The following is a 225,924-nucleotide window of genomic DNA, read 5'->3' as shown; positions in this document are numbered from 1 at the left end:
GGTCCGACGACCCGCGTGCGGTCACCGTGGCTTTGCCGCCCTCACCTGTGCGCTTGGGCTTATCGAAACGGGGTTTGTCGCCATAGGCCGGTTTGTCACCACGCGGTTTATCGCCATAGGGTTTGCTGGCACGAGGCTTGTCACCATATGGTTTTTCACCACGTGGCTTATCACCGTAAGCAGGCTTGTCGCCGCGCGGCTTGTCATAGCGGGGCTTGTCGCCATAGGGCTTACGCTCCCCCCGCTCGCCGCCGCGATCTCCACGATCCTGTCCACGATGGCCGCGCTTGTCATCGCGGAAACCACCGCCTTCACGCCCCTGCGGACGTGGAGATTTGGGCAGATCCGGCGCCTTGTCCAGACGGGTGACATTTGCCCCCTCTTCCAGACCGTCATGTTTCACCGCACCCCAGAAGCTTTCGGCGCTGCCTTCGCGCACTTCCACATAGCTTTGGTCAAACTGAACCCGGATCGCGCCGATATCATCCTTGGTCAGCCCACCGGCATTGCACAGCGCAGGCAGCAGTCGGCGCGGCTCGGCACCGGCCTTGCGGCCACCGCTGACGGCAAACCACACGGACGGACCAAAGGGCGCGCGTTCTTGGCGCTCACGTTTGTCGTGCTGCGGATCGCTCAGCTCCTCAGGCGCGCTGTGGCGATCGTGGAACAGACGCAGATAGGCGGCGGCCAGCTGCTCGGGCGAGAACCGCTCAACCAGCTCTGCCACAGGGGCGGTCTCATTTTCGCTGACCGGTTCGCTCCAGGCCTTGTCGCCCAGAAGGCGCTCAAAGTCGCGGGTGCGGACATCATCGGCACTGGGGGCCGGGCTGGTCTCTGCCGTGATCTTGGCCGACCGCAACAGGCGCAGGGCCTTGCCCTTTGCCTTTGGTGGCACGATCAGCGCGGACACGCCCTGACGCCCGGCACGGCCAGTACGGCCCGACCGGTGCAACAGCGTCTCATGGCTGGATGGCAGATCCGCGTGAATGACCAGATCCAGCTTCGGCAGGTCGATCCCGCGCGCCGCCACATCCGTTGCCACGCAGACCCGCGCGCGCCCGTCCCGCAGGGACTGCAGCGCGTTGGACCGCTCCGCCTGGGACAGCTCGCCGGACAGGGCAACCACGGAAAATCCGCGATTGCTCAGCCGTGTGGTCATCCGATTCACCACCGCGCGGGTGTTGCAGAACACAATCGCATTAGGCGACTCGTGGAAGCGCAGCACGTTAATAACTGCGTTCTCAACATCCCGCTGCGCCACGGCCAGCATCTGATATTCAATGTCAGCATGCTGCGAGGCTTCCGCCACGGTTTTGATGCGCTGGTGATCCTTCAGATAGGTCTCCGCCAGCCGCGCAATGCCCGCAGGCACGGTGGCCGAGAACATCAGGGTCCGGCGCTCTTCCGGGGATTCGCCCAGAATGAACTCAAGGTCTTCGCGGAAGCCCAGATCGAGCATCTCATCGGCTTCGTCCAGCACTACGGCGCGGACCTGCGACAGATTGATGGAGCCGCGCATAATGTGGTCGCGCAGACGCCCGGGCGTTGCCACAACAATATGGGCGCCACGTTCCAGCGCGCGCCGCTCATCGCGCATATCCATACCGCCAACGGTGGAGACCACTTGCGCGCCCGCTTCGGCATAAAGCCAGCCAAGTTCGCGTTTGACCTGCAACGCCAATTCGCGGGTCGGCGCAATGACCAGCGCCAACGGCAGATCGGCACGGTCCAGTTTCTCGGCGTCGCCCAACAATGTGGGGGCCATCGCCAGGCCAAAGCCTACGGTTTTGCCGGATCCGGTCTGTGCCGACACCAGAAGGTCGGACTGATCCAGCTCGGCTGCGGTGACGGCCTCTTGCACGGGTGTCAAATGCTCGTAGCCGCGCGCCTGAAGCGCTTGTTCGAGTGCTGTTTTCAAGATTTCATTTCGCTTGCTGCGGGGCGCGCCGCCAGAGGGCACGCCGATATCGGGAATGTCCCCGACTGCGCAGGAACGCGGATGGCATCATCCAAGTGCGCGCTGATATCGGCTTTGCCCCCTTTTGTACAGGGCTCATTTGCCCATCAGGGCGCCGCAGACCGCCCGTAGACGCAACCCCGCTATGCGTTTGCAGCGACATCCCACAGCGCCGCCGTCCTTCAGCACAACACGCGTTAGGCGGAGGAAACATAGCGCGTCCGGTAGCGAGGACAGCCCCCATAGGGCCAGTTTTGATCCAAACGTCACGACAGCTGGTCAAACCCGGTCATGGCCCCTTGCGATTGCAGACAAGATCAGGCACCAATCCAGCGGATTGCCCGCAGCCGACGGACGCTGCGCGGATGAGGATAAGGATCGACTGCGATGACCGACGGTTTGCTGGATATGAACGCGAAACCCACCGAGACCTTTTCGGTGCGCGATGTGTTCGGAATTGATACGGATATGACCGTCAAGGGCTTCGCCGAAGGCTCTGACCGGGTTCCGGCTCTGGACCCCACCTATAAATTCGATCCCGAAACCACACTGGCCATCCTAGCAGGCTTCAGCCACAACCGCCGCGTGATGATCCAAGGCTACCACGGCACCGGCAAATCGACCCACATCGAACAGGTTGCCGCCCGTTTGAACTGGCCCTCCGTGCGGGTGAACCTCGACAGCCACATCTCTCGGATTGACCTCATTGGTAAGGACGCGATCAAGCTGCGCGACGGCAAGCAGGTCACCGAATTCCACGAAGGCATCTTGCCCTGGGCGCTGCGCAACCCGGTTGCGATCGTGTTCGACGAGTATGATGCCGGCCGCGCCGACGTGATGTTCGTGATCCAGCGGGTGCTGGAGCATGACGGCAAGCTGACGCTGCTGGACCAGAACGAAATCATCACCCCGAACCCCTACTTCCGCCTGTTTGCCACCGCCAACACCGTGGGCCTTGGGGACACCACCGGGCTGTACCACGGCACCCAACAGATCAACCAGGCCCAGATGGACCGCTGGTCGCTGGTGGCGACACTGAACTACCTCAGCCATGATGCCGAAGCGGCCATCGTGCTGTCCAAGGCGCCGCATTACAACACTGCCGAGGGGCGCAAGACCATCTCCCAGATGGTGACCATTGCCGACCTCACCCGGACCGCCTTTATGAACGGCGACCTCTCCACTGTGATGTCGCCCCGGACCGTGATCAACTGGGCACAGAACGTCGAGATTTTCCGCGATGTGGGCTATGCCTTCCGCCTGTCGTTCCTGAACAAATGCGACGAGCTGGAACGCCAGACCGTGGCCGAGTTCTACCAGCGCTGCTTTGACGAAGAGCTGCCCGAAAGCGCTGCCAGCGTTTCGCTGGGCTAACTGGTAAACTGCCGCCCGGCCGCCGGCCGGGCAGTGCACGACCCGCCCCCCGTCAATGCGACGGCTTGCCACCGGCAAAATGGGTGGGCGCGTCTCGCCCACTCCGCCGGGCCGGCCGCTGCCTTACCCGCAGCACACGCGCTGGACTTTCGATCGGGCAAGGGCGATGCTGACTAGCGGAAAAGGTGCGACCATGAAAAAGCCCAACGATAACCCCGCCGATCCGTTCAAGAAGGCGCTGGCCGAAGCCACCAAGGTGATGGCCGACGATTCCGAGCTGAACGTCTCCTACTCCGTCGACCCGGCTGGAATGTCCGGGGACAATATGCGGCTGCCGCAGGTCTCCCGCCGGATGAGCCGGGAGGAAGTGCTGCTGGCCCGTGGCACCGCCGATGCGCTGGCGCTGCGCCACAAATTCCACGACACCGCCACCCATGCCCGATACGCCCCACCCGGCGATATGGCGCGGGACCTCTATGAGGCGCTGGAGTCCGCCCGCTGCGAAGCAATGGGCGCGCGGCACATGCCCGGCACCGCCTCCAATATTGATGTGAAGATCCAGAACGAGGCCCTGCGCAAGGGCTATGACCAGATCAAATCCGCAACCGAGGCGCCGCTGGCGGTCTCGGCTGGCTATCTGATCCGCCATCTGGCCACTGGCCGCCCCATGCCCGAAGCTGCTGCCAATGTCATGGAACTCTGGCGCGGGTTCATTGAACAGCAGGCCGGTGAAACACTGGCCAACCTTGACGACACCATCGAGGATCAGGCCACCTTTGCCAAATTTGCGCGGCAGGTGATCACCGATCTTGGCTATGGCGATCAGCTGGGTGAGGACCCGGACCAGCTCGACGATGAGCAGGAAAACGACGCTGAAGAGGACGCTGAGGAGCAGCAGGACCCCGACAGCAACGGTCAGGACGATTCCGACGAGGAGGAAGCCGACGCCAACCCCGAGCAGGCTCAGGAACAGCAGCAGGACGAGAGTCAGGCGCAGGTCTCCATGGATGAAATGGCGGATGATGAATTCGCTGAAGACACCGAAATGCCCGATGGTGAGGCACCACTTGATCCCCCGCCGCCGCCAGCTGTGTCGGAGGCGGATCCGGACTACAAGGTCTTCAACGATGCCCATGACGAGGAAATCGCCGCCGAGGACCTCGCCGAACCTGCCGAGCTGGAGCGTCTGCGTGCCTACCTCGATCAACAGCTGGAACCGCTGAAAGGCGCTGTTTCTCGGCTGGCCAATAAATTGCAGCGCCGCCTTCAGGCGCAGCAGAACCGCTCTTGGGAGTTTGATCTGGAAGAGGGCATTTTGGATGCCGGTCGTCTGGCCCGTGTGGTCGCGAACCCCACCACGCCCTTGTCGTTCAAACGCGAGAAAGACACCGAATTCCGCGACACCGTGGTGACATTGCTCCTCGATAACTCCGGCTCCATGCGGGGGCGCCCGATCTCCATCGCCGCGATCTGCGCCGATGTTCTGGCCCGCACCCTGGAACGCTGCAACGTGAAGGTCGAAATCCTCGGCTTTACCACCCGCGCCTGGAAAGGTGGCCTGGCCCGCGAGGCCTGGCTCAATGAGGGTCGTCCGCAATTGCCCGGCCGCCTCAACGACCTGCGCCACATCATCTACAAAGGCGCCGATGCGCCGATGCGTCGGACCCGTGACAACCTCGGCCTGATGATGAAAGAGGGCCTCCTTAAGGAAAACATCGACGGTGAGGCGCTGGAATGGGCGCACCGCCGCATGATCGCGCGGCAAGAGGCGCGCAAAATCCTGATGGTGATTTCCGATGGTGCGCCGGTGGATGACAGCACCCTGTCGGTGAACCCGGCCAACTATTTGGAAAAACACCTGCGCGATGTAATCGCCATGGTGGAGCGGCGCAAACAGGTCGAACTGCTAGCCATCGGCATCGGCCATGACGTGACCCGCTATTATGACCGCGCCGTCACCATCACCGATGTTGAACAGCTGGCAGGTGCCATGACCGAACAGCTCGCCGCGCTGTTTGACAGTGATCCGCGCGCCCGTGCCCGCGTCATGGGCATCAAACGCGCCAGCTGAGCACCTCAGCCGCACTGCTCTGGTCAAAGCCTCGCGCCGCTTCGGTGCGGGGCTTTGTGTTACAGGGGTTGCGGGAAGCCGCCGGATTTGGAACAAGTATTCGCGACAGAGCGCGCCATGACTGCCGCGTCATTTCCTTGTTCCCGCCGACGTCGCGCAACACCCTCCCGGAAGGGCCGGTCGCTGCGCTCTGACCGACCGTCGCGGACCACCCGAAACAGATGGAGGGAGCCGATGTTCCAGACCTTTGACGTAGCGACCCGCCCGGACCAAGGCCCGCCCCGGCTCAACGCGCTGCGCGCGGAGATGCAACAGGAGGCGCTGGACGGCTTTCTGGTGCCCCGCGCCGATGCCCATCAGGGCGAATATGTTGCCCCCGGCGATGAGCGGCTGGCCTGGCTCACTGGCTTCACCGGTTCGGCCGGTTTCTGCGCCGTGTTGCGCGACATCGCAGGCGTCTTCATAGACGGGCGTTACCGCACGCAGGTGAAACAGCAGGTGGCAGAGGTCTACACCCCGGTCCATTGGCCAGAGGTGCAGCTCGCCGACTGGCTGAAAGAACAGCTGCCAGAGGGCGGACGCATCGGCTATGACCCCTGGCTGCATTCCGCGAGCCAGCTCCAAGCGCTGACCGCATCACTGGGCGACCATGGTTTTGACTTCGTCCAATGCAACAATCTGGTGGACCGCATCTGGCCCGATCAGCCCGCTCCGCCCATGCAACCCGTCATCGCCCATCCTGTTGACTACGCAGGCACAACCGCCGCTGCCAAGATCACCTCTCTAGCTGAGGGGCTGCGCAACGCGGGTCAAAGCGCGGCGGTGATCACCCTGCCTGACAGCATCATGTGGCTGTTGAACATCCGTGGCAGCGATATCGCTCACAACCCGGTCGCCCACGGTTTTGCCATTCTGCACGCCGACGCGCGGGTGGATCTTTTCATGGCCGCAGAGAAACTGACTGACGTCACCGCACATCTCGGCCCGGATGTGTCCGTGCAAACGCCTGCGGCCTTCCTCCCGGCAGTGGCGGACCTTGCTCAGGCCCGGAATGCCGCCGTCGCTGCTGACCTGACCACCCTGCCCCAGATCGTCGCCGATCAGCTCGGTGATGCGCTGGTCGCAGCCGGTGATCCCTGCGCTTTGCCCAAGGCCCGCAAATGCGCCGCCGAGATCGAGGGCAGCGCCGCCGCTCATCTGCGCGACGGGGCCGCTGTGGTCGAAACCCTCGCCTGGCTCGATGCGCAGCCCGCCGGCAGCGTCACCGAAATCGACGTGGTCAAACACCTCGAAGCGGAGCGCCGCAAGGATCCCAAACTGCGCGACATCAGCTTTGAGACCATCTCCGGCACCGGCCCCAACGGCGCAATCATTCACTACCGCGTCAGCGAGGACAGCAATGCCACGCTGGACGACGGCCACCTTCTGGTGCTCGACAGCGGCGGGCAATATCTGGACGGCACCACCGACATCACCCGCACCCTCGCCATCGGCACCCCACCGCAGGACGCCCGGGAGGCCTATACCCGCGTCCTTCAGGGCATGATTGCCATGTCGAGGCTGCGCTGGCCCAGAGGTCTCGCCGGGCGCGACATCGAAGCGGTGGGCCGAATGCCGCTCTGGCTGGCCGGACAGGATTTCAACCATGGGCTGGGCCACGGGGTCGGTGCCTTTCTCAGCGTTCACGAGGGCCCGCAGCGGCTCAGCCGCTCTGGCACCGTTCCCCTGGACCCCGGCATGATTCTGTCCAATGAGCCGGGATATTACCGGGAAGGCGCTTTTGGTATTCGCATTGAAAACCTGTTGGTGGTAGAACCGGCGCCTGAGCTGGACAGTGCTGACGCAGACCGCGAGATGCTGAGCTGGCGCACCCTGACCTACGCCCCGCTGGACCGGCGACTGATTGTCGCAGAGATGCTCACAACGGCAGAGCGGGACTGGGTGAACACCTATCATGCGGCTGTGGCCGACAAGATTGGACCCAACGTAACAGCCCCGGCGCGACGCTGGCTGGATGCCGCTACGGCACCGCTGTGATACCGCAGTGTTACAACCAAAGACGATATTGATCCGTGACGAACGACGTGAAGGAAAAGACCATGACAAAGATCCAAATTCGCAAGGCAGCCGGCACCTGGGTGGTGCGCTCCGGGGGCGCTGTGCTCGGCGAGAGCAGCAACGCGCTTGAGCTGAGCGAGGGCGATCTGGCGCCCGTCATCTATTTTCCGCGCGGTGACATCGCAACCGCATTCCTCGATCGCAGTGACAAAACCACCCATTGCGCGGGCAAGGGCGACGCCAGCTACTATTCCATCGTGAACAAATCCTCGGTGACCGAGAACGCCGTCTGGAGCTATGAAGATCCGATCGCTGCGGTGGCCGAGATCAAGGATCACCTCGCCTTTGTCACCGGAGACACGGTCAAGGTTGAGCAGATCTGAGGCCTGAATATCATCAGCGGAATTACGCTGCTAACACGTTACAGGCGTCCCATATCGGGGCGCCCCATTTATGGGTAAGCAAACTTTCGCCGACATTTTCGGTGGCCTGAGACCGCCAAACAGAACCGGCTCAGGATCTTCGGCAGGCCGTGCGAAATCAGGAACTCACAGCGCGGCACGGCACAAGGCTGGGCACAGAGCGACACGATTCAATCGGCAGCAGGCCGCGGGCAGATAGCCTTGGCCGTAAAGACCCGCAACAAAACGCACGTATAACGATCATTTTGATTGCTATGTCGTTTTCTTTATCCGGGCCGTTTTTTAGATCCTTTGAAGCAGACCTAAAAAGATAGAAATAGTACCAATTAACAAACCGAAATAGGCCAACTGAAACACTGTGCCTGTCAGCTGAGGATCGTCTGGCACAGATGCTCACGCGCCGCCTCGACCGACTCGCCTGTACAGAACATCTGCGCATCCCGAGCACTTTGAACAACATAGTCGATCAGGGCCTCATAGGAGGCCCGCTCGTTTTCCTGCTCTACTGCCTTCGCCACGTGTTCAGCCTCTGCTGGGCTGATTTTATTGTGTTGCATGTTTTCACTTCCGAAGAATGATCACTATTAGCCTTATGTTAACCATAATTAAGCGGTCGCGCCGACAAAGGTTAAAATTACTTAAGGAAAAAACCGACCACCCGTTTCAGAAATATCACATATTCAAGATCGTCTTTTGCGGGTAAACATGTCTTTGAGCGACTCCTTTGCCGGAAATGTCGCAAACCGGCACTTAGCTGCCGCAGCTTTCAGCCGTCAACTGTGCTCTTCGGCAGCCGCTGCGGCCAATGCGCGATTGTAGGCCTTGAGCGAATCAACGTGGTAAAGAGCGCCGATGAGATTCGGCGGATTGTCGCCACCGCCCCCCTCAGCCAGCACCGGCAGGTAGTCAATTTCGGCCCGATCGAAGACCGGCATCGCTGCTTCCAGCGAGGCAGAGGCACGGATCGAAAGCCCTTGTTCAATCAACACGGTGCAGTCTTCGGCGCTGGCACAGCGCGGATCCCCCATCGGCCGCATCACCGCACCTGCGCGCAGCATCGACAGCAGATAGGCCTGCGGACCTGCGGCACAGTGGATATTGCGCCGCTCCAGCTGGGTGAGGAAGAACGACCGATCCACAATACGTGAGGCCAGCGCTGTCGATATCGACACCGCCACCATCACCGCCAGGCCAATTTGCCAGTCGCCGGTCAGCTCAAACACAATCAACGTGGTGGAAATCGGTGCCCCCAGAACAGCCGCCGCCACCGCCCCCATTCCGGCAAAGGCATAAAGCGTGTGCGTCCCCGAGACATCCGGCAACACCGCCGTAGCAATTAACCCAAAGGCCAATCCGGTCAACGCGCCCACCATCAGCGAGGGCGAAAACACCCCGCCTCCCATGCGTCCGCCCATGGTGATCGCCACAGCGGCGGTCTTGACCACCGTAAAGAGGATCGTCTGATGCAACACCAACGCCCCTGTCAGCGCCAAAACCGTGGTCTCATAGCCGACACCGATAATATGGGGAAACCAGACCGCAATCATGCCCAGCAGCAGACCCGACGCTGCCGGGCGCAGCCAGCGCGGCAGCTGTAGCCGGTCCTGCAGCGCATTGCCGATCTGCTCGGCAAAGAAGATTGAGCGCATCAGCACCACCGCCACCAACCCGCAAATCAGGCCCAGCATCAGAAACGCCGGCAACTCGACATAAAACTGCAGCGCACCCGGCGTGATCAGATCAAATTCGGTCACATCGCCGTATTCCAGCCGGTTGATCACCGTCCCGGCCACCGAGGCAATCACAATCGGCGCAAAGGCATGGACCGCAAAATGGCGCAGAACCACCTCCAAGGCAAAGAGCGCCCCGGCGATCGGCGCATTGAAACTGGCGGAGACAGCCGCCGCCACTGCACAGCCCAGAAGATCGCGCCCAGTGATGCCATCGGCCTGAATGCGGTTGCTGACCCAGGTCGAAATTACCCCGGCCATATGGACCACCGGTCCCTCCCGCCCGGTTGAACCTCCGGTGCTGAGTGTCAGAAAGGATGCACAGGCCGAGGCCAGCCCGGCGCGCATCTCGACCCGGCCATCGCCAAGGGCTGCCCCCTCGATCACATCCGCAACCGAGCGCACGCGGGCGTCAGGAGTGAACCGGTGCAAGATCAACCCGACCACCAACCCGCCCAGCGTTGGAATCGCCATGAGCCAGTACCACGGCATGTCCTGCGCAAAACTATGCAGAAAATTCACATCTTCCGCGCCGTAGACCCAAGCCTGAAACGCCGTGATCCCCTTGCGAAAGAACAGCGCCGCAAACCCGGCGGCGATACCGATCAGAAGAGCGATGAACCAGAATTGAATCTGGCTTGGCCCACGGTGGCGCAACACCCTCCAGACATCCCGCGCCGCGGCAATGCCCTGAGTGAACTGGGCAGAAATAACGGAGCGAATGGTCTGTGGCATGAACCCGATTGTCCCGGTGTCGTTCTTGTCTCGTTCGGCGGCAGACTATCGGTTGGGTGGTTAAACCATCGTGAAAACTCAACCGCTTACGGCCGCCTGAGCGACAGTTTTACTTCAGCCCGTCAGCAGCGCCTTGGCGGCTGCGCGGGCCTCTGGGGTGATTGTATCACCGGAAACCATCCGCGCCAGCTCATCAACGCGCTCGCCCTCATCCAGAGGCACCACCTGTGACAGGGTCTGGCCGTCGATCACCTGTTTCTGCACCCGCCAGTGATGCGCGCCCTGTGCGGCAACCTGCGGTGAATGGGTCACCACCAGAACCTGACTGCCCTCAGCCAGCGATTTCAGCCGCCGTCCCACAGCATCGGCGGTGGCACCGCCAACTCCGCGGTCGATCTCATCGAAGATCATTGTTTGATTGCCGGTCTCACCGCGCAGACACACCTTTAGGGCCAGCAGGAAGCGACTGAGCTCACCGCCCGAGGCGATCTTGTTCAGTGGCCCTGCCGGCGCGCCCGGATTGGTTGCCACGGTAAAGGCGACCGCGTCCTTGCCCTCCGGCCCCGGCTCAGCATCGGTGAGCCGTGTTTCGAACACTGCCCGCTCCATCTTCAGCGGCGCCAGCTCCGCCATCACCGCCGTGTCCAGTGCAGCAGCTGTTTCGCGGCGCGCTGCCGACAGCTGCGCGGCAGCGCCTGCATAGGCAGCCTCAGCCTCGGCCAATGCGGCCTCCTGATTGGCCAGATCCTGATCACCTGCGTCAACTGCCGTCAGTTTCCGGCGCAGCGTCTCGGCATAGCCACCCAGATCATCCGGTAGCACATCATGCTTGCGTGCCAGCGCCCGGATCGCAAAGAGGCGCTCCTCGCTCTCCTCCAGCTCACCGGGGTTGAAATCCAGCCCATCCAGCACCCGGGCAACGCCGTCCTGCGCCTCGCCCAGTTCAATCATCGCTCTGAGCAACGCGGCAATTGGCGCATCCAGCGCATTTTCCGCCTGATCCGAAACCCCTTCCAGCCACCGCTGCGCATCACCCAGTGCCGCCTCGGCCCCATCTGTCAGAATACCCTGCGCACGTTGGATATCGCCGCGAATGCGTTCGGCAGACTGCATCTCACGCCGCCGCTGATCCAGCGCGGCATCCTCGCCGGGTTGCGGGTCCAGCGCGTCCAGTTCTGCGACCGCATGGCGCAGAAAATCCTCCTCAGCGCGGATGGCCTCCAGCGCGACACGGGTTTCCTCGACAGCCTTTCGTGCCCGGCTGGCGGTGGCCCAGCGATCGCGCACGGTGGCCAACATGTCGCCCAGCCCCGCAAATTCATCCAGCATGGCGCGGTGGCCGCGCGGGTTCAGCAGCCCCCGGTCGTCATGTTGCCCATGTAGCTCCAGCAGAGTGTCGGACAGCGCCCTGAGCACCTCACCGGAACAGCGCCGGTCGTTGACCCAGGCGGTCTTGCGCCCCTCAGCGGTGTTCACCCGGCGCAACAACAGCGTGTCGCCACCGGGCAGTCCGGCTTCCGCCAGCACCGCATGGGCAGGATGGTCCGGGGTCAGGTCGAACTCTGCCAGAACCTCGCCCTGTTTGGCGCCCTGGCGCACCAGTTCGGCCCGGCCGCGCCAGCCCAGAACAAACCCAAGCGAATCCAGCAGGATGGACTTACCGGCGCCGGTTTCCCCGGTCAGCACGTTCAATCCCGGCTGAAAATTCAGCTCAAGATGGTCGATAATCAGAATATCGCGGATATCAAGCGCGCGCAGCATGGCCCGGCCCCATTGCGGACGTGGCGATTACAGCCACTGCCCCTTGATGGACTGACGGTAGATCTGGCTCAACCAGTTGTTGCCGACATCGCGCATTTTCAGCCCGTTGTCTGTCAACAGCTTGAAGCTGTCCTCATACCATTCGGTCGATTGATAGTTATGGCCCAGAATGGCACCGGCGGTCTGCGCTTCATTCACCAGCCCCAGCGACAGATAGGCCTCAACCAAGCGGTGCAGCGCCTCTGCGGTATGGGTGGTGGTCTGAAAATCCTCGACCACGACGCGGAACCGGTTCACCGCAGAAGTATAATGCCCCTTGCGCAGGTAGTAGCGACCGATCTCCATTTCCTTGCCCGCCAAATGGTCAAAGGCGAGGTCGAACTTCAGGATCGCTGAACTGGCATATTCACTGTCGGGATAGACTTCGATCACAGTGCGCAGCGATTGCAGCGCCTGAAAGGTCAGCCCCTGATCGCGGCCAACTTCGTCGATCTGGTCATAATAGCTCAGCGCCAGCAGATACTGCGCATAAGCGGCATCTTCCTCGGTCGGGTAGAAGTCGATATAGCGCTGCGCCGCAGCGCGGCTGTCCTCATAGTCCCGGCCCAGATGGTAGGCGTAGGCCTGCATGATCAGGGCCTGTTTGGCCCAGGACGAATAGGGATAAAGACGTTCAATCTCGGAGAAATAGAAGGCCGCATCCTCGGTCCGGTTACGCTCCATCTCGAACTCACCACGTTCGTAGATCTGCTCCGGTGTAAAGCCCTCAAGCGGTTGCGAACTCTTGGCCGCGCCCCCATCTCCGCCGCATCCCGAAAGCGCAGCTACGAGTAGAACCGCGCCGATGGTTTTGGCTGCCGCCCCCATGCCGATCATGTCCGCCTAACCTCACCGTCATTTACTTACGGGTGTGAACCCCGGTTCTGCCCGGTCTAGCACATTCAACTGACGTGCAAAACGTCTTTAACCGATTTCCAGCCCACTTGGCAGAGAAAGCGCGGCGGGGTCAAGAGTGCGAAGTGGCCCAGCACCGAGCCGTGGGAGGATCGCGCCCACAATGCAATGAAATCCCAAACTGTCAAAACAAGGTGAAACAGGCGAGGCGCAGCAGCTGCTGGCGCAAGGCACCACTACCAGTGTGATCTTCGAACCGCCCCGCCCCTCAAGGGTCTGTGCCTAAGAACGGCTCGAAGATCTCCCCCCGGTGCCCTCGGTGCAAGCTGCTCCGGTCGGGCTGCGCCAACGCATAGGCCTGTATAGAAGCGGACTGAGGTGCAGCCTGTGCCCGGCACGCCTGCTGCTTCACTCTGTCCGAAGATGACCGAAGTGCTGTCGTTGCAGCGCACGGTCCGGTTGGCGCCGGGTGCGCCCCGATTGCCGGGGGAACCCAGATCGAACGTCAACCCCCCAGTCGACGTTTCCGCCCGATAGCCTCAATTCAATTACGCAACGCGGCGCGCGTCGGTCGGGATCTCCGCCCAGACCAACCCCTGCCCGGGCAGGCGCGCTGTCATCGCGGTATCGCAGGTCACCTGACGCACGGCGCCGGGCGTTGCAAACACGGCCCGAAGCAATGTGTTGGTCAGCGAATGACCGGCACGGTCGCCAATGTAATGGCCAAACACAGGACCACCGGCCAGCGACAGATCGCCAAGCGCATCCAGCATCTTGTGGCGCACCGGCTCATCCGCGTGGCGCAACCCCAGACCGCTTTGGACTTCGGGACCGTCAAACACCACTGCGTTTTCACCAGGAACACCCCCCAGCGCCAGACCATTGGCCTGCATGCTTTCGACGTCAACACGACGGCAGAAGGTGCGGCTGTCACAAAGCTCACGTGCGAAGGCGCCATTGCGCAGATCCAGTGTCTTGCTCTGACGCCCGATGGCAGCCTCGGCAAAATCGATGTGGAATTCGATGGTCAGACGGTTGCTCGGCAACAGGGTCGCTGTAGCGCCGTCGTGGCTGACGCTCACTGGCTTCAGGATTTGATAGGCGGTGACAGGCGCAGCAAGGCGCTGAATGCCAGTCTGCATGATGCCGCGAACAAAATAGGCCGAAGACCCATCCATGATCGGCACTTCGGGGCCGTCGATGTCAATCATCGCATTGTGGATGCCACAGCCTGCCAGCGCGGCCATGATGTGTTCTACGGTGGAGACCGCAACGCCGGAGGCATTGACCAAGCGTGTGCAGAGCGGCGTCCGCTCGACCCGGTCCCAAAGCGCAGGAACCAAAGTGTTGCCCAAAGCGATGTCAGTGCGCCGGAAGCAGATACCGTGCCCTGCTGCAGCAGGCTTCAGGATCATGCGAACGGGTTTGCCGGAGTGGAGGCCCACCCCGTCAAATGTCACTGATGCTTTAAGCGTATTCTGCACGTTGGCCTCATTCCGTATGGGAGGGCCTCAGTCTTGGCCCTTGTTGCGGAACAGAGGTAAGGTGTCAGTCCGTTAGGCTCAACTCAATCTTTGTAACGGAATGAAACATCCCTGTAACAGATAGGCAAAACACTGCCCAATCGACAACAACCCCTTGATGAAAAACGAAAAAAGGCCGCCAGATGGCGACCTTTGTATCATATATGTGATCAACTCAGTTGGCTTGACGGCGCAGGAATGCCGGAATTTCGATCCGTTCCTGCTCCGGGTTGGCCTGACGCTGCGGCTGGGCAGCCGGGGCCGCCTGCTGGCCCTGATGCGCAACTTGGGGCTGATGCATCGGCGCCTGTTGAACCGGGGACTGCTGCACCGGCGGCTGCTGGCGCGTCGGCTGCTGCGGCTTGGCAGGCTGGCCTTCAGCGGCGCTGCCAGTCATGCGGTGGATCAGAGAGTTCAGGCCAAAACGGCGCTGTTCCTGACCTGCTGCAGCGGGCTGCTGCTGAGGCTGGTGCTGCTGCACCTGCTGAGGCTGCGGCGCACGCGGCTGAACCGCATCAATCGAGGGACGCTGCTGCATAGGCGGCTGCTGGACCTGCTGTTGCATCGGCTGCTGAGGCTGCGCACGCTGTGCGGCGGCCTGAAGACGCACGATCGCCTCAGGCGACGGGGTGCCGGGCGCAGGTGCCTTCGGCGCGACAAAGCTTTCGGCCTGAGTACTGGCCACATCCGCTTGCGGCTGGAATTCCGGCGCAGGCGTGCCCTGATAGGCTGGTGCGGGCAGACCATCGGCGCCCAGTTGTTCGCCTGCGTCTTCCAGAACCTCTTCGTAGTGGCCCTCCGCAGCGGTCTGACCGTCGTCGAATTCCGAGAACAGTGACGGTTCTTCCTGCGCTGCGGCAACCGGCTCTGCGGTGGCGGCAACGGGCTGCTCGACCGGGGTGCTCAGCTCCAGCGGCGCGGCGCTGCGGGTTTCTTCAACGCTTACGGTCTGTTTCAGCGGTGCAGACATCGGACGACGCGGCACCGGAATGTCGGAGTGAACGTCAACCGCATCAATACCCGTGGCAACCACGGAGACGCGCATCTTGCCTTCCATCTCAGTGTCGAGGGTGGAGCCGACGATGATGTTTGCGTTCGGGTCGACCTCTTCGCGAATGCGGTTGGCCGCTTCGTCCAGTTCAAACAGGGTCAGGTCATGGGCGCCGGTGATGTTGATCAGAACACCCTTCGCGCCTTTGAGGCTGATTTCATCCAGGAGCGGGTTGGCAATCGCCTTCTCGGCGGCCTGCACGGCGCGATCTTCGCCCTCGGCCTCGCCGGTGCCCATCATTGCCTTGCCCATCTCGTCCATCACGGCGCGCACGTCCGCAAAGTCGAGGTTGATGAGACCGGGGCGAACCATCAGGTCAGTCACACCCTTAACACCCTGATAAAGAACGTCATCCGCCATGGAGAACGCCTCGGTGAAGGTGGTTTTTTCATTGGCCAGACGGAACAGGTTCTGGTTCGGAATAATGATCAGCGTATCGACGACCTTCTGCAGGGCTTCGACGCCCTCCTCGGCCTGACGCATCCGCTTGTTGCCTTCGAACTGGAACGGCTTGGTGACAACACCGACGGTCAGCACACCCAGTTCACGGGCGGCCTGCGCGATGATCGGCGCCGCACCGGTGCCGGTGCCGCCACCCATACCTGCGGTGATGAAGCACATATGCGCGCCCGCGAGGTGATCCACGATCTGTTCGATGCTCTCTTCAGCGGCAGCAGACCCGACCGAAGGGCGCGCGCCCGCGCCCAGACCTTCGGTCACCTTGATGCCCAGCTGAACGCGGCTCTTGGAGGCGCTTTGCTGCAGCGCCTGCGCGTCAGTGTTGGCGACGACAAAGTCCACGCCATCCAACTGTTTGTCGATCATGTTGTTGACGGCATTGCCGCCTGCCCCGCCGACACCAAACACGGTAATCCGGGGCTTCAGCTCTTCTTGGCCGGGCATCGAAAGGTTCAAGGTCATGCTCGTTCCGCCTGTTTTTATCAGCCCTCCCGCAAGGGCCTATTCCTGTCCATCTTTGCGACAATCCTACCGCGCAGCACGAGTCGCGTCACCCAAAAAAGCGCTATTTTCCACAAAATATAGACATAGTATCGTCCAATTTCGCGACATTTCGCCGATTTTGGCAAATGCTGTGGAAAGCCACGCAACACACCACAACATGACGTCAGCCCCCGAAAACCAAAGCCCTCGAAAGCACATCTCGTCACTAATACTGGTGGCCACTGCTCGGCCTACATGCGCCGCATGATGCGGTCGTTATCGGAATATTAACGCGGCGGGATTTCGCTGTCACCCGCGAAACCGCCTTGCCAGCGAAGTTTTTCGTTAACATTTGATTAATGAAAGCCCTGCAACCACAGGTCCCGAGGTGACGACAGGCCCTTGTCAGCCCTGCCGGACACCACCGCTCACCAGTTGTCGCGGAACCATTTCACCGCCCGCTTCAACGTGCCGCTGGCGTTGCGATCCACCGGCATTTCAAAATCCCACCACTCATCCTGTGGATGGGCAGCAAACAGGCTGAGACCAACGGCGGAGGCAAAGCCGGGACCGGTCGCCGATTGCGGCAGGCCGTGGACGCGCAAAGGCCGGCCAAGCCGCACCTGCTGACCCAGAACACGGCTCGCCAACCCGTCCAGACCCATGATCTGGCTGGACCCACCGGTCAGCACGATCTGCTGGCTCGGCAGGCTGTCAAACCCAGCCGCATCCAGACGCGCACGGACCTCTTCGAGGATCTCCTCAACACGCGGACGCATGATGCCGATCAACTCGGCCCGGCTGACTGTGCGGCGATCATGCTCCCAATCGCCGGTGTCGGCATGGATGTCGATCATCTCGCGGTCATCCGCGCCAGTGGCATGCACCCCGCCATGGAAGGTCTTGATCCGCTCCGCATTGGCGGTCGGAACCCCCAAACCCATGGAGATATCGCTGGTGATGTGATCGCCACCCATACGCACCGCATCGGCATAGATCATATGTTTCTTCATGAAGACCGAAATCGAGGTCGAGCCGCCGCCCATATCGATGCAGGCCGCCCCCAGTTCCTGCTCATCCTCAACCAGCGCGGCAAAGCCGGAGGCATAGGCAGAGGAGGCAATTCCCGCCAGTTCCAGATCACAGCGCTGGATACAGCGCACGAGGTTCTGCACCGTCAGCGCATCCACCGTCAGCATGTGCATATCAGCCGCCAGCGTCTGCCCCATCTGACCGCGCGGATCGTTCAGACCGGAGCGGTTATCCAACGCAAAGTTCACCGGCTGGGCATGCAGCACCTCGCGACCGGCGCCATACTCCGGCACCTCGCAGGCGGCCAGCACGCGGGCGATTTCATTCTCGGTCACCACCTGACCTTCCAGATCGACCTGTGCATCCAGCCCGTAGGAGCGCGGGTTGGCCCCGGAGAAACACGCGATCACGTGATCCACCCGCACCTCAGCCATTTTCTGCGCCGCCTGAACAGCGGTGCGGATGGCGCGCTCGGTTTCCTGCATGGCGGTGATCTCGCCAAACTGCACCCCGCGGGAGCGGGTGGTGGCCGCGCCGATCACCCGGAATCCCGACTGCCCCGCCAGCGAGCCGATGGAATTGTCCTCGCTCAGCCGCCCGGTGCCGTCAAAGCGCAGCACCAGGCAGGCGATCTTGGAGCTGCCCACATCCAGAATGGCCACAACACCGCGCTGCATCGCCTGACGTCGCATCTGCCGCATGGCGCGCTGGGATTGGTAAAGATCGGTCATGTCATAGCCCGCCTGCGTTCAACTGTCGGATCCGCCACCAGTCCTTGACGGCGTTTTCGGTCATTCTTACGGTCGGACGCGCCGCCAGGCGCATGTCCACCGCCGCCACGTCGCGCTCCAGAAGGTCGCGCACTTCGCTGACGGCAATCACCCGCTCCAGCGCGGGTACAGGGTTTTTGGCCGGCAACATGATCCGCTGACCACGGTCCAGCACCAGATCCCAGCGCCGCTCGCCAATGCGCACCAACCCGCGCATCCGCGGCCCCAACGGCTTGGCCACGGCAAACAGCCGCAGCGCTTCCACAATGGCATCATCCGCACCGCGCCCGGCCACCAGCGGCAGGTCCGGGTGCATATTGCGCGCGCCCAACTCAGCCACATGCACCCCATTTGCATCCAGCAGCGCCAACCCTTCGCGACTGCGCCAAACAACAGCGGGCTGGCGTTCTTCCACCGTGACCTGAAGCACACCACCGGGGCGGATCCGCACATCCGCCGTCTGCACCGGGTCCAGCCCGGTGATCTCATCGCGGATCTGCGTCAGATCCAGATCGAAGGAGCTGATGGGGAAATCAATCGGCACCACTTCGCGGATGTCTTCGGCAACGCTGCGCCCGGCCCCATCAATGGCCATCACATTGACCATGAACTCGGGCCGTTCCTCGATCGACGCCCGCAGGTCGCTGATCATCACCTGCAACCGGTCACGCCGCGCATCATCCGCCATAAAGGCGGCCCCGGCGACAAAAACCAGACAGAAGGGAATGCCAAACCGCACACCAAAGCGAATACCCGGCGTCAGCATCCAGCGCTGAATGCGATAGGTCAGCCGCGATGGCGCCGGATCAGGGCGCCCCTCGCGGGGTTTGCGGAAACGATCGATCAACGAGGACATGTCGCATCCTCAACCAGCCAGGAACAAAGCTGCCCGAAGGTCATACCGCTATGCTCCGCCTGCTCCGGCGTCAGAGAGGTCGGGGTCATGCCGGGCTGGGTGTTGGTCTCCAGCAGGATCAGCCCCTCGGCTCCGCGCGACTCGTCCCAGCGGAAATCGGTCCGGCTGATGCCCCGGCACCCCAGCGCATCATGGGCCTTCACCGCGTAGTCCAGGCAAAGCGCAAAAATCTCTTCGGGGACATCTGCCGGCAACACATGCCGCGAACCGCCGGGTTTGTATTTCGCGTCGTAGTCATACCAGCCATCGGTCAGGATATCCGTTACCGTCAATGGCCGGTCACCCAGCACCGTGGTGGTCAGCTCACGTCCGGGGGCAAAGCTTTCGACCATCACCTCATCCGGCATATCCTGCGACAGCTGCGGCGGGCCATTGGCCACCTCATTCACCAGATAGACGCCGACGCTGGAGCCTTCGTTGTTGGGCTTCACCACATAGGGGGGCGCCATCACATGCCCCGCCATCACCTCGGCTTTGGAATAGATCCCGCTCTCAACAACCGGCAGGCCAGCGGCGCGGTAGATTGATTTGGCGCGCTGCTTGTCCATCGCCAACGCCGAAGCCAACACCCCGGAATGGGTGTAGGGGATGCCAAGCCATTCCAGCAGACCCTGAACGCAGCCATCCTCGCCCCAGCGGCCATGCAGCGCATTGAAGACCACATCGGGGCGATCCGCCTGCAAACGCGCGGCAAGATCCGGACCCGCGTCCAGTTCCGTAACCTGATATCCCTCGTCCCGCAGCGCGGTGGCGCATTCACGCCCAGTGGACAAAGACACCTCGCGCTCAGCCGAGGGGCCACCCATCAATACCGCCACTTTCGGGAGTGTCCTGCTCGACTTACTCACGACAAGCGCCTCAAATGTTCCGGGGCTTTTCGCCCCTTGTTGTGCGATCCCAAATTGACCGCAAATGCGGCAGGTCAGAACCTGCCTTTTTGATATCGCGAGGCGTGTTCCCCGCACTGCGCGCACCCTTGTGGTTCGCTGTCACCACATTAACGTCATAAACGTTACCGGCCCGTTAACAGTGCCTTTACCAAGATCACGCTTTTCCAGTTAGCCTGCCGCTGCGATTCCCAAAGCGGCACCCTGCTGATCAGGAGTAACATCCTGAAAAACATGGCCTTTGTCGGCTATTTGGAAAGCGGATCCCCCACCCGCATGATTTCCCACTCTAGCGTTATGCCAGAATTGGCGTAAACCTTTTTTCTGACATCTTCCCCCAATCCCTCAAGATCTGCGGCAGATGCGCCACCCGTGTTAATCAAGAAATTGGAATGCTTCTCACTCATCTGCGCAGCCCCGCGCCGCGCACCGCGCATTCCGGCATCATCAATGACCTTCCAGGCCTTCAGATCATGAACGTCATCCGCCTGCCCGGTGGAGGAAAACCCCGCCGGATTGCGAAAGGTGGATCCCGCAGACCGGTCCTTGGTTGGCTGTGTCGCATCGCGCTTGGCCAGCTGTTCTTCCATGCGCGCATGCAGGGCATCCGGCTCACCCTTGCCACCGCGCAGGGTCGCCGATACCAGCACCGCCCCCTCAGGCAAATCGCTCTGGCGGTAGGCAAAATTCAGGTCTTCCCCGCTTAACGTCACCACCTCACCACTGCGCAGCACCACGGTGGCCGACTGGAACACATCCGCGACATAGCTGCCATAACAGCCCGCATTCATCCGCACAGCGCCGCCAATGGAGCCGGGGATGGTGCGCAGAAATGTCAGATCAATGCCCGCGTCTGCCGCCTTACGCGCCACATGGCCATCCAGCGCAGCAGCCCCCGCCACAACCGTGTCGCCCTCAATCTCAATCGCATTGAACCCGCGCCCCAACCGGATCACCAGCGCCCGCATACCGCCGTCCCGCACGATCAGGTTTGAGCCGACCCCCATCGGAAACACCGGCACCTCTGGGTCGAGACTGCGCAGCATATGGCTCAGATCCTCGATATCAGCAGGCTGAAACAGATAATCCGCCGGGCCGCCAACCTGCAGCCAGGTCAACCCGGATAGATCGCGATTGGGATGAAGCTTGCCACGCAGCCCGTCGATATTCATATGCCCTGCCCCTGCCTGTCGCACCAATACGCACTGGCGCCATTATGGCCACCCGGACGCAGAAAAAGACTCATGCGCGCCGGATCAGACCTGCGTTTACTCTGGTTTGGGTCGGGCACACAATGGCCCAACCCGATGCCAGGTGCCAAAGGAAGATTGCAAGAGCGAAAGAATCGGCGGGCTTCAGCCGCGGCTCAGCCGACTGCGCAGCCAGCGGCCCAAATAGATCACCGGCCAACGCAGCATCGACATGCCTGCAAACAGCACGCCCAGCCCCCACCAGGGGCCGTTTTCATAGGTCACATAGCCGACGAGCGGGATACCTGCCGCGATCAGCAGATAGGCGCGCGACCAGTGATTGTCGCGGCTGGGCACCATTGCCAACACATTGGCCGCCACCACCCAAAGACAGGCAAGGATCAGCGACAGCGTCATTCCTTCACCTCCGGCGTCGGAGCGCGGCGCAGGCGCGACAGCACATGCAACAACGGGCGGCGGAACATCGACACCAGCGCAAATGTTCCAAAAGCGGCGGCAAACCAGCCGTGATCCCGTCCCAGCAGATAGATCAGACCCGGCGCCACAGCGATCAGTGCAATCCCCGGTCCCCGCTGCCAGCGCAACGGCAATGCGGCGACGCCGGTGGCCACGAACACCCAGAGGATGGCAGCAAGCAGGCTCAGCATGGCGTCACCTCACCCACCGGGCCAACCGCCAGCAGATATGAGATCACGCCAGTCACCCTCAGCCCCGCAACCGTTCGGGCAGGCCATTGGCCCAGGCGCTGATGGTCCCCGCCCCAAGGCAGACCACCATATCACCGGGGCGCGCCTGTTCGCGCACCAGGCGTTCCAGATCCGATTCGTCCAGCAAGGCGCGCGCGTGGCGGTGGCCATGGCGGATCAGACCGGCCACCAGATCATCGCGACCGGCGCCCTCGATCGGGTCTTCACCGGCGGCAAAGACCTCGGCGATGGCGACGACATCGGCCTCATTGAAACAGGCACAGAAATCTTCAAACAGGCTGGACAGGCGCGAATAGCGGTGCGGCTGATGTACCGCAATCACCCGCCCGTCGCAGGCCTGACGCGCCGCTTTCAGCACGGCGGTGATCTCAACCGGGTGGTGGCCATAGTCGTCAATGATGGTCACGCCATCCACTTCGCCCACCTTGGTAAAGCGACGGTTCACCCCGCCAAAGGCGGCCAGCGCCTCGCGGATCTCACTGCTCTTCATGCCCAGATGGCACGCCACGGCCACGGCGGACAATGCGTTGGAGACATTGTGATCCCCCGGCATCGGCAGGGTGCAGCCCTCGATCACGCGGTCTTCGGCCTGCAAGTGAATGTCGAAATGCGCCACACCGGCCTTGTAGCTCAGGTTGACCGCACGCACATCCGCCTGCGCGTTGAAGCCATAGGTCACAACCCGGCGGTCGGTGATCCGGCCCACCAGCGCCTGTACCTCAGGGTGATCGGTGCAGCAGACCGCGACGCCATAAAACGGGATGTTGGAGACAAAGTCATAAAACCCGTCCCGCAGGGTGTCGAAATCCCCCCAGTGCTCCATATGCTCCGGGTCGATATTGGTGACAACCGCGATGGTCGCAGGCAGGCGGTTGAATGTGCCGTCACTCTCATCGGCCTCAACCACCATCCACTCGCCCTGCCCCATCCGCGCGTTGGAGCCATAGGCGTGAATAATCCCGCCATTCACAATTGTAGGATCGAAATGCCCCGCCACCATCAGCTCTGCCATCATGGTGGTGGTCGTCGTCTTCCCATGGGTGCCTGCAATGGCAATGTTGGATTTCAGGCGCATCAGCTCTGCCAGCATCTCCGCCCGGCGCACTACCGGCAGACCACGCAAGCGCGCCTCGTCCAGCTCGGGATTGCCCGGTTTGATCGCTGAGGAAATAACCACAACCGCGGCCTCTTCCAGATTTTCTGCCGCCTGCCCGACAAAGATCCGCGCGCCCAGCTCTGTCAACCGGTTGGTGATCTTTGACGCCTTCAGATCCGAACCCTGCACCACATAGCCGAGGTTCAGCAGCACTTCGGCAATGCCGGACATGCCGATGCCGCCGATACCCACAAAATGGATCGGGCCGACGTCGCCGGGGAGTTTGGTTGCAGGGGTCATGTCATTCCTTCCTCGGACAGCTGTTCAACAAGCCCCACCAGCCGCTCGGTCGCGTCGGGAATACCCACCTGCAAGGCGGCCCGCGCCATCTGGCTGGCACCATCGGGATTGCTGAGAACCGCGCTCATTTGCTCTGCCAGCGCCGAAACGTCAAGAGCACTCTCCGGGATCAGTATCGCAGCACCGGCATCCACCAGCCCACGGGCATTGGCGCTTTGGTGATCGCCAGCCGCCGCAGCAAAGGGGATCAGGATCGACGGGCGGCCAATCACCGCGATATCCGCGACCGAAGAGGCGCCAGAGCGTGAAATCACCAGCTGCGCTTCGGACATGCGCGCAGGCACATCGGCGAAGAAGGGTTGCACATCCGCCGAAATCCCATGTTCGGCATAAAATTGCGTCACCCGCGCGCCATCTTCATCGCGCGCCTGATGCGAGACACGCAACCGGCTGCGCAGCGCCTCGGGTAGCGCCGCAATCGCCCCCGGCACCACGTCCGACAGGATCCGCGCGCCCTGGCTTCCGCCCATCACCAGCACCGACATTGGGTAATCACCGGGGGGGATATAGCCGGCCCCAGCGCGTTCAAGAACAGCGCCGCGCACCGGGTTGCCGACATGCACGCCATCAACCCCTTCCGGCAGATCCGTGGGCCAGACACCGCAGGCCACCCCGGCCACGCGGGTCGCAAACAGCTGATTGACCCGGCCCAGCACGCCGTTTTGTTCATGGATCATACGCGGCAGTTTCAGCAGCGTCGCCGCCCCCAGCGCCGGAATCGACGGGTAGCCGCCAAATCCCACCACCACATCGGGCCGGTCGCGCCGCATCTGTAGCGCCATCCGGGTAACACCCGCCGCGATCTTCGGTGCCACCATCGCCTTCGCCAGCAGCCCGCCACGGGCAAAGGTGGCCGAAGACACCTCGGTGATCTCCGTTGTATGAGGATAGCCGCCGGTGTAGCGCGCCCCGCGCGCATCGGTGGACAGCTTCACCCGCCAGCCGCGTCTCAACATCGCTTCGGCCAGAGCCTGCGCGGGGAACATATGCCCCCCGGTGCCACCCGCCGCCATCAAGAGCAATTTCTGCGCCATCGTAATTCAGGTCTTTCTTCTATCCGCGCCCATGGCCGCGCGCAGGCCCGGTTTGATGCCCGTGACCCCGTCCGTGCCCACGCAGGAAATCCGCGATCTCGCCCTGCGGACGCGAGCGCGAAAACGCCAGCAGCATACCAACCGCAATACCGCCCGCAATGAGGGAGGAACCACCATAGCTCACAAACGGCAGGGTCATCCCCTTGGCCGGCAAGAGCCGTACAGCAACGCCCATGTTGATCATCGCCTGCACCCCGAAGGTGCAAACCAGACCGGTGCCTGCAAGACGGATGAACGTGTCCCGCTCCCGCATCAGGCGGAACAGGGTCCGCGCCACCACAGCGGTGTAGAGCAGGATCAGGATTACGACGAGGACAAGCCCGTATTCCTCGGCCGCGACGGCAATGATGAAATCGGTGTGCGCATCAGGCAGCGACCATTTCACCTCACCCTCGCCGACACCGACGCCAAACAAACCGCCCTCGCGGATGGCGTTGGTGGCATAGCCCATCTGAGTCGTCGGGTCGATTTCAGGGTTCAGGAAGCCGTCAATGCGGCGGGCAAAATGCTCTGAGCTGGAATAGGCGACAACGCCCCCCATCACCACCACCGCCGCCATGATCACCAACAGCAGCATCGGCGCGCCAGCCACGAAGTACATCACGCCCCAGCCAAACAGCACCAGACAGGCCTGACCAAAGTCAGGCTGCATCACCAGCATCAACACCACGGTCAGACACAGGCCAAAGGACATCAGCGTGCCCGGTGGCCCGTTGATCTGCTGGCTTGCAGCAATCATCCAAGCCGCCACCACGATAAATCCGGGCTTCAGGAATTCTGACGGCTGAAGCGAGGCAAAGCCAAGGCTGTACCAGCGCGTCGCGCCCTTGCCAAAATCGGTGCCGAACACCGGCAGCAGGGCCAGCGCCACAAAGGCGCAGATAAACCCGATGACCGCCAACCGCCGCACCAGCGTCGGTGACATCATCGAGGTGATCACCATCGCGACCAGCGCCGTGATACCAAACACCGCCTGACGCTCAACATAGTGGAAATTGTCAAATCCGTTGCGCTCTGCCAGCGGGACCGAGGCCGCAAGCCCCAGTAAAAGCCCGATAACAAACAGCATCAGGACGCAGGACATTGTCCATTTGTCCAGCGTCCGCCACCATTTGGGTAGAATCGGCTCGCCCGCCTGTACGGGGAGCGCGCCATAGACCATTTCAGTCATGGGTAAACCGCCACTATCTGCCTCGTGATCCGTCCCGTTTTCGGGATCGTTGGGCAAACAGTACCCGGAAAGTTTTCATCAGGCCACCCTCTTCCTCTTGCCTTTGGCAGTTATCCGCGCCTATGGCCGGGCATGGCTTATGAAACCCTGATCCTTGGCGCTGGCGCAGCTGGCATGATGTGTGCAACGCGTTCCGGCCCCGGCACGCTGGTGATTGATCACGCCAAGGCACCGGGTGAAAAAATCCGCATCTCTGGCGGCGGGCGCTGCAACTTCACCAATATGTACGCAAGCCCGGAAAACTACCTGTCGCAGAACCCGCATTTCTGCAAATCCGCCATGGCGCGCTACACCCAGTGGGATTTCATCGAGCTGGTGGACCGTCACGGCATCGCCTGGCATGAAAAAACCCTCGGCCAGCTGTTCTGCGATGGCTCGGCCAAGCAGATTGTCGCCATGCTGGTGGAGGAACTGAAGGCAGCGGGCGCCGATCTGTGGCTGCAAACCAGCGTGACCTCCGTGACGCGCAGCGCTGATGGGTTCCGCGTTGAGGTGGCGCGCGAGGGCAAGCCGCAGGTGCTGACCGCCCGCAATCTGGTGATTGCCACGGGCGGCAAATCCATCCCCAAGATGGGGGCCACCGGCCTCGCCTATGATCTGGCACGCCAGTTTGATCTGCCCCTGACGGACACCCGCCCCGGCCTGGTGCCTTTCACCTTTTCCGAAGAGCGATTCAAGCCGCTGGCAGGCGTCGCCCTGCCCGCACGGCTGTCGAATGAGCGCACCCGTTTTGACGAGGCCCTGTTGTTCACCCATCGCGGCCTGTCTGGCCCGTCGGTGTTGCAACTGTCATCCTACTGGCGTGAGGGGGAGCAGATCAGCGTCAATCTGATCCCTGAAACGCCACTATTTGACCTGCTGCGCAGCCAGCGTCAGGAGGCCGGGCGCAAGGCCCTGACCACCGAGCTGGCGCGCCACCTGCCCGGGCGGCTGGTGGATTTTCTGGCGCCCGAGTTCGACCTCAAGGGGCGGCTGGCAGATCAATCCGACGCCGCTTTGCGCGATCTCAGCGACCGTCTTGAAAACTGGCACCTCACCCCCTCCGGCAGCGAAGGCTACCGCACGGCAGAGGTCACGCTGGGCGGCATCGACACCGATGCGCTGTCGTCCAAAACCATGGAAGCGAAGACCGTTCCCGGCCTTTATGCCATTGGTGAAGCGGTTGATGTGACCGGCTGGCTTGGCGGCTATAATTTCCAATGGGCCTGGGCCTCTGGGGTGGCCGCAGGCAGCGCAATCGCAGCCCGCAGCTGAGCCAAGCCGCCCGCCTGTGGCTTGACATTCGCGACCGCATATCTATTTAGTTATCATGATAACTCATTAAGGAGCCTTTTGATGAAAACGCAATTTCAACTGATCGCCAAAATCACCCCGAAGCCCGAGCATATGCAGGATGTCCGCGACAGCCTCACCAGCATCCTGGCCCCCACCCGCGCCGAACCCGGCTGCCTGAAGTTCAACCTGCTTGAAGGTCGCAGCGGCGATTGTTTCTACTTGGATGAGGAATGGACCAGCGACGACGCCCTCGCTGCCCATTACGATATGGATTACATCAAACCGATCTTTGCCAAATATGAAAACTGGCTGGCGGCCCCGGCTGAAATCCACAAGATGACCGCGCTGGCCTGACCGCATGTTCTTCCTCAAGGAGCTGCCCTCCCGCCAGATGGTCGAACGCTACGTGGAGGCCCATGGCAGCGACCCGGCGCTCATCAGCGATGCCCTGCTTATGATGCGCCGGGCCAGCCTGCTGATCCGCAAGTTGGAAACCTATTTTGCGGGGCATGGCTTGTCGCAGCTGCGGTTTCTGGTGCTGATCGTCATCGACCGGGAACCGGATCGCCAATGGCTCAGCCCGAATGAGATCGCGCAGCGGATTGATGTCTCGAAACCGGTGATGACCCGCACGCTGCACGCGCTGCAGGCCGACGGGCTGGTTCGCATCACCGCAAGCGAGACCGATGGCCGCTCCAAGGAGGTGACACTGACCCCCGAGGGCCATGCCCGGTTACAGGCCACCCTGCCCGAATACTACGAGATCCTATCTAGAGAGATGGCGCAATCCGCAGCTCAGTAGGCGTCAGCTCTGCAACTTTGCCACCTCGGCGATGAAGTCCTCGCCGCGCTGTTCGAAGTTGTCGTATTGGTCAAAGCTCGCCGCCGCAGGGGCAAGCAGGACCGTATCGCCCGCCTCCGCCTCAGCGCTGGCGCGGGCGACGGCCTCGGCCATGGTGATGCAGACCTCAGCCTCGACGTCCAGCTGCATGGCAAAGCCCGCCGCCTCGCGCCCGATCACATAGGCTTTGCGCACCTTGCCAGTCTGGCCGCGCAGGGCCTCCAGCCCGCCGTCTTTCTCCAGCCCGCCGCAAATCCAGCGGATATTGTCAAAGGCGCTCAAGGCCTTCACCGCGCTGTCCAGATTGGTGGCCTTGCTGTCGTTGACATAGCGCACGCCTGCGTGGGTCGCGATGGTCTGACTGCGATGCGGCAGACCCGGATAGCTGGCCAGCGCGTCCTCGATGAGACGTGGTGCGAGGCCCAAAGCACGCGCCGCAGCATAGGCCGCACAGGCATTCTGATGGTTATGCGCGCCGGGCAGCCCCTGCATCTGGCGCAGATCAATCGACGCCGCCTGTCGCCCTTTGCGGTATTCACTGAGGAACCCCTTGCGGGCGAAGACCTGCCAGCCCGGCCCGGTCAGTTTCCGACTGGCTGAGATGCGGATCACCCTGTCGTCGCTGGCGGCCTCAGAGAGCTGACCAGCCAGATACAGCCCCTCATCCTCATCCACGCCAATGATAGCGCGATCCGGTCCGCCTTCGGCAAACAACCGTCGCTTGGCTGCGAAATAGCCGCCCATGCCCGCGTGCCGGTCCAGATGGTCGGGGCTGAGATTGGTAAACACAGCCACGTCCGGCGTCAGCGCGCGGGCCAGATCTGTCTGATAGCTCGACAGCTCCAGCACCACGATGCCGCCGGATCCCGGCGGATCAATGTCCAGCACACCCCGGCCGATATTGCCCGCCAGCTGGCTCTCACGTCCGGCCTCTTGCAGAATATGATGCAGCAACGCCACCGTGGTGGATTTGCCGTTGGACCCCGTGACCGCCACGATGCGCGGCGCCTGATCGAACCGTTCCCAGCCCCGTGTCGCAACCGAGCGAAAAAACAGCCCGATGTCATTGTCCACCGGCACGCCCGCGATCATCGCCGCGCGGATCACCGGGTTGGGTTTGGGATAAAGATGCGGGATCCCCGGCGAGACAACCAATGAGGCAATGTCATCAAATGCCCCGGATTTCAGCAGATCGCGGCAGGTGAGCCCCTCAACCTCGGCCCGCGCCCGTGCGCCGGGATTGTCGTCCCAGCAGATCGGCTCTGCTCCGCCTTCGCGCAGCGCCCGTGCGGTGGCCAGACCTGACCGCCCAAGCCCCAGTACCGCAACTGTAGCGCCTTCAAATCCGGTCACAGGGATCATTGCCCGCCCTCCCATATGGTCTTTGATCAAATCGCTACCCGATCGCGGGAACCAATGCCAGTCCCGTTGCGTTTGTCTTAGCACCAGCATCCGGCTAACGTCGGCCATAAATTGGGAGGCCCCGCAGCCATGGACGCGCGCTTGCAGCAGATCCTCGACGCCATCAACAGCGATCTTCGCGATGATCCCGACCGGGGCGAGGTCGCCAGCTACATCCCTGAACTGGGTCAGGTCGATCCCGACCAATTTGCCATCACCGTGGCAACCGCCGACGGGCAGATCTACAGCGCGGGAGATGCCGCCACCCGGTTTTCCGCTCAAAGCATCACTAAGGTCTTCACCCTCGCCATAGCGCTCGGTCGCTCTGGCGATCAGCTGTGGCGGCGGGTCGGGCGGGAGCCTTCGGGCACCGCATTCAATTCCATTGTCCAGCTGGAACACGAACGTGGCCGCCCCCGCAATCCATTTGTGAACGCAGGCGCGATTGTCACCACGGATGAGGTGCTGGCCGGGCGAGAACCGCGTGAAGCGCTGGCCGAATTCCTCAGCTTTATCCGCGCCGCGGCGGAGGATGACGACATTCACATCAATGCCGATGTGGCCCGCTCGGAAACCGCCCATGGGCACCGCAACTTTGCCCACGCGCATTTTCTCGCCTCTTTCGGCAATCTCAAGAACCCGCCGGAGAAGGTGCTGGGCACCTATTTCCACCATTGCGCCACCGAACTGACCACCACGCAGCTGGCACGCGCGGGGCGTTTTTTGATCGGCGCCGACTGTCATCCGCGCATGGTCTCGCTGGACCGGGTGCGACGGCTCAATGCGCTGATGCTGACCTGCGGGCATTATGACGGCTCGGGGGAGTTTGCCTATCGCGTCGGCCTGCCCGCCAAAAGCGGCGTCGGCGGCGGCATCCTTGGTGTTGTGCCGGGTCAGGCTTGCATCGCCGTCTGGTCGCCGGGGCTGGACCGCAATGGCAATTCCAAACTGGGTACTGAGGCGATGGAACGTCTTGCCCGGGAAATGGACTGGTCGGTATTTTAGGCGCGTTGCCAGCCCTGCGCACGCAGCGGTTATCCTCCGTTCAGGTGCCACCGCTACCCTAGAGACGTTGCAACACGAAGACCAGGAGACCGTCCCCCATTCCCAGTCCCACCAAGGCTGTTGGGGGATCCGTACAGGCCGACAGACGGAGATGACCCCTAGCAAAGGTCATCCACCCTCCGCCCCTCCGGCGGCGCCGCCTTCTTCGTACTGAAAAACCGCCCAAGGCATCCCTGCCCAGAGCGGTTCCAGATATCAGACCAGACCGGCCCACCGGCCCCGCAGGACAGCCTGCGCGGCGTCGATCGGTCGTGACTTAGCGCACTTTCAAGGTCGCCAGACCAATCATCGCGAGGATCAGCGAGATGATCCAGAAGCGGATCACAATGGTCGGCTCCGCCCAGCCCTTTTTCTCATAGTGGTGATGGATCGGCGCCATCAGGAACACCCGCTTGCCGGTGCGTTTGAAGTAGAGCACCTGAATGATCACCGACAGCGCCTCCACCACAAAGAGACCGCCAACAATCGCCAGCACCAGCTCGTGTTTGGTGACCACCGCAATGGCCCCCAGCGCCCCCCCCAGTGCCAATGACCCGGTATCGCCCATGAACACGGCAGCCGGCGGCGCGTTGTACCACAGGAACCCCAGACCACCGCCAAACAGCGCAGCAGCAAAGATCAGGATTTCCCCGGTGCCGGGCACGTAATGCACATCCAGATATTCGGTGAAGTCAACACGCCCCACCGCATAGGCGATCACGCCCAGCGTGGAGGTGGCAATCATCACCGGCATAATCGCCAACCCGTCCAGACCATCAGTCAGGTTCACCGCATTGGCCGCGCCGACGATCACGCAGATAGAAAACGGCACATAGAACAAGCCCAGATTGATCAGCGTATCCTTGAACACCGGCAGCGCCAGCTGGTTTTGCAGCTCCACCGGATGATAGGCGGAGGCCCAAAGCGCTGCGATCACCGCGATGGTGATCCCCAGCGCCAGCCGCAGCTTGCCCGGAACGCCTGCGGTGTTCTGTTTGGAGACCTTGGCATAATCATCCGCAAAGCCGATGAGCGCGAAGGACAGCGTGACAAACAGCACCAGCCAGACAAAGGGATTGTCCCAACGCGCCCACAAAAGCGTCGCGGTCACCAGCGCGCCGACAATCAGCAAGCCCCCCATGGTCGGGGTGCCGGCCTTCGCCAGATGCCCCTCAGGCCCATCGTCGCGGATCGGCTGGCCCTTGCCCTGCTTGCGGCGCAACACGTTGATCAGCGGCGGCCCAAACAGAAACCCAAACAGAAGCGCCGTCAGAAACGCCCCGCCCGCGCGGAAGGTGATGTAGCGGAAGAGGTTGAAGAGATCCCCCCCATCCGACAGCGCGGTTAACCAATAGAGCATGTCAGCCGGTCCTCAGTTCATCAAAGTTCAGAAAGTGGTCTCGCCATGACTCAATTCACGGATGCCGTCAACGATCTTGGCCAATGCCATGCTGAGCGAGCCTTTTGCCAGCACCACGTCCCCCGCACCGATCTGACCCGCCAGATCCGCCAGCACATCAGCGCTGCTGGCATAGTGACCGCCGCGTTTCTCAGCTGGCAGCGCTGCATGGAGCGCGCCCATCAGGGGGCCAATGCAATGCACCGCCTCCAGATCTGCCATCGCGGGCAGCTCGGCCAGCGCCACATGCAACTCAACATCCTGCGGGCCGAGTTCCTTCATATCGCCGAGGTAGGCAATGCGCCGCCCAGTACAGGGCGTCGCCGCCAGTACCGTCAGCGCCGCAGCCACAGACGTGGGGTTGGCGTTATAACTGTCATCCAGCAGCAGAATTTCGCCCCGCCCTGCGCCCAGCGATACGGTTTCCCGCGCGCCACGACCGGTGACCGGCGACCAGAGCGACAGGCTCTGCACCGCCTTGGTCAGATCCAGATCCAAGGCCGCCAGACAGGCCAGCGCCCCTAGCGCGTTCATCGCAAAATGGGCGCCAAGCGACTGGATATGCAGACGAGGCGTCTGTCCATCCGGCAGCGTGATCAAGGCCAGTGTCTCATCCCCGCGCAGGGTGGTTGCGGTCAGCCGGTATGTGGGAGCAATCGACCCCTGCCCGGCGCCGAACCACAACACATCGCGCGCCGCGCCCTCGGCAACCGACTGCAGGATCGGGGCCACGGCAATATCGGCGTTCAGAACCGCGACGCCACCCGGCTCCAGCCCCTCCATGATGGCGGCCTTCTCGGCGGCGATGCCGTCGATCCCATCGAAGGCCTCCAGATGCACAGGGGCCACGGTTGTCACCATCGCCACATGCGGGCGCGCCTGTTTCGCAAGCGGGCTGATCTCACCGGGGTGGTTCATGCCAATCTCAATCACGGCAAATTCCGTGTCACGCGGCATCCGCGCCAATGTCAGCGGCACGCCCCAGTGGTTGTTGTAGCTGGCGACGGCGGCATGGGTGCGGCCCTGATCGGTCAACATGCGCGCCAGCATTTCCTTGGTCGAGGTCTTGCCAACGGATCCGGTGACAGCGATCACACGCGCGTCTGTGCGCGCGCGGCCTGCACGGCCCAGGGCCTCCAGCCCGGTCTGCACGTCGTCAACCAGCAACAATGGCGCATCTTCGGCCACGCCCTCGGGTCGGTGTGAGACCAGCGCAGCACCGGCGCCTTTCTCCAGCGCTTGCGCCACGAAGTCATGGCCATCGCGCGCCGCCTTCAGCGCCACAAACAGATCGCCCTTGGCAATGCTGCGGGTGTCGATGGAAATACCGTTCACATGCCAGTTGCCAATGGCCTGACCGCCAGTTGCGGCGGCGGCCTCCTCAGCTGTCCAAAGGCTCATACCAATCTCCCGTCCAGCGCCGCGACAGCCATACTGGCCTGCTCCACGTCATCAAAAGGCAGAACATCGCTGCCGACGATCTGGCCGGTTTCATGCCCCTTGCCGCAGATCAGCAGGGCATCGCCCGCCCCAAGCGCATCAACGCCGCGCAAGATCGCCTCGGCCCGGTCGCCAACCTCCATCGCATCCGGCGCGCCGCCCTTGACGGCGGCGCGGATCACCGCCGGATCCTCGCTGCGGGGGTTGTCATCGGTGACGATCACCAGATCGGCGTTGTTCTGCGCCGCCTGCCCCATCAGCGGGCGTTTGGCGGCGTCACGGTCACCACCTGCGCCGACAATGGCCACCAGCCGGCCCAGCACATGCGGGCGCAGCGCCTTGATCGCGGTGGCCACGGCATCGGGGGTATGGGCGTAGTCGACAAACACCGTCGCGCCGTTTTCCCGCGTGGCGGCCAGTTGCATCCGCCCCCGCACGGTCTGAAGATGCGGCAGCGTGTCAAACACCGCCTGCGGATCCTCACCGCTGGCAATCACCAGACCGCAGGCCAGCAGGATATTCTCCGCCTGAAACCCACCAATCAGGTTCAGCCGCGCCTGATAGGGTTTGTCGTGCCAGGTGAAGCGCATGTCCTGCCCGGAGGCATCATAGCGCGCGCCCACAAGGCTCAGATCACCCACGCCACGCCCGACGGAGATCACCTCCTGCCCGCGAGCGGCAGCGACAGCGCGCATCTGCGTCCCACGTGGGTCATCCATATTGATCACCGCCACGCCGTCATCCGGCAGGACCCGACGAAACAGTCCCGCCTTGGCAGTGAAATACGCCTCAAATGTTTCGTGATAGTCCAGATGATCCTGGGTGAAATTGGTAAACCCCGCCGCCGCCAGATGCACGCCGTCCAAGCGCCGCTGCTCCAACCCGTGAGACGAGGCCTCCATCGCGGCATGGGTGACCCCCGCAGCCGCCGCCTGTGCCAGCGCATCATGCAGGGTGACCGGTTCCGGTGTGGTGTGATTGAGCGGGTGGCTCCAGGCGCCCTCAACACCGGTGGTGCCAAGGTTCACCGCCTGATGGCCCAGCTCAACCCAGATCTGGCGCACGAAGCTCGCCACCGACGTCTTTCCATTGGTGCCGGTGACCGCCACCATGGTTTCAGGCTGCGCGCCAAACCACAGGGCGGCCGCATAGGCCAGCGCCTGACGCGGGTCTTCGACAACCACCAGCGCCACGGTCGACTCGCGCAAAAGCTCCGCCACGATCTGCGCTCCGGCCGCGTCGGTCAGGATTGCCGCCGCCCCATTGCCAAGTGCTGCGGGGGTGAATTTCGCCCCATGCACCTGACTGCCGGGAAGGGCCGCAAACAGCCCACCCTCGATCACCTTGCGGCTGTCCACGGCAATGCCCCGGATCATCGGATCGACGCCGCCACGCGCGGTCAGCCCCAACTGGCTGAGAGGACGGTTTTCAATGGTGCTCATAGCAACCCCACCTGTTCAGTTTGAGGTGAGGGTTATAGCAGCAAGCCCATCGGGTTCAACTTGTGGTCTAAGCCCCAGAAGCGGCGCAACGCGGCCGATCATTTCACCCGCGACCGGCACAGCTGTCCAGCCTGCGGTGCGGCGCTCCTCACCATGGGCAATGACCGACGGTTCATCCAGCGTCACCACCAACACATATTTCGGATCATGGGCCGGGAACATCGCAGCAAAGGTGGCGATGACCTTGCTCTCGTAATAGCCGCCACGGGGTTTGGGCTTGTCAGAGGTGCCGGTTTTGCCACCGACCTGATAGCCGGGCACCTCGCCAAAACTGGCGGTCCCGCTGGTCACCACCTTGCGCAGCATCGCGCGAGCCTGGCGCGCGGCTTCCGGCGACATGATCCGGTGGCCCAGCTGTGGCCCCTTCTGACGCAGGATGGTGGGGGCAACATATTGGCCGCCATTGGCAATCGCCGCATAGCCCGCCGCCAGATGCATCGGGCTGGTGGACAGCCCATGGCCATAGGAAATCGTCACCGTGCTCAGTTCCCCCCATTTGCGGGGTTTCAGCGGTTTGCCGCCTGCCGCCTCGGCGATCTCAATCGGGGTGGGGTCAAACATGCCCATCGCGCGCAGGAAATCCTGCTGACGCTGCGCGCCAATCTGCAAGGCCAGACGCCCGGTGCCCCGGTTGGAGCTTTTGACGATGATATCGGCGACGCTCAACTTGCCGTAATTCTTGTTATGGAACTCACCAATCGGGAAACGCCCGATTCGCATTGGACCGGAAGTGTCGATAATGGTCTCGGAGTTCACAATTCCTAGATCAACTGCCTGTGCCGCCGTGAAAATCTTGAAGGTCGAACCGAGTTCATAGACCCCCTGCACCGCGCGGTTGAACAGCGGACTGGTAGAGGGATCGAAGCCGGAGGTGGGCGGACGCGGGCGGTCATTGGGGTCAAAATCCGGCAGCGACACGACGGAGATTACCTCGCCGGTGTGGACGTCCATCAGGATCGAGGTCGCTCCCTTGGCGTTCATCAGCTTCATGCCGCCATAAAGCACCTGTTCAGCTGCGGCCTGTACAGTCAGATCCAGCGACAACTTCAGCGGGCGCCCGCCATTGGCCGGGTCGCGCAGGTAGTCGTCAAACTGCTTTTCAACACCTGCCACGCCGATCACCTCAGCCGCGCTGACGCCTTCCTTGCCGAAACCGGCGCCGCCCAGCACATGCGCCGCGACACTGCCATTGGGATAAAGCCGCATCTCGCGGGGGCCAAACAGCAGGCCGGGATCACCGATATCATGCACCGCCTGTTTCTGCTCGGGGCTGATTTTCTTTTTGATCCATATAAACTTACGCTTGCCGGTGAAGTCGCTGACCAAACGCTCCAGCTCCAGATCGGGGAAAATCTCAACGAGGCGTCGAGCGGCCCCTTCCGGATCCACCATCTGCGGCGGCTGAGCATAGAGCGAATGGGTTTCAAAATTGGTCGCCAAAATGCGGCCCTTGCGGTCGACGATATCGGCACGCTGCATGGCGATGGCGCTGCCCGGCGCGCTGGCGACTGGCTCAACCGGTTCGGAGGTGGCCAGCGTCGCCATCCGCGCGCCAATCGCGGTAAAGGCGCAGAGGAAAAACATCCCCAGCACCAGCAGGCGCCCCTCGGCGCGCTGGCGGGATTGGGCCTGCATCTCCGCATGACGCTGGCGTAGATTCTCCCGTTCGATGGCGTCCGGGTTCTCGCCACGTGCGCGCGCTGTCAAAACCCGGGCCAAGGGGCGCAGCGGCGTGCGGATCATGGCTGCGTCCCCGTGGCGGTCTGGCCATTGGTCCCAAGCGAGGAAACCTCAACCCCGTTGGTGAAATCCAGCCGCTCATCCTCTTGCGGGGGATAGGCGACCTCATCCACGCGGCCAAATTGTTCCGGGCGCAGCGGCAGCAGGCTGAGGCGATCAAAGTTCAGCTCCGCCAGTTCGCGCAGGCGATCCGGGCGGTTGAGATAGGCCCATTCGGCGCGCAACACACTCAGCCGGACCTGGGAGGCACCGATCTGGCGTTGCAGGCTGCGGGTCTCCTTCAGCACCTGCTGAGTGGTGTAATTCTCGCGGTAAGCCCAGAACGCCAACCCAAAGACAGCCAGACAGGTGGCGATATAAAGCAGCGTCTTCATGAGCGTTTGTTTCTCCCCTGCGCCTGCTTCAGCTGGGGCATGCCGATGTCCTTGGCGCTGATGGCAATCGGCGCGGCCTCGGTGCGGCGTCCGACCCGCAAGCGTGCAGAGCGGGAGCGCGGGTTTTCGGCCAGTTCGTCATCATCGGGGCCCACCGCCTTGCGGGTGACCAGTGTGAACTGCGAGGGGGTCTCCTCCACCTCGGGCGCGTAGCGGTTGGCACGGCCGGTCTTGCCGGCGCGATGCTGGAAAAAGCGTTTGACCATGCGGTCCTCGATCGAATGAAACGTCACAACCGCCAGCAATCCGCCGGGTTTCAGCGCGCGCTCAGCGGCCAGAAGCCCCTCGAACAGCTCCTCGTATTCGGCGTTCACCGCAATGCGCAGCCCCTGAAAGCTGCGGGTGGCAGGATGTGACTGGCCGGGTTTGGAGCGCGGCAGGCAGCCTTCGATAATGCCAGCCAGTTGCAGCGTGGTGGTGATCGGCGCTTCGGTCCGGGCCTTCACGATGGCGCGGGCGATACGGCGGCTGGCGCGTTCTTCCCCAAAGAGGAACAGGATATCGGCCAAGGCGGCCTCATCCAGCTCCGCAACCAGATCAGCTGCCGAGGGGCCATCCTGCGACATCCGCATATCCAGCGGCCCGTCGCGCATAAAGGAAAAGCCGCGTTCGGCCAGATCCAGCTGCATGGAGGAGACGCCAAGGTCCAGCACAACGCCATCAAGATCCTGCGCATAGTCGTCCATGCGGGAGAACACTCCCTGTTGCAGGCTCAGACGGCCAGCATAGTCGCCGATCCAGCCGTCGGCCATTTCAAAGGCCAGCGGATCGCGGTCGACGCCAATGACATGATCCGCGCCCGCCTCCAGCAGGCCACGGCTATAGCCCCCGGCCCCAAAGGTGCCATCAAGCCAGCGCCCGGTGACCGGCGCCACCGCTTTCAGCAGCGGACGCAGAAGAACCGGTACGTGAGGACCGGTTGAGGTTGGGCGGTCCGTTGTCATGGATCAAGCGCCTCCGGCGCCGTCGAGGAGTTCCATCGGGTCGAAATCCTCGGGCAGATCATCCATCCACTCCTCAGATTTCGCCAGCTCTTCCTCTTCATAGGTTTCAGGCTTCCAGATCTGGAATGTATCGCCGGCCGCGATAAAGAAGGCTTCGGCCTCCAGATCAATCTTGTTGCGCAGCTTGGCAGGCAGCACCAGGCGCCCAGTTTCATCAACGGTGGTCGGGAAGGACTGACCGTGGAACATGCGCTGCAACATTTTGCGCGGCATTGAGCCTCGCGGCAAGGCATCAATTTTGGCGTCGACTTCCGCGATCGCCTCCATCGTGTAACATTCGAGAAAATTGCGACGATGATCACCGTAGACGATCACCAGTTCGGGGTTGCTGCCGGATTGCCAGTTGGGATCGCCCGCTTCCAGAACACGGCGAAAGGAGGCCGGAATCGAGACCCGCCCCTTTGTATCCACCTTATGGTGGCTTTCACCTCTGAACCTACGGCCCAATCTATCGTCCCTTTTTTCAGCGTCCCTCGTGCCGAAGCGATCCCCAGAAGCAAAAGGGGCGGGCTGATCTGCTGCCACTGATCAACCCGCCTCCCTAATCCCGACGTGCGGGGTGTCCGACTGCGCGCGCCACCTGGGGGGATGTCTGCTCGCTCGCGCGCCGGATCTCTCTATTTTCGATGAAAGCGAAGGCCTGTATGAAACCTGCTTCTTAGTAGTCTTGGTTGGGGTCGTTTGGTGCCCCTGCTCTTCGTCTCATTCGATAAACTAGGGATACTATGGGAAAACGTGGGCCACAACTGTTTTCTGTGGACCCTCCTGCCGCATGTAGATAATGCCGCGCCGATTCTACGGAGAGGAATCGATAATTTTCCCAGTGATAGATTAAGTGATCGCAAAACCCACTACATATAGGTGTGATCGTCGATCTGAAAAAAGTGCCATGATTTCCCAGATATTCTGGAAAGAGATCTGGAGAATCCATGTGTTCCCCATTCGTTCACATGGCGCCACCCGTATCGGATATTAGAAACGGCCTGATTTTGCCGATATCCCTGAATAATCGCACCGTAATGACACAGTGATTCGGAGTAGCGGCGGCAAAACATGCGCGCACGCCCATAAATTCCCACCGGCCCCATGAATTCCCATGGCTCCCATAATTTCCCAGGCAGCCCTTAGTTTCCCAAGGTCGGCCCGGCGGTCAGATTGCAGTGAGACCCGAGAAAAGCACCTGCGGGTAAGACCGGCCTTCAGCAGGCCGGTCGATTGGCGATCAGATAGTGTGTCAGGCCATACCGCCGCGGATCAGCCCTTCGGCCATTTTGGCGTAGGCCTGCGCCATCACGCCGTCACCGGCCGCAATCGGCGTGCCATTATCGCCTGCCAACCGGGTTTCAAGATCAATCGGCAGCGCGCCCAACAGCGGCACGCCAAGGCGCTCCGCTTCCGCAGCGACCCCACCATGGCCAAAGATGTGATGCTCGCCACCGCAGTCCGGGCAGGCGAAGAAGGACATATTCTCAATCAGGCCCAGCACGGGGGTCTTTAGGGTGTTGAACATGTCGAGCGCTTTGCGCGCATCGAGGAGCGCCACATCTTGCGGCGTGGAAACCACGATGGCGCCGGACAACTCCGCCTTCGTGCAGAGGGTCAGCTGCACATCGCCGGTGCCGGGCGGCAGGTCCACGATCAGCACGTCGAGTTCACCCCAGTTCACCTGCCCCAGCATCTGCTGCAACGCGCCCATCAGCATCGGGCCGCGCCAGACCACGGCCTTGGCCTCATCCACCATGAAGCCGATGGACATCAAGGTGACGCCATGGGCGTGCAGCGGTTCAATGATTTTGCCATCCGGGCTGGCGGGGCGGCCACTGGCGCCCATCATGCGCGGCTGGCTCGGTCCATATATATCCGCATCCAGCAACCCCACCTTGCGGCCCTGCCGCGTCAGAGCCACGGCGAGATTGGCGCTGACGGTGGATTTGCCCACGCCGCCCTTGCCCGAACCAACCGCAAGAATGCGTTTGACACCACTGGGTTTCAGCGGCCCCTGCTGCGGTTTGGGATGACCGCCCAGTTTCAGGGTCGGCGCCGGTTTGGCGGCCGCGTCCGCATGAGCGGTCAGTGCAGCGGACACGCTGTCCACCCCCGGCAAGGCCAGAACAGTGGCCTCGGCAGCGCGGCGCAGCGGCTCCATCTGGGCGGCGATCTGCGGATTGGGGGCCTCGATCACGAAACTGACGCGCCCGCCATCAACCATCACCGCGCGCAGCATGTCACGTGAGACCAGCGTGCCGCCATCGGGCAGCTGCAGCCGCGCAAGGGCGTCGCGAATCTCTTCCTGGGTGGGGGTCATGGCCGGTCTCCTCATGGTTTCCAGCCATATAAGACCTGCCGCGACCAAGCCCAAGGCCGCATTGCAATGAGAGACCGCGCCGATCAAGGCAGGCGCCATGGCACGCCGCTTCACGCCCCGCCCGGTTTTTGAGCGCCTGACCGCTCCTTGATGCATAACTCAGCAGGATCAACCCCGTTTCCCTTAGGAAACCCATGCATTTGCTGCATAGCAGAAATGCCCCTTTCAGGGATTGTGCGCTCGCAGCATTATCATATTTATGGGGTCAAGCGAGGCCGGAAACGGCCAGACACACACACAGACGTTAAGGACAACACCGATGGCCGCTGTTGATAATATGACAACCCGTAAAGGCGCTCTGGCCTTCAGCCCGCGCGCCGTGTTTGACGAACTGAAAGGCAAGATTGCACGCTACCGCCTGTTTCGCCAGACCATGAATGAGCTGTCGACGCTCTCTGGTCGCGAACTGGCAGATCTGGGGCTGAGCCGCTCCATGCTGCGCAGCGTTGCCTATGAGGCCGCCTACGGCACGAAATAAAGAGTTCAGGCTCTCTTCTCCTCCTCCCTTGAGGGCCTGTAATCGCGGTGACATCCTCCTCCTCCCTGATGTCACCGCACCCTATACCGGCGTCATAGCCGGATCCTGATACACCATGCCTCCTCCTCCCTGATGGTATGGTGTTGCACAGAACGGCGGTGCCCTCCTCCTCCCTGGCACCGCCGTTTTTTTGTGCCTTATGGCCTGCACCGCAGTCCCTCCCACTGATCACCGGCCGCAAAAAAGGCGCCGACAGAATGTCGACGCCTGATCTGTTGTGGCTGCTATGTCGGCCCTCTTCACTGCGACGACCAATAGATGTGATCCATCACGGCAAGGTCCCACCGAGGCGTGGATTAAAAGGGCACGTCCTCCGCTGCGGAGACAAAGCGGGCGACGACTTTCTTGGTGCCAGCCTTCTCGAAATCCACCTCCAGTTTGTCGCCTTCGATCCCGGTGATCGCGCCATAGCCAAATTTCTGGTGAAACACCCGCTCCCCGACCATGAAGGCGGATGTCGCGGTGAGGTCGATGACGCTGGATTTGCTTTCCTTGGGCTGTGACAGACCACGCTCACCGGCGCGGGATTGCATGCGCTTCCAGCCGGGCGAGTTGTACCCGTCGGCGGCTGCCATGCGATCCTCAATCGTGGAGCGCACCGCCCCACCACCACCGCCGGGGGCCGCAGCCCCGTAGCCGCCACCATAAAGACCGGGCGGGGTCAGCACCTCCACATGTTCTTCCGGCAGCTCATCAATGAAGCGGGAGGGCAGCTGTGACTGCCATTGCCCAAAGACGCGGCGATTGCCGGCAAAGGAGATGGTGCAGATTTCCTCGGCCCGGGTGATGCCGACATAGGCCAAACGGCGCTCCTCCTCGAGGCCCTTCAGGCCGCTTTCATCCATGGAGCGCTGCGAAGGGAACAGCCCATCCTCCCAGCCAGGCAAGAACACAGCCGGAAATTCCAACCCTTTGGCGGCGTGCAGTGTCATGATCGACACCTTTTGGGCGGCGTCCTGTTTGTCATTGTCCATGATCAGACTGACATGTTCGAGGAAGCCTTGCAGGTTTTCAAACGCCTCCAGCGCCTTCACCAGTTCCTTGAGGTTTTCCAGACGCCCCGGCGAATCCGGGTTTTTGTCGGTCTGCCACATGGTGGTGTAGCCGCTTTCATCCAGAATGGTTTCGGCCAGCTCCATATGGGTCATATCCGCATCCCCCGCCAGACGCCCCCAGCGGGCAAGGTCGGTGACCAGCTGGCGCAGGGCATTGCCACCCTTCCCCTTGATCTGGCCGGATTCAACCGCAAGCCGCGCGCCCTCCACCAGGGAGACGCCATTGCTGCGCGCCATGGTCTGAATGGTCTGCTGCGCCTTATCGCCAAGGCCGCGCTTCGGCGTGTTGACGATCCGCTCAAAGGCAAGATCATCGTCAGCACTGACCACCAGCCGGAAATAGGCCATGGCATCGCGAATTTCGAGCCGCTCATAAAAGCGTGGCCCGCCAATGACCCGGTACGGCAAGCCGATGGTCAGAAACCGATCCTCAAAGGCGCGCATCTGATGCGAGGCCCGGACGAGGATGGCCATATTGTTGAGATCGACCGGCGCCAGGCCACGGGTGCCGCGCTGCATCGCCTCAATCTCCTCGCCGATCCAGCGGGCCTCCTCCTCGCCGTCCCAATGACCGATCAGGCGGACCTTCTCGCCGCCGCGCGCCTCGGTCCACAGCTCCTTGCCCAGACGGCCGGAATTGCCACGGATCACACCAGAGGCGGCGCTGAGAATATGTTCAGTCGAGCGGTAGTTTTGTTCCAGCCGCACCACATTGGCGCCGGGAAAATCCTTTTCAAACCGCAGGATATTGCCCACCTCTGCGCCGCGCCAGCCATAGATCGACTGATCATCGTCACCGACGCAGCAGATGTTCTTATGGGCGCCCGCCAGCAGCCGCAGCCAGAGGTACTGCGCCACGTTGGTATCCTGATATTCGTCCACCATGATGAAGCGGAACCAACGCTGATATTGCTCCAGCACATCCGGGTTATCCTGAAATATGGTGACCATATGCAGCAGTAGATCACCAAAATCGACCGCGTTCAGATCCTTCAGCCGCGCCTGATACTGGGCGTAGAAATCCACGCCGCGATGGTTGTAGGCACTGGCATCGGACACCGGCACTTTCGACGGCGTCAGCGCGCGGTTTTTCCAATCGTCTATGACACCTGCCAGCATGCGCGCGGGCCAGCGTTTGTCATCAATGCCTTCCGCCTTGATCAGCTGTTTCAGCAGGCGGATCTGATCATCGGTATCCAGAATGGTGAAATTGGATTTGAGCCCGACCAATTCGGCATGGCGGCGCAGCAGCTTCACGCAGATCGAATGGAAGGTGCCAAGCCAGGGCATCCCCTCAACCGCCTGCCCCAACATGCCTGCAACCCGCTCCTTCATCTCGCGCGCGGCCTTGTTGGTAAAGGTCACAGCAAGGATCTCATTTGGTTTGGCGATGCCCGTGGTCAGAAGATGCACGATGCGCGCAGTCAGCGCCTTCGTCTTGCCGGTGCCGGCCCCGGCCAGCATCAGCACAGGTCCCTCCAGGCATTCAACGGCGGCCCGCTGTGCCGGGTTCAGCCCGTCGAGATACGGCATCGGCCGCGCTGCCATGGCGCGCGCGGACAGCGAGATCCCCTCATAGGGGTCGATATCGTCAAAACTGCTCATGAGCGGGACATTAGCGCGATTCAATCCCGGCGGAAAGAGGGCGTTCACAGTCTGTTCCACCCCAAATTCACGGTACGAGATGTGGCGCTTGTGCCGCCTGCGGGATGTCAGCGCCGTGCCAAGAAAGACCGCGCGGTGAGGCATTAACGTTTTCTAAAACCCATTCAGGCACCGTGTTTTCATCTACAGGTTGTTTTTTTGACACTCAACATCCGGCAAGGCAGACCAGCGCATTATGAAAAAAGCACTGACCTTAAGTATTGTGGATAGACTACGTGGTCTGTCCCTGTTGCTCATGCTGATTGCCGCCACAGCGGTTTCGACCTGGGCCGTACTTGCAGTCCCTGGCCCGGTTGTCGACAGGATGCTTGAGGCGGACATCCGCCAGCAAGCGGAACTCTGGCAGCGCCGTGTCACACTACATATGGCCGATGCTGAATCCGCCTTTGAGGAGGGGATTATCCAGCCGCAGGACGCCTCGCTGCTGACTCTGTTTACCGAAGAAACCGACGTTTACCGCTATCGCCTACTGACCAGTGCAGGCGAGATTTTCTGGTCGTCGCGCAGTGATGAGATTGGGGAATTCGAATCCAATGTCTTTTTCTCAACTCAGGTCTCTCGTGGAGAAACCTATTACGACAGCGACACGGTGCCCGTGTTTGAGGTCGACAACTCACCCCTTAGCGGCAGCTACACTGAAGAGCTGACCCGAGAGGTCGCCCGCATCTACGTCCCGCTGATGCACAATGGTCATTTTGACGGTGCCATCGATTTTCACACTGATATCACCGACCTTCGCACCACATTCATACAGCTAGCCCGGTTGCTGGTCGCTCTGCTGACCGGTATTGCCCTGGCGGCGATGACAATTGCCGCTTATGTGATTTTCAAATCGAACCGGTTTCGGATGAACCAGCTGCGTCAGCGCAGTGAAACCGAACGTGAAATTCTGGACGAACAGCTGCGGTTGGCCCGCGAGGTGCAGCTGCTGGGCGAACTGAACGAATGGTTACAATCCAGCCGTTCACTGGATGAACTGTTTGACATGGTTGCGCGCTTCATGACCCATATCCTGCCCACCGCAGAGGGCAGCGTCTATGTCTACTCCAACTCACGCGATGTGCTGGATGGCTGCGCCAGCTGGAATGGCGGCACCCACAAAGATCACATTCACCCGGAAGAATGCTGGGGGTTGCGCCGTGGCCGCACCTATGAATTTGGCGCCTCGGAGATTGATTTTGTCTGCGGACACGCTGAGCCTCATGATGGTCGCGCCTATTACTGCTTCCCGATCCTCGCGCATGGGGAAACGGTTGGCCTGATGCATCTGCGCGCATTGACGGATGCAACCGAGGCTTTCATCAATAGCAAGAAACTGGCCCAGATGTGCGCGGAACAGATCTCCATGGCCATCGCCAATGTGCGCATGCGCGATCAATTGCATGATCAGTCTGTACGTGACCCGCTCACCGGCCTGTTTAACCGCCGCCATATGACCGAGACCCTGCGCAAGAGCATCAACAACAGCCAGAATGCCGGTACGCCACTCAGCATCATTGCCGTGGATGTGGATCACTTCAAGAAGTTCAACGACAACCACGGCCATGACGCTGGCGATATGGTTTTGCGCGCCGTCGGCTCGGTGCTGGAACAGGCCTGCGACGGCGACGAAGTCGCCTGCCGCCCCGGAGGCGAGGAATTCACCCTGATCCTACCAGGCGCCAGCCAGGAAGATGTCATGACCAAGGCAGAGCTGTTGCGCCAAGCCGTGGAAGCCATCGTTGTGCGCTATGGAGAGAAGGCGCTCCCGGCGATTTCGATCTCACTTGGCGTCGCTCATTATCCGCGCCACGGCACCATGCCGCAGGATCTACTGCGGGCATCGGATGAAGCGCTTTACGAGGCGAAGGCAAAGGGCCGCAACCAGGTCTGCGTCGCATCCTCAGCAGAGCAGGCTCCGCGTGATCCAGCGGCGCAGAACATAAAGCCAAAGCCTCCCGGGTCCGACAGCCCGATCGCTGCCGAGTAATACGGGCGCACGCTGCAACGGTGGCGCGACCTCGCATCAATCATGGCCTGTCAGATGCTCGTGAGGCAGTACATCACACCATGGCGTCGTCACACCGCATTTGAGCAGCTGATGTCAGAAGGTCGAGGAACAACAGGCCAGAGTAAACAGACCCAGCACGAATAGTTACAAAATTGTTTCAAACCCGCACTCGGCACTAGACTTTTGCTGCAAGGCAGCGACAAATGCGCGGCATGGATCTGCACCAGCGTTATCCCGCTCTCAGTGACCTTCGCCAGCGCGCCCGGCGGCGCCTGCCGCGGTTCGTTTGGGAGTATCTGGACAGCGGCACCGGGACCGAGGCAACCAAGGTCCGCAACCGTGCTGCGCTGGATCTGCTGGGGTTTTCGCCGTCTATCCTGCATGGGCCTCAGCAGACCAATCTGCGCCGTCGCTTTCTGGGCGTTGACCGGCCACTGCCGTTTGGTGTGGCGCCAGTTGGCATGTCCGGGCTGATCTGGCCGGATGCGGAACGGTTGCTGGCGCGCTGCGCTGCGGCACAGGGCCTGCCCTATTGCCTGTCCACCGTGGCCAGCCAGTCGCCCGAGGATCTTGTGGATGATTTGGGGGCCGCGCCGTGGTTCCAGCTCTACCCGCCGAAGGCCCCTGACATCCGCCGAGATCTGCTGGCGCGCGCCAAGGCCGCCGGATTTGCCGGGCTGGTGCTGACCGTGGATGTGCCTGTCGCCTCCCGGCGGGAACGGCAGACCCGCTCCGGGCTGACGCAGCCGCCGCGGCTGACACCCCGGTTGCTGGCGCAGGTTGCCATGCGACCGGCCTGGGCGATGGGCATGGCACGCCGTGGCCTGCCACATATGCGGACACTGGACAAATATGTGAGCGGAGCGGGCGCAAGCCTGTCATCAACAGCCCATGTCGGCTACCTGCTGCGCACCTCACCGGACTGGGAATATGTGCAGTGGCTGCGCGACCATTGGGATGGCCCGCTGATCATCAAGGGGGTGATGCGCGCAGAGGATGCAGCGCCGCTGGAGGCAATCGGCGCCGATGCGCTGTGGGTGTCCAACCATGCGGGCCGCCAATTCGACGCCGCCCCCTCCACGATCGAGGCCCTGCCAGGCATTCGCGCTGCCACCCGCCTGCCGCTGATATTCGACAGCGGGATCGAGAGCGGGCTGGATATTTTGCGCGCGCTGGCACTGGGGGCCGACTATGTGATGCTGGGCCGCGCCTTCCACTTTGCGCTCGCCGCACTTGGGCCACGGGGGCCGGATCATCTGGTGGATATTCTGCGCAAGGATCTGGAGGCCAATATGGGGCAACTGGGCCTTGAGACACTGTCTGCGCTGCCCCAACCACTGGCACTTGCGTCGTTTGCCACCCCGTTCACGACAAATAGGTCCGATACGGACATAAATGCACCGCCATAAATGCGAATTATGCCGGTTTCTGGCCTCAGGTCAGCGCTATCACGCTGGTCATACCCAGAACTACGTCTATACCGGACCCTAATTTGCGCTTATCACTTCGCCAAACTGCACGACCCCGAGGACGCCATGACCGACTTCAAGAAAATCCTGATCGCCAACCGCGGCGAGATCGCCATCCGCGTCATGCGGGCAGCCAATGAGATGGGCAAGAAGACGGTGGCCGTCTATGCCGAAGAGGACAAGCTGGGCCTGCACCGGTTCAAGGCAGATGAAGCCTATCGGATAGGAGAAGGCATGGGGCCGGTTGCGGCCTATCTGTCGATTGATGAGATTATCCGTGTCGCGAAGGAATGCGGCGCCGATGCGATCCACCCCGGATACGGCCTGTTGTCCGAAAACCCGGACTTTGTGGATGCCTGCGCCCGCAACGGCATCACCTTCATCGGGCCGAAGGCGGAAACCATGCGCGCCCTTGGCGACAAGGCTTCGGCGCGCCGCGTCGCGATTGAGGCCGATGTGCCAGTGATCCCGGCCACCGAGGTATTGGGCAATGATATGGACGCGATCCGCAAGGAAGCGGCTGAGGTCGGCTACCCGCTGATGCTGAAGGCCTCCTGGGGTGGTGGTGGTCGTGGCATGCGCCCCATTCACAGCGAAGATGAGCTGGAAGAAAAAGTGCTGGAAGGCCGCCGTGAGGCAGAAGCCGCATTCGGCAATGGTGAGGGCTATCTGGAGAAGATGATCACCCGCGCCCGTCACGTTGAGGTGCAGATCCTTGGCGACAAGCACGGTGAAATCTACCATCTTTATGAGCGGGACTGCTCGGTTCAGCGCCGCAACCAGAAAGTGGTTGAACGCGCCCCTGCCCCCTATCTGACAGAGGAGCAGCGCGCAGAGATCTGCGATCTGGGCCGCAAGATCTGCCAGCATGTGAACTATGAATGCGCGGGCACCGTCGAATTCCTGATGGATATGAACGACGGCAAATTCTACTTCATCGAGGTAAACCCGCGGGTCCAGGTGGAACATACGGTCACCGAGGAAGTCACCGGCATCGACATCGTGCAGGCGCAGATCCTGATCGCCGAGGGCAAGACCATTGCCGAGGCCACCGGCAAGGCATCGCAAGATGAAATCCGCCTCAATGGCCATGCGCTGCAAACACGGGTCACCACTGAGGATCCGCTCAACAACTTCATTCCCGACTATGGCCGCATCACCGCTTACCGCTCGGCCACCGGCATGGGCATCCGTCTGGATGGTGGCACCGCTTATGCGGGCGGGGTGATCACGCGCTACTACGATTCACTGCTGACCAAAGTAACCGCCAAGGCGCCAACACCTGAAAAAGCTATTGCCCGCATGGATCGCGCGCTGCGCGAATTCCGGGTGCGCGGTGTCAGCACCAATATCGCCTTCGTCGAGAACCTGCTGAAACACCCGACCTTCCTGTCGAATGAATACACCACCAAATTCATCGACGAGACGCCGGAACTGTTCCAGTTCGCCAAGCGCCGCGACCGGGGCACCAAAGTGCTGACCTATATCGCCGATATCTCGGTCAACGGGCATCCTGAAACCGAAGGCCGCGCCGCGCCCCATGCCGATTTGAAAGAGCCGCGCGCGCCCAAGGCGGATGCCGCAACGCAGCCCTACGGCACCCGCAACCTGCTGGAGCAGAAGGGTGCGCAGGCGGTGGCCGACTGGATGAAAGCACAGCGCCAGCTGCTGCTGACAGACACCACCATGCGCGACGGCCACCAGTCGCTGCTGGCGACCCGGATGCGTTCGATCGACATGATCAAGGTGGCCCCGGCCTATGCGCAGAACCTCAGCCAGCTGTTCTCGGTTGAGTGCTGGGGCGGCGCGACATTCGACGTGGCCTACCGCTTCCTGCAGGAATGCCCCTGGCAGCGTCTGCGCGATCTGCGCGAGCGGATGCCGAACCTGATGACCCAGATGCTGCTGCGCGCCTCCAACGGGGTTGGCTACACCAACTACCCCGACAATGTGGTGCAGGAATTCGTGCGTCAGGCCGCGACCACCGGCGTGGATGTGTTTCGCGTATTTGACAGCCTGAACTGGGTTGAAAACATGCGTGTCGCCATGGATGCCGTGGTTGAGAGCGGCAAGATCTGCGAAGGCACGATCTGCTACACCGGTGATATCCTCGATCCGAACCGGGCCAAATACGACCTCAAATATTATGTCGGCATGGCCAAGGAGCTGGAAGCCGCAGGCGCGCATATTCTGGGCCTCAAAGACATGGCCGGCCTGTTGAAGCCAGCGGCCGCCCGCCAGCTGGTCAAGGCGCTGAAGGAAGAGGTTGGCCTGCCGGTGCATTTCCACACCCATGACACCTCCGGTGTGGCGGGTGCCACCATTCTGGCGGCCGCTGATGCGGGCGTGGATGCAGTGGATGCAGCGATGGATGCCTTCAGTGGCGGCACCTCGCAGCCCTGCCTCGGCTCCATCGTCGAAGCGCTGCGCAATACCGACCGCGATACCGGTATCGACATTGCCGCCGTGCGCGAAATCTCCGGTTACTGGGAGCAGGTGCGGGCGCATTATGTGGCCTTCGAGAGCGGTCTCGCCGCGCCTGCATCTGAGGTCTACCTGCACGAGATGCCCGGTGGTCAGTTCACCAACCTGAAAGCACAGGCCCGGTCGCTGGGTCTGGAAGAGAAATGGTCGGATGTGGCGCAGACCTATGCCGATGTGAACCAGATGTTTGGCGACATTGTGAAGGTGACGCCATCGTCCAAGGTGGTTGGCGATATGGCGCTGATGATGGTGTCCCAAGGGCTGACCCGCGATGATGTTGAGGATCCGAAGACCGATGTGGCCTTCCCCGACTCGGTGGTGGACATGATGCGCGGCAATCTGGGCCAGCCTCCGGGCGGCTTCCCTGAAGCGATCGTCTCCAAGGTACTGAAAGGCGATGCCCCCAATCTGGAACGCCCCGGCGCCCATCTCGCCCCGGTGGATCTGGAAGCGACCCGCGCCGAACTGTCCAAGGAGCTGGAAGGCAAAGAGGTCGATGATGAGGATCTGAACGGCTACCTGATGTATCCCAAGGTCTTCCTCGATTACATGGGCCGCCACCGGACCTATGGCCCGGTCCGCAGCCTGCCCACCCGCACCTTCTTCTACGGGATGGAACCGGGCGAGGAGATCACTGCCGAAATCGATCCCGGCAAGACGTTGGAAATCCGCCTGCAGGCGATTGGCGACACTGACGACAAGGGGGAGGTCAAAGTCTTCTTTGAACTGAACGGTCAGCCCCGCGTCATTCGCGTCCCGAACCGTCTGGTCAAGGCCACCACCCAGGCCAACCCGAAGGCCGAGCAGGGCAACCCCAATCACATCGGTGCGCCGATGCCGGGTGTTGTGGCCTCCGTAGCGGTGCAGGTTGGTCAGCCGGTGCATGAGGGCGATATGCTCCTGACCATCGAGGCGATGAAGATGGAGACCGGCATCCACGCCGAACGTGATGCGGTGGTGAAGGCCGTGCATGTCCAACCCGGTGGTCAGATCGACGCCAAGGATCTGCTGATCGAGCTGGAGTGATCGCCGCCAGCGTCTGTCACGGATGGCAGGCAATGCGAATATCATATAGAGGCGTCCCTCAGATCGGGGGCGCCTTTTTCCCGTCAGATGGTGCGTGCTGCCAGATGCGTGATGGTCAGATCAGCGCCTGTGTCTCAATCGCGGGCGGCTGCATCACCGGGGCCTCGGCGGAATGAAGACCCGCGGCCTGTCCACCGGCGGTGAGTTTGACGCCGATTGCCAGACAAATGGCAACGGTCAGACCCAGAATACGCAGGGTATCCAGCCGGTCGTCCAAGGATGTGCCCAGCCGGTCACGCAGCGGTGTGCTTAGCAGTGTCATCAAGCGGCTCCCTTTTCGGTTTCGCAGATCTGTCTGCGGGTTGGCCCGGCTCATTGGTACGCTGTGCTTGGGGTCGTTTCGGCCGGGCTCATGGTGTCATCATAGAGGTAAAACGCAGCAACCAGCGGGTTCCGTCGCTCAAATCGCCGTGACGGTCATTTTTTGCCGACCACTTTGCGTTTTTCGCTTGCAGCCCTGCCAGCGAATGACTAAATCCCCCTCACCGAATGGCAGCGCGGGCGTAGCTCAGGGGTAGAGCATAACCTTGCCAAGGTTAGGGTCGGGCGTTCGAATCGCCTCGCCCGCTCCATTTGGACAGCAAAAAGGCCACCGCTGCAGACGCAACGGTGGCCTTTTGTGTTTCTGAAATCCGGCGTAGCCTCTGGCTTGCGCGGAATCACTTCAGCGCCTAAGAACAGAGCGGGAACAGCTGCATCCGCAGCACGAGAACAGGTAATACGGCAGCATGCTCACATCGGTAGAACTCTGCGCAGGGGCAGGCGGTCAGGCGCTGGGGCTTGAAAAGGCCGGATTTGACCACACCGCGCTGGTCGAAATCGACAAACACTGCTGCGCCACCCTGCGCCACAATCGCCCCCAGTGGAACGTACTGGAGGAGGACGTGCGCGCCTTCAAGGCGGATGCCGACGCCTATCGCGGTATTGATCTCCTGGCCGGCGGCCTGCCCTGCCCGCCATTCTCCGTTGCGGGCAAACAGCTTGGTGAGAAAGACGAGCGCAATCTCTTTGATGACGCCATCGAGATTGTCGCCGCCACCCGCCCCCGCGCGGTGATGATCGAAAACGTACGTGGCTTCCTCGATGCGGTGTTCCATGATTACCGCGAGAAGCTGAAGAAACAGCTCGCCAAGCTTGGCTATGAGACCGACTGGCGGCTGCTCAATGCCTCTGACTACGGCGTGCCGCAGCTGCGCCCCCGCGTGGCGATTGTTGCCCTGCGCAAGGAATTTTCTGGCCAGTTCAACTGGCCTGACCCCCTGCCGCATAATCCGCGCACCGTGGGTGAGACGCTGCTCGACCTGATGAAGGAACGCGGCTGGCGCGGGGCGGAAGACTGGGCCGCCAAGGCCGATGAAATAGCCCCGACCATTGTTGGCGGCTCCAAGAAACACGGCGGACCGGATCTGGGTCCGACACGGGCGCGGCGTGCCTGGGCGGCCTTGGGCGTTGAGGGGCGCACGATCGCCTATGAGGCACCGGATCCGTTCCACAACGATATGCCGCGCCTCACCGTGCGGATGGTGGCGCGCATCCAGGGTTTCCCCGACAGCTGGCATTTCACCGGTGCCAAGACCAACGCCTATCGCCAGGTCGGCAATGCCTTCCCGCCCCCGGTGGCGGAGGCTGTGGCGCGCCAGATCCGCCTGGCTATTGCACGCCCCAACCTGACGGTTGTCACCGCGCCTGCCGCCGGACGCTGAGGCGCGTTGAGATGCCGGGTCTGATTCCCGCCTGCTCCGATAGGCCACACCCTGCCCTGTCACCTTTCCAAAAATACTCATCCCGCCGCTGCGGATCAGCACAGGGCGTGCGATGAAACAGAAACTGCCGCCCAGCCAGATCAGCCCCGGTCACGCCGATCACGCCCTGCTGTCTGCATTGGCGCAGGACATCACCACCCGCGCGGGCGGGTTGATGGAGCTGACCCGCAGCGTCCCCGCAATGCTGCGCGATTGCATTGACGATGTGATCCTGACCTCCAAAACTGGTCGGCGCGCCTATGAGGATCTGGAGAAGACCGAAAAGACCTATATCGGTACGCGGGTGGAGATTGAGCTGCGCGCGCTGCTGCGGCTGCCGAAGGGGCGGCTGGATACCGAAATCCTCGGCCATGACGTGGATATCAAACACACGATGGGCAGCAACTGGATGATTCCAACCGAGGCGGTGGATCAGCCCTGCATTCTGGTGGCGGCAGATGAGCCACGGGCGCGCTGTTATCTGGGGCTGATCGTGGCACGGCGCGATTACCTGACCGCCGGGCAGAACAAGGACGCCAAACGGTCGATCTCTGCGCAGGGGTTTGAGCATATCCTCTGGCTGCTGTGCGACCAGCCCTACCCGGCCAATTTCTGGCGCCTGCTGCCGGAGGCCGTAGTGGAGGGTATTTTCGCCGGGGACAGCGGCAATGCCCGGATGGCGACGCTGTTCCGGGCGGTACAGCGTCAGCCGATTCCGCGGGATGTGGTGGAGGCCGTGGCAGCGCAGAAGGATTTCATGCGGCGGATCCGTTCGGACGGCGGCCATGGCACCCGCGACCTTCTGGCCCGCGATGGCATCGTGATTCTTGAGGGGCGCAAGGATGCACAGCTGATCCGTGCGCTCGACCTGCCCCATTGCAGCGGATCCGAATTCATCTCCGCGCAGCTGACCACTCTGGCGGAGGCCCGGCTGGCGGCGAGCGCCGGCCACGCGGGCTGCGAAGATTTTTTCGACAAGGCGTAAAAAGCCGCTGTTTTCCTATTGCAGCCCTGCGCGCAATTGCCTATTCACCGGCTCACCGAATGGCAGCGCGGGCGTAGCTCAGGGGTAGAGCATAACCTTGCCAAGGTTAGGGTCGGGCGTTCGAATCGCCTCGCCCGCTCCATTTGGACAGAAAGGCCGCTCAATTGAGCGGCTTTTTCTTTGTCCAATGAAAACAATCCACTAGAGGATTTATGCCGGACCAGCGCGGGCGGTAAAGCGCAGGCCCGCGAGTGTGCAGGGCCAGCGTGGGTTTTGCTATTTTCTGCTATGGCAGGTCATTTTCCCTCTTGCGGGGGCTGCAGCAATTTCCTACATACCGCCTCACCAAATGGCAGCGCGGGCGTAGCTCAGGGGTAGAGCATAACCTTGCCAAGGTTAGGGTCGGGCGTTCGAATCGCCTCGCCCGCTCCATTTGGATTGCAAAGGCCGCTCTTTTGAGCGGCCTTTTGCGTTTCTGCCTTTTGCTGCGCGCCACATGTGGCCTGTGCGGAATTGGCGTGAAGATTTGATCAAATTCCTTTGACCCGACTCTCAAAACCCGCCAATGCTGTGGCCAAAGGGGGCGCAAGCCCCATCGCCGATATGCCGCCACGGCGGCGCGCCAGCTCAGGAGGACAACAGCCCATGGCCCCGGTCATCTATCCCACCACCAATTTCACCGCCACTGAACAGCTTTGCCTTGAGCGGGGCGAAGGCATCTATGTGTTCGACAGCGACGGGCGCAAATATATCGAAGGGCTTGCGGGTCTTTGGTGCACCTCGCTGGGCTACAGCAACACCGAGGTGATGGATGCGATCACCGAACAGCTGCACAAGCTGCCCTTCTCCCACACCTTTGGCGGCAAGACGCATCAGCCGATCCAGGATCTGGCGGATAAACTGGCGGCGATGGTGCCGGTGGAGGATGCCTATATCTTCTTCGGCAACTCCGGCTCGGATGCCAATGACACCCATTACAAGATGCTACGCTATTACTTCAATGCAATCGGCAAGCCGGAAAAACGCAAGATCATCACCCGCGAGCGCGGCTATCACGGGGTCACGGTGGCGGCCGGTTCACTGACGTCCCTGCCCGCGAATCTGGCGCATTTCGACGCGCCGCTGGAGGCGCTGAGCATCCTGCGCGCCGACTCGCCGCATTATTACACCGCCCGGCAGGGCAATGAGACCGAAGCGCAGTTTGTCGAGCGGATCCTGCAAAACCTTGAGGATCAGATCCTTGCTGAAGATCCCGACACCATTGCCGCGATGATCGTGGAGCCGATCACCGGCGCCTCCGGCGTGATCGTGCCGCCGGAGGGGTATTATGAGGGGCTGCAGGCGCTGCTGCGCAAATACGGCATTCTGATCTGGGCGGATGAGGTGATCTGTGGCTTTGGCCGCACCGGTGCGGATTTCGGCTGCACCACCATGGGCATCACGCCGGACCTGATGACCTTCGCCAAGCAGCTGTCGTCTGCCTATTTCCCGATCTCTGCCTCAGTCATTCCGGGCTGGATGTATGAGGCGATGGTGGATCAGACCAATGAGGTGGGCGTGTTTGGTCACGGCTATACCTACTCCGGTCACCCCGCCGCCTGTGCGGCAGCGCTGAAGACGCTGGAGATTTACGAGCGGGATAACCTGTTTGCGCATGCCGCCGAGGTGGGCAGCTATTTGCAGGCGCAGCTGCGGGAGATTTTCACCGACCATCCGCTGGTGGGCGAAGTGCGCGGCAAGGGATTGATTGCGGCGCTGGAGCTGGTGTCGAACAAAACCACCGGCGCGAGTTTTGAAAAAGGGCGTGCCGGTGCAACCGCGCAACGGCTGTGTCAGGATAATGGGCTGATCTTGCGGGCGGTGGCTGGCAATGCGGTGGCGCTATGCCCGCCGCTGATCATCACCCGCGAGGAAGTTGACGAGATGCTGACCCGCCTGAAGACCGCGATTGACGCCAGCTACGCGGAGCTGAAGGCCGGTGGCCACCTGGCCCACTAACGCGAAAAAGCGCGGCAATTAAGACTGCAAAATCCACGGCAGCGGCGTCAGATCATGGCGCCGCTTTTTCTTGGTCAGGTGGCTTATCACGGTGGGGCGCAGCATGGCCTCCCAAATCGACAATGTCACAAACCTGCGATTTTTCCCCGTGAATGGACCGTGAAATGCTGCAAGGATTATCCTATTCCAAAGGTGTTCCAAACCAGCATTTCAGCACCAGTTGATTATGTGATCCCGCATGGCCCTGCGATCAGATGGTTTCGGGGGGAACCAGACGGTCCGGGACTTGCGGGGTACAGAGCGCCAGTGGATCCGGGGACCACTGTATCCGGTAGGTCGGGGAAACCGGGGCAAGGGAGGTGGCGTGGCATGGACCCGCGCCGCTCCCCCGCTGCCCCGAACGCTGCGGCGGATCAGAACACCTTGAAGGTCATTGTGGTGAGCGAGCGTTCGATCCCGTCGATGACCAAGAGCTGGTCATTGATATATTTGCCAACATCCTGATCGCTGGGAATGTATAGCTTCATCAACAGATCATAGTCCCCGCTGGTGGAATAAAGCTCGGAATGGATTTCACGCAGAGCAATCTCCTCGGCGACCTTGTAGGTGGTGCCGGGCTTGCAGCGGATCTGGATAAAGACGCAGGTGGACATGGTGCCCCTCAACTGTTTGGGAATGCGTGGTTTGACCGCCAAGCTGACACGCAGGCGCGGCGGAGGCAATCCCCGGCGCGGCCTCCCGTGGGGGCTGCGCGGTCGAATGGCGCAACAGTTTTGCGCCAATTGCGGCGGCAGGCTTGAGCGCGCCCCCGCCCTGCCCCTATAAGCGGCGCAGGATATCAAGGACATGCCGACCATGCGTAGCGCTCAGATCACCCGCAAGACCGCCGAAACCGAGATCACTGTCGAGATCAACCTCGACGGGACCGGTGCCTATGACAACCAGACCGGCGTCGGCTTTTTCGACCATATGCTGGACCAGCTGTCCCGCCATTCGCTGATCGATATGACCATCCGCGCCAAAGGCGATTATCACATTGATGATCACCACACCGTCGAGGATACCGGCATCGCGCTGGGGCAGGCACTGGTTGCGGCCCTTGGCGACAAGAAGGGCATCAACCGCTATGGCGAATGCCACCTGCCGATGGATGACGCGCAGGTGCGCTGTGCGCTGGATCTGTCGGCGCGCCCCTTCCTGATCTGGAATGTGGACCTCCCGACCCAGAAGATCGGCACTTTCGACACCGAACTGGTGCGCGAGTTCTTTCAGGCGCTGAGCACGCACGGCGGCATCACCCTGCATATTGACCAGTTGCATGGCTTCAACAGTCATCACATCGCCGAAGCGGCATTCAAGGCCGTGGCCCGCGCCCTGCGCACGGCTGTCGAAACCGATCCGCGCAAAGGCGATGCCATCCCGTCGACCAAAGGTGCGCTCTAATATGCTGACCGCGATCATCGACTACGAATCCGGCAATCTGCACTCGGCCGAAAAAGCCTTTCAACGCATGGCGCGGGAGGTGGATGGCGGCGAGGTTGTGGTGACCTCGGACGCCGATGTTGTGGCGCGGGCCGACCGGCTGGTGCTGCCCGGCGATGGCGCCTTCCCGGCCTGCGCGGAGGAGCTGCGCGGCCACCGCGGCATCTATGAGGCCATGGTGGAGGCCGTCGAACAGAACGGTCGCCCCTTTCTGGGAATTTGTGTCGGTATGCAGCTGATGGCCACCACCGGCCACGAATACCGCGACACTCCAGGCCTTGGCTGGGTCGCAGGAGATGTGGTCAAGATCACGCCCAGCGACAGCACCCTGAAGGTGCCGCATATGGGCTGGAACAATCTGGTGATCGACCATGACCACGCGATGTTTGATGGCATCACGTCCGGCGATCACTGCTATTTTGTGCACTCCTACCATTTCCGAGTGAGTGACCCATCCGAACGGTTGGCACATGTGGATTACGGCGGCGATGTCACCGCGGTTATTGGTCGTGACACCATGGTGGGGATGCAGTTCCACCCGGAGAAAAGCCAGGACATTGGCCTGCGGATGATCGGGAATTTCCTGACCTGGGCGCCGTAACCCAAGGGTTGTTATATCATGACATCCGAAAGCCACCTGCTGCGCAGGTGGCTTTTGTATTTGAGTATTTATGGAAAGATGACAGGCGCGGCGGCGATCAGGCAGCCGCCATGCGCAGGGACAGCGGCGCCACGTCATAGGCCTTGCGAAAGGCACGGCTGAAACCTTCGGGGCTGCTATACGCGTAGCGCCGGGCCACGGCATCGACCCGGTCCCCGCGCGACAGATCCTGATGTGCAAGGATCAACCGCCAGCGGCGCAGGTATCCGATCGGGGTTTCTCCCACCTCTGCGGCGAAAACTTCGGCAAAACGCGATAGCGACAATCCTGCGATCTCGGCAAGGTCGGCATTGCTCCAGAGGCGGCCCGGATGATCATGCATGGCGACAATCGCCCGACTCAGCCGCGGGTCCGCCAGCCCGGCCAGCAGCCCCGGCTCGGTCGCACCATTCTGAAGCTGGTTGCGCAGAAGATGCACCATCAGCACCTCGCCCAAGCGGTTGATCACCGATTGCGCCCCACATCGACCGGCCTCAGCCTCCCCCCGCATTGCACGCACGAGAGCCTGCACCTCCGAGGCATCGGAGATGTCATATTCAACCTGCGCCGGAAGAGCCGCGAGAAACGGGTTGCGGCGTCCAGACCATTCCACCCGCGCCGCCCACATCACCGCAGCAGAGGTGGGCATCTGTGACCGCTCATTCGTACGATAGCAGATACACACCGGCTCACCTTTGGGATCCGCAAGGGCGATAAGGTTCGCCTCCCCCGGCCCTGCGGCGCATACGCTGAGCTGGAAGCGATCCATCAATGTGGTCAGACGGTCCATGGAAATCGGATTATCCATCATATTTTTCGGATTTATGTGACCATAATCTGCGCAAAGATGAAAAACAAGCCACCAAAACTGCGATCTGACAAGGACCACCCCATGCTGATGCCACGCCAAAAAACACCCGATCTCACCCTGCCGACACTGGACCACGGGACATTTGATCTGTCGTCAGAAGATGCGACACGGGGCACAGTGATCTGTTTTTACCGCGGATTGCACTGCCCGATCTGCGCCAACTATCTGACTGAGCTGGAAAAGCGGGTTGCTGATTTCGCCAGCCGCGGCGTGGCCTGTATCGCCGTCAGCAGTGATGGCGAGGAACGGACCCGCGCCATGGCCGACAAGATCGGCGCTAAGGCGCTGCGCTTTGGTTATGACCTGTCGCTGAATGTCGCCCGCCAGTGGGGGCTGTATCTGTCCACCTCGCGCGGGAAGACCTCCATCGGGATCGAAGAACCGGCACTGTTTTCCGAACCCGGCCTGTTCATGGTGACGCCTGAGCAGACGCTTTATTACGGATCGGTGCAGACCATGCCCTTCGTGCGCCCGCATTTCTCGGAGCTGGTCTCGGCGCTGGATTTTGCCATCGCCAATGACTACCCCGCGCGCGGCGAATACGACGGCGACGTCTGATCACAAGCCGCAGACCGATAAAGGGGGGTATCTGGCCGCAGGGTGCTGTGGCCAGATGGCAACCGGACGCAGCATGGGAATGCGAAATCCGGGCGAGAATGGATGGACAGTGGGGGCGCACACGGGCATACACCGCAAACCCAGATATCCCCAGTCTTTTGCAGGTCGCCGCCCGGTGCAGATCCGTCTCGAAAAATTCGACTATATTGAAGGTCAGCACCGCTATTGCGTGTTGAACCTGAGCCAGACCCTGTTCGGGGAGTGGTGTGTCGAACAGACCAACGGCCCGCTGGGAGAGGCCGGCGGTCAACAGCGGCGCAGCTATTATACATCCCAGGAAACCGCCCTGGCCGCTGCCGAGAAACATCGCGACCGCCAGATCAAACGTGGCTTTGTGCCGATCCCGGTGCAGCTGGGACTGTTCTAAGGCCCAGCCCCAGTCTCTGCACACCCATCATCCGCACGCGCATAAAAAAAGGGCGCCGATCTGATGCCGCCGCCCCCTTGAGGTACTGATCCACTCACGTGACCTTGAAGGGCGCGCTTACTTCACCCGGCTCCAGGTCTGTTTAGAGCAGATCAACCCACCCGCCACGCAGCCGCGCAGGGCCAGCGATTTGCCGGACAGGTTCATCTTGCCGGTATAGATCTTGTTGTTCGAGGGGCGCCAGACCTTGCCCGCATAAGAGCCATCGCCATTCGCCACCATGTCGATCACCAGCGTTTTGCCGATGTTGGGCGATTTATACTCTCCCTCGGCATTGAAGGTCCGGCTGATCTTGCCACAGACTGCAGCCCCGCAGGGCGCCATGGTGACATGCGCATATGAGCCGTCATCAGGCTGGGTTTTCCAGGTGCCCAGCACCGGATCAGCTGAGGCCATGCCCGCCAGTCCCAATGCACAGGCAATACCAAGTGCCAGTTTTTTCATGTGTCATCCTCCCTTTTGCAGCCAGTCTGGCCGCCAAGGGGCAATTCAGGCAAGCTTGACCTCGGGTCGCGTTGCAATCCGGCGCGGCCTTGTGCAAAAGAGGCCAGCTTAGTTTGATGAAGGACCGGCCGGATGATCCTCTACCCCGCAATCGACCTCAAGGATGGCCAGGCCGTTCGCCTGTTGCACGGCGATATGGAGAAGACCACCGTCTTCAATGACGACCCGGCAGCGCAGGCGCTGGAGTTTGTCGAGGCAGGCTGTGATTGGCTGCATCTGGTGGATCTGAACGGGGCCTTTGCGGGTGAGCCGGTCAACGCGGCCCCGGTCGAAGAGATCCTGAAGCGCTGCAAGGTCCCGGCCCAGCTGGGCGGCGGCATTCGCGACATGGCCACCATCGAGCGTTGGATTGACAAAGGTCTGGCGCGGGTGATCCTCGGCACCGTCGCGGTAGAGAACCCCGATCTGGTCCGCGAAGCGGCGCGCGCCTTCCCCGGCAAGGTCGCCGTCGGGATTGATGCCCGCAATGGCCGCGTCGCCACCAAGGGTTGGGCCGAAGAGACCGATGTCATGGTGACCGATCTGGCAAAATCCTTTGAGGATGCCGGTGTGGCCGCGATTATCTACACCGATATTCTGCGTGATGGCGCCATGAAAGGTCCGAACGTTGAGGCCACAGCCGCGCTGGCAAATGCCGTGAGTATTCCGGTGATTGCCTCGGGCGGCGTTTCTTCGTTGGACGATCTGCAGGCGCTCAAATCCTGCGGCGCGCCTTTGAACGGCGCCATCTCCGGTCGCGCGCTTTATGATGGCGCGATTGACCTTGGCGAGGCGCTGAAGATCCTGAAAAGCTGATCGCCCCTCTTCTGGCTGGAAATATCCCCGCGGTGAATGGGCCAGAGGCCCAGAGAGGGCAGCGCCCCCTCCGCCTGTGCTGAAACCGCCCGCGTTATTTGACCGCGGCACCCGTCAGCTTGCCAAGCGCGCCCTGCATCTTGGCCACGGCCTCCGCATCGGCCGGAACATCCAGCGCTGAGAGCATCTCGGCCGGATCTTCATAGGTCAGCCAGACCTGCCCCTCCGCGTCCTGATACGCGAGGATTTTCAGGGGCAGGAACAACCCCGCGCGCGGATCCGCCTGCATCACCGGGGTGCCCAGTTTGGGATTGCCAAAAATCAGCAGCTGCGCGTCACCAAGCGACAGATCCACTTTCTGCGCCCCTGCGGCGTGATCCACACGGGCAAACACCGTGGCGCCCGCGCCCTCAACGGCGGCCTGCAGCGCATCCATGGTGTCGGCCACGGGTTTCTGGCTTGGTATTTTGATCAGGTCAGCAGCGGCAGGAAGGGCAGACATAACAGCAATGACTCCGGCGAGGGCAAGGGATTTGATCATAACGGCAGCTCCGAATTTGGGAATGGCTACGCTAAGAACAAGCCAGCAAAGCCCTGTGTACAATTCACATCTTTGGCATCGGCACACCCGTGCCACAGAGCCGGGTCCGATCATTTGACCACAGCAAGCGAAGTCATAAATGGCGCCGAGGCAGACGCCGCGCCCCCTGCGGCACCGCGCCCGCTTCCCATCTGTCGCAAATTGACGTTTATTGCGCCGCAATAGTGCCGTTGATCTATTCGGTGCGAAAATAGAAACGGAACTCAGCCCATGCCCCGCGTCCGCAAGACCCGCCTCCCCGACAGTGCCCGTTTGTGGCAGATGGTCTCGCCCGGCGATTTCATCGACGGCTATGTGGTTGAAAGCCCATTGTCCCCGCGCGAGGCCGCCGATATTGGCCTGTCGATGCCGGGATGGGCCTCAGCGCTTTTGCGCCTGCGCAACGCGATTGTGCGGCCTCTGGGACTGAAAACCGAGGTGAGTGACATCGGCGAAGGCGCGATCTTTCCCGTCACCTTTGAGGACAGCCGCGAATTGATCCTGGGCGCAGATGACAGTCATCTGGATTTCCGCATCACCGTTTTACGCCACGATGGGCAGATTTACATGGCCACCTGGGTACACCGGCATAACCTTCTGGGGCGGATCTATCTGGCGCTGGTGATGCCGTTTCATATCCTGATTGTCCGGGACAGTATGCGCCGCATCGCGCGGCACAGCCCCGCGATTGCATCCCAACCACCCGCGCAGTAAGACAAGGCCAACCGCAGCGGCAAAGGGATCCTCCATGCTGAAAACCCGCATTATCCCCTGTCTCGACGTGGCTGATGGCCGCGTGGTCAAAGGTGTGAATTTCGTTGGCCTGCGCGACGCCGGCGATCCCGTTGAGGCCGCCAAGGCCTATGATGCGGCCGGCGCGGATGAGATCTGCTTTCTTGACATCCACGCGACCCATGAAAACCGTGGCACCATGTTCGATATGGTTCGGCGCACAGCGGAGCAATGTTTCGTACCGCTCACCGTTGGCGGTGGGGTCCGTACCAAAGAAGACGTGCGTGCCTTGCTCCTGGCTGGGGCCGATAAGGTCTCGTTCAATTCCGCAGCAGTGGCCAACCCGGATGTCATTCGCGAGGCTGCGGATCAGTTCGGCAGCCAGTGTATCGTCTGCGCCATTGACGCAAAAACGGTGGCACCTGGAAAATGGGAGATCTTCACCCATGGCGGTCGCCGCGAAACCGGAATTGATGCGGTTGAATTCGCCCGGCTGGTGGTGGCCAAAGGTGCGGGAGAAATCCTGCTGACCTCAATGGACCGCGACGGCACCAAATCAGGTTTCAACCTGCCGCTGACCCGCGCGATATCCGATGCCGTCGATGTGCCCGTGATTGCCTCTGGTGGTGTCGGCACGCTGGACCATCTGGTAGAGGGCGTCACCAAGGGCGGTGCCAGCGCGGTACTGGCGGCCTCCATCTTTCACTTTGGTGAATTCACTGTGCAGGAAGCCAAAAAACATATGGCCGCTGCCGGTATCCCGATGAGGCTGACATGACCCTGTTGCACGATCTTGAGACCACCATTCTGTCCCGCAAGGGGGCTGATCCGGACAGCAGCTGGACCGCCAAACTGCTCGCCAAGGGGCCGGAAAAATGTGCCGAGAAATTCGGCGAGGAAGCCATTGAGGCCATCATTGAGGCGGTGAAGGACAACAAGACCGGCCTCGCCTCTGAGGGGGCGGATGTACTTTATCATTTTCTGGTGATGCTGGCGGCGCGTGATGTGGCGCTGGATGATGTGCTTCAGGTGCTGGCAGATCGTCAGGGGCTGAGTGGCATTGCTGAGAAGGCCGCGCGACCCAAGGGCTGACATAGGGATCTGGCGCTGGCGGGAGCACTGATTTGGCCAGCCGCCTCAGAGCTTCGAGGAAATGATCCCGGTGGCAAATCCACCCATGCGCAGCTCTCCGAACAGGCGCTGATATTCGATCTTCGGACAGCGGTTCTGGATCACTGTGACACCGCGCGCCTCCGCCTTTGCGGCGGCCCCAGCATGCTCTACGCCGATCTGCATCCAGATCGTCTGCACCCCTTCGCAGACCTCCAGCGCCTCCTCCACGATGGCGGGCACCGCCTCGGAGCGGCGAAAGATGTCGACCATATCGATCGGCTCCTGAATATCGCTTAGGCTGGCGTGAATGGTCTGACCAAACAGGGACTTCCCGGCATGACCCGGGTTCACCGGCAGCACGCGATAGCCCTTGAGGCCGAGATACCGCGCCACATAGTAGCTGGGACGGACCGAATTGGTGGAAACGCCAACCACCGCGATGGTCTTGGTGCGTGTCAGCACATCTTTCAGATGCTGGTCAGTATAGTCTGGCATCGCTCCCCCGTCTGCGCTGGTCTCACATCGCCCTGCCAAAGTCGTCTGATGAGCGTTGCGTCAATCCTGACCGTATCGCCTGATGCATTGGGTGCAAGGTCAATTGCGTGCTGCGGCCCTATCAGAAATCGCACGCTCCCTACAGAGCAAGAAAAATGCGCCCAGGATCAGGCCCGGGCGCAAGGTATGGAACGAGGGACAGTGAAAAAGATCTGCGAAGGTTCCAGTTCGCAGTCTGTTAATAATATGGGGTGGGTTGTCGAATTTGAAAGGGAACCTCTCAAATTCGTGACATTTCTCTCGCGCGGCCAGTCACATAGGGGGCTGTCACGGGACTTCCGCAACTCAGGCAAGAGGCGGTGCCTGCCGGTCACTTCCGCAGGATTTTGGGCCACCGCCCCTCTGCGGCGGCGATCAGCGCTTGCCGCTCGGCCTGCCAGGCGGCCAGCGCGCTTGGATTGTTCAGCAGATAAAGCCGACCATCCGCAATCACCCAAAGCGTCGGATTGCCGGGCGCCAGATACCCTTTGGAGAGCGCATAGGCGCAATAGCCCCCAAACCGGGGCGCATAGGCACGGGGGTTCAGCTCAAACCGCTCCTGATTCTGCGAGGAGGCAAAACGCCAGACGGCCCCATGCCACAGGATCGCATGGGTCTGCTGGCCCAGCACGGCCGTCCCATCCTGAAAAAATGCCACCACATCATGGCCACCTGCCGCCACGCCCTTTGGCGCGGAGACCAGCGCCGGATCAGCGCGGGCGGTCTCAGGTCTCAGCGTTGCCGTCAATGCAACCACACTGCCGATCGCCAGCACGGCCATCATCGACCTGACAACAGCACCCAGATGCCGGACTTTCCCTTCCCGCAGGCGCGAAATACGCGGCGACGGAATCGGGTGGGATCGCGGACTGGGCATGGCAGGGCGGCGGGTCACGGGCAGGCGGGGTCCTTCATCGAGTTGTTCAGTCTTGGCGCGCAGACGGGTACATGCCCGCGACTGTGTCACGACAAGTCTGCCCGGCAGACCGGCGTCTGCAAAGAGAGGATACGCATTTGTGATAGGCCTGTGAGGGCGCGCTGACATTGTCAGTACGGCGCCTCACAGGCCTGATCGGGGTCGCTGGCACCAATTAGCGAGGCAGCGATGCGTAGAGCGCAATCGCCGCCGCATTGGAGACATTCAGCGACCCGAAGCCACCAGCAGCATCAATCTTGACCAGATGATCCACGGTTTCCTTCGTCTTTTGACGCAGGCCCGGCCCCTCTGCCCCGAGGACCAATGCCACAGGATCGCCCTTGCGCCCGTCCAGAACCGTTTCGATGGTTTGCTCCGCCTCGCCATCAAGGCCCAGCACTAGAAAGCCCATCTGTTGCAGTTCGACAATCGTGTCCGCAAGGTTGCGCATCCGCAGATAGGGTTGACGCTCCAGCGCACCGCTGGCGGTTTTGGCAAGCGCGCCGGTCTCTGGCGCGGAGTTGTGTCGTGTGCCGATGACCGCGCTGGCGCCCAACACCTCTGCCGAGCGCAGGATTGCACCAACGTTGTGGGGATCTGTCACCCGGTCCAGCAGCAACACGCGCGGAACCTCCGCGCCGATGCAGTTCTCGTCCAGCCCGCCCCAGTTCAGCGGCTTCACTTCGAGAACGGCGCCCTGATGGACCGACTGCTTGTCAATCGGCGGGTTGAATTTGCGCGGGTCAATCACCTCCGCCTCAACCCCCGACTGGGCAATGGCGTCGGCCAGTTTTGCCTCCGCGTTCTGGGTTACCATCAGGCGCAGTTTTTCACGCTCAGGATTGAGCAGCGCATCGCGCACCGCATGCAGGCCAAACAGCCATACGGTTTCCGCGGAAGCCGCCTTCTTGGCCTGCTCTTTTTCGACGACCCACTTGGGTTTTTTGGACATATTGCTCTCCAGCAGAAAGAAATCAGGACCCGCGTGAAAAACTTGCGTTTTTCCGGTTGACGCCCCTTTGGCCTGCTTGTAATCACGCCTCCACATCAGGTGCAACACGCAACTGATTGTGGGCGACAGGCCGCAAGGTGTGGCAGGGGACTGTAACTCCCTCGCGGAGACGCACGCCTGGTTCGATTCCAGGGTCGCCCACCATCTTCTCTCTTTCAGCAGCATGAAGCAAGAAGATGGTGGCACTTGCCGCCGGGCGAATATCTTAATCCAACCAGCTGATTTATATCATTATTCCCGACTTCACGCACCGACCACCTGCGCCTATACACTCCGCTCTCTGATATCATCGGCGGCAGGTACGCCAAACAAACCGGCGTGATATCCCCCACCGGTTTGTTGGATCAGTTGTGCGACGACAGGAATTATCAGCGCTCTTTCGCGGCCTCTGCAACGGCGGAATGAACCCAGTTTACGAGCGCATCAAGATCCGGTTCAGCCTCCTGCGCTAGCCCGTCAGAGAAGTTCTGAAACGCCTCAACATTCATCCGGTTGACGCCAGAAACCACCACCGCTCCGCGCGCCAGCGCCTCGCCGATGACGGGGCGCATTCCGCGCCCATCCGCCTCGTGTTTGCCGAATTTATTCACCAGCAAAACCTGCGGTGCCGGGTCCTGCCCCAGCGCTGCCGTGACCTGTCCCACCGCGCGCTCCAGCGCCTCCGGGTTGAGACGACATCCCCGCGCCTCTGGGCCGAGGGATTGCGAAATACGGATGGTCTCGCCCGCCGGCAGGACGCGCACATCCATGTCACACAGCGCGTTATCATAGCATTCGGTATTGGTCTGGACGATCCCGGCCAGTCGCAGCCCATCGGCCTGCAGCCGCTCTGCCAATGCGCTGAGCAGCTTGTCGGTGGCACCGCGCTCCTGGGTCATGACGTAGGACAGATGCATTGTGGCCTCTTATTTGGTGATTTCCGGCCACAGGCTAGCGCCAAAGCCGCGCAACTGCCAGAGGCGCAATCGTCGCGCGGCCTGCGACTTTGGCCGCAGTGCCGTTCAGACGCGCCGCGCCAGCATCAGCACCGGATCATAGGTAAGACGTACACCGCCCTGATGAGAAAAACGGCTGCAATAAGCGTCTTCAAACGCCCGAAGCCTGCCACGGCTCCAGCCACCGCGCGACTGGCCGTTCACACCGGTGTTCCGCAGATGGCGCAAGACAGCGCGCGGAGTGTCAAACCTGAGGACAATCGGCGCCTGTCGCAGTTCGATCAGCCGTAGACCCCGAGGCAGCACCCCCGCCCATTGGTGGTGGTCCATATAGTTTGGGGCTGCTGCATCAGAGCCGAGTGCGACCAATTCGTGAAAATGCGCCGAGCCGAAACCGGAGAGCGCAAGCCAGCCACCGGGGCACAGCGCGGCCTCAAATCGGCGCAGCAGACCTGGCAGGTCGCTGACCCACTGCACAACAGAGGCCGCTGCGATCAGGTCTAGCGGCTCGGGCAGGCAGATGTCCTCAATTCGCCCTGGCAGGAAACTTGCGGATTTCCCCCGAGCCCTCAGGATCGGCAGCAAACCGGCCTCCGCCTCAGGCAGCAGATCGTTGAGCGTGAGGCGCGAAACCGAGAGATCCCGCAGCAGCGCATAGGTCAGATGGCCAGTCCCGGCCCCAAATTCAAACAGATGCGAAAACGGTGTCTGACCCACGTGTTTGGCCAAAAGCGCCGAAAGTTCGGCTGCAATCTGCGCCTGCGCAGACGCCGCACCGTGATAGCTGCCCAGCCCCCGGCGGAACGCGCGCGCCACACGGGCGGCATCAACAGCTGGGGGTGTCAGATCTTTCATGAGATCAGGGCCTGCCAGCTGTCGAAGTGATCAAAGGGGGCATGGGCCGCCGCGGGCAGTTCCCGAAGTGGCGCACCTTCCCAAGCCCGGTGCTGATTGGCAGGCGGGAAAATTCGATCCCGCCCCGCAATCCAGACCTGATCGAAGGCCACGGCGGGGGCCGCGCCGCGCGCAGCAACCGCATGCAGTTCAGCGCGGCGGGCCTCAATGTCGATCACCCTGGGGGATTGCGGCGCATTGAAGGTCCGGCGCAGGAACTGGGCAAAGCTCGCCTCGCTCAGCCCTTCCGCCGTTCTGTCCATCACGTCTGGCGGGATACCATGCCCTGCATCCACCGGTGCAAGGGTTCCGTTGACTGCAACCTTGCAGTCAAAGGGATCGGTGCGCCCCTCTTGCCAATGGGCATAGGCTGCAACGCCAAAGGACCAAGCCAGAAGGGTGATATGGTCGTAACCCGACATATCGGGAAGGTCTGCATCAAGGCTGCGGTAATCACTGACGAAAAGGATGTCCTGAGGGCCTGTGAGATGATCAAACACATCCGGCCCCACAGCCCAGCCGCCAAAGACCACGATGGCCTCGGCTGCCTGATCCTGTTTGAGCCAGCGGAAGTCCATTTACAGCTCCCGCGCCAGCCGCAGCATGCCTGCGGTGATTTCGCTCAGCTGATCCGGCGCGGTGATGAAGGGCGGCATGGTATAGATATTCTTGCCAAAGGGACGCAGGAACACGCCCATCTCATGCGCCCGGGCGTGGGCCTCATCCGCAGACACCGCGTGTTTCATCTCGATGACGCCAATCGCGCCCAGAACCCGCACATCCGCCACATTGGGCAGATCGCGCGCCGGTGCCAGCTCGGCCTGCATCTGCTCACCGATTGCGGCGACGGTGCCGCGCCAGTCTTGAGTTTCAGGGGCCTGCCCGGTCAGCAGATCCAGCGAGGCCTTGGCCGCGGCACAGGCCAGCGGGTTGCCCATATAGGTGGGGCCATGCATGAACAGCCCGGGATTGCCGCCGCCGATGCCCTCGGCGACGCGGTCATTGGTCATGGTGCAGGCGAATGAAATATGGCCGCCCGTCAGCCCTTTGCCGAGGCAGATGATATCCGGTTCGACAGTGCAGAAACCAGTGGCGAACAGCTCGCCTGTGCGGCCGAAACCGGTGGCGATCTCGTCGAAGATCAGGAGGATGCCCAGCTCGTCACACAAGGCGCGCGCCTGATTGAGATACTCCGGGTGATAGAAATACATGCCGCCGGTGCCCTGCACCACGGGTTCCAGGATGAAAGCCGCGATCTTTTCCGCGTTGGCCTCAAGCATTTGGCGCAGCTCGCCGAGGCCGTTTTGCGCCGGGTCATCGATCCATTCTTCATGAATGCGTATCGGCGGGCGGGAGACGAAATGCTGCACGCTCAGCGCGCCCTGAAACAGATGGTGCATGCCGGTGTCCGGGTCGCAGACGCTCATCGCCTTCCAGGTGTCGCCGTGATAGCCGGAGCGGATGGTGGCGAACTCCTTGCGCCCGGGCTGGCCGATAGCGTGCTGGTACTGCACCGCCATCTTCATCGCCACTTCGACCGAGACCGAGCCGCTGTCGCAATAGAAGATGCGGGTGAGGCTGTCCGGCGTTATCTCCAACAGCTTGCGGCCCAGGTCGATCGCCGGATCATGGGTCAGCCCGCCGAACATCACATGCGGCAGGGTGTCGAGTTGGTCATGGATCGCCTTGGTGATCGCCGGGTTCTTATGGCCGTGCATCATGCACCACCACGACGACATGGCGTCGATCAGCCGGGTGCCGTCGTCCAGCGTGATGTGGACACCCTCGCTTTCCTTCACCACGAAGGTCGGACCGGGTCTGGCGACATTGGTGTAGGGATGCCAAAGGTGCTGCTGGTCGAATTCCAGCTGGGTGAGGCCGGATGCGCTCATGCTATCTCTCCTTGGGCCAGGGCGGCCTTGATCAGGTCCACCTGGATGCTGGCCTGAAAGGCCACCGCCAGCGCGTCAGAGGTCAGCTCGCCCAGAACCGGCAGCCGGCCCAGATGCGCGGCCTTGCCGAACTGGCAGATGGTTTCCTCCACCGCCGGTTCCGGATCGCCGATGAAAACAACGCCAACCACTGGGCAGCCCGCGCCGCGCAGGGCCTTCAGCGACAACAGCGTGTGGTTGATCGTGCCCAGCTGCGTCCGCGCACAAAGGATCACCGGCGCCCCCCAGCGGGCGAACAGATCAAGATACAGCGCCTCACGGTTCAGCGGAACCATCAAACCGCCTGCCCCTTCGGCGACCAGCACACCATCGGCCTCAGGCAGGGGCAGCGCGTCCGGGTCGATCTCCACGCCTTCGGCCTCTGCCGACAGATGCGGCGAGGCAGGGAGTTGCAGAAGATACCCTTCAGGCAGCGCCGGGCGGCCTGACAAGCGCGCAACAATCTGGCTGTCGGTCTCCTCCTCCAGCCCGGATTGCACCGGCTTCCAGTAGGTGGCGGCCAGGGCCTGCACCAGGCCGGCCGAGAAGATGGTCTTGCCGATGCCGGTATCTGTTCCAGTGACGATCAGCGCGCTCATGGGTTTGTCTCCATTTCCCGGGCGAGGTCTTCGAACATCGCGGTGACGACCTCTGCCCCCGTATTCAAAGTAATCGACAGCCGCAGCCGCGAGGTGCCGCGGGGCACCGTCGGCGGGCGGATGCCGCGAATGTCATAGCCGCGGGCCTGCATGGCCGAGGCCAGCGCCATGGTGCGTTTGTCGTCGCCGATCACCACCGGCAGGATCTGGCTCTGGAAGCCCGCCAGACCGCAAAGCCGTTTGGCCTCATCCTGGGCATGGCTGATGCCCTCCCATGCCCGGTCGCGGCGGGCCGGATTATCCCGCAGCTCATACAAAGCAGCGCGGACCAGTGCGGCGTTCAGCGGCGACGGCGCGGTGGCATAGATGAAGCTGCGGGCCTTGTTGATCAGCGTCTCAATCAGCACACTCGGGCCGCAGATCAGCGCACCGGAGGCGCCCAGCGCCTTGCCGCAGGTGTGTAAGGAAAGGACGTTGGGACGGTGCGCGATATCATGCGCCAGCCCACGCCCCAGATTGCCAAAGACACCGGTTGCATGGGCCTCATCCACCACCAACACGGCGCCGGTGGCATCCGCCAGCGCCATCAGTGCGTCCAGCGGCGCCAGATCACCGTCCATCGAATAGACCGCCTCAACCGCGATCCAGACCTGGCCCTCGCCGCCTTGGGCGCGCCAGTCTTTCAGCACCCTTGCAGCATCTTCCACGTCGCTGTGGGCAAAGCTGCGGGTGTCGGCGCGGCCCAGCCGCATGCCGTCATGGGTGCTGGCATGGATCAGTGCGTCATAGAGCACCAGATCACCCTGCTGCGGCAGGGTCGAGAAGATCGCCTGATTGGCAGTGAAGCCGCCGCCCATGAACAGCGCGGCCTCGGTTCCAAAGAACGCCGCCGCCTCAGCTTCCAACTGCTGATGCTCTGCGTCATTGCCGCGCAGCAGGCGCGAACCGCCTGCGCCGACCGGCACTCCTCGCGCCAAGGCATCAGCGGCGGCAGCGCGCAGCACATCGCTGCCCGCCAGCCCAAGATAGTCGTTGGAGGCAAAATCATGCCCGTCCCGCGGCATCAGCTGCCGGTAGCGCCCGCGATTGCGCAGCGCATCCAGCGATGTCTCATGCCTCGGGAAGGCGCCCGCCATCAGCGGCTGCCGTCACATCCCACCGCCATTGCGGTGATGCCCAGACGGTCGAACAGCTGCTGATCCTTGTCTTCTTCCGGGTTGTCCGCGGTCAGCAGCGTATCCCCCACAAAGATCGAGTTGGCGCCGGCAAAGAAACACATCGCCTGCATCTCATCCGACATATCGGTGCGGCCTGCGGACAGGCGCACGTGGGATTTCGGCATCAGGATCCGGGCCAGCGCCACGGAACGGACAAATTCGATCGGGTCCAGCTTTTCCACATCCGCCAGCGGCGTGTCGGCGATCGGGATCAGCATGTTCACGGGCACCGAATCCGGATGCACCTCCAGCGTGGCCAGCGCCAGCATCATGTCGATGCGGTCCAGCTGCTGCTCGCCCATGCCGACAATACCGCCGGAGCAGACTTTGATGCCCGCCTCGCGCACCCGGTTCAGGGTGTCGATCCGGTCGGCAAAGGTGCGGGTGGTGATGATCTCGGAGTAGTAGCGCTCGGAGGTGTCGATGTTGTGGTTGTAGTAATCAAGGCCCGCGTCGCGCAGGCGGAAAACCTGTTCCTCGTCCAGCATGCCAAGGGTCATGCAGGTTTCCATCCCGAGATCCTTGACCCCCTGCACCATCGCCTCCAATGCGGCCATGTCACGGTCCTTGGGCGAGCGCCAGGCCGCGCCCATACAATAGCGCGTGGCGCCGCCTTCCTTGGCCTTGCGCGCCTCGGCAATCACCCGCTGCACTTCGATCAGCTTGGAGGCCGACAGCTGCGCGCCGTTGCGCGCCGACTGGGAGCAATAGGCGCAGTCCTCGGCGCAGCCGCCGGTCTTGATGCTGAGAAGCTTGGATTTCTGCACCTGATTGGGGTCGAAATACTGCCGATGCACCGAATGCGCCTGAAACAGCAGATCCATGAAGGGCGTGTTGTAAATTGCCTCCGCTTCCTCGCGGGTCCAATCGGTGCGGATGGGTGCAGCGTCCAGCATGCTGTCTCCTGTTCTCTCTACCAGATGGCCATACGCGGATGGCGTTGGTGTTTTATAGATAACTTGACGTGCAGCGATCAAGTGCAAAGCTGCACTGCGGCGAATTCGCTCTAATCTCCAACCAAAACCGTCACAACATCCTAAAATAAAACGTTAAAAATAATCTATAAAATAACATATTGACGGAGAGACCCTGTCTCCCCTACCCCTAAAGCACGCAGGGGAGTCCCGCCAAGGGGACTGAGAGGCGTTTAGGTGCGGGGCATTCCCGAACCGGCGGCGCGACCCTTTGAACCTGACCCAGTTGATACTGGCGTAGGAAGCTAGGCGCGCATGGCTACGGGACTTGTACACTCCCGGACGTCTTGCGATGACTGAACAAGGGGGTCCTACGCCCTCTGTTTCCCGAGCCAAACCTCATCTGGTGTCTTTTCCAAGTCTAGGCTTCGAGGAGCACCAAAATGAACGTCCCCAACCCGAAAATCACCACAGGCGCATTGCCTGCATCGCGCAAGATCTATGTCAGCGGCGAAGTCCACCCGGACATCCGCGTGCCAATGCGCGAAATCGCCACCCACCCCACCGCTGGCGAGGCGCCGCTGCCGGTCTATGACAGCTCCGGCCCCTATACCGACCCGGATGTGCTGACCGATATTCGCGAAGGTCTGCCACAGCTGCGCCGCCGGTGGATCGAAGCCCGCGGCGACGTCGAAAGCTATCAAGGCCGCGATGTGAAGCCCGAGGACAACGGTTTTGTCGAGGGCGACCGGCTGGTGCCGGAATTCCCGGTGAAGCCCGCCCCCTTTCGCGGCAAGGACGGCAAGGCACCGACCCAGCTGGCCTATGCCCGCGCTGGTGTCATCACACCGGAGATGGAATATGTTGCGATCCGCGAAAATCAGCTGCGCGACCTGTCCCCCTGTCACCGCGACGGCCATGACTGGGGCGCCAATATCCCCGACTATGTGACGCCAGAGTTTGTCCGGTCCGAAATTGCAGCAGGCCGCGCCATCATCCCCGCCAACATCAACCACCCCGAAATTGAACCAATGATCATCGGTCGCAATTTTTTGGTGAAGATCAACGCCAATATGGGCACCTCTGCCGTCACCTCCTCGATGGAGGAGGAAGTGGACAAGCTGGTCTGGGCGATCCGCTGGGGCGCCGACACGGTGATGGATCTGTCGACGGGGCGCAACATCCACAACACCCGCGAATGGATCGTGCGCAATTCCCCCGTCCCGATCGGCACCGTGCCGATCTATCAGGCGCTGGAGAAGGTGAACGGCATCGCTGAGGACCTGACCTGGGAAGTGTTCCGCGACACGCTGATTGAACAGGCGGAACAGGGCGTCGATTATTTCACCATCCACGCAGGCGTGCGGCTGCACATGGTGCCGATGACGGTGAACCGCGTGACGGGGATCGTGTCACGCGGCGGCTCGATCATGGCCAAGTGGTGCCTGCATCACCACAAGGAGTCGTTCCTCTATGAACATTTCGAGGAGATCTGCGACATCTGCCGCCAGTATGATGTTTCGTTCTCCTTGGGCGACGGGCTGCGCCCCGGCTCGATTGCGGACGCCAATGACGAGGCGCAGTTTGCCGAGTTGGAAACCCTGGGCGAGTTGACCAAGATCGCCTGGGCCAAGGATTGCCAGGTGATGATCGAAGGGCCGGGCCATGTCGCCATGCACAAGATCAAGGAGAACATGGACAAGCAGTTGGAGTGCTGCCACGAGGCGCCGTTCTACACGCTTGGGCCGCTGACCACGGATATTGCGCCGGGCTATGACCACATCACCAGCGGTATCGGGGCGGCGATGATCGGCTGGTTCGGCTGTGCGATGCTCTGCTACGTGACACCCAAGGAACACCTTGGCCTGCCGGATCGCGACGACGTGAAAACAGGCGTGATCACTTATAAGATCGCGGCCCATGCAGCCGACCTCGCCAAGGGCCTGCCGGGGGCGCAGCGCCGTGACGACGCCCTCAGCCGTGCGCGGTTCGAGTTCCGCTGGGAGGACCAGTTCAACCTCTCGCTGGACCCGGATACTGCGCGCGAGTTCCACGACCAGACCCTGCCGAAACAGGCGCATAAGGTGGCGCATTTCTGCTCCATGTGCGGTCCGAAGTTCTGCTCCATGCGGATCAGCCACGACATCCGTGCCGAGGCGCAGAAGGAAGGCATGGAGGCGATGGCCGCCAAGTTCCGCGAGGGCGGCGAACTCTATGTGCCAGCGCCCGAGGCTGCGGAACCTGCGGAATGATCACCATCGCAGGTGCAGGCCTCGCGGGCCTCGCCTGCGCCTATGAACTGGCGCAGCGCGGGGTTGCGGTGCGGGTCTATGAGCGCGCGACAGAGATCGGTGCGGGCAGTGTCTCGCGCTATGCAGGCGGCATGCTGGCGCCCTGGTGTGAACGCGAAAGCGCCGAAGAGGAGGTGATCACCCTCGGTGGCCGCGCCATCGACTGGTGGGCCAAGGTCACAGCCGTCCACAGCCGCGGCACGCTGGTGGTGGCGCCAGCCCGCGACCGGGCAGAGCTGACCCGCTTTGCCCGTCGCACGACCGGCTATCGGGGGGTGGACGGGGCAGAGATCGCGGCACTGGAACCAGCCCTCACAGGGCGCTTTGCGCAAGGTTTGTTCTTCGAACAGGAGGCGCATCTGGACCCGCGTCGCGCCATCCGGGATCTGGCGGCTGCGGCCGCCGCGCTGGGGGCGGAAATCTGCCTTGGCACGGATGCCCCCGGCTCTGTTGATCTGGATTGCAGGGGCATCGCCGCCGCAGGGCAACTGCCAGATCTGCGCCCTGTGCGCGGCGAGATGGCGATCCTGCATTGCCCGGAGGTGGAGATCAGTCGCACGCTGCGGCTGCTCCATCCGCGAATGCCGCTCTACCTTGTGCCGCGGGGCGACAGCCTGTTCATGATCGGCGGCACGATGATTGAGAGCACATCGACGCGCGCAATTTCCCTGCGCTCGCTCAGTGAGTTGCTGAACGCCGCCTTCACCCTGCACCCCGGATTTGCCGAGGCCAGCGTGGTGGAAACCGGCGCAGGTCTGCGCCCCGCCTTCCCCGATAATCTGCCCCGCCTTCATCAGGACGGCGGGACGCTTTTCCTCAATGGGCTGTACCGCCACGGATTTCTGCTGGCGCCCGCCATGGCGCAGCAGGTGGCAAACCGCCTGAGACCGGAGACACAGGATGAAAATCACCGTCAACGCCAAACCGCATGAGGTCCGCGCCGGCACTCTCGACGAGGCGCTGCACCAGCTCGGCTATGCCCAGTCCGCAGTTGCAACCGCCGTCAACGGACACTTCGTGGCCCGCGCTGCCCGCCCCAAAACTCAACTGGCGGAGGGGGATCGGCTGGAGATCCTCACGCCGATGCAAGGGGGCTGAACCATGCAACTCTATGGTCAGGACATCACTTCACGCCTGTTGCTGGGGACCGCGCAATACCCCTCACCCTGCGTTCTGAACGCGGCAATCAAAAGCAGCGCCAGCGAGATCATCACGGTGTCGCTGCGGCGGGAAACGGCGGAGGGCACCGGCGCCGGGTTTTGGGATCAGTTGCGGACATTGAACTGTCGCATCCTACCCAACACAGCCGGGTGCCATTCTGTGCAGGAGGCCGTGACCACCGCCCATATGGCGCGCGAGCTGTTTGACACCCCGTGGATCAAACTGGAGGTGATCGGTCATTCCGACACGCTGCAGCCCGATGTGTTTGCGCTGGTGGAGGCCGCGCGCGTGCTGTCTGATGACGGGTTTCAGGTGTTTCCCTACACGACCGATGATCTGGTGGTGGGAGAAAAACTGCTGGAGGCAGGCTGCGAGGTGTTGATGCCTTGGGGCGCGCCGATTGGATCCGGTCAGGGCCTGCGCAACCCCGATGCGCTGCGCGCAATGCGGGCGCATTTTCCCGACGTGCCGTTGATCGTCGATGCGGGCATCGGTCGCCCTTCGGATGCCACCCAGGCAATGGAGCTGGGAATGGATGCGGTGCTGCTGAATACCGCAGTGGCAAAGGCCGGAGACCCTGCCGGCATGGCCGGTGCCATCGCACTCGCGATTGAGGCCGGCCGTGAAGGGTATCTGGCTGACCCGATGGAACGCCGCGATATGGCCGTGCCCTCCACCCCTGTTCTTGGCCTCGCCGCGCTGAGCTGAGCCCCCTCAATTTGGAGACGACAATGGAGCGTTTTTACCTGATCGTTGGCCATGTCAGCCAACTGGAACTGCTGGTGCCGCATGGGGTCCGGCTGGTGCAGCTGCGGTTGAAGGACCTGCCAGAGCAGGAGATCCGCCGCCAGATCGCGCGGGCGCGGGATTTCTGTGCGGTGCATGGCGCACAGCTGGTGGTCAATGACCATTGGCAGGTCGCGCTGGACCTGAATTGCGGATTTGTCCATCTCGGGCAGGAAGACATGGACAGCGCCGATTTTGCCGCGCTGCGTCGCAAGGGCGTGCAATTTGGCCTGTCGACCCATGATGAGGCGGAACTGGAGCGCGCCTTGGCGTTTGAGCCGGACTATATTGCCCTTGGCCCGGTGTATGAGACCCTGCTGAAGAAGATGAAATGGGCGCCACAAGGCTTGGATCGCCTGCGGCGCTGGAAGGAAATGGCGGGCGACACCCCTCTGGTCGCCATTGGCGGGCTGACGCCCGAACGCCTGCCCGGTGTCTTTGCTGCGGGCGCAGACAGTGCCGCTGTGGTCACCGATATCCAGCAGGCCCCTGATCCGGAGGCGCGCACCCGCGAATGGATCAAGGCCTGTGCCTCATGAGCCGCTTTGACCGCCAGATTGCCCTGCCCGAGGTGGGGGCGGAAGGACAGGCAAAGCTCGCAGCCGCCCATGTTCTGGTGGTCGGGGCTGGCGGGCTGGGCAGCCCCGTCCTGCAATATCTCGCCGGGGCTGGACTTGGTGAAATCACGGTGATGGATGGCGACAGTGTAGAGGCCACGAACCTGCCGCGCCAACCCCTGTATATGCCCGCAGATATCGGCCGCTACAAAGTTGACGCCGCCCGCGAAAGGCTGCGCGCCATGGCGCCCGAATTGCGCCTGCATCCCCATGCGCGAGATCTCACCCCCGACAATGTCACAGCTGCGGTGACACCGGTGGATCTGGTGATCGATGCCGCCGACAGCCACGCGGTGTCGTATACGTTGTCAGATTGTTGCCAGCGGCTGGGGCGAGACTTGATCTCTGCTTCGGCACTGGCACAATCGGGCTATATCGGCGTCTTCTGCGGCGGTGGCCCGTCGCTGCGCGCGGTCTTCCCTGACCCGCCCGGCAGTGCCGCCACCTGCGCCAGTGCCGGTATTATGGGCCCGGTTGTCGGTGTGATTGGCGCCTGGCAGGCACAGTTGGCGCTGAAACTGTTGCTCAACCACCAGCCGACCCCGCGCGGGCGCCTCTTCAGCGTGGACTTCGCAGGGCTGCAGATGGGTGGTTTTGATTTCAGCACTGCAGAGGAGCCATCCCGCCCCTTCCCCTTCATCGGGCGGAACGCGATCACCGATGAGGATTACGTGGTTGAGTTGCGCTCCGCGCAAGAAGCCCCGACACCCGCCGTCCGCGCTGCTGTCCGTATCCTGCCGGAGGCCTTGCGCGCAAGCGATCTGCCCCGTGATCGCCGCGTGGTGCTGGCCTGTCACAGTGGCCTGCGCGCCTGGCGCATGGCGGCTGAGATTGCCCCGGAGTTTGTCGGAGAAATTGTCCTGCTGGCCGCGGGTCGGCGCGGATGAGCGCGCTTCTGATCATCGCTGGGACCGACAGCAGCGGCGGTGCGGGATTGACCCGCGACATCGCCGCGGCCACTGCAATGGCGCAGCTGTTGCCTCCATTCGCACAGCGATCGCCCGCGTTGCGGCCGGTGGTGACGGCGATCACAGTGCAGACAGACACGGCGCTGGAGGAGATCCGCCCGACGCCCCCCGAGACCATCCAGAGCCAGATACGCGCAGCCGCCGCGACCGGGCCGATTTCTGCAGTAAAAATCGGTATGGTCGGCAGCGCAATGGCCGCCAAAGCCATCGCCAAGGCGCTGGCCCATTCGGTGCCCGAAACATGCCCGGTTGTGCTGGATCCCGTGCTGCGCAGCAGTTCCGGCGGCCAGTTGATGCAGGTCGCAGACGTCAAACCGCTGATTGCGCGCGCCACTCTCATCACCCCCAATCTGCAAGAGGCCGCTCAGCTTGCCCCCTCCGCCAGCAACCGGCAACCCGACAGCCCTGAGGCATCCGGCATCGCATTGCAGGCCCGTCAGTTGCAGGAGGCGGGCGCCGATGCGGTGCTGATCAAAGGCGGACACGGAGGCGGGGCCATATCGGTTGACCAGCTCTTTTTTGGTGACACGCATGTGCGCTACGACAGACCACGGCTGCAGCGCGGCAGGCGTGGCACCGGCTGCACCCTTGCCACGGCAATTGCCGTTCAACTGATGGCCGGTCAGAATTTGGATCAGGCCTGCGCCCATGCCGGTGATTATGTCCATGAATGGCTGAAGGAAGTCGCAGCCTGAACCGCCCCGCTCAGGCCTGCTGGCCATCGCAGCCAGAACCCCCTTAGGCTGACGCCTGAAGAGACCCGTGGCTGCACGGCATTTCGCGTGTCTTTGCCTCGGACCGCTATTTCCGGGGGCGGTGGCGCCCCTTGCTGCCCAAGGGCGCATCTAACAGTGCGGTCGACACGGAAACACCGCGCCGGACTGATCCGGCGCGGTGTTTTTGTAATCGGCCCAATTCCGAGCCTGAGCTGACCTCACTTTGTTTGGCCTAGGGGCTGGGGGCGTTTGGCGGGATCAGAAATCCTGCCAGATGTCCTTGGCGGCATTGCCACTGCTGCTGGCAGCGGCCGGTGCCGGCTTGGGTGTGACCGCTTCGATGTCCCAATCATCGCCATGGGCACTGGGGGCGGCACTGGGGGCGGCGGGGGGAGTATCTTGCGCGGCAACCTGGATCTGAGCTGGCGCCGGCGCCGCTGCGGATTTGCGAACCGGCGCCGCTGCCTGCCGCCCGCCCGCTGCCACGCGGAAATGCGCGACCAGTTCAGCCAGTTTGCTGGCATCCGCATTCAGCATGTGCCCGGCGGCAGTGGCCTCTTCAACCATGGCGGCATTCTGCTGGGTGACCTGGTCCAACTGGGTCACGCCGGTGTTGATCTCATGCAGGCCGGTGGACTGCTCGCTGGCACCGGTCGCAATGCCAGACACCAGTTTCGAGATATGGCCAACCCGCTCGACGATGCTTTGCAGTGCATCGCCGGTCTTGCCGACCAGATCCACGCCGCGCTCCACCTGTTTGGTGCTGTCACCGATCAGCGTCTTGATCTCCATCGCCGCATCCGAAGAGCGCTGCGCCAGGGCGCGCACCTCGCTGGCAACCACCGCAAAGCCTTTGCCAGCCTCACCGGCGCGCGCCGCTTCCACCCCGGCATTGAGCGCCAGAAGGTTGGTCTGGAAGGCGATATCGTCGATCACCCCGATGATCTGCGAAATATGCGTCGAGGATTGCTCGATCTCGGTCATGGCAGAGACTGCGCTCTGAACCACTTCACCGCTGGTTTCGGCTTCCTGCTTGGCCTCTTGCATGATGCCTTCGACGCTGCGCGCGCCTTCGGCGGCGGATTTCACGCTGGCCGTCATCTCGTCAAGGGCGGCCGCGGTTTCCTCCAGCGTGGCGGCCTGGCTTTCGGTGCGGTTCGACAGATCGTCGGAGGCCTGGCTAATTTCATTTGCGCCACTGCGAATGCTCTCGGCGGTGTCGATCACCTGGGTCACGGTCGTGCTCAATGTCTCGGCTGTGCGGTTGAAATCGCGCTGCAGCTGGGCGTAATCTTCGGGCAGATGTTCGTTGATACGGACCGTCAGATCTCCTTTTGAGAGTGTGGCCAGACGACTGGAGATAACCTGAACGACATCGGCACGTTCGGCGTCACGGGCCTGTTGATGGCCTTTCATCGCCTCTTGCTGCTCAAGTTTCTCGCGGAAGGCCTCCAGCGTGCGGGCCATTTCGCCGATTTCGCTGCGGGCCCGCGTGTAGGGAACATCCGCATGGGTTTCACCCTCCGCCATGGAAGCCATCCGCGCTTTCAGCCTGTTGATCGGCCCGGTAACACTGCGCAAAAGAACCGTCGATGCGATCATCAGCAAAACAAGGCTCACCCCGAGTGTGATCATCGATTCGATCCGCATCTGAGCCAGGTCCGCTTGGATATCCGATACATAGGAACCGGTGCCGATGATCCAGCCCCAAGGTTCAAACGCCTGCACATAACCGATTTTCTGTTCCGGCGTGGTCTGCCCAGGCTTCTGGAACCAATATCGGACAGATCCGGCACCATCGCTGGCGGCAATCTTGCCAAGTTCCTGGAAAACCTTCATGCCCTTCACGTCCTCGAAGCCGGACCGATCTGTGCCAACCCAATCCGGCACCATCGGGTGCGCCCGCACAATCAAGTCCTGGTCGAAAGCGAAGAGATATCCGGATGTCTCGAAGCGGATTTTTTCAATCACCTCACGCCCTTGGGCGCGCGCCTCATCAGCAGTTAGGTCGCCCGACTGCACCCGGGCTTCAAGATCAGCAAGCAAGCTGATCGAGGTGTCGATGATGTTGTGCAGCTCGCGGTCGCGCATTGCATAGGCATTATCGACAGCGCGTGACAGCAGCAGGACGGTCAACAGCACGGAAAGTGCGAGCGCCATCGCCACCACTGCGTAGATACGGATGGGAAGACGATAGAAAATGGACGGCATCGGTCACTTGATCCTTTAAGGAATTAGATTTCCCGACCCTATGCCGCTGCCCCCTAACAAAGCGTTAGGTCAACCTCTTCAATTGCCCGTTTTGCACCGATATTACGTAGAGTTTCGATCTGTTTTCTTAAGGTGTTTGAAACCCGCAAAAGTTAAGGCCCGGCCCTGTTTATCTGCGAATCTGCAACCCCTGCCAAGCGGTGGAAAACGGCCCCAGGGCGGGGCCGTTTCATCAAATTTGCAGCGCCGATATACTTGGTATCACTGAACTGACAACATGCCCTTCTCGGACGCCAGTTCGCGCATTTTCTTCTGCAGCTTCTCGAAGGCGCGTACTTCGATCTGGCGGATCCGCTCGCGGCTGACACCGTATTGAGTGCTAAGGTCCTCCAGCGTCTTTGCCTGATCGGCCAGACGGCGCTGGGTCAGAATATCCTTCTCGCGGTCATTCAACACCTCAAGCGCGCTGGCCAGAAGTTCACGCCGCGCCTCAAGCTCATCGCGTGCCTCATAATCACCGGCCTGATCGGCATCTTCGTCTTCCAGCCAATCCTGCCACTGCATGGTGCCCTCGCCCTCGCTGCCCACAGTGGCATTGAGGGAGGCGTCCCCACCGGACATACGCCGGTTCATGGAGATCACCTCAGCTTCGGTCACGCCAAGGTCGGTGGCAATTTTTTTGACGCTGTCAGGGTGCAGATCCCCCTCTTCTAGCGCGCCGATACGGGCTTTGGCCTTGCGCAGATTGAAGAACAACTTCTTCTGTGCCGAAGTGGTGCCCAGCTTCACCAGCGACCATGAGCGCAAGATATATTCTTGGATCGAAGCACGAATCCACCACATCGCGTAAGTTGCGAGGCGAAAGCCCTTCTCGGGGTCAAACCTTTTCACCGCCTGCATCAAGCCGACATTGGCCTCGGAGATCACCTCAGCCTGTGGCAGACCGTAACCACGATAGCCCATGGCAATTTTCGCAGCCAGTCGCAGGTGCGACGTCACCATCTTATGGGCAGAGGCACTGTCTTGCTCTTCCACCCAGCGCTTGGCCAGCATGTATTCTTCTTCCGGCTCCAACAAAGGGAACTTGCGGATTTCCTGAAGGTACCGGTTCAACCCGCCTTCGGGGGTTGGTGCGGGCAGATTTGCATAATTCGCCATTTTTCGTGTCCCTCCCAATGTATAAGGACTTAACATCTCGTCATATGGGTTAACGCACAGCCCCGTTCAAGAGTTGCCGATTTTATCTCTTATAGAAATCAGAAGAAAAGCGGTCTGTGATTGAGTTCACAACAATTTGCAGGCCAAAAGCCGCGCTACCAATTCGGCGACGCGGGGAATCATACCTACAGTTCAGTATGTTACCAAGCAAGAGGCGGATTTATGTACCCGCGGCGCCCAGCTTTTGCAGCAAATGCGCCATATCTTCCGGCAGGGGCGCTTCAAACCGCATGGCGTCGCCTGTGACCGGGTGGACAAACCCAAGAACGGCCGCATGCAGCGCCTGACGCGGGAAGGCCTGGATGGCAGCGGCGGTGTCTTCCGGTAGTGATTTTGCCGCCAGCTTGCGCTTGCCGCCATAAACAGGGTCCCCAACCAGCCCATGCCCCGCATGCGCCATATGCACGCGAATCTGATGGGTGCGTCCGGTTTCCAGCCAACATTCGATCAATGCGACAACTGGCGGTGTGCCAAAGGCATTGACGATGCGCGCGCGGGTGATGGCATGACGGCCGCCCTGAAACAGAACCGCCTGCCGCTGCCGGTCGGTCTTGTGACGGGCCAACTGGGTGGTCAGCTTCAGGATATTGCCCGGCTCGAAACTGGTGCCCTTAACCCCACGCAAGCGAGGATCGTTGGCGTCGGGCACACCGTAGCAAATCGCGCGGTAGTAGCGTTCCACTGTGTGTTTCTCAAACTGCGCCGCCAACCCCTGATGGGCGGCGTCGGATTTGGCCACCACCAACAACCCGCTGGTTTCCTTATCGATGCGATGAACAATGCCGGGACGTTTGACACCGCCCACGCCGGAGAGATTGTCGCCGCAGTGATGCAGCAGCGCGTTGACCAGCGTGCCAGACGGCGTGCCGGGCGCCGGATGCACGACCATACCTGTGGGTTTGTTGACGACGATCAGGTCGTCATCTTCATAGATGACTTCAAGCGGGATGTCCTCGGGGCCTATGTGGCTGTCTTCGGCCTCCTCCACGGTGATCTCGATAACCGCACCTGCCGCCACCTTGGCCTTGGGGTCGGTCACGACCACACCGTCCACCTGCACCTGCCCAGCCTCAATCAGGCGGGCCAGTCGGGTGCGCGACAGGGTGGCTTCCTCTGGCACATCACGCGAAACCGCTTTATCAAGCCGTTTAGGCGGGTTTTCCGCGATGACAAACTCGATCCGGCGGCGGGCCATGACACATCCTTCTGAAACAGATAATCAAAGTGAACCGCCCCAGCTGGTGTTCCTGCGGCGGATGGTGACCACATTGACGGTGATCATGATTTGCGGGTTCTTAGTGGTTCTGACCCTGCTTGTCATCCGTTTGTCTGCATCCGGTCCAAACCTGCCGGAAACTGTCTCCCTGCCGACTGGCGTCAGTGCCCGCGCCGTGACCTTCGGCGACGGCTGGATTGCGGTGGTGACAGATGAGGATGAAATCCTGATCCTGAACAACCTGAGCGGCGCAGTCGAGCAGCGTTTGAAGATCCAGCCTGCCGACAACTGACGCAAGGCGGCTGTCACAAGTCAACCGACAGAGCCTCACAGGCTTGAGAAAGCTTTGAATTCACACGATAAAGATGAAACCAACGCAGCAAAGGCTGGAGCCGGTTTCTGTCCAAGCCGCGATTTTCTTGGGGTGGAGAGTGGTACCACCTCCCCGGCTCGAACGGGGGACCTCCTGATCCACAATCAGGCGCTCTAACCTACTGAGCTAAGGCGGCACTGAGGGCGATTTAATACAGGGGCGATGAGAGCGCAAGAGGAAAGCCGCAAGTTTTTACCCTCAATGTGCAGAGATGTGCCGCCAATGGGACGGGTCGCGCGCACCCAGACATACCCCGTCTGACATACCCCGTCTGGCGGCGGCGGGTTCTTGCCTTTAGACTGCTGGCAAGCTAGCAGAACCAGCTAACGCAAGCCCGACGACAGGAGTGCCGCATGAGCATCAATACCGAGCGTGACATCGAAGCCAATATGCAGATCGGCCCCACCGATGCTGGCATGGTGCGCATTTTCATCGAAGCCGATGGCATCGAGATCCCGATGGATTTCGACCCGGAAGAGGCCAATGAAATCGCCGAAGAGATCATGGCAGCCGCTCAGGCCGCGCGCACCCTCAACACCTGATCTCGGGACCGAACCAGCCCTCAGACACCCCAGGTCCCAGCCGCACCCGGCTGGGGATCACGCAACCGATGCAGGCGACTGGCCGCATCCATCGCGAACTTCTGGATCAGCTTTTTGCGTCTGGCGGCGGGCAGCTTCTGCTCCGGCGCCATGCGGACAATCTCCGCGTCGTAGTCATCTGCAATGATCAGCCCGCTGTCATCCGGCAACAGCTCATTCGGAAACGCCAGATCCACGGCCCAGAAGTAACGGTCGCACCACTCCAGATAGCCCTGCCATTTGCTGTCGGACTGGAAATCGGCGCGGCTGGACTTGCACTCCACCACCCATAGCTCGCCCTTCGGGCCAAGCGCCATAACATCAACCCGAAGACCGCGCGCCGGGACGAATTCCTCAACTGTGACAAAGCCAAGCGTCGCCATATGACGCGCCACGCCGCGCGCAAGACGCTGACCGGGGGCAAGATCCTGTACCATGGCGGCAATGTGAACAATTCATGAACAAATAGCAAGTCCACGCCATGGACCAATCGTTTGATCACGCCCTGTCAACGGCGCTGATTGCTCTGCGGTGACCAACGGCATGAAAAGACTTGGGCCACCCCCTTGTCTCCCCCCTGCCCGCCCCCTAGTTAGAGCGGAGGCGGGTTCTGCCCTTCTCGTGACAGGTAGCATTCCAGTGGCCTTAAGCAATTCCGAGGGAGCTGGCTCTGTTCGGACCCTGGTCCTTTTACCTGGCGCCCACCTGTACATACAGGTCCTCGGGAATCAAAACCGCACGGTTGACTGGTGGTCCCGCCGCATCCCACCACAATTCGATCTGACAAAACAAAAGCCGCGCCTGAGAGAGGCACGGCTGGTCGATTGGGGGCAAGTGTGCCCAAGCCACATCCACTGCAGACTAAGGGTCAGCGACGCGGCAGCTGTCTGGTGGCTTTCTCGGCGGGGACCCGCACCGGGATCATCTCACGTTTCACATCCGGCGTGATGCGCATTCCGCCCCGCGGGCCATCGTCTTTCCCTGCGAGCGACATCACCGCATAGCCGAACTGCACCCCGGCAAAGACGATCCCGTTCATGAACCACAGGAGCGCAACCGCCAGCAACCCGCTGTCCGATGTGCTGACCAGATGCCAAAGGTTCATTACATTGAACCACAACAGCATCCCGACAAAAGCCCCGGCGATGGCAAAGCCAATCACCACATTCTGAATATAGAGTCTCACCAGCTTCGGCATAAAACGCCCTCCTGCTACAGGGAAAACGGTAGCATTCTTTGCAGGGGCGTCCAGCGGCAAATGGCGGACCGGCGGAATTTGACGCATGTCGCCCGATCTTTGACGCTCGCCTTCGGAAGCAGAATCAAAAAAGCGCGCCACTGGGGCACGCTTTCCAATTGTCCTCACATGACGCTCTATCTTCACCTGGCTATTTGCATCCCGTTACCAAGGGACGCCGCCTGCCAAGCGGGCCTCAAAAGGCCTCGGGCGCTGCCTCGCGGGCCATGTGGTCCAGCACGGCGTTCACAAACTTCGGCTCCTTCCCTTCCGGGAAGAAGGCGCGTGCAATATCGACGAATTCGTTGATCACCACCTTGGGCGGGGTTTTACCCGTCAGAAACTCAGCGCCAGCGGCACGGAACAAGGCGCGCAGCGTCGGATCGATCCGGGCAATCGGCCATTTGGCCACCAGCGCACGGTCGGTCATCTGGTCAATCTTGGCCTGTTCGTTGACCGCGCCCTCAATCAGCTTGCGAAAGCTCTTGGAGTCGCCCTCAGCCATTTCATCGCCGTCATAGACTGCACCAAACCGGTGGTCTTCGAATTCGACGATGACCTTGTCAAAGGTCAGATTGCTATGTTCCATCTGAAACAGCGCCTGCACGGCATAAAGCCGGGACGCTGATTTCATCTTGTGCTTGTCACTGCCCTTGCGAGCGGCGCCCTGGCTGTCCGAGGTGGTCATGCGGTGGTGGGTCCATTATCTGAGTCGGCCAGTCTGATGGCCTCGGAAGGGGCCTTGAAGCCGACTCCCTTGGTTTGGGCGCCCCATTTACGCGTCAGCGCGATCAGATGCAAGGCCGCAGCGGCAGCGCCACCCCCCTTGTTCTGATCTTTGGTATCGGCGCGGACCTCTGCCTGCTTGCGATTTTCCACGGTCAGGATGCCATTGCCGATGCACAGCCCCTGCAACCCCATCAACTGAATTGCGCGACTGCTGTCATTGCAGACGGTTTCATAATGGGTGGTTTCGCCCCGGATCACACAGCCCAGCGCCACATAGCCATCAAAGTTTGAGCTGCGATCGGCGATTGCGATGGCGGTGGGCACTTCCAACGCGCCGGGCACCTCGATCAGCTCACAGGTGCCGCCTGCGGCCTCAATCTCCGCCTGCGCCCCGGCGACCAGATTGTCGGCAATGTCCTTGTAATAAGGGGCGACGACAATCAGCAGCTTCACCGGCTTGTCAAAGGTCGGGCGGTCCAGCGTGTAGTGGGTTTCATGTGCAGCCATATCAAGCGTCCTTCAACAGAGGTTTGGTGCCAACAATGGTCAGCCCATAGGCATCCAGTCCAACATAGGTGGTGGAGGGCGAATCTGTCAGAAGCACCAGTTCTTGCAGCCCCATTTTTGAGAGGATCTGCGCGCCCAGACCGGTCTGTTTGATGGTGCGCGGGCCCTCGTCGTCCTGCGCATAGAGCGCGCTGCGCGGTTCACGGAACAGGCAGACCACACCACGCCCTTCCGCGGCGATCAACTCCATCGCGCGGGGCAACTGGCGGGCCGACTTGGGACCCAGCCCCAGCAGATCGGTCGCCTCATGCAGCGCGTGGGTGCGGGTCAGCACAGGTTCCGGCGTGGTGATATCGCCTTTGATCATCACCACATGTTCGATGCCATGGGTCTGATCGGTAAACAGGCGCATCTCCCAATCACCACCAATCTCGGCCGTCACGGTCTCGCGCGAGGTTTCAACCACCAGATTGTCGTTGCGCGCCCGGTAGGCGATCAGATCGCTGATCGTGCCAATCTTCAGCCCATGGGTCTTGCCAAAGGTGACCAGCTCCGGCAGGCGCGACATGGTGCCATCGTCGTTCATGATCTCACAGATCACCCCGGACGGGTTCAGCCCGGCGAGGCGCGAGATATCAACCGCAGCCTCGGTATGGCCCGCCCGCACCAGAACCCCGCCCCGCTTCGCCCGCAGCGGAAAGACATGGCCCGGTGTGGCAAGCGATGCCATGGTGTTGTTCTCGTTAATGGCCTCCGCCACGGTCAGGGCGCGGTCGGCTGCCGAAATCCCGGTCGAAACACCCTCGCGCGCCTCGATTGACACGGTGAAGGCGGTTTCATGACGCGAGGAGTTGTTCACAGCCATCATTGGCAGCCCCAGCGCATCAACCCGTTCTGCAGTCATCGGCAGGCAAATCAGCCCTCGTCCGTGAGTCGCCATAAAGTTGATTGCCGCAGCATCCGCAAATTCGGCGGCAATCACCAGATCGCCTTCGTTTTCGCGATCTTCGTGATCCACGAGGATAAACATCCGCCCCTGGCGGGCCTCTTCGATGATCTCTTCAATCGGGCTGATTGCATCGCGCAGCTGGGCTTCAATCGGCCCCGGTGTTTCAAAGCTCATTCAGGCAACCTTTCGGTGGGCAGTCGTGGACAGCGGTCTATGCGACCCCCACAGCCCCGAGCAAGGCCGTGGATACCAAAGCGGGATAGACCAGCCATCCCGCAAATACCAGCCCCGCATGCGGCAGACCATGGCCCGGACGCGGCGTCGCCGTCAGCAGCAGGCCTGTCAGTTGGCGGGTTGGATCGTCAACGCGGCAGCGTCCCGTCCTACCAGTCGCCCTGCAGTCAAGCGCTGACGCGCGCCGCCAAGGCGGCGCGCTCGGCCCAACGCTCTGCGCGGCACCTGTGGTGCCGTGACAAGGGGCGGGAGCCGTTTGCCTCAGCTGTAGACGGTCGTTCCAGTCGGCGTAGGTGACCCGGATCAGCCTGCTTCGTTCAACCGCGCGACGTAGCGGGCCAGCGTGTCGATCTCCAGGTTCACCGCATCACCGACAGCAACATCCCCCCAGGTTGTAACCTCTTTGGTGTGCGGGATGAAATTGATGCCGAAATCACAGCCCACCACATCATTCACAGTCAGTGAAGTCCCGTTGAGCGCAACCGACCCTTTTGGTGCGATGAAGCGTGCCAGATCCTGCGGCGCGCGCAGGGTGACACGGGTGCTGTCACCCTCATCGCGGATGTCCACCACCTCGGCGACCCCATCGACGTGGCCTGACACGATATGGCCGCCCAACTCATCACCAACCTTCAGCGCGCGTTCCAGATTGACCCGCTTGCCAACGGTCCAGCCATTGCCGCCGATATTGGTCTTGGACACGGTCTCGGCCGAGATTTGCACGTCATACCAATCGTCCCCCAGCGCGATCACTGTCAGGCAAACGCCGTCGGAGGCAATCGAGGCGCCGATATCAATGGTGGCGGTGTCATAGCCGGTCTTGATCCGCGCCCGCAGGTCGCCCTGCTGCTCCAGCTCGGTGATGATGCCGATATCGGTGACGATGCCTGTGAACATGGGCGGGCTCCTGCAAATGCGGTTGTGGCCGTGTTGATCGGCCGGCGCCTCTCTGGTAGCCATTGGACCGCCGCGCGGCAAGCCCCGCTGTTGCCGGATGAACCCGCCCCGCCCTGCAATTGCCCGACACCGATGGCCGCTCTTGCCTTGCGCTGGCCCGGCGCCCTACCCTAGACCGCAGATGTGGTTAAGCCGAATTAGCGGTTAAGCCATTGTTTGTACAATCGGGATATATTTGACCCATTATGCACAAGACCGACGATCCACAGCGCGCTTTCCTGTTTCTGCAAGGCCCCCACGGGCCGTTCTTCGCCAGTCTGGCAGAGATGCTGCAGGCGGCTGGCTGCACTGTCTGGCGCGTCGGTTTCAATGCGGGCGATCAGGCGTTCTGGCGCGACAAGACCAGCTACCTGCCCTATCGCGGCACACCGGAGGACTGGCCCGCACATCTCGAACAGGTTCTGGGTGATCGTCAGATTACCGATCTGGTGCTTTACGGCGACACCCGTCCGATCCACGCGACAGCGGTGTCCGCTGCGCGCGCACGCGGCATCCGGGTGCATGTGTTTGAGGAAGGTTATCTGCGCCCGTACTGGGTCACCTATGAACGGGAGGGCTCCAACGGGCATTCCCGGCTGATGGACATGCCGGTCACGCAGATGACTGCGGCCCTTGCCCTGTCCGACATGGAGGCACCATTGCCGCCGTCCCATTGGGGCGATACCCGGCAGCATGTCTTTTACGGCGCGCTTTATCATGGCTTTGTCATGCTGCTCAATCGTGGCTACCGCCAGTTCCGCCCCCATCGGGCGCTGCCGGTCACCCGCGAATTTCAACTATATCTGCGCCGCCTGCTGCTGATGCCGTTCCAGGCACTTGAGCGTCGGGTCGCCACAAGACGCATCCGCAACGGCGGTTTCCCCTACCACCTGGCGCTGCTGCAACTGGAACATGACAGCGCCTTTCAGGAGCATTCGCCCTTTGCCAGCCTGACGGATTTCCTGACCGACGTGTTTCAAGGCTTCGCTGAGGGTGCGCCACGTCATCACCACCTCGTCGTCAAGGCGCATCCGCTTGAGGACGGCCGGGTTCCGATCCGGCGCACCGTCCGTCAGCTGGCCAAACGCTACGGGCTGGAACATCGCGTGCATTACGTGCGCGGCGGCAAACTGGCCGCCCTGCTGAACGAGGCCCGCACAGCTGTTACCGTGAATTCAACCGCAGGTCAGCAGGTGCTCTGGCGCGGCATCCCGCTGAAGGTGTTCGGCAAGGCTGTCTATGACAAACCAGAGTTTGTTTCGACCCAACGACTGGCGGACTTCTTCGCCGCGCCCGCAAGGCCGGACAACCGCGCCTATAAGGACTATCGCCGCTATCTTCTGGAAACCTCGCAACTTCCCGGTGGCTTCTATTCCCGCAAGGGTCGCCGTCAACTGCTGCGGCAGGTGGTGGATATGATGCTGGCGGCAGAAGACCCCTATCAGGCGCTGATGCAGGGGACAGCGGCACCGCGGCAACAGTTGCGTGTGGTGAGCTGAAGCGCCACATCTCTAAGGCTGGATTTTTTCAAGACACTGCGCTAGCTTGGCCCCAAAACTTGAGGCAAAACAATAATAGGTCGAGGAGACCGAGCAGTGAAAACCGTTCCCTTTCAATGGGCGCGACCGGTTGCGATTCTGGCCGCAGTCTCGCTGGCAGCATCCTGTGGCCTTCCCCAGGTCGGCCCGAACAAGCGTCAGATCTACGCCGGTTCCGTGCAAAAAGAAGGCGATGCCTTCATCGTCTCGGTCAATGACCGCGTCACCCGTGCAACCGCTGTTGTGCCGGCGCTTGGATTTTCTGACAGTTTCCGCAGCGCCGGTCGGCTGACCTCCGATGTGATCCGCCCCGGCGACGTTCTTGGCCTCACGGTTTGGGAAAACGTCGACGACGGGTTGCTGGCGGCTGAAACAACCAATGCCACGGTTCTGGAAGAAGTCCAGGTCGACAGTGCCGGCTTCATCTTCGTCCCCTATGCTGGGCGGCTGCGCGCCTCGGGCAATACGCCGGATCAGCTGCGCCGCACCATCACCAAGAAACTGGAAGACCAGACCCCGGACCCACAGGTTCAGGTACGCCGGCTTGCAGGCGATGGCGCAACCGTCAGCCTGACCGGGGCCGTAGGTGGGCAGGGCGTTTACCCGATTGAACGCCCCACCCGGACGTTGGCGACCATGCTGGCCCGTGCAGGCGGCGTCGCGATTGAGCCTGAAAACGCCCAGATCACCGTCATTCGTGGCGCCGAGCGTGGCACCATCTGGTTCCAGGATCTCTTCAAACATCCAGAGCTGGACATTGCCCTGCGCGGCGGGGACAAAATCCTGGTGGAAGAGGACAGCCGCTCCTTCACCGCATTGGGCGCCACCAGCGCGCAGGCGCGCGTCCCGTTTGAAAGCCAGAACCTCTCCGCGCTTGAAGCGATTGCGCAGGTCGGCGGTCTGGTCTCCACCGCGTCGGATCCCACCGGCGTCTTTGTGTTGCGCAATGAACCTGCTGAAATCGCCAATCAGGTCTTGGGGCGCAACGATCTGATCGGCGCGCAGCGGCTGGTCTATGTGCTGAACCTGACCAAACCCAACGGGCTGTTTGTGGCACGCGACTTTGTGATCCGCGATTCCGATACGCTCTACGTGACAGAGGCGCCCTACGCCCAGTGGACCAAGACGATTTCCCTGCTGGCCAGCCCGCTGGCCCCCATCGCCAGCGTCGAAAGTTTGGCCAGCGGCGGCTGATGACATGACGGGACAATACCCGACGACCAAGGCCGGGGGCGCGCGCTCCCGGCTTTTTTATTACAACGCCGGCTTCCTGCGTCAAAAGCGGCTGCGGCGCATCCTGTCACTGGCCGGGTACGACCTGCGCCTCGGCAAACCAACCGCCGATGATCTGGTCGCGGTCTGGGGCAATGCTGATACCGCCCATCGTGGCCATGCTGTGGCTGAGGCCCACGGCTGTGAGCTGTTGCGGGTCGAGGACGCTTTCCTCCGCTCGATCCATCCCGGCCGCGCGGGAGAGCCGCCATTGGGACTGTTGCTGGACCGCTCCGGGTTGCATTTTGACCCTGCAACCCCCTCCGATCTGGAGCAGCTGCTGGCCTCGCATCCGCTGGATGACAGCGCATTGATGCGGCGCGCCCGGCGCGCCATCGCGCGACTGCAAGACGCCCATCTGAGCAAATACAACGCCTATTCACCGCAGGCTCCGGTCCCCGATCCCGGTTACGTGCTGGTGATTGATCAGGCTCGTGGTGATGCCTCCGTCCGTGCCTCGACCCCGTTCGAGGGCACCGATCACGCGCGATTTCAAGAGATGCTCTATTACGCCCAGGACGAACATCCGGGCGCCCGTATCATCATCAAATCCCACCCAGAAGACCGCGCAGGCCACCGCCCCGGCTACTACAGCGCAGCAGACGCGCAGGGCCGGGTTGAAATCCTTGACGCGCCGGTGTCGCCCTGGGCGCTGCTGGAGGGCGCAATCGCTGTCTATACTGTATCGTCGCAAATGGGGTTTGAGGCGATCCTCTGCGGCCACAGGCCCCGTATCTTTGGCCAGCCCTTCTACGCTGGCTGGGGCCTCAGCGAAGATGAATTCCCCATCACCCGGCGTCAGCGCCGCCTGACCCGCGCGCAGCTGTTTGCAGCCGCGATGATCCTTTATCCCACATGGTACAGCCCCCATCACGACCGCCTGTGCGAGCTGGAGGAGGTGATCGACGCGCTGGAGGCAGAGACCCGCGCCTGGCAGCAGGACCGCGTTGGATGGATTGCCTCTGGCATGCGGCTCTGGAAACGCCGCCCGCTACAGACTTTCTTTGGCCGCTACCGGCGCCTGCGGTTCAGCAACAGCGCCAAGACGGCGAAGGCCAGCGGGCGCAACTGGATGATCTGGGCCGGGCGCACCAGCACCGGGCAATCTCCCGGCGCGCATCGTGTCGAGGATGGCTTTCTGCGGTCGCGCGGCTTGGGCGCGGATCTGATCCCGCCGCTGTCATTGGTGGTGGACCGGCAGGGGATCTACTACGACCCCCACCAACCCAGCGATCTGGAGGATCTGATCGCCGCCCGCGCCACCCTGACGCCGGAGCAGCAACAGCGCGCAGAAGCCCTGACCCAGCGACTGGTGCAGGACAGCCTGTCGAAATACAACCTTGGCGGCACGGTGCCGGACCTGCCGGAGGGGCATCGGGTGCTGGTGGTGGGACAGGTGGCCGATGATGCCTCGGTGCGGCTGGGCTGTGAGAAAATCGCGACCAACGCCGATTTGCTACGTGCCGCGCGCGCTGCAAATCCGGACGCGGTGCTGATCTACAAACCCCACCCCGATGTAGAGGCCGGACTGCGTAGTGGCAGCATCGCCGCAGAGCAGCTGGCGGATGTGGTGGTTCCCGACAGCGATCCGATGGCGCTCTTGGATATGGTACATGAGGTCTGGACGATGACGTCGCTGATGGGGTTTGAGGCCCTGCTGCGCGGGGTGAAGGTCACGACGGTTGGCGCGCCCTTCTATGCCGGTTGGGGGCTGACCACGGATCTGGGAGCCGTCCCGGTGGCCCGCCGCCGTGCACGCCCCTCGCTGATGGGGTTGGTGCACGCCACGTTGATCGACTACCCGCGTTACGTTGATCCAATCAGCGGCCTGCCCTGTCAGGTGGAACTGGTGGTCGAGCGACTGGCCAAAGGAGAAATCCCCGAACCAAGCGCCGCCAATAGAACACTCGCCAAGCTTCAGGGTCTGCTGGCCACCTACGCCCACCTGTGGCGCTGATCTGCGCGCGCTGAGGGGGCCTTTTGGCGGTGGGCGCCTGCCCCTACTCGCGCAGGGAGCGCGTCCAGCGGTGCTGGATATCAGCCCCGACCGGGCGAACATCCAGCAAATCAAAGCGCGGCGCCTCGGCCAATGTGTCCAGCCCGAGGCCGCCGATCGAAGACAAGCCATCGCCGCCGATACCCAGCCCTGCGGTGAACCCGATCAGCTCATCCACCAGATCCTGCGCCAGAAGCGAGGCCGCAAGCGCACTGCCCCCCTCGCAGAAGACCCGCGTCAGCCCGGCCTGTCCAAGTTGCTGCAGCACGTCGCCCGCGTCCAGCTGCAACCCGTCCGCCGCGCAGGGCAGCAAGACCGCCCCCAACCCTTCCCAGGCGCGCAGGCGTTCAGCGTCGGCTCCAGCGCCGTGGCAGATCCAGACCGGAATGTCGCGCGCACTGCGCGCCAACTGTCCCATCAGCGGCAGATCCAGATGACGCGAAATCACCACCCGCACCGGCTGATGGGTCACGCCAAGATCCCGCACCGTCAACGACGGATCATCAGCCCGCGCGGTACCGCCGCCCACCATCACCGCATCGTGGCGCGCCCGCATGGCATGTACGGCCCGCCGCGCCTCTGCCTCGGTGATCCACTTGCTTTCGCCTGTTGCGGTGGCAATACGCCCGTCAAAACTGCTTGCCAGTTTCAGGGTAACAAAGGGACGTCCCTGTTCGGTCTTCAGGAAGAACCCGGCATGATCCCGCGCCGCAGCATCTGAACAGACCCCGGTGGTGACCATGACCCCTGCGTCACGCAACATCGCAAACCCATGGCCTGAGACGCGCGGGTCGCTATCCTCAATCGCGGCGACAACACGCGCGACACCGGCGTCGATCAAGGCCTGCGCACAAGGCGGTGTCTTCCCGGTGTGGGAGCAAGGTTCAAGCGAGACATAGGCGGTTGCGCCGCGCGCCAACGCCCCGGCCTGTTGCAACGCCTGTGGTTCAGCATGGGGACGCCCGCCCGGTTGCGTCCACCCACGTCCAACGATGCGTCCGTCGCGCACAATCACACAGCCCACCGCCGGGTTCGGCCAGCAGTTCCCCTGCCCGCGCCGCCCCAGCGACAATGCCAGCGACATGAACCTCGCGTCCTCGGGCCGCGCCCGCTCTGCGGGGCTCACTCTTCCGGCGCCACCGGCGGGCGCAGCTCGTGAACGAAATCCTCGAAATCATCCGCCGCCTGGAAATTCTTGTAAACGCTGGCAAAGCGCACATAGGCAACGGTGTCGATCCGGGCCAGCGCCTCCATCACGATCTCACCAATCTTGCTGGACTGAATATCGGTCTCGCCCATGCTTTCCAACCGCCGCACGATCCCCGAAATCATCTGGTCAATGCGTTCCGGCTCAATCGGGCGTTTCTGCATGGAAATACGGATCGAACGCTCCAGCTTGTCGCGGTCAAAATCTTCACGTTTTCCATTGGTCTTGATCACAACGAGATCACGCAGCTGCACCCGCTCGTAGGTGGTAAACCGACCGCCGCAAGCCGGACAGAACCGGCGCCGGCGGATCGAGACATGATCCTCAGCAGGGCGCGAGTCTTTTACTTGGGTGTCGATATTTCCGCAAAATGGGCAGCGCATCAGCTGTCCCCCCTGTTCCAGTCCGCCGGTCAATGGGACGCCGCTGCGCCCTTATCCACAACTATATGGCAGCCTCTAGGGTTTGGGTAGAGGTGAATTGCGACCACAAGATGCCGGGGCCTAGACCAGATGCGCGATCAGCCTGCGGCTGTGCGGCGCGTCGCGATGCTCGAACAGGTAGATGCCTTGCCAGGTGCCCAACGCAGGGCGCCCATCGCGCACAGGGATGGACAGGCTGACCGGCAACAACGCTGCCTTGATATGGGCGGGCATGTCGTCCGGCCCCTCATAGGTGTGACGCAGATAAGCCATCGACGGGTCAGAGGCCGGAGGCACCAAACGGGACAGATAGGCCAGCAAATCGCCCTGCACCTTCGGATCAGCGTTTTCCTGGATCAACAGCGAACAGGACGTATGCTGCACAAAGAGCGTCAGCAGCCCTTGGCTGCGCCCGCTCTCCTGCACCCAAGGGGCGATCTGATCGGTTATATCATACAGCGCCTGGCCACGGGTTGTGACGGTAAACTCTGCCTGCATGGCCTCTGCCCCTGGTCCTGATTGTCTTGATCTGGGCGCCTTAGTTGCGGCTGCGGAAGGGGAAAATCCAATCTTCGCATTTGCCATAAGCCGCATTGGCGCGGAACGCATATCCCGGCGTCAGGATATCGCCGGTCCAGTTGCCGGTAAAGGGCGTCACCCCGGCGGCCTCCGGATCCAGCGTGAAGCGCACGGCAGAGCGGGCACCAGTGGTGGCGCTGGGGCCGATACCGTCCACGGCGTAGATCTTCGTCTGCCAGGACAGCCCCAGGGATTTGCGCACATAGTCTCCGGCAGCACACCAATAGTCTGATTTCAGGGCTCCGGCCCGGCCAATCACCTCAAACTGCCCGGTCCCGGCGGGCACCACCTCCAGCCGGTTGATGGCGCGAAAGGCGAAGGCCGGTGTCGACAGGGCGATCAGAACCAGCCCGGCGCCTAGGGGTCCCAGAATCCGTCCACCTGAGGTGGGAATAGTGCGGCCCGCTACTTTGGTAAGGCGGGAGGTGAAACGGGAAACAAAACGCATGGGCAACCTCCTGGTCCGGGGCCACTGTGATCCTCAGAAGCGGGTGAAAGCGGTTGTGCATTGGTGGTCAGCCTGCTGAACACTCAGCCGGTCGCCGACGCGATAGGCGTTGGTCCGCTTCAGCCAGCTGTCGCCACGCTCGCTCGCAACCGGTGTCAGCGTGAAATGCACGGTGGATTTGCGGTTCACCGCCACCCCGGCGCCCAGGCCACGGGCGACGTAAATATCCTGCCCCCAGCCAGCGCCCAATGCGCGGCGGGCGTAATCGGCAGCCCCACACCAGAACGCCGAACGAACAGCACCCTGCGGCGGGGCCACTTCGAACTGGCCATCAGACAGCGCAAAAACCCGCGCCCGGTCAGGGGTGACATGGGCTGTCGGCGCCGCCTCTGCACAAGCTGAGAGCGCAAGCGTCGCTGCAAGGGGTAAAGAAAGTAGTCGCATGATGCCAATCCCTGAATAAGTTGATCTGCCGCGCGTCCGGACTGAAACCCTCAGGCCAACGGGGCCGGCGCTGCAAAGCGTGCAAAATAGGTCTCAAACCTGAGATAGGAGGCCAAAGGCAGGATTCCAGATACCGAGCGGTGCGGCCAGTCACAACTGATCACTTTCACCGAGGCAACGCCACTTTGCCGCGGCGGCGCAACCAAACACCTGGTCACCGCGTTGAGCAGGAAACACCCCCAAGCGAGAGGATCTTTCTATGGCTCAGAAAACCCTGTTCATCACCGGTGCCTCCAGCGGCATTGGCGCGGCAACCGCCCGTGCGGCCCACAAGGCAGGTTGGAATGTCGGGTTGTTTGCCCGCTCCGAAGACAAATTGCACACCCTTGCTGAGGAATTGGGCGACGGCACCTTGGTCTTGCCCGGCGATGCAACGAAATTCGAAGATCAGGTTGCCGCCCTGCAGCATCTTCGCGACAGTTTCGGTCAGGTGGACGCTGCCTTTGCCAATGCAGGCACCGGACTGAACACACCCGGCACGGAGAAGGGGGACCCGTCAGAATGGCATGATATGGTGCATATCAATATCATGGCGCTGCTCTACACAGCCAAGGCCGCCCTGCCGCATCTGAAACGTCAAAAGGGCCACATGGTGCTGACCGGTTCCGCAGCCGGGCGGGTGCATATTCCCGGCTCAATCTACGGCGCCTCCAAATGGTTCGTCCACGGTTACGGCGGCAATCTTGCTGAAGAGATGAAGGAATGGGGCGGTCGCTGCACGGTGGTTGCACCGGGCATGGTGGACACCGCCTTCTTTGATGAGGCTAAGCCCGACAAGCTGAAACCCGAAGATGTGGCCGATGCTGTCGTCTTTGCACTGGAGGCTGATCCGCGCAACGCCGTGCGCGAAGTGTTCCTGATGCCCACCGGCTGACCCGACAGTCGCAGACCTTATCTGTAGCATACCATCCGGGCGTGGATCACATCCCGTCCGGGTGGTTGCAGCGGCATCATAAGTGCCGTCGGCAGAACGCGCGGCTTAATGGCGGCGTTCAGTTGGAAAGGGTATGATTTCAGCGGTTTGCCCTTCGGTCAGGGCCGTGGCCAACACATCCAGAACATCCGGGTCCGCCGCCTCACCTGCCTCTTCGCCGAAAGCGGCGCAGGCCCGGTCCATCAACATGGCGCGGGCAGCTGGGGCCTCCAGCTCCTCAAGCAACGCGCGATCCTTGCGCATAATATCCACCAAAAATGCATTCGCTTTGGTCAGCGCGCTGAGCGATCTAAGTTTGTCGTCCAACACGATGAGTGCATCGTTCAAATTCGAATTTTGCGGCATTGGACCCCCTCAGATATCGTGAAATTAGTATGTTGGTAACTTAGGTACTCGAAGGCCGAAAACAATTGCTGACCGTTAGGAATGGTTAACACACCAACCTGCCGGTATGTCGTCAAGCGCCCCATATTTCGCCCCGCATCCAGCGCAACCCTGCACACGCGCAACAAAAAAGGCGCCCCGAGTGGGACGCCTTTTTCTTTGATGCGGTTGCATCAATGTTACTGGTCGAGGAAGGACCGCAATTTGCGCGAGCGGCTCGGGTGCTTCAGTTTCCTGAGCGCCTTGGCCTCAATCTGACGGATCCGTTCGCGGGTCACGCTGAACTGCTGGCCAACTTCCTCCAGCGTGTGGTCGGTGTTCATACCGATACCAAAGCGCATCCGCAGAACCCGCTCCTCACGCGGGGTGAGCGAGGCCAGAACCCGGGTGGTGGTTTCCTTGAGGTTTTCCTGAATGGCGCTATCCAGCGGCAGCACGGCATTCTTGTCCTCGATGAAATCACCCAGCTGGCTGTCTTCCTCGTCCCCGATCGGGGTTTCGAGCGAGATCGGCTCCTTGGCGATTTTCATCACCTTGCGGACCTTCTCCAGCGGCATTTGTAGCTTTTCGGCCAGTTCTTCCGGCGTCGGCTCGCGGCCGATTTCATGCAGCATCTGGCGGCCAGTACGGACCAGCTTGTTGATGGTCTCGATCATGTGGACCGGAATACGGATGGTTCGGGCCTGATCCGCGATGGAACGGGTGATCGCCTGACGGATCCACCAGGTCGCATAGGTCGAGAACTTGTAACCGCGACGGTATTCGAATTTATCCACCGCCTTCATCAGGCCGATGTTGCCTTCCTGAATGAGGTCAAGGAACTGCAGGCCCCGGTTGGTGTATTTCTTGGCGATGGAGATCACGAGACGCAGGTTGGCCTCGACCATTTCCTTCTTGGCCTGGCGGGCCTCTTTTTCGCCCTTCTGAACCTGCTGCACAATGCGGCGGAATTCAGAGATATCCAAACCAACGTATTGACCGACCTGGGCCATGTCAGCGCGCAGTTCTTCAACCTTCTCGGTCGACCGCTCGACAAACATCTGCCAGCCGCGCCCGGGCTTCTCGCCCATCTCAGCAAGCCAGTTCGGGTCCAGCTCGCGACCGCGATAGGCCTCGACGAACTCACGGCGGTTGATGCGGGCCTGATCAGCCAGCTTCACCATGGAACTGTCGATCGACATGACCCGACGGTTGATCCCGTAGAGCTGGTCGATCAGCGCTTCGATCCGGTTGTTGTGCAGGTGCAGCTCATTCACCAGCAGCACGATTTCTGCGCGCAGGGACTGATAGACCTGCTCATCGCGGTCGCTGAAGGAGCCATCTTCATTCAGGGTGGCCGAAATCCGGCTGTCCTGCATCTCGCTCAGCTGTGCATAGTCCGAGGAGATCTGCTCCAGCGTGGTCAGCACCTTGTCTTTCAGCGCCGCTTCCATCGCGGCAAGGGACATATTGGCCTGATCATCTTCGTCGTCGTCATCGTCCTGGGCAATCGGATTGCCGTCGGCATCCAGCTCCGGGCCGGTTTCCTTGGCGGCGGGCTTGTTCGCGGCCACGGCGGAGGTATCCACCACCGGCTCGCTCACCTCGCCATCCTCATCCAGCTGGTTGCCGAATGTCGCCTCAAGGTCGATCACATCGCGCAGCAGAATGTCTTCGGACAGAAGTTCATCGTGCCAGATGGTGATCGCCTGGAAGGTCAGCGGACTCTCGCAGAGGCCTGCGATCATCGTGTTGCGACCGGCCTCGATCCGCTTCGCGATGGCGATCTCGCCCTCGCGGCTCAGCAGTTCGACAGATCCCATCTCGCGCAGATACATCCGCACGGGATCATCGGTGCGGTCCAGCTTCTCAGCTGCCGCCCCGGCCACCGCCACTTCGCGGTTGCTCTCAGTGGTCACCAGTTCGGTTGAGCCTTTCTGCTCTTCCTCTTCGGCTTCCTCATCCTCGATGATGTTGATGCCCATTTCGGAGAGCATGGACATCACATCCTCGATCTGCTCCGAACTTACCTGATCCGGCGGCAGGACCTGATTGAGCTGATCATAGGTGATGTAACCCTTCTCACGCGCTTCGGCGATCATCTTCTTGACCTGAGCCTGGCTCATGTCGAGAGAGATTTCGGGCTCCTGATCGTCAGGTTTGCGGTCGTCGGTATCTTTGGCGGCCATTCAATGCTCCTCGTAGGGGCTGGGGCGATTCGGTTTCGCGAATCATTATCGCGATCCGCTGATTCGTCACCCGGTTTACCCGTTTTTCTTTCGCTCTTCCTTAGCAAAACGACTCACTGCGGCGCAGCGGTCACTTCTTGGAGTAGCCAATTCGTTCCAACAGGGCTCCGAAAGCGTCGCGTTCCTCACGGTTCAGACGCGCTCCGTTCTCCCCCACATCATATTGCGCACGGTCTTCATTCTCGCTGCGCACGGCCTTGTTGCGGGCTTCTGCCGCCTGCCCCAGTCGCCATGTCACGGCTTCATCTGCCAGCCCGTCCAAATCCTCTTCCGCCTCGGCCAGTTCGGCGTCGAGCCCACGGCTCGCCTCCAGTTTGGCAAACTCCTCCGCCAGGGTCAGGCTGGCCACTTCAACGTCACCGGGACGGCGCAGACAGGGGCTGATTGCCACATGGCGAAGCGCAAAGAGGTTTTCAAGGGCATGCGCCCCGGCAGCTGCAGCTATTTCCTCTTTCAGCCGTTCGGGCGCATCCACGCCATGGCGCAGCACCAGATCGCGCAGCAGCGCGTGATCTGATCCTATACAGGCCATGCGCTCCAGATTGACCTCATATTTGGCGATGACGGCCGGGGTGGTGATCACCGTGGCCAGGATCACCGCCTCGCGCACCCGCACCAGCGACTCCTCGCTGCCACCGGCCAGCAGAGAGTTGCGCGTGGTTTCCAGCGGCTGCGGCGGGGCGTTCTTGCCCCGCCAGGGCATGCGCGTACCATCGCGAAACCCGCTGCCCTTGCGGGATTTGCCGCCCGCATAGCCACCTTGTTTGCCTGCATAGCCCTGACCGCCCGATGAGTCGGACCGACCGGCAGGCACACCCGCTGGCGCGGCCCCGGCATCGTAGGGTCCAGCATCATAGCCGACATCATGCCCCGGATCGTAGCCCGCCGGATCATAGCCCGGATCGTACCCAGCGTCGTAATCTGCCCCAAAACCGGGATCATCTGCGGGCCTGCTCCCCGGATCAAAACCAGGGTCAGGCGCAGCATCAAAGCCGAGATCCAGACCGGACCCGGCAGTATCCTCCCGCGGGCGCCCCCCGCGAAACAACTCCCAGCGTAGATCCTGCAGGTCCTCGCCATAGTGGCGGCGGATCGACGGATCGCGGATCAATCGGATCTTGTCGCGCAGCGCCTTGTCCAGCGCCGCCTTGCGTTCCGGGCTGTCAAACACCTTGCCTTCGGTCTCGCGCTGCCACAGCAGCCGCACCATTGGCATCGCCTGATCCAGCACCGCCTGCACGGCCTCGCGCCCTTCGGCGCGGATCAGATCATCCGGGTCCTTGCCTTCCGGCATAAGCGCAAAGCGCAGGGATTTCCCCGCCTCCAACAAAGGCAGGGCCAGATCGATCAGACGCATCGCTGCGCGCAGGCCTGCAGTGTCCCCATCCAGCGCAATGATCGGCTCATCCGCGATCCGCCACAGCATTTGCAGCTGGTTTTCAGTGATTGCCGTGCCCAAAGGCGCCACCGACGCCTCAAAGCCGCCTTCAGCCAGCGCAATCACATCCATGTAACCTTCGGCAACCAGCAGCTGGCCGGATTTCCCTGAGGCGGTGCGCGCAGGCCCGTGGTTGTAAAGGCTGCGCCCCTTGTCAAACAGCGCCGTCTCCGGAGAGTTCAGATATTTCGCATTGTCGCGCGGATCCATTGCGCGCCCGCCAAAGGCTATCGCCCTCCCGCGCGCATCACGGATCGGGAACATGATCCGGTTGCGGAAGGTGTCATAGGGTTTGCCGCCCTTGTTGGACGGTTTGGCAAGACCTGCCCCCATGATCAGCTCTTCCGGCACGCCCTTGCCGCGCAGCGCATCCCAGAGGTTCTGCCACCCTTCCGGCGCAAAGCCGATTTCCCAACGTTCCAGCGCGGGGCCACTCAGCCCGCGTCGCGCCAGATAGCTGCGCGCGCCCTCCCCGGCCCGCGTGTTGAGTTGCAGGCGAAAGAACCGCACGGCCTGTTCCATCACCTCGGCCAGTTGGGCCCGGTGATCCTGTTTCTGCTGCGCCCTTGGATCACGGGCGGGCATTTCCATCCCCGCCTCCTGCGCCAGAATCTGCACCGCCTCCATGAAGCCGACATTCTCGGTTTCCTGCACAAATTTCAGCGCGTCCCCTTTGGCATGGCAGCCAAAGCAGTAGTAAAACCCCTTGCGGTCATCGACGTGAAAGCTGGCGGATTTCTCATGGTGAAACGGGCATGGTGCCCACATGTCGCCCTTGCCCTGGTTCGATTTGCGCTGATCCCACATGACCTTGCGCCCGACAACCTGCGTGAGGCTGACGCGGGTGCGCAATTCGTCAAGGAAACCGGGGGGAAGCGACATCTCAGTTGCTCTGCAGCTGCTTTTTCATCTTCTGGATCTGATCCCAGTTTTCCAGGCACTGCTGTTCCATCAACGCGCCCAGATCCGTATTGCGCAGATCGCGCTTGCGCAGGCTATAGACATGGGCCGTCAGTTGCGGAATGGCCTTGCTGTACTGGTCCGGCCAGCTGGGATCACTGTCCAGAATCGTCTGGCTGACCTCCGCCTGCTTCACCCGGTCCAGCCGCGCCTGCTGCACCGCCGCCATGACCTGCCCTTGATACTTGCAGCTTTTTTCTTTCTTTTCAGCCGCATAGACTGGCGTTGCCAGCAATGCCGCGACAAGGGCAAGACGGATCATACAGATGACTCCCGGAATCAGTTGGTGATCCAGAGAGATTACCCCCGTGCCGCGACAGCTTCCATCGCTGTTTTCAGATCATCCACAAGTGTCTCCGCCATGGAGCGGAACACCATGATCTGCAGGGTCTTTGGCCCAAGCCGCGTGATGGAGGCCGCCATATGTTTCAACTCACAGCGAACCGTGTGGCCGCGTTTGAACACAGCTGGCCGCAGATCCACCGGGCAGAGCCGCGCCAGCACCGCATCTCCCTGCGCCCCCTCCAGCCGGACCACCGCCCAACCGTCGCTCTGATCGGTCAGTGCAGCATGGTCTGCCAGCACAGGATCTGGCCGGACCCCGCTCAGCAGGGCCATCTCGCGGCCAAACCAGATAATCCGCGCGCCCGCTTTGGCATGGCTGCGGTTCGGCGCCGGCCAGCGCAGCCCATGCGCCGCCTCCAAGGCAGCCGACAGCGCGCCCGCCTGCCCAGCATAGGGCGCCAGCGTCGTCCTCTCTTCATCCGGTGCTTCAGTCAGCGACAGCGCCCCGACCTCTAAGGGCAGAAGCCCGGCACAGGGGGTTTTTGCACTCAACTCAACCACGGGCACGCTCCCCTTCCGGATCAAAGAACACTGGCTCCACAATCTCGCACAGCGTATCCAGGCCAGCCGTGTGATCCACCATCCGAATAGGATCACCGATCCTGCCCGGGCCAGCCTTGATCAGCGCCAGACCAATCATATGGCCCAATGTCGGCGAATAGCAGACCGAGGTCACATAGCCCTGATCAGATACCCGCGTGACAGGATCCTCCGGGTCAAACAGATGCGCCCCGGCTGTCAGTTGCTGCACCGCACCGGTGGGTTTGATCCCCACCAGCCGCATGCGGGTCTTGTCGACCAACCCAGCGCGCAATGCCATCTCGCGGCCCACACAGGGCTTGCCAGAACGCAACATTCCACCAAACCCCAGATCATGCAGCGTCGCCGTGCCATTGATCTCGGCATGCGTCAGAAACCCTTTTTCAATCCGCAGGACATTCAGGGCCTCCAACCCGTAGGCCCCACCGCCCAGCGCTTCGGCCCGGCGCAGCAACTCGCCAAAGAGGCTCTCACCGTAGCGCGCCGGCACCGCCAGCTCATAAGCCTCCTCACCCGAGAAGGAGATGCGGAACAGCCGTCCTGTTACGCCGCCCAAAGCCACCTCGCCGCAGGCCATGAACGGCCAGTCCTCAGCCCCAAAATCTGCGCCAAGCAGATCCTGCAATAACGCGCGCGCCTTGGGACCGGCGATGGAAAACTGCGCCCATTGCTCGGTCGCGGAATTGATCCGCACATCCCAATCGGGGTGCAAGGCCTGGGTTACGAACTCCAGATGCGCCATGACCTGCCCGGCCGCGGCGGTGGTTGTGGTCATCACATAGTGGTTCTGCGCCAGACAGGCGGTGGTGCCATCATCCATCACAAACCCATCTTCGCGCAGCATCAGACCGTAGCGCACCCGACCCGGTTTCAGCTTGGCAAAGCCATTGGCATAGACACAATTCAGCAGCCGCGCCGCATCCGGTCCCTGAATATCAATCTTGCCGAGGGTGGAGACATCTGCGACCCCCACCGCATTACGCACATACCCGACCTCGCGGTCGCAGGACTGCCGCCAATGGGTCTCGCCGGCTTTGGGGAAGTAGCTGGCCCGATACCAAAGCCCCACCTCCATCATATGGGCGCCCATATCCTCCGCCAGCCGGTGCGAGGTCAGCAGCCGCCGGGGCGCAAAGCCCTGATCTTCGGCCCCCGCCCCCATTACGCCGATCGGCACCGGCACGTAAGGTGGGCGGAACGTGGTGGTGCCGGTCTCGGGGATACTGCGCCCCGTAGCCTCCGCCAGAACCGCCAGCGCAACCACGTTTGAGCTTTTGCCCTGATCCGTGGCCATCCCTTGGGTGGTGTAGCGCTTCATATGCTCGACCGAGCGGAAGTTCTCGCGCCCGGCCTGACAGATATCCTTGACCGTGACGTCGTTCTGAAAATCAACCCAGGCGCGCCCGCGCCCCGGCACCGACCACAGTGGGGAGATGCGATACTCTGCCTGCTCTGCCTCGGGCATCTCTGCCGCAACCGCCCGCTTGCCCAATGCCTCAAGCGCGCGCGCGCCCGCCTCAGCCCCATCTTGCAAGGCCGCCGCGGTGGCAAACCGTCCGCGACAAGCCCCCACGGGCTCCAGCCCGGGAACCGCACCATCCTGCGGCACAAAACACGCAAGGTCCCGCCGCCAGCGAGGCCGCCCGTTCAGATGGCAGGTCAGGTGCAGCGTCGGATTCCAACCACCGGACATCGCCAGACAGTCAGCCTGCAACTTTTCCTCCCCCGAAACCGAGCGCAGGGTCAGGCTCTCCAACCGTTTTTGCCCGGAGGCATTGCAGACCTGTGCCCCCCGGATCACCCGGAAATCAGGGCTCAGCGGGGCGTCATGGCGGCTGTCGATCACCGCCGCCACATGCACCCCCGCCGCCACCAGATCCCGTGCCGTGCGGTGCGCGTCATCGTTGTTGGCAAACACGGCCACCCGTTCCCCCGGCGCCACCCCCCAACGATTGAGATAGCTGCGCACGGCCCCGGCCATCATAATCCCTGGTCGGTCATTATTGGCAAAGGCCACAGGCCGCTCCAACGCACCCGCCGCAAGGATCGCCCGTTTGGCCACCAGCCGCCAGAAACAGGCGCGCGGTGCGGCTCCTGCCTGCTGCGGCGGTGTCTCCAGCGCCCCATAGGTGCCCTGATCATAGACCCCGGTCACGGTGGTGCGGGTCATACGGCGCACATTATCCAGACTGTCCAGCTCTGCCACCGCATTGGCGACCCACTCTCGCGCAGGCTGCCCCGCGATGGTTTCCCGCTCACTCAACAGTCTTCCGCCCGGGGTGCTGTCCTCGTCACACAGGATCACATCCGCGCCACCCCGCGCCGCCGTCAGCGCCGCCATCAACCCCGCGGGCCCGGCCCCGATCACCAAGAGATCGCAGAACCCATAGGCCTTCTCGTAGGTCGCATCATCCGGCGCACCAGACAACGCCCCCAGCCCGGCGGCGCGACGGATGATCGGCTCATAGATCTTTTCCCAGAACGCCGCCGGCCACATGAAGGTTTTATAGTAGAACCCCGCGCCCAGAAACGGCGCTGCCAGATCGTTCACCGCCATGGCGTCGAACCCGACCGACGGCCAGCAATTCTGACTGCGCGCCGCCAGTCCCTCATATAAGGGCAGCGTGGTGGCCCGCAGATTTGGTTCCTGCGCAGTTCCCTCACCCACGGTGACCAACGCGTTGGGTTCTTCACTGCCTGCAGTCAAGATACCGCGCGGGCGATGATATTTGAACGACCGCCCCACCAGATGAATGTCATTGGCCAGAAGCGCTGCCGCCAACGGCTCCCCTGCGCGCCCCGTGAGGCGCCGTCCGTTGAAGCTGAACCCAACCTCGCGCGCCTCCGCTGCGCCTTCCCATCCAGCGATCCGCATCAGCCCTCCTCCCCGGATGTGGCCAACTGGGCCGCGAGCATTTCGTGGCTGGCAGTGTCCCGCCGAACCCGGATCCAGCTGCCGCAGCCCTGCTGATGATACCACCATTCCTCAACCGGCCCGGCGGGATTGTCCCGCAGATGGACATGCGCATGCCAGACTTCAGGACTGTCGCCCTCTGCGGGCGCCGCAAGCGCAGCCCCGCGGTAATAGAACTCGCGCCGGTCGCGCTCACCACATAGGGGGCAGGTAATCCTCATGGTTGACGCCCTTTCACCTTTCCAAAAATACTCATTCCCGCCTCTGCGGCCGCCACAGGCCTCAGTTCGGAAATGCTGGGGTCAATGCAGATTATGCTGCGCACCGGTCGCCTCCTCATCCATTAGGCCACGGCCAGTTTCAAACCGGTTTAGCCGGAACCCCGCTGCCGCCTCATGGGGGCGGTCGGTTGCGATCAGATGGGCATAACACTGCCCAGAGGCCGGCGTCGCCTTAAAGCCGCCATAGCACCAGCCCGCATTGAGATAGAGCCCCTCGATCGATGTCCGGTCGATGATCGGCGAGCCATCCGGTGTCATATCCATGATACCGCCCCAACTGCGCAGCAGCCGCGCCTTGCCGATGGCGGGCAACATCGCCATGCAGGCTTCCATCGTGTGTTCCACCATCGGCAGATTCCCCCGCGCCGCGTAAGACGCATAGAGATCGAGATAGCTGCCAAAAACCAACCCGCCCTTGTCGGACTGGCTGATGTACAAATGCCCCTCAGCAAAGGTGAGCACATGATCAATGATCGGCTTCAGCCCCTCTGAGACAAAAGCCTGCAAGACATGGCTCTCAATCGGCAGGGTCAGGCCCGCCATCGCGGCCACCTGGCTGGACCGCCCGGCTGCGGCCATTGCCACCTTGCCCGCGCGGATCAGGCCACGGGAAGTCTCAACCCCGATGACCTTGCCGCCTTCGGTCCGAATGCCGGTCACCTCACAGTTCTGCAGGATATCAACACCGCGCTGGTCCGCACCCCGTGCAAAACCCCAGGCCACCGCATCATGGCGCGCCGTGCCCGCACGGCGCTGCAACAGCGCCCCCTGAATGGGAAAGCGATTGTTGGCATAATTCAGTAGCGGCACCATGTCGCGCAGTTGATCACGGGACAGGATCTCGGCGTCATCGCCCTGATTGATGATTGCGTTCGCGCGCCGCACTGCGCTGTCACGCTGCGCATCATTGTGGAACACGTTCAAGATCCCACGCTGCGACATCATCGCATTGTAATTCAGATCCTGTTCCAACCCCTCCCACAGCTTCAGGGAATGGGAGTAGAACTCAGAGTTGCCCGGCAGATAATAATTGGCCCGCACGATGGTGGTGTTGCGCCCCACATTGCCACCGCCGATATAGCCGCGCTCCAGCACGGCGATATTGGTCATGCCGTGATCCTTGGCAAGATAGTAGGCGGTCGCCAGCCCATGGCCCCCGCCCCCGATGATCACCGCATCATACTGCGGTTTCGGATCCGGGTCACGCCAATGGCCCTGCCAGCCCCGGTTGCCTGTCAGCCCTTCGCGCAGCACGCGCCAGCCAGAAAATCGCATCCCCGTTCCCTTCTCGTCCCGTCGGAGCCGCCGCCTGCCGCCACGCGTGGTCGGACAGGGTAGCGGACGCCGCCTGAGCGACAGTCTGGCGCGATCTGCGCCCGGATACCAGCCCCACGCGCGCCGCGCCGGACGTCATCTGACGATATCAGCACCATGTTCAGGACATGTCTGTCTAGTGCCAATGTCGACCTCGCGAAGGAACAAAGGGTCGCAGTTCGACAAGATCAGGCGCGGGACCGCGTTCTTCCCCCAACCATTGACGGTGATTGCGGCAAAACTGCATCCCGCGAACTGCTCCCGCGATCACCGGGCAAACCGCCGCCAAATCGCAGTCACTTTGCGCCGGTTCATTGAGACCCGGTCCGCCAATAAAAAGGAGGCGGGAAACCCCGCCTCCTGTTAATACAGCTGATGCTGCGGTGCCTCTGCACCTGTCAGAGCCCCTTGGCGCGGTAGCTCTTGGCAACCTTATCGATGGAGACCAGATAAGCGGCGGTGCGCAAATCGGTGACATCGTTGCGGCCATGCCAGACCTCCCGCATCGACTGATAGGCCGTCCGCATGGTGTCATCCAGACCCGAGCGTACCAGCTCCAGCTCATCCGCCCCGCGCAGATAACGCTCGGTGAACTTGGGGTTCAACGTCCAGGTCTTGCCCAGGCTTTCGGACAAAGCTTCCAGCTCATCCACCACCAGCTGGTGACGTGCCTCTTCCTGACGGCGCTGCATCCGGCCAAAGCGAATGTGGCTGAGGTTCTTCACCCATTCGAAGTAGGACACCGTCACACCGCCCGCGTTGGCGTACATGTCGGGAATGATCACGGTCCCCTTGTCGCGCAGGATCTCATCCGCGCCCGCAGTGACGGGGCCATTCGCCGCCTCAATGATCAGCCGCGCCTTGATGTTGGCCGCGTTGGTGAGATTGATCACCCCCTCCAGCGCGGCCGGGATCAGGATGTCGCAGTCTTCTTCAAGCAGCAGCGCGCCGTTTTCAACGTACCGCGCATCCTGATAGCCCGTCACGCCGCCATTACTGGCGATCCACTGGAACACCGCTTCGATATCAAGACCGTTTTCGTCAATCAGACCGCCATCGCGTTCGATTACGGCGGTGATCTTGGCGCCGTCTTCCGACATCAGGAACTTCGCCGCGTGGTAGCCCACATTGCCGAGCCCCTGAACGATGACGCGTTTGCCGTCCAGTTTGCCGTCCATATTGGCAGCCGCGACATCCTCTGGATTACGGAAGAATTCGCGCAGCGCATATTGCACGCCGCGGCCCGTCGCCTCGACCCGGCCGGCAATGCCGCCCGCATTCAGCGGCTTGCCGGTCACACAGGCCTTGGCGTTGATATCGGTGGTGTTCATCCGTGCATATTGGTCGGCAATCCACGCCATTTCACGCTCTCCAGTGCCCATATCCGGGGCCGGAACGTTCTGCGAGGGGTTGATCAGATCGCGTTTGGCCAGCTCATAGGCGAACCGGCGGGTGATCAGCTCCAGCTCATGCTCTTCATACTGGCGCGGATCGATGCACAACCCGCCCTTGGAGCCACCAAACGGCGCCTCAACCAGCGCACATTTATAGGTCATCAGCGCCGCCAGCGCCTCAACCTCATCCTGGTTCACGCCCATCGCATAGCGGATGCCGCCTTTCACGGGCTCCATATGCTCGGAATGTACCGAACGATATCCGGTGAAGGTCTGGATCCCCCCCCGCAGCCGCACGCCAAAGCGTACAGTATAGGTCGCGTTGCAAACCCTGATCTTCTCTTCCAGGCCCGGTGGCAGGTCCATCAGGGACACCGCCCTGTTGAACATCAGGTCCACACTCTGGCGAAAACTGGGTTCTGTTGCACTGCTCATCGGCTGTACTCCGTGCTTCTGCGTCGACTCAGTGAGATAGTGTTCCGACACTATGACTCTTGGATTAAGAAGGTGCGACCTTTTTGACCATTCCCCCGCAAAAAGAATCAATTAAAGGCAAACTGATGACACGAGGTGTTTGACTGAGTCGCCGCGTTTTGTCGGCAGCCCTCATTTTGTTGACGCCCCCAGGACAACCAACTCCTAAGGCTCGCATTACCCTTAAAATCAACAACAATACGTATGATTTGGTCCGGTATGCGCCCCAATTCCGCCACCTTCATAAAGCATTAATAAGTGTGAAAATCCAATTCTGATGGCGCTGTGCCGGGGGGTTACGCGGCTGGGGGTTCGACACATGATAAAGCCTATTGAAAAGATATCCATCGCGGCCCGAAAGGCCTGCCTGACCGCCTGCATCCGCAGCGGGGCACAGCTGCGCGCCTTCCGGCAAGACGACTCGGGCGTGCTGCTGAAACCCATGGTCGGCTTCTTGCTGTCGATGCTGGCCGTTGGCGGGATCGGCGTTGATCTGATGCGCATGGAACGGGACCGCACCATCCTGCAATATACCCTCGACCGCGCAGTTCTGGCCGCGGCCGACCTCGACCAGCCCCTGCCGCCTGCGGCGGTGGTTCAGGACTATCTCAGCAAGGCGGGGCTCAATAAATACTACACACCCCCGGTGGCGGAAACCGGGCTTGGGTTCAAAAAGGTGCAAAGCACCATCGACACCACATTTGAAACCCACATGCTGAAGTTCTCCAGCGGCCAGGACATGCCGCTCTATGCGACCTCCCGCGCCGAAGAGAGCATTGACGGGCTGGAAATCTCATTGGTGCTGGATGTCTCCGGATCGATGCGCAGCAACAGCCGTCTGGCCAACCTCAAGGTTGCGGCAAAAGATTTCGTCGATACGATGATCGCCAATACCATCGACAACAAGATGTCGATCTCCATCATCCCCTACGCCACACAGGTCAGCCTGCCGACCGAGTTGATGGATCAGTACAACACCACGGATGAGCACGCATATTCCAACTGTGTGAATTTTGTCGGCAGCCATTTTCAGACCACCGCCCTGTCCACCACCCAGGAACTGGACCGGACGATGCACTTCAGCGTTTGGTCCGGCAGTGACTACCGCGCCAGCGCAAACCCGCTGGACAGCCCGACCTGTGAAGACAGTGCCAACCGTGAAATTCTGCCGTTCCAGAAAGATGCAAACACGCTCAAAGGCTTCATTGACGGTCTTCAGGCAGAAGGCAACACATCGATCGATGTTGGCATGAAATGGGGCACTGCCCTGCTCGATCCAAGTGCGCGTCCCGCCATCAGCGCGCTGGCATCGGGCGGCGGCGCCACGGTACCCGCAACGTTCAACAATCGCCCTGCGGCCTTCAATGACCACGAGACGGTCAAGGTTATCGTGCTGATGACCGACGGCAAGAATACCAACCAGTACTATGTCGAGTCCGACCATCGCGAAGGGTCCTCCGACGTCTGGTACAACTCTGCCGCCACCGGATCGAACCCGCGCTACTCACTCTATGACCCCCAACGCGATATGTACTGGTGGGACCGCATGAACCGCTGGGAAGATCACGCCTATGGTCAGGGCAGCTACCGCAAGTGCAGCAGTTACAGCTGCTGGTGGCAGGATGAGCAGGGAGAGCCTGAGAATGTCAAACGTCTGAGCTGGGGCGAACTGTTCGGTGAAACCTCATTGAAGTATCTCTACAAGTACCTCTATGGCGACTGGATGGGTCAGTCCTCGGCGCGCAGCGTCTGGTACTACGGCGTCTATGACTACTGGAACACCAGCACCAAAAACGCCCGCACCCGCGCTGTCTGCACCGCCGCCAAAAACCAAGGTATTGTTGTCTACACCATTGGTTTTGAGGCACCCAGCAGCGGCACCGCGGTGCTGAAGGATTGTGCCAGCTCGGATGCTCATCACTTTGATGTGCGCGGGCTTGAGATCCGCGACGCCTTTGCCTCCATCGCGACGTCGATCCGCCAGCTGAGGCTGACACAATGACCCGTCGCACTCCACATAAGACGGCCAGCCGACTGCGCCGCGCGCTGCGCCTGTTTCGCAAGCGCGAGGATGGCAACGCCACAGTGGAATTTGCCATTGTGATCCCCGCCTTTCTGTTTCTGCTGATGAACACGGTGGAACTCGGCATGATCACCATTCAGCAATCCATGCTGGAACGGGCGCTGGATCAGACCGTGCGGGGATTGCGCCTCTCAACCGGTGTTCCAAAGCAACACAATGAGATCCGCGACGAGGTCTGCCGCCGCTCCGGGTTCATCCGCAACTGCGGCACGTCACTGCGGCTCGAAATGGTACAGGTTGACCCCTATGCCTGGACGCCGGTTGACCCGGTTCCCGATTGCATCAACCGGGTTGAGGACGTGCAGCCCGTGCGCAACTTTGTCACCGGCGATTCCAACGAACTGATGTTCATCCGCGCCTGTATGGCCATGAAGCCCGTGTTCCCCCATTGGGGTCTGGCTGACGATATGGACAATGACGCCGACGGCCGGATCCGCCTCTATGCGACCTCAGCCTTTGTTCAGGAGCCCCGGTAAGCCATGTTGACCCGTATCCGCACCCTGTTCCGCCGCTACAGACGCGAAACCGATGGCTCTGTCTCGGTTGAGTTTGCCTTCTATATGCCGTTGCTGCTTGGCGTCTTTGCAGCAATCTACACCTATTTTGATGCGTTCCGTCAGGAAGGGGTGAATCTAAAAGCCGCATATACAATCTCGGATCTGATCTCGCGCGAAACCTCAACCCTGAATGAGGATTACATCGACAGCATGCACGATCTGGCCAAGCTGCTGATCCGTGTCGACTCCTCTATTTCTCTCAGGATCTCGGTGATCCGCTGGGATGAGGATGATAACCGCTACTACGTGGACTGGTCCAAGGTGCGTGGTGGCAAATTCACCGAATGGCAGGACGGCAACATTCAAGAGGTCAAGGATGATCTGCCGACCATGCCGGATCAGGAGCGGGTCATTCTGGTGGAAACCAAGAACGATATCGACCCCGCCTTCAATGTTGGCCTGCCCGATATGGATATCCAGAATTTCGTCTTCACTCGCCCACGTTTTGCACCGCAGGTGAAATTCGAAGGTCAGGACAGCGGTGGTGGCAGCCACGACGACAATAGCGGCCCCACAGACTAGAGCATTTCGATTTAGGCCAGCGGCTTAATCAACGAAGGCGCCTCCGGCATCGGTGGCGCCTTATTCTGGTTGACGATACAGATGCCGCCTCAGCCCTGCGACTGTCCCGCCTCACGCCGCGCAATCATGATGGCGAGGATTTCTGCCATGGATTTGCTCTGCGCACCCGGCGTCACACCCCCAATTCCAATCCGATGCCCCAGTCGCCACCAAAGCCCCGGCCGCCAGCTGCGCGCGCCCTTGGTGGCGGTTCGGATCAGAAAGCCGTTTGATGGTTTGAACGCAAACACCCCACGATCCACCGCAACAACATCCGCCACCTTGGCAATCACCGCCCCGTCGGAGCTGCGCAGCACCTCGTCGGTCAGTTCAATCCGCAATGCGGTGGCCTGCCACAGACGCATGGCCAGCCATAGGCAAAAGCCACCGATGGCCAGCAGAAAGACCAGCCAATGGGGGGCTGGCGGTGTGGCCAGCGCCACATAGATTGCCAGCGCGCCGACCACGATCAGCATCACCACTGCCAGCACCCGCCGCGGCGCGGAGGCATCAACAGTTGCCAAAATCTCATCCTTCATTTCGCCCGATCCCGCCCTCTGGCCCATCACCTATGTCCTCACCCTGGTCTTCAGCCCCGTCTGCACCTTGGGGCCGGTCCCGGCGGATGTAGCCTGATTGCGCCAAGGGGCATAGCCCCCTGTTGTGACGGTGTCCCGGAAAGAGGCTCGCACAGCTGATGTATGTGCGTCAGCGCACACGGGAAGTTAACACGCGGGCCTTCCCGACACACTCGCACAGGCTTATCTATGAGGGCATACACAGCAACCGGAGACCCGCCATGTCGATCCGTCCCATCCTGGAAACCCGCCCTGCCACACCGGCGCTGGAAGGCGCAGGCGTCAAACTGCACCGCGCCTTTGGTTTTCACGACCCGAGCGAGCTGGACCCCTTCCTGCTGTTCGACGACTTCCGCAATGACCGCCCCGAAGACTTCGAGGCCGGTTTCCCCTGGCACCCACACCGGGGAATCGAGACCATCACCTATGTGCTGGACGGGACCGTTCACCATGGCGATTCCCTGGGCAACAACGGCACCTTGGGCGCGGGAGATGTCCAGTGGATGACCGCAGGGTCAGGCATCCTGCACCAGGAAATGCCGAAAGGAAACGCCAAGGGCCAGATGCACGGTTTCCAGCTCTGGGGCAACCTGCCCGCCAGTCAGAAAATGACCGCGCCGCGCTATCAGGACATCACCGCCAAGGATATTCCCGAGGTGATTGACGACGACGGCACCCGGGTGAAGGTCATTGTTGGTGACTTCTGGGGCAAACGCGGTCCCGTCGATGGCATCGCTGCTGACCCACAATATCTGGATGTCTCTGTCCCGCCCGGCGTGAAGAAGACCTTCCGCATCGACACCTACCGGCGCGCCTTTGCCTATGTCTTTGCCGGTCAGGGCGCCTTTGTCGATGCTGCAACGCCGCAGGGCGTGTTGCTGGAAAAAGAGGTCGCGGGCGAGGAATTGCACATCCGCGATATGTCCGGCGATCGTACGCTGGTCCGGTTTGGCAGCGGTGAAGAAATCACCGTACAGGCTGGCCCGGAGGGCGTCCGCTTCTTGCTGATCTCAGGCGCCCCGATTGAGGAGCCCGTGGCCTGGCATGGCCCAATTGTGATGAACACACAGGATGAGCTGCGGCAGGCCTTCAGGGATCTGCGCAATGGTCAGTTCATCCGACCAGCCCATTAGATCCGCCACAGACGACCTGCTGGTGCCGCGTTGCTGTGCGGCGCCGACTCGTAATTGTACGGATCCAGGCGGGCCGGGTTCAGCCACGTACGGATTTCTGCACCATATCCCAGTAAATCGCCTCGACCTCGTCCAGCGACAGCCGCCCGCCACTGCGATACCAGGTCATCACACCGTTCAGCATCGCAATCACCGCCAGAGTCGCGATTTTGGTGTCGGGGATATGAAACACGCCCAGCCGCACCCCGTCCTTCAGGATTGTTTCCAGCGCATTCTCATATTCGCGACGCAGGGACTCGATCGCGGTGAAATTGTCTTCCGACAGGTTCCGCAGCTCCATATAAGCGATGAAAACCGCATCCGGCCGCTCCAGATGGAAGCGAATGTGAAACCGGGTAAAGGCCTCAAGCCGCGCCAGAACATGATCCTCGGCACCGCCAGACGGCACCGTCTGATCCAGGGCCCGCAGATCCTGCCAGGCCTGCAACAGCTCGGTCATATGACCTTCCATCAGGCTGAACAACAGGCTCTGCTTATCAGGGGTATAGTTATAAAGCGCCCCGGCCTGTACCCCGACCTCAGATGCGATCTGGCGCATCGAGACCGCCGCATAACCATGCTGGGCAAACAGCTTCAACGCCGCAGCACGGATGCGCGGACCGGTGATATCGGAATGTGAACCTTGGGTACGTGCCATGTCTCGATTTTATATGAACATTCGTTCAGATAAAAGCCCCGCTTGTGCCTTTTCACCAATATGTGCATCAAGGGAATAGTGAACAAGGATGGTTTTAATGCAATCGCCCGCACAGCCCAAAAACCGACCCCCGATGCCCAGCATATGTGCAACCCCGGCATCGGCGCCCGTCCGTCGGCATTCTCGGCTGTTTCCCCTGCTCGCCGCAGCTGCACTCATCTCAGCCTGTGCCCGCGTGCCGGAGCTGGAAGACCGGCTCACCCCCGATCTGCGCGGCGCCGACTACCCTGCCCTTGTGCCCTTGGAGGATGCACTTCAGCCCAGCCCCCCCGCAGCTGAAGAGAGCAAAGCGCTGGAAGACACGCTGGATGCCCGCGCCGCCCGCTTGCAGGCCCGCGCTGATCGGCTGCGCGCCGCGCAACCCTGACGCGGGACACCCCGCTTGGCAGCCCCGGCAGCCATGAGCAAAGCCGCCTGATATCACAGCAATACAGGCCCTGCCCTGGGATTTGTCCGCTGCGTACCGCCGCCGCCGTTGCACCGCTGCGCCGAACCCGCTAAGGCGGGGAGACGTCTTTCGGAATTAAAGGATCCCCAGCTATGACAGAGCCGCTTCGCCTTGGAATTGCAGGTTTGGGCACGGTTGGCACCGGCGTGATCAAGATCATCCGCCGTCAGGCAGCCATGCTGGAGGCCCGCACCGGACGCCAGATCCAGATCACAGCGGTCTCCGCCCGGAACGCAGGCAAGGACCGTGGCGTGCCGCTTGGCGATTATGCTTGGGAAACCGACCCTGTGGCGCTGGCCACCCGCGACGATGTCGATGTCTTTGTGGAGCTGATGGGCGGCCATGAAGGCGCTGCCAAGGCCGCGACCGAGGCCGCTCTGGAGGCAGGCAAGGACGTTGTCACCGCCAACAAGGCGTTGCTGGCTATCCACGGTCAGGCGCTGGCTGAACAGGCCGAGGCCGCAGGCCGCGTGATCCGCTTTGAAGCGGCTGTCGCGGGCGGCATCCCGGTGATCAAATCCCTGACCGAAGGTCTGGCAGGCAATGAAATCACCCGCGTCATGGGCGTGATGAACGGCACCTGCAACTATATTCTGACCCAGATGGAAGCCACCGGCCAGGGCTACAACGCCCTGTTTGAGGAATGTGGCCGCCTTGGCTATCTTGAGGCTGATCCCAATCTCGATGTGGGCGGCATCGACGCCGGACACAAGCTGGCGATCCTCTCTGCCATCGCCTTCGGCACCAAGCCCGCCTTTGACGATGTGCAGCTGGAAGGCATCCAGCGCATCAGCCTGGACGACATCCGCCACGCCGCCGATATGGGCTACCGGATCAAGCTTCTGGGCGTCGCACAGCGCACCGGGCGTGGGCTGGAACAGCGCATGTCGCCCTGTCTGGTACCTGCAAACTCTCCGCTCGGCCAACTGGAAGGCGGCACCAATATGGTGGTGATCGAAGGCGACGCGGTCGAACAGATCGTCCTGCGCGGCCCCGGTGCCGGCGAAGGCCCAACCGCCAGCGCCGTCCTTGGTGACATCTGCGATCTGGCCCGCGGCAGCCGTCTGGCCACCTTCGGCCAGCCTGCGACCTCTTTGGAGAATGCCCCTGCAGCCCAGACCAGTCTTGCCGCCCCGCATTATCTGCGCCTCGCCCTGCTGGACAAACCCGGCGCATTGGCAAAGGTGGCTGCCGCTCTTGGCAATGCCGGGATCTCCATCGACCGGATGCGCCAATACGGCCACTCCGAGCCGACCGCGCCCGTGCTGATCGTGACACATAAATGCACCTCCAGCACTCTGCAGACAGCGCTGGAAGATCTGGCCAAGACCGATGTTGTGGCCAGTGAGCCTGTTGCGCTACGCATCGAAGAGGTCTGAGCGCCATCAGGTATAAAAACACCGGTATCGGCGCCAATTGCTACGGCCCGTTACCGCCAACCGCCCTTGCCCGCGCTGCCAGATGCAGGGTATGCGACGGCACCGACCCGGGATTGAGATAGGACATTGGCTATGACTTCTGACACCAACGACGCCGCATTTAACGACCGCCTGCTGTCGCTCGGCCTGGCCCGCGTGGCCGAACAGGCCGCTCTGGCCTCTGCGCCGCTGATTGGTCGCGGCGACGAGAAAGCCGCCGATCAGGCCGCCGTCAACGCCATGCGCGAACAGCTGAACCTCTTGGATATCGCAGGCGTCGTGGTTATCGGCGAAGGGGAGCGGGACGAAGCGCCCATGCTCTTTATCGGTGAGGAAGTCGGCACCGGCAAAGGCCCCGGCGTTGATATCGCGCTGGACCCGCTCGAAGGCACCACGCTGACCGCCAAGGATATGCCGAACGCGCTGACCGTGATCGCGATGGGGCCGCGCGGCTCTATGCTGCACGCGCCGGACACCTATATGGACAAGCTGGCCGTGGGTCCGGGCCTGCCGGACAATGTTGTGTCGCTGGACATGAGCCCTCGCGAGCGGGTTGAGGCGTTGGCCAAGGCCAAGGGCTGCGCCCCCTCTGACATCACCGTCTGCATTCTGGAGCGCCCCCGCCACGAGGCGATGATCGCTGAGGTCCGCGAAACCGGCGCCGCCATCCGCCTGATCACCGACGGCGATGTGGCCGGCGTGATGCATTGCGCCGAATCTGAGATTACCGGCATTGACATGTATATGGGTCAGGGCGGCGCCCCTGAGGGTGTGCTGGCGGCAGCTGCATTGAAATGCATGGGGGGTCAGATCTTTGGCCGCCTGTTGTTCCGCAACGATGATGAGAAAGCCCGCGCTGCCAAGGCCGGCATCACCGATCTGGACCGCGTCTATGCCCGCGACGAGATGGTCACCAGCGATGTGATCTTTGCGGCAACCGGCGTCACCGGCGGCTCGTTGCTGCCCGCGATCAAACGCCAGCCGGGCTGGGTCGAAACCACCACATTGCTGATGCGCTCCAAAACCGGCTCCGTGCGCCGGATGAGCTACCGGACACCGCTCAGCGCGCATCAGTAGGATCTGACCTTGCGACGTATCGCAAAGGTTGGGTTTTTGAGTATTTGAAGAAAGGTGAAAGGCCGGGTCCGCGCAGATCCGGCCTTTGCCATAAGAACGCCCCGTCAGCGCCCGGGGCAGGCACGCGGAAAAGGGACGAAGACATGAGCTTTCTGGGAGTTGAGACCTCGCTCAGCGGGCGTCGCTGGATTGGCCCCGATGTGGAGGTTGCCCGCGCAGCCGAAATGATGGAACAGCAGACCACCCTGCCCGCCGCCGTCTGTCAGGTCCTGGCCCGGCGCGGCGTGCCCGCCCATGAGGCCAGCGGATTTCTGACACCGCAACTAAAAGAGCTGCTCCCCGATCCGCGCCGGATGAAGGACATGGAACCCGCCGCGGCCCGTTTCCTGCAAGCGGTGGAGCGGCGCGAGCGGATTGCGGTCTTTGCCGATTATGACGTTGATGGCGGCTCCTCGGCAGCGCTGCTGTTGGTCTGGCTTGATCAGGTCGGTCTTGGGGCCACGCTCTATGTGCCCGACCGGATCGATGAGGGCTACGGCCCCAACGATGCGGCGATGGCCGCGCTGGCCCGTGATCACGATCTGATTGTCTGCGTCGATTGCGGCACGCTATCTCATGGTCCGATTGCCGCCGCCAAGGGCGCTGATGTGATCGTACTCGACCACCACCTGGGCGGAGAGACCCTGCCCGACTGTGTCGCAGTGGTGAACCCCAACCGCCAGGATGAGGACGGCGACTTGGGCTATTTCTGTGCGGCCGGCGTGGTGTTCCTGATGCTGGTCGAACTGCGCCGCCAAATGCGGGACAAGGGGCTCGGCACCGGTCCTGATCTGATGGCGCTGCTGGATCTGGTTGCCCTGGCCACCGTCGCCGATGTGGCACCGCTGATTGAGGCGAACCGCGCGCTTGTCCGGCAAGGCCTCAAGGTGATGGCCGCCCGGCAGCGGCCCGGACTGGTGGCACTGGCAGATGTATCGCGCATGGATTCTGCCCCCTCCACCTATCACCTTGGCTTTCTGCTGGGGCCACGGGTCAACGCGGGCGGGCGGATTGGCAAGGCTGATCTGGGTGCGCGCCTGCTGGCCACCAACAACCCAGCCGAGGCCGAGGCCATCGCCGCGCGTCTGGATGAATTGAACACCGAGCGCCGCGATATCGAAAACGCGGTTCGCGCCGCCGCACTGGAACAGGCGGAGGCGCGCGGTCTGGATGCCCCTCTGGTCTGGGCCGCTGGTGAAGGCTGGCACCCCGGCGTTGTCGGGATTGTCGCCTCGCGCCTGAAAGAAGCTGCCGGCCGCCCCGCCATCGTGATTGGCCTTGATGGCGACGAGGGCAAGGGATCGGGTCGTTCCGTAAGCGGCATTGATCTTGGCGCCTCCATCCAGCGGGCCGCCGCCGAAGGGCTGCTCATCAAAGGGGGCGGCCACAAGATGGCCGCCGGACTGACCGTGGCCCGTGACCAACTGGAACCGGCGATGGAGCGGCTCAGCGCCCTTTTGGCCAAACAGGGGGCCGGCGATCTGGGACCAAGCGATCTGAAGCTTGACGGGATGCTGATGCCCGGCGCCGCCACCGTGCCGCTGATTGAGCAGATCGAACAGGCGGGCCCCTTTGGGGCCGGTGCCCCCGCCCCCCGTTACGGCTTTCCCGACCTGCAGGTGCGGTTTGCCAAACGGGTTGGCGAAAGCCACCTGAAACTCTCGCTTAGTGACGGGTTGAGCAGCGGGATCGATGCCATTTGCTTTGGCGCTTTTGACACCGCGCTGGGGCCGCGTCTGCTGGACCATGGTGGCGCGCGGTTCCATTTTGCCGGTCGGCTTGAAATCAATACCTGGGGCGGCCGCCAGTCCGTACAGCTGCGGCTGGAGGATGCCGCCGAGGCCTGAGATCGGCCGCGAAAAAAACTCTGCACACAAGGGCCCTGCCCTCTTTGAATAACCATCCTCCGCCCAGGGGAAAATAAATTGCGATACTGGTGTTTTTTGGCTTGCGGGTTCCGGCGCGAAACACTAAATACCCGCTCACACCAAGTGGCCCGTTCGTCTATCGGTTAGGACGCCAGGTTTTCAACCTGGAAAGAGGGGTTCGATTCCCCTACGGGCTGCCACTTCTCCGCACAACAGTCCTGATATATCACTTGCTCCTTGCGTAGTGTGGCCTGGGTTTGACGTGTAGCTGCCCGCCATCACCGCACAGATCCGATCACCTCATCCGATCAACTGGCGCTCGTTTCATCGGCGGCGATGCCCTGCAACCGTCCCTTTCTGCGGTTTGGGCCGCACCAACAGACAATCACCGTGATCTGCCAGACACCATACCCAGCACACCCATTTATATCCATATTTTTCAGAAGCTTGCAGGGCATCTATCAGAGCTGAAAAAAACTCGCGTGGATGTCAAAATCCCTCTTGCGCCGGGGCGATGTACTCAGTAAACACGCCCTCACAGACCAAGTGGCCCGTTCGTCTATCGGTTAGGACGCCAGGTTTTCAACCTGGAAAGAGGGGTTCGATTCCCCTACGGGCTGCCACTCTGTTTTCCCTGAATAGCGCAACACAAGCGACCAGCGTGCCGTCCGCGAAGCGCGGCCTGACCGCGTTAAGGTCTGACTGCCACGGCCAATCCACGGTCTGCCCGCTGTCAATCAGCAGAAAACCTGTTGCAGGCGAACGGCATTTCCGCTCTGGCGTGATCAAACGCGGCTCCGGGGGATGCAGTCATAAGTCCAAGCCAGCAGCGCATCAGACAGCCCCCCACGACGCCAGCTGCGCCGCAAACCAGCGCATGGTTCAGCGCTACGCCTCGGGATCCTGCTCCTCCATACCTGGCTGATAGAAGAAATGGCGCGCCCGGCCTGCATTCTTTGCGGCATAAAGCGCCACATCCGCTTGGTGGAGCAGCGTTGCCGCATCCAGACCTTCAGAAAAGGCGGCTGAGAGCGAGGTGCCCGCGCTTGCTGAAATCTTGCAGGTCTTATCACCGAAAGGGATTGGTTCCTCAATGCTGGAAATCAATCGACGGGCAATACCTGAGAGCTGTATCCGGTCGATAAGACCCTCAAAGATAAGAACAAACTCATCCCCACCGACCCGCGCGACCGTGTCATTCTGACGGGTGCATTGCACCATCAGCTTGGCGACCCGTTGCAGCACCGTATCCCCTGCTGCATGACCAAGCGTGTCATTGACCTCTTTGAAGAAATCAAGATCCACATGCATCAGGGAGAAATCCCGGCCGGAAGCGATCAGCCGGTTCAGGATGTGGTCCATTGCGCGGCGGTTCTTTACACCCGTCAGCGTATCTGTAAACGCCTGCTCCTCGGCGGCGATTTTTGCCCCCTGCAGGCGCAAGTTAAGCTGGCGCGACGCCTCCATCGCGGCGGATTTCGCCTCAACGAGATAGAGCATTTCGATGGTCAGATCCGTCGGGGAAAAATCAGCACTGGTGAGATCATAATCCCGCACCGCCTCTAGCACGGAAATGCCAAAAGACAGGTTGATGAACCCGCCCTTCCCCTCCGGGAAGGGGGCAAGCACGCCTTTCAGGCCGGTTTGCGGCGCATCGCGAAAATTGAGATGCAGTTTCGCACCGGCTGTCTTGATCAAATCCTCAGTGGACCGGACCCGACGCGGCCGCGCGAGGTCAAAGATCCGAAAGAACCGGCTGCCAAGCCATTCGGTATCCGGGCGCAGCTTGCGCAATGTCGGACCAACACCGGTAATCCGCCCTTCATGGTTAATGACCACATGCATCGGGCAGATTTCATTGGCGATGGAGGAGATTTCCCGCATGCTCATCATCATAGTGAATGCGCCCCCAGGTCGAAGGCACGGCCTTCGGCAAATTCAGTTTCAACCAGGGTGATTGCAATCACCTCTGCGTTGTCCTGCGTGCCTGAATGATCAAGGAAAACCAGATCGCCGTAGTCATCCGCCATTGCCCTCAGGACCCCCATCAGCACATGGGCATACCCTGGCAAACCGGGCTGGCAATGCAATTCGAATTGCCCGGGCGCCTGTTCAATCAGCTCCAGCCCCGGCAGGTTCAGATCGGCCACAGCCAGCCGCGCGCGATCCGGCAGGTCATCCAGTGAATGCAGGAATTCCACGTAGTTGACCCCACCAAAACGCAGCAATCGGCGCAGGGCCTCCAACTGCGGATTCGACACCAGAAACGTGCCCATATCCTCAAGCATTTCTGGCAGCGGGCGTTTCAGAATAGCTTCTGCAGTCCGCAACATGATCTGGGATTGCTCATCCGTATAGGTAAGCATGGCTTCGAACTCGCTAAAGCCGAGCTCTGCAGAATCCATGATAGCCTGCCAGCTGTCCTCCCCGAAGGTGGTGCTGACAAACGCCTGGAATGCCCTATTGATCAGACCGTGCATCACTGGCCCCTTGTTACGTGTCTCTACTTTTGGCCCAGCCTGGTTAATAAAGGGCCAACAACTAAAATTGCTACGGTTTTCCCTCAGATCAACGTTGGCGCTGTATCAATACCTCCAGATCGCCCAGTTTCAACGTATTCTGCCGCGCGGGAGATATCTCGAAACGGTCGGCCTGCGCCGCCGCCAGCAAGGCCTCGACCTGCTCTTTTGTCTGCTGCTGCGCCGGTGGCCCGCGATCCAGAATTATACGGCCCGGCATGTCCGCACCGTCCGGGCCAAACCGCAGGGCGAGGGTCTCCAGCTGCGCCCCATCACGCCCTTCTCTGAAGAGCAGCAAGGCCAGGTCCGCCGCCTCGTCTGAGGTCGCTCCCAGCGCGCCGCGAATAAGCACACAGCCCGCGCTGCCATCCGGCAGCCGCCGCTTGCAACCGCGAATCCAGCGCAGCAGCTGATAACGCTTCAGCCCTCTGAAATCATCTGCAGTCACTGTGGCTCCGGCGGGCTGTACGGGCAGCAGCTCAATCAGCTCCTTGCGCTGATCATCGGTGACGTCCACCATATCCTTCGTCATCTGCCAACGGCTCGTCGCGTTGCGCGCCAGCTGCAGGCGATTGGAGAGATCTGCATCCCCGGTCTCTTCCGCGTGGGCATCCAACCGTGTCAGCGCGTCAAGCCCGCCCTGCCCCCAATCATGGGCCATCTGCCACAGGGGCAGCTCTGCTGCCTCTGTCTCACCCGCCAGCACCCGCGCCACCTGATTGTTGGCCGCAATGCGCCCCGCATCCACCAGCGGCGTCAGGGCCAGCGCCAATGTGGCACCGGTCATCAGCGCCAGGCCGACAATGGCGCGCCGCAACAGATCCGGCCAGCGCGCGCCTCCAATGGCCGCACAGCCGGCATAGACCAACCCGTGCAGCAGTAACGTCATCGCAAACAGCAGCGCATAGATCCGATCCGGCGTCCAACCATATTGCCAGACCCGCATCAGGACCGCCCAGGCTGCCAGACCAGTGACCAGCATCAAACCAATTGCCAGCAGTCGTGCCGCCATGCCATTTGCGCCCTTTGGTTGCTCCTGCCGGGTCAGTGCGACGCAGACCAGTGTCATCATCACCGCTGACATCGCCATCAGCGTCGCAGCCGAGGACAGATGACCAAAGGCGCTGGACAACCCCTGCAGCGGGATCGCGGCCAGAAACAGGCCAACAACCAACAGCACAGGAATCAGCAGCAGGCTGAGCAACCGAAACAGAAGATGCGGCGCGCCACCGCCCCCCAGCTCCTGCACCACCGCCAGGCCCAGACCAAAGACCGCGCCGCTCAGCGTCAGCGCCAGCCAATCCACCTCGGCGATGTCTTCCAGAATGGTGATGTTGACCAAATCCAGCAGGGCATTGGACAACAAACCAAGAATCCAAAAGACCGCGACAAACCCGACCCCGCAGGCCAGGCGAAACACGATACCCCAGCTCGCCGCAGACAGCGCCGCAAACCGGGTCCAGCGGTCGGGTGCGGACAGCCGCAGCAACACAAAAGGGCAGGCCATCGCGCCAAGCGCCAGCGCCATCAGCACCAACACCTCGTTCTGTAAAAGATCGGTCGCAACCGGGTAGCGCAACGCCGCCAGAAGCATCAGCGCGGTCATCGGCACCGCAACCCAAAGCGCCCCGCGCAACGCACGCAACAGCGACAGCGGCCCGATCATCGCCAGTGATGCGCCGCAGAAACTGGACAGGAAGGCAAACATCGCCAGAAACAGGCTCTCAGAGAGACCCGGCTGGTGCCAGTCCCGCGCCAGCAGCCACATGGCGAATCCGCTACCCGCGCCCAAAGCCACCATAGGCAAACGGGCGCGCAAAGCGGTCGCAGTATCCAAGTCAGTCATGGCGGCGATTCTCTCGTTAGATCGGCCTGACTTATACACTTGCACAAAATAATGGCAGAGGTCTGAACGCGCGAAACTTCCCCTCAACCGGCGTTAGAAATCGGTTGGGGCACCTCCCTCGGATTTCCGGCGTGCGACAAAGTCCTCTAACGCCTCTCGCCGGGCGACATCCAGCGGTGGCGCTTCAAATCGGGCAATGATCTCTTTGAACAGATTATGCGCCCGTTCCGGTGTCCAAACCGCACCCGCCGCCTCCCAGGCCTCATAATTGCGCCAATCGCTGAGGTAGGGTTGATAAAACGCGGTGCTATAGCGGTCCTGCGTGTGCTGAATACCAAAGAAATGCCCGTCGTTGCCAACCTCGCGAATGGCCTCCAGCGCGATATCCTCGGGACCCGTGCCAATGACCTCCGGCTGCATATAGCGCTGGATCTGCTGGAGAATCTCGCAATCCATGATGAATTTCTCGGGGCTGGCGATCAGCCCGCCTTCCAGCCATCCCGCCGCGTGATAGACCATATTGGTGCCCGATTGCACGGCCGCCCAGAGCGAATTGGAGGTCTCCCACATCGCCTGCCCATCCGGCACATTGGCCGCACAGACACCCGAGGATCGCATCGGAAGACCATAATAGCGCGCCATCTGCCCGGTCATCTGGGTCGAGCGCATATATTCCGGTGTGCCAAAAGCCGGGGCACCGGATTTCATATCCACATTGGAGGTGAAGGTGCCGATCACACAGGGCGTGCCGGGGCGTACATATTGAAACAGCGCAATCGCCGAGAGAGATTCGGCAATAGACTGCGCCACAGCCCCCGACATGGTCACCGGCGCCATCGCGCCGGCCAGCGTAAAGGGCGTGACCACAATCGCCTGCCCCCGCCGTGCCAGTCGCAGGCAACCGTCAATCATCGGCTGGTCATGTTTCAGCGGCGAGGTGGAGTTGATGTTGGTATACATATGCGGTCGGGCCTCGAACTCCTCATGAGTAAGCCCGCCTGCGATCCGCACCATCTCCATCACATCCTCGACCCGCTCCTTGCCCAAGCTGTAGGCGTGCATCGCCTTATCGGTGAGGGTCAGCTTGTCATAAAGCACATCCAGATGCCGGACCGAGGCATGAATATCCACCGGCTCCACCGGATACCCACCGGCAAAATGGATGCAGTTGAAATACTGGGTCAGCTTCAGCAGGTTCTGGCATTGCTCACGGGTGCCCGCGACCTTCGCATTCAGCGACATATCCCAGTAGTTCGGCGGTGAAGACACATTGCCGAACAGGATATGATTGCCCCCCACCGGCAGGGTTCGGTCAGGATTGCGCGGCGTGATGGTGAATTCAGATGGCGCCTTGGCAACCATCTCCATCACGAACTCCCGGTCCAGATGCACCCGGTCACCCACGACCTTGCAGCCCGCCTCCTTGAAGATCTCAAGCGCCTCATCGTTGAGAAACACGATGCCGATTTCTTCGAGGATCCGCATCGCCCCATCGTGAATGGCCGCAACGCCCTCGGGGCCAAGCGGCTCAATCGGGCGATCAATGTTGCGCGGCACCGACCATGGCATTTGCTCAATAACCGCATCCCCGCGCCGGGCCGCCGCGCCAGCGCGTCCGCCACCGCGTTTTCGGGTTCGTGTCTCGGTTGTCATGGCGGCCCTCCCTGCTGTCAGCTGATCGGTGCGACCACCCATGGGGCGCCCGTCCGTTGGCTCATAGCCTCAGCAGGCCCTGTTCAGTCGCGGTCCGAATGCCTGTTCCCGACAGGTTTGGTCGCTTTTCAGCGCCAACCCCTGTCAGATCGCACATTTCTGGGCATATGTGTCCAGTTCGCCTGATCCGACAGCTGCCAATCCGCTGCCGGCGAAACGGTCAGCGATCCAGCCAGCCGGGGATATGGCCGATATCGGGCAGAACCACATCCGCATGGGCTTCCAGATCCGCCGCCCCGGCCAGACCGGTCAGCACCCCGATCCGCTGCATCCCTGCCGCCAATCCGGCCTCCAGATCATGCAGGCTGTCGCCCACCATGGCGGTGCGCTCCGGCGCGATACCGGTGGCGGCACAGAAGGCCAGCAGCGGATCGGCGTCCGGCTTTGCCCCATGGCCGCTGTCAAACCCGGCAACAAAGGCAAAGCGATCCAGCACTCCACTGCGACTGAGCTGGGATTTTGCAGACAGTTCCGCATCATTGGTCATCACCCCCAGCACCTTGCCCCGCGCCAGCAGATCATCGAGAAACGCCGCCAATGGTACCGCCTCGGCAAGGTCCGCCTCACCGGCGCTTTCGGCCATGTATAGTTCCAGCTGATCCAGATCCATCTGTGGCACATGCGGCGCCAGTGCCTCCGCCACCTGCCGGTTGGTGGAGGCAATCACCAGGCTGCTGGGCAGGATCTTACCCGTCGCCAGATCAAAATCTATCGCCGCTGCCATTGCCTGCAACCGGTCCACCTCGCCCTCCGCCAGTCGGTCCAGCAACCGGCCGGTCCAGCGGTTCCAGGTCTCGGCAAAATCAAACAGCGTTCCGTCCTTGTCGAACAGCAGGGCATCAACGGGCATGGGCACTCCTAGATCTGACATCCGCCCGACATAGCGCGCTGGCCTCAGGCGCAAGGGGCAGACGTGGGGCTGTGGTCCTCGATCCACCGGGGACATCGCTCCGACACATAGGCGATTGAAGCCCGCCGCACCAGCCAGCCCGTGGCTTAGGGCGCTCAGTCCCGGTCAGAGAGGTTAATCACACCCCTTAACGATGCCATGGCGCCCACTGATCAGCGCTGCCACATTCGCAGACCTCAGGTCCAGTGAACCTGCGCCCCACCCGGCAGCGCCATCCGCGCCTGCATCGGCTGATCATAGGCCAGCCCGGCGCTGTCACAGAACTGCATGACCCAGGCGTCATCCATCGTCAGAAAATCGAGAACCGAGCCGAGAAACTCGGGATTGGCCGCCTGCTCACGCAGATCTGCCTCACTCGCGCCGGTTGCGCCCAGGAAAACCGGCAGCAACTCATCATTGCCTGCCAGCCAGGCAAGCGCCTTTAAGCCCAAAGTCTCGGCTGCATCGGCGGAAAATAGCATATGTGCACACATTCCTGACACTTCACGGTCAAATTGGTGAAAATACGAAAGGGTTTATTAACCAGTCTCATTAAAACTTGAGGCAATTCCAACGCAAGGGGCGAAAGGGCACCACGTGCAGGGCACTATCCTTATTATCGACGGTGTTGCGACCAACCGGATCATGCTGAAGGTTCAGCTGTCCGCCGCCTATTACCGGGTGGTTCAGGCCGAAACTGTTGCCGATATTGCCAAAACCGCCCTGCGTTGCCGCCCCGATCTGATCCTCAGCGCCATGTCCCTGCCCGATGGCGACGCGGTCGCCGTGAAACAGGCGCTGGCCGCTGACGACCAGCTAGCCGATATTCCGATGATCGCAATTGATCACGACAGCGACGCCGACCGCCGTCTCGCCGCACTCAGCGCAGGGATAGATGATGTATTGTTGCAGCCGCTGGATGACACCATGTTGCAGGCGCGGATCCGCAGCCTGCTGCGCGCCAGCAGCACCCAAGAAGAGCTGAACTTACAGCGTGGCAACACCCATGGCTACGCCCTGCCCCTCTCCAGTCCACACATCAGCGCAAGCCTGAACGGGGTGCAGGTTGCACTAGTGACCGAACAGCCCGCTACCGGCATCTACTGGCAAGCCCGGCTCGCACCTCGTGTGCCCTATCGGTTGTGCAACCATCAGTTCAATGCGGTGCACCCGCTGATGCGTGAACCCGTGCCTGATGCCATCGTGATTGAACTGGGGCGCAACACCCTGGCGCAGGGGCTACGCCTGCTGGCCGATCTGCGTGCGCGTGCCGCTACCCGCAAATCCGTGGTGATCGCCGTGGTCCACCCCGCAGACCCCGCCATCGCCGCCGAAGCATTGGACCGGGGGGCACATGATGTGCTTCAGTCTGGTTTCGACGTCGCGGAACTGGCGCTGCGGCTCGATACCCAATTGCGCAATAAGGCACGCATCGACAAGCTGCGCGACACGGTCCGTAACGGGCTGCGCGCCGCTGTTGAGGACCCGATGACCGGCCTCTTCAACCGCCGTTACGCCAAACCCTTCCTTGAGCGCGTTGCCAGCACTTCCGCCAAAACCGGCGAAACATTTGCCGTGATGCTGGCCGACCTCGACCATTTCAAGCAGATCAACGATCTCTACGGCCACCCGGTGGGCGATGCAGTGCTGATCGAAGCGGCCAAGCGCCTGCAAACCGCGCTACGCCCGACCGATCTGCTGGCCCGCGTCGGTGGCGAAGAATTCATGATTGTGATGCCTGCGATCGGCGATGCAATGGCTGAAGCTGCGGCCAGTGATCTCTGCAACCGGATCAACAGCAAGCCGTTCCACATCCCCGGCGTTGATGCTCCGATCTATGTGACAATCAGTATCGGTGTTGTCATCGGTGGCCGCGTCGCGTCCAGGGATCAGTGCGATGGCACCGAAGGCGGGCCACAGGATTGCGACAGCGCTGTCAGCGCGCTGATCACCAATGCCGACCGCGCACTCTATGCAGCCAAACATGCCGGCCGCAATCAGGTCTCTCTGGCAGACCTTGCTGCCTGACAACAACCGTCCGGCACGCGCCGTCGACGGCGCGGACAAAAACCAGCTGACACGGGACAGTGTCACCGGGCACCAGCTGCCACAGATCGGGACAACCCGGCAGGCATCTGGCGCAACTACAGGCAGGACCGGCCGAGCAGCCATTTGGTCCAGAAACATGAAGCGGGGCAGCGATCCTCTCACTGCCCCGTTTGGTATTTCAGATCGTCATCGCCCCGGCTGACCAATCATCAATGCCGCGTCACGACCGGTTCCCCCGCTCAGTGCCGCCAGCTGCGCCGCTTCGGGTGCCGGATACGCTGCTCCAGACGGTCCGCATAGGCCGCCCGCTCCTCCGCAGTCATGGCAACGATCTGATCCAGCCAGGCCGACTGAACGGAGCGCTGGAAATTATGTCGCCGTGTGGCCTGCGCCTCCAGCATCCCGCCCAAGGCCTTCGCATCAAAGGGGCTGGCCCGCAACAGTTCAACAACCTTGCCGCCTTCCGCACGTCGCCGGCCCTTGTAGCTGCCATGCTCGCCTTCAGCCGTGCTGCGAAGGCTGCGCCGGGTCTCAGCCTCCAGATCCCGAAACAGCATCGCCCCGACCGGAGGTGGCATTCCGGCACCTCGTTTGTGGTCGTTAAACCGCCACGCCGCCCCAGCAACGACGCCAACCACCGCAAGGTTCAGCGCCAGCGACGCCATCAACAGCCAGCGCAGACGGCGGCCGGGTTTGGATTTGCGGGTCTCGTTTGTCATTCCAACTCCTCGCTCAGCACCACGGCCAAGTCGTAGCTGTCTTCAGGCAGGCTGTCTTCGCTCAGCTCGATCCCGGCAAGGCTTACCGGGTCAGGCAGAAACGCAGGTGGCGCCAACCCGATCCACAGCCCAGCAGCGCTGGCCGTGGCCAATCCGCCAAGGGCTGGCCATCCGCCCAGCCCCGCCAACAGCTCCCGCATCCCGGCAAACACCCCGCTGCGCGCTTCGGCTGACTGCGACGCCAGATCTGATGCCAGCGCCTGACGCGTCAGGATCGCCGCCTGCGTCGCCGCAGCCTCACTCAGAATCGCCTGCTCCACCCCCTCAGGAAGGGGGACCGGGGCGGCGGTCCGCGCACTGGCAAACAGATCATCAAGCGCCAGCTCGGCCGCGGCAAGATCCGCCGGATCCAACCTATCCTCAGCATCAGCGCCCGTCTGTGTGGGCGCGGTTTTTCCAGTTTTATCAACCATCATTATACCCCAGTTCGGCCCGGCGCCCGGCCAGGATTGCCGCCAGCGCCCGCTTGCCCCGCGCGGTCAGACTTTCGACCGCCTCGACGCTGATGTCCATGATCCCGGCAATCTCCGGGTTCGCCAGATCTTCGATATGACGCAGCACCACCGCCTGCCGCTGACGCTCCGGCAATTGCATGAGCGCAGCCTGCAGCGCGTCCTGCCGCGCCCCGTCCTGCATCTGCTCCGCCGCAGATTTCGCAGGGTCCGGCGGGTCGGGGATGGCGTCCAGATCCACATGTCCACCCCGCAATCGGCGCTTGTGATCAATACAGAGGTTCATCACCACCCGGTAGAGCCAGGTCGACAGCCGGGCGCGCCCCGGCTCCCAATGTTCCGCCTGCCGCCACAGCCGCACCATCGCCTCCTGCGTAATATCCTCAGCCTCCGCGCGGTTGCCCAGAACCCGCATCGCAACACCCAGCGCCCGGGGCGCCAGCCGCGCCGTCAGCTCACCCGCCGCCTCCGGATCACCAGCGGCAAAGCGGATCAGCACTGCCCCATCCGGATCCTCCACAACCTCCGCCTGTGGCGTCGCCGGGGTGTCAGGCGGCGGCATCAGCGGGCCCTGCTCCGGGGCCCGCTCCACAGTATTGGCAGACATATGCATCTGTCGTATCGGATCAGTTCTGTTCCGTCTCGCTGTCTTGCACATCCCCGCGCGGTTTGTGCCCGGCCCCATGACGGCCCCGGAATTTCGCCCGCGCGCTCTCGAATTCTTCCTTGCTGATAGCACCATCGTCATTGGCGTCCACGCGGTCAAACATCTTTCCCATCCGGCGTGGTTTGGGCAGTTCATCAAGGCTCAACGCGCCATCCTTATCCGCATCCATCCGCTCCAGCATCGTCGCCGCACGAGTTTTGGCCCGAGCCTGCGCCGCAGCTTCCATTTCTGCTAGTGTCAATTGACCGTCGCCATCGGTGTCCGCCGCAGCGAAACGCGCCTCGCGCAGCCCGTCCATCTCGGCCTTGGTCACCTGACCATCGCCATTGGTGTCCATCTCTTCAAAGCTCATGCGCGGACCATGACCGCCCTTGCCGCCAAAACCCGGCTTCGCAATCGCACCTGTGGCTCCGATGACAGCTCCGACAGCGATAACGGCGGCAATAAACTTGGTATGTTTCATGTCTGCGGTTCCTCTTGCAGCAGGCAGCCCGTTGCTGCCGATCACAGAAACAAAACGCAGCCCCGGCAGAGTTCCGTCGCAAAAATTTCAAAAGCCCGGCAGAATTTTCACCCAGCGCATTGCACAGTTTCACTCGTCCATTGCACCATGAGTGCGGACGGCGCACTCTTGCGGCATGCCGACGCACTCCGGCGGACTGCCCCTTTAAACTTGCGGCCGATGCGCTCAAATATGCGGGCAAAAGATAGGATTTGTTATGACCGAGTCATCTGCGGCACTTTCAGCCGATCTCAAAACCGATACTCAGGAAGATCGCCCCACCATGCCCGCCGTGCTGCGCGGCTGGCGGTGCAAATGCCCCAATTGCGGCGAAGGCAAGTTGCTGCATTCATATCTGAAGGTCAACGACAGCTGCTCCAACTGCGGGCTCGACCTCACCAGCGCCCGCGCTGATGACGGTCCGGCGTATCTGACCATTCTGCTGGTTGGCCACATTATGGCCCCGCTCCTGCATGTGGTCTATTTCACCTGGCGGCCTGAGCCTATGGTCACATTCACCGTGTTTTCGCTGGGCTGCCTGCTGTCCTCGCTGTTTCTCCTGCCCCGGATGAAGGGGATCGTGATCGCCTATCAATGGGCGCGTCGGATGCACGGCTTCGGCAAGGCGAGCTGACCCGCCAGCGGTAGGAAAGACCCAGACATGAGCAAATCGCCCACCCCGGCCAAAGCAGCCATCGACACCGGCTATGCCGATGCCGCCAGCGCGCGCCGGGACACCACTCCGATCCGCAATGCCGCGACAATTATCGCGGTGCGCGACCGGATGGGCGATGACCCTCAGGTGCTGATGGGGCAGCGCGGCGCCCGCGCCGCCTTCATGCCCAACAAGGTGGTGTTTCCCGGCGGCGCTGTCGATCCCGGCGACGCCGATGTGCCGCTCGCCAGCCCGCTGCCGTCGCTCTGCCAGGACCGCCTGTCCGAGCAATCCGACGCAGATCTGCATCACGCCCTCGCTGTCGCTGCCATTCGCGAATTATGGGAGGAAACCGGCCTCATCCTCGGGCAGCCCGGCACATGGGCGACCACGCCTGAAGCAGACTGGGCCGACTTCGCCGCCACCGGTCATCTGCCCACCGCCGAGGCGCTGCAGTTTGTCTTTCGCGCCATCACACCGCCCGGCCGCCCGCGCCGGTTCGACGCCCGGTTTTTTCTGGTGGATGCGGCACATATCAGCAGCGATATTGATGATTTTTCCCGCGCCTCGGATGAGCTGTCGCATCTGCAATGGATTCCGCTCAGCCAGGTCCGCACCTACGATCTGCCGTTCATCACCGAGGTGGTGCTGGCGGAGGTCACCAGACGCATCCGCCAGGACGGCCCGCCAGAAAGCGTGCCGTTCTTTCGCAACGATGATGAGGCAAGCCATTTTCTGCGGCTGAAGGGCTATCCGATGCCCAGGGACGACTGACCGATCACCAAAACCGCAGCGCAGGCCGCTCAGATTGCCAGCAGCAGCGCGAGGATCGACAGGATCAGCAAACCCATGCCGACAATCTCGCGGCGGGTGATCTGCTCCTTGAAGAACAGCACCGACGCCAGCAGCGACAGCAGCAATTCAATTTGCCCCAGCGCCTTCACATAAGCCGCGTTCTGCAGGGTGAAGGCCCAGAACCAGCAGAAAGATCCAGCCATACTGGTCAGCCCGACCCAGATCGCCACCCGCCGCGCCGCCCAGACCCGCGCGATCTCGCCGGGCTCCCGCCACTTCAGCCAGACCAGCATGAACAGCGTCTGCAAGCTCACGACGATGGCCAGCGTCACACCGGCGCGAAACGCTGGCGCCAGCGCATCCAGTTCCAACGAGGCGGCGCGATAACTCACCGCTGAGAAGGCAAAGAGCACCCCCGACCCCAGCCCCAACAGCGACGCCGGACTGGACAGATGCCGCCACCACGGCCCCTTGCTCTGCGGTGTCTTCGACAGCACCAGCACCGCCCACAGGCCGATCACAATCGCCACCCAGCCAAGGGCGGTGATCTGATCTCCCAGCACCACCAGCCCGACCAGCGCGGTCTGGATCACCTCGGTTTTCTTGAACGTAATCCCGACCGCAAAATTGCGTTGCCGGAACAGCGCCACCACGCAGACCGTCGCCAGGATCTGCGCGGTGCCGCCAATGGTGGCAAACATCCAGAACCGGGCGCTGAGCGCGGGCAACGTCTGCCCCGATAGCGCCAGATAAGACAGCAGCCCGGCCCAGATCAGCGGCGCGGAATAGACAAACCTCGAAAACGTCGCCCCCGCCGTCGACAGTGTGACGCTGCTCAACACCTTTTGCAGCATAAAGCGGACGGTCTGAAAACTGGCCGCCGCGATGGCGATGGGGATCCATAAGGTCATCTGCCCCTTATGGGGGGCTATTGCGGCTCTGACCAGATCGGATGTGCGACCGGATCCTTTGCCCGCAGCGCATAGCGGCGCAGGACCACACCATAGGAGGGGTAGGCGTAGCCGTTATTGCGGGCCAAAAACTGCCCCCGCCGGTCCCGGTAGAGGCGTGGCAACGCGTGCCAGGGCACCCCCGGATAGCAGTGATGCACCACATGCAGGTGATTGTTCAGAAACAAAAACCCAAGAAGACCGCCGCGCTCGATAATCACCGTGCGCGCGGCCGGATCAAGATGGGCGCGATGCTCCAGGAAGGTGCGGATCTTCAAGATCGCCAGCCCCAGATAGGCCGCCAAAAGGTATGCCCAGAACGGCAACGCGCTCTGCGCCACCAGCCACAACGTCAGCCCCGCGCCGAGGAGATGCAGCAACCAGTCGCGCAGCACCGCCTCATCGCCGCCACGGATCAGCCGCCAGTCTTCGGCCATAAAACGGATCTGCCCCAGCAGCGGCCCCAGCAGCACCCGCCCCGCCAGCGTATTGTTGAACCACAAAAGACCCCGCTGCGCGGCTCCCATCCGGCGCCACTGCGCCGGATCCAGATAATTTGTCTCAGGGTCATCATAGGGGTCGGTCAACTGCTCGTCATGGTGATGGGCTAGATGGGTGTCCCGAAACCGGCCATAGGGCACCGCCAGATTGAGCGGCAGAAACATCAGGGCCTCATTCAGGACACGCAGCCGGAACGGATGGCCATGCAACGCCTCATGGCTGAGCGAGGACTGAAGCGTGATCAGACTGGCCAGAACCGGCACCGCCAGCCAGACAGAGACCAACGGCAGCCATGCCAGCGCCGCCCCCCAGGCCGCATAACACCCCAGTATCAGCGCCAGCGTGCCCCATTCGACACGCCCCAACTGCAGCTGCACCCGGTCCAGCATGGCGCGCTGACTTGGCACCGGAGGGCTGACCTGCGGATCAGACTGACGCCGCCCCCAGCGCACCCCGGCCCAGATCCGCTCATAAAGCAGGTAAGACAAGAAGCCGACGCAGGTGTTGACCAGCGCCAGCGTCCCGCCAAGCGCAAGCGACCCGGTCAGCAGCCAGCCAATCCCCGCCATCATCGCCAGTCCAAGCAGGTTCCAGATCACCGCCTTCACCACTGATCGCGCCCCTGTATCCATCTGCAGCCTCCTGTTTTTCTTACCTTTCCTCTGGCCTACACGGATGCCGGGCGATGCAGAATTCCGAATATGATTAACAAAATTCTGCAATCGTGATAAAAATCATCACATGATTGATATTATGGACAAACGCCTGCGCGCGGAGCAGTTTCGCACCCGGCTCAACCGCGCGCTCAGCGACAGCGGCCTCAGCCAAAGCGCGCTCGCCCGCGCCGTTGGGGTGGATCGCTCAACCATCTCACAGCTTCTGACTGATGCCGGGGCTCGGCTGCCCAACGCCCATGTGGTCGGCGCCTGCGCCGGGGCACTTGGGGTCTCGGCGGACTGGCTCCTGAGCCTGTCGGACCGGCCGGAAAATGCGGCCGATCTGGTCGCCGCCAGCCTGTCGATGACAAAGGCGCCCCGCGCCTTGGTGGATGAACGGATCTTTGACTGGCATCAGGAGGCACAGGGCTACAAAATCCGCCACGTCCCTGCCGCCCTGCCCGACATGCTGAAAACCCGCGCGCTGCTGGAATGGGAATTTGCACCGCATCTGGGCCGCACCGCGGATCAGGCCATCGGTGCCTCCGAGGATCGCCTGACCTGGATGCGCCAATCTGCGTCAGACTATGAAATCGCGCTGCCAATCTATGAGCTGGACAGCTTTGCCCAGGGCGCAGGCTATTACGAAGGCCTGCCGCTTGAGATCCGACTGGAGCAGCTCACCCAGTTCGAACGCCTCGCCGAACAGCTGTACCCCCGCCTGCGTATCTATCTGTTCGATGCCAAGCGGCTCTATTCTGCGCCACTCACCATCTTCGGCCCGCTTTTATGCGTGTTTTATGCAGGCTCACATTACCTCGCCTTCCGCGACAAGGAGCGGATCGCCACTTTCACCAGCCATTTCGACAATCTGGTGCGCGAGGCCGATATCACTGCGCGGCAACTGCCGGGGCGACTGAGGGCGCTCAGGGCGGCGATTGCCTGAACGCTGCAGCCGGGCCGCCTGTGCAGCTCACCTCACACCTTGGGATCCGGGTTCTCCGTATGGCCATCCACCGCAATCACCTGCCCTGACACCAACCGCGCTGCGTCCGACCCCAGAAACACCGCCATATTGGCAATATCCTGCGCCTCGACAAAGGACCGCATCGACGTCCCCGCGGCATAGCCATCATAGACCTGATTGCGCGTCATCCCCTTGGCCGCTGCCTCACGCTCCAGCACACCTTCCATCCGCGGGCCCTCCACCGCACCGGGGCAGATCGCATTGGCCCGGATACCAAACGGCCCCAGCTCCATCGCCAGCGTCTTCATCAGGCCAATCACAGCCCATTTTGCCGAGGCATACGGCGCCCGGTTCGGATAGCCGTATTGCCCCGCGGTTGACGACGTCACGATGATCGCCCCGGCCTTGGCCGCCTTCATCATAGGGGCCGCGTATTTGGCGGCCAGAAAGCAGCCCTCCAAGTTGACGCTCACGCATTTGCGCCAGTCCTCCAGTGCCACGTCCTCAATCCGCGCAGTCGGCCCGGCGATGCCTGCATTGGCGCAAAGCACATCCAAGCCGCCCCAGACCTCCGACACTTCAGCAAACAGCGCCTTGACCCCGGCCTCATCGGTGGCATCCACCGACGTTGCCCGCCAGCCCTTCGGCACATCCGCCAGCGCCTCAGCGCTGACATCCGTGACCCAGACCTGATGCCCGGCGGCGGCAAAACCTTCCGCCATGGCGCGGCCAATACCGGACCCACCGGCGGTGATCAGAACCCGGCTCCCCCCTTCAGCGCTCACCGGGGTGCCCCAATCGCGCGGCCCAGACCCTCAGGGGCTGGTAACCCGGAGTGGGCCTCCGCCAGCTTCACCAGATTGGCCTCGATCTGCGGCGCAGGCGGGGCGGAGCGGCGGGTTTTCAGGTCCACATGCAGCAGCATGTGCTCGCCGGTGGCCAGCAAACGCTCGCCGGAATACATCTCATGCCACAGATGCATTTTCTTGCCCTGCCCCATGATCACCCGTGTGCGCACCTGGATAGGGTCGCCCGCATGCACTTCGTCAATGTGGCGGATATGGGTCTCAGCGGTGAAATAGCTGCCGCCATTGGCGATATACTCTGCATCGCAGCCGATAATCATCATCAGCCGGTCGGTGGATTGCGCAAAGGCATCCAGATAGCGGCTCTCGGTCATATGGCCGTTGTAGTCGGTCCAATCCAAAGGCACGATCCGGCTCTGGGTCAGCACCGGCTGGCTCAGATCGTCAAGCGCATCCAGCGACCGCACCAACCCGGCATCACCCTCGAGCCCCGCGTCATGGGCGTTCTGCAGCGCGCCAGCGCCCCAGTCATTGGCGCCCAGCGCCCGCATCATCCCCACAAGGTTGTCATCGCGAATACGCTCCAACTCGCGGATCGAATGCTGACCGGACTGCGCGTCCGACTGGCCTGCAATCAGATCGACCAGCTCATCGGTGAACTCCGGCACATCCATCAGCTTGGTCCAGGGCCATTTCAGCGCCGGGCCAAACTGCGCCATGAAATGCTTCATGCCCGCCTCACCGCCGGCCACGCGATAGGTCTCAAACAGTCCCATCTGCGCCCAGCGAATGCCAAAGCCATAGCGGATCGCGTTGTCGATCTCTTCGGTGGTGGCGATGCCATCCTTCACCAGCCACAGCGCCTCGCGCCAGACCGCCTCCAGGAACCGGTCGGCCACATGGGCGTCGATTTCCTTCTTCAGATGCAGGGGATACATGCCGATCTCGGTGATGATCGCCTTGGCGCTGTCGATCACGCCTGCCGGATTGGCCTCGGTTGTAACCAGCTCCACCAGCGGCATCAGGTAGACCGGGTTGAACGGATGCGCGACCACGATCTGGGCGGCATTGCTGAAGCCATCCTGCAATTGCGATGGTTTGTAGCCGGAGGTAGACGAGCCGATAACAGCATCCGCCGCGACATGCGCCTGCAAGGCGCCATAGACTTTCTGTTTCAGCTCCAGCCGCTCCGGCACGCTTTCCTGAATCCAGATTGCCCCGGCCACCGCGTCCTCAATGGTGGCGTGATAGCTGAGGCGGCCTTCCGCAGGCAGCGCCACATTGCCAAGCCCCGGCAAACTGCGCCGCGCATTGGCCAGAACCTCGCCAATCTTGCGCTCGGCCTCCGGATCGGGATCAAACACCCGCACGTCCCAACCGTTCAAAAGGAACCGCGCGGCCCATCCGCCGCCAATAACCCCACCACCGATGATTGCTGCTGTTTTTGTCATATCGCTTTCCCGCATGTTTCGGGTCGCCTTACCGGGCTGCACAAAGGCACAGTCCGCGAGAAAGGAGACCATTCATGAAACTTCATTTTTTCGGATTGCCCAGCGCGGCAGTCGAAGCGATCCACCGCACAGGGCTTGATAGCTATGGCGACCCGGTTGAGCGCCATCCCAGCGCCGAAGAGGGCGGCATGCCCTGTCGCCACTGTTTGCAGCACGTGCCCACAGGCAAGCCGTTTCTGGCGCTGGCGCATCGCCCCTTTGCCGGGCGCAACCCCTTTACGGAAACCGGACCGATCTATCTCTGCGATCCGCTCTGCGCGCCCGCCGCGCCCTCGCCAGAGGTGCCCGCCTTCCTCACCGCCCCTCAGTATATCCTGCGCGGCTATGACTCGGATGAGAGGATCATCTACGGCACGGGCGCGGTGACACCGCGCACCGAACTCACGGCCTATGCCGAAGAGCTGCTGTCGCGCGATGACATCGCCTTTGTCGATCTGCGCAGCGCCAGCAACAACTGCTTTCTCTGCCGCATTCACCGCGCAGACTGACCTCAGGGGTCGCGCGATAGTCAGTCGCGCGGCCATCCGCATCCTGCCCACGGTACAAACACTACTTCGCCACCGGCGCGCGTTTGACCAGCCCCAGCTGTGCGCGCACCTCATCCGGCCCCATCAGCTTGGCCCCCATATTCTCAATGATGGTGCCCGCCCGTTCGACCAGTTGCCAGTTTTCCGCCAACTGCCCTTTGCCAAGCCACAGGTTGTCCTCAAGCCCAACCCGCACGTTGCCCCCCGCCAAGACGGAGGCCGCAACATAGGCCATTTGATCACGCCCCAGCGAGAACGCGGACCAATCCCAATCGCTCGGCACATTGTTCACCATCGCCATGAAGGTGTTGAGGTCATTGGGCGCGCCCCAAGGCACCCCCATGCACAGCTGGACCAGAGCGGGGCTGGCCAACACGCCTTCCTTCACCAGTTCCTTGGCGAACCACAGATGGCCGGTGTCAAAGGCTTCGATCTCCGGCTTCACGCCCAGATCGGTCATCATCTGACCCATCGCCCGCAGCATGCCCGGCGTGTTTGTCATCACGTAGTCTGCCTCGGCAAAGTTCATCGTGCCGCAATCCAGCGTGCAGATCTCCGGCAGGCATTCGGCCACATGCGCCATTCGGGCCGTGGCGCCAATCATATCGGTGCCCGCCTCATTCAGCGGCAGAGGATTTTCGGTATCGCCAAACACCATGTCACCGCCCATGCCAGCAGTGAGGTTCAGCACAACATCGGTGTCGCTCTCGCGGATCCGGTCGGTCACTTCACGGTAAAGCGCCAGATCGCGCGAGGGCGCGCCGGTCTCTGGGTCACGCACATGGCAATGGACAATCGCCGCCCCGGCTTTGGCCGCCGCAATGGCGCTCTCGGCAATCGCCTTGGGCGATCTGGGCACATGCGGGCTGCGATCCTGGGTGCCGCCAGAGCCGGTGACAGCGCAGGTGATAAAGACGTTTTTGGCCATATTCAGAGGCATTTTGGTTTTCCCCTCGATGTACAGGGTTGTGCCCGAGTTATCCCCAAGCCTGCCCCCAGATTCCTGTTTGTGTTGTTTTCGACAGTGCCGCAGCCTTGTTGCACCCACTAGTCAACATGCGAATCGAACTTGATGAAATCCGCAAAAAACATCCTCCAGCCCGAGAATCAGCCGCTAAAAACGGCTGTTTTGGTGCTTGATGAGAGCAACACCCTGTCCTTCGCCGCGGCTGTCGATCCCATGCGCGCAGCCAATCGGCTGGCCGGTCGTGGCGCCTTCGACTGGGACTATGTCACCGCCACCAGCGAACCTGCGATGCTGACCAGCGGCCTCAGCGTGCCGGGCATCCCGCTGGCGCGCCTGCAAAGCTGCGAATTGCTGATTGTGATCGCCGGTTTCCAACTCGCGCGCCATGCCACCCCCAGCCTGCTGGCCGGCCTGCGCCGTCTGGCGGCGGGTGGGACGACCATTGCCGGCATCGACGGCGGCCCCTGGCTGATGGCTGAGGCCGGTCTTCTGGACGGCCATCCCGCCACCACCCATTGGGAAGATCTGGACAATTTCGCCAGCCGCTTCCCCGGTGTGCAGTGCCGCAATGACCGCTTCACCCTCTCCGAGGGGCGCATGACCTCCGGCGGGGCGACACCCGCGATCGAGATGATGCTGCATATCATCGGCAGCCGCCATGGCGCGGGCTTTGCCTCCCGCGTGGCCGGCCTGTTCCTCTACGATGGCCCCGGCTCCACCGAGCGCCCGCAAAGCCGCCTTGGCAGCTCCAAGCATTCGTCGCTCACCGCACGGGCCAACGCCCTGATGGAGGCCGCGCTGGATGATCCCAAACCGCTGCGCGAGATCGCCGAGGAACTGGGCACCAGCACCCGCAGCCTGCAACAGCAGTTCCGCCTGCGCCTGAACACCACGCCGCAGGACCATTACCTGCAACTGCGTCTGGCTGAGGCCCGCAGGCTGGTCACCGACACCGATCTGCCGATCATGGAGGTGGCGCTGGCGACCGGCTTCAATTCCCAGTCCAGCTTTGCCCGCGCCTTCCGCACCGCCCATGGCACCACAGCGCGCGAATTGCGGCAGGCAAGCCTTACCAGCGCCGCGCCCACACGTCTTGCCACCAGCAAACCGCTGTTCAGTCAGGCGCCGCTATCACAAGGCCAAAGCCCGCTGCGCCAAAGCGGCCCGCTGCCGCGCCATTCCACCGGCTCTTATTGAGTGAGGGTGGGATAATACTCTATGCCAACGGGCGGCCCTTCTGGGTCGCCCGTCTTGCATTCAAAGTCAGGCCATCCCCGCCGCAATCAATAGGGCATGGGATGCGCACGATGGGCCGCGTCAATCTCCTCCAGCACCTCCTGCGACAGGGTCAGATCCGCCCCCGCCAGCACATGCTGCAACTGCGCCAACGTGGTCGCCCCAAAAATGGCCGAGGCCATGAACGGCCGCGTGTGGCACCAGGCCAGCGCCATATGCACCGGATCCAACCCGTGACGCTTGGCGATCTCCAGATAGGCCGCCACCGCCGGATAAACCCGGTCCGTGTCACGCCCGCCCAGCTCCGGGTTCAGCGTCTTGCGCGAGGCCTCCGGCACCGCACCGTCCTGATATTTCCCCGTCAGCAACCCCGTTGCCAGTGGCGAAAACGCCAGCAAGCCGACGTCCTCATAAAGGCTCAGCTCCGCCAGATCGGTATCGTACAGCCTGCACAACAGGGAATATTCGTTCTGGATTGATGCCACCCGTGGCCCGCCGGTCTCCTCCGCCAGCCGCAACCACTGCGCCGTACCCCAGGCGCTTTCGTTTGACAGGCCAAAGGCTCGGATATTGCCCTTATCCACCTGCGCCTTCAGCGCCTCAAGACAGCCCGCCATATTGTCAAGCACCTCGCCCCGGTCATCGCCGCCCGGATCATACTGCCAGTTCTTGCGGAACATATAGCTGCCCCGGTTTGGCCAATGAAACTGATAAAGGTCGATGTAATCGGTCTTCAGACGTCGCAAGGATCCTTCGATCGTGGCGGGAATGGTCTCCGCCGTGATCGGCGCGCCCTCCCGCACCGCCTGCAGCCCTTCACCGGAGTGTTTGGTGGCAAGGATATACTCCCCCCGCCGCCCGGTACGTGCGTTCCAATTGCCGATGATCGCCTCACTGTCACCGATGGTCTCGGCGCTGATCGGGTTCACCGGGTACATTTCCGCCGTATCGAGGATATTCACCCCTGCTGCCAAAGCCGCATCAATCTGCGCATGGGCATCCGCCTCCCCCGTCTGGGTGCCAAAGGTCATGGTGCCAAGACAGATCTGCGACACCTCCATGCCGGTGCGGCCAAGCGGGTTCATCTTCATGATCGGGATCCTGTTGTTGCAGCTGCGGAGGGCACCAATGGCCCCTGTCAGCGCAAACACTAGCGCAGGCCCGGCGTGATGCAACCGGATCGCCCCGCCACGGGCCAGCTTCACCTGCGCGCCTCTGCCCCCTTGCCAAGCGCTGCGCCCTGCCCCAGCCTGCCGCAGGAACCGGACCACCCCAGCCAATAAGCACAGGATCCCAACATGCCCCAGACCATCACCAAAGGCGTCAAAACCCTCCTTGAGGAGGCCAATGCCATCGTCGACACCATGTCCATCGACACGGCAAAATCTGCGGTGTCCGATGACGCCTATGTCTTCATCGACCTGCGCGATATCCGCGAACTGCAAGCCAGCGGCATGATTCCTGGCGCATTTTCCTGCCCGCGCGGAATGCTGGAATTCTGGATCGACCCCGACAGCCCCTATCACAAGCCAGTGTTCAATCAGGACAAAACCTATGTGTTCTACTGCGCCAGCGCTTGGCGTTCTGCGCTGGCCGCCAAGGCCGCAATGGAAATGGGCCTAACCCCGGTGATGCATCTTGAGGGCGGGTTTACCGCCTGGAGCAAAGCGGGCGGTGAGATCGCGCAGCGCGACGACTGAGCCGCCCCTACATCCCGATCCATGGCTGGCGGCGCGGCAAATCTGCCGCGCCGGGCATAAACCAGACACAATACGACACGCCAATCGGGAAAATGTCGGAAACACCCGTGCAATCTGACCTCGCAGCGGTCATGACTGGCCATTATGCGGATGATGATTTCCTTTGCGGCGCTGTTTCTCTCTGTGATCCTATTGCAGCTGTCGACCGGCGGCGTGGGTCCCTTGGATGCGCTCTCCGGTCTGACACTGGGATTTGACAAGGAACAGATCGGCTTTCTCGGTTCGGCGCATTTCCTGGGGTTTTTCATCGGCTGCTGGTGGGTGCCGCGCCTGATGGGCAATGTCGGCCACAGCCGGGCCTTTGCCGTCTGTACCGCCCTTGGCGCGATGGGGCTGATCGGCCACACGCTGACAGAGGATCCGCTGGCCTGGGCCGCAATGCGGATCGCCTCCGGCCTCTGTGTGGCAGGCTGCTATACGGTGATCGAATCCTGGCTCAACGCCAAGGTCACCAATGAAACCCGTGGTCGGGCCATGGGGTCATATCGGATCGTGGACCTCTCCGCCTCGCTGGTGGCGCAGCTGCTGATCGCAGTGCTGCCGCCTGCCGCCTATGTGTCCTATAACCTGCTGGCGATCCTCTGCTGCGCGGCGCTCTTGCCGCTCACCATGACCAAGGTCAGCCAGCCCGACATCCCCGATGCGCCTAGGCTGCGCCCAAAACTCGCCTGGGCCTGCTCACCCCTGGCGGTTGCCGGTGTGATCGTCGCCGCGCTCAGTTCCGCGTCCTTCCGCATGGTTGGTCCGATCTACGGGCAAGAGGTCGGGCTGGAGGTTGGGCAGATCGCCTTCTTCCTTGCCACCTTCGTGCTTGGCGGCGCGCTGGCGCAGTACCCGCTGGGTTGGTTGGCGGATAAATACGACCGTCGCTGGGTGCTGATCTGGCTGTCCGTGGTGGCGATCCTGTCCTGCGGCGTCACCATGGCTGCCAGCGGCATGGGCACTCTCGCAGTGATGGCCTCTGCCGCCTTCTTCGGCTTCACCACCATGCCGATCTTCTCGGTCTCTGCTGCCCACGCCAATGATTTTGCCACCTCGCAGCAGCGGATTGAACTGGCCGCCGCGCTGATGTTCTTCTACGCCCTTGGCGCCATCGCCTCGCCGCTGATCTCCTCGGCCCTGATCGAAAACTACGGCCCCGGCGCGCTCTTTGCCTTTGTTGCGGTGGGCCATCTCGGGCTGATCGTCTTTGGCCTCGCGCGGATGCGCGCCCGCCCCGCGCCGGAGGATCGCACCCGCTACGTCTATGCGCCGCGCACCTCCTTCACCATCGGCCGCCTGCTCAAACGCTCCCGAGAGCGGCGCTAGACGGTCTGCGCCCCCCTTCAGGGCGGGGAAATTAGCCACAAGTCCCACAGCGGGGTTTTCGGCGGCAGCGCCATGCGCTAGACGGGCCAGCAAAGCTTTAGTTGGATGGATGATATGGCGCGCTTTCTCATTACCTCGGCGATCCCCTATATCAACGGGATCAAGCATCTGGGCAATCTGGTCGGCAGCCAGCTGCCCGCAGATCTCTATGCTCGCTACCAGCGCGCACGCGGCCATGAGGTGATGTTCCTCTGCGCCACCGACGAACATGGCACCCCCGCCGAGCTGGCCGCCGCCAAGGCAGGCAAGCCGGTGGCTGACTATTGCGCCGAAATGCATGAGGTGCAGGCCGGCATCGCCAAAGGGTTCGGCCTCAGCTTTGACCATTTCGGGCGCTCCTCCAGCCCGCAGAACCACGCGCTGACCCAGCATTTCGCAGGCAAGCTGGCCGAGCAGGGGCTGATCCGCGAAGTCACCGAAAAACAGGTCTACTCCCACGCCGATGGCCGCTTCCTGCCCGACCGCTACATTGAGGGCACCTGCCCCAACTGCGGCTATGAACGCGCCCGCGGCGACCAGTGCGAGGAATGCACCAAGCAGCTGGACCCCACCGATCTGATCGATCCGCGCTCCGCGATTTCCGGCTCCACCGATCTGGAAGTGCGCGAGACCAAACACCTGTATCTGTGCCAGTCGCAATTGAAGGATCAGCTGGACGCCTGGATCGACAGCAAATCCGACTGGCCGGTGCTGACCACCTCCATCGCCAAGAAATGGCTGCATGATGGCGATGGGCTTCAGGACCGGGGCATCACCCGTGATCTCGACTGGGGTGTACCGGTCAAAAAGGGCGATCAGGACTGGCCCGGTATGGAGGGCAAGGTGTTCTACGTCTGGTTCGACGCCCCCATCGAATATATTGCCGCCTCCCGCGAATGGGCTGACGCCAACGGCAAATCCGACGCCGACTGGCAGCGCTGGTGGCGCACAGATAAGGGCGCCGATGATGTGAAATACGTCCAGTTCATGGGCAAGGACAACGTCCCCTTCCACACCTTGTCGTTCCCGGCCACCATCCTTGGTTCCGGCGAGCCGTGGAAGATGGTCGACCACCTGAAATCCTTCAACTACCTGAACTACGATGGCGGCCAGTTCTCCACCTCGCAGGGGCGCGGCGTGTTCATGGATCAGGCGCTGGAAATCCTGCCCGCTGATTACTGGCGCTGGTGGCTGCTATCCCACGCCCCGGAAAGCAGCGATTCCGAATTCACCTGGGAGAACTTCCAGCAATCTGTGAACAAGGATCTGGCGGACGTGCTGGGCAATTTCGTCAGCCGCATCACCAAATTCTGCCGCTCCAAATACGGCGAGGAAGTCCCAGCGGGCAATGACTACGGCGAGGCCGAACAGGCCCTGATTGATGAGATCAGCACCCGCGTCACCGCCTATGAGGGCCATATGGCCGCCATGGACGTGCGCAAATCCGCGCAGGAGCTGCGGGCGATCTGGGTTGCGGGCAATGAATACCTGCAATCCGTGGCGCCCTGGTCCGTCTTTAAAACCGACCCCGATCAGGCCGCCGCTCAGGTGCGCCTTGGCCTCAACCTGATCCGTCTCTACGCGGTGCTGTCGGCCCCGTTCATCCCCGATGCGACCGAGCGTCTGCTGGCCGCCCTCCAGACCGAGGATCGCAGCTGGCCCGACGATGTGGCCGCCGCCCTCTCCGCGCTGCCCGCAGGTCACGCCTTCACCGTGCCGGAGGTGCTCTTTGCCAAAATCACCGACGAGCAGCGCGAGGAATGGCAGGAACGCTTCTCCGGCACCCGCGACTGATTTCAGGGCCCGCCCTCTGACAATGACCAAGGCCGCTCCACCGGGAGCGGCCTTTTTTGCGTTCAAAGCTGGATCGGCGCCCCCTCCCGCGGCATCCGCAGCTGCCAGTGCGGGGCCAGCTCCGCATGGTGCTGCCGCATCACCTCCGGCCCTTCCCGGTAGAGCGCATAGGTCGAATGATGGATCGGCAGAACCGCCTTTGGCGCCAGCCGCTGCGCAAAATCTGCCGCCTGCGCCCCATCCATGGAGATCTGCCCTAGCGCGCCCGCCCCGCCAACCGCGCCCAGATGCGGGATAAAGACATCAAGCAGACCCGCCCCCGCAACCTGCGCCGCGCGCAGAGCCTGCCAGACCGGCGGCACCAGAAAACTGTCCCCTGCCCAATAGATCCGCGTCACGCCCAAGCCCGTCTCCACCTCGATCAGATAGCCGTTGCCGAGCCCCAGCAACCGCGCCACCTCCGGGTTTTCTGAATGGACCGCAGGCATGGCCGTGATCCGCAGCACCCCCTCAGGTCCTTCGATCCGCCGCGTCTCGCCATGGGCCAGCGCGCTGGCGGCAAACCCCTTCTGCCGCACCGCTGCAAGGTCATGCTCGGGCACCAGCATCGGCAGCTGCGGGTCCAGCCAGGCTTGCGCCGCCTGATCGAAATGATCCTCATGGGCGTGGCTTAGCAGCACCAGATCATAGCGGTCGTGGCGCAGCCCCGGAAACGGGGTGAGCCTCGCGTGTGGTTTGACGTTCGGCCCGCGCGCGAGATCGAACATCTCATTCGGATCCCCCATGACAAAAGCCTCAGGCCCCTCGCCCAGACAGGGATCTGTCAGCACCCGAAGCCCCGCAGCCTCAATCTCCAGCATGGCCCCGCCCAACCAGCGCAGCGACACATCCGGCTGCGCCGCCCGCGCCACAGCGGGCAAGCCGCCGCTCAGGGTCAGGGCCGCGCCGCTCTTCAACACTTGACGTCTGTTCATTGTGTTCTCCTGTGATACCCGACAGGAGTAAACGCTCGCATATTGCGGAATAATCGGTTTAATACTGAAGACTTTGAACGGATATTTCGCTTAATGGATCGTCTTCAAAACATCGAAACCTTTGCCGAGGTTGCGGGTCAGCTCAGCTTTGCCGCGGCTGCGCGCCGCCTCGGGCTGCCCGCCTCTACGGTCACCAGCCGCATTCGCAGCCTGGAACAAAGCCTGGGGGTGCGCCTGCTGGATCGCACCACCCGGCGCGTGGCGCTGACGCCGGCCGGCGCGCTGTTTCTGGACCGCTGCCGCCGCGCGCTGGACGAGATCGACGCCGCCCGCGATCTGGTTGCCGCGGAGGCCAAGGCCAGCGGCCTGCTGCGCCTCTCGGTGCCCACGGCGCTGCCGATGGCGCCACTGGCGGCGCTGACGTCGGACTTCCTGCGCGATTATCCGCAGATCTCGATCACCATAACGGTGGATGACACCCCAGCCGATTTCATGGCCGATGGCATTGATCTTGCGCTGCGCGGCAACCGTCCGGGCAGCGACAGCCTGATTGCCCGTGTGCTGTCTCAGACGCCAGTGGTGCTGGCAGCGCCGCCGGGACAGCTGGCAAATGACGACCTGCCAATTCTCGGCCCGCTGGCGCGGCACCTGACGGACCGGCGCGAAGTGGGCCGCATTGCCTGCGAATCCTTTGCGCTCGCTCTGGAACTGGTTCGCTCCGGCGCGGCACGTGGCTGTTTTCCGCGCCCGATGTGTGATGCGGGCCATGCCTCGGGGCAGCTGGATCTTGCCCCGCCGCCTGCCGGCGTGGAAACCCAGCTCACGCTGTATCTGGTTTACCCGGACCGCCGTCCGCTGCCGCAGCGGCTGCGGCTCTTCATTGACAGGCTGGTAGCGGCTTACAGTTCGCCCTGATCGCGGCCGCCACCGGGTCATGCGCTGAAGAAGACCCGTAAAAATCTTAATCTGACTAAAAAAGTCAGGTTGACGATTCTGATTAAATAAGTCAGGTATAAAGCAGTTCAGCCAACCTGTGATTGTGCAGCCAGCCCGACTGTTAGCAAATCAACCGAGATCGTCCAGTGTCGTTTCTTCTGCAATTCTTCTCCCTGCGCCATCGCCCCGCTGAGGGCACCCGCGCGCCGGTCAGCCTGCACGCCTACGGGCTGCCGCGCGGTGATCAGGGGTTTTGCCTGGAATGGTATCTGGATCGGTCGGAAAACCGAAACGGGTGACCCTGATGAACCAGATGACTTTTGACCACGCCGCCACCACCACAACCGCAGCCACCGAAGTTTTCCCGACCTACCACGCCGAGGAACTCGCCCGTGGCGGTAACCAGGCTCGCATCCTGCTCAATGGCCAGATCTACAGCCTGCGGATCACCCGCGCCGGAAAGCTGATCCTGACAAAATGATTTCCAACAGCACATCCGCCACATCTGCGGCACCACGGGGCGGGGCCACTGTCGGCCTGCTGACAGATTTGCCCGCCCTGGAGGCCATGGCCGTGCGCAACCTGCGCCACTGGTTCAATGGCCCGGACAGCCGCATTGCGCTGCGCCAAGATCTGCAAGCCGCTCTTGGTCCGGTGCTGGGCCGTCAGGCCTATGAGAATTTCGGGCGTCTGTGCAATTTCTGCGTCACCGAGGGCCGCCGCCCGCTGGTGCGTCACGGGATGACCTGCACCTGCCTTGGTGCTGATGAAAACTGCTTTGCCAATCTGGTCGGTGCAGCCGCGCATGGCGAATATGAGGATGCCAATCTCTTCGCCGCCCTGATCGTCCAGCCACAACAGGCGCAGCGCGCCACCGTCCTCGCCGCCAAAATTGGCCTGATCCTGGATCAGCTGAGCGACCAGACAGCTGGCCCCGCCGCGCATCCCGCGCAGCTGCAGCCGCTCTCGACCACCCTTCACTGACGGTCCCACTGCCAGACAGCCACCGTTCCCCTGTAACCCGTTCACATCATACCATCTCGACTAACCCTTAAGGAACGCTCTAATGACATCGCATTTTCTCGCAGGTACCGCTGTTGCAGCGCTCGCCACAGTTGCGGCTCCCGCTTTTGCGGCAGACAAGGCTGAGGTGCTGACCACCTACGCAAACATTGCGCACGCCAAATATCAGGACAGCCTGGACACGGCCAAGACCCTGCAGACCGCCGTTGACGCGCTGATCGCCGAACCTTCGGCTGAGGCACTGGAGGCCGCGCGCAAGGCCTGGCTCGCCGCCCGCGTGCCTTATCAGCAGTCCGAGGTCTTCCGCTTTGGCAACGCCATCGTCGATGACTGGGAAGGCAAAGTGAACGCATGGCCGCTGGACGAAGGCCTGATTGATTATGTCGATGCCAGCTACGGCGGTCCGACCGATGAAAACACCCTTGCGGCGCTGAACATTGTTGCCAACCCCAGCTTTGAGCTGTCCGGCAAATCCATCGACGCCAGCGCCATCACGCCTGCGCTGCTCGAGGGCACTCTGCACGAAGCCGACGGCGTCGAGGCGAATGTGGCAACCGGCTATCACGCCATCGAATTCCTGCTCTGGGGTCAGGACCTGAACGGCACCGACCACGGCGCTGGCAACCGCGCCTGGACCGACTATGCTGCAGGCGAAGACTGCACCAACGGCAACTGCGACCGCCGCGGTGAATACCTGAAGGCGGCGACCGATCTGCTGATCTCCGATCTGGAGTGGATGACCGCACAATGGGGCTCCGAAGGCGAAGCCCGCGGCACGCTTTTGTCGGATGAAAACGCAGGCATCACCGCCATGCTGACCGGCATGGGCTCGCTCTCCTACGGCGAAACCGCTGGTGAGCGTATGCGCCTTGGCCTGATGCTGAACGATCCTGAGGAAGAGCATGATTGCTTCTCCGACAACACCCACAACAGCCATTACTACGATGGTCTGGGCGTGCAGAACGTCTATCTGGGCGAATACATCCGCACCGACGGCAGCATGGTTTCCGGCGCGTCGCTCTCCGATCTGGTGCAGGAGATCGACCCGGCACTGGACGGCGAGATGCGCAGCAAGCTCTCGACCACCATGCGCGCTCTGGGTCAGATCAAGACCGCAGCCGAGGCTGGTTTCTCCTACGACCAGATGCTGGAACAGGGCAATGAAGCAGGCGAAGCGCTGGTCATGGGCGGCGTCAACGGTCTGGTCGATCAGACCCGCTCCATCGAACGGGTGGTGACGGCGCTGGATCTGGATGGCGTCGCCATCGAAGGTTCCGACTCGCTCGACAACCCCACGGCCGTTTTCCAGTAAGACGGGCCAAGGGCTGCCACGGCAGCAAAGATACGGCAGGGGCGGCGCAATGCGTGGCCCCTGTTCTTGGCGTTCTGGCGCGGCCCGTTTGCAGCATCAATTCGCCCCAACAACCCGGACAACCCGGACAAATTGTCCACCCCGCAAGAGTTGATGCCAGCTCCGGATCCTCCTATCCAAGGTCAGGAGGCCCGGCGCCCCGCCAATAGAAGTGATCCCAGCCCGCATGCGCGTTTCCCCGTCGCCCCACCGCCCGCATCTGTCCCAGCTGTTGATGGGTCTCAGCCTGATCGCGCTGATCGCACCGTTTCCCACTCTGGCCGACACGCAAACCACTGCGCTGTCGGAAACCCTGGCAGGGGATGCGCCGGAGGGTAATGCAACCCACGCACCGGCGGCGGCGCCCTATACAGATCTCTCCGACCCGCATCTCGCCAGCCTGCCGCGCACCGACGCGGAACAGACCCGCATCCGCGCCGTCACCCGCCCAACAACGCAGTTCGACCAGCCCGAACGCTATGAGGTCCTGCCCGCAGGGGCCGCCACCGTGCGCGCCCGCACCGACGACGAGGCATTTTCCCAGCACAGCGCCAACCTCAGCTTTGAGGAAGAGCTGGAATTCAAACTCGGCAATGGGCTGTTCAAGAAGATCTGGGTGTTCTCCCCGGCCTCCACCCTCGCCTCTGACGGGCTGGGGCCGCTCTATAATGCGCGCTCCTGCCAGCGCTGCCACCTGAAGGACGGGCGCGGCCATGTGCCGGATGGCCCGGATTATATCTCGACCACGATGTTTCTGCGCGTCTCCATCCCCGGCCCGGTGCCGGACCAGATGCAGGCCATCACCGACTATATCGGCACCGCGCCAGAGCCCACCTATGGCGGCCAGATGCAGGATTTCTCCGCCCCCGGTATCGCGCCCGAATATCGCCTTGGCGTCACCTATAGCGAGGAGATCATCGCGCTCGCAGGCGGCGAAACCGCCACCCTGCACCGCCCCGACTACAGCGCCAATACCCTCGGTTATGGCCCGCTGCACGAGGACGCCATGCTGTCGCCGCGCGTCGCCCCCAGCATGATTGGCCTCGGCCTGTTGGAGGCGATCCCCGCCACAGACCTTCTGGCAGGCGTGGATGAGGATGACAGCAACGGCGACGGCATCTCCGGGCGCGCCAATCTGGTCTGGTCAGCGGAACACAACCGGATCATGCTGGGCCGCTTTGGCTACAAGGCCGGCCAGCCCACCGTGCATGAACAATCCGCCGCCGCGTTTTCCGGCGATATTGGCATCTCCACACCGCTGTTTCCGGCCCATTCCGGCGATTGCACCACCGCGCAGACCGCCTGTCAAAACGCCCCGCACGGCGGCGATGACATCCGCGAGACCGAGATTGACCAGCCCAATATGGATCTGGTCACCTTCTACAGCCGCAACCTCGGCGTGCCTGCCCGGCGCGACCCGGACGCCCCCGCCGTCCTGCGCGGCAAGGCGCAGTTCTACGCCGCAGGCTGCACCAGCTGCCACACGCCAAAATTCGTCACCAACCGGCTGGAGGCGCAACCAGCGCAGAGCTTCCAGCTGATCTGGCCCTATAGCGACCTCTTGCTGCACGACATGGGCGAGGGCCTTGCTGACCACCGCCCCGAAGCCCGCGCCACCGGGCGCGAATGGCGCACCGCGCCGCTCTGGGGGATCGGGCTGGTGCAGCAAGTGAACCCGCGCGCAGGTTTCCTGCATGACGGTCGCGCCCGCACTCTGCTGGAGGCCATCCTCTGGCATGGCGGCGAAGCCCAATCCGCCCGAGACACCGTGGTGGGCCTTGCGCCCGAAGACCGCGCCGATCTGATCCGCTTTCTGGAGTCGCTCTGATGCCCAAGCCCACGCCCCCGTCACCTACGCGCCCGTCACCTACGCGCCTGTTGCGTGTTGTCGCCCTGACCATTGCGACCGCTATGGTCTGCACCACCCTGCCCCCACAGGCGGCCCTTGCGCAGACCGACACCCCGGCGGTCACCACTCCGGAGCAACCGCCCGAAGCCCTCAACCCTGCGCAGCAGGTGGACTGGGTGCTGACCCACCACATTCTCCCCGGCTTCGACCGGCTGGCCGCCCAAAGCGCCACCTTGGCCGAGGTTGCTGCCAGCCACTGCACCCCGGATGATCCGGCCCTGCGTGACGCTTTTGCCCGCGCCTTTGACGCCTGGATCGCTGCCAGCCACCTGCGCTTTGGCCCAACCGAGACCGACAACCGCGCCTTCGCCCTCGCCTTCTGGCCAGACAGCCGCAACAAAATCCCCGGCACCCTGCGTCGCGCCCTCACCGAGGCCACCCGCGACACCCTCACCGATGCAGACAGCTTTGCGAGCCAGTCGGTCGCTCTGCGCGGCTTCTACGCGTTGGAATATCTCCTCTTCGATGCGGCGATCCAATCCGAAGGCACCGCAGACCAGCGCTGCGCCCTGGTTGCGGCCATCAGCGCCGACATCGCCCGCACCAGTGCCGCGATCCGCGACGATTGGCACAACAGCTATGCCGTGACACTGGTCAGCCCCGCTCCGGGCAACCGCTACCAATCGGAGGCGGAGATCCGGCAGGAGCTGTTCAAAACCCTGACCACCGGGTTTCAGGTGCTGGTTGATATGCGGTTGGCACGTCCCCTTGGCCAGTTCGACGCCCCCCGCCCCAACCGCGCCGAGGCCCGCCGTTCCGCCCGCAGCCAGCGCCACATCGTGCTGACCCTCACCGCGATGGAGCCGCTCGCCCTTGCCCTCGCCGCAGGCGACCCCGCGCTGATGCAGGATATCCACGCGGGCTTTGCCAAGGCGCTGACCCGCGCCAGCGCGCTGGACGATCCCTCCCTCGCCGGGGTGGCCGATCCTGCCCGCCGCTTCCGCATCGAAGCCGTGCAGCAGGACGTCAGCGACCTGCGCAGCCTGATCACCACCCGGCTTGGCCCGAAACTCGGCGTCACCGCAGGGTTCAACTCCCTCGACGGGGACTGACCCCATGGCCGGCCCCTCCCGTCGCGGGTTTCTTGCCGGTCTTCTGGCCGCAGGCATGGCGCCGCAGGCCAGCTGGGCCGACCTCGGAGACCCGGCCTATCTCTCTGCGGGGAAATCCTCCGACGGCCGTTTCCTCCTCGCTGGTCTGGATCACGCAGGCGGCATTCTGTTTCGCCACCCGCTGCCCGCGCGCGGCCATGCCGCAGCGGCGCATCCGACCCGCCCGGAGGCGGTTGCCTTTGCCCGCCGCCCCGGACAGTTCGCGGATGTGATCGACTGCCGCACCGGTGCGGCCCTGGCCCGGCTCACGCCACCCACCGGACATCACTTCTATGGCCATGGCGTATTCTCCCCGGACGGCAGGTCCCTCTTCACCACCGAAAACGCCTTTGAAAGCGGCGATGGCCGGATCGGCATCTGGGACGCCAGCGATGGTTACCGCCGGATCGACGATCATGCCTCCGGCGGCATTGGCCCGCATGATATCCGCCTGCGCACCCGCCCTGATGGCCAGCACGATCTGGTGGTGGCCAACGGCGGCATTCAGACCCATCCCGACAGCGGCCGTGCGAAACTGAACCTCGCCACGATGCAACCCAACCTCAGCTACCTCAGCCTTGAGGGCACCCTGCGGGATCAGCTGATCCTCGATGCAGACCTGCGCCTGAACTCGATCCGTCACCTGTCGATCCACACCGATGGCACCGTGGGGTTTGCGATGCAGTGGCAGGGCGATCTGGGCGCCGATCTGCCGATCATCGGCCTGCACCGCCCCGGCGCAGCAGCGCATCTGATGGCAGAAGATGACCCCCGCCTGCGCAACCTCAACGGCTATGGCGGCTCCGTCGCCTTTTCCCGCGATGGAACACAGATCGCCGTCACCTCCCCGCGCGGCGGTGTGGTGCAGATCGCCGATTGCATCACCGGCGCGCTGCTGCGGGAAATTCGCCTCACGGATGTCTGCGGGCTGGCCAGTGACGCAAATGGCTTTGTTGTCACCACCGGTCAGGGGCTGCTGGCACAGCTGAGCACCAGCCAAGCCGATCGTCCGCCACACATCCGGGCCCGCACAGATCTCGCTTGGGACAACCATCTGATCCCGATTGCCTGATCAGCCAGCCAAGAAAGTAAAACGAAAGCAAAACGAAAATAATCCGTGACTTTTCGCAACCGGAGGCCTAGATAGGCCTGCGAAAGGATCCCCCATGGACGCAAGCGACAGACAGGCTGCTATTCTCGACCTCCTGACCCAACAGGACCGGGTCGAGGTTGAGGACCTCGCGCAGCGCTTTGGCGTCTCGCTGCAGACCATCCGCACCGACCTGCGCGATCTGGCCGCCCGTGGCGCGCTCTCCCGTGTGCATGGTGGCGCGGTCCGCAGCAGCAGTGGCGCCAGCCGCGACTACGCCGAACGGCGCAAGCTGAACGCCCGTGGCAAACGCGCCATGGCCACACTCACCGCCGACCTGATCCCCGACAACTGCGCTATCACCCTCAATATCGGCACCTCCACCGAACAGGTCGCCCGCGCCCTTTCCGGCCATCGCGGCCTTACCGTTCTTTCCAACAATATCAACATTATCAATATGATGATGGAGGATGAGAGCAAGGAACTGGTGCTGGTCGGCGGCGCCATCCGGCAAAGTGACGGCGCCATCGTCGGCGAGGACGCACTGGAGTTCATTGCCCGTTACAAGGTGGATATCGCGGTGATTGGCGCCTCGGCCATGGATGCGGACGGTGCCATTCTCGACCATGACCCGCGCGAAGTCTCCGTCGCCCGCGCCATCCTCAAAAACGCCCGCAAGCGCGTGCTCGTTTGCGATGGCAGCAAGTTCGAGCGCACCGCCCCGGTCCGCATCTGCGATATCTCTGATCTCGACGTGGTGGTCACCGACCGCCCCGTCCCCGCTGAATTTTCCCGCGCGGCAAAGGCCGCAGGCACGCAAATCCTCTGGGTTGGCGAAAACGAAAGTAGCGAAAATGTCTAACACAAACGCTCAAGACCAAATCACCGATCTTTTCATTATCGGCGGCGGCATCAATGGCTGCGGCATCGCCCGTGACGCCGCCGGTCGCGGCCTGTCTGTTGCGCTGGCTGAGATGAACGATCTCGCCTCCGCCACCTCCTCCGCCTCGACCAAGCTGTTTCATGGCGGATTGCGCTATCTTGAATATTTCGAATTCCGGCTGGTGCGTGAGGCGCTGATCGAACGCGAGGTGCTGTTGAAGGCGATGCCACATATCTCCTGGCCGATGCGTTTTGTGCTGCCCTTCCACAAGGACATGCGCTTCGACAACACCACGCCAACCTCAAAATTGCTAACCACCATCATGCCGTGGATGAAGGGCCGGCGCCCGGCCTGGCTGATCCGTCTTGGCCTGTTCATGTACGACAGCCTCGGCAAACGCGGCATCCTTCCCGGCACCTCCAAACTGGATCTCGCCAGCGATCCCGCAGGCCGCCCGCTGGATCCGAAGTTCAAGACCGCTTTTGAATATTCCGACTGCTGGATCGAAGACGCGCGGCTGGTGGTGCTGAATGCCCGCGACGCCGAGGCCCGCGGCGCCGAAATCATGACCCGCACCAAAGTCACCGGCGCCACCCGCAATGCGGACCACTGGGTGATTGACCTTGAAGACATCACCACGGGCGCAACCTCGCAGCGCCGCGCCAAGATGCTGGTCAATGCCGGCGGCCCCTGGGTGGCAGATGTGCTGCGTCAGAAACTGGGCCAGAACAGCCGCGAAAGCGTCCGTCTGGTGCGCGGCAGTCATATCGTGGTCCCAAAACTCTATGATCACGGGCGCTGCTACTTCTTTCAAGGCACCGACGGGCGCATCATCTTCGCCATCCCCTATGAGGAAGACTACACGCTGATCGGCACCACCGACGCCGACCACCCCGACCCGCAGACCGCCCCGACCTGCACGCCGGAGGAACAGGATTACCTGATCAATTTCGCCTCGCAATATTTCGCCAATCCGCTCAGCCGCGACGATATCGTCTGGACCTATTCCGGCGTGCGGCCGCTCTACGACGATGGGGCAAGCTCTGCCACTGCCGCCACCCGCGAATATGTGCTGACCCTGAACGACAGCGCCGCGCCGCTGCTGAATGTCTTTGGCGGCAAGATCACCACCTATCGCAAACTGGCCGAGGCCGCGCTGGAAAAGATCGCCACCGTGTTCCCCGATCTGCCCGCCGACTGGACCGCAGGCGTTGCCCTGCCCGGCGGAGATTTCCCGGTTGGGGACGTGGCAAAACTGACCGCGAAACTGGCCCAAGACTACCCTTTCCTCAGCCCATACGCGACCCGCCGCCTGATCCGCGCCTATGGGACAGAGGCCTGGGACGTGCTGGGCACAGCCTCCACAGCCGCCGATCTCGGCCAGGCCTTCGGCGCCACCATCACCGCCCGTGAACTTGACTGGACCATCGCCCAGGAATGGGTCCGCACCGGCGAGGATTACCTGTTGCGCCGCACCAAACTGGCCCTGCGCCTGAGCGACGAAGAGCGCGCGGCGGTCGACGCATATATCCGCAGCAAGGCCGCAGATCTGGCCGCCTGAGTGCGGTCTCTGGGACGGGTGGGCGCCGGGCCATTTCAGGCCCCGGCGCCTTAACCCCTCCGCAACACTTCCACTCCCTATGCGTCCGCCCCCTGCGCAACGCCCATAAAAAGTATCAGCCTCCTTGCCCGATTGTTTCGCACGCGAAACATTTGGTCAGAAGGGCTGACATTCCCGCCTATGTTCATCAGGCGGTCCTAGGGGGGCAATGCTGCCTCTCATGCTTTCGCACTGCGGGCGAAGCTATCCGGCAAAGCTGATGTCGCTGGCCGCAACACGACTGATCAAACCACCGGTATTCACCGCATGATATATTGAGCGTGGGGGGCGGGCAGCCTCATCTACGTGGCGATGCACCCATTGCCGCCCCTCCAGCGTTTTCAACGACTGAGACAAGGCGCGATCCGTAATCCTGCGCAGATTGCGCTTAATATCGTTGAAGTGGCTCGGCTCATGCAGGGCCGTCAGAATCGGCAACGTCCACGATCGCCGCAGCAAATCGCGATCTTCTTCGGCTGTGACACTGTGGATTTTATTGGCGGTGGCGGCGGCGGAAACGCCCAGCGCGGTCAGCCGAAACTCAGGCCGCAGCGGGTGGCCATAGCCGGGATTTCGCTCCAGCAACCCGATTGAGATCAGGTGATCAACGCTTTGCGCAAACGCCGTCCTGCTTGCCCCGGTGGCCGTCAGCAGCGGCGCCTGCCGCCCGGCAACGCCTGCGTGCAGATGGGCCAGAATAGGGATCGCCCAGGCCCTTGAGGTGGTGTTGACAAACGTCTCAATGTCCATAAAGTATAGTTAGTATATTTTCGATCAAAAGGGAAGACCATGGCGCTTGTTTCAGTGGAAGACACCATCACAATCTCGTTTTCGGTCAAGGATCGCCACGCAACTGCGGATTGGTTCAAAACCATGCTTGGGTTTGACACGATCTACCACGCGGATGAGGCCGGTTGGTCGGAGCTGCAGACCAAGACATCCGGCGTCACAATCGGTCTGGGAGAACATACCAAACCCGCCCCCGGCAACTGCGTTCCCGTCTTCGGCATCGCAGATCTGGATACGGCGCGGCAGAAACTGGAACAGGCCAAGGTGAAATTTGACGGTGAAACCGATGTCGTCGAAGGCATGGTCAAAACAGCGACCTTCTATGATCCTGACGGCAACGCGATGATGCTGGCCGAAGATCTGACCGGTGGCTCATAACGATGCGCCGTGTCTGCACAACATCCCTCGCCCTGCTGCTTGCAGCTGGTGTCGCCTCCGCTGACCCTTTCAAGGAGATCACCGTCGGCGTTCCTGTGGCCTCGATCACCGATGCAGAAGCGTGGTATCTCACCCTATTTGGCCCTGAGGTTGAGGTGCTAAAGCCCGTTCCCGGCGTTGTCGAATTCAAGGTGGCGCCCGATACGTGGTATCAGATCTTCGAAACCGAAAATCCCCAGCCGTCCGGGACTGTCGTCCGATTTCTGGTGGAGGATATGGCCGCCTCTCAGGCCAAATGGGCTGACGCTGGCATTGATACCGGCGCCGCCATTCAAATTCCAGATGTCGTGACCTATTCAGAGTTTACCGACCCTGACGGGAACGCCCTCGGGCTTTATGACCTGCCGTAAGCGCTCAGAATTTCGCGACCAGTCAGACCGCGCAGTTTCGGCGGAACGCCCCCGCAATGGATAGCGGGGGCGCTCCATCTCAAATCGTCACAAGCGATCAGAATTCCACGCCCTTCTGGGCTTTGATGCCGTCACGGAAGGGGTGTTTGATCTGCCCCATCTCGGTGACCAGATCGGCGATTTCGATCAGCTCTTCCTTGGCGTTGCGGCCGGTCAGCACAACATGGGTCATCGGCGGTTTTTCGGTTTCCAGAAACTCCACCACATCGGCGATGTCGATATAGTCGTAGCGCAGGGCGATGTTGATCTCATCCAAGAGCACCATGGTATTGCGCTCGTCGCGGATCATCTCCTTGGCCTTTTCCCAGCCCTTTTGCGCGGCGGCAATATCGCGGGCCTTGTCCTGTGTTTCCCAGGTAAAGCCTTCGCCCATCGCGTAAAACTGGCACAAGTCGGAAAAATTCTCTTCAATCAGCGTGCGTTCTCCGGTCTGCCAGGCGCCCTTGATAAACTGCACCACGGCCGAGGGCATACCATGGGCGATGCAGCGCATGATCATGCCAAAGCCAGAGCTGGATTTGCCCTTGCCCGGGCCGGTGTGGACGATGATCAGCCCTTTCTCACCATCCTTGTTCTGCATCATGCGGTCGCGCGCGGCCTTCTTCTTGGCCATCTTCGCCGCGTGGCGTGCCGCTTCTGCTTCGGAAATGTCGGTCTCGGACTTATCGCTCATCGGGGCTCTCCTAGTGGTTCGCCCATGTCTTGACAAAGACAGGGGCAATGGCGCAAGGGGGTTTTGTTGGTTCCTGCCATTTGGCAGGCGAAGAGGGAATGTGACAGTTGGGCCATCCGGGCCAAACCAAGCACAGCCGCCCCCGCGACCGTGACCGGAGAGGTCTCCGATGCCACTGAGGAAACTCGGGAAGGCCGGATGACCGTCAAGGCCCCAGGCCTTGGCATCCGCAAGCCGGGAGACCTGCCAGCGCAAGAAACGCAACGGGCGGACGGGGTGTTCCGCGACCGGCAGGGATCCCCGCGCGACCTTCGCGCCCCCGCTGGCCCGCAGCCCCCTCGCTGAAACCAAGTGAAGGGCGCTCATGGCCGAGGTAACACTGACGATCTGCACCACCTGCCGTCGCGGCGAGGTGACCGACCCGGAGGCCCCGCGCCCCGGTGCGCAAATGCTGTCCGCCCTGCAGGCGGCCGACCTGCCCGAGGGTGTCAATGTGCGCGGTGTTGAATGCCTGTCGGCCTGCACCCGCGGTTGTTCCATGGTGCTGAGCGGCGGCGATGCCCGCTGGAGCTACATCTACGGCGATCTTGATCCCGACGAACATGTGCCCGACATCCTGACCGGCGCTGCCGCCTATGCCGCCACCACGGATGGTCTGGTGCCCTGGCGCGAACGCCCTGTGGTGTTCCGCAAGCAATCCATTGCCCGCATCCCGCCTGCACCTGTGGCGGCGCCTTCCACTCCCCCTTCGTTGTCCAAGGATTAACCCCATGAGCGACCTGAATAAAATCCCCGTCACCGTCATCACCGGCTTCCTTGGTGCGGGCAAAACCACCCTGATCCGCCATCTGATGCAGAACCCGCAGGGCAAACGTCTGGCCGTGGTCGTCAATGAATTTGGCACCGCCGGGGTGGACGGCGAAATCCTGAAATCCTGCGCCGATGAAAACTGCCCGGCAGAAAACATCATGGAGCTGGCCAATGGCTGTATCTGCTGCACCGTCGCCGATGATTTCATCCCGACCATCGAACAGCTGATGGACCTGCCGGAAAAACCCGATCACATCGTGATCGAGACCTCCGGTCTGGCGCTGCCGAAACCCCTGCTGAAGGCGTTTGACTGGCCCGCGATCCGCTCACGCATCACCGTCGATGGCGTGGTCGCACTGGCCGACGCCGAAGCCGTCGCCAAGGGCCAGTTCGCCACCGATCTGGAGGCCGTGCAGGCCCAGCGCGAGGCCGATGAAGGCATCGACCACGAAACCCCACTGTCGGAACTGTTCAAGGATCAGATCTCCTGCGCCGATATCATCCTGTTGTCCAAGGCTGATCTTGCCGGTGAGGACGGTCTGGACAAGGCCCGCAGCATGATCGAGGCGGAAGCGCCGCGCAAATTGCCGATCCTGTCGATGTCCGAAGGCGTGATCGACCCGCGCGTCATTCTGGGGCTTGAGGCCGCCGCCGAAGATGATCTGGACGCGCGCCCCTCGCATCACGAACACCACCATCATCACGACGATGATCATGACCACGATCACGACCACCATCATGATCATGACCACAGCCATGACGATTTTGATACAATCGTGGTCGAAATGGGCGAAGTCTCCGATCCGCAACTGTTGCAGGATGCCATCGTGAAACTCGCCCGCGAGCGCAATATCCTGCGCGTCAAAGGCTATGTTGCGGTGGAAGGAAAACCGATGCGGATGCTCGTTCAGGCCGTGGGTGAACGCCTGCGCGCGCAATATGATCAGCCCTGGGGCGCACAGGCGCGCAAGACCGTTCTCGTGGTCATCGCCGAGCATGACAATATCGACGCCGAGGCGATCCGCGCCGAGCTGGGGGCCTGAAGCTGATGCGCCAAGGCGAAACTTCAACAGTTTCGCCCGGCGGCAACGCCGGGCAGCGCCCGACCTCCCCCACGGGAGGGCGCTTCGCTTCCTCCCGAGGCCGGGCGCTGCCCTCCGCTCTTCTTTCTGAAAGGGCCTGACCTATGCATGTCGTCTTCCGCGAAAGCCACGGCCTTGACGAGAGTGATACCCCGCAGGACCTCGGGCAGACGCCTGCGGACCTTGTGGTGCTGTCGTTTTCCGACAGCGATCTCGGGGCCTTTGCGGCGGGCTGGCATCGCGGCAAGGACCGGCTGCCCACACTGCGGCTCGCCAATCTGGTGGCGCTGAAGCACCCGCTGTCGGTGGACGTCTACGCCGAGCAGACACTGGAGGGCGCCAAGGGCGTCCTCGTGCGTCTTATCGGCGGGGAAAGCTACTGGTCCTACGGGCTTGCCACCCTGCAGGATCTGGCCCGCCGCAAAGGCATCGCGCTGGCGATCCTGCCTGCGGACGGGCGCGAAGATCCGCGTCTGGATGAGCTGTCGACCCTGCCGGTTTCTACCCTGCGCCGTCTGCAGCATCTCTGCGACACCGGCGGCGCTGTCGCCGCACAGGCCGCATTGGCGCAGCTGTCGCTGGCGGCGGGGCTCTATGCCGGTCCGGTGGCAGGGCTGAAATCGGTGCCGCAATATGGCTATTACGACCCGGATCGCGGGGTGCTGGCAGATCTGCCTGCGTCGGAAAAACCGCTGGTTCTGGTCAGCTTCTATCGCTCCTATCTGACCGCCGCCGACACCGCGCCGGTGGATGCGCTGATCGGTGAGCTGCGCGGACGGGGCTACGCCGCCTATGGCGTCTTTGCCGCCAGCCTCAAGGCACCGGAGGCCGCCGACTGGCTGCGCAGCGCCCTGCCCGATCTGGCCCCGGCTGCGATCATCAACGCCACTGCATTCTCCGCGCAGGGCAGCGACGGCAGCGTCTCGCCGCTGTCGACCACCGGCTGCCCGGTGTTTCAGGTGGCCCTGTCGACCGCGCGGCGCAAAGACTGGGCTGAGGCCGATCGCGGCCTGTCCCCCGCCGATCTGGCGATGCATGTGGTGCTGCCCGAGGTGGACGGACGAATTTTTGCCGGGCTGGTCAGCTTCAAGGCGCCGGGCAAAAAAGACCCCGACCTGCAATATTCCCGTTTTGCCCATCGCGCCGATATGGACCGGGTAAAGGCCGCGGTGGACCGGATCGAAGGCTGGCTGCATCTGTCCCGCCTGCCCAATCCAGAGAAACGTCTGGCGCTGGTGCTGTCGACCTATCCGGGACGAGATCACAATCTGGCCCATGCGGTGGGTCTGGATGCGCTGGCTTCCTGCGATGAAATCCTGCGCGAGCTTTGGGATCAGGGGTATGCCGTGGAACCGCTGGAGAGCACCGGCTTGCGCCTGATGGAGGAAAGGCAGAGCGTCCCCCTCGCCGATTATCATGCGGCTTTGTCTGCCCTGCCGCAGGCGTTGCAGCAAACATTGACCGAGGCCTGGGGCCAGCCGGAAGACGATCCCGATTGCCATGAGGGGGCGTTTCATTTCAAGGCCTTGCACGCAGGCAACGCGCTGATCGCCCTGCAACCGGAGCGCGGCGAGGTGAAGACCCGCGTCGACGATTACCACGACCTCGACCGCACCCCGCGCCATGCCTATGTGGCGTTTTACATGTGGCTGCGGGCGCAGGCCGATGCCCTTGTGCACATCGGCGCCCATGGCACGCTGGAGTGGCTGCCGGGCAAATCCGTGGCGCTTTCGGCGGCCTGCTGGCCGGAGGTGCTGACCGGCCCGCTGCCGGTTGCCTATCCGTTTATCGTCAATGACCCCGGTGAGGCGGCCCAGGCCAAACGGCGCATCGGGGCCGTCACCCTCGGCCATCTGCCACCGCCGCTGGCGCAGACCAATCTGCCCGACGGCATGGCGCGGCTCGAAAGCCTGCTCGATGAATATTCCACCGCCGACGGTCTGGACCCCGCCCGCCGCGACCGGCTGATCGATGACATCCGCGCCGAGGCACAGGGCACCGGTGTGGAAGCGGATCTGGGCCTCACCCCGGACAGCTGCGCCGCCGAGGCGATCACCCGGATCGACGCCTTTGTCTGCGACATCAAGGAAAGCCAATATGGCGAGGGGCTGCATATCTTTGGCACCGGCCAATGTGGGGTGAACGAACGCGCCGGTCTGATCGCGGCCCTCAATGGCCAGATGGTCGCCCCCGGCCCCTCTGGATCACCCTTCCGGGGCCGCGCAGATGTGATCCCGACCGGGCGCAACCTCTTTACCACGGATCCCCGCGCGGTGCCCTCGCGGGCCGCGCATGCCCAAGGCGTCAAACTGGCGGAAGAGCTGCTGCGCCGCCACCTTCAGGACCACGGCGACTGGCCCAAAGGGCTGGTGATTGATCTCTGGGGCTCTGCCACCATGCGCACCGCCGGTGAGGAGTTTGCCATGGCGCTGCATCTTGCCGGGCTGGCTCCCAAATGGGACGAAGGTTCTGAACGCGTCTCCGGGTTTGAGGTACTGCCGCTCACGATGCTGAACCGTCCGCGCATCGATGTGACGCTCCGGGTGTCGGGCCTGTTTCGCGATGTCTTCCCCGGCCTTGCCCAGATGTTCGAGGCCGCCGCAGGCGCGCTGGCCGCCCGCGAAGAGAGCGGCGCAGACAACCCCTATCTGACCGAAACACCCCGCGTCTTTGGCCCAAAACCGGGCCAATACGGCCTGTCCATGACCCCGCATCTGGACGATTACACCGACGAAGCCCGGCAGGCCGCGGGCGAGGCCTGGCTCAATGCATCTTCGCACGCAATCGACGCCAAAGGCGATATCCACGATGCCCGCGAGGCGCTGGAGGCCCGGCTGCAAACCACGGACAGTTTCGTACATCTTCAGGACCTGCCGGAAACCGATCTGCTGGTGGCCTCGGATTATGCCGCCCATGAGGCGGGATTTGCCGCTGCCATGGCGCGGATCGGCCAAGAGGCACCGGCGCTCTACCACATGGACGCAACCCGCCCCGACAAACCGCAGGCGCGCAGCTTGGGCGAGGAGATCGCCCGCGTCACCCGCGCCCGCGCCGCAAATCCCGACTGGGCCACCTCGATGATGAACCACGGCTTTCGCGGCGCGGCTGAGGTGGCAGCGACGCTGGATCACATGGCCGCCTTCGCGCATCTGGCGCAGGTGGTGCAGCCGCATCTCTTTGATCTCTACTTCGAGGCCACTTTGGGCCGCGAGGATCTGGTTGAGTTCATGAGCCGCGAAAACCCCGACGCCCTTGCCGCCATGCGCGACCGCTTCCGCGCCTTGCACGATGCAGGTCTCTGGAGCACCCGGCGCAACTCGATCATGGCCGAACTGGAGGGGGCGGTGTGAGCGCCGCCGCCACACCCAAAGTCTATGGCTGGTGCCCCGGTGCGCTGCGCCCGATGATGTCGGGTGACGGGCTGGTGGTGCGGGTGCGCGCGCCTTTGGGGCAGCTCAGCCCGGCACAGGCGCGGGGTCTGGCCACTCTCTCGCAGGCGCATGGCTCGGGTCTGGTTGATATTTCGGCGCGCGCCAACCTGCAGCTGCGCGGCATCCGTGAAGAGGCCCACGCGGCACTGATCGCCGGGTTGCGTGATCTCGATCTGCTGGATGAGGACGCGGGTGCCGAGGCGCGGCGCAATATCACCCTGACGCCCTTCTGGCAGGCGGGGGATGTAAGCCACCAGATTGCGCTGGATCTGGCCGCCGCGCTGACAGAGGCGACGGATCTGAAGTTGCCCGGAAAATTCGGCTTCGCGGTGGATTGCGGCGCGGCTCCGGTCCTGACTGATACCGCTGCCGATATCCGTATTGAGCGCGGCCCGGACGGGCTGCTCCTGCGGGCCGATGGGGCAGACACCGGCCTGCCAGTGACGGCAGAAGCAGCCGCTGGCGAGGCGCTCGCCCTGGCCCGCTGGTTTCTCGATCAGGGCGGCGCGACTGAGGGACGTGGCAGAATGCACCAGTTGATGGCGCGCCGCGCGCCCCCCGCAGCGCATGCCGCCCCCGCCCCCGGCGCAACGCGGCTTGCACCACAGCGACCGGGTGCAACCGCCTTTGGCCTGTTGGTGGCGCTGGAATTCGGCCAGATGCCTGCCCACACGCTGGCCAAACTTGCCGGTCACGGCGTGCTGCGGCTGACCCCCTGGCGGATGCTGCTGGTGGAAGGCATCGACAGCCTGCCGCCCCTGCCCGGCCTGATCCTGGACGCCACGGATCCCCGCCTGCGTGTGAGCGCCTGCACCGGCGCGCCCGGCTGCCCGCAGGCGCGCGCGGTGACGCGCGATCTGGCCCGCGATCTGGCCGCTGCGGTCCCTGCGGGTCAACACCTGCATATTTCCGGCTGCACCAAGGGCTGCGCCCATCCCCGCCCGGCCGATCTGGTCCTGACGGCCACCGGCGCGGATACATTCGACCTGATCTGCAATGGCACTGCCGCCGATCACCCGCTAAACACCTCCCTGAGCGCCGCCGCGTTGCGCGCCACTCCCGACCTACTGACAGAGGGCAGCTGACATGCTCCACACCTATGAGACCAACGGCGCCGCGATCTATGCCGAAAGCTTTGCCACCATTCGCCGCGAGGCCGATCTGGCGCGCTTCAACAAGGACGAGGAAAGCGTCGTCGTGCGCATGATCCACGCCGCCGGTATGGTGGGGCTGGAAGAGTACGTGCGGTTTTCCGATGGCATGGCCGAGACCGCCCGCGCAGCGCTTGCCAACGGCGCGCCGATCCTGTGTGACGCCTATATGGTGAGCGAAGGCATCACCCGCCCGCGCCTGCCTGTGGACAACGAGGTGATCTGCACCCTGCGCGACCCGAAAGTGCCGGATATGGCCAAGGAAATGTCCAACACCCGTTCGGCAGCGGCGCTGGAGCTGTGGCGCCCGAAACTGGAAGGCGCTGTCGTGGCTATCGGCAACGCCCCCACCGCGCTGTTCCACCTGCTGAATATGCTGCAAGACCCCGCGTGCCCCCGCCCCGCCGCCATCATCGGTTGCCCGGTGGGTTTTGTCGGCGCGATGGAATCCAAGGACGCGCTGATGGAAGACCTGCCGGTACCGTCGATGATCGTGAAGGGCCGTCTGGGTGGCTCCGCCATCACGGTGGCTGCGGTCAACGCGCTGGCGAGCTGGAAAGAATAACCATGGGTACTGTCTTCTGCGCAGGGCTCGGCCCCGGTGATCCCGATTTGATGAGCGTGCGGTCGCACCGGATGATCACAGGCGCGCGTCACATCGCCTATTTCCGCAAGGCCGGCCGCAAGGGCCAGGCCCGCGCGATCGTGGACGGGATGCTGGCCGAGGACGTCACCGAACACGCGATGGAATATCCGGTCACGACCGAGATCCATTTCTCGGACCCCGAGTACAACCGGGTGCTGGCGGAATTCTATGACCAGTGGGCCGATACCCTGGCCGAGATCGCCAAGGATGAGGACGTGGTGGTGCTCTGCGAAGGCGACCCGTTCCTTTATGGCTCCTACATGCACCTTTATACCCGCCTGCAGGGCCGTGCGGAGCAGGAGATCATTCCGGGCATCACCGGCATGTCCGGCTGCTGGACCGCCTCCGGCCAGCCGATCACCTGGGGGGACGATGTTCTGACCGTGGCCATGGCCACCCTCAGCGAGGATGAGCTGGCCAAACGCGCAGCGGAAACCGACGCGCTGGTCGTCATGAAGATCGGCCGCAACCTGCCCAAGCTGCGCCGCGCGCTGGAACGCGCGGGCCGCGCCGATGACGCATGGCTCGTGGAACGCGGCACCATGCCGGGGCAGAGCGTGCAGAAACTGTCGGAGATCGAGGGCGAGGTGCCTTACTTCTCCATCGTATTGGTGCACGGACAGGGGCGTCGGCCATGAGCAACACAGGAAATGGCTGGGTGGTGATTGCCGGCCTCGGCCCCGGAAGCGACGCGCTGGTGACGCAGGAAGTCCGCGACGTGATTGACGAAGCTACTGATATCGTTGGCTATATTCCCTATGTCAAACGCATCGCGCCGCGTGAGGGGCTGACCCTGCACGCCAGCGACAACCGGGTCGAGGTCGACCGCGCCGCCCATGCGCTGGAAATGGCCGCCGCCGGCAAGCGGGTTGTGGTGGTCTCCTCGGGTGATCCCGGCGTGTTTGCCATGGCCTCTGCCGTGTTCGAAGCGCTTGAAAACAATGCCGAAACCCATCCCGAATGGCTGGATCTGGAGATCAAGGTACTACCCGGCATCACCGCGATGCTGGCCGCTGCTGCCGCCATCGGCGCGCCGCTAGGGCATGATTTTGCCGCCATCAATCTCAGCGACAACCTGAAACCCTGGAGCCTCATTGAAAAGCGCCTGCAGCTGGTGGGCGAGGCCGGGCTGGCGATGGCGTTTTACAACCCGCGCTCCAAGTCGCGGCCGCATCAGTTTGCCCGTGCTTTGGACATCCTGCGGGAGGCCTGCGGCCGGGACACGCTGATCACCTTTGCCCGTGACGTGACCAAGCCGGGACAAGAGCTGCTGACCCTGCCGCTGAAGGACGCAACGCCTGAGATGGCCGATATGCGCACCGTGGTGATTGTTGGCAACCGCGACACGCGGCGCATTGGCAATTACGTCTACACCCCCCGCTACGCTGCCGAAGGATGAGCAATCCAGGCCATAACCTCTGCCACGCTGCCCAGGACGGGCCGCTCGGGCACCTTGGGTCTGCCGATCATGATGACCGGCAGGCCGAGCGTGCGCGCGGCAGTGAGTTTGGCCGCGGCACCAGTTCCGCCGGCGTTCTTGGCCACCACATGGGTGATGCCGTGGCGCCGCATCAGGGCGGTGTCACCCGCGATGTCAAACGGGCCACGGGCGATTTCGACCGTGGCGTGCGGCAAAGGCAGAGGGGCCTCGGGTTTGTCCACCAGCCGCAAGAGGTAGTGGTGCTGGGGCTTGGCGGCGAATTGGGCGAGGTTCTGTTTGCCGATGGCCAGGAACACCCGTGCGGGGGCCTCGGGCAGAGCGTCCACCGCGCCTTCAATGCTGTCCGCGTGAACCCATTGGTCGCCTTCGCCCGCCTGCCAGGCCGGGCGTTCAAAGGCGCAGATCGGCACCCCCACCGACTTGCAGGCCTGCACCGCGTTGGTGCTCATCTGCGCGGCAAACGGGTGGGTCGCATCGATCACATGGGTGATGGCTTCGGCCAGCAGATAGGCCGCCAGTCCGTCCACACCGCCAAAGCCGCCCACACGGGTTGGCAGCGGCTGGCGGACCGGCTTGGCGGTGCGGCCAGCGTAGGAAAACACCGCATCTGCGCCCGCCTCGGCCAGGGTTTTGGCCAGGTTGGAGGCCTCGGTGGTGCCGCCCAGAAGAAGGATGCGTGTCATGTCTGATGGCCTTTCCAAACACTGGCTCACAATCATTGGTCTGGGCGAAAATGGACTGGAAGGCCTGAGTGATGCAAGCCGGAAGGCGCTGGTGGAGGCCGAGGTTATTTTCGGCGGGCCCCGGCATCTGGAATTGGCTGGTGCTGGCGGCAAGGGGCAGCCCTGGCCGGTGCCGTTTTCCACTGAACCGGTGCTGGCGATGCGCGGGCGGCGCGTAGTGGTTTTGGCCTCAGGTGATCCGTTCTGGCACGGCGCGGGCGGCTCGCTGATGCGGGATCTTGAAGCGGGTGAATGGGTGTCGCACCCGGCGCCCGCGTGTTTTGCGCTGGCGGCGAACCGGCTGGGCTGGAAGCTGGAGGAGGTTCTTTGCCTTGGCCTGCATGCAGCCCCCTATGCGCGGCTGCGACCACTGTTGGGCAAGGGTGTGCGGGTGATCTGCACCCTGCGGGACGGGGCGGCACCGGCAGAGCTGGCGGAATGGCTGACCGCTGAAGGGTTCGGAGCGTCAAGACTGACCGTGATGGAATGCCTTGGCGGGCCGCGTCAGAGGGTGCGGTCTTCAGCGGCACAAGATTTTGACCTGCAAGACATTCAGGCCCCTGTTGCCGTGGCGGTTGAGGCAGCGGGCCGCAAGGGTCTGCCGCAGGCGTCCGGGCTGGCGGATGATCTCTTTGCCAGCGACGGGCAGATCACCAAGCGGCCGATTCGGGCACTGACCTTGTCGGCCCTGGCACCGCGCATGGGCGAGCTGCTGTGGGATATCGGCGGCGGCTCTGGTTCAATCTCTGTCGAGTGGTGTCTGGCGGCACAGGGGGCGCAGGCCGTCACGTTCGAGCCGCGCGAGAGTCGGCTGGCAAACATCCGCGCCAATGCGGCAGCCTTCGGGCTGGACCACCGGATGCAGGCCGTGCTGGGCAAAGCGCCCGATGTGCTGAAGGACCAGCCGCTGCCCGATTGTGTATTTATCGGCGGTGGCGGCTCGCAGGCGCTGCTGGACCACCTGTGGGACATCCTACCCGAGGGCACGCGGCTGGTGGCCAATGGCGTCACCCTGGAAACAGAAACCCTGCTGATGCAGGCCCATGCGACGTATGGCGGACACCTGCTGAAGGCAGAGATCGCCGAAGCCGGACCCCTGGGCTCCATGCGCGACTGGCGGCGCGCGCGGCCTGTCATTCAGTGGAGCGTCACGCGATGAAAGTGGCAGGGATCGGATTTCGAGCCTCTGCAACGGCGGCGGATTTGCAGGCGGCTTTGGCGCTGACTGGCCAGCGTGTGGATGCGCTGGCCTCTGTCGCGGAAAAGGCTGCAGCGCCTGCCATGCAGGACTTTGCGCGCAGCATCGGCCTGCCGGTGATTGCGCTGCCGGAACAGGATATTGCCGGGGAGCAGACCTTGACCTGCTCGCCCCGGATCAAGGCGCGGTTCGGCACTGGGTCGCTGGCGGAAGCCGCGGCGCTGGCGGGCGCGCGCCATGGGACACCGGGGGCGCGGGCGCGTCTTCTGGCCCCGAGAGTTGTCACCGCGGATGGGCTTGCCACCGCGGCCATAGCAGAAAGACTTGAGCCATGACCGTTCACTTCATTGGCGCCGGACCGGGCGCTGCCGACCTTCTGACCCTGCGCGGGCGCGACATCATCGCGTCCTGCCCGGTGTGCCTCTATGCCGGTTCGCTAGTGCCGGAGGAAATCCTGAGCCACTGCCCGGCGGATGCCAAGATTATCAACACGGCGGCGATGGATCTGGAGGCCATCGTGGGTGAGATCAAGGCGGCGCATGAGGCTGGTCAGGACGTCGCCCGCCTGCATTCGGGCGATCTGTCAGTGTGGTCGGCGATGGGCGAGCAGCTGCGCCGCCTGAAAGCCGAGGGCATTCCGGTATCAGTCACCCCCGGGGTGCCGTCCTTTGCCGCTGCTGCGGCGGCGCTGGGGACCGAGCTGACCCTGCCCGGCCTTGGCCAGTCGGTAGTGCTGACCCGTACGCCGGGGCGGGCGTCCTCAATGCCGGAAGGTGAATCGCTGGAGAATTTTGCCAAGACCGGCGCCACGCTGGCGATCCATCTGTCTATCGGCAATCTGGATCATGTGGTCGAGAGCCTCACGCCCCATTATGGCGCAGATTGCCCGGTGGCGGTGGTGTACCGCGCCAGCTGGCCGGATCAGCAGATCCACCGCGCCACGCTGGAGACACTCAAGGACTCGCTGGACGAGAAGATCTCCCGCACGGCGCTCATTCTGGTGGGGCCGGTGCTGAAGGGCGAAGGCTTTGACGAAAGCTGCCTCTACTCTGCCGATTACGACCGCCGCTACCGGCCGCAAAGCGCCGACAGCCCATGGTCCAGCTGGAGCCATGGCGATGACTGATATGACCCCTCCCGGACTGATGATTTCCGCGCCCTCCTCGGGCACCGGCAAAACCACCGTGATGCTGGGCCTGCTGCGGGCGCTCGCTGAGGATGGCCTTGTGGTGCAGCCCTACAAGAGCGGGCCGGATTACATCGACCCGGCGTTTCATCTGGCAGCAGCGAAACGGCCCAGTTTCAACCTCGACACCTGGGCGATGGACGCAGGCCTCTTGGATGCGGTCACCGGACAGGCGGCAGGCGCGGAAATCTGCATCGGCGAAGGCTCCATGGGGCTGTATGACGGGGTAGCGACACGCGGGCAGTCGGGCTTTGGTTCCTCTGCCGAGACCGCCAAGCGCATGGGCTGGCCGGTCGTGCTGGTGGTTGATGTGGGCGGTCAGGCGCAATCGGCGGCGGCCACGGCGCTGGGGTTCAAGAACTATGATCCTGACCTGCCTTTTGCCGGGGTCATTCTGAACCGGGTTGCCAGCCCGCGGCATGAGCGGCTGACGCGATTGGGCATGGAGAAGGCCGGGATCAAGGTGCTGGGTTCCCTGCCCCGGCGTGGCGATCTGGCGCTGCCAGAGCGGCATCTGGGCCTCATTCAGGCGGTGGAACATCCGGATCTGGAAGCCGCGATTGCAGGCTATGCGTCCTTCCTGCGTGAGCATGTGGATATGGAGGCGATCAAATCGGCGGCACTGTCGGGGGCGGCCCCTGCGGCTGCCAGCTTGCCCACGCCGCCCGCCCAGCGGATTGCACTGGCGCGGGATGCGGCGTTTTCCTTCACCTATCCGCATCTTCTGACCGGCTGGCGCGCGGCGGGGGCAGAGATCCTGCCGTTCTCGCCGCTGGCGGATGAGGCCCCGGCGGCGGACGCCGATCTGGTCTGGCTGCCCGGTGGCTACCCTGAGCTGCATGGCGGCACGCTGGCGGCGGCGGAGACCTTCCGCGCGGGCGTTCGCAAACATGCCGAGACCAAGCCGGTGCATGGTGAGTGCGGCGGCTATATGGCGCTGGGGGAGGCACTGATCGACAAGGCGGGCACCCGCCACCAGATGCTGGGGCTGCTGGGCCTCGTGACCTCTTACGAGAAGCGCAAATTCCACCTCGGCTACCGCCGCGCCATTCTGCAGGCGGGGATGCCCGGCTTTGAGGCAGGCACGGCGTTGCGCGGGCATGAATTCCATTATTCCACCATTCTGGAAGAACCCGACGCGCCGCTGGCCAATGTCATGGACGCTGACGGCAACCCGGTGCCAGAGACTGGTTCCATCAAGGGCCATGTCACCGGCACCTTCTTCCATCTGATCACCGGAGAGCAGGGATGAGCGGCTTTGTCTCCTTTGTGTCCTCTGGCCCCGGCGATCCGGAGCTGCTGACCGTGAAGGCGGTGAAGCGGCTGGAGGCGGCGGATGCGGTGCTGTTTGACGATCTGTCCTCCGGGCCGATCCTGACACATGCCCGCGCGGACGCCGATCTGGTGGGCGTGGGCAAACGGGCGGGCCGCCCCTCCCCCAAGCAGGACCATGTGAGCCGGCTGCTGGTCGATTACGCCCAGAGTGGCCTGCATGTGGTGCGGCTGAAATCCGGGGATTCCGGTGTGTTTGGCCGGTTGGAAGAAGAGATCACCGCGCTGCGGCAGGCCGGGATCGGGTTTGAGATTGTGCCCGGCGTCACGGCCGCCTCGGCGGCGGCGGCGGCGGCGAACATCCCGCTGACCCGGCGCATGACGGCGCGGCGGCTGCAGTTCATTACCGGCCATGACGTCACCGGTGGCCTGCCGGACAATCTGAATATGGCCGCCCTTGCCGATGGTGAGGCCACAACGGTTGTCTACATGGGCAAGAGCACCTTTGCGGCGCTGGCGGAAAAGCTGATGGAGGCGGGGTTGCCGCCCCAGACACATGCGCTGGTGGCGCTGGGGGTGTCGACACCGGAGCAGGAGCTGCATTGCCATACAGTGGGGGATCTGCCGGCCGCATTGCGGGCGATGCGGACCACCGCGCCGGTGCTGATCCTCTATGGCCCGCTGGCAGATCAGCCCGCAGATCCGGCCCACGCCGGGTTGGGTGCCCCCGAGACCGGCTGATCCGCATCAGGCGGTCGGCCGCGATACGCGTCAGACCCTCTGCTCGCCTGTGCGGGTGCTGCGCCCTCTGTGATGCTCCTGTCTGCGCTGTGCGGATGGGATGTCCTGCTGTGGTGCGCGCAGGGTCCCGCTGACCCAAGGGCGCGTCGCTAACATCTCTTGCGGAGCCGGATTCAAACTTGACCGAGTCAGGCGCCAGCGGGCACATAGGCGGCATATGGTGTTCCAACGGCGCTAAGCGTCAGGACTGAAACGGGAATGAGGAACGGTGGACCCAATCGCGGCACCGAAGCCTCAACCGCCCCCGCGACTGTGAGCGGCGAGCAGCTTTCCAACACCCACTGGCCAACGGGCTGGGAAGGGGGAGAGCAAGCAGCGACCCGCGAGTCAGGAGACCGGCCATGCCACATAATCAACCCGTCGGGTGAGACGGAGAGGAGACAGTAATGCATATCGAACCAGGCATCGTTGATGCCACCAAAATCGGCTTGTCTTATGCCACCGCAGCTGGCGCTGCGACTTATGCCGCCAAGGAAACCTTTGCGGACCTGAAAAAGACCAATATCGTATCCTATGCCCTGCGCGCCATGATCGCGACCGTGGGCGTGTTCCTGTTTTTCGAGGTGCTGCCGCATTTCCCGGTTGGCGTCTCAGAGGTGCATTTCATTCTCGGCTCGACGCTGTTCCTGATCCTAGGGGCCGCGCCTGCGGCCTTTGGTTTGGCGGCGGGTCTGCTGATCCAGGGCGTGTTCTTTGCGCCGTTTGATCTGCCGATGTATTTCATCAATCTGACCACCCTCTTGGTGCCACTGTTTGCCCTGCAAGCGCTGGCCGCCCGTATCATCGCGCCGGGCACCGCCTATGTCGACCTCAAGTACAGCCAAGCGCTGGCGCTGAGCACCGCTTATCAGGGCGGCGTGGTGGCCTGGGTGGCATTCTGGGCCTTCTACGGTCAGGGGTTTGGTGGCGAAACGGTAACTTCCGTGCTGACCTTTGGTGGTGCCTATATGCTGGTGGTGCTGATTGAGCCGATTGCCGATCTGGCGGTTCTGGCCGGTGCAAAGGCCCTGCGTGGTCTCAACGGCAGCGCGCTGGTGACACCGCGTCTTTACAACAACGCCTGATCCTTGGCACATGACTGAACCGGCACGGCCCCGCCTTCGGGGCCGTGTCTTTATTTGAAAGGGCCGCAATGATTGACCTTACCCTGATTGGCATCGGCACCGGCAACCCGCAGCATCTGACCTTGCAGGCGGTGGAGGCGCTGAATGCGCAGGATCTGATCCTGATCCCCAATAAGGGCGCCGGGAAGGATGATCTGGCGGGGTTGCGCCAAGCCATCTGCGCCGCAGCGATCCGCGAGGGCGACCCGGACCACCCCGCGCCCCGCATCGTGGAATTCGACCTACCGGTGCGGAATGAGGCGACGCAGGATTATCGTCAGCGGGTCGATGACTGGCATGACGCGATTGCTGAGATCTGGTGGCAGACGATCACCGCCCACCTGCCGGAAGGTGGCGCGGTTGGGTTTCTGGTCTGGGGGGATCCGTCGCTTTATGACAGCACGATGCGCATTGCTGACCGGCTAAAGACGAGGGCCAAGATTGCCCTGCGCGTCATTCCCGGCATCACCTCCATTCAGGCGCTGACGGCGGCGCATGCGATCCCGATCAATACCATCAACGGCCCCTTCACCATCACCACCGGGCGGCAGCTGCGCGATGCGGGCTGGCCGGAGGGGACCGAGACGCTGGTGGTGATGCTGGATGGCGCCTGTTCGTTCCGCTCGCTTGATCCCGCAGGCCTCCAGATCTGGTGGACGGCCTATGCCGGTATGGAAAACGAGATTTCGATCTCCGGCGGGTTGGAAGAGGTCAGCGATCAGATCATCGAGACCCGCGCAAAGGCACGCACGGATCATGGCTGGATCATGGATATCTATCTGCTGCGGCGGGACTAAGAGCTACTGAGCAGATGCCCAGTCTTGCCCGTGGCAATGACCATGCGTCAGGACTTGGGGCGGCTGTAGTGGCGGGGAGACAGGGATTCGAACCCTGGGAACGCTCTCACGTTCAACGGTTTTCAAGACCGCCGCATTCGACCACTCTGCCACCTCCCCGGTCGGCGCCGGGTTTAGGCGCTGGTTGCCCGTCTGGCAAGAGGGAATTGCATCCTATTCCGTTTCACGGTGCCCGCCACCGGTCCCGGATACCTAGCGCCGGGTGCTGGGTATGACGGGCTGCCACAGGGAACCGGGATCGCCGAAAACTTGCCGAGCGCGCTGTGGCAGGGTTTCCTTGCGTTGGCGTGGCGGCTATGCTGCGCCCATCATAAGGGCGCCGGAACAACCGGTACAGGAACAGCTGACGCCGAAGCAATCGGCACGGAGCGCAGGACAGCGCGCATAAGAAGGCGCAAAGCGCCGTCAGATACGGGCAAGGAAGCACACATGGTTCACGCTATGTCGACAAGCAAACACAGCGCCAAAGGCCAAGGGTCTTCGCGCCGGGGCCGACGGCTTGCGGCGGCACTGACCGGGCTGATGATCCTCGGCGCCTGCGAAGAAGGCCCCGGATTGGCCTTCCTGAAACCAAAGCCACAGGGAGACGGCGCCGTCACCCCCTCCAGCAGCACCCGCCTGGTCGAACGCGAGGTGGAGGCACCGGAGGTGTTTCAGGTGACCGAAGCGGGTCTTTGGGATGGGCGCCCCTCGCTGGGCGGGGTCTGGGTGGCGCATCCAGATGCCGAAGATCCCGAACAGGTGATCATCCGCAATCAGGCGAATGGCAAATTTGTGATCGGTGCGCTGTTCCGGCGTGAGCGGGAAATTCCCGGTCCCCGGCTGCAGGTGTCCTCCGATGCGTCCGAAGCTCTGGGCATGTTGGCGGGTGCACCGGTTGAACTGAATGTAACCGCGCTGCGCCGCGAAAAAGTCGCGGATCCGGAACAACCTGCGGAGGTCATCCTTGAGGAGGCCGATGTCGCTCTTGCCGATGGCGGCGATATCGACACGCAGCCCTTGGACCCAATCGCTGGTGCTGCGGCGGCCATTGACGCGGCGGCCCCGACCGCTGTTGCGCCTGCGCAGGCAGAAGCACCCGCCGTGGCCTCAACCGCAACCAAGGCCGCAGCAGCCAGTTCCTCTCTGAACAAACCCTATATTCAGATCGGTATTTTCAGTGTTGAGGCCAATGCCAAACGCACCGCCGATCAGATGCGCAATGCCGGGCTTATGCCCTCAGTCCTGTCCCAGTCCAGCAACGGAAAACCGTTCTGGCGGGTGCTGGTCGGGCCGGCCCAATCGAAATCCGAACGCAGTCAGCTGCTGAAGAGCGTCAAGGACGTCGGCTTCTCCGATGCCTATGCGGTCACCAATTGACCTCGCTTGTGCGGCTCTGCTTGACGTGACCAACCGGAAAGACGCTTCTGTCATGACCTTTCTCCCCTCTCCGCTTCGCTCTGCTTTGAAATTGACCTGTGCGGCTGGCCTGTTGGTCAGCCTTTCGGCGCTGTCGGCTACGGCCTTTGATACCCGCGCGCGCGCCGCCTATGTGCTGGATCAGGAGACCGATACCGTGCTGCTGGCCAAGAACGCCGATCTGGCGCTACCGCCTGCGTCGATGTCGAAGCTGATGACGCTTTATGTGGCGTTTGAGGCGATCCGTGATGGCCGCCTGACACTGGATGAGCGGCTGCCGGTCAGCGAACACGCCATGAGCTACAAAGGCTCGACCATGTTCCTCAACACCCAGGATCGGGTCCGGGTGGAGGATCTCTTGCGCGGGATCATCGTGCTGTCGGGCAATGACGCCTGCGTGGTGCTGGCCGAAGCGCTGAGCCCTGATGGCACTGAGGCGGGGTTTGCCCGCTACATGACCAAACGGGCGCAGGAGATGGGGATGGAGAACTCCACCTTTGCCAATTCCAACGGCTGGCCTGCCGCCGGGCACCGGATGTCGGTGGAGGATCTGGCGATTCTTGCTGAAAAGCTGATCGAGGATTTCCCGCAGTATTACCCGCTGTTTGCCGAGCGGGAGTTTGAATTTGATGGCCGCGCGCCCTCCAATGTGCGCAACCGCAACCCGCTGCTGGGTCTGGGCATCGGCGCGGATGGTCTGAAGACCGGCCACACCTCCGAAGCGGGCTATGGTCTGGTGGGATCCGCCGCGCAGGGCGACCGGCGGGTGATTTTTGTGATCACCGGTCTGGACAGCACCACCGCCCGCGCAGAGGAGGCCGAGGCCCTGGTTAACTGGTCGTTTCGCCAATTTGCCAAAAAAACGGTGGCTAAAGCGGGTGTTCCGGTCGCAGAAGCCGAGGTCTGGCGCGGGGCAGAGGCAACCGTAGGGCTGGTGCCCGCGGAGGATCTGACCGTGCTGCTGCCTGCCCTTGCCGGTCGCGAGATCACTGGCGAGGTGGTCTATACCGGGCCGATTGATGCCCCCATCGAGAAAGGGCAGCAACTGGCCGAACTGGTGCTGCAACCGGATGAGCTGCCGGAGGTGCGGCTGCCGCTGGTGGCGGAGAAGGATATTCCCACCGGTGGCTTCCCGGTGCGGGTGAAGACCGCCGCCGAAGTGCTGGTGAAACGGTTCCTCAGCGGGCCTGAGGCCAGCCAGTGACAGCGGCCAGGACCGGCGCCGCTGCGGATGGCGCAGCCCCCTATTCCGGCCTCTTCGTCACCTTTGAGGGGATCGATGGCTCCGGCAAATCGACGCAATGTCGGCTGCTGGCGGAGGCCTTGCAGGCGCAGGGGATTGAGGTTGTCCTGACCCGTGAACCCGGCGGGTCAGACGGCGCGGAGGAGATCCGCCGTCTGGTGCTGGAGGGGGACCCCGACCGCTGGTCGGCGGAGACGGAGCTGTTGCTGTTCACCGCAGCGCGGCGCGATCATATGGAACGGCGGATCCTGCCTGCGCTGGCCGCGGGCAAAGTGGTGGTCTGTGACCGCTTTGCCGATAGCACGCGAATGTATCAGGGGCTGTCGCGCGGGGATCTGCGCCAGAGTGTGGATCAGTTGCACAGCCTGATGATCGGCCATGAACCGGATCTGACCATCCTGATCGACATGGACCCGGCCAAGGGGCTGGCGCGGGCCAAGGGCCGGCAGGGCAGCGAAGAACGGTTCGAGGATTTTGGTCTGGATCTGCAACAGCGGATGCGTGCCGGGTTTCTGGCATTGGCACAGGAATTTGCCGACCGGTTTCGCGTCATCGACGGGGATCGCCCGATGGACAGCGTCGCGCGCGATGTACTGAAAGTTGTCTCCACCGCCCTGCCCGCGTCAGAGGGAGACGCAGGCGCATGAGCAAGGATGACGCCCCTCTGCGCGCGGATCAGACAGTGGGCGCGCCCCATCCGCGCGAAACGCAGCAGCTGTTCGGACAGGCGCAGGCGGAGCAGGATTTCCTGACCGCCTTCAACTCGGACCGGCTGCATCACGGCTGGCTGCTGACCGGCCCGCAGGGCGTCGGCAAGGCAACGCTGGCCTGGCGCATTGCGGCGTTTCTGCTATCGCAGCCGCCTGCGGAGGATGCAGGGCTGTTTGGGGCGCCGCCGCCTGCCACCTCGCTGGATATCGGGATGGATCATCCGGTGATGCACCGCATTCAGGCGCTGGCGGAGCCGGGGCTGGCGTCGATTACCCGCAGCGAGAACGACAAGGGCAAGCTGCGCGATCAGATCGTGGTCGATGACATTCGGGCGCTGAACAAATTCTTTGGCCTGTCGGCCACAGACGGCGGGCGCCGGGTGGTGATTGTGGATGCCGCTGACGATATGAACACCAGTGCCGCCAATGCGCTGCTGAAGATGCTGGAAGAGCCACCTGCCCGCACAACCCTGCTGCTGGTGTCACATCAGCCCTTGCGACTGTTGCCGACGATCCGCTCGCGCTGTCGGCTGTTGCGGTTCGCGCCGCTGGGTCCGGAGGACATGCAGGCGGCGCTGACGCAGGCAGGCGCTGAGCTGCCAAAGCAAGCCGACCATCTGGCCGCGCTGTCCAATGGTTCGGTCGGGGCGGCGCTGCGGCTGCTGAACCTCGGAGGCTTGCAGGCCTATAGCGATGTGGTGCGGCTGCTGGACAGCCTGCCCCGGCTGGATCGGCAGCGCGCGATGGCATTGGCGGAACAGGCCGCAGCACGGGGTGGGGCAGAGAAATTTGAACTGCTGCTCACCCTGATTGATACGGCGCTGGCCCGGCTGGCTCGCACCGGCGCCACCGGAACGGCGCCACAGCCGGAGGCCGCCCCGCAGGAGGCGTCGGTGCTGTCGCGGCTTTCACCGACGCCGCAAAAGGCGCGTGCCTGGGCGGATCTGGCAGCGCAGGTCACGGCTCGGATGCGCCACGGTCAGGCGGTGAACCTTGACCCCGCAGCACTTGTCCTAGATACGGTTTTCAAGATGCAGGACACTGCGGCGCGCTGATCCGGAGCACCGGACCCCCGCAGGACGCGACAGAGAGCAGTTATGACCGAGAGCCTTTCCCCCATGCCCCCGTCCATTACGGACAGCCATTGCCATCTGGATTTTCCCGATTTCGAGGGTGAGCTGGACGCGCTGATTGCGCGGGCAGCTGAGGCCGGTGTGACCCGCATGGTCACCATCTGCACCAAACTGCGCAATGAGCCCACTGTGCGCGCCATCGCCGAGGCGCATGCGCCGATCTTCTATGCCGCGGGCACCCACCCGATGAGTGCCGCAGACGAGCCGCTGGTGTCGGTGGACGAGCTGGTGGCGCTGGCGCAGCATCCGAAATTTGTCGGCATTGGCGAGACCGGGCTGGATTATCACTATACCGCCGAGAGTGCGGAGGTGCAGAAGACCTCGCTCAGAACTCATATTACGGCGGCGCGGGAAACCGGCCTGCCGCTGATCATCCACGCCCGCGCGGCGGATGAGGATATGGCCGCCATCCTGCGCGATGAAATGGCCAAGGGCGCCTATACCTGTGTGATGCATTGCTTCTCCTCCTCGCCTGAACTGGCACGGGCGGCGCTGGATCTTGGGTTTTACCTGTCGATGTCGGGCATCGCCGCCTTCCCCAAGAGCCAGGAGCTGCGCGATATCTTTGCCGCTGCCCCGATGGAGCGGATTCTGGTGGAAACTGACGCGCCCTATCTGGCGCCGCCGCCCTATCGCGGCAAACGCAATGAACCGGCCTACACCGCCCATACCGCCCGCGTGGGCGCAGAGGTGTTTGGTGTGGATTACGCCGATTTCGCCGCCCAGACACAGGCCAATTTTGACCGGCTGTTCTGGAAGGCTGCCAAATATGAGGCCGCCGCCTGATGGGCGTGCTGCGCTTTACCATTCTGGGCTGCGGTTCCTCCGGTGGGGTGCCGCGACTGGGCGGGCATTGGGGCGATTGCGATCCGGACAACCCCCGCAACCGCCGCCGCCGCTGCTCGCTTCTGGTGGAGCGGGACGGTCCCGAGGGCACCACGACGGTGCTGATCGACACCTCCCCCGATATGCGCAGCCAGCTGCTGGACACCGGCACCGGGCGGCTGGACGGGGTGGTCTATACCCATTCCCACGCCGATCATGTGCATGGCATTGATGATCTGCGGATGATCGTCTTCAACATGCGCGACCGTATTCCGGTCTATGCGGATGGTGACACGCAGAACGCGCTGTTGTCGCGGTTTGGCTATGCCTTTGTGCAGCCCGCAGGCTCCCCCTATCCGCCCATTCTGGACCTGCGCACCATTGCCGGCCCGCTGACGATTTCCGGCCCCGGTGGCGATATCACCCTGCGCCCGTTTGAGGTCAATCACGGCTCCATTGAGGCGCTGGGGTTCCGCATTGGCGATGTCGCCTATCTGCCGGATGTGGCCAAGATCCCTGACAGCGCGCTGGTGGAATTGCAGGATCTGGACTGCTGGATCCTTGATGCGCTGCGCCGCAAGCCGCATCCCACCCATCTGTCGCTGGACGAAGCGCTGGAGTGGATCGAGCGGATGGCGCCAAAGCGCGCGGTACTGACCAATATGCACATTGATCTGGACTACGCGCAGGTCGCTGTTGAGACCCCTGATCATATTGATCCCGCCTATGACGGGATGGTGATCGAATACCCGATCTGAGCCGCCACATAAGGCGCCCGCGACCCCGCCCATAGGAAGGCACATCATGTTTCAGAGCCTGATTGATGTCATCCTGCCGGTGTTTCTGGTCATTGGCGCGGGCTATGTCGCCACGCGGCGCGGGTATTTTCAGGCCAGCCATGTGGATGGGCTGATGAAATTCACCCAGAGCTTTGCCATTCCCTGCCTGCTGTTTCGCGCCATTGCGACGCTGGATCTGTCGGCGAGTTTTGACCCGCGTCTGCTGATCAGTTTCTACACCGGCGCGGCGACCTGTTTCTGTCTGGGGATGGCCGGTGCGCGGCTGATTTTCAAACGCGACTGGGAGGATTGCGTGGCGATCGGCTTTTGCTGCCTGTTCTCCAATTCGGTGCTGCTGGGCCTGCCGATCACGGAACGCGCCTATGGGGCCGACAATCTGACCGGCAATTATGCGATCATCGCCTTTCACTCGCCGTTTTGCTACGGGCTGGGGATCACGGTGATGGAGATCGTGCGCAACAAAGGCGCGGGCGGCATCGCTACGGTGAAATCGGTATTCAGCGCGATGTTCAAGAATGTGCTGATCCTTGGCATCGCCCTGGGATTTCTGGTGAACCTTTCGGGCCTGTGGATCCCGCAGGCGGTGGATGAGGCGCTGTCGCTGGTCATTCGGGCGGCGCTGCCGACGGCACTGTTTGCGCTGGGGGGCGTGCTGGTGCAATACCGCCCTGAAGGCGATCTGCGAACCATCGGTTTTGTCTGTGCGATCTCATTGATGGTGCATCCGGCGCTGGTCTGGAGCATGGGCAGCGCCTTGAAGGTGCAGCCGGATCTGTTCCGCTCTGCGGTGTTGAACGCGGCGATGGCGCCGGGGTTCAACGCCTATATCTTTGCCAATATGTATGGGCGCGCAAAGCGGGTGGCGGCGTCCTCGGTGCTGATTGCCACGGGATCCTGTATCCTGACGGTCTGGCTCTGGCTCTTGATCCTGGGCTGAGCCACGAAAAAGGGGCGCCGCAGCGCCCCCCTTGGTCTGTTTCCATGGCGACGATCAATCGCCGTCTGCCACCCCGCGTTGACGCAGCCGGGCGCGGCGGGCCCGGTAACTGGGCAGGATCACCAACACCGCGGCCAGCCCCAAGAGGCCTATGGTCATCGGGCGTTCCATCAGGAAACCCAGCCCATCATAGAGCTGCATCGAGCGGGAGAAATTATCCTCCAGCATCGACCCCAGAATAAAGCCGATCAGCAGGGGCGCCAGCGGATAATCGGCAAAGCGCAGCACCGTGGCGCAGATCCCCAGACCCACGAGGATCAGCAGTTCGGTTGCATTGTTCTGTCCGATATAGGCCCCCATCAAGGTGAAGAAGAAGATGAAGGGGATCAGGTAGTTGCGCGGCACCGCCAGCACCTTGGCGATATAGGGGATCAGCGGCAGGTTCAGGATCAACAGGATCAGGTTGCCAACATACATCGAGATGATCACCGCCCAGAAGATCTCCGGCTCATCCACCATCAGGCGCGGCCCCGGTGAGACATTGAGCGCGATCAGCGCCCCCAGAAGGATTGCCGTTGTACCCGAGCCGGGAATGCCCAGCGTCAGCAATGGCACAAAGGAGCCTGTGCAGGCGGCGTTATTGGCGCTTTCCGGCGCGGCGAGGCCCTTGATGGCGCCCTTGCCGAACTCCTTCTGCTCCTCCTTCGGGGCGATATTGCGCTCCACCGCGTAGCCAAGGAAGGAGGCGATGGTGGCCCCGGCCCCCGGCAGGACACCGATCAGGAAGCCCTGGATCGACTGGCGGCCAATCACCGGCGCGATGGATTTGGCCTCAGCCTTGGTGATGCGCAGATCCTTGATCTCATTGCTGCCACCTTCGGTCTTGGAGCGGCTGGGATCCAGCACCAGATACAGCGCCTCTGGCAGAGCAAACATCGCCATCGCCAGGGTGATGAAACCAAAGCCCGATTGCAGGTCCATGATGCCCATGGTGAAGCGGGGCATATTGAACAGCGCGCCCTCACCCACCGTGGCCATGATCAGGCCAAGCACGGTCATCAGCAGCGCCTTCACCACCTGACCGGTGCCCGCAAAGGCGGCGATGGCTGAAAGCCCCACCACCATCAGCGCAAAGTATTCGGCGGAATGGAACAGCAGCGCGACGCTGGCCAGCGCGGGGGCGAAGATCATCAGCAGGATCGCCCCGATGCTGCCGCCGCAGAAGGACGAAATCGCCGCCACGGTCAGCGCCTTGCCCGCCTTGCCCTGTCGCGCCAGCGGGTAGCCATCGAAGGACGTCGCCACGGTTGAGGCCACGCCCGGCGCGTTGATCAGGATTGACGAGGTCGAGCCGCCAAAGATGGCGCCATAGTAGACACCCGCCAGCAGGATCAGCGCGGCAGAGGGATCACCGATGGAGATCGCCACCGGGATCATGATGGAAATGATGCTCATCGGGCCGAGGCCCGGCAACATGCCGATGAAGGTGCCGATAAGGCAGCCGCCGATCACCATCAGGATGTTGCTCAAGGAAAAGGCCGTGCTGAGGCCAATCAGAATACCGTCCAGCATATCAGCCCCCAGTTCCCATAAAGAAGGGCAGCGGGCGCAGGTAGATACCCAGCACCTGCTGCACCAGATACCAGACCACACCCGCCGCGATAACCGCGATGGGGATCAGGATATGCAGCTTGCGTTCGCCAAGGATCAAAGCGCTGATCACCAGAAATGCGACGGTGGAGATCAGGAAGCCAACCGGACGCAGTGCCAGCGCGTAGATCACCATCATCGCGAGAAGTGCCGTCGCCTGACCCAGTTTGTAGTCCAGCAAGCGGCGGTAATCGATGTCGCCAGCCTTGGGGCCTGCATCGGCTTTCTGCGGTGACAGCAGGATGATCAGCGCGCAGATCACCGCCATAACGGACAACCCCTTAGGGAAGGTGCTGGGCCAGATGGCATTGAATTTCATGAACGGTGGCAGGCCTTCGTCCATTGTGAAAAAGGCCGTGTAGCCATAGGCGAGGCTGATCATGAGAATGACCAGCGCGATCCATCGGTCGAGCGCCATGAGGCTCTCCCCCCTTTGATGAGATATGTCGAGCGTGAAACCGGGCGGGCGGCGCGGCCCCCTCCTGAAGATGCGCGCCGCCGGTTTCTGGTGTCAGAGGCATGGCGCCCGGCACAACTCGGACCGGACGCCTGTCTGCTCTGCCAGACTTAGAGGAAGCCGAGTTCCTGCATCAGGTTTTTGATCACCTCTTCCTGACCTTCCAGGAAGCTGACGAAGTCATCGCCGCTGTTGTGGATGTTCACCCACCCGTTGCGGGCGCGGACCTCTTCCCATTCGGGGGTGTCGTACATCTTGGCCAGAGCGGCCCGGTAGGCCTCGACCTTTTCCTCTGGCAGTCCCGGCGCGCCGAAGAAGCCGCGCCAGTTGACGAAAGTGGCGTCAATCCCCTGCTCTTTCATTGTGGGGGCGTCTGCATAGGCCGGCACGCGGTCCTCGGCGGTGACGCCGATGATTTTCACCTCGCCTGCGTTGGCCAGATCAATTGCCTCGGAGAAGCCGGTGGAGAGTGCGGCGATTTCTCCGGAGAGAAGTGCGGCCATAGCCACACCGCCCGCGTCATAGGGGATGTATTTCACCGCTGTCGGCTCCTCGCCTGCGGCCTTCATCACCATTGCGGCAACCAGATGGTCCATGCCGCCGGGGACCGAGCCGCCACCGATGGCGGTCTTGCGCGGATTGGCCTGATAGGCGGCAATCAGATCGGACATGGAGTTGATCGGGCTGTCCTTGCCCACAACGATGGCCGCATAATCGCCAATGGTGCCTGCCACCATGGTGAGGTCCCGGAAGTTATGCGGGAAGACACCGGTGAGCGAGCGGATCACAATCGGGGTCGAGTTGACCATCAGGGTGCCGTGGTTGCTCTCGGCGTTTTCGATCAGATAGCCGATCGCCTTGCCACCGCCACCGCCGGACATGTTCTCAAAAGAGGCGTTGCCCACAAGGCCCGCCTTGGTCAGCGCCTCACCGGTGCCGCGCGCGGTGCCGTCCCAGCCGCCGCCTGCGCCGCCGGGGATCAGAAAGTGGATGCTGTCCACCATCTCATCCGCAGAAACCGGCGCAGCAAAGGCCAGTGTCGCAGCGGTCACCGCCATCAGGGCGCGCCGGGTCAAAGTCGTTTTCATCTGTTTGTCCTCCCATTTGACAAATGGCGGCTTGGCCGCTCATGACTGAAAGGGAACACGTCAAGCTGACACAAACCTGTCACATCGCATTTTGCCACCACGGGCGATGCCCTTCCCACGGATAGATCCCCATGCGTTTTCTGCTGGTCGAAGACAACCTGAGCCTGGCTGCCGCCGTCGAGGACCGGCTGCGGATGGATGGCCATGTGGTGGATCATGCCCCGGATCTGGCGGTCGCGGATGACTATGCGGCAACGGCTGATTACGATTTGATTTTGTTGGATATTATGCTGCCCGACGGGGACGGCCGCAGCTTTCTTAAATCCCATCGCAGCCGCGAGGGCACAACGCCGGTGATCGTGCTGACCGCACGGTCAGAGGTGTCGGACCGGGTGGGTGTGCTGGATCTGGGCGCGGATGATTACATCACCAAACCCTTTGATTTTTCCGAACTGGAAGCGCGCTGCCGGGCCGTGTTGCGGCGCCATGGTGGCGGCAGTTCCAACCAGAAACGATTCGGCGCGCTGGTGTTTGATCCCTTGGCGGGCACGCTGGTGGTGGGCGACAAGACCGTCTCCCTGCGCAACAAGGAGCTGCGGCTGCTGGAAATTTTCATCAATGCGCCGGACAGGATTTTTTCCAAATCGAAACTGGTAGACCGGCTGTTTTCCTATGAGGAAGACGTCTCGGAAAATGCGATCGAGGTTTATGTGGCACGGCTGCGCAAACATCTGGCCGGGGCGGATGTGGAAATCACCACGGTGCGCGGGCTGGGCTATCGGATGTCGCTTGCATGAGCCGCGCGCTGCCGACCAGCGGGTCAATCCGGCGGCGGTTGACGTTGCAGCTGGTGGGCAGTGCCGCTTTTCTCGCCTCGCTGTTGTTCTTCATCGTGCTGGTCTTCACCCGGGATGTGTCGCAGCGCACCCATGACAGTATTCTGCAGGCCTCGGCCACGTCGATCATGGACTCGGTGTCTGTACGGTCGGGCGATGTGACGGTCGATATCCCCTATTCGGCGCTGTCGATGCTGGGCAATGTCAGCGATGATCGGGTGTTTTACCGGGTCGCGCAAAATGACCGGCTGCTCACTGGTTACGGCGACCTGCCGCTGCCTGATCTGCTGCCCCAACGAGGGCAGCCGCGATTTGATACTGCGCCCTACAAGGGCGATAGTATCCGCATGGTGACTCTGGCGCGGCGGGTGTCGCTGAACGGTCAGGTCTCCGATGTGGTGATTTCCGTGGCACAGACCCGCGAAGGGCAGTCGGCGCAATTGGCGGAGCTAACCCGCACCGCGCTGCAGCTTGGTCTGGGGTTTTTCATGATTGCGGCGTTTTTGGCAATCTGGGCAGCACAGTCCAGTATTCGACCGCTTGCTGAACTGGCCGAAGCGGTGTCGCGGCGCGGACCGAAGGATTTGCGCCCGGTGCGCCGCCCGGTGCCGTCGGAGATGATCCCGCTGGTCACATCCTTGAACCGCTTTATTGAGCGGCTGCGGATTTCCCTCTCGCGGTCCGAAGATTTCATCGCAGAGGCCGCGCACCGGGTGCGCACGCCGCTGGCCACGGTGCGCACGCAGGCCGAGATCACGCTGAGGCGGGTTGAGCGGGACGAAAACCGCGCCTCGTTGCGTGAGATGATCCGCGCCATTGATGAGAGCTCCCGCGCGGCGGGGCAGCTGCTGGATCACGCCATGGTGACCTTTCGCACCGACAGTCTGCTGCGTGAGGAGGTGGATCTGGGAGCGCTTTCGCGCGATCTGCTGAACCGGCTGCGCCCTATTGCGGAGCTGAAAGATATCGCGCTGCATTCCGACCTGCCGCAAACGCCGCCCCTGTCCGGCGATCCGATCCTGATCCAGAACGCGGTGCGCAACCTGTTGGACAATGCGATCAAATACGCGCCCTCCGAGAGCGACATTCAGGTGATCCTGCGCAAGGAGGGGGCAGAGCTGCGGCTGAGCATTATTGACGAGGCGGGCGGGTTTCCCAGCGGTGACACCGACGCGCTGACCGCACGGTTTGCACGAGGCGCCAATGCCGAGGGGACGATTGGCTCGGGCCTTGGGCTTACGATTGCGCGTGAAGTTGTGGAGGCCCATGGCGGGCGCCTGACCATCGCCCCGAGCCAGGCCACCAGCGGGCCACCGGCGGCATCTCCAAGACGGGAGGGATCATGCGTTTCCTTGTATTTTCCAGTGCTTTGACAGGCCTGATCCGCGCAGCCTGTCTGGTGGCCCTGACCCTTGTTCTGCCAGCGTTCGCAGCGCAGGCGTTTGAGGTGGAGGATCGGCGCCGGTTCGGCCCCGCCGCCGCTGAGGCGAGCGCGGATGTGTTGCGGGTTTTGTCCACCACGGACACCGATCTGCTGGCCCCACTGGTCGAGAGTTTTCTGCGCACCCGTCCGACAGTGGTGGTGGACTACGTTACGGTCAGCAGTTCAGAGCTGATGCGCGCGGTGGTGGAGGATGGCGCGGGTTTCGACCTTGCCGTCTCCTCGGCGCTGGATCTGCAGACCAAGCTTGCCAACGATGGGTACACCCGCGCGCATTCCCCCGCTGGGCGGCTGCGGATCCCGGATTGGGCGGTCTGGCGCGATCATGTCTTTGCCTTCTCGCAGGAGCCTGCATCGATTGTGTTGTCGCCCGCCGCCTTTGAGGGGCTGGAGATGCCCCGCAGCCGTCAGGCGCTGATGTCGCTCCTGCGCCGCTACCCCAACCGGTTCCGGGGCCGCATTGGCACATATGATGTTGAGAAAAGCGGCCTTGGCTATTTGTTTGCCACGCAGGATCTGCGCACCTCTGAGAGTTTCTGGCGAATGATGGAGATTTTCGGCAGCCTTGATTTGCGGCTCTATTGCTGCTCCGGCGAGATGATCGAGGCGGTGGCGCGCGGGGAGCTGGCCATCGCCTATAATGTGCTGGGCAGCTACGCCCGTGCGCGGGACGATCTGGCGGAGCGGATCGAGATCGTCGATCCGCAGGACTATACCAATATGATGCTGCGCACCGCTGTCGTGCTGAGAGGGGCGGAGCGCCCGGATATGGCGGGGGCGTTCATCGACCACCTTTTACGGGCCGCTTGGGGCAACGGGCGCGATCCGGACTATCCTTTCCCGCGATACGCCACCGCCGAGACCACCCCCACCGCCGCCTTGCGCCCGATCCAGATGGGACCGGGGTTGTTGGTGTTTCTGGACCGGCTGAAACGGGCGCGGTTCCTTGAGGAATGGCGCAGCACTGTCTTGCAAAAGTAGCGCGAACGCTTAGCGATAGAGCAGCGACTGGCCGTTGTGAAAGAGATGCAGCTTGGCCGGGTCGGCATAGAGCCGCACAGAGGAGCCGCGCAGCCCCTTGTGAATGCCGGGGAGTTTGGCAATCAGCGGATCCTTCCCCTCGCCCGCCGCGATGTAGAGCACGGTAACCTCGCCAAGGGCCTCGACGATATCAACGCGGCTGTCGATCAACGCGCCACCTGCGCCCTCCTCAACCAGATCTTCGGGCCGAACCCCAACATTCACGGCAAGCCCCTGATCGGCGTCAGTTGTCGGGATCTCTGCCACGACCTCCTCCCCACTGGTGAGCCGCACCGTGGTGCGCGGCCCCGTGGCGATCACTGTGCCGGGAATGAGGTTCATGGCGGGTGAGCCGATGAACTGGGCGACAAATTCATTCTCCGGTCGCTGATACAGGTCCAGCGGGGTGCCGACCTGCGCGATGCCTTTGTTGGCGAGCACCACAATGCGGCTGGCCAGCGTCATCGCCTCCACCTGATCATGGGTCACATAGATCATGGTGCTGTCGGGCATCGCCTCTTTCAGCTGGGCAATTTCGATCCGGGTGGCGACCCGCAGCGCCGCGTCCAGATTGGAGAGCGGTTCATCAAAAAGATAGACCTTCGGATCGCGCACGATGGAGCGACCGATGGCAACCCGCTGCCGCTGCCCGCCCGACAGCGCCTTGGGCAGGCGATCCAGATAGGGTTCCAGCTGCAGGATCTTGGCGGCACGGTCGATGGCGGCGTCAATCTCGTCCTTGCTTTTCTTCGCGATTTTTAGCGCAAAGGCCATGTTGTCGCGCACCGTCATATGCGGATAAAGCGCATAGGACTGGAACACCATCGCAATGCCCCGCTGGGCGGGCGGGATGTCATTCATCACCGCATCGTCAATTTCCAGCGTGCCACCGCTGATCCGTTCCAGCCCCGCGATCATCCGCAGCAAGGTGGACTTGCCGCAGCCAGAAGGGCCGACAAAGACGATCAGCTCCCCCTGTTTGATATCGAGATTGATGTCTCTCAGGACCTCGACGCCGCCCCCGTAGGTTTTGGCCACATTGGTCAATTTCAGGTTTGCCATCTACTGGTCCCTCCCCTGCTCGTCGTTTCTGTCAGACCCGCACCGCAAGGCAGGCCTGCCACGGTGCCAGCGCAACACGCCCGCCGTTCGGTGGTAGATCGGCCAAGGCGATGTCGGTGTCGGGCGTCTGCCATGTGCCCTGCGGCAGGATGATCTCTGCCGGGGTGTCGCCCAGATTGAAGGCGCAGAAGATCACCTCGTCGCGGTCCTGACGGGTGAAGAAGGCGATGTTGCCCTCTGCCCGCAGCTGATCATGGGTGCCCACCGCCAGCGCCGGATGCGCCTTGCGCAGGGCAATGGCGCGGCGGTAGTGGTGCAGCATGGCGTCCGGGTCAGCCTCTTGGCTGGCGACACTCAGGGTCAGGTGTTCGGGCGAGACGGGCAGCCATGGCTTGCCCTCACTGAAGCCGCCGGCGCTGTTCGACGGCTCCCAGACCATGGGTGTGCGGCAGCCATCGCGCCCTTTGAATTCGGGCCAGAACTCAATGCCGTAGGGGTCCTGAAGGTCTTCAAAGGCGATATCTGCCTCCGGCAGGCCCAGCTCCTCACCCTGATAGATGCAGGCGGTGCCGCGCAGGCACATTATCATGGTGGTGAACAGGCGCTGTGCCGCAGGGTTGAGACCCCAGCGGCTGCTGTGGCGGATCACATCGTGATTGGAAAACGCCCAGCAGGCCCAGCCATTTGCGGCAACGCGGTCCACCTCGGCAAAAACCTCGGCCAGACGGGAGGCGGTCAGCACGTCCTTGGCCAGAAGCTCAAAGGCATAGCACATGTGAACACCGGTGTTGGCCGCCGTATAGCTGCCCATGATCTCAAGCCCGCGCTGCGCATCGCCCACCTCGCCCACGGCCGCCTTGGCCGGGTATTCATCCAGAAGCGCGCGGAACCGGCCAAGGAAGGCCAGGTTTTCCGGCTGGTTCTTGGAATAGAGATGTTCCTGATGATTATAGGGGTTCACCGAGGGGGCGATGGTGGCGTTGCGTTGCTCCGGCGGCAGGGCCGGGTTCGAGCGCAGCTCTGCATCGTGGTAGTAGAAGTTGATCGTATCAAGGCGGAAGCCATCAACACCGCGCTCCAGCCAGAAGCGGGTCACATCCAGCAGCGCGTCCTGCACGGCGGGGCAGTGGAAATTCAGATCGGGCTGCGAGACCAGGAAGTTGTGCAGGTAATACTGCTCACGCCGGGGATCCCACTGCCAGGCGGAGCCACCAAAGATCGACAGCCAGTTGTTGGGCGGCGTGCCATCGGGTTGCGGGTCGGCCCAGACGTACCAATCGGCGCGGGCATTGTCGCGGCTCTGACGGCTTTCGCCAAACCAGGCGTGCTGGTCAGAGGTATGCGACAGCACCAGATCAATCATCACCCGCAGGCCCAGACGATGGGCGGCGGCGACCAGTTGATCAAAGTCGGACAGGCTGCCGAACATCGGATCGACGTCGCAATAATCCGAAACGTCATAGCCAAAATCCTTCATCGGGGAGGTGAAGAACGGCGAAATCCAGATCGCGTCCACGCCAAGCGAGGCAATATGCGGCAGGCGCTGGGTGATGCCCCGAAGGTCACCGATGCCGTCGCCGTTGCTGTCCTGATAGCTGCGCGGGTAGATCTGGTAGATCACCGCACCACGCCACCAATCGGGGTCAGCGGCGAGAACCTGGGCCGGGTCGAGTTGAGCTTGAGCGTTCATGTCAGCTATTTTCCATAGTCTTAGAGTAAGGGGCAGCGCCGGTCTGATCCGGCCTGCGGATCAGGTCACTTGACCGAGCCTGCAAGGAGGCCGCGGACGAGGTATTTTTGCATCGCGAAGAAGACGGCGAGCGGCACCGCGATCGAGACAAAGGCGGAGGTTGCGAGGATCTCCCAATTGCCGCCACGGGTGCCGAGCAGTTCAACAATCTGCTTGGTCATCACTGTGGTTTCTCCGGTTGCGTCGATCAGGAACACCATCGCCACCAGAAGGTCGTTCCAGGTCCACAGGAACTGGAAGATCGCAAAAGAGGCCAGCGCGGGGAAGGACAGCGGCAGGATGATGCGCACAAAGATCATGAAATCAGTGGCGCCATCGACGCGGGCGTTTTCAATAATGTCACGGGGAATGCCGACAATGTAGTTGCGCAGGAGGTAAATCGCGAGCGGCAGGCCAAAACCGGTGTGCGCCATCCAGACGCCGATGTAGCCCTTGCCGATGCCGATCTCATTGTGGAACTTCAGCAGCGGGATCAGCGCCAGCTGCAGGGGCACGACCAACAGGCCGACAATCGCGGCCACCAGAAGGGCACGGCCCGGAAATTCCATCCATGCCAGCGCATAGGCTGCAAAGGCCGCGACGAGAATCGGGATGATGGTGGCCGGAATGGTGACGGTCAGCGTGTTGAAAAACGCCTTTGCCATATTGTCTGTCGCATTGCCGGACACCAGTACGGTCTCATAATTCTCCAGCGTGAACTCTGGCGGCACGGTTGCGGTGACGAACACGCGGGGGCCGCGTTTGCCACTGATTTCCTCGGTGCTTTCAAGCCGGTAGGCGCCATCCTCGGTGACTGTCAGGGTGCCACCACGGCGCAGCTCTGCCGTTTCACCGGGCTGGTAAGCCGCGGGTTCGCGTGCCGAGGTGCCCCAGGCGGAGATCGCGCTCTCGGTGCCTTCCGCGAAGAGACGCCCCTCAATCACATAGAGGTCGCCCTCCTGCACCTGTGCGCTCGGGGGATCGGTGCGCAGGGTCAGGTTCTGCTCGCTCGGGAACATCGCACGCCACCAGCCGCTGGTCGCGATCTGGTCCGAGGTGCGGAAGGAGGACACCAAGAGGCCCAGCGTCGGGAACAGCCACAGCCCCACCAACAGCACCACAGACAGGCGCAAGGCCCAGATCAGCGCAGGTTTTTCTCCGGCAATAACAGTCATCACGGTCTCCTCAGCGCATTTCGCGGCGGGCGTTATAGACGTTCCAGACCAGGATCGGCAGCACCAGCAGCATGATGACCATGGCGCTAGCAGAGCCGACGCCCCAGTCATTGGCGCGGAACAGTTTGTCGTACATGTAGTTGGCCAGAACCTGCGTCTCCCACTGGCCGTTGGTCATGGCAAAGACGATGTCAAAAACCTTGAGCACGACGATGGTGATGGTGGTCCAGACCACAACGATGGTGTCCATGATCTGCGGCACCTTGATCTTGAAGAAGATCTGAAACGGTCCGGCCCCATCCACGATGGCCGCCTCCACGGTTTCTTCGGGGATGCCACGCAAGGCTGCCGACAGGATCACCATGGCAAAACCAGTCTGGATCCAGATCAGCACCATCATCAGAAAGAAGCTGTTCCAGAATGGAATTGTCAGCCATTGCATCGGCCCGTCGCCGCCAAAGTAGATGTAGACCGCATTCAAGACGCCGATCTGATCGGTGCCTTCGGGGCGCGCGTCATAGACCAGTTTCCAGATCACCGCAGCGCCGACAAATGAGATCGCCATCGGCATGAAGATCAGCGATTTTGCGATATTGCCCCAGGCCAGCCGGTCGGTCAGCTGTGCGGCCAGCAGGCCGAATGCCGTTGAAGCCGCAGGCACAACGAGGAGCCACAGGAAGTTGTTCTGAAGCGCCTCCCAGAATTTCGCCTCTGCCAGCATCTGCTGGTAGTTGGCAAGACCGACAAATTCCGATCCGCCGCCAGGAACCCGTTCGGTGACCGACAGGCGCAGGGTTTCAACCACCGGATAGGCCAGATAAAGCCCCAGCGCGAGCAATGCGGGCAAGAGGAACAGCCAAGGCCGGATCATATTGGCGCGACGGATGTTGCGGGCGATATGCACGCCGCGCGCCGGAAAGATCACCCGGTCCAGCACGAGATTGGAAAAGTAGAAATAGCCGACACACCCTCCGACGCCAAAGGCGATTGTGAGCAGGCCCTGAATGGCTGGATGCATGGGATATCTCCCTTGGTGGTGGAGCGTGGCACCGGACAGGCGTCCGGCAGGTCACGGAGACGCGCAGATGAGCGTGTCTCTGGGGGCGAAAAACAGCGATGGCACGGGAGGGATGATGCGGGCCGGCCCATCGGGGCCGACCCACCCCTATCGGAGCCTTACTTCAGAGCATCCCAGGAGGACTGGATCTCAGCCGCGACCTCTTCCGCCGGGGTGCCGCCTGCATAGCCGACCATTCCGGTCCAGAAGGATCCCGCGCCTACACCACCCGGCATCAGGTCAGATGCGTCAAAGCGGAAGGTATCGGCAGAGAGCAGGATCTCCCCCATCTTCTTCAGCGTGTCGGTGGCATAGACATCGGTGTTCACGCCCTTATGCGGGGTCAGGAAGCCCTGCTGCGCCATCCAGACCTCATGCCCGATGGGGGATTTCAGGAACTCCATCAGCGCGCGCGCACCTTTGCTGTCGTTGGTGATCGACCAGAGTGTACCAGCGCCCAGAACCGGGCTGCCCAGATCCTTTTCCGCGTAGGCCGGGAAGTAGAAGAAATCAGCATCCAAACCCACTTCGGTCCCTTCTGGGAAGAACGCCGGGATAAACGACGCCTGACGATGCATCAGACATTGCGGCGGGCTGGCGAACAGACCTTTGGGGCTGTCACGGAAATCGGTGGAGGCCACGGCGCCCGCACCACCCGAGACGTAATCATCGTTGCGGGCGAAGTAGCCGAATTCCTCGATGGCATTCACAACGCGCGGATCGGTGAAGGGGATTTCATTGCTGACCCATTGGTCATAGACGCTCGGATCCTGGGTGCGCAGCATCATATCTTCAACCCAGTCGGTTGCAGGCCAGCCAGTGGCACCACCAGATCCCAGACCGATGCACCAAGGCGTGTTGCCATCGGCGACCATCTGATCGGTCAGCGCCTTCAGCTCTTCCATCGACTGGGGGATGTCATAGCCGAAATCTTCAAATGTTTCAGGCACGTACCAGACAAGGGATTTCACATCCACCTTGTAGAACAGGCCAAAGACATCGTCGTTGCCGTCCGGCCCCGTGAAGGTGCTGAGATCAACCCAGGAGTCGCCAGCTGCGTAGTTTTCACGCACCCAATCGGCGGTCTCGCTGCCCAAGGGTGCAATGAAGCCGCGCGCGGCCATGTCGGACACCAGACCCGGCTGTGGGAAAACGGCGACGTTGGGCGCGGAGCCTGCCTCCGCATCGACCACGATCTGCTGCTCAAAACTGTCAGAGCCGGTGTAACGCACGTCCGCACCGGTGGCTTCAGCGAAATAGGCCAGCACCTTTTCGACGACCTCCTGATCCGGGCCAAGCCACGGGCCAAAAACCGTGACCTGCTCCCCCGACAGATCGGTTGCCTTCAGCGCCTCGAAGCTCTCCCAGTTAAACTCCCCCTCGCCGACCGGAAAGGTCAGCGCGCCTTCGGCCTGCGCAAGACCAGCAGACAGGGCAAAGACGCCGACTGCTGCCAAAAGACTGCGTTTCATGATGTTTCCTCCCGAGTGTTCAATGCGCCCGCCGTTTGTCACGACTTTGAATTTTTCAAAGCGCTTTGGATTTCAGCAAAATCCCGGATTCGGATGGAACTGTCAACAATTTCCCGCTCAAACACCAAACAACTATAAAAAACACGGGACTTGCCAGCCTATCCCCTGCCCTGCCATAACTGCGCAGATGGCCCGTGGTTGCCCTGGGCGCATATGTTAAAATCAAAGCGCTTTGGAGTATTCTGCGAATGAACCTGAAGGACCTGGCCGCATATCTGAACCTGTCGCAAACGACAGTGAGCCGCGCGCTCAACGGCTTTCCCGAGGTGAGCGAAGCAACCCGCAAACGCGTGGCGGCCGCCGCAGAGCAACACAACTACCGCCCCAACACCCGCGCCAAAGCGCTGGCCACAGGGCGGGCAATGGCGATTGGTCACGTGATCCCGCTGTCGTCGCAGCATGAGATGGTGAACCCGATTTTCGGCGACTTCATTGCGGGCGCTGGCGAGAGCTATGCCGCAGCCGGCTACGACATGGTGTTGTCGCTGGTTGAGGATAAGAAGCAGGAAAAAGCCTATCGCGAGATGGCCTCCAAGCGGAATGTTGATGGCATCGTCCTGCATGCGCCGCGCATGTCGGATCCCCGGATCGGGCTGTTGCGTGAAATCGGCCTGCCCTTTGCCGTGCACGGCCGCGCCTCCGATCTGGCGGGGGATTATTGCTGGCTGGATGTAAACAACAAAAGCGCTTTTGACCGGGCGACGCGGTTTCTCATCGACCTTGGGCACCGGCGGATCTGTCTGGTGAACGGGTTGGAGAGCATGGATTTCGCCTGGCGTCGGCGGGCGGGCTATGAATGCGCGCTAAAGGCGGCAGGCCTGCCGCTGGATCCCGCGCTGATGTATGCGGAAGAGATGACCGAGAGCTATGGGTATCGCACGGTTGCGACGACTCAGGCGATGGCGGATCCGCCCACCGCCTATCTGGTGTCGTCGATCATCCCCGCAATGGGCGTGCGCCGCGCGATCGAGGATTCAGGGCGTCAGATGGGCCGCGAGATCTCCGTCATCACCCATGACGATGACCTGTCCTATCTGCGCAACGGCGATGAGGTGCCGCAATTCACCGCCACCGTCTCCTCCGTACAGGAGGCAGGCCGCCAACTGGCCAATCTGCTGCTGGACCAGATCCGCAATCCCGGCCTGCCGCTTCCGACACGTCTGCTAGAAGCGCAGCTGACCGTTGGCCGTTCCACCGGGCCTGTGCCCTCTCCTCGCTGACTGCCCCCCCCCCCGACAGGAGCCCCTGCCCGATGTTTCGCAACAACCGCGCTGATTTTCCCAAGGAGTTCCTGTTTGGCACTGCCACCTCTGCCTATCAGATCGAAGGCCATGGATTTGGTGGCGCGGGGCCCACCCATTGGGACAGTTTCGCCGCCACACCGGGCAATGTGGTGCGCGCCGAACATGGCCAGCGGGCCTGCGACCACTATCATCGCTACGCTGAGGATCTTGATCTGGCTGCGGCAGCCGGGGTGGACTGCTACCGATTTTCAACCAGCTGGGCGCGGGTCATGCCAGAGGGGCGCGGCGTGCCAAACCCTGAGGGGCTGGATTTCTATGACCGGCTGACAGACGCCATGCTGGAGCGCGGGTTGAAGCCCTGTGTGACGCTGTATCACTGGGAACTGCCGCAGGCCCTGGCGGATCTGGGCGGCTGGCGCAACGGCGAGATTGCCAAGTGGTTTGGCGATTATACTGAGGTCATCATGAGCCGGATTGGCGACCGGATGTATTCCGCTGCCCCGATCAATGAGCCGTGGTGTGTGGGCTGGCTGTCGCATTTTCTTGGCCATCACGCGCCGGGCCTGCGCGACATTCGCGCCACCGCACGGGCCATGCACCATGTGATGCTGGCCCATGGCACTGCCATTCAGGTGATGCGCGCCCGCGGCATGGGCAATCTGGGCGGTGTGTTCAATCTGGAATGGGCCACGCCCGTTGATGACAGCGCGGCCGCGCAGCAGGCCGCCGCGCGCTATGATGCGATCTACAATGGCTTTTTCCTTGGCGGGGCCTTTCACGGGCGTTACCCGGATCTGGCGCTGGAGGGGCTGGAACCGCATCTGCCGCAGGGATGGCAGGATGATTTTGCCACCATCACCGCGCCCGTCGACTGGTGCGGGATCAACTATTACACCCGCAAGCGGATTGCCCTCGACGCTGGCCCTTGGCCGCATTATGCCGAAGTGGACGGCCCGCTGCCGAAAACGCAGATGGGCTGGGAAATCTATCCGCAGGGGCTTTATGATTTCCTGACGCGGACCGCGCGCGAGTATACGGGGGACCTGCCGCTGGTCGTGACGGAAAACGGCATGGCAAATGCGGATGTGGTGACGGATGGCACAGTGCAGGACAGCGCCCGCATTGCCTTTGTGGACGACCATCTGGACGCCCTGCGCCGCGCGATCGCCGAGGGGGTGCCGGTGCAGGGCTATTTTCTGTGGTCGCTCTTGGACAACTATGAATGGGCGCTTGGCTATGAGAAACGCTTCGGGCTGGTGCATGTGGATTTTGACACGCTGAAACGCACGCCCAAGGCATCTTACCATGCGCTGCAATCTGCACTCACGGGCGCGCGCTAAAGGGCTGGCGTCAGTTTGCCAGCTGGTCTCCCAACCGCTCCAGCATCCTCAGACAGTCCGACAGCTGATCAAGCGACAGGTATTCATCCGCCTTATGCGCCTGCGCGATGGATCCGGGGCCGCAGACGACCACATCCAGGCCAAGCGCCTGAAACAGCCCCGCCTCGGTGCCGAAGGGCACCAGCTCAGCAGCATTACTGCCAAGCAGATCCGCCATGAGTTCACGCGCCTCATTTTGGCTGGTAGGGGTGAGACCGGCCACCTCGCCCACCACCTCCGTCTCGATGCTGGCCTCCGGGTAGATCGCCTGCATCGCGGGCAAGAGAGTATCGCGGCAATAGCGCGCCATCGTGTCCTTGACATGATCCGCGTCCGAGGGCTGCACCGGCCGCATTTCCCAATCCACCTGCGCCTTTGATGCGATGACGTTATGGGCGCTGCCTCCGTTGAGCGCACCGATGTTCAGCGTTGTCCAGGGCGGATCAAAGCGGCTGTCCGGCGGGGTGCGCTGTTGCAGATCACCGCGCAGATCCAGCAGGCGATTGACATAGCGCGCAGCGTATTCCACCGCATTAACGCCCCGGCCCGGATCGGAGCCGTGCCCCTCCAGCCCCTGAAACCGAGTGCTGTATTCGTGGCAGCCTTTGTGCCCTTCGACGACGCGCATACTGGTTGGTTCGCCGATAAGTGCCAGTCGTGGTTTCAACTCACGCTCGCGCAGGGCCTGCACCAGATGACCGGCCCCAATGCAGCCCACCTCCTCATCATAGGTGAAGGCGAAATGGATGGGGCGGCGGCTGATCTGCGCAGCGAACTCTGGCGCCATGGCAAGTGTCGCGGCGATAAACCCCTTCATGTCGCAGGTGCCCCGCCCGTAGAGCCGCCCGTCCCGTTCCACCATTGCAAACGGGTCGCTGGTCCAGTCCTGATCGGTCACCGGCACCACATCGCTGTGGCCCGACAGCACGATCCCGCCATCGGTTTCAGGGCCAAGCGTGGCAAAGAGGTTGGCCTTTTGTCCGCTGGCATCAAACATCACATCGACCCGCGCGCCGCAGTCCTCAAGCCGGTTGGCCAGATAGGCAATCATCTCCAGATTGCTATCGGCGGAGACCGTCGGAAAGGCGATGAGGTCTGAGAGAATGCCGGTGGTCTGCTCCATCATGCCCTCACCCTTTCACAAAGAGTTTGCGCTCAATCGAGCAGAGCGGCTCAGCAGCGCCCGTGTCGCGGATCAGCAGAGTCTCCGTGGTCTCCAGCCCCCATGTGTCCATCCAGAGGGCCGGCATGAAGTGGAAGACCATGCCGGGTTGCAGCACAGTGGTGTCCTCGCTGCGGATCGACGCCGTGCGCTCCCCCCAATCCGGCGGATAGGACAGGCCAACAGGGTAGCCCATGCGGCCCGAACGCTCGATCCCGTGTTTGGCCATTACGGCCATGAAAGCATCCGCGATATCGCAGGTACGATTGCCCGCGCGGGCCGCCTCGATCCCGGCGGCGATGCCTTCGATCTGCGCCGCCTCGATCCGCAGCATCTCCTGTGAGGGGGTGCCCAGAAATACCGTACGTGACAGCGGCGCGTGGTAGCGGCGATAACAACCGGAGAGTTCGAAAAAGGTTGCCTCGCCCTGCCGCATCGGGGTGCCGTCCCAGGTCAGATGCGCCGCTGTCGCATCCAGCCCGGACGGGGTCAGCGGGACGATGGCCGGGTAATCGCCCCAATCGTCCTCCACACCGGTCACACCGGCATGCAAGATATCGGCCACCAGATCGTTTTTGCGCACACCGGGCGCGGCCCGTTCGATGGCGGTTTGGATCACCTTATCGGTGATCCGCGCGGCCTTGCGCATAAAGCCCAGCTCTGCATCGGATTTCACAAGCCGCTGCCAATTGACCAGCGCGGTGGCATCCACAAGAACCGCCTGCGGAAGCTCTGCCGCCAATACGGCATGGGCCTTTGCCGAGTAGTAGTAATTCTCCATCTCGACCCCGATCCGGGCTTGGCCCAACCCGCGGGTGCGCAGCTGCTCGGCCAGATGCTGCATCGGGTGGCAGTCGGTGGATTGGACATAGTGGTCGCCGTAGCCCAGCAATTGATCCTGCGGCATCCAGCAGGTGCGGCGCGCGCCCATCATGTCCATATGTCGCCCCCACCAGATCGGATCGCCATCCGGCAGGACGATCACCCCCTGATGCACGTAGAACGACCAGCCATCGTAGCCGGTAAGCCAGGCCTGATTGGACGGATCGGTGACAAAGAGCGCGTCTAGCCCGGCATCGGCCATGGCCGCGCGCGTTTTGGCCAGGCGCTGCTGGTACTCGGATCGTTCAAACGGGATGTTTGGATTTGTCATCGTTGCATCCTTCGTCAACCAAGAACCGCGGTGACCGCTCGATGGGTGGCGGAGACCACCCGGTCGGCCTCATCCTGTGTCAGGCAGAAGGGGGGCGCAAAGCCCAGGATATCCCCCTGCGGCATGGCCCGCGCGATCACGCTGTCCTGCTCCAGCAATTTGGCGGCTATCTGCGGGCCGATCTTGTCACTGGCGTCAAACAGGCGGTGGTCGTCCCGATCCGCAACGAATTCCACCGCGCAGAGCATCCCCTCGCCCCGTACATCCCCGACATTCGGGTGATCGCCGAGGGCCTTGCGCATCTCACCATTGAGATAACTGCCAACGGTCGCCGCGTTTTCGACAAGACCCAGCTGATCAATCAGGGTGAGATTGGCCACCCCGGCAGCGGCGCCGATGGGATGCGCCGAATAGGTCCAGCCATGGCCAATCGGGCCGTTCTCATCCGTGCCGCGCTCCAACACCTGCCACATCTTGTCCGACACGATAGAGCCCGACAGCGGCGCATAGGCTGAGGTCAGCCCCTTGGCGATGGTGATAAGATCGGGGCGCATGCCGTAGTGATCGGAGCCGAACATCGTGCCCAAGCGACCAAAGCCGGTGACCACCTCATCCGCGATCAGCAGGATATCGTGCCGTTCAAGCACCGCCTGAATGGCGGGCCAATATCCTGCGGGCGGCGGGACGATGCCCCCGGTGCCCAGAACCGGCTCCCCGATGAAGGCGGCGATGGTATCGGCCCCTTCCCGCGCGATCAGCGCCTCCAGCTCTGCCACGCAATGGGCAACAAAGTCGGCCTCGCTCTGGCTGCGATCACTGCGGCGGAAATAAATTGGGGCCTCGGTATGGACCACCTGTGCCAGCGGCAGGTCGAATTTATTATGAAACAGCTCCAGCCCGGTCAGCGAGCCGGTCATCAGCCCGGACCCGTGGTACCCCCGCCAGCGGGAGATGATTTTCTTCTTCTGAGGGCGGCCCAGAATGTTGTTGTAATACCAGATCAGTTTGATGTTGGTTTCATTGGCGTCAGAGCCGGAAAGACCAAAGTAGACCTTCGACATATGGTCAGGGGCGCGGTCGAGGATCATCTTTGCCAGGGTGATCGAGGCCTCGGTGCCATGCCCGACATAAGAATGATAATAGGCTAGCTCGCGGGCCTGATCGGCAATGGCCTCGGCGATCTCAGGTCGGCCATAGCCAACGTTCACGCAGTAAAGCCCGGCAAAGGCATCCAGCAGCCGATTGCCGTCGCGGTCCTCAATATGGCAGCCGCTGCCGCCGGTCACCACGCGCTGTGGCAGATTTCCGCGAGCGAATTCCGCGAGATGCGTTGAAGGGTGGAAGAAACAGTCGCGATCCCACTGGTCGAGTTGGTCATTGTGAAGCATGGCTCAATCCTTGGCTTTGGCGGCGCGCCGCCTTTGGTCACATGAAGGGAGCCGGTTGCACGCGACAGACCAAGAGGCGGTCCGTTTTTGAGCAGAAAAGGCTCCGCTCACCCGGACAGCAGCGCGCAATGCCTTTATTGCCAGGGTCGTGCCACTGTTGGAGCATAGCGGGTCTGCCCAAGGCAACAGATTTTTTTGTCAGCCGGCGGATTGACCGGTGAGAACGCGCTGCTATCTGCCGGGCGGCCGCGCCAAGGACTGACGCGTGACAAGTGTGGTGTTGATGCAGACCGACTGCCCTTCGGACCGCCCCTCCACGATTGCAATCAGTTCTTGCGCCGCCTTGCGCCCCATTTCGCGGTGCGGGACATGCACAGTTGTGAGAGCGGGGCTGACGATTTCTGCCAGCTCGATATCATCAAACCCGGTGATGGAGACATCGTCAGGCACGGCAATCCCCCGGCTTCGCGCCTCGCGGAGCGCCCCTGCCGCCAGAACGTCATTGCCACACATCACCACGGTTGGGCGGGGTGCATGCGACATCAGCTCTGCAAAGGCTGCGGCCCCTTTTTCAATCTCATAGGGGGCTTCGATCAATGTGAGCGCAGCCGGGTCGAGACCTCTGGAACGCATGGCGTCCCGGACACCGCTGACACGATTTTGGGCACGATCATTGCCCTGCAGGATACCGGAGATCATCGCAATGTGGCGGTGCCCCGCGTCCACCACCGTTTGGGCCAGATCCCGCATCGCGCCCTTGTTGCTGAACCCGACCGACGGCTGCGACCGTTCCGGTGCATAAGACCAGGCCACAAGGACCGGAACCCGGTGCCTCTCAAGGTATTGATAAATCTGCTCCTCCCGGTCGTGGCCGATTAGCAGCAAGCCATCTGCACCACGCGCAACCAATGTGCGGATCTGTTCACGCTCCATCTCCGGGCAATAGGCGGAACTGGACACCAAAAGGGTGTAGCCATCCTCCCGCAGCTGATCCTGAAAGGCCTGCAGCCCGCGCGCGAAAATCGCGTTGTCCATCGTTGGAATAATCGCCCCGATGGTAAAGCTGCGTTTGGCCGCCATGACGCGGGCGGCGAAATTCGGCGTATAGCCCAGTGATTCGACCGCCTCCATCACACGCTGGCGGGTCGTTTCGATGACACGGTCCGGTGAATTCAGGCAGCGCGACACGGTGGCGGTCGAGACGCCTGCAGCCTTGGCAACATCATTAAGTGTTGGAGCAGAGGGGTTTTTTCCCATGTCGTACCTTATCATTTTCCGGGCTCATTTTAGCAGATTTCCCGACGGCTGCCAGCGCTTAATGTAAGCGCTTGCATTATTGATGTAAGCGCTTACAAATGGTGATGAGATAACAACGGGGATCTTTCGATGTTTCTGATGGCGTCTGTTTGCGTGTTTGCCGTGTTCTTTGCCAATGTCGCCCTCGGCGCCTTTGGCAGCGGCGGTTTTCTGAGCGACGTCGGCGAGATGGTGATCCTGTTTGCAGCGTCCATTCTGTTTGTGGCTGCAATTCTCAAAAAAGAAGCTGACCAAAAAAACCAAGACGGCAGCTGATGGATTTCCAAGGGAGGAAGACAATGACGAATGGCAAGGATGGGCTCAAATCTGCAGAGCGCCGTAATTTTCTGAAACTGGCCTCGACCGGCTCATTTACCGCGGCGTTGGTCGCGGGGGCTGGTGGGGTGCTTTGGTCCACTGAAGCAGTGGCGCAAACCGCCAAGGAAGAAAAGGAGCGTGAACGTGCAGCCGAGCACATCATGACGGTGGCCACCGCCTATGTGCTGGGCGCGTCACGCAGCTACCCAATCATGCAGTTGGACCTGAAGGAGAACATCCAGAACGCCACCAATGGCAAGATCTACGTCAAACTGGCCCCCGGCGGGCAGCTGGGCGCAGGCAGTGCGTTGGTGCAGAAGGTGCAGGGCGGCACCATTCAGGCGGCACAGCATTCGCTGTCGAATTTCGCCCCCTTCGCCTCCACCGTTGATCTGATCAACATGCCTTATCTCTGTGGTTCCAATCAGCGTTTCACCAATCTGGTGACCTCCGATTTCTGGAACGCTGAGGTGCACCCCAAGGTGGAGGCCAACGGTTTCAAGGCGCTGTTCTATGTGAACATTGATCCCCGCGTCGTGGCTGTGCGCAAGGGCGGCAATGCGGTGACCTCCCCGGGCGATATGGCGGGTGTGAAATTCCGGGTTCCGGGCTCCAAAATGTTGCAGCAGTACTACCGTATGGTCGGTGCCAACCCGACGCCCGTTGCCTGGGGTGAGACGCCGTCGGCGATCAAACAAGGTGTGGCAGACGCACTCGACCCCTCTGTGGGCGCGCTCTATGTCTTTGGCTTCAAGGATATCCTGAGCCATGTGACCTTCACCCAGGCGGTGCCGGACAGTCAGGTCTATTCGTGCAATCTGGAATGGTTCAATTCCTTGCCTTCTGATGTGCAGGACGGCGTGATGTGGGGGGCGGAGATGACCGCGCATCAGAACCTCTCCAAGGTGCCGTCAGCCCGCGCCTATGCCATGGCGGAGCTGGCCAAGGCCGGTGTCGCCTTCCATACGCTGAGCGACGATCAGCTGGGCGAATGGCAGGAAGCCGGAGGCTATCAGCGCAGCGAATGGGATAGCTTCAAGACTGAGCTGGCCGGATCGATGGACAGTTTCGCCAAGCTGGAAGAGGCCGCAGGCACGCAAGGCAAATACTACGTCCACGACGCATAAGCTGTCGCACCACGTGGTTCCGGGACCCGGTGCCACGTTCCCTTTCTCTTTTAGCCGCCTGCGACAGCCCGGTTCGGGCTGATTCATAAGGCGCGCCCAACCCTCGGGACGAGCGATGGACCTCTTGCGGAAAATTGACAAGAACGCCGAGCGCTGGCTGCTGCTGACCTTCTACGTGATGCTGGTCATCACTATGGCGGTTGAGGTGATCCGGCGCGAACTCTTTGCCTATTCCTCGATTTGGGGGGAGGAGATTGTGCGCTACTCCTTCATCTATCTCGCCTGGATCGGTGCCGCCGCCGCAGTGAAGGAGCGCGCCCATATCCGCATTGATGTGCTGATGCATTACCTCGGGCCGCGCCCCAAGGCGCTGCTCTATATCTTTGGCGATCTGGTGATGTTCGTGGTCGCGTTGGTGGCGCTCTACTGGTCGTTCGAGACGGTGCTGGTCTCCGCCAAATTCGGCTCTGTCAGCCACGGGCTGCGCATTTCCATGGTCTGGTTCCTGATGGCGGTGCCAGCCGGGTTCGCCTTGATGGTCTGGCGGTTGCTGCAATCCTTCCTGCGCGATTTTCGCAGTCTTCGAGACGGCACGCCCGTCTTTGAAGGCGACAAGCTGTTTGATTGAAGGATCTGAGAGATGCTGTGGAATTCACTCAATCAAACGGTGGAACTGGGCTGGGATTTCTACCTGGCGGTGATCATGTTTGTGGCCCTGATTGCGCTGGCGGTGCCGGTTTGGGCGGCCATCGGGGCTGCCGCGATCACCATGCTGGTGATGTCAGGCGACCTGCCGCTCAGCGCGATTGGCGAAAGCTTGTTCACCGGCATCGACGCCTTTGCGCTGACCGCGGTGCCGCTGTTCATTCTGACCGGTGATGTGCTGGTCAGAACCGGACTAAGCAAGAAGTTCCTGGATGTCGCAGAAGCGCTGACCTGCTGGACACGGGGTGGTTTTGGTTCGGCCACGGTGCTGGTCTGCGGCATGTTCGCGGCGATCTCCGGCTCGGACGCCGCTGGCGCTGCTGCGGTGGGACGGATGACCATCAACCGGCTGGTCGAAAGCGGCTACCCCCGCCCCTACGCCTGCGCGCTGGTGGCTGCTGGTGCCTGCACCGGCATCCTGATCCCGCCGTCCATCGCCTACATTATCATCGGTCTGGTGTTGGGCATTTCCGCCTCCACCCTGTTTCTCGCGGCGCTGATCCCGGGGATTGCCATTCTGGTGTCGATCCTTGTCACCAACATCATCATGAACCGGCTTTATACCTATGAGACCGGCGGCAATATGGGGCTGGGAGAATGGCTGGGCAATCTGGGACAATCACTGAAATCCGGTTGGTATGCCTTCATCGTGCCGGGGATCATCTTCTATGGCATTTTCTCCGGCCGCCTGACCCCGACTGAGGCCGGCGCCACCGCTGTCGTTGTCACCATCCTGATGGGTTTTCTGCTGGGCACCCTGAAACTGGCGGACTTCCCGGCGATGCTCGTCAGCTCTGCCAAGGTGAACGGGGTGATCCTGCCGATCATCGCCTTCTCAGCGCCGCTGGCAGAGGCGCTGGCCATCATGGGCGTGCCGCAGGGGTTTGTGACAGCGGTGACCGGGCTGACCGATGACCCGTCTATGTTGATCCTGTTGATGATCTGCATTCTGATCGCTGCAGGCTGCGTGATGGAAACAACGCCAAATATCGTGATCCTGGCGCCGATCCTGAAACCGCTGGCCGACAACATCGGCATGAACGAAATTCAGTTCTGCATCATGATGATCACCGCGCTGGGTGTGGGGTTCATCACTCCGCCGCTGGGCCTGAACCTGTTCGTGGTCTCCGGCATCACCGGTGAGTCCATTCTCAAGATCGCCGCCCGCGCCATACCGTTTGTTCTGACCATGCTGATTGTGGTGCTGCTGATCGCTTATCTGCCTGCGATCTCAACCACGCTGCTCCCTGACATCTATAAATAGGACCCTTTGGACATGACCCGTGAGTACCTGAAGAAGGCGGCCCTGACCCCTAAGTCGGATGCGTCCGAGACCCATAAGATTGTGCAGGAGATCCTTGATGAGATCGAGGCCGGAGGCGACGCCAAAGCGTTGGAATATGCGGCCAAATTCGACAAATACGAGGGCAACGTGTTGCTGACGGATGAGGAGATTGAGGCCGCCTGCGCCTTGGTGCCGGAAAAGCTGAAGGCCGACATTCGGTTCTCCCATGACAACGTGCGCCGCTTTGCCGAACTACAGAAAAGCACTGTGCATGATGTGGAGACGGAAATTTCACCGGGTTTCATCACCGGACAGAAGGCGATCCCGGTGGATGCAGCGGGCTGCTACGTGCCCGGCGGGCGCTACAGCCATATCGCCAGCGCGATCATGACCGTCACAACCGCCAAAGTGGCCGGTTGCAAACATATCACCGCCTGCTCGCCGCCGCGCCCCGGCGTCGGCGTGGCGCCGGCCATCGTTTATGCCGCCCATATCTGCGGCGCGGATCAGATCATGGCGATGGGGGGCGTGCAGGGTGTTGCGGCGATGACATTCGGTCTGTTCGGACTGCCCAAGGCCAACATCCTCGTTGGTCCCGGCAATCAATTTGTGGCGGAGGCCAAGCGTATCCTGTTCGGGCGTGTCGGTATCGACATGATCGCGGGCCCCACCGACAGCCTGATCCTGGCCGACAGCACGGCGGATGCGCATATCGTCGCCACCGATCTGGTGAGCCAGGCCGAGCATGGCTACAACTCCCCGGTCTGGCTGGTGACGGATGATCGCACTCTTGCCGAGGAGGTGATGCGGCTGGTGCCGGGGCTGATCGACGATCTGCCCGAGGTGAACCGCGAGAATGCCGCTGCGGCCTGGCGCGATTATGCAGAGGTCATCCTCTGTGCCAACCGCGAGGATATGGCCGCCTGCTCCGACGCCTACGCGCCTGAGCATCTGACCGTACAGGCCGAGGACCTGGATTGGTGGCTGGGGCAGCTGACCTGCTACGGCTCGTTGTTTCTGGGCGAGGAAACCACGGTCTCTTACGGTGACAAGGCAGCGGGCACCAACCATGTGCTGCCGACCTCGCGCGCGGCCAGCTACACCGGCGGGCTGTCAGTCCATAAATACATGAAGATCGTCACCTGGCAGCGCGCCACCCGCGAAGGCTCCAAACCAGTGGCAGAGGCGACCGCACGGATTGCCCGGCTGGAAGGGATGGAAGGCCACGCCCGCGCTGCTGACGTGCGGTTGGCCAAGTACTTCCCGGATGAAACCTTTGACCTGACTGCAAATGGCTGACCCGCGCGCGCTTTTCGACCTGACAGGCCGGACCGCCTGTATCACCGGCGCCAGCTCCGGGCTGGGGCGTCGCGCAGCGATTGCGTTGGCCGCTGCTGGTGCGCAGGTGGTCGCGGTCGCGCGCCGGGCGGAGGCTTTGGAAAGCGTCTGTGCTGAGATCGGGCCAAGAGCGGCTTATGCAGTGGCGGATGTGGCGGACCGCAGCAGGTTCGACGCATTGCGTGAAGACGTTTCAGCCCCTTTCGGGGCGCCGGATATCCTGATCCATACGGCCGGTGTGAACACCCGGCAAACGGCGGATGACGTCACCGCCGAGGGCTGGGACCAGACCATCGCACTGAACCTCTCCGCACCATTCTTTCTGAGCCAAGCGCTGGTGCCCACGATGAGGGACAGAGGTTGGGGGCGGATCGTCAATTTCGCCTCGCTCCAGACCACCCGCGCCTTTCCCGGCGGCATCGCCTATGGCGCCAGCAAGGGCGGGATCGCCCAGCTGACCCGCGCCATGGCAGAGGCCTGGTCCCCATTCGGCATCACCGCCAACGCCATCGGACCGGGGTTTTTCCCCACCGAGCTGACGCAGGCTGTGTTCGAGGATGGGGACCGTGCGGCCCGAAACGCCGCACAGACCTGCATCGGCCGCAATGGCCGGCTGGAGGATATGGACGGGCCGCTGTTGTTTCTGTGCTCCGATGCCTCCGCCTATGTCACCGGGCAGGTATTGATGGTCGATGGAGGGTTCACAGCGAAATGAAAGCCTTGGTTTATGAGGGGGTGGAGACGCTGGCATTCCGAGATGTGCCGATGGCTGCGCGACGAGAGGGCGAGCATCTGATCCGCATCCGTGCCTCTGGCATCTGCGGCTCGGACATGCACGCCTATCTCGGCCATGACGCCCGCAGGCCCGCGCCGCTGATCCTGGGGCATGAGGCTGCGGGGACTATAGAAGACGGATCGCAGGCGGGCCGAAGGGTGACGATCAACCCCTTGGTGACCTGCGGCAGCTGCGCGGCCTGCGCGGCGGGGCGTGAAAACCTCTGCGCCAGCCGCCAGATCATCTCCATGCCCCCGCGCGAGGGCGCCTTTGCCCAGTTCGTGGCGATGCCGGAGCGCAACCTTGTAACCGTGCCCGAAGATGTGCCGTTGTCAAAGGCCGCCCTGGCCGAGCCGCTGGCAGTCAGCTGGCACGCCGCCCGGCTCGCGCTGAAGGCACTGCACCCGGATATGGAGCGCCGCGCGCTGGTGATCGGCGGCGGTGCCATCGGCTTGGCCGCTGCGCTGGCGATGCGCGCAATGGGGGTGGAGGACGTCGCGATTCAGGAACCCAACGCCGCGCGCCGGGCTTTTCTGGCAGACCACTGCGGCCAGCAGGCGGTGGCAGAGTTTCAGGGCATTGTACCACTGGTGGTCGACGCAGTGGGCTACGCGACCACCCGCGCCGCCGCCTCTGCTGCGGCCGCGCCGGGCGGCGTGATTGCCCATGTCGGATTGGGCGAGGATGCGGGCGGACTGGATATCCGCCGCATGACGCTGCAGGAAATCACCTTCATCGGCACCTATACCTATACCGCGCAGGATTTTCGCGACACCGCGCAAGCGATCTTTGACGGCCGCCTAGGTCCGCTGGACTGGCCAGAACAGCGGCCGCTATCAGACGGCGCCGCTGCCTTTCGCGACCTGCGGTCCAGCGCAGTGGCCGCGCCAAAGATCATTCTGGATCCCTGGGCCTAGGCCCTGAGCTGAGCAAACGGAGAGCATCATGTATGACAAGATCCTGGTTCCCATGGCCCTGGACCACGGGGTGTCCGGCACAACACTGAAAGCCGCCGCGACCCTGTGCAACCCCGGCGGGCAGATTACCGCGCTGCATGTCTATGAGGCCCCGCAAGGCTCTGTCAGCGCCTATCTGGATGAGGATGCCGTGCGCGAAGGGCTCGAAAAGGCCCGTCAGCAGCTGACCAAGAAAACCGCCGACTATGGCGATGTGGCAGCCGAAATTGTCAAAGGTCGCTCGTACCGGGCCATTGTTGAATATGCAGAACAGCACGGTACGGACTGTATCGTCGTCGGCTCACATAAACCCGGGCTCAGCGACTTTTTCCTCGGCTCGACCGCCGCCCGTGTGGTGCGCCACGCGCCCTGCGCGGTGCATGTCTGCCGCACCCTTTGACCCCCAACACCGAGACCTCAAACAAAGGCAATCGACCATGACAATAGACAAGAGGATCGCTGACGATCTGGCGGCCAATGGCGTCTCCTTCGTCACCACCGTGCCGTGCAAGCAACTGGCGGGTGTGATTGAGGAGATCGACCAGCGGGATGACATTTTCCACATCCCCTCCAACAAGGAAGACGAGGGCATGGGGCTGTGCGCCGGAGCCTGGATGGGGGGCAAACGCCCCGCGATCATCATGCAGAACACCGCCATTGGGGTCACCATCAACACGCTTGCGACGCTGATCCAATACTACCGGATGCCGCTGCCGATGCTGATCTCCTACCGCGGCGAGCTGCGCGAGCCGGTGGCATGCCAGGTGGAAATGGCCGTGCATACCAAGGCACTATTGGCGCAGATGAATATCCCGACCTACCACTTCCACTGGCAGCGGGACGTCGAGGAATTCGACAACATCCTGAAATACACCTTCATGTGCAACAAACCTGTTGCCATCCTGACCGATGCCAATTTCTGGGGAGGCTATGGCGACCAATGATCCGTTCCGAAATCCTGAAAGAGATCGCGCCCATCCTGCGCAACGAACTGGTGGTCTGCAATATCGGTATTCCCAGCCAAGAGCTGCACGCCATCGATGACCAGCCCAGCAATTTCTACATGCTGGGCACCATGGGGCTGGCCTCATCTATCGGGCTGGGGCTGGCGTTGGCACAGCCGAAACCGGTGATCGTGATTGACGGAGACGGCTCGATCCTCACCAATCTCGGCACCCTGCCCACCATCGGCAACAACGCGCCCGGCAACTATATCCTGATGATCATCGACAATGGCTCTTATGGCTCAACCGGCGATCAGCCGACCTATACCAGTCAGCGCACTGATCTGGCTGCCATGGCGCGCGCAGCTGGCTGTGGCCGGGTGATCGAGGTGCAGGACAAAGACACCGGCTCTGCACTCGAACAGACGCTGGCGAGTGGCGAGGCCACGGTGCTGGTGGTGAAATGCGACAGCGGCAACGCCAAGATGCCGGTGATCACGATGGATCCGGTGGTGATCCGCGACCGCTTTATGACGGCTGTCGCCAGCTGATGGGCGCAGGCGCCATCCATTCGGCTGAGGACGCCCGCCGTCTGGCCCGGCGGCGGCTTCCTTGGATGGTGTTTGACTATATCGATGGGGCAGCAGGGCAGGAAACCGGGGCGGCGCGCAATCGCGCAGCCCTGGATGCCATCACCCTGCGGCCCCGTATCTTGCGCGATGTCAGTCAGCGGTCTTTGGCAACGAGCATATTTGGCGCCGAGGCAGACCGCCCTTTTGGCATTGCCCCCATGGGCATGTGCAACCTGTCGGCTCCTGGCGCCGACCTGATGCTGGCCCGGCTGGCGGCGCGTTACCGGGTGCCGCACGGGGTCTCCACCGTCGCCTCGACGTCGCTCGAGACGCTTCTGGAGGCGACGGAAGGCTATGCCTGGTTTCAGCTCTATTTCAGCGGTGACGGCACTGGCACCTTCAATCTGGCCGAGCGCGCCCGCGCGGCTGGTTATCAAACTCTGGTGCTGACGGTTGATGTGCCGGAGGTCGGCCGCCGCCCACGCGAACTGCGGCATGGCTTCAAGATGCCGTTCCGCATCGGTCCGCGCCAATTCATCGATTTCGCCCTGCATCCGCGCTGGTCGCTGACGACGCTGCTGAAGGGCAAGCCCGTTATGGCGAATTTTGAGTTGGAGGGTTATGACTTCGACCGCACCCAAAGCCGGGCGCGCGCCACGTGGGACACGCTGGCCCGGCTGCGCGATCTCTGGCCCGGCAAGCTGGTGGTGAAAGGCGTGCTGGACGTCGAAGACGCCCGTGCCCTGGTGTCGGCTGGAGTTGATGCCATTCAGATCTCCAGCCATGGCGCGCGACAACTCGAAGCCGCACCCGCCCCGATCGAGATGTTGGCAAAGATCCGTGCAGATCTTGGGCCGACGTTTCCGGTTTTTTACGACAGCGGCATCCGGTCGGGCGAGGATGTTTTGAAGGCAATCACCATGGGCGCGGATTTCGTATTTCTGGGCCGTATCCTGCAATACGCGATTGCTGCGAGGGGCGAGGCTGGGCTGGAACAGTTGTGGGATGCGCTAACCGAAGAGCTGAGCATTGCCATGGCTCAAACCGGGCGCGTCTCACTAAGACATTGAGGGGCGCGCATTCGCCGCCATTGAGCGCGCTTATGCTGCGTCTGCGTCGCTGCGTTGGCTTTTTGCATCGACCGTCAGGTGGTAGGCCTGACAGGTTTCGCCGCCTGCTTCAAACCTAGGCCCGGCGGAGGTGATCGACAGGCGCGCCCTACGCATCAGCAGCGCAGCTGTGACCGAGGTGATGCACAGAAAAGCGCTGATGTTCCACTCCTGCGCGAGCCGCGACAGGCCACGCTCCAGATGTCCACGCACATCTCTGCGCTCCCGCGCGCTCAGCGTGTCTTCGACAAAAAACCGGCTGACCTCCCAGATTGCGGCGTCCTGAGGCGCGGAATGATCCAGGACATTTGACGGCAGGCCAGGCAGCAGACCGAGTTGGGCATCACGCAACATGTAGCTGGTGGTCATGCACTGCGCAGTGGTGGGAGTCATTCGAAAACCGCCGAGGACTGTTTTTCCCTCATGAACAGTGCAGTAGATACTCTCTGGTGTGTCGTACTGATCAAACTCCAAGCCACGCACATTGGGTAGATTCCAGCGCCGCAACTGAACAAAATGACGATACCGCGCGCGCAGCATTTCAGTGAAGAGCCCGCCGGTCTCCGCAAAATTGTCGAATGTAATTTCTGTCGACTGCATCGCTGGCCCGGTCAGCTGTTCCAGCCCGAATGCAAACCTGCATTCCGGCAATTTATCGAAAATTCGACTCAACCTATCCGGAAAGCGTAAATTTTGAATTAATTCAGAACAGTCGCTCCGCTTTTTGCGGCAGCTTTTCAAGATCGGAGTGCGTAGGTCGAGAGTACCCTCGTTCGCGCGACCGCAGACGGCAATCTCTGCCGGCAACGCCCAAATGTCATCAAGCGGAACGCGCAGCCTGCATGGATGTAGCCTTGCGGATTTCCGAAAGCAAAACCGATTTTTTGACCGGTTTAGAAAGGTAGCTCACCGCACCGAGCTGCAGGAATAACTCCTGCTCATCCGCAGCGGCGTTCGCCGTCAGCATGATCACAGGTGTCGCCCCGATCCGCCCACCCCGCCGCAGCATTTCCGTCAGGGTTTCCCTGCCATTCATAACCGGCATCTTCATATCCAGAAGTACCAGATCGAATGGGCGGCGCTCTAGGCAGTCTAAGGCTTCGGAACCGTTTTCGGCATCAACGATCTGAACTCCGCTGTTCTTTAGAAACGCCCGCACAACCAATCGGTTGGACGCAGTATCATCAACCAGCAGAATGGACAGGTTGCCAAGATCGTCGACTTCAGTTCCCGCAGTCTGCGGCGGCAAAACCTCCACTTCCGAGGCTTCAAGCGCAGTGATAGGACAATGAAACGTAAAGCAGCTGCCCCAACCGCGGCCGGTCTGTACCGTAATGTCGCCGCCCATGATACGTGCCAGGTGGCGGGCGATCGCCAATCCTAGCCCGGTGCCGGGGACGTTAGGGGCATTCTTGTCCTTGGCGCGATAGAAATCGGTAAAAAGTTTTGCACTCTGCTCTGGCGTCATGCCGCGACCAGTGTCGGAAACAGCCACGCGTAGCCTGAATTGCCCATCGATACTTTCGCAATCTGCGACCACTTCGACCCGGCCAGCTTCCGTGTATTTTATCGCATTGGAAACCAGGTTTCCGATCACCTGCCGCAGGCGCAATGCGTCACATTCTGCATAGTCAGGAAGACCCTGTGCCAGCCTGACAGTTAGTGTTAGCCCCTTTTCATCCGCGCGTGCTCGATACATTTCGACAGCGCTGGAGATCTCTTCCCGCGGGGAGGCGGTAGCAAGATTTAGCTCGAACTGACCAGACTCGATCTTGGCGTGATCAAGAACATCATCAAGTATACCTGTGAGCGCCTGGGAGGATTTGCGCAAGAGTTGTGTCTGCTCCTTAAGCGTTTCGGACTCAGAATTCTCCTCCTCGATCAGTTCGGACATGCCACAAATCGCATTCAGAGGGGTGCGGATCTCATGGCTCATCGCAGCGAGGAACCGGCTCTTTGCGCGACTCGCGGCCTCCGCGGCGCCCAATGCCTCGCGCAGGCGCCCTGTCAACCGATGCTGCACCCACATGGCATGTACCATATAGGCTGCTCCCAACAAGAGAATGACCGCAGCGATCACCATTTCGCCGACGCTTGCGATACGAAGCAAAGTCGCACAAACCATGTATCCCACAGTGCAAATTATCGGCACAGCGGTGATGATCCCAAAGTAGAACCACGCTGATCGCGCAACCACCGAATGATTGAGTGCAATGATCAGCAGCATCGCCCCCATCAGCTTCGGGAAAGGCTCAGCATGCAAAAACAGCAGTAAAGACAGAGAATTAAACACGCAGACGCCCACAAACGCAGAGCCCGCAAATAGAACGGTTGCGCCCAGTGTCACCTCGGACGAGAGCCGACGATAAACGCGCAGTCCGACGAGCTCGACAAGAACGTAAGCGGTATAGACGACTGCCACGGTCTGTAGCGACAGGAAATAGAGAGAGAGCAACGACACCAGAGTGATCGAGGCAAACCTGGATGGGAGGTCAGATCGAACAAGTTGGTTTTGGCTGGCAATAGAGTTCGCGTGGTCTGTAGATAGTGAAAACAAACGCATCCTCCTCCCCAGTTTCGCTGGCCACCTCCCCCACCATCGTGTTCGCGCGTCAAAGGTGAGCCTCACCTAATTTGACCACAGCTAACCGATTCGCCCGTTCCGTTAAATTGCAGTCAAATGGTGACAGATGACTTAATATTACTTGACTGGCGTCGGCGACAGGTTGAACAAGCTCAATTCTTAATAAGATAGTTTTCCAGCAACTGAAGCGTGAGATGAACACGCAAGACCTAGGTTTGTTCAGTCAGGCACAAACGTGGGCCTGCCGAAGCAGCATATGCATCCCTACTATTGCTGTTCAGAGGGCCATCATCGAGATGGCGGCCCAAAACCGGCCTAATAAAGGCAGCAATAGAGCAATATCAGTTGAAAAATGGTGCCCCCACACGGACTCGAACCGCGGACCTACTGATTACAAATCAGTTGCTCTACCAGCTGAGCTATAGGGGCCTTGAGCAGCGATTTAGCGTCTCTCGCGTGGGGGTGCAAGATGAAAAGTTCATCTTGGCTGCGAGAAATTCAAAGCGGTTTTCAATGGTGTTTCCAGTTGGTTTTACTGTGGCTGATACCGACGCCATAGCTGCCTGATGAGCAACTGCTGTGGTATCTTCCCTGCGCTCGCCACGTGATCAGTCAGGTTCGGCGGTCGCGCCCCGCCAAATAGCTCTCTTCAGCTTGATCTGCGTTGCGGTCTGGACCCAAATGTCAAATCGATCCAAAGACATGCTGGTGACCGCTGCGGAAATATATGATCATGCCATCAATAAGATGGAAGGGGCTGTTGCGTGCCAGCGCAGGCGACGTGCTGACCGCCCCGAGCAACCGGAAGCAGTCGTATGACGGAAACACGTTTCAATATCATGATTGTCGGACAGGCGGGGCGGTTGCAATATGAGGCGGTGCTGTTTGCGGCCTCCCTGCGCCAATACGCTCCTGAATTTACAGGGCGGCTTTATGTGGCGGTCCCGCAGTCAGGCGCGCTCTGGACAAAGGATCCTAGTATTCGCAACAAACCGGTACTGGAAGCGCTGGAGGCCTTGGGAGCGGTTATTCTGCCGTTTCAATCCGTCACTTTTGGCGAGAGCTACCCCTATGGCAACAAGATTGAGGCGCTTCTGGCCATGCCAGAGGGCGAACCATTTGTATTCTTTGACAGTGACACGCTGATCACCGGTCCGCTCAACCAGATACCGTTAGATTTTGCCCGCCCCTCGGCGTCACTGCGCCGGGAGGGGACCTGGCCGAAGCCTACGCTTTATGGTCCCGACATGACCGGGATTTGGCGCGCGCTATATGATCGCTTTGGTCTGGATTTCGACAGCAGCCTTGATCACAGCCAGCCTGAAAATTTCTGGCGCCGCTATCTCTATTTCAATGCCGGCTACTATTATGGGACCTGTCCCCGCGCCTTTGGTCAGCGGTTTCTTGAGTATGCAGTCTCCATCCGCGACGATCTGCCAAAGGCCTTGATTGGCCAGTCGCTGGATCCCTGGTTGGATCAGATCGCCCTGCCCTTGGTCATTCACAGCCTTGGCGGTGGGCGGGCGACACTGCCCGAGGGCTATCTTGATGGGGAGATGAGTTGCCATTACCGCAGCCTGCCGCTGCTATACGCGCGGGAAAGCGATGATGTGGTCGCCGCGCTGGAGACCGTCGCCAGACCGAATAAGATCAAGAAAGTTCTGAAGCAATATGAGCCGATGAAGCGCATGATCTATCAGGGTCGCGGCGCCAAGGTACGCGCGATGTTTGATCGAGAGAACCTGCCTCGTAAGGAGCAGGCTTTGCGCAACCGGATCAAATCCGCCGGTTTCTGGATGCGATAATCAGCCTCTTAGACATGCGCACTCTGCGGAAGAGTGCCTCGTGTGCCCAGCCGGATCCTGCGCCACGCGAGGCCAGTGCCAAATTGCAGCTTGCCTTACCGGTCGTGGCAGAGTGTTCTTACGCGCGAAACAAGTTCCGACCAGTAGGGTCGACCATTCAAGGGGAGCACATTCAATGTCTGAAGCGCCAAGCTACGGGTTCGACACATTGCAAATTCATGCCGGCGCCAAGCCCGATCCGGCCACCGGTGCGCGGCAGACGCCGATCTACCAGACCACCGCCTATGTGTTTCGCGATGCAGATCATGCGGCGGCCCTGTTCAACCTTCAGGAAGTCGGTTTTATCTATTCGCGTCTGACCAACCCGACAGTGGCCGTGCTCCAGGAGCGCATTGCGACCTTGGAAGGTGGCGTTGGGGCGGTCTGCTGCTCCTCCGGCCACGCTGCCCAGATCATGGCGTTGTTCCCGCTGATGGGACCGGGATGCAATGTGGTGGCCTCAACCCGGCTATACGGGGGCACTGTCACCCAGTTCAGCCAGACCATCAAGCGGTTTGGCTGGTCGGCCAAATTCGTGGATTTTGACGACCCTGAGGCGGTGGCCGCAGCCATTGATGACGACACGCGGGCTGTGTTTGGCGAATCTGTTGCAAACCCTGGCGGCTATGTCACGGATATCCGCTCCATTGCGGATGTTGCGGATGCAGCGGGTGTGCCGCTGATCATCGACAACACCTCGGCCACGCCCTACCTCTGCAATCCGATTGCTCATGGGGCGACGCTGGTTGTGCATTCCACAACAAAATATCTGACTGGCAACGGTACCGTGACCGGTGGTGTGATCGTGGACTCCGGCACATTTGACTGGTCGGCAAATGACAAATTCCCGTCGCTGTCGCAGCCCGAGCCGGCCTATCACGGGCTGAAGTTCCACGAGACCTTTGGCGGGCTGGCCTTCACCTTCCATGGCATTGCCATCGGCCTGCGCGATCTTGGCATGACCATGAACCCACAGGCCGCGCATTATACGTTGATGGGGATTGAGACCCTCAGCCTGCGGATGGAACGCCACTGCGAGAATGCCAAAACTGTGGCTTCGTGGTTGGAGCAGGATCCGCGCGTGGACTATGTGACCTACGCCGGGTTGCCATCCTCGCCCTATTATGATCGTGCGAAAGAACACTATCCCAAGGGCACTGGCGGGCTTTTCACCTTTGCGGTGAAGGGCGGGTATGACGCCTGTGTCAAACTGGTGAACTCGCTGGAGATCTTCAGCCATGTTGCCAACCTTGGCGATACCCGGTCACTGATTATCCACTCTGCCTCAACCACCCATCGTCAGCTGACACCTGAGCAGCAGGAGGCGGCTGGCGCCGGAGCGAATGTTGTGCGCGTCTCTATCGGGATTGAAAACGCCGATGACCTGATTGGTGATCTGGATCAGGCTCTGAGCAAGGCGAGCAGCTAACCCGCTGATCCCCCGCCAGTGTTACGTCATAAGGAAAAGGCCGGGACATCCCGGCCTTTTTTGGTTCTCAGTCGTTTGTCGGCAGTTTGATATCGTAAACCACGGAAACGCTGTGGCTGAAGTTCAGCTCGCCTGCCTCGATCGGCATAGGAGCGCTGCGGGCCATCTCCATCGCCATCATCGGCTGGCCACCACCGGTATCGCGGTCGTGAATTGACCGCACAGGGCCCAGCTCAACCCCGGCGGCCTCCGCCAGCTGGGCCGCCTTGCGTCGTGCATCTTTCACTGCGGCGCCGCGGATCTGGTCCTGCACTTTCGCCGGATCAGCGACGCCAAAACTCAACCCCCGGAAATCATTGGCGCCGACTTTCAGCACCTGATCCAGCACCTCGCCGAGTTGATCCAGATCGCGGATGCGCAGGGACAGGGTATTAGAGGCGTTGAACCCGGTGATTTTGCGGCGGCCATCCGAATAGCTGCGGTCCTGAGACCAGACAGGGTTCAGCGAAATCTGCTGGGTCTGCATATCCTCTGCTGCGATACCGGCCGCCCGCAATTCATCAACAACCGCGACCATCTTGGTTGAGACGGCGGACATGGCGAGCGCGGCCTCTTCGGCCTCTTCAGTGACGCCCAGGGTGATTGTCGCCAGCGTCGGGGTGACGGCGATACGCGCCTCACCGGTGACCGAGATCTGGCGATCCACCGGGGTTTCCTGCGCATGGGCAAGCCCTGTTGCCAGCAGAACCGCCAGCGCCGAGGCAAAGATATGTCTAGCTTTCATCGAACTGCTCCTTTTTCTTGGTGTAACATGGGGATGGCAATTGACCGCCTGCAAGGGGGAAATCGTGTCTTTTCCTTTCCCTTGCGCGCGCTCTGCCTTATGGTCTGCGCCAAGATCGCCCTGCCACACTGGGGTATGGGCATACTAAAGCTGAAGGCGTGTTTGCATCATGAAACCGGGGTTTGCACTCTCTCTGTCCTCCACCGGCGTTGGCCTGTTGCAACGTGCCGCCGGTGGTTGGCGCCAGATTGGCACGGTCTCGCTGGATGTCGAAGATCTAAGCGGCGCGCTAGCGGATCTGCGCCAATTGGGCGAACGCCATGCGCAGGGGCCAATCGCGTGCAAGCTGATCATCCCGAACGATCAGATTCGATATCTTACGCTTGAAACCGGGGTCACCGATCCCGACAGCCGCCACGCCGCTGCTGAGCAAGGCCTCGATGGGGCCACGCCCTATCAGGTGGATGAGCTGGTCTTCGACCTGAGCGAGGATGGCGCACAAACCCATGTGGCCGCCGTCGCCCGCGAAACCTTGCAAGAGGCCGAAGATTTTGCGCTGGCGCATGGTTTCCTGCCGGTGAGCTTTGTTGCGATGCCGCAGGAGATGAGTTTTCTGGGAGAGCCGTTTTTTGGAGCGTCCCAAACCCTGCTTCAATCCGGCGAAGCCCTGGTTGAGCCTGACGGCGTCGCGGTGGTCGACATCGGCCCCGCCGACGCGCCGCCGACTATTGCTGACGCTGATGTGGATGCAGAGGGCGATGCAGACACGCCCTTAGACGAAAACGCATCACCCGAGGTGCCCCACACCACTGCGGCGCCGCTGACCACCACCGCTGATGATACTGCCTCTGCGGTCCCTGCCCCAACAGACCCCAAGGACGCATCTGCCGATGACAATCCCGACGATGTGTCTGACACTGCCGCAGCCAAGGGCAAAGAGGCCGACCAGACCATAGTTGAGCCGGATCACGTCCCAGACGCCGCGCCCGTCGCGGACACCGAAGACACACCGGCACCGCCAACAGCTGTAGCTGCGAGCGGATTTTCGACACGACGACGCAAGGATGGGCACCTGCGCGCGCAGAAAACCTCTGTACCAACGGCCTCCCCCACACCGCCCAAAGCCCCTGCCGCAACCAAGCCCGGTGTTGAGGCCAATACCGCAACGCCACGTACAGATACCAAGCCAAAGGACGGCCCGCGGGTGGTGCCTCATGCTGCCTTAGGCTCCATTGCATTGGCCGACAGCCCGGCGACACCGGGAGACGGCACCGCCAAAACCCGGCCGCCAACTGCTCCGACGGCCGGGCTGGTCATACCATCCCCCGCCGCCAAGGGCGTCATCCCGCCCGCCCCAAAGGCATCAGGCCCGGCGCCGGTTCTACCCCGCGACGACACAACGGAAATCCCACTCACCGAGACGCCCAAGGACAAGAAATCGCTTCATGAGGCTGGCAAGGCCTCGCTGCTGGCCGGCGTCTCAAAGCAGAAGGTCGGCGGCAAGCCACGGTTCCTTGGCTTGGCCCTAGTGAGCGGTCTGCTAATCTTCATGGCGATTGTGGTGGCTTGGGCGATCCTCGCCGACAGGCAGTCCCGCAACGCGGTCAGTGATGCAAGTACAGCGCCGTTGGACAGATCAGACACAAGTGGTCCCGGTGATATCGCGCCCCAAGTCAGCGCGATACCAGATCAGCCTGATGGGGGAGCGTTGTTACCGCTGGACGCAACGCCAGACGGCACAGCGCCCGATGACACGGCTGCCCCTGCGGAGGGTGATGAAGGGTTGTCCAGTACGGATACCGCGGTTCTGGACGCGCTGCGGCTGGAGCAGGACACTACTCCAACAGCAGGTGGAACGCTCACGGAGGATCTGGACCGCGCCGAGCTGGCCCCGGAAACGGATGAACCTGAGGTGACGGCAGATCAGGACACGTCGCTGACACGCGCGGCACAATATGCCGCAACCGGCATCTGGCAACACGCACCTGAAACGCCCGAGACCCCGGGAACAGATACGCTTGAGACGCTCTATGTGGCGTCAATTGACCCGACCGATATCTCCGAAGATGCAATAGCCCTGCCCGATCAGACCCTGTTCGCCACGGATCTGGAACTGGGCGCGATCAGCACCCCCACCGCCGCCGGACAGCAGTTTGAGCTGGATGAGCGCGGATTGGTCAAGGCCACCCCGAACGGGACGCTGAACCCGGATGGGATCATGGTGTTTCTCGGCCGACCTGAAAAGGTGCCCCCACCGACCCCTGCCCGTCCAGACCCGGACGTTGCCGCTGCAGCGGAGGAAGCCGCGCGTCAGGCGATCCTGTCGGAACTTCGCCCTAAACAGCGCCCCAATGATCTCGTCGAGCAGAATGAACGCGCGCAGCTTGGCGGATTGAGCCGGGCTGAACTGGGCGCGCTTCGCCCCCGCAGCCGCCCACCGGGATTGAAACCGCCAGAAGAAAACAGCCTGCCCGCAACCGCACAGGCGATTGCCCGCTCCGTTGTGCCCCGTGGGCGGCCAGCCAATTTCGCCAATCTGGTCGACCGTGCGCAGCGCAATCGCCAGCGCAATGCGGCGGCCAGCATCTCAGAGGCGGTCGCCAGCGCCCCGCCCCGGACAGTCACACCACGGATCCCATCCAGCGCCTCGGTTGCGCGGCAAGCGACCGTCGACAACGCGATCAATCTGCGCCGCGTGAACCTGATTGGTGTCTATGGCACCCCGTCAAATCGCCGCGCGCTGATCCTGATGCCCAACGGCCGTTACAAGAAGGTAAAAGTCGGAGATCGGATCGATGGCGGGCGTGTTGTGGCCATTGGCGACAGCCAGCTGCAATACCAAAAGGGCAATCGCAATCTAACGCTGAAAATTCCCAGCAGTTAAGACCAACCCAGCCGGAACGATACGACCACGGCGCAGAAGATGCCCCAAATTGCGAACCAAATCGAAAAAGCCGGACCAACCTGGGCCCGGCTTTTGTCGTTTTGGTCTGCAAATGGTTGCTTACTCAGCCCCTGCAAGCTCTCCGTTGGCAATCTGCTCACGCTCAATCGACTCAAATAGCGCTTTGAAATTACCCTCGCCAAAGCCATCATCGCCCTTGCGCTGGATAAATTCGAAGAAAATCGGTCCGATCACGGTTTTGGAGAAGATTTGCAGCAGGATCTTGGTCTCCCCACCATCAACAACACCTTCGCCGTCAATCAGGATTCCGTGTTTCTGCATCCGGTCCAGCGGTTCCTCATGGCCGACCACGCGGTCGTGGCTCATCTCGTAGTAGCTGGCCGGAGGGGCCGGCATGAACTTGATCCCGCGGTCTGAAATCTCATCCGTCGCGCCATAGATATCCTCACTACCGACCGCGATGTGCTGGATACCCTCGCCGTTGTATTTTTTCAGATAGGAGACAATCTGCCCGGTTTCGCCACGATCTTCGTTGATCGGGATGCGGATGCGCCCACAGGGCGAGGTCAGTGCGCGGCTCAGCAGTCCGGTGAATTTTCCTTCGATATCGAAGAAACGGATTTCTTTGAAGTTGAACAACTCACCATAGAACCTGAACCATTTGTCCATATTGCCCTTGAAAACATTATGGGTCAGGTGGTCGAGGTAATAGAAGCCAACACCGCGCGGTTTCGACTGGGTGAGCCACTCAAACTCAGTGTTATACGGCGAGGTGTCATAATACTGATCAATAAAGTAGATCAGCGAGCCGCCGATCCCCTTGATCGCAGGGACGTCCATCGTCTTGTCGTCGCCTTCATAAGCTTCTGCCCCTTTGGCGACGGCGTGTTCGAAGGCCTTCTGCGCATCGACAACACGCCACCCCATAGACGGCGCGCATGGACCATGATCCGCCACGAAACGCTCTGCGAAGCTGCCTTTCTCGGCGTTCAGGATATAGGTGATATCACCCTGCTGCCACAGCTCGATGCCCGGCTTGTTCTTGTGGCGCGCCACCAGCTCATACCCCATGCGCGCAAAAAGATCGCGCAGCTCCTGCGGGTCAGGATGGGCAAATTCGACGAACTCGAACCCATCGGTCCCGGCCGGATTTTCGGCGCTGATGACGGATTTCGGGGCATTATGCGGGAACGGACCCATGCGGCTTCCTCCAGGTAGGGAATAGTGTAGCTGCATGTAGAATATCGCACTTCAGATGCTTGTTTTGCGCATAGTTTAGGATATGCCAGTGTACAGATGCGCAAATCACGCGCATGATGCTGTATATTTGTGAAAGTCCCGCACATGTTAGACGCAACTGATCAGAAACTGCTCTCCGCACTGCAAAAAGACGCCCATCTGACCGCACAGCAGCTGGGGGAACTGCTAAACCTCTCAGCGAGCCAGGCCGGGCGGCGCCGACAACGTCTGGAGGCCGACGGCTATATCCGCAGCTACGAGGCGCGGTTGGATCCTGACAAGCTGGGGTTGAGTGTTCAGGGGTTTGTGCAGGTCCACCTAGAGAGTCACGGACCTGAACAATCTGAACGATTTTCACGGCTGGTCCGGATGCGCCCTGAAATCACCTCAGCCTGGACCATGACCGGCGAAGCTGATTATTTGCTTAGGGTATTTTGCACCGATCTTGCTGCCCTAAACCGGCTTCTGCACGAAATTTTGCTGCCGCACCCAACAGTCGCACGGGTTCAGAGCCAGATTGTAATGGCGCAATTAAAAAGCGATGGCCCCCTGCCGACTTAAGGTTCCGTGAACACTCGTGCGCTATACAATCACGGTACAGACTTAGAGATTGGATAGAGACCGTGTCCTTTGTAGATCGTCGCATTGAAAGCCGCCCCACCCGCGGCGAGGCTCCATTTGGGCTAAACGAGGTATTTTTCTCCCGCACCGATAGCCGCGGGGTCATCCTCGCCGGTAATTATGTGTTTCGCAGGGTATCCAACTACGAGTGGGAAGAACTGCTCGGCGCGCCGCATAACACCATTCGGCACCCAGATATGCCGAAAGGTGTGTTTAAATTGTTCTGGGACACCATCCAGAGCGGCCAGACCATGGGAGCCTACGTCAAGAACAAGTCGAAGGACGGTCTGCATTACTGGGTCTATGCTGTCGTAGTCCCTTGTGCCGAGGGCTATCTGTCGGCACGGATAAAACCAAGCAGCAAGTTGTTCGACGATGTTCAAGGCCTCTACGCCAAACTGCTTGCTGCGGAGCAGAACGAAGACCTGTCACCGGAAGAAAGCGCTGAGCGATTGAAGAGCTGGGTCGTCGATCAGGGCTACGACGACTATCGCCAATTCGCGACCAAAGCGATAAGCGAGGAACTGATCGCGCGTGACACCGGGCTGGATAATGAACCGGATCAGATGATAGTCGATCTGTGCCAGACGCTGGACAACGCCAAAACACTCGTCGGCGAGACTGAAGGCCTGATCAAGGATTTTGACGCCATGCATACGATTCCGCATAATCTGCGGGTTATCGCATCGCGCATCGAGCCCTCGGGCGGCCCCGTCACAGTGCTCTCACAAAACTACGGCGCGATGTCGCGTGAAATGTCTGATTGGTTTGCTGCCCATGTTATGGGCAAGGACAGCAATTTTGCTGTGATTGAAGCCGCGGTGGACGATTCTCTGTTTGTTGAGTGCATGGTTCGTGTTCTGAAGGAATGTGATATTCAGCTCCAAAAAGAACGGCGCAGCCTCGGAGAAATGGATATGCAGGGGGAACGTGATCTACTGGCTCAATTGGTGAGCGAGCAGCTCGAACGGGCCGGCAAGGGGCTTGATCAGGTGGAGCGCGAAGCCTCACGTATCATGCACGCCTGTCAGGTTATGCACCGCCATTTCCTGGGCCTCAGCTCGACCCGGGTTCTGTGTAAGATCGAAAGTGCCCGCCTCCCCGAGTCGGGTGAAACGCTGGCAGATATCATCGACCAGCTTGGCGTGTTTCAGGAACGTATTTCGCAGCGGCTGGAGCGTATTGCACGACTCAGCAGCGAGATCCGCTCCCTGGAGCGTTGACCATTCTCACCGGTGCCAAGTGAGCCTCGAAAGCAGCCCCTGTAGTTCCTGAAGACACGCGTGCCTTGGGCGACCACCGGAGGGCGCAGTTGGCCGGTCAAGTGGGTCTACGCGGGTTGCTTTCCCCCAACCATTTGCAGCCATTGCAGCGTCAGGAAAGGCCGCTCGGGCGCGCTGCACTGCGATGGCATGTTAAACATTGCCAAGCCGGGCACCGCTTGCGATACCAAAGCATATGGATGCATTTCTCTATCAAGCGACAATTTACCTTGCAGCCGCGGTGATTGCCGTTCCCATTGCGGCACGTCTCGGGCTTGGGTCGGTCCTAGGCTATCTGGCAGCCGGCATCATCATCGGACCCGTGTTCGGCTTCGTTGGAAGCGAAGCCGAAGATCTGCGCCATTTTGCCGAATTCGGCGTTGTTATGATGCTCTTTCTGATCGGGTTGGAGCTGGAGCCGCGCGCACTTTGGGCGATGCGGCATAAGCTGCTCGGTTTGGGCGGCCTGCAGATCCTCGTCAGCACGATGGCCCTGATGGGGGCCGCTATGCTGGCCGGCGAGACCTGGCAGGTGGGGCTGGCCGTTGGGCTGGCGCTCTCGCTCTCCTCAACCGCCATCGTACTGCAGACTCTTTCTGAGAAGGGGTTGATGCGGACCGGCGGGGGGCGGGCCACATTTTCAGTTCTGCTCACGCAGGACATCGCGGTCATCCCGATTCTTGCCTTGCTACCGCTGCTGGCGACCCAACATGGCGCGCAGATCACCGGGGATGGATCCATCGCGCGCACCGCTGATGACGCCCATGGCGCATCCAGCCACGCCACTCTCTCACTGGTCGAAGGGCTGCCGGGGTGGGCCGTCACTCTGGTGACCCTTGCTGCAATAGCTTCAATTGTGTTGGCCGGAGTTTATCTGGCACGGCCAGTGTTCCGGTTTATCCATGCCTCCAACCTGCGCGAAATGTACACGGCCCTGGCGCTGATGATCGTCGTTGGCATCTCCTTCCTGATGACGCTGGTCGGTCTCTCGCCTGCGCTTGGCGCTTTTTTGGCGGGTGTTGTGCTGGCAAACAGTGAATTTCGGCACGAGCTGGAGAGCGACCTCAACCCCTTCAAGGGGCTGCTTCTGGGCCTGTTTTTCATCACGGTCGGCGCCGGCATCAACTATCGCCTGTTTCTGGCCGAACCGGGCGATCTGATCGGTCTTGCCCTTCTGGTCATCATTGCAAAAGGCGCGGTGCTCTACTTTGTGGGCAAAGCGTTCGGCCTGAAGAAACGTGAC

General features: G+C 62.1%; 210 protein-coding genes, 9 tRNA genes, 1 pseudogene and 3 riboswitches (2 of these 223 cut by a window edge). Of the genes and pseudogenes, 114 read left to right on the top strand and 106 right to left on the bottom strand.

Features of this window, described 5'->3' with window-relative positions; translation table 11 throughout:
* A protein-coding gene (locus tag phaeop14_RS04470; protein ID WP_244905806.1) for a DEAD/DEAH box helicase crosses the window boundary here: on the bottom strand, window positions 1-1,918 show its 5' portion. Its footprint begins 197 nt before the window's first position; the window shows 1,918 of its 2,115 coding nt (coding positions 1-1,918); it begins with the start codon at window positions 1,916-1,918; its stop codon lies beyond the left edge, outside the window.
* A 426-nt stretch (window positions 1,919-2,344) separates the two neighbouring features.
* Here phaeop14_RS04470 and cobS point away from each other — a divergent pair, with 426 nt between their 5' ends.
* The 4 genes from cobS (at window position 2,345) to phaeop14_RS04450 (ending at window position 7,843) form a co-directional block, all read left to right on the top strand.
* Window positions 2,345-3,331: a cobaltochelatase subunit CobS gene (cobS, locus tag phaeop14_RS04465; RefSeq protein ID WP_096788866.1), complete on the top strand. Its 987-nt coding sequence runs from the start codon at window positions 2,345-2,347 to the stop codon at window positions 3,329-3,331.
* A 193-nt stretch (window positions 3,332-3,524) separates the two neighbouring features.
* On the top strand, window positions 3,525-5,402 hold the full coding sequence (cobT, locus tag phaeop14_RS04460; protein WP_040174168.1) for a cobaltochelatase subunit CobT: 1,878 nt from the start codon (window positions 3,525-3,527) through the stop codon (window positions 5,400-5,402).
* Window positions 5,403-5,636: 234 nt separating this feature from the next.
* A complete protein-coding gene (locus phaeop14_RS04455; RefSeq protein WP_096788865.1) occupies window positions 5,637-7,439 on the top strand; it encodes an aminopeptidase P family protein in 1,803 nt (600 codons plus the stop codon).
* 62 nt (window positions 7,440-7,501) lie between these two features.
* Window positions 7,502-7,843: a DUF427 domain-containing protein gene (locus tag phaeop14_RS04450; RefSeq protein WP_040174171.1), complete on the top strand. Its 342-nt coding sequence runs from the start codon at window positions 7,502-7,504 to the stop codon at window positions 7,841-7,843.
* 404 nt (window positions 7,844-8,247) lie between these two features.
* Here the strand turns inward: phaeop14_RS04450 and phaeop14_RS04445 are convergent, their stop codons facing one another.
* The 15 genes from phaeop14_RS04445 to ftsW form a co-directional block, all read right to left on the bottom strand.
* Window positions 8,248-8,439: a hypothetical protein gene (locus tag phaeop14_RS04445; RefSeq protein WP_040174173.1), complete on the bottom strand. Its 192-nt coding sequence runs from the start codon at window positions 8,437-8,439 to the stop codon at window positions 8,248-8,250.
* 216 nt (window positions 8,440-8,655) lie between these two features.
* Window positions 8,656-10,347 carry a chloride channel protein gene (locus phaeop14_RS04440; RefSeq protein WP_040174175.1) on the bottom strand — a complete coding sequence of 564 codons (1,692 nt, stop codon included), beginning with the start codon at window positions 10,345-10,347 and terminating at the stop codon, window positions 8,656-8,658.
* A gap of 114 nt (window positions 10,348-10,461) precedes the next feature.
* A complete protein-coding gene (gene recN, locus phaeop14_RS04435) occupies window positions 10,462-12,108 on the bottom strand; it encodes a DNA repair protein RecN (protein WP_096788864.1) in 1,647 nt (548 codons plus the stop codon).
* 27 nt (window positions 12,109-12,135) lie between these two features.
* Window positions 12,136-12,984 (bottom strand): outer membrane protein assembly factor BamD, encoded by an 849-nt coding sequence (locus phaeop14_RS04430; RefSeq protein WP_024097905.1) that lies wholly within the window; start codon window positions 12,982-12,984, stop codon window positions 12,136-12,138.
* A gap of 566 nt (window positions 12,985-13,550) precedes the next feature.
* Complete coding sequence (lpxC, locus tag phaeop14_RS04425; protein WP_096788863.1) at window positions 13,551-14,486, bottom strand: UDP-3-O-acyl-N-acetylglucosamine deacetylase; 936 nt, start codon at window positions 14,484-14,486, stop codon at window positions 13,551-13,553.
* Between the two features lie 214 nt (window positions 14,487-14,700).
* On the bottom strand, window positions 14,701-16,497 hold the full coding sequence (gene ftsZ, locus phaeop14_RS04420) for a cell division protein FtsZ (protein WP_096788862.1): 1,797 nt from the start codon (window positions 16,495-16,497) through the stop codon (window positions 14,701-14,703).
* Window positions 16,498-16,946: 449 nt separating this feature from the next.
* The gene (gene ftsA, locus phaeop14_RS04415; protein ID WP_014874087.1) at window positions 16,947-18,281 is read right to left on the bottom strand and encodes a cell division protein FtsA; all 1,335 of its coding nucleotides are present in this window, start codon (window positions 18,279-18,281) and stop codon (window positions 16,947-16,949) included.
* A gap of 1 nt (window position 18,282) precedes the next feature.
* Complete coding sequence (locus tag phaeop14_RS04410; RefSeq protein WP_096788861.1) at window positions 18,283-19,176, bottom strand: cell division protein FtsQ/DivIB; 894 nt, start codon at window positions 19,174-19,176, stop codon at window positions 18,283-18,285.
* Window positions 19,164-20,084, bottom strand: coding sequence for a D-alanine--D-alanine ligase (locus phaeop14_RS04405; protein ID WP_096788860.1), 921 nt, complete (start codon window positions 20,082-20,084; stop codon window positions 19,164-19,166). Before phaeop14_RS04405 ends, phaeop14_RS04410 begins: the two co-directional genes overlap by 13 nt.
* A 287-nt stretch (window positions 20,085-20,371) precedes the next feature.
* Complete coding sequence (gene murB / locus phaeop14_RS04400) at window positions 20,372-21,295, bottom strand: UDP-N-acetylmuramate dehydrogenase (protein ID WP_096788859.1); 924 nt, start codon at window positions 21,293-21,295, stop codon at window positions 20,372-20,374.
* A 183-nt stretch (window positions 21,296-21,478) separates the two neighbouring features.
* Entirely contained in the window at window positions 21,479-21,730 is a 252-nt protein-coding gene (locus tag phaeop14_RS04395) for a DUF2484 family protein (RefSeq protein WP_040174185.1), read from the bottom strand.
* A complete protein-coding gene (locus phaeop14_RS04390; protein ID WP_040182038.1) occupies window positions 21,727-21,981 on the bottom strand; it encodes a DUF2484 family protein in 255 nt (84 codons plus the stop codon). Before phaeop14_RS04390 ends, phaeop14_RS04395 begins: the two co-directional genes overlap by 4 nt.
* 58 nt (window positions 21,982-22,039) lie before the next feature.
* Window positions 22,040-23,437 carry a UDP-N-acetylmuramate--L-alanine ligase gene (gene murC, locus phaeop14_RS04385; protein WP_096788858.1) on the bottom strand — a complete coding sequence of 466 codons (1,398 nt, stop codon included), beginning with the start codon at window positions 23,435-23,437 and terminating at the stop codon, window positions 22,040-22,042.
* The gene (locus phaeop14_RS04380) at window positions 23,434-24,531 is read right to left on the bottom strand and encodes a UDP-N-acetylglucosamine--N-acetylmuramyl-(pentapeptide) pyrophosphoryl-undecaprenol N-acetylglucosamine transferase (protein ID WP_096788857.1); all 1,098 of its coding nucleotides are present in this window, start codon (window positions 24,529-24,531) and stop codon (window positions 23,434-23,436) included. Before phaeop14_RS04380 ends, murC begins: the two co-directional genes overlap by 4 nt.
* Before the next feature lie 19 nt (window positions 24,532-24,550).
* Window positions 24,551-25,762, bottom strand: a complete 1,212-nt coding sequence (ftsW, locus tag phaeop14_RS04375) for a putative lipid II flippase FtsW (RefSeq protein ID WP_052463923.1) — start codon at window positions 25,760-25,762, stop codon at window positions 24,551-24,553.
* A 132-nt stretch (window positions 25,763-25,894) separates the two neighbouring features.
* Here ftsW and phaeop14_RS04370 point away from each other — a divergent pair, with 132 nt between their 5' ends.
* The 3 genes from phaeop14_RS04370 to phaeop14_RS04360 all read left to right on the top strand — a co-directional run bounded on the left by phaeop14_RS04370 (window position 25,895) and on the right by phaeop14_RS04360 (window position 27,899).
* A complete protein-coding gene (locus phaeop14_RS04370) occupies window positions 25,895-27,076 on the top strand; it encodes a BaiN/RdsA family NAD(P)/FAD-dependent oxidoreductase (protein ID WP_096788856.1) in 1,182 nt (393 codons plus the stop codon).
* An 81-nt stretch (window positions 27,077-27,157) separates the two neighbouring features.
* Window positions 27,158-27,451, top strand: a complete 294-nt coding sequence (locus phaeop14_RS04365) for a putative quinol monooxygenase (RefSeq protein ID WP_040182030.1) — start codon at window positions 27,158-27,160, stop codon at window positions 27,449-27,451.
* Window positions 27,452-27,455: 4 nt separating this feature from the next.
* Window positions 27,456-27,899: a MarR family winged helix-turn-helix transcriptional regulator gene (locus tag phaeop14_RS04360; RefSeq protein ID WP_096788855.1), complete on the top strand. Its 444-nt coding sequence runs from the start codon at window positions 27,456-27,458 to the stop codon at window positions 27,897-27,899.
* A 3-nt stretch (window positions 27,900-27,902) separates the two neighbouring features.
* Here the strand turns inward: phaeop14_RS04360 and murD are convergent, their stop codons facing one another.
* A complete protein-coding gene (gene murD, locus phaeop14_RS04355; protein WP_096788854.1) occupies window positions 27,903-29,300 on the bottom strand; it encodes a UDP-N-acetylmuramoyl-L-alanine--D-glutamate ligase in 1,398 nt (465 codons plus the stop codon).
* 129 nt (window positions 29,301-29,429) lie between these two features.
* On the opposite strand from murD, the gene phaeop14_RS04350 reads away from it, so the two are divergent.
* The gene (locus tag phaeop14_RS04350; protein ID WP_040174200.1) at window positions 29,430-30,344 is read left to right on the top strand and encodes a glutaminase; all 915 of its coding nucleotides are present in this window, start codon (window positions 29,430-29,432) and stop codon (window positions 30,342-30,344) included.
* A gap of 316 nt (window positions 30,345-30,660) precedes the next feature.
* Here the strand turns inward: phaeop14_RS04350 and mraY are convergent, their stop codons facing one another.
* The 8 genes from mraY to phaeop14_RS04310 form a co-directional block, all read right to left on the bottom strand.
* A complete protein-coding gene (mraY, locus tag phaeop14_RS04345; protein ID WP_024097922.1) occupies window positions 30,661-31,743 on the bottom strand; it encodes a phospho-N-acetylmuramoyl-pentapeptide-transferase in 1,083 nt (360 codons plus the stop codon).
* 27 nt (window positions 31,744-31,770) lie between these two features.
* Entirely contained in the window at window positions 31,771-33,183 is a 1,413-nt protein-coding gene (locus phaeop14_RS04340; RefSeq protein WP_096788853.1) for a UDP-N-acetylmuramoyl-tripeptide--D-alanyl-D-alanine ligase, read from the bottom strand.
* Entirely contained in the window at window positions 33,180-34,664 is a 1,485-nt protein-coding gene (locus phaeop14_RS04335; protein WP_096788852.1) for a UDP-N-acetylmuramoyl-L-alanyl-D-glutamate--2,6-diaminopimelate ligase, read from the bottom strand. The genes phaeop14_RS04340 and phaeop14_RS04335 overlap by 4 nt, the downstream gene beginning before the upstream one ends.
* Before the next feature lie 15 nt (window positions 34,665-34,679).
* Entirely contained in the window at window positions 34,680-36,467 is a 1,788-nt protein-coding gene (locus phaeop14_RS04330) for a peptidoglycan D,D-transpeptidase FtsI family protein (RefSeq protein WP_096788851.1), read from the bottom strand.
* Window positions 36,464-36,838, bottom strand: a complete 375-nt coding sequence (gene ftsL, locus phaeop14_RS04325) for a cell division protein FtsL (protein WP_040182022.1) — start codon at window positions 36,836-36,838, stop codon at window positions 36,464-36,466. Before ftsL ends, phaeop14_RS04330 begins: the two co-directional genes overlap by 4 nt.
* Complete coding sequence (rsmH, locus tag phaeop14_RS04320; protein WP_040174208.1) at window positions 36,835-37,842, bottom strand: 16S rRNA (cytosine(1402)-N(4))-methyltransferase RsmH; 1,008 nt, start codon at window positions 37,840-37,842, stop codon at window positions 36,835-36,837. Before rsmH ends, ftsL begins: the two co-directional genes overlap by 4 nt.
* Before the next feature lie 3 nt (window positions 37,843-37,845).
* Window positions 37,846-38,313 (bottom strand): division/cell wall cluster transcriptional repressor MraZ, encoded by a 468-nt coding sequence (gene mraZ, locus phaeop14_RS04315; protein ID WP_040174211.1) that lies wholly within the window; start codon window positions 38,311-38,313, stop codon window positions 37,846-37,848.
* Between the two features lie 823 nt (window positions 38,314-39,136).
* Window positions 39,137-40,207, bottom strand: coding sequence for an Mrp/NBP35 family ATP-binding protein (locus tag phaeop14_RS04310; RefSeq protein ID WP_040174303.1), 1,071 nt, complete (start codon window positions 40,205-40,207; stop codon window positions 39,137-39,139).
* A gap of 319 nt (window positions 40,208-40,526) precedes the next feature.
* On the opposite strand from phaeop14_RS04310, the gene phaeop14_RS04305 reads away from it, so the two are divergent.
* Window positions 40,527-40,745 carry a DUF1127 domain-containing protein gene (locus phaeop14_RS04305; RefSeq protein ID WP_096788850.1) on the top strand — a complete coding sequence of 73 codons (219 nt, stop codon included), beginning with the start codon at window positions 40,527-40,529 and terminating at the stop codon, window positions 40,743-40,745.
* Between the two features lie 356 nt (window positions 40,746-41,101).
* On the opposite strand, the gene phaeop14_RS04300 is transcribed toward phaeop14_RS04305, so the two are convergent.
* Entirely contained in the window at window positions 41,102-43,465 is a 2,364-nt protein-coding gene (locus tag phaeop14_RS04300) for an ATP-dependent helicase (protein WP_096790227.1), read from the bottom strand.
* A 235-nt stretch (window positions 43,466-43,700) separates the two neighbouring features.
* Between phaeop14_RS04300 and phaeop14_RS04295 the strand changes: the two genes are divergently transcribed.
* From phaeop14_RS04295 to phaeop14_RS04285, 3 genes are all read left to right on the top strand, one after another.
* On the top strand, window positions 43,701-45,494 hold the full coding sequence (locus tag phaeop14_RS04295; protein WP_096788849.1) for a sensor domain-containing diguanylate cyclase: 1,794 nt from the start codon (window positions 43,701-43,703) through the stop codon (window positions 45,492-45,494).
* A 224-nt stretch (window positions 45,495-45,718) separates the two neighbouring features.
* Window positions 45,719-46,924, top strand: a complete 1,206-nt coding sequence (locus phaeop14_RS04290) for an alpha-hydroxy acid oxidase (protein ID WP_096788848.1) — start codon at window positions 45,719-45,721, stop codon at window positions 46,922-46,924.
* Window positions 46,925-47,050: 126 nt separating this feature from the next.
* On the top strand, window positions 47,051-50,494 hold the full coding sequence (locus phaeop14_RS04285) for a pyruvate carboxylase (RefSeq protein ID WP_040174233.1): 3,444 nt from the start codon (window positions 47,051-47,053) through the stop codon (window positions 50,492-50,494).
* A 115-nt stretch (window positions 50,495-50,609) separates the two neighbouring features.
* On the opposite strand, the gene phaeop14_RS04280 is transcribed toward phaeop14_RS04285, so the two are convergent.
* Entirely contained in the window at window positions 50,610-50,816 is a 207-nt protein-coding gene (locus phaeop14_RS04280; RefSeq protein WP_040174307.1) for a hypothetical protein, read from the bottom strand.
* Between the two features lie 235 nt (window positions 50,817-51,051).
* On the opposite strand from phaeop14_RS04280, the gene phaeop14_RS04275 reads away from it, so the two are divergent.
* The 6 genes from phaeop14_RS04275 to phaeop14_RS04250 all read left to right on the top strand — a co-directional run bounded on the left by phaeop14_RS04275 (window position 51,052) and on the right by phaeop14_RS04250 (window position 55,279).
* Window positions 51,052-51,126: transfer RNA gene (locus phaeop14_RS04275), tRNA-Gly, on the top strand.
* 156 nt (window positions 51,127-51,282) lie between these two features.
* Window positions 51,283-52,257 carry a DNA cytosine methyltransferase gene (locus tag phaeop14_RS04270; RefSeq protein ID WP_096788847.1) on the top strand — a complete coding sequence of 325 codons (975 nt, stop codon included), beginning with the start codon at window positions 51,283-51,285 and terminating at the stop codon, window positions 52,255-52,257.
* A gap of 112 nt (window positions 52,258-52,369) precedes the next feature.
* Window positions 52,370-53,281, top strand: coding sequence for a NaeI family type II restriction endonuclease (locus tag phaeop14_RS04265; protein ID WP_096788846.1), 912 nt, complete (start codon window positions 52,370-52,372; stop codon window positions 53,279-53,281).
* A gap of 67 nt (window positions 53,282-53,348) precedes the next feature.
* Window positions 53,349-53,423 (top strand) — tRNA-Gly (locus phaeop14_RS04260).
* 215 nt (window positions 53,424-53,638) lie between these two features.
* A tRNA-Gly gene (locus phaeop14_RS04255) sits at window positions 53,639-53,713 on the top strand.
* A gap of 213 nt (window positions 53,714-53,926) precedes the next feature.
* Window positions 53,927-55,279, top strand: coding sequence for an aminotransferase (locus phaeop14_RS04250; RefSeq protein ID WP_040174239.1), 1,353 nt, complete (start codon window positions 53,927-53,929; stop codon window positions 55,277-55,279).
* 413 nt (window positions 55,280-55,692) lie between these two features.
* Here the strand turns inward: phaeop14_RS04250 and phaeop14_RS04245 are convergent, their stop codons facing one another.
* The gene (locus phaeop14_RS04245; protein ID WP_040174309.1) at window positions 55,693-55,932 is read right to left on the bottom strand and encodes an Lrp/AsnC family transcriptional regulator; all 240 of its coding nucleotides are present in this window, start codon (window positions 55,930-55,932) and stop codon (window positions 55,693-55,695) included.
* 202 nt (window positions 55,933-56,134) lie between these two features.
* On the opposite strand from phaeop14_RS04245, the gene hisB reads away from it, so the two are divergent.
* The gene (hisB, locus tag phaeop14_RS04240) at window positions 56,135-56,722 is read left to right on the top strand and encodes an imidazoleglycerol-phosphate dehydratase HisB (protein ID WP_040182101.1); all 588 of its coding nucleotides are present in this window, start codon (window positions 56,135-56,137) and stop codon (window positions 56,720-56,722) included.
* A gap of 1 nt (window position 56,723) precedes the next feature.
* Window positions 56,724-57,362, top strand: a complete 639-nt coding sequence (hisH, locus tag phaeop14_RS04235) for an imidazole glycerol phosphate synthase subunit HisH (RefSeq protein WP_096788845.1) — start codon at window positions 56,724-56,726, stop codon at window positions 57,360-57,362.
* Between the two features lie 97 nt (window positions 57,363-57,459).
* On the opposite strand, the gene phaeop14_RS04230 is transcribed toward hisH, so the two are convergent.
* Window positions 57,460-58,191 carry an AraC family transcriptional regulator gene (locus tag phaeop14_RS04230; RefSeq protein ID WP_096790226.1) on the bottom strand — a complete coding sequence of 244 codons (732 nt, stop codon included), beginning with the start codon at window positions 58,189-58,191 and terminating at the stop codon, window positions 57,460-57,462.
* A gap of 102 nt (window positions 58,192-58,293) precedes the next feature.
* Between phaeop14_RS04230 and phaeop14_RS04225 the strand changes: the two genes are divergently transcribed.
* Together phaeop14_RS04225 and phaeop14_RS04220 are read left to right on the top strand one after the other, a co-directional pair.
* Window positions 58,294-58,830, top strand: coding sequence for a peroxiredoxin-like family protein (locus phaeop14_RS04225; protein WP_096790225.1), 537 nt, complete (start codon window positions 58,294-58,296; stop codon window positions 58,828-58,830).
* 175 nt (window positions 58,831-59,005) lie between these two features.
* The gene (locus phaeop14_RS04220) at window positions 59,006-59,257 is read left to right on the top strand and encodes a WGR domain-containing protein (protein ID WP_014874051.1); all 252 of its coding nucleotides are present in this window, start codon (window positions 59,006-59,008) and stop codon (window positions 59,255-59,257) included.
* A 117-nt stretch (window positions 59,258-59,374) separates the two neighbouring features.
* On the opposite strand, the gene phaeop14_RS04215 is transcribed toward phaeop14_RS04220, so the two are convergent.
* Window positions 59,375-59,761, bottom strand: coding sequence for a DUF2147 domain-containing protein (locus phaeop14_RS04215; protein ID WP_014874050.1), 387 nt, complete (start codon window positions 59,759-59,761; stop codon window positions 59,375-59,377).
* Window positions 59,762-59,893: 132 nt separating this feature from the next.
* Between phaeop14_RS04215 and hisA the strand changes: the two genes are divergently transcribed.
* Window positions 59,894-60,616: a 1-(5-phosphoribosyl)-5-[(5-phosphoribosylamino)methylideneamino]imidazole-4-carboxamide isomerase gene (hisA, locus tag phaeop14_RS04210; RefSeq protein WP_096788844.1), complete on the top strand. Its 723-nt coding sequence runs from the start codon at window positions 59,894-59,896 to the stop codon at window positions 60,614-60,616.
* A gap of 94 nt (window positions 60,617-60,710) precedes the next feature.
* Here the strand turns inward: hisA and phaeop14_RS04205 are convergent, their stop codons facing one another.
* A complete protein-coding gene (locus phaeop14_RS04205) occupies window positions 60,711-61,157 on the bottom strand; it encodes a DUF302 domain-containing protein (protein WP_096788843.1) in 447 nt (148 codons plus the stop codon).
* Between the two features lie 270 nt (window positions 61,158-61,427).
* Here phaeop14_RS04205 and phaeop14_RS04200 point away from each other — a divergent pair, with 270 nt between their 5' ends.
* From phaeop14_RS04200 to phaeop14_RS04190, 3 genes are read left to right on the top strand one after another with little or no spacing between them, the layout of a single operon-like run.
* A complete protein-coding gene (locus tag phaeop14_RS04200; protein WP_096788842.1) occupies window positions 61,428-61,910 on the top strand; it encodes a DUF2867 domain-containing protein in 483 nt (160 codons plus the stop codon).
* Between the two features lie 34 nt (window positions 61,911-61,944).
* A complete protein-coding gene (gene hisF / locus phaeop14_RS04195; protein ID WP_096788841.1) occupies window positions 61,945-62,706 on the top strand; it encodes an imidazole glycerol phosphate synthase subunit HisF in 762 nt (253 codons plus the stop codon).
* On the top strand, window positions 62,703-63,020 hold the full coding sequence (locus phaeop14_RS04190; RefSeq protein ID WP_014874045.1) for a phosphoribosyl-ATP diphosphatase: 318 nt from the start codon (window positions 62,703-62,705) through the stop codon (window positions 63,018-63,020). The genes hisF and phaeop14_RS04190 overlap by 4 nt, the downstream gene beginning before the upstream one ends.
* Before the next feature lie 45 nt (window positions 63,021-63,065).
* On the opposite strand, the gene phaeop14_RS04185 is transcribed toward phaeop14_RS04190, so the two are convergent.
* From phaeop14_RS04185 to rlmB, 3 genes are all read right to left on the bottom strand, one after another.
* Window positions 63,066-63,536: a CoA-binding protein gene (locus phaeop14_RS04185; RefSeq protein ID WP_040181994.1), complete on the bottom strand. Its 471-nt coding sequence runs from the start codon at window positions 63,534-63,536 to the stop codon at window positions 63,066-63,068.
* Window positions 63,537-63,906: 370 nt separating this feature from the next.
* Complete coding sequence (locus phaeop14_RS04180; protein ID WP_242407072.1) at window positions 63,907-64,470, bottom strand: YHS domain-containing (seleno)protein; 564 nt, start codon at window positions 64,468-64,470, stop codon at window positions 63,907-63,909.
* A gap of 196 nt (window positions 64,471-64,666) precedes the next feature.
* Window positions 64,667-65,443, bottom strand: coding sequence for a 23S rRNA (guanosine(2251)-2'-O)-methyltransferase RlmB (gene rlmB, locus phaeop14_RS04175; RefSeq protein ID WP_096790223.1), 777 nt, complete (start codon window positions 65,441-65,443; stop codon window positions 64,667-64,669).
* 120 nt (window positions 65,444-65,563) lie between these two features.
* Between rlmB and phaeop14_RS19665 the strand changes: the two genes are divergently transcribed.
* Window positions 65,564-65,647, top strand: a tRNA-Tyr gene (locus phaeop14_RS19665).
* A 224-nt stretch (window positions 65,648-65,871) separates the two neighbouring features.
* Here the strand turns inward: phaeop14_RS19665 and phaeop14_RS04170 are convergent.
* The 7 genes from phaeop14_RS04170 to bioB all read right to left on the bottom strand — a co-directional run bounded on the left by phaeop14_RS04170 (window position 65,872) and on the right by bioB (window position 71,975).
* Window positions 65,872-66,399: a DUF2478 domain-containing protein gene (locus phaeop14_RS04170; protein ID WP_040174257.1), complete on the bottom strand. Its 528-nt coding sequence runs from the start codon at window positions 66,397-66,399 to the stop codon at window positions 65,872-65,874.
* A gap of 105 nt (window positions 66,400-66,504) precedes the next feature.
* Window positions 66,505-67,293 (bottom strand): methyltransferase, encoded by a 789-nt coding sequence (locus phaeop14_RS04165; RefSeq protein WP_096788840.1) that lies wholly within the window; start codon window positions 67,291-67,293, stop codon window positions 66,505-66,507.
* The gene (locus phaeop14_RS04160; protein ID WP_096788839.1) at window positions 67,290-67,910 is read right to left on the bottom strand and encodes a pimeloyl-ACP methyl esterase BioG family protein; all 621 of its coding nucleotides are present in this window, start codon (window positions 67,908-67,910) and stop codon (window positions 67,290-67,292) included. The genes phaeop14_RS04165 and phaeop14_RS04160 overlap by 4 nt, the downstream gene beginning before the upstream one ends.
* Window positions 67,911-69,224 carry an adenosylmethionine--8-amino-7-oxononanoate transaminase gene (bioA, locus tag phaeop14_RS04155; RefSeq protein WP_096788838.1) on the bottom strand — a complete coding sequence of 438 codons (1,314 nt, stop codon included), beginning with the start codon at window positions 69,222-69,224 and terminating at the stop codon, window positions 67,911-67,913.
* Window positions 69,221-69,862 (bottom strand): dethiobiotin synthase, encoded by a 642-nt coding sequence (gene bioD / locus phaeop14_RS04150; RefSeq protein WP_096788837.1) that lies wholly within the window; start codon window positions 69,860-69,862, stop codon window positions 69,221-69,223. Before bioD ends, bioA begins: the two co-directional genes overlap by 4 nt.
* Window positions 69,859-70,998: an 8-amino-7-oxononanoate synthase gene (locus phaeop14_RS04145; protein ID WP_096788836.1), complete on the bottom strand. Its 1,140-nt coding sequence runs from the start codon at window positions 70,996-70,998 to the stop codon at window positions 69,859-69,861. The genes bioD and phaeop14_RS04145 overlap by 4 nt, the downstream gene beginning before the upstream one ends.
* The gene (gene bioB, locus phaeop14_RS04140) at window positions 70,998-71,975 is read right to left on the bottom strand and encodes a biotin synthase BioB (protein WP_096788835.1); all 978 of its coding nucleotides are present in this window, start codon (window positions 71,973-71,975) and stop codon (window positions 70,998-71,000) included. The genes phaeop14_RS04145 and bioB overlap by 1 nt, the downstream gene beginning before the upstream one ends.
* A gap of 209 nt (window positions 71,976-72,184) precedes the next feature.
* A riboswitch (TPP riboswitch) is annotated at window positions 72,185-72,314 on the top strand.
* Window positions 72,315-72,436: 122 nt separating this feature from the next.
* Between bioB and thiC the strand changes: the two genes are divergently transcribed.
* The 7 genes from thiC to thiD are packed head-to-tail and all read left to right on the top strand — an operon-like array spanning window position 72,437 to window position 78,511.
* Window positions 72,437-74,245 (top strand): phosphomethylpyrimidine synthase ThiC, encoded by a 1,809-nt coding sequence (thiC, locus tag phaeop14_RS04135; RefSeq protein WP_096788834.1) that lies wholly within the window; start codon window positions 72,437-72,439, stop codon window positions 74,243-74,245.
* On the top strand, window positions 74,242-75,216 hold the full coding sequence (locus phaeop14_RS04130) for an FAD-dependent oxidoreductase (protein ID WP_096788833.1): 975 nt from the start codon (window positions 74,242-74,244) through the stop codon (window positions 75,214-75,216). The genes thiC and phaeop14_RS04130 overlap by 4 nt, the downstream gene beginning before the upstream one ends.
* Window positions 75,185-75,382, top strand: coding sequence for a sulfur carrier protein ThiS (gene thiS, locus phaeop14_RS04125; RefSeq protein ID WP_040174277.1), 198 nt, complete (start codon window positions 75,185-75,187; stop codon window positions 75,380-75,382). Before phaeop14_RS04130 ends, thiS begins: the two co-directional genes overlap by 32 nt.
* 3 nt (window positions 75,383-75,385) lie before the next feature.
* Window positions 75,386-76,153: a thiazole synthase gene (locus tag phaeop14_RS04120; protein WP_040181975.1), complete on the top strand. Its 768-nt coding sequence runs from the start codon at window positions 75,386-75,388 to the stop codon at window positions 76,151-76,153.
* A gap of 23 nt (window positions 76,154-76,176) precedes the next feature.
* Window positions 76,177-76,770 (top strand): thiamine phosphate synthase, encoded by a 594-nt coding sequence (locus tag phaeop14_RS04115; protein WP_096788832.1) that lies wholly within the window; start codon window positions 76,177-76,179, stop codon window positions 76,768-76,770.
* Entirely contained in the window at window positions 76,746-77,735 is a 990-nt protein-coding gene (locus phaeop14_RS04110) for a HesA/MoeB/ThiF family protein (protein ID WP_096788831.1), read from the top strand. The genes phaeop14_RS04115 and phaeop14_RS04110 overlap by 25 nt, the downstream gene beginning before the upstream one ends.
* On the top strand, window positions 77,732-78,511 hold the full coding sequence (thiD, locus tag phaeop14_RS04105) for a bifunctional hydroxymethylpyrimidine kinase/phosphomethylpyrimidine kinase (RefSeq protein WP_096788830.1): 780 nt from the start codon (window positions 77,732-77,734) through the stop codon (window positions 78,509-78,511). The genes phaeop14_RS04110 and thiD overlap by 4 nt, the downstream gene beginning before the upstream one ends.
* 279 nt (window positions 78,512-78,790) lie before the next feature.
* Here thiD and phaeop14_RS04100 read toward each other — a convergent pair whose 3' ends face one another.
* The 3 genes from phaeop14_RS04100 to phaeop14_RS04090 form a co-directional block, all read right to left on the bottom strand.
* On the bottom strand, window positions 78,791-80,743 hold the full coding sequence (locus tag phaeop14_RS04100; RefSeq protein ID WP_096788829.1) for a methyl-accepting chemotaxis protein: 1,953 nt from the start codon (window positions 80,741-80,743) through the stop codon (window positions 78,791-78,793).
* A gap of 261 nt (window positions 80,744-81,004) precedes the next feature.
* Window positions 81,005-81,901, bottom strand: a complete 897-nt coding sequence (rpoH, locus tag phaeop14_RS04095; protein WP_040173618.1) for an RNA polymerase sigma factor RpoH — start codon at window positions 81,899-81,901, stop codon at window positions 81,005-81,007.
* Between the two features lie 220 nt (window positions 81,902-82,121).
* Window positions 82,122-83,156, bottom strand: coding sequence for an RluA family pseudouridine synthase (locus phaeop14_RS04090; RefSeq protein ID WP_096788828.1), 1,035 nt, complete (start codon window positions 83,154-83,156; stop codon window positions 82,122-82,124).
* Between phaeop14_RS04090 and phaeop14_RS04085 the strand changes: the two genes are divergently transcribed.
* Complete coding sequence (locus phaeop14_RS04085; protein WP_096788827.1) at window positions 83,155-83,469, top strand: DUF6476 family protein; 315 nt, start codon at window positions 83,155-83,157, stop codon at window positions 83,467-83,469. The genes phaeop14_RS04090 and phaeop14_RS04085 overlap by 2 nt on opposite strands.
* Before the next feature lie 140 nt (window positions 83,470-83,609).
* Here phaeop14_RS04085 and phaeop14_RS04080 read toward each other — a convergent pair.
* Window positions 83,610-83,686 (bottom strand) — tRNA-His (locus tag phaeop14_RS04080).
* A 217-nt stretch (window positions 83,687-83,903) separates the two neighbouring features.
* Between phaeop14_RS04080 and phaeop14_RS04075 the strand changes: the two genes are divergently transcribed.
* Window positions 83,904-84,092 (top strand): DUF6324 family protein, encoded by a 189-nt coding sequence (locus tag phaeop14_RS04075; RefSeq protein WP_096788826.1) that lies wholly within the window; start codon window positions 83,904-83,906, stop codon window positions 84,090-84,092.
* Window positions 84,093-84,112: 20 nt separating this feature from the next.
* Here the strand turns inward: phaeop14_RS04075 and phaeop14_RS04070 are convergent, their stop codons facing one another.
* From phaeop14_RS04070 to phaeop14_RS04045, 6 genes are all read right to left on the bottom strand, one after another.
* Window positions 84,113-84,568, bottom strand: coding sequence for an MmcB family DNA repair protein (locus phaeop14_RS04070; RefSeq protein ID WP_040173627.1), 456 nt, complete (start codon window positions 84,566-84,568; stop codon window positions 84,113-84,115).
* Window positions 84,569-84,999: 431 nt separating this feature from the next.
* On the bottom strand, window positions 85,000-85,329 hold the full coding sequence (locus tag phaeop14_RS04065) for a hypothetical protein (RefSeq protein ID WP_040173630.1): 330 nt from the start codon (window positions 85,327-85,329) through the stop codon (window positions 85,000-85,002).
* A gap of 235 nt (window positions 85,330-85,564) precedes the next feature.
* A complete protein-coding gene (gene nusB / locus phaeop14_RS04060) occupies window positions 85,565-86,056 on the bottom strand; it encodes a transcription antitermination factor NusB (RefSeq protein WP_040180865.1) in 492 nt (163 codons plus the stop codon).
* Window positions 86,053-86,604 (bottom strand): 6,7-dimethyl-8-ribityllumazine synthase, encoded by a 552-nt coding sequence (locus phaeop14_RS04055; RefSeq protein ID WP_014874001.1) that lies wholly within the window; start codon window positions 86,602-86,604, stop codon window positions 86,053-86,055. Before phaeop14_RS04055 ends, nusB begins: the two co-directional genes overlap by 4 nt.
* A 1-nt stretch (window position 86,605) precedes the next feature.
* Window positions 86,606-87,727 (bottom strand): 3,4-dihydroxy-2-butanone-4-phosphate synthase, encoded by a 1,122-nt coding sequence (gene ribB / locus phaeop14_RS04050; RefSeq protein WP_014874000.1) that lies wholly within the window; start codon window positions 87,725-87,727, stop codon window positions 86,606-86,608.
* Window positions 87,728-88,090: 363 nt separating this feature from the next.
* Complete coding sequence (locus phaeop14_RS04045) at window positions 88,091-88,684, bottom strand: riboflavin synthase (protein WP_096788825.1); 594 nt, start codon at window positions 88,682-88,684, stop codon at window positions 88,091-88,093.
* A gap of 245 nt (window positions 88,685-88,929) precedes the next feature.
* On the opposite strand from phaeop14_RS04045, the gene phaeop14_RS04040 reads away from it, so the two are divergent.
* The 3 genes from phaeop14_RS04040 (at window position 88,930) to phaeop14_RS04030 (ending at window position 93,490) form a co-directional block, all read left to right on the top strand.
* Window positions 88,930-90,222 carry a capsule biosynthesis protein gene (locus tag phaeop14_RS04040; RefSeq protein ID WP_096788824.1) on the top strand — a complete coding sequence of 431 codons (1,293 nt, stop codon included), beginning with the start codon at window positions 88,930-88,932 and terminating at the stop codon, window positions 90,220-90,222.
* Between the two features lie 96 nt (window positions 90,223-90,318).
* Window positions 90,319-91,455 (top strand): polysaccharide biosynthesis/export family protein, encoded by a 1,137-nt coding sequence (locus phaeop14_RS04035; RefSeq protein WP_024097976.1) that lies wholly within the window; start codon window positions 90,319-90,321, stop codon window positions 91,453-91,455.
* A gap of 4 nt (window positions 91,456-91,459) precedes the next feature.
* Complete coding sequence (locus phaeop14_RS04030) at window positions 91,460-93,490, top strand: capsular polysaccharide biosynthesis protein (protein ID WP_096788823.1); 2,031 nt, start codon at window positions 91,460-91,462, stop codon at window positions 93,488-93,490.
* 43 nt (window positions 93,491-93,533) lie between these two features.
* Here the strand turns inward: phaeop14_RS04030 and ribD are convergent, their stop codons facing one another.
* From ribD to phaeop14_RS04005, 5 genes are all read right to left on the bottom strand, one after another.
* Window positions 93,534-94,613, bottom strand: a complete 1,080-nt coding sequence (ribD, locus tag phaeop14_RS04025) for a bifunctional diaminohydroxyphosphoribosylaminopyrimidine deaminase/5-amino-6-(5-phosphoribosylamino)uracil reductase RibD (RefSeq protein WP_096788822.1) — start codon at window positions 94,611-94,613, stop codon at window positions 93,534-93,536.
* Window positions 94,614-94,651: 38 nt separating this feature from the next.
* Window positions 94,652-95,119, bottom strand: coding sequence for a transcriptional regulator NrdR (gene nrdR / locus phaeop14_RS04020; RefSeq protein ID WP_014873994.1), 468 nt, complete (start codon window positions 95,117-95,119; stop codon window positions 94,652-94,654).
* 120 nt (window positions 95,120-95,239) lie between these two features.
* Window positions 95,240-95,656, bottom strand: coding sequence for a secondary thiamine-phosphate synthase enzyme YjbQ (locus phaeop14_RS04015; RefSeq protein ID WP_096788821.1), 417 nt, complete (start codon window positions 95,654-95,656; stop codon window positions 95,240-95,242).
* A gap of 40 nt (window positions 95,657-95,696) precedes the next feature.
* Window positions 95,697-96,185, bottom strand: coding sequence for a hypothetical protein (locus phaeop14_RS04010; RefSeq protein ID WP_096788820.1), 489 nt, complete (start codon window positions 96,183-96,185; stop codon window positions 95,697-95,699).
* Between the two features lie 33 nt (window positions 96,186-96,218).
* A complete protein-coding gene (locus phaeop14_RS04005) occupies window positions 96,219-96,629 on the bottom strand; it encodes a hypothetical protein (protein WP_096788819.1) in 411 nt (136 codons plus the stop codon).
* A gap of 259 nt (window positions 96,630-96,888) precedes the next feature.
* On the opposite strand from phaeop14_RS04005, the gene phaeop14_RS04000 reads away from it, so the two are divergent.
* Window positions 96,889-97,563: an SDR family oxidoreductase gene (locus tag phaeop14_RS04000; protein ID WP_040173653.1), complete on the top strand. Its 675-nt coding sequence runs from the start codon at window positions 96,889-96,891 to the stop codon at window positions 97,561-97,563.
* 105 nt (window positions 97,564-97,668) lie between these two features.
* Here the strand turns inward: phaeop14_RS04000 and phaeop14_RS03995 are convergent, their stop codons facing one another.
* From phaeop14_RS03995 to phaeop14_RS03950, 9 genes are all read right to left on the bottom strand, one after another.
* A complete protein-coding gene (locus tag phaeop14_RS03995) occupies window positions 97,669-97,968 on the bottom strand; it encodes a hypothetical protein (protein WP_040173656.1) in 300 nt (99 codons plus the stop codon).
* 218 nt (window positions 97,969-98,186) lie between these two features.
* Window positions 98,187-100,175: an RNA polymerase sigma factor RpoD gene (gene rpoD, locus phaeop14_RS03990; protein WP_040173658.1), complete on the bottom strand. Its 1,989-nt coding sequence runs from the start codon at window positions 100,173-100,175 to the stop codon at window positions 98,187-98,189.
* 130 nt (window positions 100,176-100,305) lie between these two features.
* Window positions 100,306-102,555 carry a DNA primase gene (gene dnaG, locus phaeop14_RS03985; protein WP_096788818.1) on the bottom strand — a complete coding sequence of 750 codons (2,250 nt, stop codon included), beginning with the start codon at window positions 102,553-102,555 and terminating at the stop codon, window positions 100,306-100,308.
* A gap of 1 nt (window position 102,556) precedes the next feature.
* Window positions 102,557-102,895 (bottom strand): hypothetical protein, encoded by a 339-nt coding sequence (locus phaeop14_RS03980; RefSeq protein ID WP_024097986.1) that lies wholly within the window; start codon window positions 102,893-102,895, stop codon window positions 102,557-102,559.
* 38 nt (window positions 102,896-102,933) lie between these two features.
* Window positions 102,934-103,479 (bottom strand): sarcosine oxidase subunit gamma, encoded by a 546-nt coding sequence (locus phaeop14_RS03975; RefSeq protein WP_040181008.1) that lies wholly within the window; start codon window positions 103,477-103,479, stop codon window positions 102,934-102,936.
* Entirely contained in the window at window positions 103,472-106,393 is a 2,922-nt protein-coding gene (locus phaeop14_RS03970) for a sarcosine oxidase subunit alpha family protein (protein WP_096788817.1), read from the bottom strand. Before phaeop14_RS03970 ends, phaeop14_RS03975 begins: the two co-directional genes overlap by 8 nt.
* Entirely contained in the window at window positions 106,393-106,653 is a 261-nt protein-coding gene (locus phaeop14_RS03965) for a sarcosine oxidase subunit delta (protein ID WP_040180886.1), read from the bottom strand. Before phaeop14_RS03965 ends, phaeop14_RS03970 begins: the two co-directional genes overlap by 1 nt.
* Window positions 106,654-106,734: 81 nt before the next feature.
* Window positions 106,735-107,988 carry a sarcosine oxidase subunit beta family protein gene (locus phaeop14_RS03960; protein ID WP_040173669.1) on the bottom strand — a complete coding sequence of 418 codons (1,254 nt, stop codon included), beginning with the start codon at window positions 107,986-107,988 and terminating at the stop codon, window positions 106,735-106,737.
* Window positions 107,989-108,425: 437 nt separating this feature from the next.
* Window positions 108,426-109,856 (bottom strand): Glu/Leu/Phe/Val family dehydrogenase, encoded by a 1,431-nt coding sequence (locus phaeop14_RS03950; protein ID WP_096788815.1) that lies wholly within the window; start codon window positions 109,854-109,856, stop codon window positions 108,426-108,428.
* A gap of 358 nt (window positions 109,857-110,214) precedes the next feature.
* Here phaeop14_RS03950 and phaeop14_RS03945 point away from each other — a divergent pair, with 358 nt between their 5' ends.
* From phaeop14_RS03945 to phaeop14_RS03935, 3 genes are read left to right on the top strand one after another with little or no spacing between them, the layout of a single operon-like run.
* Window positions 110,215-111,897 (top strand): TadE/TadG family type IV pilus assembly protein, encoded by a 1,683-nt coding sequence (locus tag phaeop14_RS03945; protein ID WP_040181010.1) that lies wholly within the window; start codon window positions 110,215-110,217, stop codon window positions 111,895-111,897.
* Window positions 111,894-112,454, top strand: coding sequence for a TadE/TadG family type IV pilus assembly protein (locus phaeop14_RS03940; protein WP_040180888.1), 561 nt, complete (start codon window positions 111,894-111,896; stop codon window positions 112,452-112,454). Before phaeop14_RS03945 ends, phaeop14_RS03940 begins: the two co-directional genes overlap by 4 nt.
* 3 nt (window positions 112,455-112,457) lie before the next feature.
* Window positions 112,458-113,057, top strand: coding sequence for a TadE/TadG family type IV pilus assembly protein (locus phaeop14_RS03935; RefSeq protein ID WP_040173673.1), 600 nt, complete (start codon window positions 112,458-112,460; stop codon window positions 113,055-113,057).
* 89 nt (window positions 113,058-113,146) lie between these two features.
* Here the strand turns inward: phaeop14_RS03935 and phaeop14_RS03930 are convergent, their stop codons facing one another.
* Window positions 113,147-113,662, bottom strand: coding sequence for a hypothetical protein (locus phaeop14_RS03930; RefSeq protein WP_096788814.1), 516 nt, complete (start codon window positions 113,660-113,662; stop codon window positions 113,147-113,149).
* A 233-nt stretch (window positions 113,663-113,895) separates the two neighbouring features.
* Here phaeop14_RS03930 and phaeop14_RS03925 point away from each other — a divergent pair, with 233 nt between their 5' ends.
* Entirely contained in the window at window positions 113,896-114,807 is a 912-nt protein-coding gene (locus phaeop14_RS03925) for a pirin family protein (protein WP_040173679.1), read from the top strand.
* Between the two features lie 79 nt (window positions 114,808-114,886).
* Here the strand turns inward: phaeop14_RS03925 and phaeop14_RS03920 are convergent, their stop codons facing one another.
* Window positions 114,887-115,504 carry a TetR/AcrR family transcriptional regulator gene (locus phaeop14_RS03920; protein ID WP_096788813.1) on the bottom strand — a complete coding sequence of 206 codons (618 nt, stop codon included), beginning with the start codon at window positions 115,502-115,504 and terminating at the stop codon, window positions 114,887-114,889.
* A gap of 97 nt (window positions 115,505-115,601) precedes the next feature.
* On the opposite strand from phaeop14_RS03920, the gene phaeop14_RS03915 reads away from it, so the two are divergent.
* The 6 genes from phaeop14_RS03915 (at window position 115,602) to phaeop14_RS03890 (ending at window position 121,037) form a co-directional block, all read left to right on the top strand.
* The gene (locus tag phaeop14_RS03915; protein WP_040180891.1) at window positions 115,602-115,931 is read left to right on the top strand and encodes a hypothetical protein; all 330 of its coding nucleotides are present in this window, start codon (window positions 115,602-115,604) and stop codon (window positions 115,929-115,931) included.
* Window positions 115,932-116,104: 173 nt separating this feature from the next.
* Window positions 116,105-117,391: a homoserine dehydrogenase gene (locus tag phaeop14_RS03910; RefSeq protein WP_096788812.1), complete on the top strand. Its 1,287-nt coding sequence runs from the start codon at window positions 116,105-116,107 to the stop codon at window positions 117,389-117,391.
* 132 nt (window positions 117,392-117,523) lie between these two features.
* The gene (glpX, locus tag phaeop14_RS03905) at window positions 117,524-118,507 is read left to right on the top strand and encodes a class II fructose-bisphosphatase (RefSeq protein WP_040173689.1); all 984 of its coding nucleotides are present in this window, start codon (window positions 117,524-117,526) and stop codon (window positions 118,505-118,507) included.
* A gap of 143 nt (window positions 118,508-118,650) precedes the next feature.
* On the top strand, window positions 118,651-120,393 hold the full coding sequence (recJ, locus tag phaeop14_RS03900) for a single-stranded-DNA-specific exonuclease RecJ (protein ID WP_040173692.1): 1,743 nt from the start codon (window positions 118,651-118,653) through the stop codon (window positions 120,391-120,393).
* A gap of 146 nt (window positions 120,394-120,539) precedes the next feature.
* Window positions 120,540-120,614 (top strand) — tRNA-Glu (locus tag phaeop14_RS03895).
* A gap of 348 nt (window positions 120,615-120,962) precedes the next feature.
* Window positions 120,963-121,037: transfer RNA gene (locus phaeop14_RS03890), tRNA-Glu, on the top strand.
* Between the two features lie 265 nt (window positions 121,038-121,302).
* Here the strand turns inward: phaeop14_RS03890 and phaeop14_RS03885 are convergent.
* The 6 genes from phaeop14_RS03885 to phaeop14_RS03860 all read right to left on the bottom strand — a co-directional run bounded on the left by phaeop14_RS03885 (window position 121,303) and on the right by phaeop14_RS03860 (window position 127,863).
* Window positions 121,303-122,307 (bottom strand): GGDEF domain-containing protein, encoded by a 1,005-nt coding sequence (locus phaeop14_RS03885; RefSeq protein ID WP_040173850.1) that lies wholly within the window; start codon window positions 122,305-122,307, stop codon window positions 121,303-121,305.
* The gene (locus phaeop14_RS03880; RefSeq protein WP_040173694.1) at window positions 122,307-122,894 is read right to left on the bottom strand and encodes a heme NO-binding domain-containing protein; all 588 of its coding nucleotides are present in this window, start codon (window positions 122,892-122,894) and stop codon (window positions 122,307-122,309) included. Before phaeop14_RS03880 ends, phaeop14_RS03885 begins: the two co-directional genes overlap by 1 nt.
* 88 nt (window positions 122,895-122,982) lie before the next feature.
* Window positions 122,983-124,779: a DUF4153 domain-containing protein gene (locus tag phaeop14_RS03875; RefSeq protein WP_096788811.1), complete on the bottom strand. Its 1,797-nt coding sequence runs from the start codon at window positions 124,777-124,779 to the stop codon at window positions 122,983-122,985.
* A gap of 93 nt (window positions 124,780-124,872) precedes the next feature.
* Window positions 124,873-126,432: a trimethylamine methyltransferase family protein gene (locus tag phaeop14_RS03870; RefSeq protein ID WP_096790222.1), complete on the bottom strand. Its 1,560-nt coding sequence runs from the start codon at window positions 126,430-126,432 to the stop codon at window positions 124,873-124,875.
* Between the two features lie 220 nt (window positions 126,433-126,652).
* Window positions 126,653-127,342: an HAD family hydrolase gene (locus tag phaeop14_RS03865; protein ID WP_096788810.1), complete on the bottom strand. Its 690-nt coding sequence runs from the start codon at window positions 127,340-127,342 to the stop codon at window positions 126,653-126,655.
* Between the two features lie 236 nt (window positions 127,343-127,578).
* Window positions 127,579-127,863, bottom strand: a complete 285-nt coding sequence (locus phaeop14_RS03860; RefSeq protein WP_027247729.1) for a DUF3572 domain-containing protein — start codon at window positions 127,861-127,863, stop codon at window positions 127,579-127,581.
* Window positions 127,864-127,978: 115 nt separating this feature from the next.
* Here phaeop14_RS03860 and phaeop14_RS03855 point away from each other — a divergent pair, with 115 nt between their 5' ends.
* Window positions 127,979-129,409, top strand: coding sequence for a diguanylate cyclase domain-containing protein (locus phaeop14_RS03855; RefSeq protein WP_096788809.1), 1,431 nt, complete (start codon window positions 127,979-127,981; stop codon window positions 129,407-129,409).
* Between the two features lie 260 nt (window positions 129,410-129,669).
* On the opposite strand, the gene phaeop14_RS03850 is transcribed toward phaeop14_RS03855, so the two are convergent.
* From phaeop14_RS03850 to phaeop14_RS03835, 4 genes are read right to left on the bottom strand one after another with little or no spacing between them, the layout of a single operon-like run.
* The gene (locus tag phaeop14_RS03850) at window positions 129,670-130,149 is read right to left on the bottom strand and encodes a periplasmic heavy metal sensor (RefSeq protein WP_040180896.1); all 480 of its coding nucleotides are present in this window, start codon (window positions 130,147-130,149) and stop codon (window positions 129,670-129,672) included.
* Window positions 130,146-130,622, bottom strand: a complete 477-nt coding sequence (locus phaeop14_RS03845) for a hypothetical protein (protein WP_096790221.1) — start codon at window positions 130,620-130,622, stop codon at window positions 130,146-130,148. Before phaeop14_RS03845 ends, phaeop14_RS03850 begins: the two co-directional genes overlap by 4 nt.
* A complete protein-coding gene (locus phaeop14_RS03840) occupies window positions 130,615-131,274 on the bottom strand; it encodes an RNA polymerase sigma factor (protein ID WP_096788808.1) in 660 nt (219 codons plus the stop codon). Before phaeop14_RS03840 ends, phaeop14_RS03845 begins: the two co-directional genes overlap by 8 nt.
* Before the next feature lie 13 nt (window positions 131,275-131,287).
* Entirely contained in the window at window positions 131,288-131,791 is a 504-nt protein-coding gene (locus phaeop14_RS03835) for an EF-hand domain-containing protein (RefSeq protein WP_040173712.1), read from the bottom strand.
* 256 nt (window positions 131,792-132,047) lie between these two features.
* Here phaeop14_RS03835 and phaeop14_RS03830 point away from each other — a divergent pair, with 256 nt between their 5' ends.
* Window positions 132,048-132,464 (top strand): DUF983 domain-containing protein, encoded by a 417-nt coding sequence (locus phaeop14_RS03830; protein ID WP_040173715.1) that lies wholly within the window; start codon window positions 132,048-132,050, stop codon window positions 132,462-132,464.
* A 27-nt stretch (window positions 132,465-132,491) separates the two neighbouring features.
* The gene (locus phaeop14_RS03825) at window positions 132,492-133,259 is read left to right on the top strand and encodes an NUDIX hydrolase (protein WP_096788807.1); all 768 of its coding nucleotides are present in this window, start codon (window positions 132,492-132,494) and stop codon (window positions 133,257-133,259) included.
* 29 nt (window positions 133,260-133,288) lie between these two features.
* Here the strand turns inward: phaeop14_RS03825 and phaeop14_RS03820 are convergent, their stop codons facing one another.
* From phaeop14_RS03820 to phaeop14_RS19845, 3 genes and pseudogenes are all read right to left on the bottom strand, one after another.
* Complete coding sequence (locus phaeop14_RS03820) at window positions 133,289-134,191, bottom strand: EamA family transporter (protein ID WP_096788806.1); 903 nt, start codon at window positions 134,189-134,191, stop codon at window positions 133,289-133,291.
* A gap of 17 nt (window positions 134,192-134,208) precedes the next feature.
* Window positions 134,209-135,120: a fatty acid desaturase gene (locus phaeop14_RS03815; protein WP_202820832.1), complete on the bottom strand. Its 912-nt coding sequence runs from the start codon at window positions 135,118-135,120 to the stop codon at window positions 134,209-134,211.
* 126 nt (window positions 135,121-135,246) lie between these two features.
* A pseudogene (locus tag phaeop14_RS19845) lies at window positions 135,247-135,300 on the bottom strand (DUF2061 domain-containing protein); the annotation flags it as partial.
* Between the two features lie 172 nt (window positions 135,301-135,472).
* On the opposite strand from phaeop14_RS19845, the gene phaeop14_RS03810 reads away from it, so the two are divergent.
* Window positions 135,473-136,333 (top strand): helix-turn-helix domain-containing protein, encoded by an 861-nt coding sequence (locus phaeop14_RS03810; protein ID WP_096788804.1) that lies wholly within the window; start codon window positions 135,473-135,475, stop codon window positions 136,331-136,333.
* Window positions 136,334-136,365: 32 nt separating this feature from the next.
* Here the strand turns inward: phaeop14_RS03810 and phaeop14_RS03805 are convergent, their stop codons facing one another.
* Together phaeop14_RS03805 and phaeop14_RS03800 are read right to left on the bottom strand one after the other, a co-directional pair.
* Window positions 136,366-137,139, bottom strand: coding sequence for an SDR family oxidoreductase (locus phaeop14_RS03805; RefSeq protein ID WP_096788803.1), 774 nt, complete (start codon window positions 137,137-137,139; stop codon window positions 136,366-136,368).
* The gene (locus tag phaeop14_RS03800; RefSeq protein ID WP_096790220.1) at window positions 137,136-138,611 is read right to left on the bottom strand and encodes a carnitine 3-dehydrogenase; all 1,476 of its coding nucleotides are present in this window, start codon (window positions 138,609-138,611) and stop codon (window positions 137,136-137,138) included. The genes phaeop14_RS03805 and phaeop14_RS03800 overlap by 4 nt, the downstream gene beginning before the upstream one ends.
* Window positions 138,612-138,685: 74 nt before the next feature.
* Here phaeop14_RS03800 and phaeop14_RS03795 point away from each other — a divergent pair, with 74 nt between their 5' ends.
* A complete protein-coding gene (locus tag phaeop14_RS03795) occupies window positions 138,686-139,159 on the top strand; it encodes a DUF1203 domain-containing protein (RefSeq protein WP_040180904.1) in 474 nt (157 codons plus the stop codon).
* A gap of 61 nt (window positions 139,160-139,220) precedes the next feature.
* Here phaeop14_RS03795 and bcoG read toward each other — a convergent pair whose 3' ends face one another.
* Entirely contained in the window at window positions 139,221-140,138 is a 918-nt protein-coding gene (gene bcoG / locus phaeop14_RS03790) for a 3-dehydrocarnitine:acetyl-CoA trimethylamine transferase BcoG (protein WP_096788802.1), read from the bottom strand.
* Between the two features lie 132 nt (window positions 140,139-140,270).
* Here bcoG and phaeop14_RS03785 point away from each other — a divergent pair, with 132 nt between their 5' ends.
* Window positions 140,271-141,362, top strand: coding sequence for a GlxA family transcriptional regulator (locus phaeop14_RS03785; RefSeq protein ID WP_040180906.1), 1,092 nt, complete (start codon window positions 140,271-140,273; stop codon window positions 141,360-141,362).
* 86 nt (window positions 141,363-141,448) lie between these two features.
* Here phaeop14_RS03785 and phaeop14_RS03780 read toward each other — a convergent pair whose 3' ends face one another.
* Window positions 141,449-142,492: an aldo/keto reductase gene (locus tag phaeop14_RS03780; protein WP_096790219.1), complete on the bottom strand. Its 1,044-nt coding sequence runs from the start codon at window positions 142,490-142,492 to the stop codon at window positions 141,449-141,451.
* A gap of 207 nt (window positions 142,493-142,699) precedes the next feature.
* On the opposite strand from phaeop14_RS03780, the gene phaeop14_RS03775 reads away from it, so the two are divergent.
* The 3 genes from phaeop14_RS03775 to metG all read left to right on the top strand — a co-directional run bounded on the left by phaeop14_RS03775 (window position 142,700) and on the right by metG (window position 146,302).
* Window positions 142,700-143,101 (top strand): rhodanese-like domain-containing protein, encoded by a 402-nt coding sequence (locus phaeop14_RS03775; protein WP_096788801.1) that lies wholly within the window; start codon window positions 142,700-142,702, stop codon window positions 143,099-143,101.
* 144 nt (window positions 143,102-143,245) lie between these two features.
* On the top strand, window positions 143,246-144,469 hold the full coding sequence (locus tag phaeop14_RS03770) for an MFS transporter (RefSeq protein WP_040173741.1): 1,224 nt from the start codon (window positions 143,246-143,248) through the stop codon (window positions 144,467-144,469).
* Between the two features lie 114 nt (window positions 144,470-144,583).
* Complete coding sequence (gene metG, locus phaeop14_RS03765; protein ID WP_244905805.1) at window positions 144,584-146,302, top strand: methionine--tRNA ligase; 1,719 nt, start codon at window positions 144,584-144,586, stop codon at window positions 146,300-146,302.
* Window positions 146,303-146,364: 62 nt separating this feature from the next.
* Here the strand turns inward: metG and phaeop14_RS03760 are convergent, their stop codons facing one another.
* Window positions 146,365-147,276, bottom strand: coding sequence for an MBL fold metallo-hydrolase (locus tag phaeop14_RS03760; RefSeq protein WP_096788799.1), 912 nt, complete (start codon window positions 147,274-147,276; stop codon window positions 146,365-146,367).
* A 93-nt stretch (window positions 147,277-147,369) separates the two neighbouring features.
* Here phaeop14_RS03760 and phaeop14_RS03755 point away from each other — a divergent pair, with 93 nt between their 5' ends.
* The 10 genes from phaeop14_RS03755 to glpD all read left to right on the top strand — a co-directional run bounded on the left by phaeop14_RS03755 (window position 147,370) and on the right by glpD (window position 157,120).
* Complete coding sequence (locus tag phaeop14_RS03755) at window positions 147,370-148,191, top strand: LysR family transcriptional regulator (protein WP_096788798.1); 822 nt, start codon at window positions 147,370-147,372, stop codon at window positions 148,189-148,191.
* Between the two features lie 167 nt (window positions 148,192-148,358).
* Window positions 148,359-148,511, top strand: a complete 153-nt coding sequence (locus tag phaeop14_RS19670; protein WP_158524458.1) for a hypothetical protein — start codon at window positions 148,359-148,361, stop codon at window positions 148,509-148,511.
* 5 nt (window positions 148,512-148,516) lie between these two features.
* Complete coding sequence (gene hemP, locus phaeop14_RS03750) at window positions 148,517-148,693, top strand: hemin uptake protein HemP (RefSeq protein WP_036767300.1); 177 nt, start codon at window positions 148,517-148,519, stop codon at window positions 148,691-148,693.
* Window positions 148,690-149,196 carry a hypothetical protein gene (locus phaeop14_RS03745; protein ID WP_040180914.1) on the top strand — a complete coding sequence of 169 codons (507 nt, stop codon included), beginning with the start codon at window positions 148,690-148,692 and terminating at the stop codon, window positions 149,194-149,196. The genes hemP and phaeop14_RS03745 overlap by 4 nt, the downstream gene beginning before the upstream one ends.
* 82 nt (window positions 149,197-149,278) lie before the next feature.
* Window positions 149,279-150,547, top strand: a complete 1,269-nt coding sequence (locus phaeop14_RS03740) for an imelysin family protein (protein ID WP_096788797.1) — start codon at window positions 149,279-149,281, stop codon at window positions 150,545-150,547.
* Between the two features lie 226 nt (window positions 150,548-150,773).
* Window positions 150,774-152,414, top strand: coding sequence for a di-heme oxidoreductase family protein (locus phaeop14_RS03735; RefSeq protein ID WP_193438260.1), 1,641 nt, complete (start codon window positions 150,774-150,776; stop codon window positions 152,412-152,414).
* Window positions 152,414-153,547 carry an imelysin family protein gene (locus tag phaeop14_RS03730; RefSeq protein WP_096788796.1) on the top strand — a complete coding sequence of 378 codons (1,134 nt, stop codon included), beginning with the start codon at window positions 152,414-152,416 and terminating at the stop codon, window positions 153,545-153,547. The genes phaeop14_RS03735 and phaeop14_RS03730 overlap by 1 nt, the downstream gene beginning before the upstream one ends.
* 4 nt (window positions 153,548-153,551) lie before the next feature.
* Window positions 153,552-154,658, top strand: coding sequence for a DUF1513 domain-containing protein (locus phaeop14_RS03725; RefSeq protein ID WP_096788795.1), 1,107 nt, complete (start codon window positions 153,552-153,554; stop codon window positions 154,656-154,658).
* Window positions 154,659-154,752: 94 nt separating this feature from the next.
* Complete coding sequence (locus phaeop14_RS03720) at window positions 154,753-155,538, top strand: DeoR/GlpR family DNA-binding transcription regulator (protein ID WP_096788794.1); 786 nt, start codon at window positions 154,753-154,755, stop codon at window positions 155,536-155,538.
* Window positions 155,531-157,120, top strand: coding sequence for a glycerol-3-phosphate dehydrogenase (gene glpD / locus phaeop14_RS03715; protein ID WP_096788793.1), 1,590 nt, complete (start codon window positions 155,531-155,533; stop codon window positions 157,118-157,120). The genes phaeop14_RS03720 and glpD overlap by 8 nt, the downstream gene beginning before the upstream one ends.
* A 243-nt stretch (window positions 157,121-157,363) precedes the next feature.
* On the opposite strand, the gene phaeop14_RS03710 is transcribed toward glpD, so the two are convergent.
* Window positions 157,364-157,909, bottom strand: coding sequence for a winged helix-turn-helix transcriptional regulator (locus tag phaeop14_RS03710; RefSeq protein WP_024098036.1), 546 nt, complete (start codon window positions 157,907-157,909; stop codon window positions 157,364-157,366).
* A gap of 39 nt (window positions 157,910-157,948) precedes the next feature.
* On the opposite strand from phaeop14_RS03710, the gene phaeop14_RS03705 reads away from it, so the two are divergent.
* Both phaeop14_RS03705 and phaeop14_RS03700 read left to right on the top strand, forming a co-directional pair.
* Entirely contained in the window at window positions 157,949-158,326 is a 378-nt protein-coding gene (locus tag phaeop14_RS03705; protein WP_096788792.1) for a VOC family protein, read from the top strand.
* A 2-nt stretch (window positions 158,327-158,328) separates the two neighbouring features.
* Complete coding sequence (locus phaeop14_RS03700; protein ID WP_096788791.1) at window positions 158,329-158,736, top strand: VOC family protein; 408 nt, start codon at window positions 158,329-158,331, stop codon at window positions 158,734-158,736.
* Window positions 158,737-158,833: 97 nt separating this feature from the next.
* Here phaeop14_RS03700 and cobO read toward each other — a convergent pair whose 3' ends face one another.
* A complete protein-coding gene (cobO, locus tag phaeop14_RS03695; protein WP_024098039.1) occupies window positions 158,834-159,469 on the bottom strand; it encodes a cob(I)yrinic acid a,c-diamide adenosyltransferase in 636 nt (211 codons plus the stop codon).
* A gap of 50 nt (window positions 159,470-159,519) precedes the next feature.
* Window positions 159,520-159,734: riboswitch (cobalamin riboswitch) on the top strand.
* Between the two features lie 99 nt (window positions 159,735-159,833).
* On the opposite strand from cobO, the gene phaeop14_RS03690 reads away from it, so the two are divergent.
* The 7 genes from phaeop14_RS03690 to cobJ all read left to right on the top strand — a co-directional run bounded on the left by phaeop14_RS03690 (window position 159,834) and on the right by cobJ (window position 167,988).
* Window positions 159,834-160,235 (top strand): DUF1636 family protein, encoded by a 402-nt coding sequence (locus phaeop14_RS03690; RefSeq protein ID WP_040173764.1) that lies wholly within the window; start codon window positions 159,834-159,836, stop codon window positions 160,233-160,235.
* A gap of 4 nt (window positions 160,236-160,239) precedes the next feature.
* Window positions 160,240-161,322 (top strand): cobalamin biosynthesis protein CobW, encoded by a 1,083-nt coding sequence (cobW, locus tag phaeop14_RS03685; protein ID WP_040173767.1) that lies wholly within the window; start codon window positions 160,240-160,242, stop codon window positions 161,320-161,322.
* A gap of 143 nt (window positions 161,323-161,465) precedes the next feature.
* Complete coding sequence (cobN, locus tag phaeop14_RS03680; protein WP_096788790.1) at window positions 161,466-164,711, top strand: cobaltochelatase subunit CobN; 3,246 nt, start codon at window positions 161,466-161,468, stop codon at window positions 164,709-164,711.
* Entirely contained in the window at window positions 164,708-165,877 is a 1,170-nt protein-coding gene (cobG, locus tag phaeop14_RS03675; RefSeq protein WP_096788789.1) for a precorrin-3B synthase, read from the top strand. The genes cobN and cobG overlap by 4 nt, the downstream gene beginning before the upstream one ends.
* A gap of 1 nt (window position 165,878) precedes the next feature.
* On the top strand, window positions 165,879-166,508 hold the full coding sequence (locus tag phaeop14_RS03670; RefSeq protein ID WP_096788788.1) for a precorrin-8X methylmutase: 630 nt from the start codon (window positions 165,879-165,881) through the stop codon (window positions 166,506-166,508).
* 2 nt (window positions 166,509-166,510) lie between these two features.
* Window positions 166,511-167,227: a precorrin-2 C(20)-methyltransferase gene (locus phaeop14_RS03665; RefSeq protein ID WP_167385670.1), complete on the top strand. Its 717-nt coding sequence runs from the start codon at window positions 166,511-166,513 to the stop codon at window positions 167,225-167,227.
* Window positions 167,224-167,988 (top strand): precorrin-3B C(17)-methyltransferase, encoded by a 765-nt coding sequence (cobJ, locus tag phaeop14_RS03660; protein ID WP_096788787.1) that lies wholly within the window; start codon window positions 167,224-167,226, stop codon window positions 167,986-167,988. The genes phaeop14_RS03665 and cobJ overlap by 4 nt, the downstream gene beginning before the upstream one ends.
* Here cobJ and phaeop14_RS03655 read toward each other — a convergent pair.
* Entirely contained in the window at window positions 167,970-168,713 is a 744-nt protein-coding gene (locus phaeop14_RS03655) for a cobalt-precorrin-6A reductase (RefSeq protein WP_096788786.1), read from the bottom strand. The genes cobJ and phaeop14_RS03655 overlap by 19 nt on opposite strands.
* Here phaeop14_RS03655 and cbiE point away from each other — a divergent pair.
* The 7 genes from cbiE to cobF all read left to right on the top strand — a co-directional run bounded on the left by cbiE (window position 168,712) and on the right by cobF (window position 175,109).
* On the top strand, window positions 168,712-169,911 hold the full coding sequence (gene cbiE / locus phaeop14_RS03650; RefSeq protein ID WP_096788785.1) for a precorrin-6y C5,15-methyltransferase (decarboxylating) subunit CbiE: 1,200 nt from the start codon (window positions 168,712-168,714) through the stop codon (window positions 169,909-169,911). The genes phaeop14_RS03655 and cbiE overlap by 2 nt on opposite strands.
* Window positions 169,908-170,285 carry a cobalamin biosynthesis protein gene (locus phaeop14_RS03645; protein WP_096788784.1) on the top strand — a complete coding sequence of 126 codons (378 nt, stop codon included), beginning with the start codon at window positions 169,908-169,910 and terminating at the stop codon, window positions 170,283-170,285. The genes cbiE and phaeop14_RS03645 overlap by 4 nt, the downstream gene beginning before the upstream one ends.
* A complete protein-coding gene (gene cobM / locus phaeop14_RS03640; RefSeq protein WP_096788783.1) occupies window positions 170,282-171,076 on the top strand; it encodes a precorrin-4 C(11)-methyltransferase in 795 nt (264 codons plus the stop codon). The genes phaeop14_RS03645 and cobM overlap by 4 nt, the downstream gene beginning before the upstream one ends.
* A complete protein-coding gene (locus phaeop14_RS03635; RefSeq protein ID WP_096790216.1) occupies window positions 171,069-172,388 on the top strand; it encodes a cobyrinic acid a,c-diamide synthase CobB in 1,320 nt (439 codons plus the stop codon). The genes cobM and phaeop14_RS03635 overlap by 8 nt, the downstream gene beginning before the upstream one ends.
* Complete coding sequence (cobA, locus tag phaeop14_RS03630; RefSeq protein WP_096788782.1) at window positions 172,385-173,149, top strand: uroporphyrinogen-III C-methyltransferase; 765 nt, start codon at window positions 172,385-172,387, stop codon at window positions 173,147-173,149. Before phaeop14_RS03635 ends, cobA begins: the two co-directional genes overlap by 4 nt.
* Before the next feature lie 201 nt (window positions 173,150-173,350).
* A riboswitch (cobalamin riboswitch) is annotated at window positions 173,351-173,567 on the top strand.
* A gap of 28 nt (window positions 173,568-173,595) precedes the next feature.
* Window positions 173,596-174,273, top strand: coding sequence for an energy-coupling factor ABC transporter permease (locus tag phaeop14_RS03625; RefSeq protein ID WP_040173788.1), 678 nt, complete (start codon window positions 173,596-173,598; stop codon window positions 174,271-174,273).
* 68 nt (window positions 174,274-174,341) lie between these two features.
* Window positions 174,342-175,109 (top strand): precorrin-6A synthase (deacetylating), encoded by a 768-nt coding sequence (gene cobF / locus phaeop14_RS03620; RefSeq protein WP_096788781.1) that lies wholly within the window; start codon window positions 174,342-174,344, stop codon window positions 175,107-175,109.
* 69 nt (window positions 175,110-175,178) lie between these two features.
* On the opposite strand, the gene phaeop14_RS03615 is transcribed toward cobF, so the two are convergent.
* Window positions 175,179-175,268, bottom strand: a tRNA-Ser gene (locus phaeop14_RS03615).
* 342 nt (window positions 175,269-175,610) lie between these two features.
* On the opposite strand from phaeop14_RS03615, the gene phaeop14_RS03610 reads away from it, so the two are divergent.
* Genes phaeop14_RS03610 through phaeop14_RS03580 form a run of 7 tightly spaced genes read left to right on the top strand, consistent with a single transcriptional unit; the run spans window position 175,611 to window position 182,215 of the window.
* Window positions 175,611-176,528: an SPOR domain-containing protein gene (locus phaeop14_RS03610; RefSeq protein ID WP_420874966.1), complete on the top strand. Its 918-nt coding sequence runs from the start codon at window positions 175,611-175,613 to the stop codon at window positions 176,526-176,528.
* 52 nt (window positions 176,529-176,580) lie between these two features.
* Window positions 176,581-177,771 (top strand): D-alanyl-D-alanine carboxypeptidase family protein, encoded by a 1,191-nt coding sequence (locus phaeop14_RS03605; RefSeq protein ID WP_096788779.1) that lies wholly within the window; start codon window positions 176,581-176,583, stop codon window positions 177,769-177,771.
* Complete coding sequence (gene tmk, locus phaeop14_RS03600) at window positions 177,768-178,457, top strand: dTMP kinase (protein WP_096788778.1); 690 nt, start codon at window positions 177,768-177,770, stop codon at window positions 178,455-178,457. Before phaeop14_RS03605 ends, tmk begins: the two co-directional genes overlap by 4 nt.
* Window positions 178,454-179,575 carry a DNA polymerase III subunit delta' gene (locus phaeop14_RS03595; protein ID WP_096788777.1) on the top strand — a complete coding sequence of 374 codons (1,122 nt, stop codon included), beginning with the start codon at window positions 178,454-178,456 and terminating at the stop codon, window positions 179,573-179,575. The genes tmk and phaeop14_RS03595 overlap by 4 nt, the downstream gene beginning before the upstream one ends.
* A 42-nt stretch (window positions 179,576-179,617) precedes the next feature.
* Window positions 179,618-180,439, top strand: a complete 822-nt coding sequence (locus tag phaeop14_RS03590) for a TatD family hydrolase (protein ID WP_096788776.1) — start codon at window positions 179,618-179,620, stop codon at window positions 180,437-180,439.
* Entirely contained in the window at window positions 180,439-181,236 is a 798-nt protein-coding gene (locus tag phaeop14_RS03585) for an MBL fold metallo-hydrolase (protein WP_096788775.1), read from the top strand. Before phaeop14_RS03590 ends, phaeop14_RS03585 begins: the two co-directional genes overlap by 1 nt.
* Window positions 181,237-181,282: 46 nt before the next feature.
* Complete coding sequence (locus phaeop14_RS03580; RefSeq protein ID WP_096788774.1) at window positions 181,283-182,215, top strand: AEC family transporter; 933 nt, start codon at window positions 181,283-181,285, stop codon at window positions 182,213-182,215.
* Between the two features lie 54 nt (window positions 182,216-182,269).
* On the opposite strand, the gene phaeop14_RS03575 is transcribed toward phaeop14_RS03580, so the two are convergent.
* The 3 genes from phaeop14_RS03575 to phaeop14_RS03565 all read right to left on the bottom strand — a co-directional run bounded on the left by phaeop14_RS03575 (window position 182,270) and on the right by phaeop14_RS03565 (window position 185,410).
* Window positions 182,270-183,787: a tripartite tricarboxylate transporter permease gene (locus phaeop14_RS03575; protein ID WP_040180954.1), complete on the bottom strand. Its 1,518-nt coding sequence runs from the start codon at window positions 183,785-183,787 to the stop codon at window positions 182,270-182,272.
* A gap of 1 nt (window position 183,788) precedes the next feature.
* The gene (locus phaeop14_RS03570; RefSeq protein ID WP_040173803.1) at window positions 183,789-184,283 is read right to left on the bottom strand and encodes a tripartite tricarboxylate transporter TctB family protein; all 495 of its coding nucleotides are present in this window, start codon (window positions 184,281-184,283) and stop codon (window positions 183,789-183,791) included.
* A 149-nt stretch (window positions 184,284-184,432) separates the two neighbouring features.
* Window positions 184,433-185,410 (bottom strand): Bug family tripartite tricarboxylate transporter substrate binding protein, encoded by a 978-nt coding sequence (locus phaeop14_RS03565; protein WP_040173804.1) that lies wholly within the window; start codon window positions 185,408-185,410, stop codon window positions 184,433-184,435.
* Window positions 185,411-185,541: 131 nt separating this feature from the next.
* Between phaeop14_RS03565 and phaeop14_RS03560 the strand changes: the two genes are divergently transcribed.
* From phaeop14_RS03560 to phaeop14_RS03550, 3 genes are read left to right on the top strand one after another with little or no spacing between them, the layout of a single operon-like run.
* The gene (locus phaeop14_RS03560; protein WP_040173806.1) at window positions 185,542-186,207 is read left to right on the top strand and encodes a response regulator transcription factor; all 666 of its coding nucleotides are present in this window, start codon (window positions 185,542-185,544) and stop codon (window positions 186,205-186,207) included.
* Window positions 186,204-187,619: a sensor histidine kinase gene (locus tag phaeop14_RS03555; protein WP_096788773.1), complete on the top strand. Its 1,416-nt coding sequence runs from the start codon at window positions 186,204-186,206 to the stop codon at window positions 187,617-187,619. Before phaeop14_RS03560 ends, phaeop14_RS03555 begins: the two co-directional genes overlap by 4 nt.
* Window positions 187,589-188,668, top strand: a complete 1,080-nt coding sequence (locus phaeop14_RS03550) for an ABC transporter substrate-binding protein (protein WP_096788772.1) — start codon at window positions 187,589-187,591, stop codon at window positions 188,666-188,668. The genes phaeop14_RS03555 and phaeop14_RS03550 overlap by 31 nt, the downstream gene beginning before the upstream one ends.
* A 9-nt stretch (window positions 188,669-188,677) precedes the next feature.
* Here phaeop14_RS03550 and phaeop14_RS03545 read toward each other — a convergent pair whose 3' ends face one another.
* The 5 genes from phaeop14_RS03545 to phaeop14_RS03525 all read right to left on the bottom strand — a co-directional run bounded on the left by phaeop14_RS03545 (window position 188,678) and on the right by phaeop14_RS03525 (window position 195,202).
* Complete coding sequence (locus phaeop14_RS03545) at window positions 188,678-189,769, bottom strand: ABC transporter ATP-binding protein (protein WP_096788771.1); 1,092 nt, start codon at window positions 189,767-189,769, stop codon at window positions 188,678-188,680.
* Window positions 189,770-189,800: 31 nt separating this feature from the next.
* Entirely contained in the window at window positions 189,801-191,459 is a 1,659-nt protein-coding gene (locus phaeop14_RS03540) for an alpha-glucosidase (RefSeq protein ID WP_096788770.1), read from the bottom strand.
* 65 nt (window positions 191,460-191,524) lie between these two features.
* The gene (locus phaeop14_RS03535) at window positions 191,525-192,673 is read right to left on the bottom strand and encodes a carbohydrate ABC transporter permease (RefSeq protein ID WP_096788769.1); all 1,149 of its coding nucleotides are present in this window, start codon (window positions 192,671-192,673) and stop codon (window positions 191,525-191,527) included.
* Between the two features lie 10 nt (window positions 192,674-192,683).
* A complete protein-coding gene (locus tag phaeop14_RS03530; RefSeq protein ID WP_096788768.1) occupies window positions 192,684-193,691 on the bottom strand; it encodes a carbohydrate ABC transporter permease in 1,008 nt (335 codons plus the stop codon).
* 158 nt (window positions 193,692-193,849) lie between these two features.
* Complete coding sequence (locus phaeop14_RS03525; protein WP_096788767.1) at window positions 193,850-195,202, bottom strand: ABC transporter substrate-binding protein; 1,353 nt, start codon at window positions 195,200-195,202, stop codon at window positions 193,850-193,852.
* A 248-nt stretch (window positions 195,203-195,450) separates the two neighbouring features.
* Between phaeop14_RS03525 and phaeop14_RS03520 the strand changes: the two genes are divergently transcribed.
* Together phaeop14_RS03520 and phaeop14_RS03515 are read left to right on the top strand one after the other, a co-directional pair.
* Window positions 195,451-196,482 carry a LacI family DNA-binding transcriptional regulator gene (locus phaeop14_RS03520; RefSeq protein WP_096788766.1) on the top strand — a complete coding sequence of 344 codons (1,032 nt, stop codon included), beginning with the start codon at window positions 195,451-195,453 and terminating at the stop codon, window positions 196,480-196,482.
* A gap of 32 nt (window positions 196,483-196,514) precedes the next feature.
* A complete protein-coding gene (locus phaeop14_RS03515; RefSeq protein WP_096788765.1) occupies window positions 196,515-197,846 on the top strand; it encodes a GH1 family beta-glucosidase in 1,332 nt (443 codons plus the stop codon).
* 10 nt (window positions 197,847-197,856) lie between these two features.
* Here phaeop14_RS03515 and argE read toward each other — a convergent pair whose 3' ends face one another.
* The 4 genes from argE to phaeop14_RS03495 all read right to left on the bottom strand — a co-directional run bounded on the left by argE (window position 197,857) and on the right by phaeop14_RS03495 (window position 202,845).
* A complete protein-coding gene (gene argE / locus phaeop14_RS03510) occupies window positions 197,857-199,011 on the bottom strand; it encodes an acetylornithine deacetylase (protein ID WP_096788764.1) in 1,155 nt (384 codons plus the stop codon).
* A 4-nt stretch (window positions 199,012-199,015) separates the two neighbouring features.
* A complete protein-coding gene (locus phaeop14_RS03505) occupies window positions 199,016-200,200 on the bottom strand; it encodes a M24 family metallopeptidase (protein ID WP_096788763.1) in 1,185 nt (394 codons plus the stop codon).
* Window positions 200,201-200,214: 14 nt separating this feature from the next.
* Window positions 200,215-201,588 carry an aspartate aminotransferase family protein gene (locus phaeop14_RS03500; RefSeq protein WP_096788762.1) on the bottom strand — a complete coding sequence of 458 codons (1,374 nt, stop codon included), beginning with the start codon at window positions 201,586-201,588 and terminating at the stop codon, window positions 200,215-200,217.
* Window positions 201,589-201,819: 231 nt separating this feature from the next.
* Complete coding sequence (locus tag phaeop14_RS03495; RefSeq protein WP_096788761.1) at window positions 201,820-202,845, bottom strand: LacI family DNA-binding transcriptional regulator; 1,026 nt, start codon at window positions 202,843-202,845, stop codon at window positions 201,820-201,822.
* 129 nt (window positions 202,846-202,974) lie between these two features.
* Here phaeop14_RS03495 and phaeop14_RS03490 point away from each other — a divergent pair, with 129 nt between their 5' ends.
* From phaeop14_RS03490 to phaeop14_RS03440, 11 genes are all read left to right on the top strand, one after another.
* On the top strand, window positions 202,975-203,160 hold the full coding sequence (locus phaeop14_RS03490; protein WP_040173837.1) for a hypothetical protein: 186 nt from the start codon (window positions 202,975-202,977) through the stop codon (window positions 203,158-203,160).
* A gap of 23 nt (window positions 203,161-203,183) precedes the next feature.
* Complete coding sequence (locus phaeop14_RS03485; protein WP_096788760.1) at window positions 203,184-204,329, top strand: TRAP transporter substrate-binding protein; 1,146 nt, start codon at window positions 203,184-203,186, stop codon at window positions 204,327-204,329.
* A 115-nt stretch (window positions 204,330-204,444) separates the two neighbouring features.
* Window positions 204,445-204,957, top strand: coding sequence for a TRAP transporter small permease (locus phaeop14_RS03480; protein ID WP_040180975.1), 513 nt, complete (start codon window positions 204,445-204,447; stop codon window positions 204,955-204,957).
* Between the two features lie 12 nt (window positions 204,958-204,969).
* On the top strand, window positions 204,970-206,298 hold the full coding sequence (locus phaeop14_RS03475) for a TRAP transporter large permease (RefSeq protein ID WP_096788759.1): 1,329 nt from the start codon (window positions 204,970-204,972) through the stop codon (window positions 206,296-206,298).
* A gap of 12 nt (window positions 206,299-206,310) precedes the next feature.
* Window positions 206,311-207,618, top strand: coding sequence for a histidinol dehydrogenase (hisD, locus tag phaeop14_RS03470; protein WP_040180978.1), 1,308 nt, complete (start codon window positions 206,311-206,313; stop codon window positions 207,616-207,618).
* On the top strand, window positions 207,611-208,372 hold the full coding sequence (locus phaeop14_RS03465) for an SDR family NAD(P)-dependent oxidoreductase (RefSeq protein WP_096788758.1): 762 nt from the start codon (window positions 207,611-207,613) through the stop codon (window positions 208,370-208,372). Before hisD ends, phaeop14_RS03465 begins: the two co-directional genes overlap by 8 nt.
* A complete protein-coding gene (locus phaeop14_RS03460; RefSeq protein WP_096788757.1) occupies window positions 208,369-209,349 on the top strand; it encodes an alcohol dehydrogenase catalytic domain-containing protein in 981 nt (326 codons plus the stop codon). The genes phaeop14_RS03465 and phaeop14_RS03460 overlap by 4 nt, the downstream gene beginning before the upstream one ends.
* A 28-nt stretch (window positions 209,350-209,377) precedes the next feature.
* A complete protein-coding gene (locus phaeop14_RS03455; protein ID WP_096788756.1) occupies window positions 209,378-209,788 on the top strand; it encodes a universal stress protein in 411 nt (136 codons plus the stop codon).
* 37 nt (window positions 209,789-209,825) lie between these two features.
* Window positions 209,826-210,332: a sulfopyruvate decarboxylase subunit alpha gene (gene comD / locus phaeop14_RS03450; RefSeq protein ID WP_040172511.1), complete on the top strand. Its 507-nt coding sequence runs from the start codon at window positions 209,826-209,828 to the stop codon at window positions 210,330-210,332.
* Window positions 210,329-210,883, top strand: coding sequence for a sulfopyruvate decarboxylase subunit beta (gene comE, locus phaeop14_RS03445; protein WP_040172509.1), 555 nt, complete (start codon window positions 210,329-210,331; stop codon window positions 210,881-210,883). The genes comD and comE overlap by 4 nt, the downstream gene beginning before the upstream one ends.
* The gene (locus phaeop14_RS03440; protein ID WP_096788755.1) at window positions 210,883-211,974 is read left to right on the top strand and encodes an alpha-hydroxy acid oxidase; all 1,092 of its coding nucleotides are present in this window, start codon (window positions 210,883-210,885) and stop codon (window positions 211,972-211,974) included. The genes comE and phaeop14_RS03440 overlap by 1 nt, the downstream gene beginning before the upstream one ends.
* 30 nt (window positions 211,975-212,004) lie before the next feature.
* On the opposite strand, the gene phaeop14_RS03435 is transcribed toward phaeop14_RS03440, so the two are convergent.
* The 3 genes from phaeop14_RS03435 to phaeop14_RS03425 form a co-directional block, all read right to left on the bottom strand.
* Entirely contained in the window at window positions 212,005-212,820 is an 816-nt protein-coding gene (locus phaeop14_RS03435; RefSeq protein WP_244905804.1) for an acyl-homoserine-lactone synthase, read from the bottom strand.
* 13 nt (window positions 212,821-212,833) lie between these two features.
* Complete coding sequence (locus phaeop14_RS03430; protein WP_192870824.1) at window positions 212,834-214,576, bottom strand: ATP-binding protein; 1,743 nt, start codon at window positions 214,574-214,576, stop codon at window positions 212,834-212,836.
* A gap of 374 nt (window positions 214,577-214,950) precedes the next feature.
* A tRNA-Thr gene (locus tag phaeop14_RS03425) sits at window positions 214,951-215,026 on the bottom strand.
* A 386-nt stretch (window positions 215,027-215,412) separates the two neighbouring features.
* On the opposite strand from phaeop14_RS03425, the gene phaeop14_RS03420 reads away from it, so the two are divergent.
* Both phaeop14_RS03420 and phaeop14_RS03415 read left to right on the top strand, forming a co-directional pair.
* Window positions 215,413-216,402, top strand: coding sequence for a hypothetical protein (locus tag phaeop14_RS03420; RefSeq protein WP_096788754.1), 990 nt, complete (start codon window positions 215,413-215,415; stop codon window positions 216,400-216,402).
* Window positions 216,403-216,577: 175 nt separating this feature from the next.
* On the top strand, window positions 216,578-217,870 hold the full coding sequence (locus tag phaeop14_RS03415) for an O-acetylhomoserine aminocarboxypropyltransferase/cysteine synthase family protein (RefSeq protein ID WP_040172471.1): 1,293 nt from the start codon (window positions 216,578-216,580) through the stop codon (window positions 217,868-217,870).
* A gap of 67 nt (window positions 217,871-217,937) precedes the next feature.
* Here the strand turns inward: phaeop14_RS03415 and phaeop14_RS03410 are convergent, their stop codons facing one another.
* Entirely contained in the window at window positions 217,938-218,654 is a 717-nt protein-coding gene (locus phaeop14_RS03410) for an SIMPL domain-containing protein (protein WP_096788753.1), read from the bottom strand.
* 169 nt (window positions 218,655-218,823) lie between these two features.
* On the opposite strand from phaeop14_RS03410, the gene phaeop14_RS03405 reads away from it, so the two are divergent.
* Window positions 218,824-221,538: a hypothetical protein gene (locus phaeop14_RS03405; protein WP_096788752.1), complete on the top strand. Its 2,715-nt coding sequence runs from the start codon at window positions 218,824-218,826 to the stop codon at window positions 221,536-221,538.
* A gap of 120 nt (window positions 221,539-221,658) precedes the next feature.
* Here the strand turns inward: phaeop14_RS03405 and hppD are convergent, their stop codons facing one another.
* Complete coding sequence (gene hppD, locus phaeop14_RS03400) at window positions 221,659-222,759, bottom strand: 4-hydroxyphenylpyruvate dioxygenase (RefSeq protein ID WP_040181478.1); 1,101 nt, start codon at window positions 222,757-222,759, stop codon at window positions 221,659-221,661.
* A 144-nt stretch (window positions 222,760-222,903) separates the two neighbouring features.
* Between hppD and phaeop14_RS03395 the strand changes: the two genes are divergently transcribed.
* The 3 genes from phaeop14_RS03395 to phaeop14_RS03385 form a co-directional block, all read left to right on the top strand.
* The gene (locus tag phaeop14_RS03395) at window positions 222,904-223,359 is read left to right on the top strand and encodes an Lrp/AsnC family transcriptional regulator (protein WP_040172464.1); all 456 of its coding nucleotides are present in this window, start codon (window positions 222,904-222,906) and stop codon (window positions 223,357-223,359) included.
* Window positions 223,360-223,421: 62 nt separating this feature from the next.
* Window positions 223,422-224,642: a PAS domain-containing protein gene (locus phaeop14_RS03390; protein WP_040181481.1), complete on the top strand. Its 1,221-nt coding sequence runs from the start codon at window positions 223,422-223,424 to the stop codon at window positions 224,640-224,642.
* Window positions 224,643-224,877: 235 nt separating this feature from the next.
* Window positions 224,878-225,924 carry the 5' portion of a monovalent cation:proton antiporter-2 (CPA2) family protein gene (locus tag phaeop14_RS03385; protein WP_096788751.1) on the top strand. 846 nt of this gene lie beyond the right edge of the window, so the window shows 1,047 of its 1,893 coding nt (coding positions 1-1,047); the start codon lies at window positions 224,878-224,880; its stop codon lies beyond the right edge, outside the window.

This window comes from Phaeobacter piscinae (assembly GCF_002407245.1).
GTDB lineage: Bacteria > Pseudomonadota > Alphaproteobacteria > Rhodobacterales > Rhodobacteraceae > Phaeobacter > Phaeobacter piscinae.
Note: the sequence above shows the minus strand (reverse complement) of the source record. Positions and strands in the feature narration are given on the sequence as shown.

Bases quoted from the DNA above. Each gene is read 5' to 3' on its own strand.
- phaeop14_RS03495 (WP_096788761.1), bottom strand. From the start codon at position 202,845: ATGGGAAAAAACCCCTCTGCTCCAACACTTAATGATGTTGCCAAGGCT.
- phaeop14_RS04190 (WP_014874045.1), top strand. From the start codon at position 62,703: ATGACCCTGTTGCACGATCTTGAGACCACCATTCTGTCCCGCAAGGGG.
- phaeop14_RS04410 (WP_096788861.1), bottom strand. From the start codon at position 19,176: ATGTCCTCGTTGATCGATCGTTTCCGCAAACCCCGCGAGGGGCGCCCT.
- phaeop14_RS04005 (WP_096788819.1), bottom strand. From the start codon at position 96,629: ATGCGACTACTTTCTTTACCCCTTGCAGCGACGCTTGCGCTCTCAGCT.
- phaeop14_RS03940 (WP_040180888.1), top strand. From the start codon at position 111,894: ATGACCCGTCGCACTCCACATAAGACGGCCAGCCGACTGCGCCGCGCG.
- hisD (WP_040180978.1), top strand. From the start codon at position 206,311: ATGACCCGTGAGTACCTGAAGAAGGCGGCCCTGACCCCTAAGTCGGAT.
- phaeop14_RS03850 (WP_040180896.1), bottom strand. From the start codon at position 130,149: ATGACAAACGAGACCCGCAAATCCAAACCCGGCCGCCGTCTGCGCTGG.
- phaeop14_RS03930 (WP_096788814.1), bottom strand. From the start codon at position 113,662: ATGGGCCAGAGGGCGGGATCGGGCGAAATGAAGGATGAGATTTTGGCA.
- phaeop14_RS03720 (WP_096788794.1), top strand. From the start codon at position 154,753: ATGGACGCAAGCGACAGACAGGCTGCTATTCTCGACCTCCTGACCCAA.
- phaeop14_RS04250 (WP_040174239.1), top strand. From the start codon at position 53,927: ATGGCCCCGGTCATCTATCCCACCACCAATTTCACCGCCACTGAACAG.
- thiC (WP_096788834.1), top strand. From the start codon at position 72,437: ATGAACGTCCCCAACCCGAAAATCACCACAGGCGCATTGCCTGCATCG.
- phaeop14_RS03415 (WP_040172471.1), top strand. From the start codon at position 216,578: ATGTCTGAAGCGCCAAGCTACGGGTTCGACACATTGCAAATTCATGCC.
- phaeop14_RS03580 (WP_096788774.1), top strand. From the start codon at position 181,283: ATGTTTCAGAGCCTGATTGATGTCATCCTGCCGGTGTTTCTGGTCATT.
- hisB (WP_040182101.1), top strand. From the start codon at position 56,135: ATGCGTAGCGCTCAGATCACCCGCAAGACCGCCGAAACCGAGATCACT.
- phaeop14_RS04120 (WP_040181975.1), top strand. From the start codon at position 75,386: ATGCAACTCTATGGTCAGGACATCACTTCACGCCTGTTGCTGGGGACC.
- rsmH (WP_040174208.1), bottom strand. From the start codon at position 37,842: ATGACAACGGACCGCCCAACCTCAACCGGTCCTCACGTACCGGTTCTT.
- phaeop14_RS03540 (WP_096788770.1), bottom strand. From the start codon at position 191,459: ATGAACGCTCAAGCTCAACTCGACCCGGCCCAGGTTCTCGCCGCTGAC.
- phaeop14_RS03735 (WP_193438260.1), top strand. From the start codon at position 150,774: ATGCGCGTTTCCCCGTCGCCCCACCGCCCGCATCTGTCCCAGCTGTTG.
- comE (WP_040172509.1), top strand. From the start codon at position 210,329: ATGATCCGTTCCGAAATCCTGAAAGAGATCGCGCCCATCCTGCGCAAC.
- phaeop14_RS04170 (WP_040174257.1), bottom strand. From the start codon at position 66,399: ATGCATCTGTCCTACGTCATGACCCAGGAGCGCGGTGCCACCGACAAG.
- phaeop14_RS03960 (WP_040173669.1), bottom strand. From the start codon at position 107,988: ATGCGATTTTCTGGCTGGCGCGTGCTGCGCGAAGGGCTGACAGGCAAC.
- phaeop14_RS03590 (WP_096788776.1), top strand. From the start codon at position 179,618: ATGACCGAGAGCCTTTCCCCCATGCCCCCGTCCATTACGGACAGCCAT.
- phaeop14_RS03625 (WP_040173788.1), top strand. From the start codon at position 173,596: ATGCATATCGAACCAGGCATCGTTGATGCCACCAAAATCGGCTTGTCT.
- phaeop14_RS03835 (WP_040173712.1), bottom strand. From the start codon at position 131,791: ATGAAACATACCAAGTTTATTGCCGCCGTTATCGCTGTCGGAGCTGTC.
- phaeop14_RS04045 (WP_096788825.1), bottom strand. From the start codon at position 88,684: ATGTTCACAGGCATCGTCACCGATATCGGCATCATCACCGAGCTGGAG.
- phaeop14_RS03690 (WP_040173764.1), top strand. From the start codon at position 159,834: ATGGCCGAGGTAACACTGACGATCTGCACCACCTGCCGTCGCGGCGAG.
- phaeop14_RS03465 (WP_096788758.1), top strand. From the start codon at position 207,611: ATGGCTGACCCGCGCGCGCTTTTCGACCTGACAGGCCGGACCGCCTGT.
- phaeop14_RS03755 (WP_096788798.1), top strand. From the start codon at position 147,370: ATGGATCGTCTTCAAAACATCGAAACCTTTGCCGAGGTTGCGGGTCAG.
- phaeop14_RS04000 (WP_040173653.1), top strand. From the start codon at position 96,889: ATGGCTCAGAAAACCCTGTTCATCACCGGTGCCTCCAGCGGCATTGGC.
- phaeop14_RS03775 (WP_096788801.1), top strand. From the start codon at position 142,700: ATGCCCCAGACCATCACCAAAGGCGTCAAAACCCTCCTTGAGGAGGCC.
- phaeop14_RS03480 (WP_040180975.1), top strand. From the start codon at position 204,445: ATGGACCTCTTGCGGAAAATTGACAAGAACGCCGAGCGCTGGCTGCTG.
- phaeop14_RS03520 (WP_096788766.1), top strand. From the start codon at position 195,451: ATGAACCTGAAGGACCTGGCCGCATATCTGAACCTGTCGCAAACGACA.
- phaeop14_RS03555 (WP_096788773.1), top strand. From the start codon at position 186,204: ATGAGCCGCGCGCTGCCGACCAGCGGGTCAATCCGGCGGCGGTTGACG.
- phaeop14_RS04365 (WP_040182030.1), top strand. From the start codon at position 27,158: ATGAAAACGCAATTTCAACTGATCGCCAAAATCACCCCGAAGCCCGAG.
- phaeop14_RS04305 (WP_096788850.1), top strand. From the start codon at position 40,527: ATGGCCGCTGTTGATAATATGACAACCCGTAAAGGCGCTCTGGCCTTC.
- phaeop14_RS03455 (WP_096788756.1), top strand. From the start codon at position 209,378: ATGTATGACAAGATCCTGGTTCCCATGGCCCTGGACCACGGGGTGTCC.
- phaeop14_RS04130 (WP_096788833.1), top strand. From the start codon at position 74,242: ATGATCACCATCGCAGGTGCAGGCCTCGCGGGCCTCGCCTGCGCCTAT.
- bioA (WP_096788838.1), bottom strand. From the start codon at position 69,224: ATGAGCGCATCCGGCCTCACCCAGCTGGAATTCGACCAGCAGCACCTT.
- phaeop14_RS03490 (WP_040173837.1), top strand. From the start codon at position 202,975: ATGTTTCTGATGGCGTCTGTTTGCGTGTTTGCCGTGTTCTTTGCCAAT.
- argE (WP_096788764.1), bottom strand. From the start codon at position 199,011: ATGATGGAGCAGACCACCGGCATTCTCTCAGACCTCATCGCCTTTCCG.
- ftsZ (WP_096788862.1), bottom strand. From the start codon at position 16,497: ATGACCTTGAACCTTTCGATGCCCGGCCAAGAAGAGCTGAAGCCCCGG.
- phaeop14_RS03945 (WP_040181010.1), top strand. From the start codon at position 110,215: ATGATAAAGCCTATTGAAAAGATATCCATCGCGGCCCGAAAGGCCTGC.
- phaeop14_RS03530 (WP_096788768.1), bottom strand. From the start codon at position 193,691: ATGCATCCAGCCATTCAGGGCCTGCTCACAATCGCCTTTGGCGTCGGA.
- phaeop14_RS03710 (WP_024098036.1), bottom strand. From the start codon at position 157,909: ATGGACATTGAGACGTTTGTCAACACCACCTCAAGGGCCTGGGCGATC.
- phaeop14_RS04245 (WP_040174309.1), bottom strand. From the start codon at position 55,932: ATGTCCACCTGCGTCTTTATCCAGATCCGCTGCAAGCCCGGCACCACC.
- murD (WP_096788854.1), bottom strand. From the start codon at position 29,300: ATGATCCCTGTGACCGGATTTGAAGGCGCTACAGTTGCGGTACTGGGG.
- phaeop14_RS04455 (WP_096788865.1), top strand. From the start codon at position 5,637: ATGTTCCAGACCTTTGACGTAGCGACCCGCCCGGACCAAGGCCCGCCC.
- phaeop14_RS03665 (WP_167385670.1), top strand. From the start codon at position 166,511: ATGGGTACTGTCTTCTGCGCAGGGCTCGGCCCCGGTGATCCCGATTTG.
- phaeop14_RS04440 (WP_040174175.1), bottom strand. From the start codon at position 10,347: ATGCCACAGACCATTCGCTCCGTTATTTCTGCCCAGTTCACTCAGGGC.
- rpoD (WP_040173658.1), bottom strand. From the start codon at position 100,175: ATGGCCGCCAAAGATACCGACGACCGCAAACCTGACGATCAGGAGCCC.
- phaeop14_RS03515 (WP_096788765.1), top strand. From the start codon at position 196,515: ATGTTTCGCAACAACCGCGCTGATTTTCCCAAGGAGTTCCTGTTTGGC.
- phaeop14_RS03810 (WP_096788804.1), top strand. From the start codon at position 135,473: ATGATTGATATTATGGACAAACGCCTGCGCGCGGAGCAGTTTCGCACC.
- phaeop14_RS04330 (WP_096788851.1), bottom strand. From the start codon at position 36,467: ATGATCCGCACGCCGCTGCGCCCCTTGGCCCGGGTTTTGACAGCGCGC.
- hisF (WP_096788841.1), top strand. From the start codon at position 61,945: ATGCTGAAAACCCGCATTATCCCCTGTCTCGACGTGGCTGATGGCCGC.
- phaeop14_RS03980 (WP_024097986.1), bottom strand. From the start codon at position 102,895: ATGATCCGTCTTGCCCTTGTCGCGGCATTGCTGGCAACGCCAGTCTAT.
- ribD (WP_096788822.1), bottom strand. From the start codon at position 94,613: ATGTCGCTGGCATTGTCGCTGGGGCGGCGCGGGCAGGGGAACTGCTGG.
- thiD (WP_096788830.1), top strand. From the start codon at position 77,732: ATGAGCGCGCTTCTGATCATCGCTGGGACCGACAGCAGCGGCGGTGCG.
- nrdR (WP_014873994.1), bottom strand. From the start codon at position 95,119: ATGCGCTGCCCATTTTGCGGAAATATCGACACCCAAGTAAAAGACTCG.
- cobT (WP_040174168.1), top strand. From the start codon at position 3,525: ATGAAAAAGCCCAACGATAACCCCGCCGATCCGTTCAAGAAGGCGCTG.
- mraY (WP_024097922.1), bottom strand. From the start codon at position 31,743: ATGCTCTATTGGTTAACCGCGCTGTCGGATGGGGGGGATCTCTTCAAC.
- phaeop14_RS03995 (WP_040173656.1), bottom strand. From the start codon at position 97,968: ATGCCGCAAAATTCGAATTTGAACGATGCACTCATCGTGTTGGACGAC.
- phaeop14_RS03440 (WP_096788755.1), top strand. From the start codon at position 210,883: ATGGGCGCAGGCGCCATCCATTCGGCTGAGGACGCCCGCCGTCTGGCC.
- murC (WP_096788858.1), bottom strand. From the start codon at position 23,437: ATGACCCCTGCAACCAAACTCCCCGGCGACGTCGGCCCGATCCATTTT.
- phaeop14_RS03635 (WP_096790216.1), top strand. From the start codon at position 171,069: ATGACTGATATGACCCCTCCCGGACTGATGATTTCCGCGCCCTCCTCG.
- recJ (WP_040173692.1), top strand. From the start codon at position 118,651: ATGAGCTTTCTGGGAGTTGAGACCTCGCTCAGCGGGCGTCGCTGGATT.
- phaeop14_RS04015 (WP_096788821.1), bottom strand. From the start codon at position 95,656: ATGCAGGCAGAGTTTACCGTCACAACCCGTGGCCAGGCGCTGTATGAT.
- cobS (WP_096788866.1), top strand. From the start codon at position 2,345: ATGACCGACGGTTTGCTGGATATGAACGCGAAACCCACCGAGACCTTT.
- phaeop14_RS03910 (WP_096788812.1), top strand. From the start codon at position 116,105: ATGACAGAGCCGCTTCGCCTTGGAATTGCAGGTTTGGGCACGGTTGGC.
- hisH (WP_096788845.1), top strand. From the start codon at position 56,724: ATGCTGACCGCGATCATCGACTACGAATCCGGCAATCTGCACTCGGCC.
- phaeop14_RS03500 (WP_096788762.1), bottom strand. From the start codon at position 201,588: ATGCTTCACAATGACCAACTCGACCAGTGGGATCGCGACTGTTTCTTC.
- cobJ (WP_096788787.1), top strand. From the start codon at position 167,224: ATGAGCAACACAGGAAATGGCTGGGTGGTGATTGCCGGCCTCGGCCCC.
- phaeop14_RS04290 (WP_096788848.1), top strand. From the start codon at position 45,719: ATGCGCGGCATGGATCTGCACCAGCGTTATCCCGCTCTCAGTGACCTT.
- phaeop14_RS03670 (WP_096788788.1), top strand. From the start codon at position 165,879: ATGCTCCACACCTATGAGACCAACGGCGCCGCGATCTATGCCGAAAGC.
- hemP (WP_036767300.1), top strand. From the start codon at position 148,517: ATGAACCAGATGACTTTTGACCACGCCGCCACCACCACAACCGCAGCC.
- phaeop14_RS03860 (WP_027247729.1), bottom strand. From the start codon at position 127,863: ATGCTATTTTCCGCCGATGCAGCCGAGACTTTGGGCTTAAAGGCGCTT.
- phaeop14_RS04280 (WP_040174307.1), bottom strand. From the start codon at position 50,816: ATGACACTGCTAAGCACACCGCTGCGTGACCGGCTGGGCACATCCTTG.
- phaeop14_RS03430 (WP_192870824.1), bottom strand. From the start codon at position 214,576: ATGCGTTTGTTTTCACTATCTACAGACCACGCGAACTCTATTGCCAGC.
- phaeop14_RS04165 (WP_096788840.1), bottom strand. From the start codon at position 67,293: ATGAAAGATCTGACACCCCCAGCTGTTGATGCCGCCCGTGTGGCGCGC.
- hisA (WP_096788844.1), top strand. From the start codon at position 59,894: ATGATCCTCTACCCCGCAATCGACCTCAAGGATGGCCAGGCCGTTCGC.
- phaeop14_RS03825 (WP_096788807.1), top strand. From the start codon at position 132,492: ATGAGCAAATCGCCCACCCCGGCCAAAGCAGCCATCGACACCGGCTAT.
- bioB (WP_096788835.1), bottom strand. From the start codon at position 71,975: ATGCTGGACGCTGCACCCATCCGCACCGATTGGACCCGCGAGGAAGCG.
- metG (WP_244905805.1), top strand. From the start codon at position 144,584: ATGGCGCGCTTTCTCATTACCTCGGCGATCCCCTATATCAACGGGATC.
- phaeop14_RS03915 (WP_040180891.1), top strand. From the start codon at position 115,602: ATGCAATCGCCCGCACAGCCCAAAAACCGACCCCCGATGCCCAGCATA.
- phaeop14_RS03605 (WP_096788779.1), top strand. From the start codon at position 176,581: ATGACCTTTCTCCCCTCTCCGCTTCGCTCTGCTTTGAAATTGACCTGT.
- phaeop14_RS04145 (WP_096788836.1), bottom strand. From the start codon at position 70,998: ATGGCGGGCGCCTTCCCGAGGCATGAGACATCGCTGGATGCGCTGCGC.
- glpD (WP_096788793.1), top strand. From the start codon at position 155,531: ATGTCTAACACAAACGCTCAAGACCAAATCACCGATCTTTTCATTATC.
- recN (WP_096788864.1), bottom strand. From the start codon at position 12,108: ATGCTGCGCGCGCTTGATATCCGCGATATTCTGATTATCGACCATCTT.
- phaeop14_RS04085 (WP_096788827.1), top strand. From the start codon at position 83,155: ATGACACATCCTTCTGAAACAGATAATCAAAGTGAACCGCCCCAGCTG.
- phaeop14_RS04040 (WP_096788824.1), top strand. From the start codon at position 88,930: ATGCACAAGACCGACGATCCACAGCGCGCTTTCCTGTTTCTGCAAGGC.
- phaeop14_RS03760 (WP_096788799.1), bottom strand. From the start codon at position 147,276: ATGAACAGACGTCAAGTGTTGAAGAGCGGCGCGGCCCTGACCCTGAGC.
- phaeop14_RS04340 (WP_096788853.1), bottom strand. From the start codon at position 33,183: ATGAGCCTTTGGACAGCTGAGGAGGCCGCCGCCGCAACTGGCGGTCAG.
- phaeop14_RS03525 (WP_096788767.1), bottom strand. From the start codon at position 195,202: ATGAAACGCAGTCTTTTGGCAGCAGTCGGCGTCTTTGCCCTGTCTGCT.
- phaeop14_RS04285 (WP_040174233.1), top strand. From the start codon at position 47,051: ATGACCGACTTCAAGAAAATCCTGATCGCCAACCGCGGCGAGATCGCC.
- cobN (WP_096788790.1), top strand. From the start codon at position 161,466: ATGCATGTCGTCTTCCGCGAAAGCCACGGCCTTGACGAGAGTGATACC.
- phaeop14_RS03875 (WP_096788811.1), bottom strand. From the start codon at position 124,779: ATGACTGACTTGGATACTGCGACCGCTTTGCGCGCCCGTTTGCCTATG.
- phaeop14_RS03845 (WP_096790221.1), bottom strand. From the start codon at position 130,622: ATGGTTGATAAAACTGGAAAAACCGCGCCCACACAGACGGGCGCTGAT.
- phaeop14_RS03935 (WP_040173673.1), top strand. From the start codon at position 112,458: ATGTTGACCCGTATCCGCACCCTGTTCCGCCGCTACAGACGCGAAACC.
- bcoG (WP_096788802.1), bottom strand. From the start codon at position 140,138: ATGCCTCTGAATATGGCCAAAAACGTCTTTATCACCTGCGCTGTCACC.
- phaeop14_RS03475 (WP_096788759.1), top strand. From the start codon at position 204,970: ATGCTGTGGAATTCACTCAATCAAACGGTGGAACTGGGCTGGGATTTC.
- phaeop14_RS03925 (WP_040173679.1), top strand. From the start codon at position 113,896: ATGTCGATCCGTCCCATCCTGGAAACCCGCCCTGCCACACCGGCGCTG.
- thiS (WP_040174277.1), top strand. From the start codon at position 75,185: ATGAAAATCACCGTCAACGCCAAACCGCATGAGGTCCGCGCCGGCACT.
- phaeop14_RS03840 (WP_096788808.1), bottom strand. From the start codon at position 131,274: ATGCATATGTCTGCCAATACTGTGGAGCGGGCCCCGGAGCAGGGCCCG.
- cbiE (WP_096788785.1), top strand. From the start codon at position 168,712: ATGTCTGATGGCCTTTCCAAACACTGGCTCACAATCATTGGTCTGGGC.
- phaeop14_RS03920 (WP_096788813.1), bottom strand. From the start codon at position 115,504: ATGGCACGTACCCAAGGTTCACATTCCGATATCACCGGTCCGCGCATC.
- phaeop14_RS03485 (WP_096788760.1), top strand. From the start codon at position 203,184: ATGACGAATGGCAAGGATGGGCTCAAATCTGCAGAGCGCCGTAATTTT.
- phaeop14_RS04225 (WP_096790225.1), top strand. From the start codon at position 58,294: ATGCTGATGCCACGCCAAAAAACACCCGATCTCACCCTGCCGACACTG.
- cobM (WP_096788783.1), top strand. From the start codon at position 170,282: ATGACCGTTCACTTCATTGGCGCCGGACCGGGCGCTGCCGACCTTCTG.
- bioD (WP_096788837.1), bottom strand. From the start codon at position 69,862: ATGAGCGCGCTGATCGTCACTGGAACAGATACCGGCATCGGCAAGACC.
- phaeop14_RS03610 (WP_420874966.1), top strand. From the start codon at position 175,611: ATGTCGACAAGCAAACACAGCGCCAAAGGCCAAGGGTCTTCGCGCCGG.
- phaeop14_RS04215 (WP_014874050.1), bottom strand. From the start codon at position 59,761: ATGAAAAAACTGGCACTTGGTATTGCCTGTGCATTGGGACTGGCGGGC.
- phaeop14_RS04395 (WP_040174185.1), bottom strand. From the start codon at position 21,730: ATGACGCTGTCGCTGATCCTTGCCTGTCTTTGGGTGGTGGCGGCCAAT.
- phaeop14_RS03395 (WP_040172464.1), top strand. From the start codon at position 222,904: ATGTTAGACGCAACTGATCAGAAACTGCTCTCCGCACTGCAAAAAGAC.
- phaeop14_RS04360 (WP_096788855.1), top strand. From the start codon at position 27,456: ATGTTCTTCCTCAAGGAGCTGCCCTCCCGCCAGATGGTCGAACGCTAC.
- phaeop14_RS03970 (WP_096788817.1), bottom strand. From the start codon at position 106,393: ATGCGGATCGCTGGATGGGAAGGCGCAGCGGAGGCGCGCGAGGTTGGG.
- phaeop14_RS04010 (WP_096788820.1), bottom strand. From the start codon at position 96,185: ATGCGTTTTGTTTCCCGTTTCACCTCCCGCCTTACCAAAGTAGCGGGC.
- phaeop14_RS03800 (WP_096790220.1), bottom strand. From the start codon at position 138,611: ATGACAAAAACAGCAGCAATCATCGGTGGTGGGGTTATTGGCGGCGGA.
- phaeop14_RS03550 (WP_096788772.1), top strand. From the start codon at position 187,589: ATGCGTTTCCTTGTATTTTCCAGTGCTTTGACAGGCCTGATCCGCGCA.
- phaeop14_RS03830 (WP_040173715.1), top strand. From the start codon at position 132,048: ATGACCGAGTCATCTGCGGCACTTTCAGCCGATCTCAAAACCGATACT.
- phaeop14_RS03705 (WP_096788792.1), top strand. From the start codon at position 157,949: ATGGCGCTTGTTTCAGTGGAAGACACCATCACAATCTCGTTTTCGGTC.
- phaeop14_RS04295 (WP_096788849.1), top strand. From the start codon at position 43,701: ATGAAAAAAGCACTGACCTTAAGTATTGTGGATAGACTACGTGGTCTG.
- phaeop14_RS04205 (WP_096788843.1), bottom strand. From the start codon at position 61,157: ATGATCAAATCCCTTGCCCTCGCCGGAGTCATTGCTGTTATGTCTGCC.
- phaeop14_RS03780 (WP_096790219.1), bottom strand. From the start codon at position 142,492: ATGAAGATGAACCCGCTTGGCCGCACCGGCATGGAGGTGTCGCAGATC.
- phaeop14_RS03885 (WP_040173850.1), bottom strand. From the start codon at position 122,307: ATGATGAGCATGCGGGAAATCTCCTCCATCGCCAATGAAATCTGCCCG.
- phaeop14_RS04185 (WP_040181994.1), bottom strand. From the start codon at position 63,536: ATGCCAGACTATACTGACCAGCATCTGAAAGATGTGCTGACACGCACC.
- phaeop14_RS03865 (WP_096788810.1), bottom strand. From the start codon at position 127,342: ATGCCCGTTGATGCCCTGCTGTTCGACAAGGACGGAACGCTGTTTGAT.
- phaeop14_RS03700 (WP_096788791.1), top strand. From the start codon at position 158,329: ATGCGCCGTGTCTGCACAACATCCCTCGCCCTGCTGCTTGCAGCTGGT.
- rpoH (WP_040173618.1), bottom strand. From the start codon at position 81,901: ATGGCGAATTATGCAAATCTGCCCGCACCAACCCCCGAAGGCGGGTTG.
- phaeop14_RS04310 (WP_040174303.1), bottom strand. From the start codon at position 40,207: ATGACCCCCACCCAGGAAGAGATTCGCGACGCCCTTGCGCGGCTGCAG.
- phaeop14_RS03770 (WP_040173741.1), top strand. From the start codon at position 143,246: ATGCGGATGATGATTTCCTTTGCGGCGCTGTTTCTCTCTGTGATCCTA.
- cobO (WP_024098039.1), bottom strand. From the start codon at position 159,469: ATGAGCGATAAGTCCGAGACCGACATTTCCGAAGCAGAAGCGGCACGC.
- ftsA (WP_014874087.1), bottom strand. From the start codon at position 18,281: ATGACCGATCTTTACCAATCCCAGCGCGCCATGCGGCAGATGCGACGT.
- phaeop14_RS03405 (WP_096788752.1), top strand. From the start codon at position 218,824: ATGAAACCGGGGTTTGCACTCTCTCTGTCCTCCACCGGCGTTGGCCTG.
- nusB (WP_040180865.1), bottom strand. From the start codon at position 86,056: ATGACCACCTCGGACAGCCAGGGCGCCGCTCGCAAGGGCAGTGACAAG.
- phaeop14_RS04445 (WP_040174173.1), bottom strand. From the start codon at position 8,439: ATGCAACACAATAAAATCAGCCCAGCAGAGGCTGAACACGTGGCGAAG.
- glpX (WP_040173689.1), top strand. From the start codon at position 117,524: ATGACTTCTGACACCAACGACGCCGCATTTAACGACCGCCTGCTGTCG.
- phaeop14_RS03820 (WP_096788806.1), bottom strand. From the start codon at position 134,191: ATGACCTTATGGATCCCCATCGCCATCGCGGCGGCCAGTTTTCAGACC.
- phaeop14_RS03730 (WP_096788796.1), top strand. From the start codon at position 152,414: ATGCCCAAGCCCACGCCCCCGTCACCTACGCGCCCGTCACCTACGCGC.
- phaeop14_RS03655 (WP_096788786.1), bottom strand. From the start codon at position 168,713: ATGACACGCATCCTTCTTCTGGGCGGCACCACCGAGGCCTCCAACCTG.
- phaeop14_RS04090 (WP_096788828.1), bottom strand. From the start codon at position 83,156: ATGGCCCGCCGCCGGATCGAGTTTGTCATCGCGGAAAACCCGCCTAAA.
- ftsL (WP_040182022.1), bottom strand. From the start codon at position 36,838: ATGAAGACGCTGCTTTATATCGCCACCTGTCTGGCTGTCTTTGGGTTG.
- phaeop14_RS03575 (WP_040180954.1), bottom strand. From the start codon at position 183,787: ATGCTGGACGGTATTCTGATTGGCCTCAGCACGGCCTTTTCCTTGAGC.
- dnaG (WP_096788818.1), bottom strand. From the start codon at position 102,555: ATGTCGCTTCCCCCCGGTTTCCTTGACGAATTGCGCACCCGCGTCAGC.
- phaeop14_RS04100 (WP_096788829.1), bottom strand. From the start codon at position 80,743: ATGCCGTCCATTTTCTATCGTCTTCCCATCCGTATCTACGCAGTGGTG.
- phaeop14_RS03815 (WP_202820832.1), bottom strand. From the start codon at position 135,120: ATGCTGGACCGGGTGCAGCTGCAGTTGGGGCGTGTCGAATGGGGCACG.
- phaeop14_RS03595 (WP_096788777.1), top strand. From the start codon at position 178,454: ATGAGCAAGGATGACGCCCCTCTGCGCGCGGATCAGACAGTGGGCGCG.
- phaeop14_RS04075 (WP_096788826.1), top strand. From the start codon at position 83,904: ATGAGCATCAATACCGAGCGTGACATCGAAGCCAATATGCAGATCGGC.
- rlmB (WP_096790223.1), bottom strand. From the start codon at position 65,443: ATGTCCAAAAAACCCAAGTGGGTCGTCGAAAAAGAGCAGGCCAAGAAG.
- phaeop14_RS03795 (WP_040180904.1), top strand. From the start codon at position 138,686: ATGAAACTTCATTTTTTCGGATTGCCCAGCGCGGCAGTCGAAGCGATC.
- phaeop14_RS03725 (WP_096788795.1), top strand. From the start codon at position 153,552: ATGGCCGGCCCCTCCCGTCGCGGGTTTCTTGCCGGTCTTCTGGCCGCA.
- phaeop14_RS04230 (WP_096790226.1), bottom strand. From the start codon at position 58,191: ATGGACCGTCTGACCACATTGATGGATCGCTTCCAGCTCAGCGTATGC.
- cobW (WP_040173767.1), top strand. From the start codon at position 160,240: ATGAGCGACCTGAATAAAATCCCCGTCACCGTCATCACCGGCTTCCTT.
- phaeop14_RS04030 (WP_096788823.1), top strand. From the start codon at position 91,460: ATGACGGGACAATACCCGACGACCAAGGCCGGGGGCGCGCGCTCCCGG.
- phaeop14_RS04270 (WP_096788847.1), top strand. From the start codon at position 51,283: ATGCTCACATCGGTAGAACTCTGCGCAGGGGCAGGCGGTCAGGCGCTG.
- phaeop14_RS04380 (WP_096788857.1), bottom strand. From the start codon at position 24,531: ATGGCGCAGAAATTGCTCTTGATGGCGGCGGGTGGCACCGGGGGGCAT.
- phaeop14_RS03570 (WP_040173803.1), bottom strand. From the start codon at position 184,283: ATGGCGCTCGACCGATGGATCGCGCTGGTCATTCTCATGATCAGCCTC.
- ftsW (WP_052463923.1), bottom strand. From the start codon at position 25,762: ATGACTGAAATGGTCTATGGCGCGCTCCCCGTACAGGCGGGCGAGCCG.
- phaeop14_RS03505 (WP_096788763.1), bottom strand. From the start codon at position 200,200: ATGACAAATCCAAACATCCCGTTTGAACGATCCGAGTACCAGCAGCGC.
- phaeop14_RS03880 (WP_040173694.1), bottom strand. From the start codon at position 122,894: ATGCACGGTCTGATCAATAGGGCATTCCAGGCGTTTGTCAGCACCACC.
- phaeop14_RS04265 (WP_096788846.1), top strand. From the start codon at position 52,370: ATGAAACAGAAACTGCCGCCCAGCCAGATCAGCCCCGGTCACGCCGAT.
- phaeop14_RS04110 (WP_096788831.1), top strand. From the start codon at position 76,746: ATGGATCAAGGCCTGTGCCTCATGAGCCGCTTTGACCGCCAGATTGCC.
- phaeop14_RS03870 (WP_096790222.1), bottom strand. From the start codon at position 126,432: ATGACAACCGAGACACGAACCCGAAAACGCGGTGGCGGACGCGCTGGC.
- phaeop14_RS03420 (WP_096788754.1), top strand. From the start codon at position 215,413: ATGACGGAAACACGTTTCAATATCATGATTGTCGGACAGGCGGGGCGG.
- phaeop14_RS04115 (WP_096788832.1), top strand. From the start codon at position 76,177: ATGGAGCGTTTTTACCTGATCGTTGGCCATGTCAGCCAACTGGAACTG.
- phaeop14_RS04300 (WP_096790227.1), bottom strand. From the start codon at position 43,465: ATGAGCAGTTTTGACGATATCGACCCCTATGAGGGGATCTCGCTGTCC.
- phaeop14_RS04450 (WP_040174171.1), top strand. From the start codon at position 7,502: ATGACAAAGATCCAAATTCGCAAGGCAGCCGGCACCTGGGTGGTGCGC.
- comD (WP_040172511.1), top strand. From the start codon at position 209,826: ATGACAATAGACAAGAGGATCGCTGACGATCTGGCGGCCAATGGCGTC.
- phaeop14_RS04055 (WP_014874001.1), bottom strand. From the start codon at position 86,604: ATGGCTGCACATGAAACCCACTACACGCTGGACCGCCCGACCTTTGAC.
- phaeop14_RS04350 (WP_040174200.1), top strand. From the start codon at position 29,430: ATGGACGCGCGCTTGCAGCAGATCCTCGACGCCATCAACAGCGATCTT.
- phaeop14_RS03535 (WP_096788769.1), bottom strand. From the start codon at position 192,673: ATGACTGTTATTGCCGGAGAAAAACCTGCGCTGATCTGGGCCTTGCGC.
- phaeop14_RS03585 (WP_096788775.1), top strand. From the start codon at position 180,439: ATGGGCGTGCTGCGCTTTACCATTCTGGGCTGCGGTTCCTCCGGTGGG.
- phaeop14_RS04430 (WP_024097905.1), bottom strand. From the start codon at position 12,984: ATGATCGGCATGGGGGCGGCAGCCAAAACCATCGGCGCGGTTCTACTC.
- murB (WP_096788859.1), bottom strand. From the start codon at position 21,295: ATGAATATCGACGGGCTGCGTGGCAAGCTTCATCCCAATCGCGATCTA.
- phaeop14_RS04370 (WP_096788856.1), top strand. From the start codon at position 25,895: ATGGCTTATGAAACCCTGATCCTTGGCGCTGGCGCAGCTGGCATGATG.
- phaeop14_RS03560 (WP_040173806.1), top strand. From the start codon at position 185,542: ATGCGTTTTCTGCTGGTCGAAGACAACCTGAGCCTGGCTGCCGCCGTC.
- cobA (WP_096788782.1), top strand. From the start codon at position 172,385: ATGAGCGGCTTTGTCTCCTTTGTGTCCTCTGGCCCCGGCGATCCGGAG.
- phaeop14_RS03740 (WP_096788797.1), top strand. From the start codon at position 149,279: ATGACATCGCATTTTCTCGCAGGTACCGCTGTTGCAGCGCTCGCCACA.
- phaeop14_RS03565 (WP_040173804.1), bottom strand. From the start codon at position 185,410: ATGAAAACGACTTTGACCCGGCGCGCCCTGATGGCGGTGACCGCTGCG.
- phaeop14_RS03545 (WP_096788771.1), bottom strand. From the start codon at position 189,769: ATGGCAAACCTGAAATTGACCAATGTGGCCAAAACCTACGGGGGCGGC.
- hppD (WP_040181478.1), bottom strand. From the start codon at position 222,759: ATGGGTCCGTTCCCGCATAATGCCCCGAAATCCGTCATCAGCGCCGAA.
- phaeop14_RS03950 (WP_096788815.1), bottom strand. From the start codon at position 109,856: ATGAGCAGTGCAACAGAACCCAGTTTTCGCCAGAGTGTGGACCTGATG.
- phaeop14_RS03785 (WP_040180906.1), top strand. From the start codon at position 140,271: ATGAAATCCGCAAAAAACATCCTCCAGCCCGAGAATCAGCCGCTAAAA.
- phaeop14_RS03410 (WP_096788753.1), bottom strand. From the start codon at position 218,654: ATGAAAGCTAGACATATCTTTGCCTCGGCGCTGGCGGTTCTGCTGGCA.
- phaeop14_RS04065 (WP_040173630.1), bottom strand. From the start codon at position 85,329: ATGCCGAAGCTGGTGAGACTCTATATTCAGAATGTGGTGATTGGCTTT.
- phaeop14_RS03460 (WP_096788757.1), top strand. From the start codon at position 208,369: ATGAAAGCCTTGGTTTATGAGGGGGTGGAGACGCTGGCATTCCGAGAT.
- phaeop14_RS04335 (WP_096788852.1), bottom strand. From the start codon at position 34,664: ATGAGCACCATTGAAAACCGTCCTCTCAGCCAGTTGGGGCTGACCGCG.
- phaeop14_RS03645 (WP_096788784.1), top strand. From the start codon at position 169,908: ATGAAAGTGGCAGGGATCGGATTTCGAGCCTCTGCAACGGCGGCGGAT.
- phaeop14_RS04160 (WP_096788839.1), bottom strand. From the start codon at position 67,910: ATGGACTTCCGCTGGCTCAAACAGGATCAGGCAGCCGAGGCCATCGTG.
- cobF (WP_096788781.1), top strand. From the start codon at position 174,342: ATGATTGACCTTACCCTGATTGGCATCGGCACCGGCAACCCGCAGCAT.
- phaeop14_RS04390 (WP_040182038.1), bottom strand. From the start codon at position 21,981: ATGCTGAGCCTGCTTGCTGCCATCCTCTGGGTGTTCGTGGCCACCGGC.
- phaeop14_RS04070 (WP_040173627.1), bottom strand. From the start codon at position 84,568: ATGGTACAGGATCTTGCCCCCGGTCAGCGTCTTGCGCGCGGCGTGGCG.
- phaeop14_RS03965 (WP_040180886.1), bottom strand. From the start codon at position 106,653: ATGAGGATTACCTGCCCCCTATGTGGTGAGCGCGACCGGCGCGAGTTC.
- phaeop14_RS03745 (WP_040180914.1), top strand. From the start codon at position 148,690: ATGATTTCCAACAGCACATCCGCCACATCTGCGGCACCACGGGGCGGG.
- ribB (WP_014874000.1), bottom strand. From the start codon at position 87,727: ATGAGCTTTGAAACACCGGGGCCGATTGAAGCCCAGCTGCGCGATGCA.
- phaeop14_RS04200 (WP_096788842.1), top strand. From the start codon at position 61,428: ATGCCCCGCGTCCGCAAGACCCGCCTCCCCGACAGTGCCCGTTTGTGG.